Raw genomic sequence first — 230,686 nt, 5'->3', positions numbered from 1 at the left:
CCTCTTCCTCCTCATACCAGGCCTCCGCCTTTTTCCAAACAAATGAGAAATAATCATTGAGAAATTCCGTTTCCGCACTAGGTCTGGCATAACTCCAAGCAGCCCGTTCGATGATCGTATCTCCAATTTGAATATGCCAGTAGAGGGCTTCCCCCTTATTCGCATGCTCTTCCGTATGTACGGAAGGAGTCAGAAGATCTGTTCGAACATCCTCTTTCGGGAAATAATACACCGGCAGCTTGCCAGTCTCCGTTACGATTAATACCTTCTTGCTGTCAGCCACCGTCACTCCGGCAAATTGGACACGAATCCATCTTGGACTCACCTCTGCCCGTATTTGCCAACCAGTCCGATCGCCGTCTCGCAATGTCCATTGCGGGTCTGCATGTGCCATACGAATTCCTCCCTATGCCCTTACTTTGGTAAATCGATTAGCAGGACGCTGTAAACTCAAATGATCGCGAAGCGTTTTCCCCGTATATTCGGTCCGAAACAACCCTCTGCGCTGCAATTCCGGAATAACCAAATCCACAAAATCCGTCAGACTGCCAGGCAAATGCGGGAAAGCGATGTTAAAACCGTCAGCCGCTCCGTGAATAAACCATTCTTCCAGATGGTCGGCTATCTGTTCGGGTGTCCCCGCAATGCCTCGCTTATTCGTAATTCGCTGATACAATTGACGAAGCGTCAACGTTTCTTGCTGAAGAATTTCACGAATGCGTTGCAAACCGCTCTTGCTTTGATTGAACTCTGCAATCTCCGGCAGGTAAGGCAGCGGCTCGTCTAAGGGATAGGAAGACACATCTTGACCCAAGTAGTGCGATAGCAAATCCAAGCCTAATTGTTGTGGAGTAAGTTCATCTATCAATGCTAATTGTTCCTTAGCTTCCGCTTCCGTGCGGCCAATAATAGGCATTACGCCAGGTAATATTTTCAATTCGTCGCGTTCCCTGCCGTACTTGGCCATCCGGCCTTTCAAATCCTCATAGAGTCGCTGCCCGTCCTCCAGCATCCCGCCTGGCGCAAAGGTAGATCCTGGCGCGAAGACGATTTCGGCTTTGGCCGCCGCCAGTTCCTTCCCTGCTTCGGAGGCACCCGCTTGGATGAGCACAGGATGGCCCTGCGGCGGCCTGCTTATATTCAAAGGACCTCGAACCTTAAAATCTTTGCCTTGGTGATCCAGATTATGCAGCTTATTTATATCCGCGAAGTATCCGCTTGCTTTATCGAAGAGCAGTGCGTCATCCTCCCAACTGTCCCAGAGGCCTTGCGTCACATCTACAAACTCACCTGCACGTTCATAGCGAAGGGCATGATCCAAATGCTTATCTTTGCCGAAATTACGCGCTTCCTCATCGGTTTGCGAGGTTACGATGTTCCAAGCTGCCCTGCCATTGCTCAAATAATCCAACGTTGCCAGTTTGCGGGCAATATGATAAGGCTCATTGTACGTAGTTGAAATCGTCGCCGCCAAACCGATATGCTCCGTCACAACGGCTAACGCGGAAAGCAGCGAGAACGGCTCAGGACGAATGCTGTTGGAATGACTAACCCCTGACTCAAACCGATCCCATACATACAATTCATCCGCATAAAAGAACATATCGAATTTACCGCGTTCTGCCGTCTGCACAATCTGCTTGTAATAGTTAAAATCAAGCAGTCCCTCCGCATCGGCTTTCGGATGCCTCCAACTGGAGATATGCTCTCCAGCGGGAAAATACATCATAGCTCCGAGCGCCATCTGACGTTTTTCTTTACTCATGTTGTTGCTCCTCCCACACAGGTTATTTCCTTATTTCTTGATTAAGCCTTTGGCTTGCAGCCATTCTCTTGCAACATCCAGTGCTGGCCTTTGTTTAATGTCCACCTGACTGTTCAACTTTTGCATTTCCGCATCCGTAATTTTACCTGCGAGCTTGTTTAAAATTGTTTTTAACTCTGGATGCTGCTTCAGCACTTCATCACGGATAACCGGAATGGCATAATAAGGCAGGAATACGTGCTTGTCATCTTCTAAAACTACAATCGGCTTCACCGTAATTTGGCTGTCGGTCGTATACAGGATCATGGAATCAATTAATTTCTGCTCGATGGCTTGGTATTGAAGCCCTGGGTTTTGAATCGTTTTGATCTCTTTAAACTTCGGATTATAAGTTTTAATTACCGGTGGCCACGCGTCAGGACGATTAATGAACTCCTCTGTCGCTCCAAAAATGAGTTCTCCTGATTTTTCTGCTAATTGCGAGGTTGTTTTAATGCCGTATTTCTCAGCTTGGTCTTTGCGTAAACCAAATGCATAGGTGTTGTTGAATCCAATAGGATCAAGAACTGTAATTTGGTTTTTCTCCGACAATTCTTTTTTGACTTTGTCATAAGCCTTTTGCGGGTCGAACTCCGCTTCTGCTTTAATAATGTTGATAAGGGCAGTGCCTGTATACTCCACATAGGTGTCTACTTTCTTTTCCTTCACCGCATTCCACAGAAGTGAATTGTCAAGCGTCGCCACTTCCGTTTTGAGCTTCGTTTCATTTTCAATCAGCAGCTTAAATGCATTTGCCAAAATATCGGATTCTGCAAAGCCTTTCGTCGCAATATGAATCGTATCGGATGAACTTGAGGCCGATTTGGCACAGCCTGTCAGCGAGACAGCCAGTATGATGGCTAACCCAGCTGTTGTTGCTTTAAGCAAAGGATTGTACGACTTGTTACCCGTTTGATGTTTAAACCTTTTCATTGATAAAATCCCCTCTCCTCTTACCCTGTTATATTCTTTTTGGGGCGCAGGCCCTTTGGGGTTAACCAATGGTTTAGCCCTAATAAAAGTAAATTAACAATAATGACCAGTAGTGATACCGGAATGGCTCCCTCTAGAATCGTATTTGTATTAATCATGGCGATCCCTCGTGTGATGATGTCCCCCAAACCGCCTGCAGCTATGTAAGTAGCTATTGTTGCTAAGCTGATCGTTTGTACAGCTACTAATCGTATGCCTGCCATAATAAAGCTGCGTGCGATAGGCAGCTGAACCATCCATAATAGTTGCCAGCGTGTCATGCCCATGCCAGTTCCGGCTTCAATCAAGGATGGCGACACACTAGAAATGCCTACATATGTATTTTGTAAAATGGGAAGCAGAGCGTATAAGCTAAGCGCTATGATCGCAGGTTTCGTCCCGATTCCGACCAACGGGATCATGAAGCCGAATAAAGCTAAACTTGGTATCGTTTGTATGATCGAAACCACCGTGATAACGCCATTGGCTGCTCGTTTATGTGCGATTAAATAGATGCCCAGCGGAATAGCAATGAGGCAGGCAATGAAAACGGAAATCAGAGAAAGTTCAATATGCTCGGTTGTTTTTTGCACAATTTTCGGCCAATCCGCCTGTACCGTATTCCAGAACTGATTCATACGATCACCTTATCTCTGATCAGCGTTGAGCCAATTCCTTGAATGAAGCTCGTCTGTGTGACGATGCCATGCAGTTGCTGGGATTCGTCAACGACAGGCAAAATATGATAATTCTTTAGCAGATTGGATATTTGAGCGGTGGTGGTTTGTGTATGAATAGAAGGTATATTGGTTCTCATGATATCTTCCACTTTCAGCATGGGGAAATTCTCTTCCCTGGCAAACTGACTAAGTTCATCGACCCCGACAACACCCAGAACTCTGTTCTCTGGACAGGTGACGATCAAATCCCTAGCCTTGTTGAGCTTTAATTGTCCAAAAGCTTCGGAGATCGCTGCTTGCGATTTGATGGATATGGCTGATTCCATCACGTTAACAGCCGTTTGTTCCGTCACAGCGGTTTGGAATCTTTCCGCGCCTACGAATTCGCGTACAAAAGCGTTGGCTGGACTTTGCAGCAGCTGCTCCGGTGTCGAGGCTTGGACAATTTTCCCGTCTTTGAGCAAAATAATCTGATCAGCGATTTTCAACGCTTCTTCGATATCATGCGTCACAAAGACAATTGTCTTCTGGACGTGCTTGTTCAGATGGATCAGTTCTTTTTGAAGCTGTATCCGGCTAATCGGATCCAACGCGCTAAACGGTTCATCCATCAAAATGATAGACGGATTGGCGGCCAGTGCTCTAGCTACTCCGATCCTTTGCTGCTGACCGCCACTGAGTTCATGCGGATATCGGCGGCGAAAATGCGACGGGTCCAATCCGATTAATCTGAGCAGTTCTTCTGTTCGGGCAACTAACTGTTTCTTGGACTCCCCTTTTAACCTAGGAACAATTGTAATATTTTCCTCAATGGTCATATGTGGGAATAAACCTATTTGTTGAATAACGTATCCGATATTTCTTCTTAGCTCCACCGGGTCGAGCGAACTGATATCCGTACCATCCAGCAGTATGTGTCCTTCCTCTGGCTCAATCAACCGATTGATCATCTTCAGGATGGTTGTTTTACCGCAACCGGAAGGACCAATAAGCGTCACAATGCGCCCCCTAGGAACTTGGAGATCAAAGTTCTCTAGAACGAAACCCGAACCGTAATTTTTGCCTACTTGTTTGAATTCCAAAGCAATTTCACTCATGATCGAAACATCCTTTCGCAACAGTAAAAGGCCCCATCCTCCCTTGCGGGAAAATGAGACCTCCAATCGTTTGGTGGATCCCTACATTATTATATTGTGATAATCAATAACCGTATTTCAATATTATAATGATATTTTTCAATTGTCAATGATTATTTTAATTAATCTCATCGGAATAGTATGTTTAAATAAAAAAAGACTTCCTGCTATCAGGTCAGTCTTCAATCCATCATTATTCAGCTGATGGACGAATGGAAGATTGCTTATACTTCACTTGCATTAAAGAAATCAAGAGCAGAACGGAACCATTTGGGTTCAGCCTCTCGCTGACCGTCCACATAGACTTCCACTTTCTCATTATAAAAAGCATACAAACCAGCAATCTTTGGAATTTCCGGTATAGGGTTCTGGTAGCTCCATACGAGATTGTCATATGTCTGGCCGTCAATGTTCGCAGTTAAATATGTCGCAGTTCCTTTGTAAGGACAGCTAGTTTGCAGTGAAGAAGGTGCAAACAACTCCCATCGGATATCATCCTTCGGCAAATAGTAACGAACAGGCACACCTGTTTCAAATACGATAACCGGCCGTTTGCTGTCCGCTAGCTTCACCCCGTTCAAGATGATCTCAATATGCCTTGAGCTGGCAATTGCATCAACGCGTTTGTAGGGATCCCGGGGATGTACAAAAATTTCTTCCTCTTCCTCGTGCCATGTATCGACCTTGTTCCAATAGAAAGCTAGATACCCGCGTATCGCTTCACTTTCTGGAATCGGTTGCGGGTAGCTCCAAACCGCATTTTCAATAACCCGTCCGTCCACTTGAATATCCCAATAGCTCGCATCTCCTTTAAGCGGACAATGTGTTGAATGCACACTCGGAGACAGCAAATCCTTGCGGACATCAGACTCAGGGAAGTAATAGACCGGAAGATGGCCCCGCTCATGCAGCAGCAAGACCTCTTTACTATCTGCAATTGTTTCCCCGCCTACACGAACTCGAACCCGTCTAGGGGTCGTCTCAATCTGAATGTTTTTCTTAGCTGGATTGCCGACTTGACATGTTTGATCATCCACTGATGATTGACTCATTGAAATACCTCCTGAATAAATATCATTTTAAGATAATTAATTATCACTATTAGATAATAACACCGCTTGGATAATATTTCAAGGTTTATTCCCATTAATCCAATAGGGATTAAAATAATGCCTTTAGGAAATAAAAAAAACTGCTCTCCCCTCATATAGTGACGGGAAGAGCAGCCAGATTATCAAACTTGATTCTTAGGGATTCCGTTTAAACTTGGGACATTATCATCGGCCTTGCTGCTCGTCAGCGTTTGTGCTTCTTCGGTGAAATGAGCGTTATTCTGCTGATTATCTTTCTTGTCTGCTTTGTTATTTTCACGGTCATACTTTGGATTGGCGTCATTTTTGGGCATAGCATTCACCTCCATCATCTCTTCCGTTAGTATGAGATGGATGCTTGAATTTTATCCCAAATCGTCAACGAATCCGAAGTTATCTATTCCATACTATGCCCCCGAATTTTCAGAACATACGAACCCTATGACAGAGATACGGTGCTTTCGAGCACCGTCAATTTGTTATCGTTCGCGTTCAAACGAACATTGGCGCCAATTGGGATTGCCGCTTTGTATTTGCCATGTCCGGATGCCAGATTTGTCAATAATGGTTTTCCGAGAGGAACAATTACTTCATTTATCAGATCCTCATACGATTTTCCATACGCTGCTGAGCAATTCGTGCATTCTCCCATGACAATTCCAAGGCAATCGTCGAACTTGCCAGACATTTTCATCCGATTGATCATCCGATAAACCTTGTTAATCGGTTCATGAGTTTCTTCTATCAGGATAATTTTGCCACTCGTATTGATTTCATATGGCGTACCGATAGCATCCGAAAAGGATGTTAAATTACCTCCTACGATACGTCCTGTAACATCTCCCCTTACCCTACCGATCAAAGGAATCCCTTCCGGGTTCAAAATGGTTCTTGTCGGTAAGTATACAGCCGTTGCCTCATAAAATTGATTGAAATTATAGGGAGGCTCACTGGCATCGAAATCAATAAGGAGCAGGCTGTGAAAAGTAATTAAATCGCAGAATTGATAAAGTACATTTAATAAAATCGTGATGTCACTATATCCTGAAATTATTTTGGGATTGCGGTGTATGAGTGAGTAGTCTAGATATGGCAAAATTCCAGCGACTCCAACACCTCCACGTGTGGGAAGTATCATGTTTACATTTGGATTTCTTATCATATTCATGAAATCTAACGCTCGTTGTTCATCTGTCCCTGCAAGGTATCCGTCTTCGAGATAAACGAAGTCACCCACTACAACATGGAAACCCATTCCTTGCAGTGTTCGTATTCGGTCAGTGATCGTCTTCGCACTAAGAGGGGTACCCAAAGTAACAACCCCAATTGTGTCTCCCCGTTTTAAAATTGGTGGTTTGATTGGCATAGACCCCTCCAAATGTAATGACATTTGTACCAGAGTATGCGATTGCGAATGGAATGTGCACGTTTATTTTGTCATCCCAAACCAAAATCAATCAAATATCCATCCAAGTCACTTGCCGAGAACTTTTGCCATCAGCCTACTCCTGCTTAGTGAAAGAGCAGCATTTTATGATTTTATGCTCTTGCTGTTAGTTGCTGTGCGACTTGCGGGTGTTTCATGCAAATGCCAACCAGTCGACCTAATACGATGCCGGCAATAGCAAACAAGAAAGGAATAGAAGCATTCCCGCCAGTAAACGACGCATGCGTTGGAATGACATACGCTAAGCCGAATCTTAAGCCGTAGCGAACTGGAATGGACAACAGCCATACGGCTAAGCCGATGGGAGACCCTTTGGTCATCCAAACGCCGCCTTCCCTGAATACTTTCGTTAATATCCCCTGCCATATCCCGATTGGGAAACCAATCACAGCACCAAGAATAAGAAGCAACCAACCTCCAGCGTCCATACCGGAAATGCTAGATGCAACGTAAAAGCCATACACCAACAAAATTAATGGCAGTATCACCATTCTTCGGTTGACGGTCCTCGTTCCTAACTGTCTTCTTACCATCAAAAAAATGACGGCTAACACTATAAGTATTTGCATCATCGCAAAAGCCCCCTTGGTTTTGGCCGGCTAACCACCGTCCGTTCTGCAACCTATGTTACAGCACCTTGGCAATTTGCGATGCTATCTAGCTGTTGATTTCTGTGAGCTTAACCTATATCTATAGATATAGAACTAGGCTTCCATTTCTGCTCGACTTACTCGACAATACCTTGACGAATCGCATATACGACAGCCTGGGTACGATCATCGACCGCCAGCTTCTGCAAAATACGATGAACATGCGTCTTAACCGTGCCTTCTGAAATGGTCAGCCTCACAGCTATTTGATCGTTCCGCAGTCCATACGCCATCTGCTGCAGCACCTCCTGCTCCCGGCTAGTCAATGATTCCAGCAGGCAGGCCTCCGATTGCTCCGTATACGCCGCAGTCAATCCCCCGGCTTCACGTTCGCTCAACACGTCAGACAATGCCTGGCCTGCTTTGGCTGTACGGTAAACCGCCTCGCCGCGGTAAGCAGAGCGTATCGCTTGCAGCATATCCTCGGAATCGGCATCCTTCAGCAAGTAACCTACTGCCCCTGCTCGAATACCCTCATACACATATTCATGTACATCAAATGTGGTCAAAATGACGATTTTCGTTGCAGGCAGCGCCTCTATAATTTGTTTGGCCGCCTCAATCCCGGTAAGCTTCGGCATTTGCACGTCCATCAAGACGATATCCGGCTTCCATCTCAGGCATTGTTCCACAGCTGCTTCGCCATCTGCCGCCTCGCCCACTACCTCCATGTCGGATTGCAGGCGGATTACATAACCAAGTCCCTGTCGGATCATCGTCTGGTCGTCAACCAACAGGATGCGTATTTGTTGTTGCTGTACCTCCACCTAATCTTCCTCCTATACCATTAAAGGTATGCGTACTTTTACCTGAAGACCGCTTGGCACTCCGGCTGCAAACTCACAAGTGCCTCCAAGGGACGCCGCGCGCTGCTGAATCCCGTGCAAGCCAAAACCAAAATGAAGTTCCTGCACACCAGCCAGCTTGCCGTTGTCGGCAATTACCATGAATATTTCACCTGCGCTTTTGTAGATATTAACGCTTACGGATGTTGCTTCCGCATGCCTAGTTATATTCGTTAGTGCTTCCTGCAAAATCCGATACAGGACAATGAGCAGCTCTGAAGGCAGGTCCAAGCCATCCTCTGCATGAAAAATACCTTGCAGCCCTGAGTGATTTTGTGTTTGCGATAAAAGCGCCCTAAGCGAGTCGATGCCTAGATGATGCCTGTCGTCAGCCAATGCATGGACAGAGCTGCGGATGTCCTTCAAGCTTTGCCGCGCCACGGCAAGCATATTCTTCACAGCTTCGCGCGCCTCATCAGGACCGCCAGCGACCATATACTGTACAGCTTGCAATTGTACGATCAATGATGTGAGACTGTGTCCAAGCGAGTCGTGAATATCCCGGGCAATCCGGCTCCGCTCTTCCAGCACCGCATGATGCATGGACACAAGCGTTGCCTCTTGCAGTTCTTCATGCGCCTTCTGCAAAGCCTCCAAATGCTGTTGGATCCGTCTGTGATATTCATTGCGGTAGGCAATACCTCGAACCCCAAAATAAACACCCGCAATGCTGACTAAACTCCACAGCCGATTTTCCAGCGAGTCCGGAAACATCAAGGAGAGTGCGATCATTTCCACGATAATCCCCCAGCCAACCCATTGAATGTAACGATTCCCTGCTCTACTGGTCATAAAACCAACCAAGATGAGCTGCAGCGATACATTCCAATAGCCGGAGTGGAGCAGGATTACATTGATCACATGCATAAGTGCGATCGACACAGAAATAACCGCCAGCCCCCGTAAACTATAACTCTTCCCGCGAGGGAACCAGCACAGTAACAAGTACCCTAGCAGGAACAGCCACTCTATCCACGATTGGGCAAAAGAGGGATACTTCATAGTGTCATGTATGGTAACGGCAATCGCGATGTACGACGCTACAGTTCTTACCCACAGCTTCTTTTGCATTGGAGCCGGAGCTTCCTTGCTCTGATGCAGTTCTTCTTCTTCCGACATACCTTCACGTTCCTTCTTTGCGCAAATATCATTGGAAATCTTCTAACTTGATATTACCATATAACTAAAATCAAACGTACGATGTTATACGTTCTGCAAGCGAGGCAACTCCGAAATCATAAAAAAGCGGGGACTCATTGCATTGGAATTAATCCAATGTAATGAGCCATTAAAGGGCCAATTGCCAGCTTACACTGGAAATAATCCAATGAATATCTCCATTGAACCTCACAATGGCTGCTTTATGCGATACTGCATTGGAGTTTTTCCAATGAAATCGCCCATCCAGCTTTTCAAACTAGCCTGCATTGGAGTTAATCCAATGAAATCCACTTTTTACTTCAGCCCTTTATCGAGAGGAAGGCTCCTGCTTTACTTAGAAAGTGGTCCCCCCGTTCTCTCCGAGAATTTAGTCAAAATAAAATACACCACGAACATTTGCGTCCGCGGTGCTGCCATTATTTCTGAGCCATGCTTATTTTTTGTTGCATTTCTTCAAACATTCGTTTCCTTGCTATTCGAGGATCAAGTTCAGGATCCAGGATATGTCGGATGAATGGTTGGGTGCTCATTTCAATCTGTTCGTCCGTTGCTTGTATCGCGCCGTAGAATTTGAAATACGGGAGCATTATCATGCTAACTTGGTTGGCAAAGGCTTGCAAGGGACGAGTCAGCTCGCTTATGGTGTAACCGATCAAGCCGCCGGCCTGGTAAGTCTCTCGGGCACCGCCGATAGAGATGGCGAGCACGAGTTCTTTGCCAGCTACTTTTCTGCCTCCAGGCCCGAACAGCCAAGTAGTTGTAAAGACTTCATCCAGCCATTGCTTTAGCAAAGAAGGTGTACCATACCATTGAAGCGGGAATTGCAGCACAAGACGATCATGTTCAGCGATAAGGTTTTGTTCGCGAGCAATGTCAATTGTTTTATTCGGATAGGCTGCATACAATTCGTGCACCGTTACTTGACCTGCATGTTTGTGCAATTCCGTTACCCACCGCTGGTTCACGCGCGACTGCCCCAAATTGGGATGAGCCACGATAACCAGTATTTTCAAATTTCCGTCCTTCTTTTCTTCAACAAACAAGATAAAATCACGCTCCTTGACTCTATTTTATTTTTGATTGATTTGTAAGTCAATATAAAATCAAAAAAAATTAATCCACATAAACCTGAATTTGAAAAATTGCGTTGTTTTCATAACCTTTCACATTCCAATCCGCCTGAAGAGGCTGGGTATTGCCTTTGTCATCTGTCGCCTTCACCCTAATAGAGTAAGTTCCAGGTTCGGATACTTCCCATTCCCACCTCCATCTTCTCCAGCTGTACTTCTCCTCGGAATCAATCCATAACACGTGATCCCATGTCTCTCCATCATCAAAGCTAATCTGAACCTTATTAACGATCCCATGACCTGACCATGCTGTACCTGTAATGAAGTGCCTCCCTCTTCTCATAATAGCTTGATCTGTGGGCTGGGCAATAACGGAATTCACCTTCATCAGAGTAACAGGTCTGCGCTGAGAATCTGTTTCGGAGCGGTAAATGACATAATCATTACTTTGGAAAGGTCCCAGAAACGCGTGATCTACAGCCACAATGCGGCTAAGCCATTTGACAGAAGCCATGCCATACCAGTTCGGAACGATTAATCTTGCGGGGTATCCATGTTTGTAGGGTATTGGTTTTCCGTTCATACAGAGAGCTATCAATGTATCGGGATGCATGGCTTTTTCTACTGGAAGGCTTCGGGCAAAAGAAAACATACCTGGCAGGTCCGCACGTTCTCCTGTATCCATTCCTTCAAATATGACTTCCTTAACATCAGGCATTATTCCAGCAATCTGCAGAAGTGTTCGGAGGGGAACTCCCGTCCAGAGCGCATGGCTTACAGCTCCCTGCTCCCATTGATCCCCTTTGGTTTTGGGCTGGAAATAGGCCCTCTTGTTGCCTGCACATTCCATTGTAACGGGCAAGGTGATTTGGGGGCATTGAAATAGCGCTTGATAACTGATAGAGATTGGTTTATGGACAAGTCCCTCAATCTTGAGCGCCCAATCGTTCGAAGGCAATACAGGATAAGGAAAATGATTGCGGAGATAATACTGAAATTCTGGTGTAATCCTGCTCGAAAGTGATAACATGGGGAATTCCTGATTTTCTGGAATAATGGAGCGGGGAATCCGCCCGGCATAATAGAGATCCATGTAAGGCTCCTTTCTAAGCAAGCAATGTTCTCTATTCTATGAAGGGCGGACTTCATTCATTCTTTTAGCAAAGCGCTCTTTCCGTTTCCACAGTCGGGACGAACACAACCCGTTCCCCCATCCCCATGGGGGCATTCCAAACTTCCTCCACTTGGGAAAGTGGAAAAGAGACCGAACTCACTTTAAGCTTGCCAGCCGAAATAGCGTCGATTAGCGCCGGAAATTCGGCCACATACCCAGCAGTCGAAACCGAACCTTGGCCACTGCCAACCACTTGAAAGTTGGCAGATCGAAGTGCAGCAGAAGGCACAGCGGCAGTAGGACCAGCAACGGAACCAATTTGGATCCAAGTTAGCTTTCGGCTCCGATCTGATCTTTGCGTCAGCAGCGGGAGCATCGCAAGCTCAGCAGGCTTCCCCCAGAGATAGTCAATGACGATGTCAACTTCAGATGCTGCTTCACCAAGCCGCCTCAGGGTCGTCTGCGAGTGAAACGATAACGTCCGCGCCTAACGCTGAAAGAGAATTGAGCCGATTCTGATCACGTCCGGCACCGATAACCTGACTTGCACCAAAAAGCTTGGCAATCTGGACAGCCATCTGTCCGGAATTGCCTGTCGCGCCAAGAACCAGAACCTTGTGCCCAGGCTGAAAATCAACTCGGCGCCGAAGAGCTACCCAGGATGACATCGCTGGATTCATGGCTGCAGCGATTAGAACAGGATCAACACCTTCAGGCAAAGGTACACTGCGTCGCAAGTCGATGACCGCCTTTTCTGCGAACGTACCCAGAGATGTGTCCGGTGCTACAAAATAGGCCAACTGACCATTAGGCAACCTCCCAACACCATCAATACCGGGGATTAACGGCAGCTCGTCGGAGCTGCTGTAGTGAGAACCGTTGGCCTGAGATCTCACACGATTGTGCAAGCCCGCAGCAAGAACGTCTACAAGGACCTCACTACTTTCAGACGGTTCTGGCGTATTCATCAATTCGTATTTCGGAGCACAATCGAACGAACGTACTACAGCAGCAAACATCATATGGACCTCCATTCTCAGCTTCTGCCGAGAAATTAGTTTGTGTTACAAACAATATAGTTTGTTTCACGTACAAAGTCAATGACTGCTGTGGTATAATGTGAAGAGAATGAGTGTCCAAATACAGCGAAATCTGGAGTGAATCCCATGAACAATGAGGCCCCATCTGATAATCAAAGCGAACTTTCGATCGTCGATAGCTTAGTACAACTATCCTACCTTGTCCAGACAGTTCTCGGCCGAGTTGGAGCGGGCCATGATCTCTCCATTATTCAAATTCGACTGCTCGGAATCCTCCGGGATCGCGAGCCGAGCATGTTGCAGCTAGCCCAATATCTAGGCCTAGACAAATCCAGTATTACCGGTCTTGTCGATCGAGCTGAACGTCGTGGACTCGTCGAACGAACGATCTCTCCAACTGATCGGCGTGGATTCAACGTAAGAGTAACTTCTGCCGGACAGCAACTTATAGATGTGGTCGGCAACGAGATCAAGCATCAAATAAATGCCGTAATCGAAGGTCTTATTGAGTCTGAACGCGCACACCTCACGGAACTTGCAAGCAAAGTTTTAGGCACTTCACGAGTTGAAACCAAATAAGGACGCCTGCTGGGCGCCCTTATCCAAAGTTCTGTTCATATTTATTTGTACGACATGGTGACGACACCGGCATAACGGGATAAGTTTTCTTTGCTTACTTCCAAAGTATTTACTTCCGTCGACTTCTGTCCTACAGCGTTAATGAACTTATCTGCTCTATCGAAAACAATTCGTCCCAATATCCCCAAAGCTTTGGTACTGTAATGCATCGGAATTGCAACAGTGGCCTGCAACTGATGCATCACTTGAGCTGCCTCTGCCCCATCAAGCGTCATCCTCCCTCCAACGGGAACAATGAGGATATCCACTTTGCCGATTTGCTGCACTTGTTCCTCCGTCAACAGATGTCCCAAATCACCGCAATGACATACCGTCAAACCGTCCATATGGAAGCGAAAAATAATATTAGGCCCTCTTTTCTGACCATTTACCTTGTCATGAAATGTTTTAAATCCGCTAATGATCACATCGCCGCGGACGTAAGCCTTTGGCTCATTCACAAGCAGGTAGTCGCCTGAAGCAGCCTTAATTTTATTATGATCTCCATGATCATGCGTTACGACAACGATATCCGATTCAATGGGAACTGGCATGCGGTAGCCAAGAAATTTATAATAAGGATCAATAAGAACCCTTGTTCCAGCCTCAGATGTAAGTAAAAAAGATGAGTGGCCAAACCATTTTATCTGCATAAAAAAAGCTCCTCTCTTGCATTTGACTTGAGCGTCTCACATGACGAGCTTCTCATTGTTGTTGAGCTTCCTATAGACTTTATAATATACCCATATCGCGTTCAACAATAGCAAAACACCGGTGATTAGGAATACATATTGGACACCAAGCCAAGCCGCCACTTGTCCCCCTAGAACAGCACCTCCGAATACACCTAGATACCCTGCTGACATAGCAAATCCAAATACTCTGCCCGTCAAGGAAGCCGGCGTTATTTTCTTGATTAGGACATTGACAGAAGGCGTCAACCCCGCTGCCGTTAATCCTAATACAAAGCGAAGGCCCATCAACTGCCACGGATTGCCGACGAAAGCTTGCGGTATGAAAATGATTCCAGCCGCAACAAGCGAGAACAGCATCACTTTGTGGACACCAATGCGATCTGATAGTTTGCCAAGCCTTGGCGCTGCAACGATGTTCGCCAGTCCCGACGCGGAGAAAGTTAGTCCGGCAATCAGGGCAATATGACTGGAATTATGGGACAATTGGGTAATATAAACGGTAATAACAGGTTCTATCGAATATAAAGCCACCGTTAATACAAAAAAAGTGATAAACATGGTGATCGTTAAACTTTTCTCAGGTAAGAGCCGCCATAACTCCTTGAGCGACAGAAGTTTTTTATCCTCGCGAGTGAAAGATTCCTTGACGAATAAGGCAGTTGTTAAGAATGCGATCAGCAGCAGCCCGCCTGTAATGAAAAAAACGTTTTGCAAGCCAAACCCCTCTTCAATAAAACCGCCGATCGAAGGTCCAAGCAAAGAGCCGGCAATACTTGCTGTAGAAATGGTGCCCAGCGCATACCCCGTGTGTTCCTTATCCGTTTGAGTCGCAATTAATGTCGTGCAAGCTGTAGCATAACCTGTGATTACACCCTGCAATAATCGTAATCCTATTAACATATACACATTAGTGGCGAATCCCATGCAGCCGATTACGATCGCCATACCAAGGCTTGCCCGCAATAGCATCGGCTTACGCCCAAATTTATCGGCAGCAAGTCCCCATATCGGTGAGAAAATAGCTGAAATAATATAGGTTATCCCAAATGCAAATCCGGATAATTGGGCAATCGAGGCTGTATTCGTAACTCCAAGATGATGGATATAAAGCGGCAATACAGGAGCAAGCATACTCATTCCTACGCCGGAAACGAACATTCCGAACCAGCAAACGATTAAGTTTCTTTTCCATATCGGCATGAAGTTAAGCCTTCTTTCGCAGGGCCAATAAGGACCCTGATTATTAATCCAAAGTTTCTGCCCATGCAGCTGCAGTCATGACATCCGCTTGACGCGGGAAAACTTTCTCAATGAGCACACGGTGAACCTCAGGGTCGGCATCCAGGCAGGCATCTGAAAGTACAGTAAGCGCAAAGTCTTTGTCTGCTGCTTCACGCAATGTCGATAGGACGACGCCGCTCGTGGCAATGCCGCCGAGAACCAGCGTGTTGATCTGGCGGGAACGCAGGATGACTTCCAGATCGCTACCGGCAAATGCGCTGACACGAAGCTTAGTCACAATTGGCTCGCCCGGCATAGGCTCCAAAGAAGAATGAATTTGCGCAGCTGCATCCGTTGGGCTCATGGCGCCCAATCCCGATTCAGAAATCCGTGAGAACGACTTGTTCCGCGGACTTATCTCAGGATGGCCATCACGAAATGCGAGCCGCACAAAAATAACCGGGATGCCGTTTCGCCGCGCTGTTTCCAAAGCTTTTTGGAACGGAACCAACGCTTCGCTAAGTTCCGCGAAACGCGAAGTAATCGCATTTTGTACATCCATGAGCAAAAGCGCAGTGTGACTAGATTGATTTAGCATATCTTGAACGCTCCTTTTTATTATGTTAGTATTAAGCGGAGAACTCTCCATTTATAATAAGCGGAGATGTCTCCACTTGTCAATATTGCTTCACAATTGATGTTTAGGAAGTGATGAAATCGTGAATGATACAGAAGAAAATCAAGGACGCTCCGAACGTCGCGATGCTGCCGAGAACCGCCAGCGCATCTTAGATGCAGCCATCCGGCTATTCGAGCATAACGGCGTCGAACAGGTCAGCATGAATCAAATTGCCACAGAGGCAAAGATCGGTCCAGGTACGCTATATCGCCGTTATCGCAACAAAAGCGAATTATGCCTGGATTTGATGAAAGAAAACATCGTTATTCTTTTTGATAGTATTGAAGCTCATTTGACCCAAAATCGGACAGCACCTGCCAGTCAGCGGTTAAAAGGCGTCCTCACTTTATTTATCCGGTTCAGGGAGAAAAAATCCCAGCTGCTTACAGGCGTCGAGGAATCCACTACGTCGAATCGCTTTAGATCCCGAACGCAAAGTCCACTGTATGTTGAGCTGCATCAACTGCTCGTCGGACTGTTGGACGAAATGACGGCAACTGGACAGACTCCACCGGACAGCGTGTTCAAAGCCGATATGCTGCTGATGGCGTTAAGCAGTGATTCCTATTCCTTTCAAAAAGAAGAGCGAGGCTATTCGTCCGAGAAGTTTTTGGAACAAATTTGGCTTACGTTCAATTTTCACGGCGTTTAGAGATAGGTTTTATCGTGCAGGTACAACAAACTATACTTCTCATTGGAATTTGTCCATTGAAATCAGCCGTCAAAGGGTTAAGTGCCTGTTTTCATTGGAAATACTCCAATGGAAATATTCATTAAACCTCAAAGTGCCTGCTTCTTAGATTATCCATTGTAGTTTATCCAATGCCATTGTCCTTCAAGCTCTTCAAACTAACTATTCATTGTAATAAATCCAGTGGAACAAGCTTTGCACTTCATCCATTCTTCTGGAAAAAGGGGCTTCCTGCTTTTCGTACACCAATCATTCATTACTAAGAATAACCGTCAGGGAAAACATCCTGACGGTCCTTTTGCGTGTAAACCCATGCTTTTGTCCATGGGGAGGGCTGGATGTGGGGTTCCAACCGCATGGTACCAATCAGTCGAAGGAACATCGACGAACAATGTGTTTCCATTTTACGACTTCAAGCCGCGTAATAGATTGATTGAGTTCGTTAACACAAATACAACATGAACGAAAAGAACCTAGCCAACGGCTAGGTTCTTTTCGAGATTCTATTTACTATCACGATCACTATTTTTGATTAAGATTCCCGCATATGTAAGAGCTCACTAACCGTTACAAGCTGATATCCTTCTTCTGTTAATTCCTTGGTCAAAATTCGAACGGATTCGATGGTTTGAGAGCGGTCCCCGAAGCCGTCATGAAAGAGAAGGATGCTCCCGCATCCAACCTGCTTTCGGGTTGAATCGAGAATATGCTCTACGCCAGGCATCTCCCAATCTTTGGCTTCTCCGTTGAGAGCTCCTATGACATGATACTCCAGTTTGGCAGTGATCGCGTGGATTTCCAAGTTATAGTCGAGGTATGGAGGACGCATAACAGCAGGCCGGACGCCTGTTACCTGTGTAATTATGCTCTCCGTATCGACAAGCTCGCGCTCGCATGCGTCCAAACTAATTTGAGTCATATGAGGATGGGAGTAAGAATGGTTTCCAATTTCATGTTTCCTGACATGGACTTCCAGAGCGGTCTCGGGATAAAGTTCGATTTGTTTACCTATCATGAAAAACGTAGCTTGACCAGAAACCTCTTCGAAAATATCTAACAATTGCGGAGTATAGATTGGATTAGGGCCATCGTCGAATGTAAAAGCAATAGCTTTGTGTGATGTTGAAACACGATGAATGATTTCCATACTTTCAGTCACCTTCTCTCAACTTTATGATCTCAAAATGATGTGAAAATTGCAACTATTTTCTCTCTCCGCCTGAACGTTTCTCTGATAGAGCGCGGAGCGTCCTTTGATTGTCGGTCCGGTATTGACAGGGCTCCCATCCACCTTGCAAATAAACCGGACCTTCATCGCTACTTTAGCTGGAAAGCTGATCGTTGCAGCATGGTTGGCGGTGCTACATCATGGTACATCCTACCGACGGAGAAATAGTGCCATAATTTAATATCATTAATATCATAACTCGCCTCGAGGTCTCCGTAAGGTACGATAACAATAACTTTCCAGTCGGTACCTGTTATCGTTTGATAAACGATCATTTGTTTCGATTTGGCGCTGTAAAAGGAACCAGAGAGGTTGGAGCTGATATTAGTAAAAATGCTCGGATCCAGCTTTGTATTGATTTGCTCAGGGTCGGGATAGGAAACAATCGTTCCAAATTGATCAATTATCATGCCAAGCCCGTGCTCACCCAACTGGATTTCATTTAATATTTGCTGTGTAGCCAGAAGGGAAATATCGATCGCCAAATAACCGTTTTGTTCGGCAAAACGAAACTTTTACGCATAAGTCAAAATAGGGATGCTCATCCGCCTCCCTGCTTTGTCGGTGTACTGGTCGTTCATACCATAATAACGTGAAATCTTCCCTGTTAGATCCATACGATCTAGCCACGATTCATTCTTCATCGAATAATAAGGTGCTTAATAAATATTTTGAATATTTTCAACAAATTGAATAAAATCAGTCATAATTCAATGAAGAATGTTTGTGTGTTACACTAAATATGATCAACACGGCCAGAAGAAAGAATCAGACTAAGGGAGACACACTACCAAATGAAGAAATGGTATACCATCTGCATATATCTCGTACTCATACTCATTGTCTATGTATTCAAGGATGAAATTTTGCATTGGATGCAATATGGGGATGCGCCAGTTCTGCTTATTTTTGCAGCTGCGCTTGGGTTTATTATCGTACCGGTCATCCCCTACAAAATAGTAATCGGCATGCTCGGGTTCATGTACGGTCCATTGCTGGGCGCTTTGATCAGTTGGACTGCCGCTTCCGTCGCGTCTGTCATTGTTTTTTGGCTGGCACGCTACTTGTTTCAAAAGCAGGGCCGTGCTTACTTGTCCAAGTACGAGAAGTTGGAAAAGCTCCAAGCCGCGATTGAAAAAAATCCGTTCCTGACTATTTTATTAGCTCGACTCATCCCGGTTATCCCTCAAGCTGTCGTTAATGTCATTCCTGCCATTACTTCCGTTCCGGTCGTTACATTCGCCGTTGCGTCCGCGTTGGGCAAAATTCCTGCTATGCTCCTGTTTGCGTTCATCGGCAGCAATCTGTTTGCCGGCACCAGCAAGCTCGTTTTGTCCGTTGGCGTGTATGTCCTTTTTTTGGCTGCCGTCTACGTTGTTTACCGCGTCTGGCTCAAGAAGCGATGGCTTTAAGCAGATGCTTCCGCCTGACATTAATCCAAGTGTCTTCCGTTGTCACCAGAAAACGGTTTAAATCAGGTGATTTAAATCGCACGCTATTGTGTTCTTTACTTACTTATTAAAAGTGACAGAGGGCTTCCTCTCGGCAGCCCTCTCATTATTGAACTATCCTTCTTCGTTAGCGTCCCTTTTTCGAGTATTATTATGCTCTCCAACTCTCAACGAATTCCTTAATATAATCATGTGTAGATAAAGAAATGAGTATATTATCCATCTTTGAACTATTATTTTGGACTGCTTGGTGTATATGATCTTGTATCAATCTATTGTCTTCTTCGTCACACATACCTAGATGAATCCTTGAACCAGTACGTGTATCTATATAAAATCCTTTCTCAAAAACCCTTCCATGGTTATATCTGTCATCGTGTAGTCTTGAACAAACGATACAATAATAACACATTCTCCTTCACCTCTTCTTATGAAAGTATTTTAACCTGATTCTTCCCTTCAACGTATTTTGAAATCAGAATATGGTAAAGTGTTGCGATAAGTGCAAGTCCTTTGAGATCGTATTGATAAAATTTCAACACGTAAGCAAAAGATCTGCTTCAGCATTATTAAATTTCAGTAATATCAACTATTCCAATGCAAGTTGAAGCGTTGAGTAGTGTTTCTTTTTTCTCAACACTCAGAAAGTACAATCAGCATTAGCCTCTCCAGATGATTGCGATGCGCGGTTGTTTCTTGATTGTTGTTGGCATAACACCCGCCGCTATCCGTAGAGTTCTTCAACAACATTGCCCTGAATAAATTGATCCCCAAGCAATAAATGGACTAATTGCTCAGCTGCAGCAGCTGGGGTAGCAAGCATCCCGCGATCTTTTACCATTTTGAAAATTTCCGCAGAAGCAAACGTTTCTTGATTTGTATTTCTTGCTTCTTCCTGTAAACACGTATCAATCATCCCTGGCCAAACGGATACTACCTTCACAGCGAATGCATTGTTTCCTTGTTCGACCCCAGCACATTGCGTGAAAACATCCAAGCCAGCCTTTGAAGCCGAATAAACACTCATTCCAGGAAGATGATGTTTAGCAGAGCTGGAAGAAATATTCAGTACCCGTTTCTCAACCAGAAGTTCCTGGGATAAACGAATGAATAATGAGGTCAATAACATCGGAGCAAGTAAATTCACGGTAAGATTATGTTTAAATTCTTGAGTACTTCCTTGTTCAACCCGCGATAGCGGCGAAATGACTGCTGCATTATTAATCAAATAGACTCCTTCGATATTTGCCTTATCCATTTTACTGAATGCCTTTTCCATCAGAGTATCTACTTGTTCGATGTTGTTTAAATCAAATTCCAGATAATCCATGTTATTGCTTTTTGCCATTAAGCTTTCGTTGATATTTCTTGATATACAAATCAAGTGATGGTCCGGAGAAATCAGCTTATAGGCAATTGCCTCGCCTAGACCGCGCGATGTCCCAGTGATTATAAAATACTTCAACTGCATCTCTCCTTTTTTAGTACCTAGTACTAGTATCTACCCAAATATAACCCATTATATGGAACTAATCAATATACGAAAAAAAGAGCAGCTGCCATGGCAACTACTCCTTTTTTATTAAACTATCCGTATCTCTTAATTAAAACCGTTCGCCTCTCATCAGTAGCGTGTCTCGCGGCCCGAAGTTAACGTTCGGAGTAATTTCGAATATGAGTTGTGTCCCCTCTATACGGCAAACGACGGTATGGCAAAACGGTGTCTCTAAAAATCTCACAGTCAGTTCCAGCGTATCCGAATCTCTCCAAGTGAAGCTGGCTGCTATTTGCTGTTCCAAGCCTTGATTCAATTGGGATTTTTGTTCGATCCAAGCCCCCCGGCCGCACCGGAAATGGTGATCGTCTATGTGATCCCTAATGTTGATGCTGGCTTCACCCTCGTCAAAGCGAATAGCGAACGTGTCCCAACGCAGACTATTTTCCTCAAGTTGATACTTCCCGGCAAACACCGTTTCATTGTGAGATGAGATCCCTAATTGCGGTGGTTGTATGCGCAACTGCTGTAACCGCTCCGCTAATTCGATTGCGGATTCCTCTAAATACGGCAGTGGTGTTGGCGCCATAGCTGGCAGCAAGTGCGTCCATACCGCTTCAAGTACAGCTTGCATATTATTCAGTCCTGCTGTAATCGCAATGACAGCATTTTGCTGCGGCATTACGATGCAAAATTGGCCGAACGCACCGTCGCCCCTGTATGCATCATGTCGGCAGCTCCAGAATTGATAGCCGTATCCTTGAGCCCAATCGCTCTCGCCGCCGTCGCCGTTCGAAATTTGCTTCGAAGTTGCTTCGGCCACCCATTCTTCAGGAATGATACGAGCTCCGTTCCATATCCCCTGCTGCAAATAAAGTTGTCCGAATTTGGCGATGTTTTCCGTTGTAAGGCTAAGCCCCCATCCACCTGCCTGAATGCCTCGCGGACATGTTTCCCACGTTGCATGATAGATCCCGAGTGGATCGAGCAAACGCGGCTGCAAGTAGTCCATCAGAGATTGTCCGGTTACTTTGTGTAAAATAGCAGAAAGCATATAAGTAGCCCCGCTGTTATAAATGAATTTACTTCCCGGTGCGTACTCGACCGGCTGCTGCAGAAAGGCTTCGACCCAGTTGCCGTTCTCACTCTTTGTAAGCGCGCCCATCGTATCTTGCGCGTGTCCTGTTCCCATCATCAGCAAATGCCGAATTTGCATGGCAGACAAATTCGGCAATACCTCATTCGGCGTCTCATCAGGAAAAAACGATAAAACTTGATCGTCCAGAGAGAGGATGCCTTCCGAAACGGCCAGACCGATAGCGGTTGAAGTAAAACTTTTGCTGAGCGAAAATAGTAAATGTGGAAGCTCAGCTACATACGGATTCCACCAGCCTTCGGTGACGACGAAACCGTTTCTGAGCAGCATGAGGCTATGAAGCTCCAGATTCTGTGTTTCCACCGCTCCCAGAAATGCCACAATGGCTGACGAGGGCAGACCCTGTGCCTCAGGGGTGCTGCGGGGCAAAGAAAGCTCGTTTTTCACATTCAAACTCATAGAATAACCACTCCATCCCAACTCAAAGTTTGGTAATCAATATGACTTCGTCACCCTGCTCTATGTGAATACAACCCCTTTGATCTAACATTATATGAAACTTTTGAGATCGTCTACCATTTTCCACTTTGGACATGCATTCCTAAGGGTTACCCGACAGCCTGCCCTGCTAACTATGAAAAAACTTTAATTGATTTGCATATATATTCACTATAATGTATTATTATACAAAACTAATAGACAAAACAGGAGAATTTACCATGACACTTTATCTAAGAAATGCTCAACCTAATGATCTAGACAACTTAACCGAGTTAATGTACGAATACATCGTTGGTTTTTATCAAAAACCTAGACCAGCTACCGAAAAAGTACATGCTTTGATTCAAACGATGTTGGAAGAGCAAAAAGGTATTCAGTTTGTAGCAGAACAAGATGGGAAATTAATTGGCTTTGCTACCTTATACTTTGCATTTAGTACGATGAAAGCTGACAAAATCACGATTATGAATGATCTCTTTGTGCTTGAGCCGTTTAGACATACAGAAGTGGAAGCCGAACTGTTTGTACACTGTCAAAATTATTCGCGAGATCATGGATATGCCTACATGTCATGGATAACAGCTACTGAGAATAAGCGAGCGCAGCACTTATTTGATAAATTAGGCGGAGTCCAAGGGGATTGGGTCAACTATTCCATCCAGTAAGCAAAGATAATCTGATATGAATTCGACAAGATCGCGCATGTACTGGCGGTCTTTTTGCGTTCTCGTTTCCCTCAACCGGCGATTCAAATGACTATTCAGTTTTTCTTCAGAATTCCTTTATATTTTTCTTCGTTCGTTCTGCAGAATATTTCTTTACGATGTAGTCATCGGAAATACCGAAGGGAGAGAATCACTTACATGTTGAGTGGTATAAAAGATCAACTGCTTTTTCTATATAAGTTCATGCGTGCGCCGAAGCAAATTGGCAGCGTGACACCCAGCTCCGTTTATCTAGCCAAAAAGATGCTCGAATCCGTTCCCTGGGAGCAGGTACAGGCGCCATAACCAAGCAGATGAATAACGTCTTACTGGAAGATACACAAGTTGTGTTATTCGAGAAAGACTCATTCCTGCGCGGCCAATTGATTACACGATTTCCCGACTATACGTGCCATGAGGACGCATGTTTGCTTCAATCGGCCGTGCAGAGCGAAGGAATCAATGAACTGGATTGCATCTTAAGTGGACTTCCATTTTTTAATTTTCCAGAGCCATTGCGCGAGAAGCTCATTCAGCAAATCCAAGTCTCACTGAAACCTGGGGGTCTATTTATCGCCTTCCAATATTCGCAGCAGATGCGAAAACGTCTCAACCGACAATTCGATATCGAGCATATTCATTTTGTACCCTTGAATGTCCCCCCTGCATTCGTATACGTCTGCCGCAAAAGGTTACCCTGAAGCGAATGACAAATCCATATAAGGAGGCTAATATTTATGAATTATGAAACCCTTCTTTCACTTATTCAGCAATATGGCTATGCAGCTCTATTTTTGGCTTTATGGCTTGGCATCGTTGGCATACCGATTCCGGATGAAGTTATTGTCATGACTAGTGGTGCCGTGACGGTTAACGCGCTGCTGCTGCCTCTTCCCGCTTTTATTCTGACCTATATGGGTGTCTGTTCAGGTTTATCTTTAGGTTATGTGCTTGGCAGATACGTGGGCTCACCTGTGTTAGCTAAATTGCAGCGCAAGAAAAAAATGGGGAAATACTTACTTTTTTCAGAGACTCTTGTGCGAAAATATGGTAACTTTGGAATATGCATCAGTTATTTTCTTCCCATCATTCGTCATGTAATGCCCTATGTGGTCGGTTCTCATAAAATGACATTCAAACGGTACGCCCTCTACTCCTATACAACGGGTCTGGTCTGGACATTTCTGTACTTTATGATTGGACGATACATCGGTGATCATGCCTGGGAAGCCGGAAATGTAATTTACCAATATAGTTTACGATTCATTTGGGTCCCATTCGTGATTATCGTGGTTTGGGCACTCATCCGTTATGCCAGAGGCAAAACCAACAAAGGAGGGATTCCTTATGACGATGAAGGTTCTCGTTAGCGATGACGATCCGGAAATTCGCGATGTGATTCGCATCTATTTGCAAAATGAAGGATACCAGGTGTTTGAAGCTGAGGATGGCGTTCAAGCAATTGAATTGCTGCGCCGCGAGCCAGTTCATTTGATTATACTCGACATCATGATGCCTAATATGGATGGTATCAAGGCTTGCTTCAAAATAAGAGAAATGACCAAAATCCCTATTATTATGCTCTCTGCCAAAGGAGAGGATATTGACAAAATAACAGGTCTTACCACGGGAGCGGACGACTACTTAGCCAAGCCCTTTAATCCGCTCGAGCTGATCGCCAGAGTAAGGGCACAGCTGCGCAGGCAGATGTTCACTGAAGGAACCGAAGTCAGCAAAGCCACCGATAATAGCTTCATGGAAATCGACGATTTGGTAATCAATAAAAACAAGCATCTGGTGACAATCCGCGGTAAAGAAGCGACACTTACGCCAATCGAATTTTCCATTCTTGAGCTGCTTGCCGGCCATCGTGGGCAGGTGTTCAACGTGGAGCAAATTTACAGGAACGTTTGGAAGGAAGATAAATTTCTTTCCGACAATACGGTAATGGTCCACGTGCGCAATATTCGCGAGAAGATTGAAGACAATCCACGCGAGCCGCGATTCATCAAAACGGTTTGGGGAGTGGGATATAAAGTTGAATAGTGACTTCCTCTCTCTCTTGAACTGGAAAAAAAGCATTCGGCTGCGCTTGCTGGGGTCGCTCCTTTTAAGCCTCATTGTTTCATTTTTTGGAACAACAGTTCTCGCTAACATTTGGGTATTTGTACTTCCTCATATTGCCATACCTGAATTAGTAGCTGCAACCACTTCCTTCCTGTCCTTTCTTTGCATCTTCCTGCTCGTATCCTTCTTCTTGATGCGTCATATCGTCCGTTACATCCGGACTCTTGCCGATGGGCTCATGTCGATAGCCAAGGGGGATCTCAATTATCGTGTTCCTTTAACGAGTCAAGACGAGCTGGGGGTTGTCGCCCAGAACATTAATTACATGGCAGAGCAATTGCAAAGCATGATGAATAGAGAACGACAAATCGAGATCTCCAAAATGGAGCTTATCACACATGTTTCCCATGATTTGCGCACGCCTTTGACAAGCATCATCGGTTATTTAAACCTGCTCAAAAACGATAACTATCAAAACCTGGATGAACATAAACGATACATCAATAACACTTTTAATAAGACTCAGCAATTGAAAAAGCTGATCGACGATCTCTTCGAGTATACCCGTCTAACTAGCGGCGAAGTCAATCTCTCCTTTCAAATAATTGATCTCAGCAGCTTGCTTGAGCAAATTATCATTGAGTTCGAACCGATTGCTCAAGAACTTTCCCTAACGGTCAGGAAAGATTGGGAATTGAAGCCCCTCTTTGCTAACGTGAATGTGGAAAAGTTCGTTCGGGCAATCGATAACCTGCTCATGAATGCACTCAAGTTCTCCTTGAAATCCGGTGAAATTACCGTTCGACTTACCGAACATGACAATCAAATTGTGCTTGCCATTGAGAATTGGGGGATCCCGATAACCGAGGAACAAGAGAAGCTTTTGTTCGAACGTTTCTATAAGGCGGAGCCTTCGCGGCGCGATCGCGACATGCTTACTGGTGCAGGACTGGGTCTATCCATTACCAAATACATCGTCGAACTCCATAGCGGACGAATTGGGCTGACCCATTCGAATGGGCATTTCACCTTTTTTATCGAGCTGCCACGAGAAGCACTCCAACAAGAAAATACTTGAGAAAAGTCCCCTTTCATTTCTGCGATGACTGGGATAAGCCTCCGCCTAGTTGTACTTCTAATAAACCTGCGATTATACATCTTTTGAAGCATGGTTTAGCCGAGAATCACGAAATTCCTGCAATTATGCATGTTTTTACGGCATATTTCTGATTTTGGGATGAAAAAGATGGAAAAGCCTGCATAATCGCAGGCTTTTCCTCTTTTCAGATGATTTTGTTAACAAAGCCTGCACTATGGCAGGTTTTTGCCCATGTGAAACAACCACATGCCACTCCAGCCCCCCAGCGGGGCTTTCAAATTTTCGATATCCAAATAGCGTTATGAGCAGGAGACCGCTCATGACAAAGATCGTGATGGTTAAGCCCAATTCCAGATCTGCGTTGTTCAGGAAGTCAGCGGCAGTCTCCCTAATCGTCGTGTAAACATCCTCCTTTTTCGTATTTCGAATATGAATGACAAATTTATTAGAGTAATTGAATTGTCCCTTCTCTGTCAAGGATATAATGTTCATTAGATTCTCATAGATTTCTAATCGCAACGATTTTTCCCAGTCTGGACAAGGAATATCGCAATGCATGGTATATTTTAGGGATTTCCAGATGTGATAAGGTGTTCTCAGGTGAAAACCTAAAACTCGATCCTGAGGAGGATATCTATCATGAATACTATGAGAAACAGCCGCCTAAGCAAATCGCTATTAGGAATCACACTAAGCGCTTCCTTGTTGCTATCAGCTAATCTTGTCTTATCTCCACAAGCCGTACATGCTGCCAGTGTCACAACAGCAACTGCTACTTCAACAGCACTTAAGGCTAATAGTATCCTAGCAACAGGCAAGCAATACATGGGCGTAAGATATCAATTTGGAGCACCTAAAGGCAGTACACGTTCTTTTGATTGTTCGTCCTTTACGCAATATGTTTATGGGAAGTCTGGCGTAAATCTGCCGCGCTCATCCCAGGCTCAATCTCATGTAGGTACTTATGTCCCTAGGAATCAGTTGCAACCTGGTGATCTAGTTTTCTTCTATTCCCCTATTCACCATGTAGGCATCTATATGGGAAATGGTAAGATTCTTCATACCTATGGAAGCCCTGGCGTGACGATTTCGGATTTAAATTCAAACTGGTGGAGCAGCCACTACAGCACAGCTCGCCGCGTCCTTTAATTGCAAAAGCTCCTTCCGCCTATCGCGGAAGGAGCTTTTCATGATTAAAGGATTAGAAATTGGGACTCGTACATTTTGGAAACATCCGCATGGAGCCCGTGCTATTTTAACGCTTTTAACTTGTCTTTAATTTTCTTTTCACTAGCTTCTAAAGATTTAAGCTTCTGTTCGTATTTCGTAATTTTCGACTTGGATTTTGCTGCTTTCGCTTGTTCCAAAAGCTTCTTAGTGCTTTCGATTGATTTTTCAATGCTGGCAAGCTGACTTTCAAGATTTTTCTTCTGGGACTGCACCGCAGTTGTTTGTTTGCTGGTATGTACCGATGCGTGTTGGGTCGCCGAATTCGTTGCCGCAAACGCCGACATTGGGAAAGCTGCAATAAGTCCGGTAATTGTTGTGATGACGGCAATTTTTCTGATTTTTTGAATAAACACAAGTATCCCTCCAGCATATAAATCAAGTGCAAAAGCACTATCATCCCAATTATACGGCCGATTTATTAAAACAAGATGAAATTTAGATGTAATTTTTGGCTAAACCACGATCCTGAAACTTATTCTTTTCCTCTTTCCAGCCATAAGATGGAATCCGCATATCGTTTGGGAGGGATACCTTCGACCCGCTTGAATAATTTGCTGAAATAATACAGATCACCAATGCCTATAATTTCAGCTATTTCCTGTACGGTATACTTTCTTTCACGCAGCAATCTCTTGGCTTCTTCCATTCGCAGTCGCAGCAAATAATCAGCAACGGATTGTCCGGTTGCCTGCCGAAATATCGTCCCGAAATACTTGGGTGTAAGGGCCGCGCGTTTGGCCAGCAATCCCGAACTGATTCGCTCAGTAAAGTGCGCTTCCATATAAGTGATGGCATCGAGCACCAAATCTGCGTGAGAATGCCCTATTCGTACGCCTTCTTTGGACATCAGTTCACTATGGATGTGTCCGATTAACTGAAGCAATAACGTTTTGAGCCGCAGCGGTGCATCGGTTCTCGATTCCTCGAAGCAATGCTGCAGCTCCCGGAACACTTCATAGAATTGCTGAGCGGCCAAGGGCTGCATTTTCTCCGGAATCTCCATCTCCGCAAGAACTACGGTAGGTCTGTTACCCAGCCAGCTCTCTCCGTTAGACTCCGCTCCTTCCGCTTTCCTGCCCAAATACACAGAATAAGGCGAAAAATCCAAGCCCTCTCCAAGAAAGACATAATCAAAATGTACCGCAAAACAAAGCATTGGCCCCTCATCCGCAATATGCATCTCATTAGCCAAATGGGGCCTGATATGCACAAGATCGCCACTCCGAATCGCATAGGACCGTTCTTCGATCCAGATTGTACCGCTGCCTTTGAGAACATAAATAAACTCATAATCGTAAATATGCCGCTTCGGCAATCGGCTTCCTGCAGGAAGCTCAACCTCATGCACATAGCGGACATAAGGAGACAGTGTTCGGTAATCAACTCTTAATGTTTCACTCATCTATTTCACCTTATATTGATTCGACTTTTTTACAAATAATGAGGAAATTTCTCCATCGTCCTTCTGCTCTCCTCCTATTATAATTGCTTTAAACCCAGACACAAGGAGGATTTAAACTATGAACTTACATTCAAAAATACAAACCCCGATTACGCAAGACCATATCGACTTTTATAGGGAAAATGGATTTGTGCAGGTGGACAACATGCTGACTTCGGAAGAACTGGCGGAGCTGCGTGTCTATCTGGAAGAAGCTATGCAAACGGAAAGCGACCGATCTTTAGCAGCGGATCAAAAAGGCGGTTCCTATTACCGCGTATTGAACCAAAAAATCAACCTTTGGCGCGACCATGCAGGAATGGGATCCTACAGTTTCCACCCCCGTTTCGCCCAATCGGCACTCGAGCTGTCCGGCGCCTCGGGTATGCGATTTTTCCACGATCATGGACTTTGGAAAATGCCAGGTGATTCCAAAGCGACGCCTTGGCATCAGGACACCCCCTACTGGCCCATTCAGGAATCCGAAGCGGGCATGATGTCAATCTGGATAACGCTTGACGACGTGAACGAGGACAATGGCTGCATGGCTTTCGTGCCCAAATCCCACAAACTCGGCAAACTGACAGGCATCGATTTCCTCAACCCGCAAAATATATTCGACTATATCGAAGGAGGTCAAGCCGAGGGTCAGAAGCCCGTTATTGTTCCGTTAAAAGCGGGAAGCTGCACGTTTCATAACGGCCTGACCTTCCACTATGCCCATGCGAATTCCACGGATAAACCTCGCCGTGTACTGGCTATCATCTTCACGCCGGACGGCGTCACGTTCGATGGCAAGGAACATCCCGTGACAAACGGACTGGGCTTGAAGGCAGGCGAGCCGATTGCAGGACCACGTTTCCCGCTGCTGGTGAAAGCCAATGTCTGAGCCGCGCTTGATCGCCAAGCCGGTCATTAGCTGGCCTCGTCTGCCAAGCGGCATGGAGCTGGGCTATACGCACGGCATCGCCGTTGATTCTCAGGACCGAATCTTTATCTTCAACATGAGCCATCATGCTGTTGTTGTTCTCGACCCTGAAGGAAACTATCTGTACTCTTGGGGCGAGGCATTCGCCCGCGGTGCCCATGGCCTGCATCTGAGCCGCGAAGCTAACGGCGAAGAATTCTTGTATTTGACTGACATTGCCAGGCATCTGGTTGCCAAATACACATTGGATGGACGGGAGCTGCTGACCATCAGCGCTCCCCCTCTCCCAACCGCATATCCTTCTTCAGAGCAATTCAAGCCAACGGATGTGAGCGTTGCTCCGAATGGAGATATCTATGTGGTCGATGGCTATGGGGAGTACTACATTCACCGTTATGATAATGCTGGAACATGGCTCAGCTCTTGGGGCGGTCGGGGCAGCTGTGACGGGCAATTCCAAGAACCCCATGGCATATGGATCGATACAAGTGGCTCAGAGCCGCTATTGTACGTGGCCGATCGAAGAAATCAACGCTTTCCTTGTTTCACCTTAGACGGTGAGCTGCTGCGCACCTATGTCGGTGATTTCCTGCTGCCCTGTGATCTGGTTGGTGATGGAAACCACTACTATATTCCCGATTTGAATAGTCGCGTGACGATAACGGATGCCCAGTTTCGGGTGATCACGCATATCGGTGAGAACCCTAACCAATGGGAGGATGAACGTTGGCCTAACATTCCCGAGTCAGAGTGGAAGGATGATCATTTCATCTCCCCGCACGCGTTATGCCTCGACAACCAAGGAAATCTGCTTGTCGTCGAATGGGTGCCGCGCGGAAGAATAACGAAATGGCAAATGACGTACTTATAAACGAGATCTCCTTTGTTGAGCAGTAAATAAAGGGCTGTCCGAGAGGTCATGACAAGACCTTGATGGACAGCCCTTTTGGGGTCTTTATTCAGCTTGTTTATGTCGCGAAGTCTCATAAAAGGATTTGAATTGGTAGCTTCCCGATTCAACGAGTAAAACCTCGCAGTCCCCTTCCCTGCCGATAACCCTAACTCCAGGCACACTCGCCGCAGGGAGCCCTCCTTCTGTCACAGGTGTTCCTTCCTCCGAAGGCATATGAACAAAGGCAGTTCCGTTGGCAGGCACAGTCAGCATGAGCTCGAATACGTCGTCTTGCAGCGTCCACTGCGTTGAAATAAGACCTTGAATCGAGTCATACTCACACTTGGCTGAACTAATACCGCCTAATGGTCGTGGACGAATCACTGATCGACTAAAACCAGGTGTGGAAGGGTCGGGACGAATCCCCCCTACATGACGGTAGAGCCATTCGCCAACCGAGCCGAATGCATAATGACAGAGGGAGTTCATCCCTGGGTCCTGAAAACCATTCGCCACCGTCCATCCATCCCAACGCTCCCAGATTGTTGTCGCCCCTTGAAGAACCGAATACAGCCATGAAGGATATTGTTCTCTGAGCAGCAAACGGAAAGCAAGCGATTCATGACCATTCTCTGAAAGAACTTCCATAAGATGCTTCGTACCATGAAAGCCCGTTGCCGCTAAATCGCCAGCCGCTTCGATCTTCCCGACAAGCCGCGTCAACGCGGCATCTCTAAGCTGATCCGGCACCAAGCTCCAAGCCAAAGCAAGCGCGTAAACCGTTTGCGTATCGCCCCTGATTTCACCCGCATCACTGATGAATTCACGGATAAAAGCTTCTCGTACGAACTCGTATAGCTTATCGTAATAAGCGGCGTCCGCTTCCTCGCCGATGACGCGTGCAATGTTGGACATCAGCTTGACGCCATTCGCCCAATAAGCGGTCGCAAATACGTCATAAGGGGTTGTCGAGTGAGTATCCACTTGCCAACCGAATTCCGCCTTTGTCTCCGCGAACGGTCTTTCGTCGATCGACAGCCAGTCGCCGTACTGCGGAGCGTCACGGCGGATTCCGCTAGGGTACAAGGCTTCATTGTAGTCCATCCAACGTTTCATGGAGGCATAATGCTTGCGCAATAATTGGCTGTCTCCATATCTCTCGAACAGCAGCCAAGCAATGATCGGCGGCGCATCCGCCCATCCCGCAGAGGCGGTGTGAGTGTACGTGAAATCATTGTCAAACTCTGTCTTAGGACCGAAGATGAAAGGCGCAAAATCAGTGAAAGCGCCCGTCTGCCTCTGCCCATCCTCCATGTCGTTCAGCCATTTGGCCAGAAAAGCCGAGACGTCCATGTTGTAAGCAGCCGTCGGGGCAAAAATCTGCGCATCGCCGGTCCAGCCATGCCGCTCGTCACGCTGCGGACAATCCGTCGGAACGCTCATATAGTTGGCTCGCTGCGTCCAGCGGATGTTGTCGATCAGCTTGTTCACAAGCGGATTCGAAGTCTCCAGTGTCCCTACCTCCGGTAGGCTGGAGTAAACGACAATTCCCTCGATATCCTCAGCTAGAAGTGCTGGTCCACCACTAATTTCCACATATCGATAGCCATGATAAGTGAAAACAGGCTCAAAAGTCTCACGTCCGCTGCCATGGCAGATGTAAGTATCGGTCTGTCTGGCATAACGGAGATTCTCCGTATACAGACGGCCTTCTTCATCCAAAGCTTCTGCATAGCGCAGCGTATAACGAGTGCCCTCGCTTGCTTGCACAACGATGCTAAGATAGCCGCTCGTCATCTGTCCCATGTCCACCAATAGGGTGTCTTCCGCTAATCTTCGAATATCGCTTGGGGTTCTGGATTGAAGAGCCCGAATGGGCGGAGACATTTGGGCAACGAGTTTCCCTCGATAATCATGCATTCGTGAGGCGGGAGCCCATCTGGCATCATCAAAGCTGCGCTCTTGCCAACCATGGGGTTCTAGCCGTGCGTCCCAATTCTCTCCCATTTGCAAATCAGAACCGACGATCTGTCCAAAACCAGCCTTCCAATCATCGTCTGTAGAGAGGCTTTGGCGCGTTCCATCTTCGTACTCAATGTTCATTTGAAGCAGAAACGAAGGTTCCATGCCATATCGCTGATACCCGTACATCCCGATATAACCGGTATACCAGCCGTGTCCCAGCATCGTCGCAATCACGTTATCTCCACTTTGAATGCAGGAGGTAATATCGTAGGTTTGATATTGCGTACGTACATGATAGTCGGTCCATTCCGGCGTGAGCGCGTCGTTTCCAATACGCACTCCATTTAGGTGAAGCCGATACACACCCAGCGCTGTAGTGTAAACAGTCGCTCTCCGAACTGCGCCTTCCGAGCGGAACGAGCGGCGCAAATAAACGACAGGCAGCGGCTCTTCGCGGGAAGGCTTGCGTCCGCTTGCACGGCCAATCCAGCAGCCTTTCCATTCCGAGCGGCTGAGCAGCCCCATCGTCCATGACGCCGTTTCGCTCCAAGCCAAGGCCTCCCCTTGTTCATCCCAGACGCGCACCTTCCAGTGAACTCTCTGTTCGGATTGCAGCGGGCTGCCGGAATAGACAATATGCTGGGATTGGGAGCTGACAACAACGCCGCTGTCCCACAGATCCCCCTCATCTTGATCCAAAACTTGCTGGGAAGAAGCTGCAATGATGCGATAAGCGCTCTGGCTCGCGCTTCGCCGCTTGGATTGCATAATCCAGCCGAGCTTCGGAGCCGTCGTATCAATCCCTAGCGGACAATCCAGATATTCCGTGCGAAGCTTGATAATCGTTGTTTGATCCATGTCCTTTTCCTCCTTATTTGTATAATCAAGATTGGCGTTAGTTGGAGGTTTATCCTTTTACACCGCCAGATGCAACACCTTCGATGATTCTGCGCGAGAATAAAAAAAGCAGGATGAGCAGCGGCACCGTCGCCATAACAGAGCCCACCATAGCCATATCCATATTGTAAATGGCATTGTTGGTGAATTTCATTATCATGAGTGGTATCGTTTTCTTCGACTCGCTGTGCAGAAATATAAGCGGTACAAAAAATTGGTTCCAGATTTGCATCGACATAATGATGCAGATGCTGAACGTAATCGGGCTGGCTAGTGGAAACATGACACGGATAAACGTGGTCCATTCACCAGCCCCATCGATTTTGGCAGATTCATAGAGATCGTTTGGCAGATTGGCGAAGAAAGTCGTCAGCAAAAAAACAGGCATGGAAAGCCCTGACGCCAGAACGAGAATAACAGAGAATTGGCTATCCAGCAGACCCATCTGACGAATAAGCAGAAAGATCGGTACAATGCCAAGCTGCACGGGGAACATTAAACCGATTAGAAAATAGAGCAGCACGCCTTTTTTAAATCTAAACTTAAATTTCCCTATGCCGTAAGCCACCATTGTCGATAACATGACCACAAGGAATAAAGCGGCCGCTACGATCAATAAACTATTGAGCAAATAAGTGAAAAAGCCCTGTTCCATGAACAATTTACGATAATTTCCGAAGTCCAAATGCTTGGGGAACGCGAAGGTTGCTGACAACAGATCCTTCTTGGGACGGAACGATTGGTAAGTCATATAGACAAGCACGAACAACGTAAAAAGCGAGTAAACCCACAGAATGGCTGCGCTGATCGGCATTTTTTTCGGTCTCAGATTCATCTTAATCCTCCGATCTACGATAGATAAGGAATAATTGCAGCAGCGAAACGAGGAAGACGATCATGAACATCACACAGGCAATGGTCGTACCCATGCCCATCGCATTAATATTGGATGAGCCTCCGACGGAGCTGTTGTCACCAAACGATATCCGGTAGAAGAATAAAGCCATCACATCGACACTGCGGTTAATTCCCCCCGAAGCACCGCCTAGAATGAAGCTGAAGTCGAATAAGGTTAAAGCGAAAATGTAGGTCAAAATGAGCATATTCAGTATGGTCGTTTTGATTTGAGGTACGACGATACGGAAGAACCTTCCCCAATAGGTGGCGCCATCGAGCAGTGCAGCTTCAATCGTTTCCACAGAAATCATTTTCATAGCGCCTAGGAAAAAGATCATGCCGACCCCGATGCCTGACCAAGCAACCAATACCCAAACAATGTAAATGCCAAGCTCAGGAAGTCCCATCCAAGGCCTCGTCCAATCGCCAAGACCAACGACTTCAAGCAGCTTGTTGAACACGCCGATATTGCCATCGAAGACCATGACGCCCATGAAGGCAATAACGGGGGTTGCAATAAATTGCGGGGAAAAGATCATAGCTTGAAAAAAACGGTGCCCTCTGATTTGCCCATATAAAACATAAGCCAAATACAACTGAACTGGAAGCACCACAAGTGCGTTAAGGGCAAAGATCGTAAAACTGTGAGACAACGCGTTCTTAAGCTGAGTAAAAAGCTCCGGATTCGAGAACAATTCCACATAATTGTCGATTCCAACGAACGTTTTTGCCCCAATACCATCCCACGTGTTCAAGCTGATCTGAATAGCTGAAACAATCGGATATACAGAGAATAACGTATAAAGAGCAAAACCTGGAAAAATGAACCAGAGATAAGGTTTCCTGCGAATCCATGCCAAGGGGACCACCTGCTTTCATGCAGAAGCAGGCCAAAGCGGCGTTTCTTCTCGCGCCGCTTGACCGTCCTGCGGATTTCTAACGTTATTTCTGTGCTGGGTACGTCGCGATTTTATCGAGGATCGCAGCTCCCTGCTCACCCGTGATGGCAGACGTCATCAACTTCGGAATGACTTCCTTCATTAAAGTGTCGGCCACATTCGATTTCGGCGTTGACAACACGGTCAGCACGGAATAAATGTTGAGCCCCGCTTCGTCAAAAACTGCCATCTCCTTGACACCATCATCTTTTGGCTTAATGTCCTTGATGGTCGGTACAAGACCTGTGGAGTCCTCCATGATTTGCTGGGCCTCCTGTCCGCTCAAAAAGCTTAAATATTTGATCGCTTCTGGAGAATGCTTCGTCTGCGCTGATATCGCATAGGTCATGAAATTACTGTAACTGGATTGTACGACGCGTTTACCCTCTTTGTTCGGAATCGGGAAGCGTCCCAGATTGATGCCTGAGGCGACATACGTCGCATTATTCCACGTACCGTCGATAATGGCTGCCGACTTGCCGTTCGTGAAGGAGAACTGCGCCCCTGCCATGTCTTGCGCTAAGAAATCTTTGCCGAAATAGCCTTTCTCCGCAAAATCACGGAACGCTTGCAGCGTTTGCGCGAAGGCTGGATCGGTGAGCTTGCCTTTGCCGAGCTGCGCGGCCTGGATAGCATTGTTTGCAAAAGCGGGAGCTAAAGCAAAGACCGGCCAAGCGCGATCCCATTCGCTTTTGCCAGCTAAGGCGATTGGTGTCACACCTGCGGTTTTCAGCTTGTCGAGGCCTTGGACAAATTCGTCCCAATTTTTAGGCACGCCAAGTCCATTTTTATTAAAGATATCTTTGTTGTAATAGACCACATTCGTATCGAAGAATGAAGGCAGCGAACAATACAGCTTGCCATTCACCGTACAGTAGTCTTTCTCTGGCGCTTTGAACCTTGTCAAATCCATGTTCGCTGAGGTAAGGTCGAGCAGGAAGCCATTTTTGACCATCTCGCTCATCTTGGACGTTTTGTCTCCTTGCACCCAAAATAAATCAGGCAGTTCGTTAGCCTGCAGCGCCACGTTCAAGCTTTGATCGTTCTGCGCAAAGTCGTACTTAATCTTTATATTGGGATTTTTGGCTTCGAAGGCAGCGTTGATCTTCTTGAACGGCTCTTCCAGAACGGCCTGATTGCCAAGATCCCCCCAAACCTTAAGCGTAACTTTATCCCCGCTTGGCGATGAGCTCGACTTCGGATTGGATGAGCTTGGTGCGGATGAGCTTCCCGGGGTGCTGCTGTTGCCTCCACAAGCTTGAAGCAGAAGCACACTCATGACAGTAACCGTCAGGAGCATAACTGTTTTGTTCTTTGTCAAAATGAACCCCTCCCATGTCTATTTTTCATTGCTAAAGCTTATTATCGTACGGATCGCGATCTATTCTTATTGTAAACGGTAACAAGTACTCATTCCATGTGCGCTCTCTCTGTTCTCATGCCAAACGAACCGGAACCCACTTGGCTCCGGCTGCAGTATGTTCTATATTTCTCGATTTTGATGCCAACTAAACCTATCTTTGCGTACTTTTGAAATGTTTGACGGTTTGGCCTGTTTTCTTTTTGAACACTTTGATAAAATAATTCGGACTTGAATAGCCAACACGTTCAGCTATTTCTTCCGTTGACAGCTCTGTGTCGCGGAACAGCCTGACGGCTTCTTGGATCCGCAAATCAGTCAAGTAATCCGAGAAAGCCTGACCTGTCTCTTGATTAAACCGCTGGCTGAAGTGATTCTCACTGAAGTTAGCTAATTGAGCCATGTCCTCGAGCCGGATTTGCTCGCTATAATGAACCTTCAAATAATCCTTCACGCGTTCGATCCAGCCTCCCCTTGCTTGCCGATGAGCAACCATTTGCTGGATGCGTGCTGTTATGTCCTGCAGCATTTGCCGCCATGCAATAGCCGTGCGAACTGCTCCTGCTGTCTCGGCAAACGGCCAAAGGGAACCAAACTTTTCGCGCAGTTCAACCGTATCAGGGTCATACCGCTCTATCAGGAAATCGGCCAGCTGCGATACCGCTGCAACACCAAGTCGAATCCATTCCGATGGCTTGTGAAGGTCAGATCTCTCATCCATATAAAGCGTCAAATCGTCCGCCAACGGGCGAAATTGCATATACCGAATACGCTGCTTGATTTGCTTGTATAAGTTTAACCATTCCTCTTCCGTGAACGCTCTCCGTTCTCCTGAAGTTTCAGAGAACTGAATGCTGCTGTTGAACAGCGACAGCTCCGCTGCTGCTTCAGCTTCACGACGCGCCTCCTCGCAGCTCCCGCTCCAAGCGAACATGCTCCCGAAGCCAACAGCCAATGAAACGTTCAGCTTCTGAGAGAACGCAGAAGTCCACTCCTCCGCCATTCGGAGACTTTCTTCCTGGCTCACAAGCGCTCCACTTCCCAGTTCGCAAGCGTAGCCGCCATGCAAATATCCGCCGCTTTCACCGAACAGGATGGGGTTACGGAGCCGAGAAAACATTTCTTCTGCTAATAACAGCATAGCTTTTCGCTCCGTTGAAGAATAGCCGGCTTCCCGCGGGCAAGGCAGCAGAGACACCCAGCGAAATCCATCTCCGTTATCAGCCAGCTTCTTCGCAAGCAGTGGATACTTCGCCGCAAGTGACGTACTTTCTTCCGACTTGCTGTTATCGAGCAGTTGTTTCACTTCTGCCAATAGTGGAGCATCGGACATATGTGCAGCGCCATCTCCAACTACTTTGCCTGCTTCTAATTGGTCTGCAAAAGGCAGCGACGCCAGTACACGCAGCAATTCGTCAGGCTCCATTTCGAATTTGGAAATATAGTCATTCACGCCAAGCCGGATTGCCTGTCTCGTATATTCAAAATCATTGTAGCTGCTAAGCACAATAACATGAAGGTTCGGTGCTAGCCGCTTCAATTCACGAACCAGTTCAAAACCGTCCATGCCGGGCATCCGAATATCCGTAAGTACAACGTCAAAATGCTGCTGCGATGCTGCTGCTAGCGCCTCCTCACCGTTCTTGAACACGCCGGTAATATGAAAACCATGCTGCTCCCAAGCGATGATGGATTGGAGCCCAATGCGTACAAGAGACTCGTCGTCTACGATCATGACATTGCGCATGTTACTCGTCCTCCTCTCTAGGTTGAAGCTGTAGTGGCAATGTTACGGTAACTTCAGTTCCTTGGCCTGGCACGCTCTTCATAGACAAGCCGAAGGTACTGCCATAATGGAGCTGGATTCTCTCATGAACACTGTGCAGACCGAAGTGATCATCCGACTTCTTGAAACTCCCAACGATCTCGAGCATTTGGTCTGGCTCGATACCAATACCGTTGTCCTCCACGGTCAGCAGAAGCACGTGGTCTTCCGCTCTAACCCATATGGTGATTTCCCCTGGCCGATCCGCTTGGGCCAACCCATGAATTAGCGCGTTCTCCATCAATGGCTGCAGCAAAAACTTCGGTACCCTCATATCCTCCAGCTCTTGCGGAATATCTGTGATGAATTGAAAGTGTTGGAAGCGAACCTTTTGTATCGTGACATAATTCCGCAGCATCGCGATCTCCGTCGCCAGTCTGACCGGGTCCCCTTTGCCGCGCAGCGCATAGGTGAGCATTTGGTTCAGGGAATCCACCATTTCCTTAATATTGTCCTGTTTCTGTATCATGGCCATCCAGCGGATAGAATTCAGCGTATTGTATAAAAAATGAGGAGACATCTGATTCTGCAAAACTCGGATTTCTGCATCCTTTTTCTTGGCTTCCTGCTTGGATACCTCATCGACGAGCTGCTCGATTTCATACATCACAGAAATGAACGTATCATTCATCTCCACAATCTCAATGGCCCCGCCAAATTGTTTCAGTTTACCAGGGCGTACGCCTTTGATGCCATGCTTCATATTAATCATCAAACGTCTAATGGGGATGACCAAATCCATCGCTAACAGCTGGGTGACGACAAGACCAATGACAATACAGACAAGCACGATGAAGATGGCTAATCGAACTATGCGATAGATGGGCTCATAGAGCTTATTCAGCGAAAGCTGTGCAGATAGATGCCAATTGTTGTGCAGCTGATTCTGCGAGTAGGTGAGCAGTTGGCGCTCATCTTCATTGATTTTGACGCCATTGCTAAGAATGAGCGCGTTGTCGGGTGACAGCAGCTTGATCGCGACACCTTCTTGAAATTTTGAATTGGAGAAAAAATCGGTAATCGTATTGGTGCCAATAATGATAGTCAGCGTCCCCAGCACATTCAGATTTTTATCTCGCACAGAACGACCCAAACGAAACGCCTCGAACTTCTCATACCCGTCACTATACAGGTGTGGCATGAACCAGAGCGCACTGCCTTTCATATCCTCTATTTGCTGCTTATAATCTGCATTCCCGACAGCGAAATCATCAACTGCATTCTTGCCGTAGGTATACTGGGCATCCGGTGTCTCAATCTTTATCGCTCGAATATAAACATTTTGATCGGCACCGAGCCAAAAAACGTTCAATTTCTCATTAATCGCATTCTGAATCTGAAACTTCTCATAATTCGAGCTTGGTTTAAGCGATATCAACGAAAGCAGTCCGTCGTCTGTCATAATCTGTTTGCTTAGCTTCTCGTAGCTGATCAAACGGTCATCCATCTTTTGGCCCATTAAACTAAGCAGATCCGTGGCATATTCCGAAGTTTGCGCTTTGGACGAATCTGTATAACTGCTGGTCAGCAAGTAGGTACCGGCTAATGCCGGAAGCAAAATGAGCGGCATATAAACAAGCAGCAGTTTGTAAGGCATTCGAATTCTCCCCCAGCGGAGGAAATTGGGCAATTTGGCTTTGAACATGGATGATCCCTCGATCCTTGGCTTTCTGCTTTCTGGGGAACTAGTGGTCGTTACTGATGATTCTAGCATAATGACTTGTGCATGGAAACGTATTCAATGATGGATAACTTTGCAAATGAAAACGACTTCCGCTTGTGTGGCGTCACACTTACTGCGAAAATATATCTAGAAATGTTAATTTATCAAGCCATGCTTACATCATTGTTGAGACTATCCGCACATTTCGGGAATTAAACACAAAAAACCACGATACTAATTCTCAGTATCATGGTTTTTTATTTAAATTTTATCAACCGACATGTTGTTATGGTTGGTATGGCCTAGGTAACTCATCAACTTTAAATATTCCTTCTTTTTTATTCAAGTTATATGTAAACTCTTCCCAAGATGCATCACTACGACTAACCTGAAAAGGCGTACCATCATCATTTTTAAAAGTAACAGTCGCTTCATATTTATCATCACTAATTTTCTTCATTTCTTTGATTTGGTTTAGATTTGGGCATGACTCCTCTAAATATGCTGCGAAAGCTTTTTTGTGGTTTTTTTCATTCATCCAATTATCGAGAATGGAGTAGTCCCCCCCGTATAACTTCATTGTCGTTGCGATGTCTTTGTTTTTGCATCCTAGGAGATATGAGCGCAAAGCAATTTCAGGATTGCTACCATAGTCGGGATCGGATCTCGTTGAGCATCCTTGTGTCAGCATAGAGAGTATGATTAGACTAATGATGCTTATAAACTTCATATTTACACCTCCTGCGAGATGAATCCCCGTCCCAGTTTGATGATTTCTATTTACTTAATAAAAAAGTCTCACTAGGTTCTTCTATGGAGAATCCATACCTTTCTCCCCCGATAAGCCTGTTTTTCAGCCTTACAATCACCAATTATAACATCGATCATTACACCAAATGCTCATATAATGCACCTACCCTTTTACTAAATAGCGAAATTTTTCAACGCTTAATTCATCTACCTCTTTTACTCGGTTCATGTGATTGTAAAAGCTATACGGAAATTTAAATTGATGACCAAAATCCCAATCATGATCATCATTTTCATTGATCCAAAATCCTAGCTCGATTGGCAGATGGGGGTTCCGGGTTGATTTCTCTAACGGTTTGCGATCAACTGGCGAGAATAATTGGATAGGGCTATCTGCCTCAATGTCACGGCTGGCTCGAAGAACTTTGACTAATTTAAGAAGTGGATAAATTCCTCTTTTGAAATACGTGACATGTCCGAGATCATATAAAATGTTCAGTGCATGTGAAAAAGTAAGCATATGAGCGATTAGATCATGGTGTGACTCCGCTCTATAAATAACGTTAAATGCAGCAACCTCCTTAAGAACAAACTCAGAAAGCTGTTCAGCACTATTTATTTCCGAGATGTTGTCAGAGACCGCAATGTCCAACTTTTTCACTTCGGAGGCGGAATAACCTAACCAAGAGCGTCCTGGAATGGTTTTGTCGAAGGAAACTATTAGCTCGGAGATTCCTCTAATATCCTCCTCGGTTACACAACAGCGAAGCTCATGTATAGCCAATAAACTCAATGCGGCGTAAATAACATTATGACCGACCCAGTGAAGCTGATCGATTGTGCGATCTAGCGATTCTAGAATAATACGCTCTGCATGGTTAATATCACTGCGTTTTTGCTCGTTCTTACTATAAGGTAAAGTGTGTTTCTTAACCATCTTACTAGCTTGAGCGATTACTTTTCGTTCTACGTCAGGAGGCAAATTGTTTTCTTTTATAAAAAAATAACTCGCAATCGCAGCGGCACCAAAATGTGCATGCCAAATATCTCCGGTTTCCTTTTTACATTGGGAAATAATGATTAGTCCGTCCTCTAGCAGACCTTTATCTAGCACGCTAGTTCTCCCTTCCTGCTCAAGTTTAGCCATCATATTAGCAAGTGTCTATGGTAGCCTCGTTATGTAGTTATTCACTAATCAGTTATGGAAACATTACTGTATCCATTCGTTCTTTAAGATGGCATACATCTTTACATTCACATAGCTTCCTTTCACAAACATCTGCTCCCTGATGATCCCTTCGAACTGCATTCCAAGCTTGAGCATGACGCGCTCTGAACCAGAATTCCCTGTCATACATCTAGCTTCAATCCTATTCAGGTCCAGCTCATTGAATCCCAAATTTAGGACCTGTTTCATAGATTCGGTGATAATGCCTTGATTCCAATATGAACAATTCCCCAATCACTTGGCTGATTGTTTTCGTATTTCTGCATAATTATTTTCAAAAAAGTAATTGCATCCTCGATATTCTTATGATTGTCCCAGCTGGTGAACTTGGAAACCTGCACATCTGACGCATAATCGAAAATATCAACTGCATCGTCTAGAGACAGCTTTCTTAAAAGGAGTCGCTCACTTTGTATTTCTCTATTAAAATCATATGGGTGCATAGTTTCACTCCTTCCAATTCAACAAAACAAGATATCTCCTCTGCCTTTGTCAAAACTTAATTAAGAAAAGGGATCCATTCTGTGCTTTTCATTACGCACGCGGACTACGAGAAGCAGGTATTAATTCTTCCCATTGCAATTTGTCCAATGAAATCAGCCATCAAAGGGCTTATTGCAAGCTTGTACTGGAATTAGTCCAATGATAATCCATAAAACCTCGAAAATGGTCTGCTTTTTAGATTATCCATTGGAGTTTATCCACTGAAACCGACCTTCAAACTCTTCAAACTTGCTTTCATTGGAATAAATCCAATGAAATATTCCCAATGATGTTTATTTTTAAATAGTTCCAATAAGCCTTTAGCATTGAATGATCCACAGCTTCTCCCTCTACCTAAACATAACGATATCCTCTTGCATCATAATGTCACCTATTATTCCGCTATCCGCTCATGTTTAGCTACAATCCAACCTAAATCATCTATTAAATAAAAGTAATATCTTTGGTTACCACGGTTCTGTTCGTTTTTAAAGCTGCAATCACATTCAACCGTATAAATCCGATTTCTAAATTCCTGCTCTTTTATATTTATACTTTTGATTTGATAATCGTTGGTATTGGATTTTAAATACTGTTCAATGCTTGCTTCTGGACTAGTGTCTATATGTCTTGTATCTAAAAATAATTTGATATAATTCACAGAATAAACAATTAAAATGAACAGAACAAAGCTTAGGAATACGATTTTAATCTTGGATAGCTTCATATGGACCACCTTTGGATTATTCAGAAATATTCACTAGTATTTAGCACGGCTGCTCCTTCTCTTTTGCTATTCGTCCATCACACGCTCATCTGAATCGTCAAACAAGTCCTTAAGGACCGCCTTTCTGTTTTCGAGGAACCGTCTTGTAATAATATAGTGCAGCGTATCCTCATACTGAATTTCCTCTACAGGTTGAACATCAAAGTTAATAATTTGAGCATCTGGAAATCCGAGAAGGATGGGAGAATGCGTTGCAATGATGAACTGGGCTTCATGTTCTAGATCCTTGATGACCCGCATTAAGGCCAATTGCCGTGCAGGGGATAAAGCGGCCTCTGGCTCGTCGAGCAAGTAGATCGCTTTTTTCCCAAAACGATGTTTAAAAAGGGAAAGAAATGCCTCGCCATGCGACTGTTCATGGAGCGAACGGCCACCGTAATATTTAAGGCTTTCAGGCAATGTGTCCAAATGGGAAGCAAAATGATAGAATGTTTCTGCCCTTAGAAAGAAGCCATTCGTAATCTTCGGCAGCCATGAAAGACGAACGTGTTCCCCCAGAATGGAATGGGAAGCGTCTACGTCATAATAATTGTTCTTCCCTCCTCCTGCCGTGTTAAACCCGCTTTGATAGGCAATGGCTTCAAGAAGTGTTGATTTGCCCGAACCATTTTCCCCAACAAGAAAGGTGACATTGGATCGGAACGCAAGCTTTTTTAAAGATTTCACAGCAGGTATTGAAAACGGATAGCTCATCGGATCCGTATCTGTTCCCCGCAGAATTTCTAGGCTGCGCAAGTACATTCATTTCAACTCCAAACATTACTTGGATTCATAAAATAAAAGCAAAAGACATAAATAGTAGACTATCCTTCGAATAATCTAATGACTACTGATTGGAGTGTGTTCTACTTTGAGTAAATGGAAAACGGGAACAATTGGATTCGTGTGCGGTGCTATATTTTTCTCAGGCCTTACCTATGCGGCGACGGATGCGGTCAAAATTGACGTTTATTTTCGTAATCTCCAGTATTATTTCGACGGAGCGAACAAGCAGCCACCGCAAAATCTAAAAGGATTCATCTACAATGATACCACATATGTGCCTCTTCGATTTCTGTCTGAATCATTGGGGAAGCCGGTAAGTTGGGATGATGCTACAAGCTCGATTTATGTCGGAGACAAGCCGATACAACAAATTACGCCAACAGCTGGTAAAGACAATCCAACACCAGGAACTGCGGCTTTGCAAGTATTTCCTAAAGATAATCCTTGGAATACAGACATCTCTAAATATCCGGTTCACCAGAATTCAAAGCAATTCATCTCTTCTATTGGCTTTAATACAAGTGTACATGCAGATTTCGGTACTGTTTGGCAAGGAGCCCCGATCGGGATTCCATACTCGATTGTAAGCGGCGATCAACCGAAGGTTAACGTTACGTTCACGGACTACGGGGATGAGAGCGATCCGGGACCCTACCCGATACCAGCGAATGCTTCGATAGAAGGTGGTCCGAATAGTGACGGGGACCGTCATGTCATCGTCGTCGATAAAGACAACCACTTGCTTTATGAATTGTACAACGCACAGCTTACAGCCAATGGTTGGCAAGCTTCGAACGGCGCTAAGTGGGATCTAAAATCAAACGCACTGCGACCGAAGTACTGGACATCCGCTGACGCTGCCGGTTTGCCCATCTTCCCCGGACTCGTCCGCTATGAAGAAGCCTCAACGGGTGAAATTAATCATGCGCTGAGATTCACTGTGCGGAAGACACAACGCGGATTCATCGCCCCTGCCACCCACTACGCCTCTAGCAGTACAGATCCCAACCTTCCACCGATGGGACTCCGGCTCCGACTGCGTGACGATTTTGATATATCTGCTTATTCGTCCACGAATCAAGCGATTCTCCGAGCGATGAAGAAATACGGCATGATTGTTGCTGACAACGGCAGTGATCTTTATGTCAGCGGCGCGCCTGACCCGAAATGGGATGACGATGATTTGCATAAACTGAGCAAGCTTAAAGGCAGCGATTTCGAGGTCGTTGATACGGGTCCAATTGAAAAATAACGTAGCTAGAAACATGAAAACCGTATGAGCCACATGGGCATACGGTTTTTCTTCTGAACTTTATTAGAAACTACTTGACCACTTATTCGTCAAAATGCCCGGCAATGCCATGAGCAGCCGCTCCAGCAATTCGTGCCAAAGAGAGCTTTACATAAGTTCCCTTACGCATAATGCTTTGGCCTTTGTCTTATAATCCTTGATCCACTTCTCAGCTTTTGCACTCTTCCCCACGACTGTCGCTATCAAACGAAGCTGCCGGAAACTATTGTTTATCTTTCTTAGCAATGGAGAAACTTGATGATTTTCTTGGTACAAACTGCAGAGGATCATTAAATCCTCATTAACGCTCTTCGTTCTGCATGCGGTTTGCATACTTGGCAAACGCCTACAACTTTCCCCTGCTCATCCGAGTAAAAAGACAGTTTATTAGCCTTCTTACGACAAAAGGAACATACCTGCTTGCCACCCTTTAACGTCTTTTTACCGCCAAATGAGACATTGATAACTTTGTTCGTTTCTTTCTTGTTTTTCTTCTTGGCAACGATTTGATAGATCACAAGAATAGCACCGGCAATCACAATGACTGCTAATATCAACCAAAGCATAGTCAAGTTCAACCCTCCCTCAAGTAGATCTAAGTTTGCTTAGTTCTGATTAGGTATTATTACTATGTTCCACATGGATAATGATTTTTCCTTTGTGCTGCCCATCTGCAAAATAGCGAACAGCATCCTCAACCTGACTTAGCGGATAACGTCTATCCAAAACAGGCGCTACTTTGCCCGTTTCAAAAAAATCCATCATATATTGTTGATCATTGTTGTTTGGCTTGTGACTAGGATACCCATTTTCTTATTCCCAGTCCTTGAGATCCATGGTCCTAAGAGCATGACTTGGAAGATTCGAGCTAGGGAGCCTCCGACCATAACATACGTCCCATTGCGATTTAGTGCTCGTTTATTATCAAAAATCGACCTATTTCCCACCACATCGAGTATCAGGTCATATCGCTGTCTATTTTGAGTGTAATCATCTTTGGTATAGTCTAAGACGTGATCGGCACCAAGCGATTTCAACATCTCTAATTTCTTCGTACTGTCCACGGCTGTTACTTCTGCTCCGTAGGATTTGATCAATTGCACCGCAAATGTACCCACTCCGCCACCCGCACCATTAATTAGAACCTTTTGTTTTGGCTGAATCTGCCCTTTATGACGAACTCCCTGCAATGCCAGGACCCCAGCTTGAGGGATAGACGCAGCTTGCTCATGTGTCATACTGGCTGGTTTCAACGTTAATGCTTCTTCACAAGCGCAGACATACTCCGCAAAGCCGCCCCAGCCGCATCCGGAAATATCTCCAAAAACCTCATCACCCGGAAGGAACTTCTTAACGTTTCTGCCGACTGTTTCAACCCGTCCTGCAATGTCAGCTCCAAGAATTTGGCATTTGGGCTTGAAAAGTCCCCCGATACGAACGATAAAAGGTGTACCTCTCAGGAGGTCCCAATCCCATGAATTCACGGATGCCGCATGTATTTTCACCAGCACTTCATTGTCCTTAGGGGCAGGTGTTTCTACCTCTTCGAGCTTCAGAACATCTGGAGTTCCGTATTTGGTATAGACAATTGCCTTCATGAAAAGTTTCCTCTCTAACACCTTTTTGTCTGGTGGTTCTTATGAACTGGGTTTGTTAAATCCTTTGACAATCAGCCATATCGGAAAAAGAATTTCAAATAAAGCACCTGGGATAAATAACAGCATCCCTGTACTATGCCCGAAAATCTCTAACAATGCGCTTGTTAACAACGAGGCATAGCCTATAAACCCAAAGATGGATAGAAACCGCGGAATGAGCTTGGATCGATACAATAAATAACATAACAACAGGCTGTATAAGCCAAGAACAATCATAGCCAACTGAAAGCTCAAAAATTTACCTTGTATAGCTAAGGATCCTATCGTTTGAAAATAGGAGGCAGCCGGTGCACCAACCGCTATATATTCCTTGCTTGCATGAATTAGTAATAATGGGCAGATTGCGCCAACAATGAGAATTACGGCTTCAATAATCCTGAAAGCAACATAACCAAGAGCAATCTGTTCATTATGTTTCTTTAGGATTGGAAAAAGCGCGATGGCGATACCCACAGCTGCGGTTGAGTTTATAAACTCTAAGAGCACCCCTATACTCACTTGGGTTTTATGAGGATAAACATGAAGAAGATAGTCTGGGTTATTGAGAATGGCTTCAATGAGTCCATTGCCTAACATATAGGTAACCGTTGCAATTAGAAACAATATACCCGCAATTCTAGCAGACTTTATGGTTGAATTCATTTGCTTACCTCCATTATTTTTATGCGCTCAATCACCAAATGAGTCATATAAATCGAGGGTTCCCCTTGACACTCCATTCACAAATATCGCCAATTCGGATTAAACCTGAACAATTTGGCCGGCCTATGCCCTGCATCCTTTGTAAACTGATTGGTTTCCGCAACCATGTTCGCGATCTTTCTTCGAAAGGCAGCCGAAAGAAGTTCTTTTCCCAAAGTCACCTCATACACCTGCTGAAGCTCCGATAAGGTAAAAAACTCCGGCATCAAGTTAAAAGCAATATCTGTGTATTCAATTTTATTCCTAAGTCTTTCAACGGCACATTGGATCATTTCTGCATGATCAAAAGCAATTCCATTCGAAACCATAATCTCTCTTTCGACCACGAAGGCTTTCCCTACATATTTTTCAATGACTTTGACGACAGCCTCAAGCGTATCCGTATCGTTAGAAAGCGTTATTTTCACCACTTTTTCAAATACAAAGTCTTTCCCTAGCAACGTTTTCTTCTCCTCAAGCACACTGTAGCTAACATTGAACCACCTTGCTTCATCCGCATCATCTCCTGCCTTCACTTCAAGCAAGCTGCCATCAACCAATGCCATATAGGAACAGCTGATAACCCGTGTACGTGGATCTCTGCTTACATCCCCCCATGTATAGAGCTGCTCCATATATACTTCATCAACATTCGTCTCCGTTTTCAGCTCGCGCAATGCGGCTTCATCCAAACTCTCGGTCTGCGTGACAAAGCCCCCCGGTAAAGCCCATTGACCAAGATAAGGATGAACACCTCTTTTAACTAAGAGCAGTTTCAGTGATTTCTCCGGAAGCTTTCTATAATTTTCCTTAACCTCATCCATGACGGTGAAAATTAACATATCAACCGTAACAGATGGTCTTTCGTATATACTCGCATCATAACGCTCTAAAAACTCAGCTTCAGTCAGTCCTTGTTTGTCTCTAAGCTGCTCGATATCCATGAAAACCACCTATTCTTTGATATTAATGCGATGATAACAACAAGTTATCTTTTGATAATAATGTAATGTTACGAACAAATTGATCATTGATAATAATACGATGTTACAAACAAATTGATCTTTGATAATAATACAATGTTAATAACAAATTGATCTCTGATAACAATGCAATGTTAATAACAAATTGTTATTATCACTTTGTTATAATCATTTAATCCTTATTTCCAATCTGTGTCAATACTTTTTCTTTTGTTTGATTTCATTTTGAGCATCTAAACAAAAAAACCGCTCTTGTTCCGACTACATCCCCCAATGGGTGTGATAGGTGCTCTTTTGAAACAATGCTGCCCCCTATCCCCGGGAATGCCCTCCGAGCCTGCCAAAAAGGCAGGCTCAACACCAAATGCTGCCTCCATCACCGGAAATCCACTCCGAGGCTGCCAAAAAAGCAGGCTCAGGAGGCTAAATGCAGCTCACCCACCCTGAGCCTGCCAAAAAGGCAGGCTCAACTCCAATTGCTGCCTCCTTCCCCGCGAATCCACTCCGAGACTGCCAAAAAAGCAGGCTCAGGAGGCAAAATGCAGCTCACCCACCCTGAGCCTGCCAAAAAGGCAGGCTCAACTCCAAATGCTGCCTACATCCCCGGGAATCCACTCCGAGACTGCCAAAAAAGCAGGCTCGGAAGGCAAAATGCAGCTCACGCTCTCCGAGACTACCAAAAAGGCAGGCTCAACTCCAAATACCGCCTCCATCCCCGGAAATCCACCACGAGACTACCAAAAAAGCAGGCTCAGGAGGCAAAACCTACTCACGCACCCTGAGCCTGCCAAAAAGGCAGGCTCAACCCCAAATGCTGCCTACATCCCCGCGAATCCACCACGAGACTGCCAAAAAAGCAGGCTCGGAAGGCAAAATGCAGCTCACGCTCTCCGAGCCTGCCAAAAAGGCAGGCTCAACCCCAAATGCTGCCTACATCCCCGCGAATCCACCCCGAGACTGCCAAAAAAGCAGGCTCAGGAGGCAAAATGCAGCTCACCCACCCCGAGCCTGCCAAAAAGGCAGGCTCAACTCCAAATGCTGCCTACATCCCCGGGAATCTACTCCGAGACTGCCAAAAAAGCAGGCTCGGATGAACCCGCTCCCTATCAACATAGCATTGGCTTCTGGATCTGGTAAGAGTCACTGCGATGCAAGCCCTCTTTATTGTTTTAAATTTCAATTATAGAAAATCCGATAAATATGCTATATTACATCGATAGAACATAATAGGTAACGTGCTGTACACGTTAACGCTGGAGATAAATGATGACAACTCATAAAGTGAAAAGTGTTTGTCCCTATTGCGGAGTAGGGTGCGGGATTGTGCTTGAAGTGTCCGAGAACCGGGTTCTTAAAGTTACAGGCGATAAAGAACACCCGACTAATTTCGGCAGGCTTTGCACCAAAGGCATTACTTGCGCACAAGCCATAGCTGAATCAGGAAGAATGGAACATGCTTACATACGTTCTGCTCGAGGCGTTGAACCAAGTCAATTCGGTATCGATGAAGCGATACGGGAGACTGCAAAGCGGCTGCGTGCGATCCTCGACGAGCATGGCCCCGATGCAATTTCCTTCTACGTTTCGGGACAAATGTCGCTGGAGGCACAGTACCTTATTAATAAATTGGCCAAAGGCTTCGTTCGAACCAACAACATCGAATCCAATTCCCGCTTATGCATGGCCAGTGCCGGCAGCGGTTATAAGCTATCTCTCGGAGCCGACGGTCCCCCTGGTTCCTATCAGGATATGGATCGTACGGACCTGTTTTTCGTCATCGGAGCCAATATGGCCGACTGTCATCCGATCTTGTTTCAGCGCGTGCTGGACCGGGTCAAAGCAGGCGCCAAGCTGATCGTAGTCGACCCGCGGCGCAATGCTACCGCAGATAAAGCTTCGCTTTTTATGCAGATCAAACCAGGCACCGACCTTGCACTGCTTAATGGACTGCTTCATCTACTCGTCAAGAATGGTCACACCGACCCGGCATTCATCGCCGAGTTCACGTCAGGCTGGGAAGCTATGCCGAGCTTTCTCGAGGACTATCCACCTGACCAAGTTTCCGAAATCACAGGGATTCCAGAAGCAGATATCCGCCAAGTGGCGCAGTGGATCGGTGAGTCCCGTGAATGGATGAGCTGCTGGACGATGGGACTCAACCAAAGCACACATGGGACATGGCATACCAATGCCATCTGCAATCTGCATTTAGCTACAGGCGCTATATGCCGTCCCGGCAGCGGTCCCTTCTCGCTCACCGGACAACCGAATGCCATGGGCGGCCGCGAGATGGGCTACATGGGGCCCGGCTTGCCTGGGCAGAGGAGCGTGCTTGTCGAAGACGACAGGCATTTTATTGAAGATATGTGGAGCATCCCACGCGGGTCACTGCGCACCGAGGTAGGTACAGGCACCATTTCTCTGTTCCAAAGTATGCAAGCTGGAGATATCAAAGCATGCTGGATCATTTGTACCAACCCGGTTACCACTGTCCCCAACCGCAAGAACGTCATCGCAGGGCTGCAGGCCGCCGAATTGGTTATCACACAAGATGCTTTCTTGGAAACAGAGACCAATCGGTATGCCGATATCATGCTTCCCGGCGCACTATGGTCTGAAGCTGAGGGGGTAATGATCAACTCTGAACGCAACCTAACCTTCATGCAAGAAGCCGTCAATCCACCAGGAGAAGCAATGCCTGATTGGCAGATTATTGCCCGTGTCGCTTGTGAAATGGGCTTTGCGGCTGAATTTACATATAGCACTTCCGCTGATGTATATCTCGAAATTCAAAAAGCATGGAATCCCAAAACAGGCTACGACATTCGCGGCGCAACCTACGAGCGACTGCGTGAAACATCTATACAATGGCCTTGTGCGCCAGATAGTAAGGATGACCGTAATCCTATCCGTTATTTGAACAATGGCATCAGCCAAAATCGAAAAGAATATGCCGACGGCACCCATCCGCGTCTCGTTTTTGCAACGGAAAGCGGCAAAGGCATTTTCCTTGCGCGTCCTTTTTTACCGCCTTCCGAAATGCCGGACAGTGAATTCTCGTTTGTGCTGAACACAGGCCGTTTGCAGCATCAGTGGCACACACTGACCAAAACAGGCAAGATTGCGATGCTGAACAAACTGAATCCAGGTCCTTTTATCGAAATTCACCCTGAAGATGCCTTAATGATTGGCATCCGCGAGAAGGATCTCGTCGAAGTTAGGTCACGCCGTGGTCATGCCGTACTCCCTGCCGTTATTAGCGACAGAGTCCGTCAAGGCAATTGCTTCGCCCCTTTTCACTGGAACGACATTTACGGTGAGAATCTTGCGATAAACGACGTGACTAGTGATGCAGTCGATCCCATCTCTTTTCAGCCTGAATTCAAATTCTGTGCCGTTTCACTGAGCCGTTACACCTAGTCCGTATGTTAAGACGCGATTATAATTCCAATCCATTTGCATCTCTCATCATTTCTGCGATCTTCTTGGAGTTGTCATCTTCACGATGTTCAAGAAATGTAACGACTCCCTTTTGTGTTTCGATCGAGTAGTCCTGATGAAGCTTCCAAGCAGCTTCAAAGTGCGTTACCTGTATGTTGAAGCCTATAATACGCTTAGTGAGTTGATCCGCTTCCAAAAGTTTCCTACAGATCATTTTATAACAAAAAAAACAGAGAGATCAATGATTGATCTCATCTGTTTTTTTGTTATAGACTTTCACTTATGACGTATAAATTCTTCCAAGCCCTATCTCACTTAGCAGTTGGCGATAAGCTATCGATGTGCGGTCTGCAGGGATATGGGCTTCCGCATGCAAATCGAGCGGCAAGTCTTCCGGTGTCTGAGCTTCCACCATCTCCCGGTCCTCATGAAATACCTGAAGATTAAAAGAAATGGTGTCTTCAATCGAAGCATCTTTATCGAAATTTCGCGAAATAGGACTAAACAACCTTGTATAACGAGCCGATGCTGGCGATGCACAATTTAGGATCATCAGCTTTCCATTATTGGGAAAGTATACGGTGAGCGAAGCCGCAAAAGGCGGAAACACACGGAACTCACGAAGCCATCTAAAACCCTCTGGTGCAAGATTGTCTTGCCCTTTCCCATAGTTGCTAACCGTACTCCAGTATTCAGCTATTAATTCATTGCCTATTCGTTTGACTTCGTATTGGGGAACATCCGTATTACTGCGATCTCCAAAAGTTTCTGTATGCACAAAAGCGAAGTGCGATACATCAAGAAACCCTTCCATTTGACGCCCAGCCGAACCGGCAATGTCAAAAGCTGGCGGCAATACATTCAGGAAATCAGGATCATCCCAACCTGCAAATGCAGGAATATTTTCCTCCGAGGATCCCAAAGATGTCCATATCAGGCCATAGCGTTCAACAGCAGGATAAATAATCAGTTTAAGTTTGGGGGATATTTTGGTATCAGGATGAGCAGGAACAGCCGTACACTTTCCTTCGCAGCTATAGCGGAATCCATGGTAAGGACAAACGATTTCTCCGTTTTCGACCCATCCTTTACTCAGCGGCGCACCGCGATGGAAGCACAAGTCACGGGCAATGACAATCTTTCCGTTACTGCGGTAGCAGACTAGCTTCACGTCAAGCAGCTTCACAGCTACTGGTTTGTCTAAAATCTCGCTTGCTTGCGCCACAGGGTACCAATATTGCGATAACACGTGCCAATCCTGTGGAGAAAATGTACAATCGCGTGGCAGTTGAGCTTCCTCATTGTGGCTTTTAACATTTGAAATCATACTGGTTCTCTCCTTCTATGTCTATTTGACCCGTGCAACATTTCCCTAGGTAACAAGTAAGTTATTGTGACTAACAAATAAATTAAAGTTAGTATACAACTGCACTCAAGCTGTTCGCAACGCGATTGGAGCAAAATAGGAACCGTGCATAATAAGACATTAATCTCTTGTAATCCTTCATAAACAAAAAAGAAACCAAACCTTGGTAAATGGAAGTGTCGAGCAACCATTAAACTCAAAGATGAGGTTTCTTATGTAGGTCAACTAGTTGTGCAAATGGATTCGAAGGACGATATCTTTGCAAAACTGCGCTTATACATCATACTCTACTTGTTTCTTCGCCTGAGCAATGAATTCCAAAGGATTCGAAATTTGCTCGGCATCATACGCCACAGCGCCCATCTTCAGAACAAGCTCCACCCGATATTTATTCGCGAATTCGTCTCGATTTCGTTCATCTACCCTGCTTCTCAACCTCTCAATGACGATCATAGCGCCAGGGAGATCCGTGAACAAAAGCATACCCCACATCGGATTTTCTTTATTTAACAAATAAAGTGAATCGTTCGTACGAATGCTGACCTGACTCATTTTGGACAGATCTTGGATAGCTTCCAATAGTTGTTCCTCCCCGATCATACGCCGGAGCTCATCCCAATACTTTACGCTGATAACCATAAGAGTTAAAGGTATATGGTATCTAACCGATAGAGCCATGAACACCGAAGCATCGCTTTGAAAGGACAACGTGTTCTTTAGGCTAGTTCTGGCATCGACAGTCGCAAGTGACTCATTTGCTTTTATCAATTGGTCATTTTCCTGCTGCAGCTGCCTATTCCCCAAGGTTAACAACCAAGTTGCTACCGTAAACAAAGGTGTCATAATGAGCCAGAAATAGTTCTGTGTCCCAATCAGGCCACCGTCAACTACGGTCTGATACAGCGTAAACGTTCCATAGCCGAAAATGAATAAAATATTCAGAATCAGCCCCGTTGTCACTGTAGTAAAGTACGTCACTACAGCGATTAGAAAAGCTAGATTCAGAAAGATGATGTTTTGGATATACAGATTCGGATTTCCAGACGTGAATACGATGCTGATGAAACAAGCAAGAATCAGCAGCAAGAACGCGCTATCCGATACGACACTGCTTCGAGAGCGTTTCATCGACGACCGCCCCGTTTCTTGTTGTATTTACGAATCATTAGAATTAGCGATAGAAGAACCAACAATACGATTAGCATGGAAGCAATCATAAAACCAAGAACGTCGCGGCGCTCAATCACTTGGTTCAGTACATTGTTGGATTCTGCTGTCGTTTCTTTTTTGAAACGGAAAGCTTTGATGTTGCCGTCAATGTCCGTCACAGCCCCATCGCCAAATACTTTCCATAGCGTACCTTCCGAACCGATAAGCTTGGATGCCAGGTAGGTATACTTTGATTCACTCCCTGTAACAGCCAGAAGACCAAATCCATTGCCGTATGGCGAGTCGATCAACTGAAGGGTACCGATACGTGTCCCATAACTGGCGTCGATGCTCATTTTCTCATTGGATACAAAGCCGCGGCCACTCGCGTCATAACGGAAATATAAATTTTTATTCGTATCACGTATGACTTGATTGTCTTGGTAGCTGCCGATGGCAATGACTTCTCGATCTTTTAATTGCTGCGCACTGACATTGTCTTGATAAAATTGGATCTCTCCTGTGTTCGTTTGTGCATAACGGCCTAATAGATTAAACAAATTGGTAAGAGTCTGATAGATGTAGCCGTCTCTTTCTTTCGGGAGTACAACGGCTACCTTATTGTAGCTTCCATCCCGCAGGAAAGGATAAGGGTAATTATTAAACAAGAGGTCTGCTCTGTCTTTGGTATTGAGCTGAAGCATCGTATCCTTGTCAATGAAAGCCCAAGGCATCTGCCCCTGATTCTCAATGCACCACGCGTTCTTAAGCTCCAAATCAAAAGCTACTTTCACCGTGAAATTACCGCTGATGTTCAGCGTTTTGGGAATGGTAAATTCCATATGATCGCCATCGGCAAGTTCAGTTGAAAGCCTTTTGCTGCCGATCGGCGTGTCATTAATCAGAACGGTAACCATGGACCTGTCAAAATCCAAATTTCTGGCATACCGGAACTTGATGTTCAGCTTGCTGGCATCCGCGATTGAACGGTTGCCCGGGAGCGAGATGAAATAGGATTTCTCCCGATGTCTGTCTCCCACCAGTTTATCGCCAGTTTCCGTTAAAGTGAGATTGCGGCTGATATTGACAGTGGGGGTATCCACTTCTGTCGTGTTATCCACGTCTTTGTGATCGGCATCAATTTGGTTTAATAACGTTTGGTTCGCAGCTAATCGACCAGCCTTGACCAATAAATCAGCATTTCTTGAGGTGATGACCAGAACCGAGCGATCAGCTTGCTTGATCAATTGCAGGGTTGCTTTATTTTCTAGATTATCCGACTGAACAAGCGGTTTTATTTCTTCAGGAAGATTCTCGAAGAGTGAGACCAATACGACAGCCTGCTTTCCCTTCATATTGTCTGAATTATATTCCACTAATGGGATAGGCTTTTCTGTCGTTGGGTTTGCTTTAGCGAAGCCGGACAAAGCATAAGTTGCTGCTTCTAACTCAGCGGCCATGTTCGCTTTCGGAACTGCTATCGCATTTTGAGCATCTTTAATCGTCCCTAGCCCAATAAAATGCTGATTAAAATCACGAATGCTGTTTTGAATAGGTTCCGCTGAATAGTTTACTGCGACCCGGGAAGACTTGGCGATTTGCAGCCAGTTCTCTCTCGTTTCTGTCGGTAGACAAACATTCGCCACGAGTGGAGCTGTTGATTCCAGGTGACCTTGAACCATCAAAGTGTTAACACCCTTCACAATCAGTTCTACGGGAATCTGAACCGACAGCTGCTGCTTTCCTGTCTCCTGCGCAACGGGACGAAAGGAATGGAACGGTGTCCCATTAATAGAAAGTGTGATACTGGAACGTTCATTTTGAGTCAATTGTGAGATTGCATAATCAAGATGAACCTCAACGCTCTCCTCTTGCCAATAACTTTCTACTTGAAAAAATTGTTCCATATATGTATCCCGGCCGGATAACGAAGTTTCTGTAAAATTCGTCTGGTAGTGCTTCGTTCCAGCCGTTGCTAACTCTTCAGCCGAAGCACTAATGCCTGAGATCAATTGCAGTATGATCATCGTGAACATAACTGCGAGCCCTACCATTCTTTTTTTCACAACGATCACCCCTAATTTAGAACCTTTCTGTTTTGTACCATTTAGCTTCTCTTTTAAAGACCAAATCCTTCAGGAATGTGTACATTCCATACGCCGCGACGACCATCCACATCTGGCAATAGGAGACGTACATCAGCAAGATAATCCATATATTAGATAATCTCATTTCACCTTTTTCAGTGACCAAAGTGATGAATGTCCCAACTACAAACAAGGTAATGGCCAGAACCCACAAAAAGGAGCTGAATCCGGCGATTGTCGTGGAGACATACCCAAGTGCATGAAGAACAAGCAGCAAATCAGATAAGATTAATGAACTCAGCAGCAAAAAATAGATAGACAAAAAATAGATAATATCGAAACGAATATTTCGGGCTTCGCGTTTGAACAGCATCGGAATATTTTTGACAATGACATAAATATTCCCCTTGGCCCACCTTGTACGCTGCTTAAACCATACTTGAACGGTTTGCGGCTCCTGCTCCCATGTTACGGCTTTGGGCTGAAACTTGATCCGATACCCCATCATATAAATGCGAAAGCTGATTTCGGTATCCTCCGCGATCGCTTTCACATCCCAACCACCGATACGATCAACGATTTCACGGCGCATAATGAAATTCGTTCCAGGAATGGTGCAGAGCTTAAACAATTTCCATCTGCCGGCTTGCGCCATCCATTGAAAGGATAAAGTCTCAATATTAATAAATCGTGTTAACAGGTTGGCATCCCGATTACGCGTTCGGAACTTCCCAATCACTGCGCCGAGCGTAGGATCGTTCGTAATCTCCGAAACCAGGTAGAGCAGCGCTTTCTTCTCCGGCGTATTATCCGCGTCATAAATCGCAATATACTCCCCTTTGCTCTTCTGAAAACCGATATTCAAAGCATTAGACTTGCCTTTTCCTCCAGTAACACCATCTGTATTAATAATCGTCAGGTTTCTTCCTGGGAATTTCAATTGAAGTTGACCCAGCAATTCGCTGCTGTTGTCGGAAGAATTGTCGTTAATGACGATAATTTCGTATCGGTCATGCGGATATTCCAAAGCGAGCAGCGATTCGACGGTTTTCGTAATCACTTTCCCTTCATTGTGGGCGGGCACCATGATGGATACGAATGGCGCCTCTCCTTTCAGCGGTGGAAGCGGCTTGTTCTCGATTTGAATATAGTACAAGTATCCAGCCACAATGAGAACGATGTTCACAAGCAAGAGAGACCAAATACAAATGACTGAGATTAACATAAGAATGTCTGCAAGCGTCATAATTGTCTCCCCATATGTGTGTATTTGCGTTTGTATAGCCGGTATCCGATAATCAGGAACGCCGTAAAAAGCAGCAGGGTTGTTACGATTAGAATAATGAATACTTTATTTTGCACCGAAAATAAGTTTGCTAAACTTTTCTTGCCTTCTTGTACATAAGCATGCTCCGAATTAACATCCTGCTTATTGCTATTGAGCAAAATGGTTTGCCCATTGAAACGAAGCTGACCGTTGCGTGACCCCATTTCATTCACTTCAGTTCGAACTGTGTGCACCTCATTTTTGTAATCCGAGAACGTTGTCCAGTCCGCAAGCAGCTTCGTTATCAAAGCTTCTGACTTCTGACGGTCTTCCGGGAATGCATACACAAGTGCAGTATCCATCGGCAATGGTTCCAGAATCTCCCCAGGAGCCACATATTGGCTTAATTCAGCATTTGGGATCGTATAAACCGCGGATTGAAATGCTTTGGACGTTGCGGTTTGGGAACGATACAAAACACGCTCATTCGGGAAAATGACGCTTGAATCAAAATAAGCCAAGCCGTTCGCAGCATAATGCTGATCATACGTCCAATACATTTCCGACCCGACGCCGAGTGGAACAATGCCATATCCCCCCAAAGCGTCTAGAAACGCAAGCATCTCCGATTTCAATACCGTGATGTCTTGACTAATCGTAGAAGCGACAACGGGAGCTTGGACAATAATGCTCCCGTTGCGGGACTGCACATGTTTTAACGTCTCGAGGTATCGCTGGACAGCAGGATAATCGAGATTGCTAAGAACTGGCTGTACACTGGCGATAAAGGGAATACCTGCATCATATAATCGATCAGCCATCTCATTAAGCAAGTCCAAATTGGAGAAAGGATAGATCTGATCCAGCACCATGTACGTATGACTGCTCGTTGTCACTGTTAGCCAGTCTTTCAGCAAATAAGCTGCTGCAAGCTCGCTTAAGTTGCCTTTCACCAGATAAGGAATGTACGCATATTTCCCGTCCATTACAGCAAATGGAGAGTTTATTTTCAATTTCTCCGAGCTTAAGCTGCCGTACGTCTTGCCTTTGAATTTGGTCAAATAGGAAATTCCCTTTACTGTCATAGCGGTTTGTTGGAGCTGGCCTATTTCCAATTTGGCCGTATCTTGATCAGCACTTACACTTTCCAACTGCAACGCTTGCCGAATGTTCTCGGGAACTTGATTCCCAATGTGTAAATAGTCCCCCGCATAGTTAGCCGAATCCTTCACATAACTGTCAGGCAATTGAAATAAATCATCCGCATTTCGAACGGAAATGACCTTGTTGAACTTATTCAACATGCCAGCTTCATAGTGATCATAATTCATTACGGTCACTTGTGTTCCGAAAGAAGCAAGAACTCGTTCAAGAGCTTCAATATTGCCCTCTTTTGGCGTACTTATTGCTGCGCTGTCATAAATAAGCAGAACGGAGGCAGTCTTCGATGTACTGGCCTCCATCCCTTTTGGAAATGAAAGCCCGGCTAGCAAATAGAGGATCAGAAGCCCCGCCATGTAGATTCGCCGATTCAGCATGATGTCCACTTCCTTATCTGTCGTCTTTCATTTATTCGTCAGCCTCAACAGCTTCATTGCTCCATAAGCGTTTACCCAATAAATCACCGACCGTCAACAACGATACCAAGTCAAAGGTCAACGTAAATAGAAATTCATGCTTGGACAAATCCGCGTCACCAGCACCAATAATGGATACGAATATCCCTGATAACCCCATAAGGATCATCATCATAATCAGCGGGAGTCTCAGCGCCACTCTCCATCGCCAAGTCCGCATCGCAGAAACAAACGATGGCATGTACAACCCAACGACAATCAGCATCCAAAGAATGATGAATCCGAATGTTTTGGGAGAAAGCGCATCTTTCAAAAGACTGTATCCTGAGAAAAAGACCGTTTGGGCTCCAAAAGGTTTACCGCTGGATTGTTCGTAATTCCCCATCGCTTTCGGCCGTATGGTAAATCCGTCATGAGCCGCTTGGTTGAGCATTTTCCCGGCTTGATCGGGATGAGCTGCATAATAAGTGAAGATAGAACCAAAGCCATATTTGCTGTAGAAACTCTTTTCGAGCAACTCGGAATCGACATCAACAGAGGCATAGGGATCGTAATACAGACTGCCGTTTAACATCGCGTATTGCTTATCAATTCCGAAGGATTCCAGCGTCTTCTCCGGGTTCGTTGAATCCAGAAGCACCCCTCGCGTCATTGCGTGGTATTTATTTATATTTACAAACTCTTTCGGAATGAGTACGTAAGTACCAACACCCACACCAAGCATAATGATCAAAGATAGCAACGTGACGATCCGGTACGTTCTTTTTTTACGAATATAAATAAGAAAAAAGCCAAGAACCGCGATAATGATGCCTACCGGCGCATTTTGCTGCTTGCTTGTCGTCAAGGCGATTGCACTTACAATAAATAGGGATAACATGACATAATCGTTATATTTTTTCCGATATAGCAATAGTCCTGAGGCGAACATGAAGACCGTCATGATGAGTACGATACTTTCACTATAAAAAGAATTGAAGTATGCCGTATAACCGGTATCCCCTAATATGAAAATCGCGATAGCCGCGACGAGGTATCCTGCTTTTTTAGACATTTTCCAAGTAATAGCCTCTACCAGCAAATAAACAGCAGCCACATACAAGATCAGGTACATCCAGGCTTGATAACGGATATCAAAATTTTGCGAATCATGGAATATTTGATTGAAGAATATCGCTACTTTGATAAACAACGATTGTGATGAAAATAAAGTTGCACCGTTCTCGTTATAGTATTGAAAGATTCCATAGTTTTTCACAAAAAAGCCCAGATATTGGCTGTTATAATTCGGATCATTGAAATAAAGGCCGTTGCTGTATAAAATTCGGAAAAAGTCTCCGTTATCGGCCATTCCGATATAAGGTTGTAGAAAAAGCGCGGCAGCTGTAATCAGCAGCACGCCAGCAGCGGCGAAAGCAGCAGGTGATAGATAACGAGGTAACATTCGCATAACGCTACTGAACATCATGCACCCCTTTCCTATTAATGAACTAGTGCGATTAAAGCCATCAGATTATCAAAGGAGTACGCCTGCTTCGCATTCGTATCTCCGTATCCACCATATAAAGGGTTCTGAGCATCTAGAATTTGAAATTCATTCATCCTGCGGATACTGTCTTCGTACAGCTCTTTATCTCCGATGACAGAAGCGATCTGAGCCGTAATGGCATAAATAGCCGTAGACCTCACCTCATTCAACGGTTTGCCTTCCTTCGTATATTGACCGACCAAAGTGCCTGCTTGGACATGCTCCTTAATAAAATGAATGCTCGCTTCTCGCTGTTTGCCTGCTTCAGCCAAATTCAAAATCGTCAATAAAGACTCAACCGTGTTGATATTATCAGATTGGTAAACTTTCGCATTGTAATCATATCGCGTTTGGTAGAAAGGAAATTCGTCCGACAAATAGCCTTTTTGGGCGATTTGAAGCATTCCCGTTTCTAGCGCAGCTTTCTTGGATTCCGGTACCGGAAGAAGCTTCAAAGATAGATTATCTATGTAGCACAAGGTAACGAACGTATTTCTCATTTTGTAGATTTCGTCGTAGAAATCATACAAATGATCATCTGCGACATTATATTGATAGAATCGATTCCCGTACGTATCCAAGTCCGTCTTATAGTCCGAAGTCCGAAAAACAACGGAGGCCTCAGCCAAGGCACGAAGAATCCGGAGATCATCAATAGCAGCATTAAGCGTATACTTCTTCTGTTGTTTCGGACTGAACCGGTAGCTAAATCCCGTCTTCAAATCGAAGGTTAGCTTCACACGCTGCCACTGTGCATCAAATTGCTGCTTCTGTCCGGTCAAAGCGTAGTATCTCAGCATAAGGCCAGCAGATTCACTCAACACTTCATGACCTGAAGCTGCCTCGCCTATTTGATCAGTTTCTAGTAAATTCGTGTAAATCCCATCATTGCTTGATAGATTGTTCGTTATAAATTGATACAAAATGTCACGATTTCCCGTCACATGCAGCTGCTCGCCGAAGGAATGCTTGACTTGATAAGCGTCCCATTGCTTGGCTGTTGAATCATCCGCTTCACAAGCGGTTAGGAACATCAACAAAGCCATACTGCTAAGCAGAATGCTGCGTCTTTTACTCATATTTAACCTCCTTTACGGAACAGTAAACACTTATTTGTCGAAGCATGTTGTTATATGAAAGGTATGTCGGGTATCTCGCTATTATAAAATAAATTTTCACAGGAATCGAGTTCAAAAATAGACAAATTTCGATATTTAGTTGTAGTTTAACATAGAATTCTCATTCATTCGGTAGGGAATTAATGTATGAAAAGTCCCACCCCTCCTCTCTTCGAGGAAGGGTGGGACTTTATGTCGTTATGCATACCTACTTTTTGTCAGCAAGCCACGCAGACAATGCATTGACGTCATCAGATGAAAGCGTTCCTTTGAAGCTGGGCATTGCCCCTTTGCCATTCGAAATCGTAGTCACGATTTGTTCTTTGGTCAGCTTACCGCCCACTTTTTGAAGACTGGGTCCGACCATCCCTTCGAGATTAGCCCCATGGCAGCTGACACAATTGGCTTTGAAAACAGCTTGGGCGTCAACTTTGGTTGTAGCTCCCGAGCTAGTCGCTGTTGGTGCCGCTGAACTGGATGAGCTTGGCGTTGGTGTTGAATTGCTTTTACCACAAGCGGTTAAAGAACTGACGAGCAGTAAAGCGAGAATGACGACTTTTTTGTTCATGAGCCCATTTCTCCTTAGCCTAATAAGGTAATTGCACGATGACGCGGCAGTCACAAAGCTCTTCATGGAAGATCGCTGCGTGAACCTTTGCTATTTCTACAATGCCCGTGAATCCAAATTTTCATGCAAGGAATGAATAAGAAAAACAGCCATGGATAATGATATCCACAACAACCCAATACATGAAATTCCAAGGAGGAATGAAGAGTTGGCTGAGAAAAAAATGGACAGTTCACCAGACCATTCGCGGCGACGTTTCCTGAAGTATACAGGCACCGCCATTGGTGGAGTGGTCGTGGGAGGCGTTATCGGAAGCGCTGTGTCAGGTGGTTTTACCAAAAAGTCAGCGGTCCCTTCGCCATCCGCCTCACCTCAAGCTCAACCTGCTGGAGACTATAATCGGGCTCCAATGTTTTTCAACCAAACGCAACTGCAAATGACAGAAGCTGCGTCTGAGCGTATTTTCCCCAAAGACGACAGCGGTCCAGGAGCATCGGAATTGGGCGTTGCCTTTTATATTGATCATCAATTGGCTAGTCCTTGGGGTGTGAACGCTCGCACTTATCGGACAGGTCCTTTTGTCAAAGGCGAAGTCACTCAGGGGGATTACCTAAGTATCCAGCGCCACGAACTGATTACGATGGGTCTGCACAGTATGGAAGAAACGAGCAAGAGCAAATATTCCAAATCCTTTGTCGACTTGGCTCCCGAGGAGATGGATGCGATTCTTACCTCCATGGAAAAAGGCGAGATTCAAGTTGTCAACGGCATAACAGGCAAAACCTTCTTCAATTTATTCCGCACAATGGTTATGGAAGGTGTGTATTCCGATCCGCTCTATGGCGGCAACAGCAATATGCAGGGCTGGAAGATGCGCAAATATCCAGGTAATCAAATGAGCTACACGAGCATTATGGATAAAGATCAGTTCATCGCGATGGAGCCGCGCAGCTTGCACGATCACTTCGTACATTAAGGAACAACCCTATTTGGAAAGGAAAATAGCTTATGGCTACTACAATGCCGAAAGTTCCCGTTGTTATTGTTGGGATGGGATGGGTCGGGGGCATCATTGCCGCCGAGTTGTCCAAACAAGGAGTAAAAACCGTTGGATTAGAACGAGGAAAGCCGCGGAGTACCCAAGACTATTATATGGTCCATGATGAGCTTCGTTATGCCTCAAGATACGACCTCATGCAGGATCTTTCTAAGGAAACCGTGACGTTTCGAAACACAGAGAAAGTTGCAGCAGTTCCTATGCGTGAGTATGGCTCCTTCCTTCTCGGAGAAGGTCTTGGCGGTTCAAGTATTCACTGGAACGGGCAAACGTACCGCTTCCTTCCCTATGATTTCGAAATTTACAGCAAAACGGTGGAAAGATACGGAAAGCAGAAAATACCCGAAGGGATGACCATCCAAGATTGGGGCATTACCTATGATCAGTTAGAACCTTATTTTGATAAATTTGAAAAGTTGGCCGGGATCTCTGGTGACCCTGATCAGAACCCTATGGTTGGCAAACGTTCAGCCCCCTTCCCGACCAAGCCAATGGTGAAAACTCCTATTTTGAAATTGTTTGAAGATGCAACGAAAAAGCTGGGATATCACCCGTATATGATGCCGTCTGCCAATCTGTCGGAACAATATACGAATCCGGATGGCATCACTCGAGCTGCTTGCCAATACTGCGGCTATTGTGAACGCTTTGGCTGTGAATATGGCGCGAAGGCTGATGCCGTTGTCACCGTCCTTCCAGTCGCACAGAAGTCAGGAAATTTCGAGCTGCGTTCCTACTCCAATGTGATCCAAATTCTGAATGACGGCAAGAAGGCCAGCGGCGTCGTATACGTGAACACAGTGACAGGAGAACAATTCGAGCAGCCGGCTGACGTCGTCATCATGGCCAGCTACGTTTTCAATAATATTAAGCTCCTGCTTACTTCCAAGCTCGGCAAGCCGTACGATCCGGCTTCTGGAAAAGGGGTAATCGGCAAAAATTATTGCTATCAGACTAACGGCGGCTCGGCTACCGGATTCTTTGATGAAAAGGAATTCAATCTGTATGCGGGCGCAGGCTCGCTAGGCATGGAGATTCCCGATTTCAACGGTGACAATTTTGACCATAGCAGCCTTAACTTCATACACGGCGCAGGAATCCGTATATCCCAGACCGGGCAGCGCCCTATTGCGACCAATTCAGTTCCAAAGGGCACACCAGCATGGGGGAAGGATTTCAAGCAAAAATCGCTTAAATATGCGAACAGTGTCCTGGCCGTTTCTCCGCAAGGCAGCAGTATGCCATGGAAACATCATTATGTGGATCTGGATCCAACTTACAAAGATGCTTACGGACTTCCTCTACCGCGAATTACGTTCGACTTTGAAGAGCAGGATCGGCAAATGATCAAATTCGTGAGCGGGAAAGCTGCCGAGATTATGAAGGAAATGAATCCGACTTCCATCGGGTCTTCCGATCAATTAGGACCTTACAATATTGTGCCGTATCAATCGACACACAATACCGGCGGCGTCATTATGGGGGCAGATCCTGCGACTTCAGCTGTGAATTCGTACATGCAGATGTGGGATGCCGAAAATGTATTCGTTGTTGGAGCATCGGCTTTCGCTCATAACAGCGGTTATAATCCTACCGGCACCGTGGGAGCACTGGCGTATAGAGCCGTCGAAGGGATCGCCAAATATTTAAAACAAGGCGGCATGATTGGGTAAGAGAGGATTACACATGTCTCACATACAGGGAGGGAAGGCATGGAGCAGGAAGACTGGATCTTTCATTTAACCGAAGTTCGCAAGCGATTGCTGATCGTTGCCATATGGTTTGTGATAACACTAAGCGCGGGGTTGTATCTTTCGCCAGGGATCCTCTTGTATATGAAATCGCAGCCATTGATCGGCGGGATACAGTGGAATGTATTTTCATTTACCGATGGGCTTATGATCTATATGAAATGTGCTTTCCTCTTTGCTCTATTGTTCACGATGCCGGTGATTCTCTACCAATTGTGGGCATTCGTTCGACCTGGTCTCACCGAGGCGGAGTCTAGGAGCGCCCTTCCCTACATACCTACGGCGTTCGCGCTGTTTATCATCGGCGTAGCGTTCAGCTACTGGGTGGTCTTCCCCATGATGATTCGCTTCATGATGCGCATGAATCACCAAATAGGTGCAGTCGAAACTTACGGGATCGACCGATATTTCGCCTTTCTGTTCCATATCGTGTTTCCCATGGCGATTGCCTTCGAATTACCCGTTGTTCTGCTGTTCTTAACCAAAATCGGTCTATTGACCCCGCAGCGGTTAAAAATGTCAAGGAAATACGCCTATCTCGGTTTGACGATTATAGGCTCGTGCATCTCTCCCCCCGATATGGTTTCCCATCTCTCCGTTACGGTGCCCCTGATTCTGTTGTTTGAAATTAGTGCACTGGTAGCTGGGTGGCAATGGCGGGCGATGCAGCAACGGCTTGCAAATAGCTGACTGTCACCTACAAAGGAAAGGAGGATAATTGAATGTTCAACAATATTGGTGTATCCGGTTTGATCTTAATTCTGGCCATTGCTTTAATTGTTTTTGGACCTTCCAAGCTGCCACAGCTTGGAAGAGCCTTCGGAGATACCTTGCGTGAATTCCGCAACTCGACCCGCAATATCATGGATGAGAGTGAACGTGATCACCTGATCGAAAGTGAAGATAAAAAAAGGCTGTGACCGATTTCGTATAAACCTGCGAGTATGCAGGCTTTTTCGATCAAATCGTGTGAAAACAGAGAAAGCCTGCGATTATGCAGGCTTTTTCGATCAAATCGTGTGAAAACAGAGAAAGCCTGCGATTATGCAGGCTTTTTGAGCTTTTCCCTCCTGAAATCGAGAAAAGGTGTCGAAAGGATGCATAATCGCAGGCTTTTCAGCATTTTGCTTCTACCAGAGACGAAAAGGATGCATATTCGCAGGAATTTTGCGAAATATGTGGACCTCAGGAAAAGGATAACCCTCAGATTTGGTCTTAGTTATTAACTGCTGTACGAGTGAATCGTCTGGTTAATCCAAGCTCTTTTGGCTAGAAGCCAATCCGCTTCACGCGGATAACATTTGAACGTGATGGGCTCGTCAAGCCCTTCTTCCAAACCGCTAATGACCCGTTCCCGGCCAATAAGACTTTCTAGCAGCTGCAGAGCCCTGAGATCCTGCAAAGCCTCTTGCATAACCTTGAGCCTAATTGACTCGATCGGGCCATGCTCACCCGGATAGACTATGAAGGCATCCCCAGAAGGAAATGCTGCTTCTGCATCCGTTGTACGGTAGGGATCAATTTCCTTCCGAGCATACTGGGAATACCAGAAGTTATATCCCCAATGTAAAAATCCAGTAATCTGATACTTGTACAGTTGAATACCTAAGATTCGATTACGAGCCGACGGCATGCTGAAGAAACGATTCGCAACCTCTTTATATTGGGCGCAGCAATAGTACGCCCATAGCGGGCTTACTTCATGCTCTAGGAATTTGTCTAAATGATCCGTCGCAGCAATTGGCGTTTTGACCAGTCCATTGACATAGAAATCGTAATTCGAGAGAGCGTCTGTAATTGGAAAATCGTTTAACAAGCTGCCCACCATCTCACTGGCCTTTCGATAGGATTCCAGCTGATCCAGAGATGGTTCGTCAGAGATATGGAAATAGCTGCGATCTTTGATCCCTTTGAATTCGATCCATTCCCTTAACGCAGGTAAAAATTGCTGGAGGAACGAACGATATTCATCACTTGAAGCTTCTGTTTCCCAGCCGAAAATGGGTGTCATTTCCCCATTTGCCAAGGCTACAATTTTGGGAGCATGCTGCGCACCCCATTGGGTGAATAAATGCGAGAACTCGAAATAAGCGACGCCTTCCTCGTTACACATATCAACCCAGCGGCTCAGCTTATCGAAACCGAAGGCATACGTGTCTGGCGCAATTACCTCAACGTCAACCAATTGAACAGTCGGTCTCTCCCCGCCAACCTGTGTATCAAGAGGCGGTGTGAAGAGTGGTGTGAGGAGCATATTCATGCCGTTGTTGACGGCTGTTTGTACATAACTGCGGATGAGCTCCCAGTGGCGTTCACTAAAGATCTCTTCCTTGTAATGACTAGCGAGGCAATCCACATGGAACCACTCCGTATGAATGAGTGTTTGATCTGGAAGGGATTGAGACATTACTTCCAGCTCTAATTGCTCTTCTCCAAGTACGAGACCTGTTTCGGACTCCAATCTGATTCCGATTGGATATTGGCCTGGCTGCCCTTCCGAATCGATAGTGATCCAAACACTGCGCCACTGTCCTGGGAATGCCGTTAATCCTTCTTCTGTGATAGGATATAACGGGTCTGGATACAGCCCTGGAGTTGATCGAATGACATGCTCATCATGATCAGGATAAACAGGCAATTCCGACGGAACGACCCCAACACTTCGTACCTCTACTTTCAAACTACTATCAACCGTTGTATGTACTTTGACTTGTTTCAAAAGCTTCTCCGAACGAAAAGCCATCTGGAAGGAAAACGTCTCATTCCTGAGTATCGAACCACTCGCTAACGGCGAATCTGCTAGATTTTCATCTGGAAATACTTTAGACAACGAGCTTAAAAGGCGTGTTTCGAATTTATGTTCATCTTTCATGGGGTTTCAGCTCCTTATGTACACTCATCGCTAGGCATGACAGCTTGATGTTCGATTATCTAGTTACTTTTTATCGGCGAATCGTTTGAGGATCGTAATCGTATTATAATGCATCCCCTCATGATATAAGGAATAACTTAAGAATTCGCCGCTGCTGGTTTGGTACCTTTTGCAAATAATCGATAATAACTTTCTTGTAGTTGCATTGGCACTATGGGGAGAATATGTATCAGTGTTTCGAGTTGTTGGAAATACATTTGCAAACAAGGTTGCCAAAGGTTTGTATGTCTTTTATATAGTCATATTCGGGAGGATTACGCTCCACCTGATTCAACATTTTTACTGCCACAACCTTGTACTCAGGAATAACCAAGACAGTGTTGCCATATAACCCAAGTGACTGATAAGCATTCTTGGGGAGTTGATGTCCTAGTTCAGAGAATGATTGAGGTTTATCCTGTATCCACCAAAAATATCCATTCCGAGGTAATGTCTCGCTAAGTTCTGCAGGTGAAACAATCGAACTAACCTGCTCGAAAATTGCGCTGGGAATAATTTGCCTACCATTAACTTTACCTTTTGCCAAAAGAATATAACCCCAATAAGCTAGTTCTTTCGTACTTACAAACAAATTCGCATCATTGCCTTGATTATCCTTATAGACTTCATCCAGCCATACTAATTTATCCGATTTCTCTTGCACCCAACCTGATTCCGTAAATCCGTAAGGTTTAAACAGTCTTTCCTCTATTACCTCAGCAAGCGTTTGTGCAAAAACCTTATTTACAATCTTTATAAGTAAATTAACACCTGTGTTGTTATACTTCCAGCCTGTTCCTGGAGGAAAAATCCTTATTAACGGATGATCACTTCCTTGAAGACCATGGGTATGTGTTAGCAAATGACGTATCTTAGTATCCTTTAGTAAAAGTTCATCCAAATCTTCTAAATAATCAATTACATATTCATCTAAACTTTCAATTCTTCCCTCGTAAAGTGCAACGCTCACTGCGAAACCTAAAAATGTTTTACGGATTGATGCAATATTAAATCTAGATTGGATATCAATCTTTCGACTGTCTATTGTTTTGTCGTGAAACCCCGAATACCATTCATTAACAACACAATCATCTTGAATGATATACGTGGATGCAGCTGATGCAGAAATCATATTTCTTATCTTTAGGACATACTCATTTAATTCGTTAAATGCGTTATTCGACGCACCAACTGGTAATTGCATCCTAGTACCACCAATTCATCTAAAAATACATTTCTCATTTCACTCATAATGAATCTACTTAATATCAATATCTAACCGTAAAATCATTCAATCCGAGAAGGACCATTTGACGTGTAATTGGAAGCGAACCGTGGTAGGCCCCCTCAGAACGTAGATATGGAAAAAGCTGCAAAGCCAATGCCACATACCCTTTTGCATAGGCGGATACCGTTTGATCGGTCACATCCTGCGTTTGTTTGGCCTCTGCCTCTATACCGAGACTACGAACTAAAAAAACAGCAAACTGCTCCTTGGTCACCTCTCCAGCAGGGTCGAACCGATCAATATCTGTGCCGTTGGTAACTCCTGCTTGGCGAAGCGCTTCAATGTAAGGCAGACTATACCCATAAATTAAATCATCAGCTTTCACATCTTTGTAGCTAGAAGTTTTCACTTCTGGGTCGATTTCTACTCCTATTGAAAGAGCCACTATTTTGGCAAATTCAGCACGGGTGATCGTTTCATTTAGACCGAACCAATTTTCCGACACCCCCTGTATTAAACCTGCAGATAACCATTTGTCTATTTTCAATTTTGTTTTAACATCCATATCTTTAAGATCTGTGAAATCCACTGAGGTTTTGATCATACCAGCATGAACCTCTATCTCTGTTATTGATAAAATGTATAGAACACACATGAAGATCAGCAGTGATTTCTTCCGCATTATTCTCCCTCCTATTTTACCTAAGATAGATGGCACTCTCTTATGCTTGTTCTTTTTTCTATAGAACCACTAAGACTAGATACCCTCTGAAAAGCCTGGAGACGCAAGTACGACAGATGTCTCGATCTGTCTCTCCGGTACGTCCCAATATTTCTGAAGCAAGCTTTTCTTCTCGTCCGCACGTACAAGTTCAAAGCCATTCTTAACATAAAACGAGATTGCCCAAGATGCGGCTTCCCAAGTGCCAATAAGGATAGGCTTATCCGTATGCTTCGTAATATGAGTCAACAATTTGGATCCAATACCGCCTTGCCGCTGAGCTGTTCGGATATAGGCATGTCGAATCAAAGCTACTTCACCTTTATCCTGAATTCCCATAACCCCACACAGCTCTCCCTGATCCTCAAATCCCCAAAAGATGACTCCGTCCTCAATTTCTTGAACGAGTTTATCTTTGCTCATATAAGGCTCATGATACCGATCTTCCGGAATAATCCCCTGATAAGCCGTTGCCGCATCGTTAATAATCTGATAAATAGATTCCTCATCCTTCTTTTCACACAAACGAATCATTGTTCACTTCTCCTAATCTATGGATTTTTCAGTTCTTCTTTAAACCAAGTCTGGTACGCATCCATATTCTCTTGAGACTTATCAGAGGCATCGGACGTTTTGAAGTATCTGGCAAAATAAGCATGTTTCTCTGGTTGATCGCCTGTATCACTAGTGACAATTAGATGAATTTCGGATACCTCTAACCCCCATTTAACGGATTTGGCTATTTCATTCATATTGTCAATGGTAGTGAACGCTTTTACTTGTAACAAAATAGAGTCGAGTATTTCATTACTAGGTACTTCTTTCAAGTTAATTTCAATAAACAGATCAGGGCGAGTAAACGTAAACTTAACATTTTCAATTGTTTTGGAAATTTGTTTCAATTCTTTTGTTAACGATTGGGTTGATTTCGTATGGACGGTGTGGGTAACGCTGCACCCCATTATCACCGTAACAAGAAAATACGCTAAAAATCGAAGTGTAATTTTGATCATACCACCTAAGATCTCCTACTCATATGACCATCTCAAATTGCCGATGCCTCCCGTATAAGCCATTATATCCTTGGGTATTGAGGGCGTAAAGCAAGTTTTGAAACCGTTTTACTAAAACCTTCCCCCCATATTCATCCTTGCTTTTTCGTGAGCAAATTCCAATCCTTTAGATAGTCATTTTTTGCAAGTAAACCTTTGACCCTTTTCATCGTATTTGGTCCCATAGGCGTACCGCCAATTCGATTCAATAAGAGCCATCTGAGGTATGCCAGAGCTTCAAAAATTTCAAGCTCCTCCAGTTTAATATTATTTTCTAATAAATAAGCATTTCTAAACGCAACGGCATAACGCTCTGTCACATATATCATCTTAAGAATAAACGACCAAGCAAAATCATATCTTCGGTCCCCTAATTGTCCATTCGTCCAATCTATTACGGTGTACCGCTCGTTTTCCTCTACAATGTTTCTTAAATGGAAATCACCATGAATAATTGTATCATGTCTAATATTCGCCATCTGAATTAGATGAACTAATAACTGATATAGATCTGAATGATCTTCGATCCGAGGATAAAAATACGCCTGGAAATCATATTTTGGAACCTGTATCTTCTCAATTTCTACAATATCAATTTTATGTATTTGGGACAGTATTTTCGCAATGACCGCCATTTTCTTTGCATTCACTTTAAGAACAGGCATTCCATTAAAAGATGTTGCCAACACCTGATCTGCGTTTGGATTTATCCCCCACCCAATTGGCATAGAAACGGGTACCCCTCGGTCATGAAGAGCATTCAATAAATGAAATTGAAACCTTATATCCGGTTTAGAACTCTTACTCCAAACTTTTAATACAAAACTCTCATTCTCTGAATTTATCTTCACGACTTCTGCCTCAAATCCTTGCTCTATCGGCTGAAGCGTTAACATGGTTTGTTGATTTAATAAAACATCCATCATTTCATGTTTCTCTACCCAGTCCACATTCGTAAGAGGATTTACCAAGAGTTTTCTTCCTTTCAGTTGAATACTGGTCAATGATTTGATGATGCTGCAGAACTGCGAACACCTAGAGTGAGTTTAGTTGTCCGTCTAAGTAGTTCCCTATTTGCAGTATCCAAGCTCCACCTTTGGGATCATTTGCTGTCACAAAACAGCCACTCCAAATATCCCAGCCTATAGTAATCGTTACTTCGTCTTTAACTAAATCCATGAATACTTGTTCAAATCCTATCAATGGATCGGCATGAGTAAACTGAAATACCTCCACTACAACAATAGCTATCTTGAAGATAAATGAAGCTTCTACATCAAATATTTCGTATGAATCGTACCCTTTTGATGTTTTATAAAATTTCCCCTTCAGTTCTTTCACGAAATCATCTCTCTCATAATTCAATCCAAATATCAAAACCTTATCTTTTGCTGGTTTCAAATTTGAAACCTAAATAGATTACTATTAGCTGCTATTTATTATAGCATCAATTTACAAATTCAGGATATTGTTCTGCTGATATCAGAAACCACTTTATTTTTATAAGATACTTTTTTATAAAATATATTGAATTCTTCATCATGCGACTTTTATTCCAACCGTGAAATAATCGCAAAAATATCATGTAATTCTGGTTGGGTATTATTTCATCATCGCCACTAGGTTGTGTATGAATAAAGGTTTACGTTTCGTCAGATAACCGCTCATTACCTAACGCCAGACCAGTTATGTATCAATTGTTATTTCTATCTTGAATTCTATTTTTTAGTGCCTCTCTAACTCTGCTAGCCTCAGCCCACTCTCCTGGCGGTGTAAAGTATTCATCATATTCTTTTAAAGCTTCTGGCGACTGTTTTATTCTCCATTCCCATAAGTACATTAAATAATCTTCACCTGCTCCCATTCTCCAGCCAATGCTGAACGGATGAATATCGGGAAAAGCAATCCATTGGGGAAGGAAAAATTCAGGCACATATCCTTCTAAGCTGTTTCTTATTTCCATTAGCAATTTTCCTAGCATGTTTTGACCTTGACCGTTACCACCGTCTCCCCAGTAGGCATCATTGGTCGTATGTTCAACAATTGTACAATCTCCTGTAGACAGAAGGATCGATTTTATACAGGGATGTTGTTCAACTTTAGCAGTTAGTGCTTCTTGCATGATTTGAACCTTGCAATTTTCCCAATCTTTGCGAAGATGTTTATTTCTATACTGCCCTAATCTTAAAGCGTCCAAAGGCGTGCTAGCGAGTCGAACCTCTTCCTCATATTTAGTTCCTACAAATTTTTGGGCTTGAACATAGTGCTCTGTAGTTACCCACTCTTTGTTATTTAGCATTATCGGATACTTTGCAAAGTTCGAAAAACAACCATATGGCTTATTTGTTTCGTAAAACCTAATAAACCGTTCCTCGGGCTTGAGTTCTTTCATTTTCTTTCTATTTTCTTCAATCATTTTTTTTATTTTATCTGGAATTATCAAAATATCCGACCTTTCTATACCTTAAAGTAATTTCACTTCATGATAAAACTCAATGAACTAATTTGAAGTTCATTAAAAGAAGGTGTCAAAGTCTACGAATAAAACATCATCTAGTGCACTAAGAACTTTTTGAAGAATTATTTGAAGCACTTGATAATCTCCTCCCCAAATGATATGAATCGGAATTCCAGTGTTACCTTAGTTGCGGTAAAAGTTGTTCCAACACACAGATACTTTCATCTAATTATACCATATACTGGAATTTCATAGAGCCGATGTCGAATTGGTGTTTATGGCATATTCATAATTTATCGGTACAGTAATTCCTTTTTTGTTGTATGTTGATTCGTCAATAAAACTCCACTTGGCCGCGCAACACCACACCAAAACTTGAGATTATACAGAGGCGGACTAGTATTTTTATATAGTTTAATTAATCATATTAAATGAGCATGTAAGGTATCCGTATCACCTACAAAAAAATCTGACGCGCCCTAGGTATAGCTTCTCCGCGTGGATTGTGCTCTCTATTACTTTGTCAAGGCTCCTAGCCATTTCTGGCTATGACGGTTAATCTGGGTATTGTGACCTAGCTTTTAACACCTCCCACTAAACCTTTAATCGGATCGATTATTTAAGCTCAGATGTTTCCACCATTTTCACGTTAGTAAATTCAATTGATTACCAAATCTTGTGTATCCAATAAGCAATCCATATGGCTCACACTACCCAAAGCCTGCAAAAGTACAGGCTTTTTCCTCGAAATCGCGTGAAAAGCAAGAAAGCCTGCAATTATGCAGGCTTTCTAAGCTTTTCCATCTTAAAATCCAAAAAAGACCATAAAAGCATGCATTATCGCAGGAATTTTATGTTTCTGGCCATCCGAAGAACAAAGAGATGCATAATCGCAGGAATTTGCAAAGTATGAGTCCCAACCGAGCCCCCCACCAAAGCACAAAAAAGAGGCTAACCTCAAGTAGCTTTCTACTAGCTTTCTACTAACTTTCTACTTATAGAACACTAGCTTCTACTTGTGAAACAACCTCTCCAGTACATCATCCCCGCGCTAAGTTCAAATCCCCAGCTCACGCATCCTGCATATTTCGTATCATCAGCACTTGTTCAAAATTAGTTGTGAAACCCAGTTTCTCCATCATCTCTATCAGCAGCAGATTCGATTTGCGAAGGTTGAGTGTTGTCCGTTTGCCAACATAATCTAGCGGCGCAAACAGTTCACTAAGTGCAGCTTTGTAAATCTGCTCAGCATCTTCCCGCTCAGGATGCGCTTCACATTGATAGAGCGTAATCGCGGACATGTTGCCCTCTTTATCAAAACTACGCTTAAACAAGGCGTAGCCTACCGGCTGGCTCCCTTGTTTAATAATTAAAGATTCACCATCTTTGATACTGGGCCACTGTGTTTGCCAAGCCGATATTCCACGAGAAAAATCCAGCCCGGCTGCATCACGAGCCAATTCTCTCGAAATGGTGAAAGGGTGTGCATGAGTTTGCGCCAAAATCGTATCAGTCATGGATCCCGAGTGCTGCAAAAGAAGCAAATGATCCGAAATTTCATATCCTGCTTGTTGATATAATCGAATCGCCGGTTCATTCTGAACTAATGCTTCGAGTGTTGCAATTCCCACCCCTTGCTCGCGATACAGCTCTAAATTTCTGGCCATGAGCGCTTTACCAATCCCCTTCCCTCTGAAGGCTGGGGCAATACCTGTCCCTCCATTCCATGCCAGTTTCTTTCCGGCTATATCGCGAAATCCATTCATAACGAACCCTGCCGGCTCCCCATCGACCATAATGACAAGCGAATTTTCTAAAGATATCCCCTCATTCACTGTCCTTGTCATTAATACATCAATCGTCATTTCCATCCGTATAAAATAACCTTCAAATCCTAAGTTCCAAATGCGGACAATGTCCTCAATGGAAAGCTCGCTTAATTTTCGATATGTAATTGTCATAGTAAGTATCCTTTCATCAGTCTTATGAGAAACGGCTTTTAAAGGTAAAAAAGATCCACAGCTCCAAGCTGCGAATCTAAGTTGTGCAGGATCAAATACAATTGTCTGTTCTTAGCGCAAAATCCACGGCATATTCAGCATGGATTCGCGTTGTATCGAATAGCGGCACGCGGCAATCCTGTTGAGAGATTAAAAGGGTGATTTCAGTGCAGCCAAGGATAACGGCTTCTGCTCCATCCTCGACAAGACTTTGAATAATCGCTAAAAAGGACTGTTTAGAACTTTCTTTTTGAATCCCAAGACAAAGTTCCTCGTAGATAACATCATGGACTGTCTTCCTTGCTGCTTCGTTCGGAACGATAACCGTAAGTCCAAATTTATCCATAAGTCTGCCTTTGTAGAAATCCTGTTCCATCGTAAAAGCGGTGCCGAGCAATGCGACTTTTTGGATTCCACTTTGAACAATCTCAGTTGCTGTAGCATCAGCGATATGAAGCAAGGGTATCGATACCGCTTCTTCTACTTCTTTTGCCATTTTGTGCATCGTATTTGTGCAGATGACAATGAAATCTGAGCCGCCAGATGCCAGCTTTTGAGCAGAATCAATCATTATGCTGGTGGCTTCATCCCATTTCCCTTCCTGTTGAAGCGTCTTGATCTCGTGGAAATCTACCGAATACATCAGACTTTTGGCAGAATGGTGCCCGCCTAATTTCTCTTTTACCCGCTGATTGATGATTTGGTAATAAAGCAAGGAGGACTCCCAGCTCATGCCACCTAATAGGCCAATCGTTTTCATTGGTAAACACCTCTGCCAGGAAGCGGATTGAGAATCAATTTCCACTGAGAAATGCCCGCTTCCTCGTCTGCCCTTCTTTCCGACTTATATCCCGAATTTACTTTGCCTTTGTAAAATCCCTTGAAGGATCGCTTCGAGCCCCCAACGGAAGCGTTCTTCTCCATCGGAAGTAATCAACTCCGATTGCAAACTCGCTATCATCGGATATTGCTTATCGTTAAGCGATCGGTAAGAAGCTGAGATAGCCTGAAGTGTTGTTCCATTCTCAGCACGTGAAGCTTGTTCAAAGGCAACGGAAGAAGCATAGAGCATTAATAGATCTAGCCCCCACGCCGCGGAAGTTGAGTGAATTCCGGCTTCATGCAAACGTTCAAGAATATACTCCGTCAGCGCTAGGGAATGGGGACCGATTGGTATCGTGTTCAGCGCAAGTCCCGCGACACCTGGGAATTCCATAAGAACAGTTAGATAAGAGTGTAGGGTCTCATAAAGTCTAATCTCCCAGGATACTCCTTCCTCATTCGATAACACGACACTCTCCATACCCGCGTCCAATACAAAAGCGCTTAATTCCTGATGATTGGTGACATATACGTATAGTGATGAGGGGCCGGTATCCAAAGCTTTGGCGATTTTACGCATGCTCAGCCCAGAAGAGCCTTCGCTCTTCAATAATTCCAGGGCGGTCTTCACAATGATATCTTTGCTTAGCGGTTCCTTGGCAGGCCGCGAACGACGACTAATAATGGTTCGAGTTGGATTATTCATAATTCCCTTATATCATGCTAGCAAGAATTAGTAAATCACTGGTTCGATGTTTCATTAAAATGTGCCTGATACTGGTTCATCAGATCCTTCAATTTAGCCGCGGCATCATCGGAGAAGATCAGCTTAAGATTCGCTTCGGATTCCCCTGCGGATTGGGATGAATAGACGTACATTTTTTTCTCGTAAGCTTCAATAGCCTGGTTGACATCATCATGTTGAATGATAGATAATGCTAGCTCCGCAGCGTCCAACATTGCTAAGTTCACGCCTTCTCCGGCAAATGGAGACATGAGATGCGCGGCATCCCCGATTAATGTGACACCCGGTTTATGCGTCCATTGGAGACCGACAGGCAGCATATAGATACGTCTTGGAAGCAGGGGACCATCCGCATAACGGATATAATTCTTTAATGATTCATCCCAATCCGCAAAATGTTCCAGCAGCTGCTGTTTAGCCGCCTCAGTCTGATCAAACGGTATGCCACAAGTGTCCAACCACTCTTTTTCAATTTCAAAAGACAAATAAACACAGATGCGGCCGTCTCCATTCAGCTGACCTAATATTCCTTTATGATCGGCAAGGGCAAACATTTTCCCGCGACTATTGAGAGCGATGATCTCTGGATGAGCGATAGCAGCATTTTCAATATACATTTCAACCATGCTCAGACCGCTATATGCAGGCACTGAATCCGTAAGAAGCGGACGTATGCGGGAGAAAGCGCCATCTGCCGCCACAACAAGATCAACGGTATCCACATGTCCATTCTCAAAATGAAGTTCATGCTGGCCATTATCCAGCGGAATCGCCTTGATTAAATTGTGTCCCCAGTGGATGAATGCAGGGTCGATTGAGCTTAAAAGCAGTTCACGCAGAGTGCCGCGATCGATTTCTGGACGATCTCCTTCACTTGACTCAGCTCCCTCGTCCAAATAGACTTTGCCGGTTTTATCCATAAGTCGGAATTCTTGCCCTTCATATCGAGCGAGTGTCTCGAATTGATCAATTAAACCTGCTTCTCTTAGCGCCTTTTGCCCAGAATCGTGATGGATATCCAATGACCCGCCTTGCTTGCGGCTATCGGGGGATGTTTCGCGTTCATAGACAACTGTTTTCACCCCATGCTGCTGCAAAATCCGCGCCAATGTCAGACCTCCAGGACCTGCCCCTACGATTGCGATGCCTTGTTCTTTTTTTGCTTTTGCGTTTGTCATCATGATAACCACCTTCGGAATTAGATTTGAAATGACTTGCTCTATTTATACCACAACGAACACTGTTCGTAAAGAACTGTGTTCGTTTATATCGAAAATGAGTTACCAAGTTTATTTTACGCAATTTTTGGTTTCAATATGTACGGGCAGCTAAGCGCGGCTTGCAGCACATATTGACCAGCGGCACCACCAAATAACCGCCGCTTCATGCATCCTTTTCCCTGCTCAAAATAAGCTGAGTCCAGACATTTAATAAATTTTTGAATAAATTGGTTCTCTTTATCCTTTTGGAATTCATTTCAGTCGCATTTGCTTGGTAAATACCCAATTAACTGGCAGGATGAAGCAGCATAAGGGCTATCCTTGTGCTGCTTTTTTGCATGTCACGGGAGCCTATCACTACTCCATTCGTTGTACATCTTATTAGGCTTTGTGTTATGCTTTACCCATATCATTCTTACAATGACTGCAACCAAAGCGATGCCTTACGCGGCTCGTAAACATATAAATTACCACCCGAGGTATTATTCAAGGAGGTTTGTCTTCTGTCTAGCCATCAACAAGATCCAACTTCAGATCCCAAGGAGCATTTTGTCTCGTTCATGCGCGGTCTAGGAACCCGTACTGTGTTGTACCAGGAAAGTGTCGCCGCCTCTCTCGGTCTGTACAATCATGATTTCATTTCGGTGGATATCCTGCACGAGAAAGGTCCAATTACGGCCGGGGAGCTGTCCAAATTAACCGGACTTGCTACGGGCAGCGTGACCGCATTAATTGATCGACTTGAGAAAATCGGATACGTTCGCAGGCAAAATGACCCGAAAGACCGACGCAAAGTGATCATTGTCCCTGTGTATGAGCAAAAAGAGGAAGTCAGCAATACGTACCTCCCGCTTCACACAGCAATGATGAAGTTAGCTTCCACCTATTCAGCGGAAGAGCTTGAGCTCATCACCCAATTCTTAGGGAAAGCAAGCACAGTCTTAGAAGAGCAGATTGAACACCTCAACACGTCGAGAAACAAAAAAGCTACAACCTGAGCTGCCTACATAAAAGGACGATATCCCAAAAGTCGAAAGACTTCGGGATACCGTCCTTTTTCACTGTTAAGCCATCATTCATTCTTAATCAACATGCAGCCTATTTGGCCTTATTCCGCATAGTGGCGGAAGTTGACACTGATACGGTTGGAGCCTACATCAAGAATATGCAGCGCTGCGCCATTCGAAGTTGGCAGTACCGCAATGCCTTGTGCTTCCGTACCGCTGGACAAGTTGCGGTTGAATGCAAGCGCTACGCTGCCATTGTCTGGATCAATCGTATAGACAGATTGCGTGCCGTTGTCCGTAGAAGCATATAGCTGACCGTTGTACACTTCTGCTCCCTGGATACGATCAATACTTTGAGTCAAAGGAACAGTTTTGATGAAATGCATATCATCAAGGCTAAACACATTTAAATTGCTGGCATTGCTCCATTGAGCTGTGTACACTTGACCGCGTTGAGCGTCAACCGCGACCCAAGGGACACCGCCTGGATGCAAGTTCAACGGAAGTGCGTAGGAAGTCCCTGTGTATTGAAGCGTTTGTGCGTCAAAGAGGGCAATGAAAGGATGCTGATAGTTTGAACCGTCTTCAATCGGTGCATAGATTTTACCATTGTAATAGCTAATATCGCCAATGTGATTGCCGCCTTGATTGGAGATTGCCGTAGGAATAGCCAAAGCGTTGCGAGCTTGAACCGTTTTGCCGTCAATGCTTGTGCGAAGTAAACCAGTATTCGAATTGAAGATCCAGCCTGTCCCATCAGAGGTAACACCTTGTCCACGTTCCAATGCATCGAGCAGCCAATACGTTTGATTGGATACTTGGTGCCAGGACGCAGCCGATGCAACACTCGCGAGTGAGCCTAAGAGCAGAGTAGTTGCCGCCAACATCGAGATTTTCTTTACCAATTTCATCATTCATTCCTCCTTAGAATTGTAAACTTAACTCTTCTATAGCTTAATTCTTTTCCAGCATTCCTTATTGAACAAAACGCGTAATTCATTGAACAAAAACGTCGCCATTTGTGTAGCTTTTTTAAAGGCGCATAGTAAGGGTGTCATAAAGAGGAATGTTTTTAAAACCCATTGAATGCTTGGATTGATCGGCTGCCTAAGCTGTTTGGTTGTAGTTGTAGTTGTAGTTGTAGTTGTAGTTGTCGTTGTCGTTGTCGTTGTCGTTGTAGCTGTAGCTCTAGCTCTAGCTCTAGCTCTAGCTCTAGCTCTAGCTGTGGCTATAGCGACAGTAGCTGGCTGTAACTGTAGCTGTAGTTATAGTTATAGTTATGGCTGTAGTTGTAGTTATGGCTGTGGCTATATAGCTGTAGTTGTGACTGTAGCTGGCTGTAGCTGTAGTTGTGACTGAATATGAATATGAATATGTTTCTGTTTCTGTTTCTGTTTCTGTTTCTGTTTCTGTTTCTGTTTCTGTTTCTGTTTCTGTTTCTGGTTCTGATTCTGGTTCTGGTTCTGGTTCTGCACATGTTTCTTTATCTAGTCACTGTAGCTGCAACTGTACCTGTGACCCAATTGCTTTCAGGCGCTACCCGCCGAATCATTTCAAATTCACCGACTAGTTGATCATTTCAGAAATACCTGCGATAATGCATCTTTTTCTTGCTGGTTTAGCCCTCTGACACTGAATTCCTGCGATAATGCATCTTTTATGAACCATTTCATGTTTAAAAGAAGAAAAAGCTAAAAAAGCCTGCATAATCGCAGGTTTTCTAGCTTTTTCAGTCCTTTTACTCGTAAATTCCTGCACTTTCGCAGGTTTTCTCAGTCGGGTTTAACAGCCTCCATGTGGTGGCGACACAACCCGCGCCCAAGATCCGCGCGCATGGGTTGATCCTTGTACATCGCTCGAAGGATAATCAGGAAGCCAACACGATATAGAAGGAGCAGAACAGTTCGTTCATCCCCTTCTACCACCTAATTAGCTCACACAACGAGCCAATCCCCCCCGCTCTCATCGCCTAGAGATGAGCTCATTCGCATACTGCATGGGCGTTATGCCAGTCAATCGCTTAAACAGCCTTGTGAAATGGCCTTGATCGGCAAACCCGGCCTGAATGGCAATAGCTTTCAAGCTCTCTTTGCCATATTGGAGCAGCACCTTGGAGCGCTCCACCCGCAACCGGATAAAATATTGATGAGGCGTATATCCGGTTTGCTTTTTGAACAGACGGATCAAATGAGGCGAACTTACATTAGCTACCGAAGCTAATTCCGTCAGTTCGAGATCTGAATCCAGATGCTCGCGCATGTACTGGATGACTTCTGCTATTTGTTGATGCGTCGATCGGTTAGGAGCATTATCGAGCGGAGCCATCAAAGCATAATGCTGGAGCAAATGGAGAACTGTCATTGTAGCTAAAGAATCGCGATACAGGGTGCCATGGACACCCCCATTTCTGACCTCCTCCAGCATCCAGCTGCCGAGCTGCCAGAGCTTCGCATCCTGCACATAGGCTTTGTGCTTGATTTCAACAGCCCCTATTTGACCGTACCCCGACTCATAGGCAATGGTATCGAGGAAGGAAGGAACAATCTGGATGATGAAGAGTGAGAAACCGTGCTGTATCAACCTAGACGGGTAACCGTGTGGACATATATGAAGCTCGCCGCTTTCAGGCGTACCATCGGAGCAGCCGTATATCGTCACGACTTGCTTGCAGTCAGCCTCTGCATTCGCTTCATCCATGTCCATGAAATGGGCAGGAACGCTTTGCCAATAGAAGAAACGTACGTTGTCCCAGCCCAACTTTTCGCTAGAAATGATAGGAAGCTTCAAATTGATCACCTATTTTCAGATCATTCAATGGACGCCAATGAGCTTCAGGATGGGTGTCCACCTCATCTCATGACTCTCATCAAGGTAGATGGGCCGAAATCCGAGCTGCCAGTAGACTTTAATTGCCGCCAGCCGGAAATCGTCCGTTTCGAGAATCGCGCGGCTTCGACCTTCACTTCTCATTCGGTACAGAGCAGCGAGGGTTGCTGCATAGCCAAGACCTAGGCCAGTATACTCGGGGAGCGCTCCCACCATATGCAAATACCCTCTGTCATCGCCTGATTCTTCGGATTCCCATGCTGTTGCCGTAGCCACAGGCTCGTTCCCTAGACAAATAAACTGCACGCGCTCTTCTTGAAAATAAGGAAATCCGCCAATTTTGGCCTCAAATGGAACGTTTCTTGCAAAAGAACGCGCAATAATATGCTCCCAGACTGCTTCGTCGCCTGAGCGGAAATGGCGGAGACTATAGCCTGGCGGAAGCTCGATCGCTGGCAGTGCGTCTAAACTTGCTTTCTCCATAACTAGTTTCGAAGGTGTTGCTTGCATTCAAGCATCTCCTCGCTTTTTCGCCTTGAAATTCGGAAAAAACATTGTTTTCCCGCCTGCTGCCACCGACTCCATCGAAAGTGCAAACACAGAGCTCCATGTCGCCGCATCGTACACATCGACTTTTGGAGCCCGCTGCTCCCTAATAGCGGCAGCAAATTCCACGAAGACGAGAAAGTCACCCCCGCCATGTCGGAAATTAGCGGCCTCATGGCCCCACTCCTGCCAGAGCGGGTGATCGAACTGAGGCTGGTAACGGCTCAACGGCTCCCACTGGTCCGTTCGGTCATCATGTTCTTTGGGAGACAAGTTAGCCAGCCAAATCCAATCCTCTTCCCGTTCATGACGGCCGGATGCATACGCTCCTGCTGTTCCCTGCACGATATAATGAGTCGGATTGGGAGGTCTAGCAGATGTCCAGTCTACCCGCAACGTGATTAGGACCCCGCGCTCTGACTGGACAATCACCACCGATGAATCCCCTTGTTGCCAGTAGCCTTGCTGCGCGGCAGGATGCTGGCTGCCAAACTGCTCATGGAAATAATTTCGAAGAGATCTTGAAGGCGAATTGAAAGCCGTCAAACATTTCAGCTGATCTCCATCCGGCTTATTCGTTCCCAACCAATGTGCGAGCGGGCCAAGGGAATGCGTTGGATAATTCATGCCGTTGAAATCGCGGTTCAGCTGCCCCCGCCATGTAAGCGAGCCGTCCGCTTGCGCAGTGAGATGACGACAATCGTGAAGATACCCGCCTTCCATATACGTAATTTCGCCTAAGCATCCTAGATTGATTAAATGACCAACGGTTAAAACCGAGCGGGAAAAGCAGTAATTTTCGGCCATCATGTAGCAAAGACCTGTTCGCTGAGCGGTCTCCACTAGTTCCCAAGCTTCATCCAATGTCTGAATCGCAGGAACTTCGCTAAGCACATGCTTCCCCGCCAGCAAAGCCTCTACAGATTGCCGCGCATGGAAGGGCATCGGACTGGCGATGTAAATAGCCTCAATGCGCTCGTCTTGAAGCATATGCTGATAGTCGCGATACGTCGCAACACCTGGATATTGAAGCTTCCACGCCGATAAGACATCTTCGTTCACATCACAAATCGCTGTCAATTGGATTTCTGAAGCTAGTACTTGAAGGGCTCGCTCCAACCGCCCTCCACGATTGCCTCCGACGATTGCAAGGCGCAGCGGCGAAGTTATCATCCCTTGCTCCCTCCAAACGAGGAATGGAAATGAGCGGAAACGCGGGTTGAGAACTCATCTCCCTCCGCAGACGGAAAGGGCTCGAAATAAGGCATATGCCGGCTTAAGAAATACGCCCATTGGAGCACACTTTCGTCCTCCAGCCTGATCAGTTCTACGCTAACATGTCCACTCTCCACCGTAATTAGACGGAACGCAGGAATATCCAGCATCGCGGCCGTCTGGACGAAATACCAGTTGCGCTCATTGACAATCGAATTGGTATGATTATGGCCGTTGAAATAAAAGCCAATTCCGGTATGCTTGTTTAGAATTTGCCGCAATTCAACTGTCTCGTGCAGCGACATCATCGCTTCTTTGGATCTAGCCGTTGTCCCATAAATCGGATGATGGGCGAATACGAGCATTGGTTTATCGGAATGATGCCGCAGAGCGGCTTCCAGCCATGCCAGCTGATCATCCTCCATAAACCCGCTCCAATCTGTCACGGTTTCACGCGCCGTATCCAGCATGACGATTGTTGCTTCGTCTGTCTCAATCAGGCCATAGGGCTCTCTTCCCGTTGCCGCTAGGACATCCGCCTTAGCATGTGTGTAAGTATCATGATTGCCCATAATATGAATGAATCGAACACGGCTCCCATAGCTGTTGACTTTACTGAAAATATAATCGAATTCTGCAAACTCTCCAACATTGGTCAAATCTCCAATAGAGATATGATAATCCGCTTCCGTCTCGAAAAATGCAGATAAGACATGTTCAAAAAAAGCGTCGCGTGCTTTCACCACCTCAGGGCGGTTAATGACCATGGACGGATAATGCAAATCTCCGATCATCGCAATTTTCATCACCAAAACCCTCCGATCCTCTACCCTTTAATACCTGAATGCATGAAACTGGAAATAAATTGTCGTTGAAAAAATAGAAAGCCAATAAAAATCGGCGCTACGACCAGTAGTGTAGCGGCGCATACTTCCGTCCACTGGCCGCCGGACTCCGTGGATTTGGCGAATAGCGCCAAACCAACCGTAAGCGGGCGATTTTCCACAGAATTGGTCACAATGAGCGGCCACAAGAAATTATTCCAGTGATAGCTGAAGGAAACTACAGCGAAGGATAAGTAAACGGGCTTAGACAACGGTACGTAGATGCGCCACAGCAGCCCCAAACGTGAACATCCTTCTACACGAGCTGCTTCCTCCAGCTCATATGGCAGCTGCTTGAAGGCTTGACGAAGCAAAAAGATCCCAAATGAAGAGGCGAAATAAGGAAGCACAACACCCAGTTTCGTATCCAGGAGGCCGAGCTCTTTGAGCACGTGATAATTGGAGAAAATAAGCACATCTGGCGGTACCATAATCTGCACCAAGAAGAGCATAAATACGACATCTCGACCTGCAAACCGGACTCTCGCGAAGGCATAGGCAGCCAGCGTTAAACTGAACAGCTGTACGCACAGCACACTGCCAGTAAGGATAATCGTATTCAGATAATAATGGCCAAACGGAGCTCCCTGCCATACCGTAATGAAATTGTCCAATGTCCATTCCCATGTGAAATGGAAGCCTAGCGCAGCCTCCTTCGGGCGGAAGGCTGTCCACACCACCCACACCATTGGAATGAGCCATAACAAGCCAAGTAGATACATACAAGCATGCCATAGCGACTGTGCCACTAAGCGGCTAATGCTTGAAGGGAATTGCATTCCAAGCAGGATTCGCTTGCGGCTTTTTACAACTTGATGCCCAAGCTGCACCTCAATTTGATTCATGCCATCCCTCCTATTCAGGCTGTGTTCAGAACCAGCTTAGTCATAATGAATTTTGCGATCCCACCCAAAAAATTGCAGTGAGGATACGATCAGCAGAAGAACGACAAGCACCATCGTCATCGCCGCACCCATGCCTTGGTCGTAGTAGCTAAACGCCGTTTCATAGATATAATAAAGGAGCAGACTGCTGGCGTTGTCAGGTCCTCCTTTGGTCATGATCCATAAGTGATCGACCAGCTTGAAGGCATTCGTCACGGCCACGACGGCCACGAAAAGTGTTGTTGGCATCGTTAGCGGGATCGTGATGCGTCCAAGCACTTTCCACATGCCAACGCCATCGACAGAAGCTGACTCATACAAATCCTTGGGAATTTGCTGCAAGGCGGCTAAATAGAAAATCATGAAATAGCCTGCTTCCTTCCAGATGATCATGACGATCAGCGCGGCCATTACCGTTTTGGGTTGGCCCAGTAGGCTTACCTCTTGTTGGCTGAACCAGGAGGCTGCGTGTGCAAGCAAGCCAAATTTAGGCGTGTATAAGAATAGCCAAATATTTGCTACGGCAATCATAGGGATCATATTCGGATAAAAATAGGCAACTCTGATAAATCCCTTGCCACGGATGGCTTTATCGGCGAATAAGGCCATAACAAAGGCAAGTGCCATCGAAGTGGGCACCGTTCCAAGAGCAAACCAGACATTGTTGATGAACACTTTCACGAACACGGGATCTTCCAGCAATCCGGCATAGTTGCCAAACCCGTTAAAAACAGGAACAGGCGTCGCCAAGTCCAACCGGAACAAACTTAGCCATATCGTCTTCAAGATCGGATAGTAGGTGAATACACCGAGGATAAGCAGCGAGGGCAGCAGCAATCCCCAACCCCAGCTGTTCCGCTTCAGCCGTTCACTCCAAATGGAATTCATAGGATAATTCTCCTTCTGTGAATAAAGCCCCACCGGACAAGCGAGCAAGCTCGCAAGCCCGATGACTGCCTTATTGGCAAACCTTCGTTATTTACTTATTGAAAGGTGCAAGAGCGCGTTCGGCTTCTTCTTGTGCTTTCTTCAATGCTCCTGCTGGATCAATGGTTCCAGACAGCACAGCTTGAATCTGATTCGTCAATGCTGTCGATACTTTACCGTGATTATGCGTAGACAATTCTGCGTGGGCATATTCAAGCTGATCGCGAGCTACGAGCGCCTGCGGGAAGCTCGCTGCGTATTTCTTCATCGTTTCGGTATCAAAAGCCGATTTGCGAACACCGACATAACCCGTTCCTACACTAAACTGTGCAGCTTGCTCCGGTTCTGTCATGAATTTGACGAATTCCCATGCGGCCGCTTGTTTCTTCGGCTCCGTGTCTTTGAAGATATACATGTTGCCGCCGCCAGTTGGTGAACCAAATTGTTTCTTCATTGGCGGGAAAGCGACACCGAAATCGAATTTTGCATTATTTTTCACATTGGTGAGATTTCCGCTTGTATGTACCATCATCGCTGTTTTGCCTTGGATGAAGTCCGTTGGTACTGTAGCCCAATCAATAATGCCTTCTGCCATAACCTTATGCTTGCGCGAAAGGTCCAACCAGAATTGAAGTGCTTCTACGTTCTCAGGCTGGTCGAACATCACTTTTTTACCGTCCGAAGACATCAAGTTTACTTTAGGGTCCGTGTGATTCTGAAGCGCGAATAGTTGAAGCATCCAGTAGGAATCATCATTACCCGGAATTTCCAAGCCTGCATGTCCGTCTCTCTTCAGCTTCTTGGCGTATTCGATCAGATCATCCCAAGTTTTCGGCGGCTTCTCTGGGTCGAGTCCGGCTTCTTTGAACATTTCTTTGTTATAGTACAAAACGATGGTACTGCGTTGGAACGGAATGCTGTAGGTTTTGCCGCCTGTTTGCGTATCTTCAACAAACGCAGGGTAGAAATCCTTGATATTGATGCTGGGATCTTTCGCAATGAAATCATCCAACGGAATAATAGCATTAGAGTCCAGCATGGAATATAGCTCCGTTGACATCATGACAGCCACATCCGGCGGCTGCTTCGCTTGAATGCCAGACTGGATTTTGATTGTGTTGTCTCCATAGTTGCCGGTATAAACAGGCTTCACTTTGATGTTCGGATGAGACTCCATGAATTTGTTCGTCATTCCGTCGATCACCTTCATGACCGGACCACCTACGTTAACTGGGTAATAGAAGGTCAGTTCCACCGGCTCATTCGTCGCCTTGGCGCTCTCAGCTGGTGTTGTTGATGCAGAAGAAGCTGATGAAGAAGGATTGGGACTAGCTGTTGTGCCTTTGGTACTCGGTTGACCGCAGCCTGCTAGAAGTGTCATCCCGACAGTTGGCAGCAGCAGCCATTTCAAGTGCTTTTGCATGGTTTGGTTCTCTCCTTTTTCTTTTACATAGGCTTGATTGCACCCTTCTCGTTTAGTATAGAAGCTGTTATGGTAGATGGACATGACCGGCTTTGACTGATTATTTATCTACTTGTGAATCGGAGACTTGATGACGAGGAATTGTATCGCTTAGTTAAAGCGCACGTAAAACACTTCGCGCTTTGACCCACAGACTTATCATTTTTTGCCAAACATTTATCAGCTAATCCTGGTAACGCGACGGAGAAACACCTCTTACTTTTTTGAACATGCGGGTAAACGAGCTCAAATTTTGATAGCCAAGCTTCTCGGAAATTAGCGTAAGCGGCAAACCGCTCTTCATCAGCGCCATAGCAGCCTCTGTCTTCTCATAGAGGACATAATCGGTGAAGCTTGAATCTGTCACTTCTTTGAACATGCGGCTCAAATGCGAATTATTCATATGAAACGTGTCCGCTATATCCTGAAGGGAGAATTCTCTGTGCATGTTGGACTTGATATACTGCTTGATTAATAGAATGAGCTTCGACTTGTCATCTTGTGCATAACAATCCGCCACAGCCTTCTCCGCACTGTGTACTTCTTCCAGCATCAGCTCTGACAGTTCTTCCAGCCGGCTGGCCGCATAGATCCGGTCCACTAGCTGATGATTCGTTGATATGGAAGCGGTCGTAATTTCTTCGCAGGCTGACCATAGACGGAAGAGCATTTCTGTCATCATATTTTTGACAATATGCGGATGTAGAAATGGCGGCTCAATGAGCGCCTTGCAAAGTGCTTCAAATTGCGGATTGATGTCAGCAAACTGAAGGGCTCCAATTCGCTCGTAGATGTCTTTCTTCATCTTTTGAATAGGCTCTGTGAGTGTATCGCGAATCAATCGGTCGCTCTCTCTAACGATGCCGCCACTGTGATGATAGAAATCAAGCTGAAGAAGCTCGGCTGCCTGAAGAGCATAAACACGCCAATCATACGGATCGTCAAAAGTGGAACTGATCGCAATGGTGATCGTGATGCCCAGCCTATCCTGCATCGCTTCCTTCCACCGTTGAGCTTCACTTGCAGGAGGATTGCCTGCTATGATCAGGTGCAGCTTGCATTTGGCTGCATCCTCGACTGCGCCTAAATAACGGCTTCCCAAGTGCTGGATAGCCAACTGCTCCAGGTCCGTGTCACTGCTCGGCCAGACCCCCATCGCGGGCGTATGCCGTTCAGGTTGAATCACCCACGATTGATAGTTTGCAGCCTGAAGAAGCGAAGCAAATTCTTGGAGCTGCACGTCTGATCGCTCGGGCTGGGATTTAGGCAGCACCCCATCGAGCCAGCTTTGGAGGAATCTTTTTTTGCGCTGTGCTTTGCCCACATCTGCCGAATCGGATTCGCTGCCTGCATGTCGCTTGAGCAGCAATTCGACGGAAATATTTTGCAATATATCGCATAACTCCTTCATATCCAGCGTCGATTTCAATAAGAAATCAGTCACTTGCAGTTGAATAGCGCTTCGTGCATATTTGATATCCTGTTGACAGGTTAAAATGATAAATTTGGTATCTTCCCGGTGTTTTTTGGCAAATTGAATAAACCGCAAGCCGTCCATTTTGGGCAGCTCAATGTCCACCAGCACGATATCAGGTAGATGCCTTACGAACATTTCGTATGCCTCCGAGCCATCGCTGGCCTCACAGACTAGCTCCATGCCCAGCGTTGACCAAGGGACTGCCTTTTTTAAACCCAGACGTACTAATACTTCATCCTCAACAATCATGACCTTCATGATAGCCACCTGCTTTCTCTTCAATAATGACCAACGGCAATATGATTTCAATTTGCGTACCTTCGCCAAGTCGACTATGCACTTGAATGCCATAGGCGCCGCCATATTCCAATGAAATTCTCTGCTGCAAATTACGCAGACTGATGCCCGAAGTAGGCCCCATCCCATCCCTATCTGGCTCCTTCGGTTCCAGCAGCGTCTGCAGTGTTGCCGGCTCAATGCCATTTCCGTTATCTTCGATCCAAATACGAAGTCCCTCATCACACGCATGGATGCGCAGGTTAAGCCACGGTTTACGGTCAAATGGCGTGCAGAAGCCGTGGGTAATCGCATTTTCGAGCAAAGGTTGGAGTGTGAACTTGGGGATGCGTGCATGCAGCACTTGCTCGTCCATCTCCAAATTCAGGTCGATCCGCTTCATAGAGCGAATTTCCTGAAACCGGATATATTGCAAGGCATACTCCTTCTCCTCCTCAACTTTGCTGAACAGCGTGTTTGAGTTTTTCAACGTGTAATCCAGCATGCGGGTTAGTGCAAGAATCGCGTCAGCCATCGTTGCGTTTCCATGAAGAACAGCCATGAAACGCAGTGCGTTCAGCGAGTTGTGCCAGAAATGCGGCCGCATTTGCTCCTGCAGCACATGTAATTCTAATCTTCGCTTCTCGCTCTCTACCTCTTTAAGCGTTTGAATCTGCTGCTGAATTTGCTCGAAGAACCGATAAATGCCAGCATGCAACGTCTCAAGTTCCTTAAACCCCTTATAAACAAACCTCTCCGGGGACTCGCCCTCTCCCGCTGTTCGCACAATTCGTGACATTCGCTGTAGTGGGAGCAGCAGTTTCGTATAAAGAATATAGCCAAATGTAAGGATAAGCAGCACGGAGAACGCCGTCGTAATGGCTGTCGTCTGCCACACACTAATGCTCTCCGCATGCAGCGACTCCATAGGAATAATGGACAGCACCTCCCATGTTGTCGAAGGAATCTGCTTGTAAATAAAATAACAGTCCTGACCAGCAATTTTTAATTTGCCCGAGCCTGCGGCATTCCCATTTTTCCCAATCAACTCATCCAGCTGTTTGCTGTCCATGGCTTGGAGATAGGCAGAAACCTCTGAAGAAGGCTGGGAATTGGCAAAAAGCACTTTCCCTTCCGGCGACAAGATAAAAACAGCATTCAAAGGGTTAATTCTTACCGTATCCAGCAGCGTTTCGATCGCGGACCCATTCATTTTAATCGTGAGCGTTCCAAGCGAATGGTCGTCCTGGGTCATATTTTTACTGACATATAAGGCTTGAGGAAAAGAGCTGTAATGAAAATCGGGGGCTACGTCGGAGCGAATGAAGCTGTTGTCCAGATACAACCGAGTCCCGTACCAAGGGAATGAGGTCATTGTGGATTTGAACCGCTCCTCTTCTTCTTGATCAATTGGCGGATAGGCAAACACGCGGTTTTGATCCGTAAGAATTTGAATATATAAAGGAAGGCGCAGCCGGAAGTAGCTCAAATAACCTTCGATTACGTCTTTGGGAACATCATGGTTGTCTTGAATTCTACGCGTCAAATCGGTCTTTACCGATAACGTGCGGGCAAAATCATCAATATAATTCAAATAGTTAATAAGATTGACGGAAAGGGAGTCCATTTTATCAAATATGATTTGATTGTATTGCTTTTGAATCGTCGTCGTGGATTGTTTGCTGATAATCAACCCTTGAAAAGCGATTAGAAACAGCACGCTATAGGAGATAAGAACAAAAAGCAGCATTTTCCAGCCGCTCAATAGACTTCTGATTTTTTCTTTGTACAGCATGTGTGCATTCTCCTTGAGCATTCTACTTTTATATGACACATTATAGTCTGTAGGGATGTTCAGAAGGTTAAAAGAAGTGTGTATTTTATGTAAATGCAATGGGAATGCGGTATTGTGAAATAAGAAAAAGCCCCGCTTGAGCTGCGGGACTTCCTTTGCTTCTTAATGGCCGGCCGAGTATTCTTCCATCTGGGCAGCCGGGTCTAATTTTTCTCTGCTCATGAACAATGCCGCAAGCAGAGCAACGGCAGCTGGGATAATCGCCCATGCAAAGGTATGAACGATAGATGAAGAAAGCGCCTCTGTGATCTTATCAAGAATTTGCGCAGGAATTTTGTCCCGTGTTTCGGGAGTCAGAATTTTACGTGGATCGCTTAGATCGAAACCTTGAGGCATCTGCCCGCCGCCGAACGCTGATGACAATTTACTTGTAAAAGTGTGGCTTTGAATAATACCGAATACGGTAATACCCAGCGTCATCCCCATGGACCGCAAGAAGTTAAGTGTAGAGCTTGCAGAGCCGCGCTGCCTTGCCGAGAAGCCATGTATCGCTGCGTTGCTTAGAACAGAGAACGATGAGCCTATTCCCAAACCAATTAGAATCATGAAGATCGTAACGATGAAGCGTGTAGAGCCTGTCGTTAATGTGGTGAGCAGCGCTATACCGATGACTAGCAGCGCCAATGTTGGAATCATGATCGAACGATATTTGAACTTCGTCAGCATGGCGCCTCCACCCGCGGCAGTAACCACGGATCCAAGCATCATCGGAAGCAGCACAAGTCCTGAATTTGTTGCTGACCCGCCAAGAACGCCTTGGATGAAGATTGGAATGTAGATGGAGGCCGTAATGAACGCTGCGCTGCTGAACATAGCCATGATATTGCTCGTGGTATAGAGACGATTCTTAAACATGCCAAAGGTTATGATCGGTTCTTGTGCACGACGCTCGACGAACACAAAACCAATGACAAGCACCACAAAAGCAGCAAACAACCCAATAATCACGCCGGAATTCCAAGCATATTGCTTGCCGCCAAGCTCAAGAGCGAACATGAGGCAAACGATTGAAGCTACGAGCGTAAAAGCGCCAAGGTAATCAATTTTTTGCTTGGAATGCTCAACAGACTCTTTGTAAAAGAAGGCGATCAGAATGAATGCCAGTAATCCCAAAGGCAAGTTGATATAGAAAATCCAAGACCAGTTAATATAATCTGTCAAATATGCACCCAGAAGCGGCCCAAAAATACTGGAGAGACCAAATACAGCGCCGAATAGTCCACCTAGTTTGCCGCGTTTATCCGGAGGAACAACATCAAACATGATCGTAAATGCGATTGGCATAAGCGCCCCGCCGCCAATCCCTTGAATAGCGCGATAAATACTAAGCTGTATAATCGTTTGAGCCGTACCGCATAAGGCCGACCCGATCATAAATACAATAAGACCAAAAACGAAGAACCTTTTGCGGCCATACATATCCGATAATTTACCGAAAATCGGCATACCGGCCATCTCTGCTACCAGATAAGCAGAAGTTACCCACATTAATTTGTCAAAACCACCCAACTCTCCGACAATTGTACCAATTGCGGTGGCTACGATCGTGTTATCCATCGAAGCCATCAGAATTGCCAGCAGCAAGCCTGCTAAGATAACGCTCATTTTATTTCCTTTTGCCATCATCACTTCTTCCCTCCACCATATCCATCTGCCATATCCATTACTATTTCTCACTAGATCAACACTCATTCCTTACGAACGAAATCAATCCCAACTGTGTTAGAGCCCCTCAGCCAGTATCCGTTTTAAAAACATCCCCGTGTAAGAAGCGGCTACTTCGGCGACTTGCTCTGGTGTGCCCTCGGCTACAAGCTTTCCGCCGGCTGCGCCTCCATCTGGTCCGATATCAATGACCCAATCGGATTCTCTGATCAGCTCCAAACTATGTTCTACAACAACAACGGTATTTCCTGTATCCACCAGCTTATCCAGTAAAACTTGCAGCCTTAAGATGTCAGTCGGATGCAAGCCGGTTGTGGGCTCATCCAACAGGTATAGCGTATGATTTCTGGACGGCTTGCTTAGCTCTTTCGCCAGCCTGATTCGTTGTCCCTCGCCGCCTGATACGGTTTTGACCGATTGCCCCCATTGAAGATAGCCAAGTCCAACCTCGCACAGCATTTCGATGATGCCAGCCATTTTGGCTTCTGTCATGAGGATTGGCAAGCTTTCTTGTATGGACATGTTCAGTATATCGGAGATCGAGTAACCTTTGTACTGAATCTGCAAAACCTCATCAGTAAATCTTTTACCCTTGCAATCGTGGCACTTCACTTCGAGATCAGGCAAGAAATTCATGTCGACGGAAAGCACGCCAAGCCCCTGGCAAGTCTCGCAACGGCCGCCTGGCGTATTGAATGAGAAATGCTTGGTTGTCAGTTTTCTTGCCTTCGCTTCTGGCAAACCTGCGTACAAAGCACGTATTTGGGTAAATACGTCGGTATAGGTTGCAACATTTGAACGTTGAACTCTGCCCATTGGAGATTGATCGAAGATCACAATATTTCCGACATGCTCCAAGCCCGTAATTTCCTTGCAGCCTGTCGGTGCTTTTTCTTTGGAATTTCCCTGCGCAAGAATATCGAATACCAGCGTAGATTTGCCAGAGCCCGAAACCCCTGTTACAGATACTAATCGGCCAAGTGGAAAGGAAACGGACGGAATATCTATATTACGAGCATGTGCTTCACGTATCGTGATGGATTGGCCATTCCCTTTCCTACGGGTGCGCTTGACGGTCGGGAGACTCTCTGCTCTTAGATAGGCCCCGGTAACCGAAAGCTCACTGGCCATCAAGTCTTCCACTCTGCCTTCGCCAACTACCGTTCCACCGTGCAATCCGGCGCCTGGACCTATATCTATGATATGATCTGCAGCCCGCATCATTTCAATATCATGTTCAATAACGAGCACCGTATTGCCTAGATCACGAAGCTGCTGAAGCACCCGAATGAGTCCTACTGTATCCCGCGGATGCAGTCCCGTTGTGGGTTCATCCAGGATATACAGCACTCCGGTAAGGCCTGAACCAAGCAGCGAGGCGAGTCTCAGCCGTTGGGCTTCGCCCCCGGAGAGGGTTACTGTCTGCCGATTCATCGAAAGATAACCAAGGCCAACATCTATAATCCTCTGCAAACGCGTGGGCATATCATAAAGGATCGGCTCCAACAGATGCTGCGCTTCAGCGGGCAACGCCGCCTTCAAGTCTTGCGTCCACTCGAATACTTCGCCAAGCGACCATTCCGACACATCGGTAATCGAAGCATCAGCAACTCGAACAAGACGAGCTTCTTTGTTCAAAAGAGCGCCGCGGCATTCGGGACACAGCTGTTCATGAAAAAAGCCATCCTCTTTTTCTTGACCGGCGGACTCCCCTTCTTTCTCCTTGTAACGGCGCCACAAGCCGGGAATCACACCCTCAAACTTAGTCCCTTGGACTGGCTTCACATTCGGATAATGACGCTTAAACGCCTCGCTCTCGACACCGTAATATAGGATATCACGCTGAACCTCATTGTAATCTTTCAGTGGCAGATCCAGGTCAAAGTCAAAGCCGTAATGCTTGCCGGCCGCAACCAGAATCCGCATCTGAATATCGCGGTGAACGCCATTCAGCGAAGCTACTCCGCCGCCGCGCAAGCTGAGTTCCGAATTGAAAACAGCCGCTTCATTAATGCTTGCCACATGACCAAGACCGCTGCACGCTTCACAAGCCCCCTCGGGCTTATTGAAAGAAAAGTGTGACATGCCCAGCTTCTCAAGCTCATCTCCGCAATGCGGACAGTCTACCGTCTTATGATCCATTCCCTCGTCTTCGTCTGCCAATAGACCGGCAGGCTCAAAAGACGGCGGTATGCTGCCGCTGCAAGAAGGACATATCCGCTCTCCCAATCTTGCGAAGATAAACCGTACAAAGGTGTAGATGTCTGTCACGGTCCCCACCGTTGAACGCGGATTGCGATTCGTAATATGCTGCCCAACACTGATGGACGGAGACAAGCCTTCAATGGACTCCACCTTGGGCTTACGAATGGAATCGGACGTCAAGCCCATGGAGTCCAAATATTGTCTCTGACATTCCCGCTGAAGCGTATCCATAGCCAGCGTCGATTTGCCCGATCCTGACGGACCAGTTAGCACAACCAACTTATACTTTGGAATCGAAAGTGAAATATTTTTCAGGTTATTTTCCCGTGCGCCAACAATAAAAATGGTGTCGTTCACATAAATCCCCCTCACTGTGAAATCGCTATTTGTTTCAAGCTGCAGCAATCAAAATCTTTTGCAAAATCGTCATGGATCATATAAAATGAATTCCAATAATATCTCGTTCATCAAATATCTCGATAATCAAGATATCAACATCATAAAAGGAGGTTTGTCATTTGTCAAGACTTCAACAAGCTTCAATTACAGATCCCAAAGAACAGTTCATCTCCTATATGCGTGGTCTCGGAACCCGAACGGTCTTATACCAGCAAGGCGTAGCCAGCACTCTTGGGTTATACAATCAAGACTACTTATCCGTGGATATTCTTCGCGAGAAAGGCCCCATCACCGCGGGAGAACTATCCAAATTAACCGGGCTTGCTACGGGAAGCACAACGGCTTTAATAGATCGCCTTGAAAAAATCGGTTATGTTCGCAGGCAGAACGATCCCCATGACCGTCGCAAAGTAATTATTGTCCCTGAGTATGAGCATAAAGCGGAAGTTAGCCATACGTACCACTCTCTTCACACCGCAATGCTTGAACTTGCTTCCTCCTATACAGATGAAGAGCTTGCCCTCATCACGAACTTTTTAGGTAAAGCAAACATCGTCCTAGAAGAGCAAATTTATCATCTCAATGCCGCTTCCCAGAGCAAAACTTCTCCCTGAAATTGAAAAAGCAAATGTCAAGACCTATCTTTTGCAATTTCTTCGCTCAGAATCGCATTATGTTCACGAATTTGAAATATTTTCATTTTTAAAAATAGTGTCAAAAGGTGTAGAATATCTAGATACGGTTTAAATCCAATTGTGTCGATGTTGCTGGGCATTTTCACTTGTGAAATATCTTACAACCATTTGGGAAACGAAATATTGGTCCCGTACACATTGCGACAGTACCCGATTTTTTTTCAACGCAAAGGAGGATTTTTTCTTATGTCACAGACACCTGCTGTTCAAGAAGTAGCAGCAACACTTGCTGCGGAACCAAGATCGCTAGACGTACTAGACCAATTGCTGAAGCCTGAGGTGCAGCAATCCCTGACTGTTCTCGTCGAAAATCTGCCTAAATTGGCAGAAATGGTTACGATGTTAACGAAAGCTTACGACTTCGCACAAAGCGTCGCTACTGACAAAGTTTTGATCAACGATTTTGCCCAAGGTATTGGCGAATTCGTCAAACCAGTACAAGAAAAAGCAAAAGACATTGCATCTGCAGCGATTGAAGCTGGCGAACGTTCCCAAGCTGAAGCTGGAACAACGATCGGTCTTTTCGGTATGCTCAAAATGCTGAAGGATCCTGAAGTGCAGAAGACACTTCGTTTTGCTCAATCATTCTTGAATGTACTTTCGGAACGGAAACATTAATACGAACAAGGGGTGATTAACGATGGCTAAACAAATACTTATTCTTGGCGGCGGTTATGGGGGTCTTCTAACTGCCTTGACGGCACGTAAACATTTGACGGCGGCAGAAGCCAGCATAACAATCATCAACCGCTTTCCAACACACCAAATTATTACAGAATTACACCGTTTGGCTGGCGGCACGATCAAAGAGCAAGCCGTTGCGCTGCCTCTTCAAAAGCTGTTAGGCGACAAACAAGTGAACATTGTTGTTGACACGATTAAAGAGATCAAGCCAAATGAGAAGCAAGTCCTTACAAGCAGCGGCGCTGTACATACTTACGACGCTCTTGTCGTTGCTATGGGCAGTGAGACCAACTACTTCGGTATTCAAGGTCTGGAAGAAAACAGCTTCGTATTGAAATCGGCTGCTGATGCCAACCGCATCCGCGAGCACGTTGAAGCTCGTCTTGACGCTTACAAAGCTTCCGGCAATAAAGCAGACGCAACGATCGTTGTTGGCGGAGGCGGTCTTACAGGTGTTGAGCTCGTAGGTGAATTTGCCGACAAGCTTCCTGAAGTATGCCGCAGCAAAGGCATCGATTTCAACGATGTTTCCATCTATTGCGTTGAAGCAGGTCCTGCTGTGCTTCCAGTATTCCCTAAAGTCTTGATTGAGCGTGCGGTCACAAGCCTTGAGAAGCGCGGCGTTACTTTCTTGACAGGTGTTGCGATTACAGAAGCTACGAAAAATTCCGTATCACTGAAAAGTGGACAAACAATCGAGTCGAACACGATTATTTGGACAGGCGGCGTCAAAGGCAATCAAGTTGTTGGCAGCTGTGGCATCGCTGAAGATCGTGGCCGCGCTACCGTAACGTCGACATTGCAATCCACATCGCACTCCGATGTCTTCCTTGCAGGCGATTGCGCGGTTGTTTTCCCTGAAGGCAGTGAAAGACCGTACCCTCCTACTGCTCAGCTTGCTTGGCAGATGGGCGAAACCGTTGGTTTCAACCTTTCCGTTCAGCTCAAAGGCGGCACTATGGACAAGTTCACTCCGGTCTTCTCCGGAACGCTGGGCAGCCTTGGTCGCAAAGACGGTATCGGCACAATCGGCGGCAATAACACGCAACTGAAAGGCTTGCCGGCTTCCCTCATGAAAGAAGCGAGCAACGTTCGTTACTTGTCCCACATTCATGGACTTTTTGCATTAGCTTATTAAAAACAAAAAGGATGTCCCTTTGCCTTCGTGGCGGGTTGGGACATCCTTTTTTTAATCTGACGGTTTGCAAATTGTAGCTCTTATTTTCCGTGTTCAAATGCAAGCCGTACAGCTAGCCCCGTCAAAACACTAGCCATTAGCCAACGTTGTACTCGCAACCATGTGGGGCGTGTGCCAAACCAGACTGAAATCTTGCTAGCTGTACATACAATAAGGAGATTTACAATAAAACTGACCGTAATTTGCGTAAAACCCAAAGTTGCGCTTTGCAGCAACAACGATCCTCGTGCAGGATCCACAAATTGGGGCAATAGCGAAACGTATAGAACTGCAATCTTAGGATTAAAAAGATTAGTCATAAAACCCATAAGGAATAATTTCCTTGGTGGGTCGATTGCAAGCTTACGAGGTTCCAAAATTGATGCAGAACCTGGCTTTATGGCATTCCAAGCAAGCCAGAGTAAGTAAATGGCACCAGCAAATTTGACAGTTTCGAAGAAAACTGGTACTGCAGTGAACAGAGCTGTAAGGCCTAGCATCGTTGCCATAATATAAATTAGAAACCCAAGCATGACGCCCAAAAGAGAAATAATCCCCGCTATTCGGCCCTGTGTAAGGGTACGCGAAATGAGGTAGATCATGTTTGGACCTGGCGAACAAACCATACCTAATGAAACGATTGCAAAAGCGAATAATGTACCCAAACTGACCAAATCAAGTCTCCTCTCTGTCTCTATACGGTGTGTTTTTCATATCTAAGCCCAAGGAGCTTTCTACATTGTTTATTAGTCTATAGCTACTCGCTAATTTTTGTCAATTCCATTTCAAAGGAAGAGGTTGTCCCATAAGTGGAATTTATAGAGCGAGACACAATTGAGATTCAGGGGAAATGAATTTTTAAAATGAGCAAAGGAGTTAAGCGGCTTGGATCTGCTTAACTCCTTTGCTTTTTGCTGCTACTGCTGCTTTCTTTAGCAGGTTATGGGCAAGCGAAAGCCACCCAACCTCCAGACTTACTCTGGTTAAGCCTCGAAGCAGGAATCTTTTGAATTCACGGTTGTTCTTGATGTAATCGAATACAGGAGGATTCGGTTAAATCACCCGCCTGACTGCTAGCTCGTAGCCTTCTTCACTACGAACTCAGAGGTGAAAAGCTGCCCCCCGCTGAGCCTGCCGAAAAGGCAGGCTCATGCTCGATGAAGGCTCAAAACCAATCCAATCTGAGCTGAGCCAGCCAAAAACGCCGGCTCAGAGGTGGAAAAGATGCAAACCCACGCTGAGACTGCCGAAAAGGCAGGCTCAAGCTCGAAGAAGGCTCAAAACCAATCAAAATCGAACTGAGCCAGCTAAAAACGCCGGCTCAGAGGTGGAAAAGATGCAAACCCCCGCTGAGACTGCCGAAAAGGCAGGCTCTAGCTCGATGAAGGCTCAAAACCAATCCAAGCCGAGCCAGCCAAAACGCCGGCTCAGAGGTGGAAAAGCTGCAAACCCACGCTGAGACTGCCGAAAAGGCAGGCTCAAGCTCGAAGAAGGCTCAAAACCAATCAAAATCGAACTGAGCCAGCTAAAAACGCCGGCTCAGAGGTGGAAAAGATGCAAACCCCCGCTGAGACTGCCGAAAAGGCAGGCTCTAGCTCGATGAAGGCTCAAAACCAATCCAAGCTGAGCCAGACAAAAACACGGCTCAGAGGTGGAAAAGATGCAAACCCGCGCTGAGACTGCCAAAAAGGCAGGCTCAGGCTCAATGAAGGCTCAAAACCAATCAAAGCCGAGCTGAGCCAGACAAAAACGCCGGCTCAGAGGTGAGGACAGCTTTTTGCCTAATTCCTTTTGCCAGGCTTTTTTTTCGGTGGTACGTAAGCTTTAGCTCCGGTTGCTTTCTATAAGCCTGCATTTATACATCTTTTTTGCTCATAGAATAGCCTCAACTGTTAAATTCCTGCGTTTATGCAGGTTTTTGAGGCTTTTTCTGGATGAGCGGCTGAAAAAGATAAAAATGCCTGCACAATTGCAGGCATTTCCACTTTTTAACCGAATTCGCCCGGAAATTCCTGTATTTTCGCAGGCTTTTACACTTGGGAGATCTTATCAGATCTGGAAACCCTCGACGCTTACATACTAAATCTGGCTTATGAAACAACCTCTTGTTTACTCCATATGAAGCTGGAACTGGTTATCCCCAATCGTAAAAGACTCCATATCTGCTACTTTCTCGAATCGTACACTAGCTAGCAGCACGTTGTCTTGCAGAACGTGCTGATAACGTTCCAACGCTTCTTTGAGCGGTGATTGGACATCGAGTACAAGATGGACACGTTTATCTATCGGCAGCTCTAGCTTTTTACGGTAATCCTGAATTGCACGTATCATTTCACGCACAAGTCCTTCTTGTTTCAGTTCTTCCGTTATTAACGTATTTAAAGTCACGGTGATCTGGTTATTGGAAGCTGAAGCAAACCCTGCTTTGGCTTGTTTCTCTACTAGCAGCTCATCAAGCTCGACTTGGAGCTCCTCTCCGTCTATTGATACTTTTAAAAAGCCATTGTCAATCACTTGTTTGGTTTCCAAAGCATCCAAAGTTTTCAAGTGATTTTGCAGGGGACTGACGAATTTGCCATACTTCTTCCCTGCTGCCTTCAAATTCAACTTCACATTGTAATCCACAAACCCGCTGTCATTTCGTTCTACGCGAATTTCTTTCAGATTCATTTCATCTTTAATTATGTCTTCGAATCGACGCAAGTCAAATTTGCTAGAAAGCGAAATGAACATCTCGGAGAGAGGCTGGCGAGTTTTGATCCCCGTCTCGTTCCTGATATTCCGTGCCAACTCAACGATTTGCCGAGCAATTCCCATCTCGCTCTCCAACTCTTCATCAATGGCCGATTCACTCACTCTTGGATAGTCAGCTAAATGCACACTGCCTTCGCCGCCAAGGTTGCCATAAATATCTTCTGCAATCAATGGAGTAAAAGGTGCGATCATTCGCGAAAGCGTCAGCAGCACTTCACGCAGTGTCTGGTAAGCAGACACCTTATCTACATTCATATCACTTCCCCAGAAACGATCGCGGGAACGTCGGATATACCAGTTGCTCAGCTCGTCGACAAAGACTTCGATTTGCTTGGCAGGGTTCAAGAAATCGTTGACTTCCAAGCCCTTGCTTACTAGCTGCAGCGTGCTGTTCAGCCTTGAAATGATCCAGCGATCCAATTCATTCTCCGACTTGTGATCGGGATGATCTTCCGGATGATATTGGTCAATCTCCGCATAAAGCGCATAAAAAGCGTGTGTGTTATTGATCGTGTCAATCAGCTTGGACTTCGCTTCGGCTACGATCTGTTTAGAGAAGCGTTTGCTGTTCCACGGTGCGCTATCTGACAATAAAGCCCATCGAAACGCATCTGTACCGAATTCGTTAATGATTTCCCAAGGATCGATGCCATTGCCTTTGCTTTTGGACATTTTCTGTCCATTTTCGTCCAACACGTGCCCCGTTGAAAGTACGGATTTATAAGGAGCCTTGCCGTTGAACAAAGTTGAAACAGCCAGCAGGCTGAAGAACCAACCCCTAGTTTGATCAATCCCTTCGCAAATCATATCCGCGGGATACTGTGCATTGAACTGTGTTTCATCGCCAAACGGATGGTGATGCTGCGCAAACGGCATGGAGCCGCTATCGAACCAGACATCGATAACTTCGGGAGTTCTTTCCATGACACCGCCACAGGAGCAGCGCAGCTTCACTGCATCAATATATGGCTTATGAAGTTCCAAGCTTTCATCAATCGGCGTTATGGACTTATCTCTTAACTCTTTGTGGCTTCCAGGTGCATACTCAGATCCACAGTCTCCGCATAGCCAAACGTTAAGCGGTGTTCCCCAGTATCGATTGCGGCTGATATTCCAGTCAACAAGCTCCTCGAGAAACTTTCCAAAGCGTCCATCCCGGAGATGAGAAGGATACCAATTCACCTTCTTGTTGTTTTCAATCAATTGATCTTTGATGGCCGTCGTCTTGATAAACCAGCTCTCCATCGCATAATAGAGCAGCGGGGATTTGCAGCGCCAGCAAAAAGGATAACTATGCTCATACCGCTCTTTCGAAAATAACAGGTTGCGCTCGGATAAATATTTGACAATATCAACATCGCAATCTTTGACAAAGCGGCCAGCGAATTCTGTTATTTCATCCTGATAGCGTCCAGCCAAATTGACAACATTCACAAAATCCAGCTCATGTTGACGCGCAGTTCGATAATCGTCCTCTCCGTGGGCAGGGGCAATATGAACGATACCTGTACCGCTTGTATCCATGACATAGTCAGCATCTACAACGATATGGCCTTTGTTGGGTTGAATATAGCCAAATGGAGGCTCGTAAGGAGTACCTACGAATTCTGATCCTTTATGCTCAGACAAAATAGTGTAATCCTGCTTGAACAGTTTTTCAGCTAATCGTTTTGCAACAATGTACACTTCATCATTTTGCTTCACTTTCACATAATCCAAATCCTTATTCACTGCTAATGCTATATTGGCTGGCAGCGTCCAAGGCGTTGTCGTCCAAGCTAGAAAAATCTCAGCTCCGGATTTGCTTTTAAACTTGACGGTGGCGCTCAAATCCTTCACATCTTCGTAGCCCTGAGCTACTTCGTGAGAACTTAGCGTTGTTTGGCAATCCGGACAATAAGGGCTGACACGATGCCCCTTATACAACAATCCTTTCTTATGCACCACGGATAAAATATGCCAAACACTCTCAATATAGTCGTTTTCGAGCGTCACGTACGGGTTATCCATATCCGTCCAGTAGGCAATGGCTTCAGTCAGCTCTCGCCACTGTTTTTCGTATTCAAACACACTGCTTTTGCATTTCTCGACGAATTCAGCTACCCCGTATTTCTCAATCTCCTGTTTGCCCGAGATCCCAAGCTGCTTTTGGACGCCAAGCTCAACAGGCAGACCATGTGTATCCCAACCTGCTTTGCGAACAACTTGGTATCCGGACATCGTTTTGTAGCGGCAGATAAAATCTTTAACAACTCGGCCAAGCACGTGACCGATGTGGGGTGATCCGTTTGCCGTTGGCGGTCCTTCATAGAAGACGAAGTTTGGTTTGTCTTTCCGATGTTCGATGGACTTATGGAACGTGTCATTTTGTTTCCACTGCTCAAGAATGCGCAGCTCGCGGGTTCTTGCTTTTTCTTTTACATCAACTTTTCTCATAGTTATGCTACACTCCTCTTTTTTACGTAATGGGTTAGTTCGGGACACGTGTTTTGGAAAACAAAAAAATCCCGCCCCGTAAGGGACGAGATTACATCTCGCGATACCACCCTAGTTCCGTATGACCATCCAATTATGATCATTACAGCTCCTCATACTACGTACTAACATACGTGGCCCTTGTAACGGCGGGATCCCGGGGCAGCTTACTCAGTTACTTTCAGCTTTCCTTCTCGGAGAGGATTTTCGGCTATGATTTGCTTATTGGCTTTCAGCTCAGGGCCAACTCTCTGGGAAGCAAATGGATTAGCGTACTCGTTCTCGTTAACGAATTTGAATCATGATAAAAACAAACATTTAGTTAATACATTTGTACACTAACATCTCAAGAATGTCAACTTTATCTTGATATTTTTTTCAAGCAGCTTTCTCGGCATGTTAGCTGCCTGCGTCAAACAATTTCCTCAAGCTCATACAGCGATGCTTCCCGGTTGCGGATCACTCTCCGTAGAAGAGTTGCCATATCACGCGTGATGTCTCCTTTTTCAAAAAATGCTTGCACCGCATCGCGCTCCGCTTGAACAGCAATCCAGTGAAGCTCTCTGCGGCATTCGTCGAACGATCGGTCCTTACGCCGCGAGCCTATCGTGAACCTGCGCAGCCTGTCCAGCATCTGACGGTAGTACTCGAGCACACCTTCGGTCGCTTCATCGCTCTTAAGAGAGCATCGCTCGGAGAACTCGTCGACAACGGCTTGGCTGCATTGCATTTTCAGCGTGCGAAGAGCTATCATATCAGGCTCGCTGATACCGGAAACGACGCTGGGTTGACGGACGAACACGATCATTTTCAACCGGCGCCAAAGGGTTTTGATAATAACTTTGCCCAAATCCAGCTTATTAGCCAAAATGAGCTCAATCTGCTCCAGCATGTTCAAATAATAGTTGGCCTGCTCACGGCTGACTTGTCCGCTTTCCAGACGATCATTGACATATTTGCGTTCAATACTCAGCGCGAGCAGACGCATCCCTGCTTCTTCCTGCCGGGAACGCGGCAGACGTTTCGTTTTGTTGTCCTTCTGGCCGAGCTGCTGCATCATCAGTTTATAATCGCTGATCACCGTGCTCACGGCCATCTCGTTTTCTTCGTTGCTCGTTTTCTGCAGGGCCCGAACAGCCGCCGCCATGACTTCAATCTGCCACTCCCGTTCCAATCTTTCTTTTTCGGCATCATCGGTTGTGCTTTTCTTCTTGGCAAGCAGCGGAAGAGCGATACTGGCCGTTAGCAGCGACAACAGGATGACGGAAGACGCAAGGAATATAATAAGATCCCGTTGCGGAAACGGGTCGCCATTTTGGAGCAAAAGCGGAATGGAGAACGCACCGGCCAGCGTAACTGCGCCGCGCACACCTGAAATGGCGGTTAACGTCAGGATACGCAGGCTTGGCACCTCGTTGCTTTTGTTCCCGAACCAACGTCCGCCTCTTGAGAATAGAAACGTCCATACAAAACGCAGCACCAACAACATGGCATAAATAAGTACGGCATACCCAATGACTTTGAAATTATCAAAAGCCGGATCGCTCAGAATCGTCCGGGATACGTCTGGGATTTGCAAACCTAAGAGAACAAAGACCAATCCATTCAGGACAAATAAAATAACGGACCAAGTCGGATTCGATACGCTCTTGAGATTCGGCATCGTAAATGGCATCCGCTCATTCTCAATCGCATGCACCAGTCCTCCGGCTACGGCGGCAAGGATGCCCGACACGCCAAGCTCCTCGGCGATCAAATAAAGCAAGAACGGTGTAAGAATTTGCAGCAGCATATGCATCGTCTCATCCTCGAGCCCTGCCCGTCGCAAGAGATGGCGAAGACCAACGATGAGAAAGGCGACTATCGCCCCAACGAGCAAACCGCCGATCGAAATGACAAGGAAGCTAAAGCTTGCCTTCGGCAGCGAGAATACGCCGGTGACTGCCGCAGCGATAGCGAATTTGAATGCAACGAGACCCGAGGCATCGTTCATCAAGGCTTCCCCTTCCAGCAGCCGCTTCAAGCTGCGCGGAAGATGGATGCGCCCGGCAAGGGAGCCTACCGCTACCGCATCCGTTGGAGACAAGATGGCAGCAAGCCCGAAAGCAGCGGCCAGTGGAATCGAAGGAATCAGCCAATGGACACTGTATCCCACAACACACACAGTGATGAAGACGAGACCGACTGCAAGCAGCAGAATTGGCGCCCGCAATCTCCACAGCTCATCGCGCGGCGTATGCTTGCCATCGTTATACAAGAGCGGGGCAATGAACAGAATGAAGAACAATTCCGGTTCCAGATGCAGGTGAATACCTAACGGAACGACGACCAGACTGGCTCCCAAGACAATTTGGATGAGCGGAACGGGAATGAACGGAACGAATCGGTATACGACATTGGATACGCCAATTAGAACCAACAGCATGAGAATGATAATAAATACTTCCAAACGGTGTCCCTCCATGACATGACAGGCTGCCGAGGGCTGTCCCTTTAAGCACCTGTTGGTGATAGGTATTCGTGTAGTTCTCAAACAGGATATTTTTACTAATTCCTATTATATCATGATCAACTCTACTCTGTTCAATGGTGCAAGCTCATCTATTTTCAACTGAATGGTTACTTCATAGGTAAAAAAAAGGCGCTTGACGAAACACTCTTTTAGTGTGATAGTTATACAATCATCTAATTGACTATTGTAAAGGAGGTTGTTAATCGTGTTATAGCTGTTCAGATCCTAGATGCTTACTACAACAATTTCCTTTCACATTTGTGAAATTACATGATATTTAGGAGATGAATTTAAACGTGATTAATTCTAAATCTTTCATCATTTACATCCTCGCCTTCGGTATCTTTGGTATCATCAATACTGAAATGGGCGTTATCGGCATTTTGCCGCAGATTGCCCAGCAATTCGGCATCAGTGTCTCACAAGCGGGATTGCTTGTCAGTCTTTTCGCCTTAGCTGTAGCAATTTCCGGTCCATTCATGCCTCTATTGTTCTCAGGTATCAATCGCAAGAATGCCATGCTCTTGGTAGTCGGCCTATTCGTCATTGCCAACGTAGTTTCTGTTTATGCACCTAACTTCACCGTACTCTTAATTGCTCGCGTTGTACCTGCCTTCCTGCACCCTGTTTACTTCTCCGTGGCATTTGTAGCTGCTGCCAATACGGTCAGCAAAGAACAAACGAGCAAAGCAATCGCCAAAGTATTTATGGGAGTTACCGCTGGAATGGTCATTGGCACACCGATCACTTCTTATATTGCTGACGTCATTTCGCTTGATGCCTCGCTCTGGTTTTTCGCAGTGGTCAATGCGATTGCCTTTCTGAGCATTCTTGCTTTCGTACCCTCCATGCCTGTAAAAGAAAGACTTTCTTACGGACAGCAGTTAAGTGTTTTGAAAAAACCACTTGTCTGGTTAAGCATTGTGACGGTCATCTTCCTAAATTCAGCGATGTATGCTGTCTATAGTTTTTTTGCTGAGTATTTGGATACTGTTACTCATATGTCGGGAAAACAAATCAGTCTTATGTTAGTTTTATTCGGTGTTACGGGTATTGCAGGCAATCTGCTGGCTGGCAAGCTGCTTAGCAATAAAGCGATGGCAACGGCACTTGTTTATCCTTTAATATTTGCTGCCATATATTTGCTTGTCTTTTTCTTTGGTAGTTTCTCTCTTCCAATGACGATTATTATTGCGGTATGGGGCGTTCTTTTCACCCTGGGACTTAATATATCGCAATATTGGATTACTTCTGCGGCTCCGGAAGCACCTGACTTCGCCAATGGGTTATTTGTGTCTTTCGCTAATCTGGGTGTTACCATCGGTACATTCATTGGTGGATCCTTTATTGCAGAGATGGGAACTCAGCATGTTATTTGGAGCGGCTTACTGTTCTTGGTCCTTGGCTTAGTGTCTATTATGCTAAGAACTGTACGTTACAATCCCCAAAAAGTAGATCTGCTTAATAAAAAACGGCATCTCAGCGTTGATATCGATCCAAGCTGATTCTGGGGCTGTCCCATAAGCCAAGTTTGTGTTTAGCGTCGATCGTTCGGTCACCTGATAGTAAAAACCTGCAAAAGCGCAGGAATTTCCGACAAACTTGGCTAAAAAATGAGAATGCCTGCAATTGCGCAGGCATTCTCATTTTTTTCAGCCTCTATTGCCCTCTATTGCAGAAAAAGATGCATTATCGCAGGAATTTGCCTCCAACAATCGCTTTTCCTCATAACCGCAGCAGTCTGGCGACAACCAACTGTACCTATTCATCCCTGATCGACTCGGCTGGAGAGAATTTTTTGAGCACATATGGTATGATGATGATAAAAATGTATCGTTTTGCTTCTGTAAGAACAACATGTCATACGAAAGGAGTTTTTCAGAATGACTATCCTATCTGACCAACAATTCTCGAGAATTTCCCGTGCTTTGGCTGAACCCAGACGGTATCAAATGCTCAAAGAAATCGGTGCCTCAACGGAGCCTCTTCCTTGCAGTACGCTGCATTTAAGCCACCCCGTGAGCGCCGCAACGATCTCCCATCACATTAAGGAACTGGAGACAGCAGGCTTGGTGCAATGTCTTCGTGAAGGCAAATTCATGAGCCTCGTACTCGAACACGACGTTTTACGTGCCTACTTAGATAAGCTTGCGGAGATTTAATTACGATTACACGTATATCTTTCGTAATCCTCTTCCATGATAAGAGAGGGTGTATCTGTGGCAACAAATTTGGAACGAATGGGATGAACCGCGTTTGAATGATAAAATTGTAATGCCGATATGGACGTTTGGACTATTCATCGTTGTCATGAACACGACTATGTTCAATGTGTCAATTCCGAGCATCATCCACGATCTGCATATTTCAGCTGATCTTGGCTCATGGATTATTTCCAGCTATTCTCTGGGTTATGCTTTATCTACTGTTATTTATAGTAGGCTCTCGGACATCATCTCGATTCGTCGGTTGTTGACTGTAGGGCTATTGATTCTTGGACTTTCATCCATCTTTGGCGTTTTTGCTTCTGATTTTCAGACGCTGTTGATTGCGAGGATTCTGCAATCTGCCGGGGCGGGAGCAATGGCAGGATTGGGACTTGTATTGGCCAGTCGATATATACCCATTGAACGACGAGGTCGAGCCATCGCCATGATATCGGCTGGCAGCGCAATGGCATTTGGGCTTGGTCCTATTGTAGGAGGCTTAATCAGCGAGTACTTTGGTTGGAATGGGCTGTTCGCGGTCACGTGCTGTGTCCTTATTGTCCTCCCCCTCCTCTTGCGCCTGCTGCCCAAGGATAGCCAGCCACAAACCGCCAGCTTTGACATGTGGGGCGCTTCATTAACTATCGTCCATACAGTTACGCTGCTTACGGCAGTAACCCAGCAATCCTTTGTTTGGCTCGCTCTCAGTGTTCTTTCGTTTGTTTTGCATGCTTGGCACTTAAAAAGAAAAAAAGAGACTTTCATCAACCTTGACCTGCTCAAAAAAACAGATTACAGAAAACTCTTAGTCGTTGGTTTTTGTATTCTGGTGCTGAATTTGGGGAATTTATTCCTCATGCCCTTGGTGCTTGCCAGTCTCTTCGCTAAATCGGCGATGACCATTGGTCTAATGATCGCCCCTGGTGCTATCTTCTCAGCAATCATGACGAGGTTTGTGGGGAAATGGATTGATCGTTATGGCAATTTGCGATTTTTGCTAATCGGTCATATCTTTCTGACTGCTGTGCTAATATTTTTTTCAATCTTACTTTCATATTCACCAACAGTCATTCTTATTGGCTACCTCTTTTTCTCACCAGCTTTTTCTGCAACAATGGCATCGTTAAATAATGAAGCTTCTCGCATTCTGCCCAGAACGCAAATCGGCTCTGGCATGGGCCTCCTCCAACTGATCCAGTTTTTCGGCGGTTCCATCTCGGTTGCTGTATGCGGATTACTGCTTGAGCACCAAAAAAAAAGCCCGCCTGTCGAAGCTTTCCGGCACGTTTATGAGCTTCTGTTTCTAGTAAGCTTATGCTCTGTGTTAATGCTGTTATGGTATAGAAAAACATCCTACAGGAAAGTCGCTACGAATTAAATAAAACCATCGCAACTCTCTGCGATGGTTTTTGTCATCGTATTGACCTTACTGCTTTACGGGTATGCTGCGTTTACGCCTAAACCAAGATACAACAAGAAGCATCATTGGCAGGAAAAAGGTGAAGATAAGAGAAAACGGCGCCCAATTTCTGCCCAAGTAATCACTAATATAGATGGTATTGGGGTAACACATTAATGAGAGTACAATCATTCCCAAGGCCAGTGGAGCAACCAACGGTTTCTCATCCTTAATGTTCAGGATTTGCACAATGCCCAGCAGTGAGGCGTGGAAAGTCAAGGTAATTTTGATGAAAATGGATAAAACCCAGATTGAGATCAGAATGCCTTCCACCCGCTCAAGAAAATGACCGATGCTTATATTTTTGGCAAGAGTGTAAGCCGGGAATAGTTGGTTAGTCGTTAACGCTTCACCAAGAACGGCAATACTGCCAACAGTCGTAATAAAAAGAATGACTCCGCCAACTCCTATCCCCGCTGTAAAACCGCTTCTGAGACCTCGCATTCTGGCGACGAATGGATAAAACATCAGCAGAACGCTCATCTCCTGCAAGCCGTAGAATGAGAATCCACCACGCAGAATCGGTTTGACGCCATACTCAAAAACTGGTAGAAAGTTATTCATGTTGAATTTAGGCAGCAGCGGCAGAATAAGCAGTAGAAATAGAATAATCAGCCATGGAAAAAAGACAACAGCCGCACGTGTGTATACGACGAATCCCGATCGGACAGCCATCACGACAATAAGTGCAAACAATATTTGCAGAGTCTCAATCGGAGTTTCTTGCATAATCTGTGAGGTTACGAAAAAACCTAGATCACCCATCATCAAAGAAGCAAGCAAATAAAAAAACATTACAAATGCTAGACATACCGCTTTACCAAGCCATTTGCCCAGTATGGTTTCGCAGTATTGGGCCAGAGTCTGTCCCGCAAATCGCTCCCCGAGTACAACGTAAAGAATGGCATTGAGACCATTCATCCCGATGCCAACTAAGCATGCAAGCCAAGCATCCTGTTTGGCTTCATGAGCCAGCGCAGAAGGTGTGATAAGAATGGATGTTCCAATCATAAAGAAAGTAATGAGCACGGCAAATGAGCTTCGGCTAATGATCTCTTTTTTCTCCACAGAAATGGCCCCTTTCATTGCAGTAACGAGTAAACCGCGCGGGGATAAGGCCCTAATGCCAGCTCAATCCAATCGAGTGGATTCGGCAAATTGATATTCAAGCTTTTAACGGTACTAATCACACATACCGTGAGCGTAATCACAGCCAATATCCAAAACTCTTTGAACTTCTTTTCCTTCCACATGCGAGGGAAATCCTTCCAAAGTGTCCAAGCTAATGTAAGGATAATCCCAATGAATAGCAGCATGAGGGTACTCCCTATTCTCTCGTTATTTGATCAACCGATTGCAGGATGGTCCCCACCCTGCGGAGACTCGAATCTACATGAACATGCACTTTAATTGTTTTAAAAACCTCGTCCCAATCCTTGATTTGATGCCAAGCTTTGGGGTATTTACGATGGAACGCGTCGCCGAAGCCGTAAATATCGGTCCCTATACTTTTCTGGATTTTATCGATCGATTCGCTGATAAGATCTTCTATTTTATGGTCGCTCAACTTCTTGATATCCGCCACAATTCCAGCTTTCGATAAATCCACTTTGCATTCAATATCAGCGATATCCTGCTCAATTCTGACATTGACATCGAATTCAGGAAGCTCATTTACCAAATGGGGATGCATGACCGTGTTGGAACGGATAACCTGCATCGTAATATTGCCTTTAGATCCTGGGCATGGAATAAAACCTGTTGTTTGATAAACGGAGTTTTGTACATAATTTAAAGCCTTCGTGTCATTCTCATCCAACCAGCCCACAAATCGATCTTTTTTGAAAGCCCCCATTCCGGCATATTTCAGAAGAGTAATCGGTTCCACGAACTGGGTATTTGCCGTTTGGTCTCCTATATTCTTATCCCCAATAATTTCAATCCCAGTCATAGAAGCACTCTTGCCTCTAGCTCCTAAGGCCTGAAGCAAATAATTTAGATTCATGCTGCCGGTAGCCGACCAATATTTATCCGAGGTATCCAGCTTCGTATACATGTTATTGGCAGGAATCGGATCCATCGAGCTGATCACTTTCAGCACCTCGGAAGCTTTCGACTGCCTGGCGACAACAAAGTAGAAATCCGTACGCATATCCAAATTGCGGGATAAATAGTCAATCGCTTTGCTGATTCCATGATGGGCAACATCTTCACTAATGATAACCATCCGCAGATGAGAGAAATGCAAAAAACGCGGAGCTTTAACGCTCATCCGGGATAAGGCTTCTGGAACAGTCATTCCCGTTTCTTCATATGTGATGACAGCGCTAGCATTGGTGGATGTTCCTTTTTTCGCCGAGACCTGGCTTGGATTAACCGTTTGAATGGTAACTTTATAACGTTCTCCAACTTTATCGATTCCCAAACCTACAACAATACTGATGTCATTTAATTCGTGTCTGCTCCAACAACCGCTTAACAGGAACATGAGAGAGAGCAGGAATACACTTGAGAGCAACCGCTGTTTCACATAATCTGCCTCCTCACCTGCGTTTCTGGCGAACGAGATTTTTCTGGGGGAAAGCTTTCGATCTAGTAAACATCTTCGTGAGAGAAAAGCGGAAAAACGTGTCCTTCTGGTCAGATAAATGGAATGGAGCAAGCGGTGACATATAGGGAACACCGAATGAGGAAAGCCCGCACATATGGACAACAAGCGCAACGATGCCTAGGAAAATACCAAAAAGCCCAAACGACGCTGCCAGCATCATCAGTAAAAAGCGGATAATCCGAATGGTGATTCCAAGATTGAAAGCAGGAAGAACAAAGTTCGATATCGCCGTAATCGACACCACGATAACCATGGCAGCGCTGACGAGACCTGCTTCTACCGCGGCTTGACCAATGACAAGCGTTCCTACGATGGAGATGGATTGGCCAACGGTTCTTGGCATCCGAACGCTGGCTTCGCGTAAGATTTCGAAGGTAATCTCCATCATGATCGCTTCAATGAAAGCCGGGAACGGAACGCCCTCCCTCTGACTGGCTAAATTATAAAGCAGCGTTGTCGGCAGCATTTCCTGATGAAAAGTAGTAATTGCAATGTAAAAAGACGGGGTTAACAGCGCCAAGCCAAATGAAAGGAAGCGCAGCAGCCGAATTAATGTAGAAAAATCCGCAGGTTGGTAGTAATCCTCGCTGGATTGAAAGAATTGCGTAAACAAGGCGGGGACCAGCAGCGCAAAGGGTGTTCCATCTACTAGAATAGCTACCCTTCCCTCCATTAATCCTGCTGCAATCACATCAGGACGCTCCGTATTAAATACAGTTGGAAAAGAGGTAAGCTGTTTGTCTTTGATCTGCTCCTCGATGTAATTGCTCTCAAGGATCGCATCTATATCGATGAGCGTTAATCGCTCTTTCACTTCCTGCAGAACCTCTTCGGAAACGAGAGTTTTCACATAAGCAATAACAACATCAGTTTTCGTAACCCTGCCGATTTGCATCGTTTCCATCCATAAATGCCGATCTTTGATTTTACGGCGAAGCATTGAGGTATTCCAGCGAAGCACTTCTGTAAAGCCTTCTCTTGGCCCGCGGACGACAGATTGCACATTCGGTTCTTCGACAGGCCGTGCCGTAAGTTCTTTCGTCCCAATGGCCAGAACACGCAGGCAGCCTTCAAGCAGCAGGATGCTGCTGCCGCATAGCAGCGCTGCAAATAGTTCTTCCATCTCATCAAGGTCCTGTACGGTGCCTGTCGAGATGACAACATTTTTACAATACTCGAGCAATTCATCCGAACTAAAATGTTGTTGTTCGCCACTTGTGCAGCACGTAAGCAAAGAATCAATCATGGCATGCAGATTCGAGAGGCCTTCCATGTAGACGACTGCACCTTGAATACAACGATCGGCGCTAAGATCAATTTGAATTTCCCGAACAGCAACATCGTCACTGTTGCCTAGTCCCTCCAATATTAGCAGCAAATTGTCTGTTAGACTTTCGCTCAACTGTTCGTCCATCGTCTGCTCAACGTTTGCCATCGTAATCTCCTGCTGTTAGGGAAGGTCTGTGTATAGGTAGTATTTAACTTAATTCCTTTTTTATGCATTATTGGTTACCAGCCGCTTAAGAAAAATAAAAGCACAACAGACAGACCTGATAAGGTCGTCTAGTTGTGCTTTTATTCAAGAGTTTGATATTACGTGTCCATACTCGCAATTAGGCATCCGATACGCCGGTAAAATTGAAGCTTTCAGGACCTACACGAATTGTTCCTAAAGCAGAGGTCTGTATGAATACACTATAGACGGCTCCAGCAATATTAGGAGCATTGAAATCGGAACCAGAAAAGGATATTAGCTGTGGTCCGAGGATGGAAAGATCAAGATTCTGAGCCGCTGAAAAGACAATGATATCCTGAGCGGTCGCTCCGCGTACGACACTTACTAAAACAGTAGTCGCTAAGGGAAGCAGTGGCAGCTGCACAGCGACAACGCCAGAGAAGTCAACATGCGTCAGATTGGCTGTGCCTCCCGATAGATTAAGGGTCTGCTGCGCAATCAATTGGGGTGTATTAATTACTGTAATCGGAATCGCGATAGAATTGGCATAACTAGCATTTTGAGATGTTTTCAAGTCCAAAAAAATGGTCATAGACTTGGCCTCCTTTCTCTTTTTCTAGTTCTAGTTTATGCCGCTAATCTAGCAATTGATCGGGCGTCTGCGCTAACTTTCCAAATAAAATACAAATTAGTTGAAAACCTGCATTAGGACATCTTCTTACTCGCATAGTGGAGCCGCTTGCTTCCGATAGTGCTGAGGCGTATGGTGGTACACTTTTTTGAACATTTTTGAGAAGTAAGAGAAATTACTATAACCCAGAGACTTCGCGATATCGGAGATCGGGATGGATGAATTGCGAATGAGTTCTCGAGCCAGCTTCATACGTTCCAGCAAGATATAATCTGTAATGGAATCGCCAACTTCTTTTTTGAACAATCTGGACAAATACGCAGGATTCAAATGGACGAAATCAGCAAGCTGCTCTCGGGTAATCATCTCGCTCAGATGATCTGCAATGAAGCACTGAACACGTTGAATGACAGAGTCATTCTGGTGCAAGCAATCTGATACCACTGAGATTAATTGAAGTGCCCACGCCTGCAGCTGTTCAAGGGAACGAGGCAATTTCCCATTCAACATGTCTTGATGATTCTGCAGAAGTTCATGGGCTGATAATCCATTTTTGTGTAAAATGTAATGAATCATTTGCAGAAAACCGTGATAAAAGGCTTGCAGCGCATGAGCGCCGTGCCTCGGGTCTTCGCGCAGCTCCATCAGAGAACGATGGATTTCCTTTTCCATCTCCCCCCTTTTGCCTTGCTCGATGAGGATCGTCCAGGCCGAGAACTCCGGAAGCTTAAGCGTCATCGGGGTCACTTGATAATCTTGCTGCCAGTACACTTTGTTGGACTTTTGCAAATTATTATATTCCATATCCAGCAGCTTAATATACGTTTCACGGATGTCACATAAGCTGGAAGCCTCCCCGATATAACAGGAAATGCTGCAGCTAAAATATTGCTTGCAAGATGCTATGTAAGTTGCGCTTTTCTCAGTTAGATCGGTATAATCCAGCTGTTCCTCTTGTTCCAAGAAAAACAGAACAACATTCACACCCTGCTTCGTTTGAATAACTTCTCCCTTGTTGCCCTCAAGCAGAACCTCGGAAGCTGCCTTGCGGAGCGCATATTCCATAATTTCCTCGTCCCCACTATTCAAATCGCGTTCCCAGGATTCAACACTAATCACAATCGGAACAATACGTGACTGTGGCGTTAAGGGGAGGTGATGGTCCGCTATGAAATTCGCTGGATTCTCTTGTTTGCAACCGATTTTTTTGGCAAACAACTGATTCCAGAACGTATCGGTTAGGACCGATTTATTTTTTAACCACAGCTCATAGTATGGCTTATATTGCTCACGAAGCTGATGGAGTGCTTGTTCTTGTTCGATGGATTGCAGAGCTTTGGCAACTGTCGCTTGCAGTAGGCTGAATTCAATCGGTTTAAGCATATAATCGAAGCTATCCAGCTGGACCGCTCTTTGGACGAAACCAAAGTCAGCATGTGCGGTCAGGAAGATCGTCTCCGTTGCAGGTGAATGCTCATTGACCCATTCCAGCAGTTCAATGCCTGTGCCCTTCGGCATCTCAATATCGCAAATCAGAATATCAATATGGGTATGTTCAAATACTTTCATGGCTTCACGCATATTATAAGCTTCATACACGTCAGAAATTTGCAGGTCATCCCAATTCAGACCGCTCCTGATTCCCATTACGGCGTAGATTTCATCATCTACTATGAGTGCTTTTCTGTTCATGAATATCCCCCTACCAAGCGACTTGGACTAGCTGAATGAATCCAATTGACGAATGGGCATGCGTATTACAATACAAGCGCCCGAATCTGGCAAATTGCTGAATTTCAGGCTTGCTTCATGCCCAAATATAAACTGCAAACGATGATGGACATTCCAGATGCCTAAATGCTCCCCATTTTGCGAAAGAAAGTACTCGCCATTTTGCAAACTTGCAAGAATATCTTCGCTAAAGCCGCTTCCGTTATCGGATATGACGATTTCCATCGTCTGTGACGGCATGTCTGAACGAATATGAATATGCATATGAAACGGATGATCCATGAAATCAAACCCGTATTTCATACTGTTTTCGATGAAAGGCTGAATGATCAGAGGCGGAATGCACGTCGTTCGCAGCGATTCCTCAACTTCGAATTGGAATGTAATGCGATCTGGAAAGCGAAGCTTCTGGATATTCATATAGCTCTCCATATGCTCGAGTTCCTCCGCAATTGAAACAACATTTCGATGCGTCTGTGTGGTGAAGCGGAAATATTTGACTAAGTTCAAACTCATCAGCTGGATAATATCGTATTTCTGAATTTGCGCCAGATTGTAAATGATATTAATTGCATTCAATAAAAAATGCGGATTCATTTGAAGCTGCAAATGCTTCACTTCCGCTTTATGTAATTTAATCTGCTCTTCATAGACATGAATCTTCAGATCGTGAATTTGCGAGGCCATATCGTTAAACGTTTCATTAATGATCGTAAACTCTTTCGTTTGGGAAGGCATAAGACGCGTGCTCCAATCGCCATGTTTAATTTTCCGCATCCCACGAATCAGATTGTAAATAGGTTTCAGGACCATCTCATTCAAATAGAAGACATAGAAGATTAGAACGATTGCCGCTAGGACAGGTATGATGAAAATGAATCCACGGAAGTACGTCAATTTCTGAACTAATTTCTTTTCCGGAATAAAAGCGCTTAACATTGTATCCGTACCCTTAATCGGATTGGAGACGACAATGTATCTTTTATCCGTTATGCTGATAAGCTGATAGGCTTCTTCCTTCTGATTGAGAATTGCAGGTTCAATAGAAAGCTCCATAGAGGAGTCTTTATTCGCAATAATCCGTCCTTCTGCCGAGATAAAAGAAGCAAATCCGTCTGATCCTAGTTGAATTAAGTCGAGCGGAATCATCAGGTTTCTTAAACGGACAGAAGCCCCTAAGTAATAGCCTTCCCCTGTATCCACCAATCTCACTAACGCATACTCATCGCCATATTTAACCGCTTTCCATTTCTGAAAAAAAGGACTGCCTGGTTGTGCTTCTTTTAACAGCGCAGCTAACGTCGTTTGAGTGGCAATAAGTTCGTCATAGGATTTCGTTTTGATCGCAGTGTTGAAGATGTCTTCATTCGTGACAGAATAAATAAACTGAAAATCCACGCTGCTGTCAAAACGGTGATACCGGTTTAATTCATTAATAATTCGTTCTTTAGTGAGAATGTACTCGGTTGGATCTGACTTAACTCTCGATAACAACGAGATATTGGGATCTTCGTAGGCCAAATTGTATAAGAAATTGGTCTCTCGGTCCAGTTCAGCCTGAATTTGATTTGAATATAGAATGATTGCATTTTTGTTCGATTCAGCAACCTGCTCTCTGACCGTGCTGGATGCATATAAATTGTTCACTAACAACAAGATCAATAACGGAATCGCAATGGCAATGAATCCGATAATCAGTTTAAATCGAAGAGAACTTGTCATCGATTCAGGTCTCTCCTAACGCTAGGGAATACAACCATTATAGTTAGTATAGGCCAAATAAGGAATCCCTACCTTTTGGGATACAGAATAAAGGTAGGGTATTCCAGGATAGCGACGTTCACTTATTTTTGGGAAGCCGCCCACTCTTTCAATTGCTTCTCGACTTCTGCCTTCACACGGTCAAAGCCTGCTGCTGCCCGCTTCTCTTTCCACTTGGCAATTGTTTTCTCTGGATCAACGGCACCGGTGTAAAGGGATTTAAACTCATTTTCGACGTTTGTTATCGAAGCCAGCTCGGACTTCACCGGTTCTTGATTAAATGAAAAACCAAGAGCAATTGAGCGTTCCGATCGGTCATTGAACTCTTTGAACAATTTCCATTTGTTCGGGTCTTCATTGGCGAATAAATAGGAATTGAATTGATTGCCGAACATCCAGCCGCCTGGATTCGGATAGGTTTCTGTATCAGCTGTCATTCCAGCAGGATAATCAATCATATGATCTGATTTCTTCACGTAATGCTTGTTCTCAATTCCCCAATCGAGCATGTTAAGCAGCTTGGCATCCGTATACAGCAAATTCAGGAACATCATAACTCGCGCCGGATCTTTCGATGTACGTGAGATTCCTAACATTGCTCCTTGGGCATCACCTGTTGTTGTAAAAGGTGCTGCGGTCTCGATTTGGACGACCTCTGTCCCCGAAGTAAGACTCATTTCCTTGTCTTTGCCTGGCTTCAAGGATTGCGCGACAGCGAAGCCTTTGCCTGCTTTAATCATATTCATCGCTTGGTCAGAATCCGAGGTGAGCACGTCTTTGTCAAACCAACCGTTCTTATTCCACTGATTAATCCGTTTGTAGAAATTGAGTACGTTCGGGTCCTCTAGCGTATCTACAATTTTAAGCTCTTTGCTACCGCGTGGAATCGCAAGACCTGCAACAATACCGTCATAGTTAGCCGCACTCCAAATGTTAGAGAATTTACTGCTGATAATAGGCGTTACCCCTGGCTCGCTCTCCTTGATCTTTTGGAACATCGCTTCAAGCTCGTCCATGGATTTAATGCCTTTAGTATCAAAATTGTACTTATCCACTAGTTTTTTGTTCAATAAGAACCCAAAGCCTTGGCCGAATTCCTTATTCGTGGGCAGCGCGAAGAGCTTGCCACCGATCCGTGAGCCTTTGATGAAATCTGGACCAAGCACGCCAGGAATGTCTTTCCCGTATTTGGACATGAGATCATCTAATTCCAGATACTGCCCCTTGGCCGCATCACGCGGATAATAATACCAGCTGGCTGTAAACATAAGGTCATACGTTTCATTCGATATTTTCATCAAATTCGTCTTGTCATCCCATGAGCCCCACTCGATTGGCTTAAGTTCGATGGTTGCGTTAATCTTTTCCGTTAAGTATTTGCTCATTTCTGCTTGAACCAAAGCTAAATCTTTCGGTGCGGATGCCGGGTATACGAGCGTTATTTTGTATGGAGCCAAAGCTTTGGAACCTGAATCCGATGAGGTCGCGGTGCTTGTCGTCGAGGCTCCCCCTTTATTCGTGTCGCTGCTGCAGCCGGATAATGTGAATGCGCTGCCAATCATAAGCGTAAAGACGATCTTGAATGATTTCTTCATGGATCTAGTATCCCCTCTCAAAGTAAAATTCTAGTTTCTTCCAACCCCATTACCCCTTGACGGCTCCGCTGGTGATTCCACTGATGTAATATTTCTGAAAAAACGGATACGCCAGAAGCAGCGGTCCTATTCCGACAATCGCGAGCGCCATACGAACGGTTTCCCTTGGCATCTTGGCGAGCAGTTCACCCGCTTGTGCAGAGGAGTTGGACTTCATAATGAGGTATTGGATATTGGTGAGTGTTTTGGTCATTAAATATTGAATGTTGTAGAGTGCGGGTTTATCAATGAACAGCATGCAATTGTACCAATCATTCCAATAAGCTAGCGTTGTAAACAGCCCGATTGTAGCTAGGATTGGCAGTGAAAGCGGTGTTACAATTTTCCAGAAAATTTGAATTTCGCTCGCTCCATCAATAGTCGCTGATTCAATGACCGATTCGGGGATCGAGTTCGCGAAAAAGCTGCGCATTAACAAAATGTTAAAAGCACTTAACAGCATGCCCGGAATAATCATCGCCAGCATTGAATTTTTCATATGCAGCAGATTTACAAACGTCATATACCACGGGACCATCCCCCCGCTAAACAACATCGTAAAAAAGATGTAGAAAGCTAGGCTTCGGCGGAACGGCAAATTTGCCCTTGAAAGCGGATATGCCATCAATGTTGTAACGAGTAAGCTTAACACAGTACCGATAATCGTGCAAAAGATCGTGATCCCATAGGCTTTGGTAATTTCCGAGAAGTTAAAAAATAAAAACTGGTATGCAGCGAAGCTAATTTTGCTCGGGAATAACGAATAGCCATTAGACTCTATGGAAGTTTCATCCGAGATCGAAACCATGAAGATAAGGAGAAAAGGCAATAAGGAAGCGATTGTAAACAACCAAAAGAAGACATGAATGCTGGCCTGACTGATTCTATTCGTCTTGATCATCGAGATACACCCTTCCCTAGAATAAAGCTTCTTGCTTGTTCACCCGGCGCACGGCGTAATTGGCTGCCAGAATCAGGATGAAGCAGATGCATGATTGATACAGTCCTGCTGCGGAAGACATGCCGATATCCCCTAATTGTCCCATAGCTCGATACACGAACGTATCAATGGTATTCGTTGTCGGGATCAACGCCCCCGTATTCATCGGCACCTGATAGAACAAACCAAAGTCAGAACGTAGAATGCCGCTTACGGCTAATAGAGTCATCGTTGTAATAATGGGGGTAATTAACGGAATCGTAATTCGCGTCATCTGTTTCCACTTGTTGGCACCGTCAATGGTTGCAGCTTCATAATATTCCTTATCAATGCCTAACATCGCAGCAAAATAGATGATGGATAAGTAACCAACATGCTTCCATGCATTGACGATAACGAGGATATATGGCCAATAGCCAGCTTCACTGTACCAAGAAATAGCCTCTTTGTGAAACCATTTGCCCATAAGACGGTTGACGAGCCCATTTTCCATATTGAGGAAGCTGTATACGAGATAGGCGACAACAACCATAGAAATGATATGGGGTAAGAGAAATGTGCTTTGGTAAAACCGAGAAATCAATTTGTCTTTGATTTCATTTATTAATAGTGCGGCTAGCAAGGCCAAGATTAAATTAAGAACAATAAAAACCACATTATACAAAATCGTATTTCGCGTGATGATATAAGCGTCAGGGCTGTTAAATAGGAATTTGAAGTTGTCCATCCCCACCCAGTCGCTTCCCCACATCCCTTTGGCAAAATTGAAGTTCTTGAAAGCGAGAATTAATCCATACATAGGAATGTAATTATTGATAAACAAATACAGAATACCTGGCAGGGTCATTAGCAGCAGCCATTTGAATTTATTAAACTTTTTTAACCATACCCGACTCTTCTTCCTCGTTACTGCCGCATATTGCGGTTGCATTGAAACGGTTTCCATTCCTTTCATGTGCCCACCCTTTCTGACTTTCTCTCGCTTACAGTGCCATTATATTACAACCAAAATCTCATCGACCACTAGGATCATGACTTCGTAGTACGACAATGGTGACTTGTTGTACGAATCGCTGTTCAGCGATATTGACACTCGTATAGGGACTCTTTATGCTTAGAGCGAAATGATTATTTTGGTAGAAAGTCCCTTATTCTTTTTACGATTTGAGGAGGTATTCTATGGCACATTCAATTTCCTTACAGCGTGTTTTTATTCTTGGCATGGATGGCGCTGGCTCGTTCTTAGAGCACACAGAAACACCTGTCATTGATTCATTTTTGCAAAAGGGAGCCGTCACTTATCGCGCACAGGCCGAATCACCGACAATTAGCGCGCAATGCTGGGGCTCCGTTCTGCATGGTGTTCGTCCAGAGAAGCATTTATTGACCAATGAGCTTGCAGCTAGCGAGAAGTTCCCGCTGGATTCTTCCTACCCTTCGATCTTTCGCTTGGCCAGAGAAGCTTGGGCCGATGCCAAATTAGCCTCATTTGTCGGATGGTCGCCAATTAATGACGGCATTATTGAAGACGAGCAGGAGATACACAAAGTCTCCCTTCCCGACGATCAGCTTGTAGCTGCGCTTGAAAACTATTTGGATAACAATCCAGACGTTAAATTATTGTTCATGCAATTAGACGAGCCGGATGGTTCAGGCCACAAGTACGGTTATGGGCCCAGCTCACCTGATTATTTAAAAGCGATCACTAGATGTGATCAGTTATTCGGGAAAGTGCTGGATGCCATTGAAAGATTGCAGCTGCTCGAGGATAGTTTGATCATTTTATTAACTGACCATGGCGGTGGCGGAGCTGATGCCTACAATCACGGCAGCGATCATCCGATGGACAAACAAGTATTCTGGGGATGCGTCGGACCTGGTATTGATGCCAATACGCAGCTGCCTCCATTATCAATCGTTGACACGGCTGCTGTTGCTGCTCATGCGTTAGGTTTGGAAATACCGGTTACATGGGACGCACAGCTGCCGAACTCTTTATTCAGGAAGGTGTGAATGCCTTATGCCATATCAAATCTTTCATACGAATGAATGGTTGTATCCAGATACCCTCATCAGTGAATCTGGGCCAGACAGCATCTCCCTTTCAACTGCGCGAGGATCTCGTGCGGGTTGTCAAATCCTGATTCAGTTGGAAGACGTGGGCGCTCCTCTATCCTGGACTTACACCCCTACTCCTTCTGCTGCCATGAACTGCGATAATATCCAGATGGAACTCTTTCGTTTGAGAGATGTGCTGGTAAATGAGAATACAGGACCTAAATACTCGACCATCCCCGTCGGGACTCCAGCTGACTATATCACTCGCCCTGCTCCTTTTCGTGTGTATGATGCCTTACAGCGAGTTGATCAAGCTTTCACCACCAGCAGTCCTAAAGAAGCGCTCTATGTTTCATGGCACATTCCCGCTTCCCTGCTCCCTTCCATTTATCACGGGGAGATTTGCCTAACAGCAGGTAACCAAGCAATTAACATTCCAGTCACTTTGGAAGTTTTCCAGGCAGTCGTCCCTGAGCAGGAGACTTTGGCGATAACGAATTGGCTTTCCAATCAAAATGCCGCAACTTACCATGGTTTAGAACTTTGGTCTGAGGATCACTGGCACATGCTGAGAAAGTACGGCGAAGCCATGCGCAGGACGCGCCAAACACACTTTTTAGTTGGACTAGAGCTTATTGACATCCAAGAGGATACTGGGCGCTATACGTTTGATTTTACGAAGGTGAAAAGATACATCGAACTCTTTCTATCGCTTGGTTTTACGGGGATTGAGGGTGGACATCTAGCTTCTCGAACCGGTTGGGACGATCCATTATTCGTGCTTAATTATCGAAATGACATCAAGGCGACATCACCGGAAGGATATACGTTTCTCGCCCAGTTCCTGCCTGCTTGGCAGCAATTTCTCCAGCAGCACGATTGGTTGGATCGCACGATTCAGCATGTGGCCGATGAACCGATTCAGCAATCAGCCAGCGATTTCCGCATACTCTCCAGCATCGTGCGGAAGTTCATGCCTGGTGTCAAGCTCATCGAAGCTATGATCTATCCTCATATCGAAGGCTCCCTAGATATCTGGGTGCCAACGAACGAAGGCTTTGATCAGCATCAAGCTCACTTTCAACACCTTCAGAATCTGGGAGAAACCGTCTGGTTCTATACGTGTTGGAATCCCGGCGGACATTACCTAAACCGCTTCTTGGATATTCCCCTATTGAAAACGCGGTATTTACATTGGGGGAATTACAAATATGGGTTAAAAGGCTATCTCCATTGGGGTTTCAATATGTACTTGGATAATCAAGATCCGTTTGAACTGACTTGTCCGTACCTCGCGCCTGGCGTACATGCCAAAAGAGTTCCTTCCGGAGATACCCATATTGTCTACCCAGACGCCGAGGGTCCGATGCTTAGCATGCGATTAGAAGCAATGCGCTTAGGTGTCGAAGATTATGAACTGCTTCAGCTGCTTGCTGGTGTCAATAAACCGTTGGCAGATGAGATTCTTCAATCCTGTTTCTTCAGCTTTACAGGAGTTGAAACCAATTCCGTCAATTTTGACCTCGCACATAGGCGGCTGTTAGAAGCGGTTTCTGCTTCTTGTTACAATTTCCCAGAGAATGAGAGGGTTCTGACATGAAGAGACAACTTCGATTTCGTGAAGATGGCACATTCAAAATCGTACAATTCGCTGATGCGGAGTTCAGCAACAGTCAAGCAGAAGATGAAATCAACATGAATGCGATGATGCGCCATATCCTCGAGTCCGAGAAACCTGATCTGGTTGTCTACACCGGGGATGTCATTGCAAGCGGCGGGAGCACGGATGTAGCTCAACTATTCCGCAATGCGGTGGCAATTCCTGAAGAGCTGGAAATTCCCTGGGCTGTCGTTTTCGGGAATCATGATTCCGAAGCTGCCAATATGACGCGCGAACAGCTGCATGCGCTGCAATTAGCTCATCGGTTTAGCTATGCGAAGCCCGATCCGCCTCACGTGGACGGCGTCGGCAACTATGTCTTAACCATTCATGATAAGCATAATGATCCGGCTGCTGCGCTCTATTTTCTGGATTCAGGCAGCTACTCGCCACTCGAATATTCGCGGCTTGGCTTCTACGATTGGATTCGAAGAAGCCAGATTCATTGGTATGTCGATCAATCCTACCAATTAACCGCACAGAACGGCGGGCAACCGCTGCCTTCCCTTGCTTTCTTCCATATTCCATTGCCTGAGTACAATGATATCTGGGACTTCAGCGTATGTTATGGGCAGAGACAGGATTATGGCTGTTCGGCTCCTTGGATTAACACAGGCTTCTTCGCAGCTATGGTAGAAATGGGGGATGTGATGGGAACCTTTGTCGGCCATGATCATGGCAATGATTTTTGGGGCACCCTGCGCGGGATTCGCCTTTGCTATGGGCGTACGACCCGGAACGCTTACTTAGATCGTCCTTTCATGACCGGTGCCAGAGTAATCCAGCTATCGGAGGGTGTTCGGGCATTTGATACGTGGCTTCATCTGGCTGATGGCTCAATTCTACGTGAACAACCTGCGCATATGCCGGAAGGGCGGAAGCTTTCTACTTAGAAATGGGGGCGTTGCACAAGCTTCATTTCTGCTGCTAACATTGAATGTCAGTCACTTTGATGATCCGCCTGCATTTGTTGAATTCGAGGATGAAAACACGAGGTTGAAGCGCAGAAGAAAGCAAACTCCTCTGCAAAGAGTAGGAATATGAGCAAATTGCTCTGATTGAATTCTCGTAAGTAACTATACTTTCTAAAAGCCTGCGATAATGCATCCTTTTTCCTTGATCGATCAGCTAATCAGTCAAATTCCTGCAATAATGCATGTATTCGAGTGATTTTCTCCATTCTGGAAGAATAGTGCGCGAAAATCCTGCACAATTGCAGGCTTTCTCTACTTTCCGTCTGATTTCGTTACAAAAGCCGGCACTTCTGCAGGCTTTCAGCTTAGCTCCCATCATAGAGCCCCGCTCCAGCTCTCTTTCCCCACTCATCTTTCCCCCTAATTGATCGTGGTTTACTGTGAGATGGAAGGTTTTTGTCATGAGGTCAAAGATTGCAAAAACCGATGCACACCGTCAAGGCCATCTTCTTCCAGAACATTAAGCAATTGTGTGCCAACAATAGCAATATCACATTTCCCTTTTAGATACTGCACGTCCGCTCTGCTCTGAATCCCGAACCCAACAGCGATAGGAGTCTTGGCAAAGCTTCGCACACGTTTTAAGAATACGTCCGTCTCGTCACCGAATGAGGTTTTGGAGCCTGTCACACCTTTGCGAGCGGCACAATAGATAAAACCTCCGGTTTCTTCAGCCAAATAAGCCAGACGATCATCTTTGGTGTAAGGGGTAGCAATGAGAATCGGTTCTACCTGATAGTCACGGCAAGTTGCCATAAACTCGCTGCTCTCATCAGGAAAGGCATCTGGCACAATCAAGCCATCGATGCCAATCATTGAACATTCCGCTATGAACTTTTCGATACCGTACTGGAAAATAACATTATAATAAGTCATAAACAAAAATGACAGATTCGGAAATTCAGCCGCAACACGCTTGGCGAAATCCAAACATTGCTGTGTCGTCGTCCCATTCGTCAGCGAGGCTTGATTCGCTCTTAGAAATACAGGCCCATCGGCAATGGGCTCCGAAAATGGGAGCTGAAGCTCTACCAAATCAACCTTATTCTCGTTGAACAAACGAATCATTTGATAATTCGTCTCGAAGCTTGGATAACCAAGAATCTGGTGCGTCATGATCTGAATGGGCTTTTCTCCGCTTTTACGATGAATGCGATCCTCAAGCCTGACGACTGAACTGGTTGCTTTTTCGGTGGATAAATGCTTTCCATTCTTCATCCTGCAATCCCTCCGCTATATTAAAGATGTCTTTGTCCCCACGACCGGACATATTAATGATGAAGATATCCGACTTCGAAGAATGAACAATGTCCCTGAACGCCCCTGCGAAAGCATGCGTAGATTCCAGGGCAGGAATGAGGCCTTCCGTTTGCATAACGGTTTGCAGCGCATTTATCACTTCGTCATCCGTAGCAGCACTGAACTGTACCCTTCCTCGTTTGGATAAATCCGCCAAGATGGGCGATACGCCCACGTAATCTAAACCAGCAGCAAGGCTATACGTATCGTTCATTTGACCATCCTTATTTTGCAGAAACAGCGTCTTATAGCCTTGAGCTACGCCTAAAGTGCCCTCGCCATAGGCAATTCTCGCAGCATGCTGACCAGATTCCTTCCCTTTTCCGCCGGCTTCAACACCGATCAATTTCACATCGTCATGCGGGTAAAAGGCTTGGAAGATGCCAAGTGCATTGGAACCGCCGCCTACACAGGCATAAACATGACTTGGCAGCCTGCCTGCTGCGCGCAAGATTTGGTCTTTCGCCTCAATCCCGATGACCGATTGAAAGAAAGCAACCATCGCCGGAAATGGATGGGCGCCTGAAGCTGTTCCAAGCACATAATGCGTCGTCTCAAAGCTGGATACCCAATCTCTCAGCGTTTCATTAATCGCATCCTTTAACGTCTGCGACCCGTAGTCGACCGCAATGACCTCGGCACCGAGCCTTTTCATCCAGAAGACATTGGCGTATTGCCGCTCCATATCCTCTCGTCCCATATAGATGGTTGCGGATAGACCTAACTTCGCCGCTGCCGTTGCTGTTGCCACCCCATGCTGTCCTGCTCCTGTTTCGGCAATAATTCGCGTTTTGCCCATTTTCTTGGCAAGCATGGCTTGACCAAGCGCATTATTTAATTTGTGAGCACCAGTATGATTGAGATCCTCGCGTTTAATATAAATGTGGGCTCGACCATAGTGCTCAGTTAGCCGATCTGCATAAGTAAGCGGCGTAGGTCGCCCGGAATAGTTCGTAAGCAAAGCGCGATATTGCTGCCAGAAATCTTCGTCATATCGAATCGCTTCAAAATGTGCCTTAATCTCTTCAAATGCGGGAACTAGAATTTCAGGTATAAAAGAACCGCCATAGTCCCCGTAGTAACCATTTTCTGAGATAAACTCATCCACCGTTACAGAGGCAGTTGTCGCTGACTTTTCCTTGTCTGGCATGGCCATCATCTTCCCTTCTATTCACTTCAAATTGTGATAGGACGACAGAATTTCACGCGCTGCCAATGTGTCTGTCACCAAAATATCAATCCATTTGCCCCGCAAAGCTGCTGTGATGGCTTCGATTTTCTGCTCGCCGCCTGCGACACCAATGACAGTTGGAATAGCGCGCAGGTCCCATGCTGACAAGCCGATCATCTTATTTTGTTGAGAAAATTCGATTTCCTGACCGTTTGCATCCAAGAAGGATGCACATAGGTTTGCCACAGCGCCTCTCTCTTTCAGTTCTCTCATCATCTCAGGGCTGAATCCGCCTGACTTCACCATAGTCGCCTGCTCGCTCACATCTCCGATACTGACAATCGCAACTCGGCTATTTTGTGCCTGATGAAGGACCTTGGCAATCTCTGGTTCTTCACGCAAAAGTGTGCCTGTTCCTTCATTGGCGACAACCGCAGGCGCATGAATGATCGAATATTTCGCTTTCAGCTTATTAGCAAATGCCATTGCATTCGTGTTTGCATGCCAAGAAGCTCCATCTGATCCCCAGCCCCCCACCAAGGGCACAAACTGCAAGCCTTCACTTGCAAAATAATCCAATTCCTCGGCAACACTCGCTATCGTTTGCCCTGCCATGATCCCCACATGATCCCCGTCTCTCAGCACAGATTCGATTAAGGGTGAGCAGGTTCGTCCGAGCAAGGAGTACAGCTGGTCTGGATTCATGTCTGTCGAGTCGACAATAAGCACATCCTGAATCCCGAAGAGGCTTAACAGCGATTTCTCAAGTTCTTGCTCGACAGAAAATGGATTATGAATAGAAATCTTCACAATGCCTTCGGACTTAGCTGTTGCCAGCATACGGCTAACATGCGGCCGCGATATCCCCAAACGTTTGGCGATATCCAATTGATTCAATCCATCTTCGTAATAAAGCTGACAAATCTTAACTAACAAACGGAATCGATCTTGATTGCGTTCTGCCATATTATCGCACCCCAATCCAACATGTACATATGATCAACACGTGTACATATGTGTATATCCACGATTATATCTCAACCTCTCATCATTTTCAAACAAAATTCCTATCTACTCGACTAAGGTGCATTATAGGTATAGGTATTCCCTCGCAAAAAGGAACTATGATCCGCTAAATGGGGAGAATCAGGGCAAAAGTAGCATGTAACGGAACTGAGGTACGCTATTGAAGCGAAAAACGCTGATTCCGAGCACAAATGGTGAAATAGCGGACCTTAGTTCCCTTTGAAGCAAGATTTGGCATTTTTCAGCATAATAGCGGATCATAGTTCCTTTTCGCGAGATTCAAATGCCAAAAAACGCAAGCCGCCAATCACTTCGGCTGCTTGCGTTCTATATGTATATTTCCGTTATACCGTTGCCAAACGTTTATGGAGCTCTTCAATGACGACTGGCTTGCCGCCGTTCACACGGGATTCTTCTGCAGCAAACGCCATGAGATGGCTGCGCACAGAAACCGAAGCGGAAGACTCGCTTTCGCCACCAGCATACGTTCTGACCTCGCGCAGGAAGCTGCGGATGATCCCGGCATCTCCCCCGTTATGTCCTTCTTCGGAAGCTTGCACATGAATCGTCGTTTGCTCATTCGTCACAAAGTCGTGGATCGTAAATTCGTGCTCTTCCATATTGCCACGAATATCGCCTTTCGTCCCCATGATTTGCAGAATACGCGTGTTGTCTCTCGTAAATCCACACATGCTGAACATCGCCGTTGCCCCGCTCGCAAACTCCATATTCACGACTTGATGATCAACCACATTGTTATCGCTGTGGTAGACACACTTGCCGTAAGGGGTCGTGTGCAGCGCTTCAATAATCCCTTCAAGACTCGTATCCGTTGTGAATTTACCAGCCCAGCTGCGGCCAGTCCCCAGATAATACTTCGGCGCATAGTATTGGCAAGTCGCTTCCGCTGGGCATCCATCCAAGCAGCGAGCCGGTGCTCCCACCGGGGCATTCTCCGATTTGAAATGCATCAACGATCCAAAAGAACTAATACGCTCGCATGGCTCGCCCATAATATAAGAGAGAATGTCCATATCGTGACACGATTTGGCCAATATCATCGGACTGGACGTGTCTGAATTATTCCAATTCCCCCGTACGAAGCTGTGTGCCATATGCATATTGCCGACATTTTCATTCAGCTGAATATTGACGATTTGGCCGATTCGTCCTTCTTCGATGACACGTTTCATCGCTGTCCAGAAGGCTGTATACCGAAGAACATGGCATATCGTCAGTAGACGATTGTGCTTTTTCGCCATAAGCTCCATTTCCACGCACTCTTCAGGGCTTGGAGACATCGGCTTCTCTAATAAAACGTGATAGCCAAGCTCAAGAGCCTTCAAGGTTGGGTAATAATGCATCTGATCCTGCGTGCATATGATCGCGATATCCGCGATTTTGGGCTGCGCCAGCAGCTGTTCCCAATTCGAAAATGAATAATCCTGTGAGATTTGATGGGCGAACACGAAAGCAGCGCGACGCTCATCATCCGGTTCTGCGACGGCTATTATATCAAGCTCGTGCGGGTAATTAAGCGCATATGGCGCATACGCTTGCGCTCCGCGATTTCCGGCTCCGAGTAGGATAGCGGTAACTTTTTGCATAATAAATTCCTCCAAATGACTTCGTATGTCAATGAATCCTTACGGTGATTACGACTTGCTTCCGGTAAAAGCAATCCCTTGAATAAAGGAGCGCTGAAAGACAAAGAAGATAACAATCATCGGCAAAATGGCCATTAGAGAGCCTGCCATAATGATCGTATAATTTGTTTTGTGCTCTCCCTCCAAGAAGGCTATTCCCGCAGAAAGTACCATTTTGTCCGGTGAACTGTTCACAATTAAGGGCCACATGAGGTCATTCCAAGACCATAACATGGTGAAAATAGCGAGAGCAACCATGCCCGATTTGGCCAACGGCAGCATGATTTGCCAATAAATTCGAAATTGATTGCAGCCATCCAGCTTCGCAGCTTCTTCCAACTCATGCGGGAGCGTCATGAAAAATTGACGCAATAAAAAGGTGCCAAATGCACTGAACAAGCCAGGCACGATTAAGGCTGTAAGCGAATTAAGCCAGCCGAAATCTTTCATAATCATGTACTGCGGAATGAGAAATACTTGACCTGGCACCATGAGTACGGAAAGCATCAGAATAAAAAAGAAGTGACGACCTGGAAAAGCAATTCGTGCAAACGCATAAGCGGCTAGTGAACAGATAATCAACTGTCCGACGACTTTAACCAACGTCGTAATAAATGTATTCCAATAAAAAGTGAAAAATGGCAAGTTCAGAAAAACTTTCGAGTAATTGCTCCACTGAAAGCTTTTTGGAAATAGCACTGGCGGTATCGCTGTGGACTCTCCCAATGTTTTCACCGAGGTTAGAAACATCCATATAAAAGGAGTCACCATAATGACAGCTCCCAGAATAAGAATAAGATGGATTACTCCGATCTGAAGCGACTTTTGTTGGTGAGATTTGGTTGTCATAGGCTCGCCCCCTTCATTCGTAATGAACCCATTTCTTCTGGATTTTCATTTGAATATACGTAATGATCATAATGATAACAAAGAGCAGCACGGCAATGGATGAGGCGTAGCCTTTGCTGTTTTTGAGAAACCCATACTTGTAATACAAGAAAACGACCGATTGCGTTGATTCCATAACAATATCGCCAACCATCATATAGATAAAGTCAAAAACTTGAAACGCGCCAATCAAAGACGTTACCATGACGAAAAAGATAGTTGGAGTCAGTAATGGCAGTGTTATCTTTATGAATTTGGTGTATGCCCCTGCCCCATCAATGTCTGCTGCTTCATAGTAGGAAACAGAGATGCCTTGAAGTCCCGACAGGAAGATAATCATATGGCTGCCGATCGCGCTCCAGATAGCAACAATAATAATGGATAAAAGCGCTGTACGATTATCGGTCAACCAGTGAGGTCCTGTAATTGACAACCGTCCCAATACGTAGTTGATGAGACCAAAATCGGAGTTGTACAGCCATTTCCATACCATCGCGACCGCAGCGGGCATCGTTACAACAGGTAGAAAATAGAGCGTGCGATAAATGGACAACCCTTTTACTTTTTGATTCAAAAGCACCGCTAATACAATAGATAAAATAATGCCAATTGGAACTGCAGTAATAATGTAAATACTTGTGTTGCGGAAGGCATAAAGCAGATCTTTATCGGTAAAAAGCTGCTTGTAATTGGATAACCCGGACCATGTGTACTTTCCAAAAGCACCCCAATCGGTGAAGGAGAAATAAAAAGTCTGAAACACGGGCCAAATATAGAAGATGAGCAAACCAAGCATTAATGGTGTAATCATGATGTACGCCCACATCCAGTCGGACCGGCGTTTCGAGCTGATTCGCATGAGTACTCACGCTCCCATGAGTGATTTAGTGGCGGGAGATTCGCTTGCTTGCTACCGCGAATCTCCCTGCCAAAGACTTATTTCTCTGCTGCTAACGCTTGGTTCATTTTGGCTCCGAGCTCTTTGGCTGCATCTGCCACTGATTTATCGCCAGTCCAGGCATTTTTCAAAATTTCCGTTTCATACGTTGTCCACACAGAAGTATTCTTGGACACCGGATACGGTGTTGCATACTCCGTCATGTCGATGAATGCTTTGGCATGGTATTGCGGGAAAGCGGCTAACCAAGCTGTTTCACTGCCTTTAAAAGCTGGGATTGCTCCCCCTTGCTTGGCGGCAACTTCAGCTGCTTGCTTGGAACCAAGGAATTTCACGAATTCCCATGCTTCTTTGGGATGTTTGGAATTCGCAGAAATCACATGACCTAGTCCGTGAATGACAACGCCTTGTTTCTTCCCTTTTGGCAGAGGAGCAACATCTGCATTGTTTTTCATATCAGCACTTTGGTTAATCGAGAAGGCAGCCCAGGAACCATCGAAATACATGGCTAGTTTACCGGACGTAAACAAATCCGATGGAGCTGTTTCCGTCATTTGGGCAAGGGTTGGAGATACTTTATGTACCTGGATGAGATCCGTTAGAAATTTCAAGCCTTCGATCGCTTCTGGCTGGTCGAAGCCCGACTTTTTGTGATCGTCCGAAATGATGCTGCCGCCGGCTTGAAGAATCGTATTATAGTAGTCTTCTTGATTCATCATCGGGGCAGCGAAGCCATAAATGCCTTTGGATGTATCTGTTAATTTCTTGGCAGCTTCCGTCAGCTTATTCCAATCCCAAGTGGCATCCGGGTAAGAAACGCCTTTTTCATCAAAAAGCTTCTTATTGTACCAGAGCCCAATCGTGTCATAATCCTTCGGAATCCCATAATTTTTACCGCCGAGACTATACAGGGAAATGAGCGATGTCGGATAATTTTTCAAATCCACTTGATCTTTCTTGATATTGTCAGACAGATCTCTTAACATCCCATTCTCAGCATACTTAATAAAATTCGGACCGTTCATCCAGAGCACATCAGGCATTGTCCCGCCTTGCGCAGATGTTTCTAATTTGGTGAAGTATTGCTTGTACGGTGTGTTCTCTAATTTGACTTCAATATTGGGATGGCTAGTTTGAAACTCTTTGATAACATCTGTCATCGTATCCAGTTTCCAACCAGCATAGGTGATGGTCACTTTCTCTCCGGCAGCAGCAGTTGCTTTCGAATCGCTTGTAGGAGCTCCAGATGAGGTTGGTTCGGTAGAACTCGAATTGCCACACGCACTTACTGCTACCATTGAAGACATAATCATTGCCGCGAAAGCTGCTTTTTTTGTAATTTTAACCATCTCAAGATCACCCTTTTTCATATTTTGTGAAAGAACCTGTCCCTACTTCACATCAATATCAAATCATTACGGCCGCTAAAGCAAATTTCACCTCCTTCAATTCGTCAAAAATTAATTGGCACCAAACTCTGGACAACGTTATCCAGCATCCTAAAAAAATTTAATTTCTTTGGTATGTAGACGATTGTCTGACAATTAATTTATGTGGAAGCAGCACTTTAGACAGTTGTGGTTGTTCACCTTTCAACATATCTAAGAGTGTCGCAGCGGCTGTCATGCCAATCTCTACTTTGGGTACATGCACCGATGAAAGCGGCGGTGTCGTGTACTGAGCGAAATCAATGTTATCCATAGAAATAAATGCTACATCCTCAGGAATACTCAAATTGCTCTCTATAATTGCACGCATGGCCGGTATCGCCAATTGATCACTTGCGGAGAATATAGCCGTTGGACGTTCTATGTCTGTCCTTTTCAGCTGCTCCATCACGCGTTCATAACTGCGGTCAATTTCCCAGCGTGTATCAATAATCCAGTCTTTGTTCAAGGGAATTCCTGCATCATACATAGCGAATTTAAAACCTTGAAATCTCTCTTCGCTGCCCAGTTCTCCGGTGTGTCCAGGTCCGCCAACAAAGCCAATGGATTGATGTCCTTGAGCAATAAGGTGGTCTACAGCTGATTTGGCAGCATGAATGCGATCATAATCAACCATTGTAATTTCTGTGCCATTCGTACAGATGCCAATTAGCGCCAACTCTTCTGCTTTTTGCAAATATTCTACAATGGCTGGTCCCACTTCTCCCACGAGAATAACACCGTCTACTTGTATTTCATGAATGCAGCGATGCAGCAAGGCATCGTCGGCAAGCTCATCTGATGTATGTATGAAAGCCAGGGAATAACCGGATTCCAATATCTTTTTCGTAAAAGAAGTAATGATTGGCGAATAATAAGGATGATCGTCATTCAATCGAGCTGTTTGTATAATGCAGCCAATTTGTTTGGTTGGCTTTCTTTCCGCCTTCTGTTTATTCACTAAATGGCGTGCCGACTCGTTCGGTGTGTAATCCAGCTGTCGAACAGCTTCCCATACTTTGGCTTTGGTTTCTGGGTTAATATGCCTACTGGTATCGTTTCGTACCACACGAGAGGCTGTTGAAATTGAAACGCCAACTAATTCTGCAATATCTTTGAGAGTAGGCAATTCACACAGCTCCTTTTTGCTTTGACAAGTTTTCCACGCTATTGCCCAAACGTTATCCTGAAATTAAAAGCGCTTACTTAGATATTATTCCATCCCTTTACTTTATGTCAATAAAATATTAACAAAAACCAAATATATCGCCAGTTGCTGCATAAATCGCTATTTTCGGGTACCAGCTCATCGAAACGTTCGTCCTCTTCCCTATTGTAAACGCTTCAATGATGTCAAATTTGTCTTATTTTCGGGGGAATTGGTCATTTATTCATGGCAAGCAGATAAAAAAGTCGTTGGACGATAAACGATGACATATACTTTCTATTAAGCGTAAAAGATAGATCGCAATTAAGCTAACCAAAGGAGACTATCACAAATGCCTAAGTCATTGGAATCTGACGCTGATCTATTTATCGCGGCGCTCTCACAAACCCCAGTCTCCGTCTGGCAGCCAGATGCCAATGGCCTCTATTGCGAAGTAGATCGAGGCATCATCGATAAATTCACCGAAAAATCAGTACGACTGAACACAAAAGCGGATGAAATTGCGTATTATTTCCGAGACGATGGGACCCTTTTCCGCGCTGAGACCTAAAGCCAAAGACGAAAGAAAAAACCTACCGCCTTTATCCTAAGGCGATAGGTTAGAATTGAAAATAAATAAAAGAGCTCTGCCCTTGTTTTAGCATATATAAGAATACTAACACAAGGAAACTATATACGGCCGCCCTTATCGGCGATGGAATCCAGCTGTGCCATAAGGAAGAAACTCGATCAAGTCGATTCAGCAAGTACCACTCCAGCACATGCAGAGCATAAAGTCCCCCAGCAATCCACCAGAAATGCCATAGCCATTGGGGCATGATGAGAGCCTTTGGATTGAGCATACGGATAATCAGTCCCGCTGCGACATGGATCCCCTCCGTGCGGAAGATGACCCAGCCTAGACAAGTTAACAGAAAGAAGACGAAAAGCGATAACATGCGATACCACATATACGTTTGAATCTGAATAATCCGCAGCTTCTGAAGCAGGTTCACATACAGCTTGTGACCAATTAACAATCCCCCTTGATACATTCCCCAAGCGATGAAAGTCCATTGACTGCCATGCCAGAAGCCCGAAATCGTCATTGCCGCAAAAAGGTTGGCATATTGTCGTACTTCACCGCGACGCGATCCCCCTAATGAGATGTAGATATAGTCTCGAATCCATGATGACAGCGTAATATGCCACCGCCGCCAAAACTCCGTAGCATTCGTACTTAAATACGGTGTGTTGAAATTCCTGGCCAATTCCAATCCGAACAGGTAACCGATACCGACAGCCATATCGCTGTAACCAGAGAAATCACAGTAAATCTGGAACGCATAGAGCACAGATGCCGTCCAGCCTTCAGCCCCGCTCAGAGTACTGGCTTGTGAGAAAAAGCTATCGCAATAGGACGCTAGCTGATCCGCTATTCCCATTTTCTTGGCTAAACCCAGCACAATGAAGAAAGCACCCAAGCGAAGCTGGGCGGGATTAAACCGAATCGTATCCAACTGCCGAATTTGTGGCAGAAATTCCTTGCCTCTCATGATCGGTCCGGCAATCATATGAGCAAAGAACATAATGAACATCCAAAATCGCAGCAACGATCGTTCGGCTGGAATTCGGCCTTTGTACACATCGACCAAATATGAAATCAATTCAAACGTATAAAAGGATATGCCCAGAGGCAGCGCATAATGCAGCCATTCCGACTGATGGGCGACAAGATGAATAGAAAGTACCTTCTCTATACTTCTTAGAGCAAAATCCGTATATTTGAAAAATATAAGGTTGCTTGACGTCAGTAAAATACCTAAGGTCAACAGGATTCGCTGCCACCTGCTTGTGTATTCAATACCTAGACCGCATAGGTAGACAACTAACGAAATAACGCCGAATAAGAGTAAGTAACCAGGCCCCACTACGCCGTAAAACACAAGATTAGCCGCTGTCAACAGCCAAAGACGATGTCTTGGAATCAAGTAATAAATACACATAGTAATGACTAATAACAAAGCAAATTCCGGCGTATTGAACATCATAACGGCTTGGCTGCCCCTCTCTGTCCGTAAGCGTCCCATATCAATTGGGCCATCAGCCTGTAACCTTCCGGCATGAGATGGGTGAAATCTGTAAACAACTGATCCGAAATTTGTCCTTCTAAATTCAGGTAATGAACGGGCTGCTGGGATAGAAAATCATCCAGCCTTTTCATGTTTTCTACATATCCCGGTTGGTTCACAAATTCCTTCATGTAGGTATGGTTCGTTCCGGCCAATACGACCCAAGTTTCTTTTCCTTTTTGATGCTCAATGATTTGCTTCGTGAAGTAGATATCAGGATTTGACTCGGTTAGATTCAATGGAACATTCGTAAAAGCAGCTTTAAGCTGTGCTTGCTGAAGCATGTCGCTCAAAGCTTCTGAATCTTTGGTGTACCAAGGTTCCGGCAGGGCCAACGAGTCGTCGGGCATCGCCCGGTTGCGCCACTTATCCCATTGCAAATCCACATACTTTTGATAATAATCTCGATAGGCCATTAACGTGATATGCGGATAAACGTACTTTTTGAGCATACCCTGCAGCCAATCATAGGGCTTCTCATATTTCGAATACGCGGCTGTCTCTTCCTCTTGCGCTTTAACAATCAAGTACGCCTCAGGATCCTCCTTGCGCAAACGGTCAGCCCACCAGGACATAATCGGTTGATACGGGACGCGGGGAACAAAGCTGGCATAACGTACATTCAGGATTACATGATCAGTTGATATTCCGTTCTTATCCAGCATAAGCAGTAGGGTGTATAAATCGCCTAGCTGTGAACCTGGGAATGATAAATTAAATACCAAGGGATGTTCCGGCATCTGCTCCAAATATGCGCTAATGCTTTGATCCGAATTGCCCGGACTTCCATAGAAGACAGAATCGCCTAACAGGATGAAATAATTAACCGCTTTTTCACGGTCTACCTTTTGCTTCATATATTTGATGACAGGATCAATATTTCTAGGATTGTTGATGATGATTGGATACGAAAGCCGCTTGTGGTAAAAAGCATCTGCTGAGATCGTGTAAGGGAGCAAGAAATTTATCAGCAACAAATAAACAACCAAATAAGGTACCGTTTTGTTCTTCATCCATAATCACCCAGATATTAGACGCAGAATGGATTTAAAAGTTTCGGACGAACCTCAATTCGGACCAATCGTTCCGCGCAGCCGCGTATTTACGATTTGTGCAGTTGAGGCATTCTCCTATGATGTGTTGCTTGTTCAAACGCAAAAGCAATTCGGATAAGCATCGCTTCACTAAACGCTGTTCCAGCGAAAGTAATGCCAAATGCCCTGCCATCGGCCTGAAATCCCGCAGGTACGGCGATTGAAGGATAACCAGCTCTTGCACTAAGATCCGCACCTACATAGGCGGGAAAGAGGATTGCATCTAATCCATCATTTTGTAATGCGAAATCAATTCCCTCATTCTGCGAATAATATAGATCTGTCAGGGACTCCAATATGTAATCCTTATTTTGCAAAGGGTTCTCTATCTGCAGCCTATATTTCAAAGAATTTTGTCCGTATTTCAAAGCTTTGTCAGCATTTTGCTCGTTCCAAGCAATCAGTTCTTGCAAGCTGTGGATAGGTAAATGAGCCGGCAGACTTTGCAAATAATTTTCAATCGCATGCTTACATTCAAAATTAATTTTGTTATACTCCCAATTTCTATTGAATGAAGGAATTTCGATGTCATCAATGACTTCTGCACCACAGTCCTTCAACGTAGCTACAACAGCGTTAAATAATTTTTCGTCATATTCGCCAATGTCACGATACTTTGTAGATGGCACGTTCCTGAAGACCCCTATCGTCGTACCCTGCAAGCCATTTTTATCTAGAAATGCGGTATAATCTCTGTCATTTGCCTCATTTCGCCATGTTGAAGGATCTTTTACGTCTTTCCCTGTTAGAACATTTAGCAAAATCGCGGCATCCGTCACATTTCTTGCCATAGGGCCAGCCGTGTCTTGCGAATAAGTGAACGGGATTATCCCTGTGCGGCTTATTAAACCTACAGTTGGCTTAATGCCCACGATAGCGTTCTGTATAGAGGGACTCAAAATAGAGGCCGATGTCTCTGTCCCCACTGCAACAGAGGTGAAATTTGCCGCTACAGCAGCAGCTGAACCCGTACTGGACCCACCCGTAAAATAATCACCGTATGGGTTCTTCGTTTGTCCTCCTCTTGAACTATATCCGGCCCACATGGAGGATGACATCGCATTTGCCCATTCAGTCATATTCGATTTCCCCAAAATAACTGCGCCAGCTTCTCGCAGCTTTTGTACAAGAAAAGCATCTGCTGAACTTATGTGGTTCTGCAAAGCCAGCGCTCCCGCACTCGTACGCATTTTATCCATCGTTTCAATATTATCTTTCAACACAACAGGAATGCCATGCAGAATACTTCTTGCCCCAGTTAGCTGCCGTTCTTGATCAAGTGCCTCAGCAATATAAATCGCATCTGGATTGATTTCCATCATAGAGTTGATCAAAGGTCCGCTTTGGTCATAAGCCGCTATGCGGTACATGTAATACATAACAAGCTCTCTGGAGGTTAGCTCCCCCTTCTCTATCGCTTGTTGCAAGTCTATAATCGTAGCCTCTTCAACATTCAAACTTTGGATATTGAATATATCTTCCATTAACTAGCGCCCCCTCATTAACCGATGCATAGTTATCAAACAAGCTTTTTCCAGTAGTTCCAAGCTTTAAGGTACTCGGATAAATCATGCGGATGATGTCTCAAGCAAATCCCGATGCGGCAGTAGAGCTGTATAAGCACATCTTCCATAAGTCTTTGCCTATCCCAAGCGTGATGAGTTAGCTGAGCGTAGCTTCGAAACAACGTTTCTAGGTTCAAATCGTCCGGGGATGAGCAGAAGGCATAGATATAATCATACCGAACAGGTCCGACAATCGGAGAAGGATCAATGACAGCTTGTAAGGAATTCCGCTCAAATACAAAATTATGCACACCACAATCACCATGCAATAAATACCTTTCCTCAGCTGCTCCTTCCGTCTTTGTGACAAGTGATTTGACTTTATCATAGTCCACGCTTGGCAAAAGATTGCCAACATTCATTCGCGCATATTCCACGCCCTTATCCAGAAATTCAGACCACGTTTGACAAGGCTCTTCCTTCCAAAAGCCCCACATTTCCGTTGCCTGATAAACGGTATAATGATTCAAAAGTTCCTTAACTAAACGTGTTAGCCAATCCGCTTTCGAGCCGCGATTGTAATGCGTTGTACCAGAAATATACTTATACAACATATAGGTTTTGTTAAGGTCCGTATAAAGCAGCCGAGGCAGTAATGTGCTTTCGTTATAAGTGCGATGTAGCAGCTCAACCTGCTCTAAATTCTGCGGGGTATCCAATTTAAGTACATAGCTGGGTTCATTATCGACCATAAGAGCATACACAAGTCCATCCGTTGTACCCGACATTGACTTCATCCCCGTAGCATTTAATTCAATGACCCCTGTTCCACAAAGGTATTTGATGATCTCATTCACATCTGGTTTTGGTGCCATTGCAAGGCCTCCTGACAAATTTCCATGTATGCCCAATATAATCTCTTGATTGTTACAATGCCAGCTAATCTTTCGTTATATCTAAGTTTATTTTTACTTAATTATGTAGCCAGATCACCCCTTATCATTGTCCATTGGACTTGAAATTGTTCATCTAACAAAACAAGATCAGCATCGCAACCCGCGCTAACCCTCCCCTTTGTTCTTAAATCAAGTATTCTTGCAGGCGTAGTTGACGCCATCTGAACAGCATCCGTTAATGGAATTCCGGTTTCTATCGTTAAACGTAATGCCTCATTCATCGTTACCGTACTGGAGGCTAATGTCCCATCCTCAAGTCGGGCTATACCGCCCGCAACTGTCACATGATGTCCGCCAAACATATACTTCCCATCACCAAGCCCCATAGCTTGCAAAGCATCCGTGATGAGCACGATCCCCTCCGGCCCTTTCAAGCGATGCATCAAGCGAATGATCGCAGGATGCAGATGAATGCCATCTACAATTGCTTGGAGGCTCACATGTTCTTCTTCAAAAGCCGCTGCAACCAGTCCGGGATCCCGATGATGAATCGGTCTCATGCCATTAAAGCAGTGTGTAACATGACTTGCGCCGGCTTTGAAAGCTAGCTTGGCCTCCTCGTATGTCGCATCAGAATGAGCAACAGCGATGATGACTCCCTTATCCTTCAAATAAGAAATAAGCTCCAAGCCGCCAGGCAGTTCGGGAGCGATTGTAACCATTTTAATCAGCCCTTCTGCTTCACGGAAAATATCATCTATTTCTTGCAGATTCGGATGCCGCAGAAAACGCTCATTTTGCATACCTTTACGCTTCGGATTCAGATAGGGACCCTCCAGATGGAGCCCGGCAATTTGAGCCCCGATTTCATGCCCAATGACACGTTTCACACTGCGAATCATGGCCAGTAAATCCTCCATTGTAGAGCTGACCGATGTTGCCAGAAACGAGGTGCAGCCTGTTGCAGCGCAAGCCCGCGAAACCTCCTGTATGCTCCTTTCAGTGCCATCCATCATATCGAACCCGTTAGCACCGTGAATATGCACATCAATCATACCGGGTATTAATAGGTGTCCTTGACCATCTATACGTTCATAATTGCCTTCAGGAAGAGAAGTTTCACCGCTTTCCAACTTTTCAATGACTCCATTTCTGATCCAAAGAGTGGCCGGCTGAAATTGGTCGTTTGGTTGAACCACTTTTACGTTGTGCACAATTTTAAGACTCATGTCTGTTTTCCTCCTCGTTTTTCGCTGTCTCTTCACATTGAATAATCGTTATATTTTTATTATCGAGTACGTCTCTTATTTCGGCAGGCACCTCTTGATCAGTAATTAAAATATCAACCAAATCAAAGTCCAAACGATACACCGATTTGCTTAGGAATTTGGAAAAATCAACCACGGCGATAACCTGATCCGATCTGCGGGCCATCTCTTTTTTCACTGAAACATCATCTTCGTAAGGGAAATAAAGCCCATCAGTTCTTATGGATGCTGCCCCGATGAAGGCTTTGTCGGCTCTTAATTCTCCTAGTTTCTCAATGACCGAGGGTCCATAAAACAGGCGATTTTTGGCATGCAAGTAGCCGCCCAGCACATAGACTTGAAGGTCCTCTCTACCGGAGAGAATACTAACAATATCGAGAGAATGCGTGATTACGGTAATCGCTTTGGCAGCAATTTGTTCAGCTACCGCTTGCACAGTCGTTGATACATCCATTATGACGGTCTCCCGATCCTTAATCAGACGGGCTGCTAACTTGCCAATTTGTCGTTTGGCGTCTGTTTCATCAATTAATCGCTCCTGATAAGTAGCTATTTCCCTTTGTAATTGAGGTAATGCTACACCTCCATGTGTTCGAATTACGATCCCTTCTTGTACTAGTTTTACGATGTCTCTTCGAGCCGTATCTCTGGACACTTCTAGAAGTGAGCAGATCTCCATAACACTCATTGCATGATTTTCGTTTAGGTAATTAAGTATTTTCAATAAACGTTCTTCTTGATACATCACTTTCACCTCTTGTAAGTAATATTATCATTATATTTAAGTAATTAAAACAAATATTTAAGTATATTTAAGTCAAAATCGAGAAAAGCTGCCCTCAAGGTCTTGTGACCTTTAGGACAGCCCCTTATTCTCGATTCGTTCCTTGTAAAATTGTCTCTTTCATTTGATCTGAATTATGTTTGTTTCTGGTTGCGTTTCAAGGCTATCCTTGAAACGATCAATTGTCACCGAAAGTCGTGTACTATCTTCACTCCAGAGAAGATCTCCGATAAGTCTTGGTCCTTCGAAAACGACAGAACTACTTCCCGTCTTCAGATCAAAAACAGAGATTTGATACGTACTCCCTACTTTCCTCAGCATCCCAAAGGCTAATTTGGAATCATCCGGTGACCAGACCATCTGTCCGATAGCCGCTCCTATTGCAAGGGCGGCTCCCTGTTGTTTTCCATTCGAATCAATGAGTATAAGCTCTTGCTTCGATTCATCTAAGTGGCTTTGAGTCGTTACGACAGAGATCATAGGCCCAGCTTTCATCGGCTGGAACAAAGAAACCTCTCCCCTAACTTGATGAGCCGCTGGGGCATCCATCTGGGAGAGCTCGATATATTTTAAATCGTGAACATGATTTGGATAGTTCGATTCTAGATAATAAAGTCGATCATTGCCGATCGTTGCTCGCTCTGTTTGTTTCAATTCTGTTGGTGCCATAATCTGACCCAAAGCAGGCATTGAAGTCAGATGACCTTGCAAATCAATTCGCGTAACTCCCTCCTCACCAATCCCACCTATGTATAGCACATGTTCATTATCCAACCAGATTGCATATCCTGAAACCAAATCTAAGGAGATTGGTACAGATTGTCCCGAATTGCTATTCCGAATTGTATGCTTAGCGAATAGATTCTCACCTTCCATATGAAGATTAACTACATAAATATGCTTGCCATCCGGTGACACAACTTGTGTATCCTCAGAGTAAGGCTGTCTCTTGGTTTTTCTTCCATTTTTGCGAATTAGACGTAATTCGGGTTTAAAAGTTGCAATAAAGTCTTTTTCAGATTTTCCCGATTCTGCTTCAAAACGAAAATCCCGATGAGCGCTGCTCATCAGGATTTTTATTAATCATATTAAATTTTATGCAGCTGCATTTCCTTTAACGCGGCTCATTAACCACAGGGTAAGCCAGATCAGTATGAAACCTAAGAGTTGCCCTAGGGTTAGCTTTTGACCAAATACGAGCCAGTTCATGCATATACCTATAGCTGGGAAAGCAAGCTCCGCTAGCGTCGCGAAGAACGCCTTTGTCGTTGACAAGCCCTTGTAATAGAAAAGCATGCTGATTAATCCAGGGAAAAAAGCCTGAAACAATAGGTTCACCGCAATCATTGTCAATTCTTTACCCGTTCCGTTCAAATGCCAAACATCACCACTCATCAAAAGAACAACCGAGAGCAAAGGAATTGCCAATAAAAATCGAAGCGAAGTCACAACAGGAAAATCTATATTTTTTTGAAGAAGGAATTTCCCCATAACGGTGGACCCTCCCCATAAACATGCTGCCAAAATTGAAAATAAGCAGCTTATCGTACCTAAATCTTTCAATCCCATCTCAGGTGTATGAATACCAAACGTCAACAAATAAGTTCCTAGAAGTGCCGCTAAGATATAAACAAAAAATTTTGAAGGCAATGTTTCTTTGAGCAAAACACGAGCTAGAATGATGGCGAATAAGGGCTGCAATTTCTGCAGCAGCAAGATCGCGTTGGCATTGCCGTGAGCGAAAGCCGCGGTGAAAAGCACGGTGGCAATAGCCGATCCTCCCCAAGAGATAAAGAGCAGTGCACCAATGACTGCCAACGTGAGTTTGCCAGCTAAAGTCTTTCGGTGCTTCAGCAGCACAGGAAGTGCATAACAAGCCAATAACAAGTGCTCCAAAAACACAATCTGCGCAGAAGTAAAACTTTTCAACAATAAAATCCGAAAAAGCGGGTCCATCCCCCAAAGTGCGGCCCCGACTGCCACAAACCAAATCCCATTGATGCCTCGGGTCCATGATGAATACCAATTCGATCGCTTGTTTTCCAGCTTAAATGCTTGTTCCAATTCAAAAACCTCCTAAGAAATGTTTTGAATTGAACCTTCTGAAAAAATAATGCCCCTGTCATGAATCAACAGGGGCATCAACAAACAAACCTGCAAAAAGTAAATTTTAACAAGTTGTTCTTCACCTTCTCCCATCCGGACTATACCGTCGGCCTTGGAATTACACCAAGTCAGTCCCAACCAATACAGCTGGGAGTCGCGGGCTTGAGATACACGAATGCATCCTCACCGCCGGTAGGGAATTTCACCCTGCCCCGAAGAAAAGATCAAATAATCTTTAGTTATCTATTGTGTCTTGATACGATCAAAACACTATGATAATAGGCTTTTTATTTCATTAGAGTTCAATTACAGTGACCTTGTGCATCCTCATATTAACTCAAGTTTTCATCATTTCCTACCCTAAAGCTACCGTCATAGTAAGTTAGGGTGAAATGCCTCGAATTGATATTAATAATAAGTTACATATAATAATATAGCGACTGAAAATAAAAAGCAAGGCTTTTTCAGCCCTGCTAAACATGTATCAGTTGTTATTTTGTATGAAAATGTCTAAGAAACGAAGAAAATCTAATTGTCCGGGAAATTTATCCGCGGCCAACCCACTTCAACTACTTGCCCTCTTAATAATTTTACACCAAGACCATTTTCATCGTCCCAACTGCAAGAAAATGTCAACCCAACATCTATATATTCAGATAAAACAGCAGATTTGATAATAATTCCATCTAAATTTATATGCTTAAGAAGTTGTTCTGCTGTATCAATCAAAGGATAATCTTCATTATGTCCAACATCATAACCAAGTTCATGTCGTCTTTGAATATAATAATCAAGAATAGACTGTACTATGTTATATTGTAACGTTTCCCAATTTTCCATAAATGCAAGATATGCATCGTACTGCTCTTGATCAAATTTGCCATCTTCTTCGCCGTCAATTATCAATTCTATGTCAGAAAGTTTACTGCAAAAATCAATCGATGTAGCTTTAGACCAACTTAAAAATAAACTAAGTTCACCAAAAACAGCATCATTCACTTTGTACATTCTAAATATTCTCCTTTTAATATAAAATCATTCTTTCATCGTAAATTATATATTACACCTGCCATTGAAGCTTCGATTTCATTTCCAGAGAGACAACTTCTTTAAAGTACAACTGGTGTCTTCTCGATATTCATTTTATTGTAAAGTTTATACAAACCCAAATCGCTATATGTGGTTCCATGACTTATTAGATAATATCGAAGTTATTGTACTTTTCCCAACGCCATATTTTTTTGCCAACGACCTATGTGTCCACGATTTGTCTGTTGCATACAATCTTCTAATTTCAATTACATCTAACTCATTCAATATTGCTCTATTAGCTTTCTCGCCGCGTCGATCAACATTAAGCTTCTTCCCCGTTTTCACCTCACTGAGTTTTAAACGATGTTGTTCTGACAGTTTTTTCCCCTTATGCTTATCACTTATCTTTTTCTTTACTTCATCACTTCTTGCTTTACCTTTGAAAAACTTACTGATCTTGGCTTTTGCTTCATCTGTGTGTTTCCAGTAAACGCCTATTTAAATCAACTCCGATACATTAAAGGTTAAAATCCGAGATACTTAATAAAAGATTTGTTTTACTACATTAATAAATGTTGATATTCATTTTATTTATCCTCAAATTTATGAGGCTCTTTAACAAAACTTTTTAAAATAAATCCACACGTTATACATATTACATGGGTAACATCAGATCCTAATGTTAGCATCTTTTTCATAGGATATACCCTAGCTTCGCCGTGCGACTTGCCCTCTCCAAATTTAGTTCCTCCACATTCAGGACAACATTCTTCGTTTCTCATCTTGAACCTCCTTTAATGAAATTATCTTTTCATTACTTCTATATAGTCCATAAATGAAACTTTCCATTATCAACTGTTAAGCCCATTTTTTTGTAAACGACTATTAGATCTGAAAATATATCACCAGTAATCAACGGATCTCTACTATTTCTATAGACGTCAGGTACTCCTGCAAGTTCATCCACTTTCTTCTTCAAAATAGAAAATTAACTTATAGCAGCCTGCTAAGCGGCAATAAGGCATGATGCAGATATCCTGCCATATGGTATTTGTATTTACGAACTTCTAACGAAGATACTTCAGTCGTAAAAGAGACACTCGTTATTTCCCAGAATTCTTGCCCATATATTTGATAACCAATATAACACGTATCTCCAAATTTTATCTTAGTTACATTTTCTGACGGAATTACTACGTAAGAATTGTCTTTTGTTTCATTCGAAAACCAACCCATTATATGCACACTCCTTGCTTAATTAATTTTTATGCCTTCTGATGATGAAAGAAATGTATTCAAATCAGTTTATTGGTTTCACCTTATGTTTTGGTTGGAAAAAACTTCAAATACCTATCGAACATCTGAAATACATCTGAAGTATAAGTTCATTCGAAGCAGCACCCTTAAAATTGGATAAAAAATAAAATCCGTGTTTTAGCCATCCTAAGCCACAGCTATATTAAAAATCACACTCATCTATCGTTGATGTCAGCTCAGACCATCTTGCCGAAAGCAACTTCGCATAATCTAAGGAAAATAGCCCATAGTGTCCCAAAGAATAGCCATCGTTAACTTCTATTAACAATGTTTCACCCTTATCAGTTAATCCAAAATCTACAGCATAGCCATTTGGTGCAGATTTGTATTGGAGCACAACATTTTCTACCACTTTATAATCAAAGTGTAATCTCCAATTTCCTCTATATCTTCGGATATCTAATATTTTCCCATATCTAACAAAGCATCTCCACTCAGCGACAAAATTTACAACCTCAGAGCATAGTATCTCCGGATCTTCGCCATACGTACCACATCCAACCAAGTCCTTAGTCCCTCTAACAACTACTCCAGTAAACTTTTTATCCTCAACTGGCTTAATAAATACATTCCAGTTATCGGGATTATTTGCTATTACACTTAATTTAGACTTCCATATCTTTCTTCCTAAGTAACTTTCAAGTTTCCTCTGGATAATCAATTTCAGGTGGGACAATAGAATATTTAGAAAGTGTTGTCCTAACATCATCAACGTAGCCTACTATGATATCTTCTTTATTATTTTCCGTTAGCTCCTCAATATTTTCAAAATAGAGAATTTCGAAGCCCATTTGTTTAAATCCATCGTAAGCTGCATAAAAATTATGATTTGCAATTTGATTATCAAAACCATTTTTAATAAATACCTTCATAGTTCATCTGCTTTCCCCAATATCATTCTTAGTTAGACTGCAAAACTATCAATCTCATTGTTCATATCATATAACCATTTTACCCAATATTATATCATGAATGGAGATCATTTCCTCTTTGTTTTAAGAAGAAAAAACACATGACTTTTGGAATTCTCCACAATAATTGCGAAGGATACTTTACCCAAGGTGTTACTTCAAAATCATAGGTGATTTCCAATGAAAACGCTACAAGCACCGAAATATTAACTTACATTATTTGAAAAAAATGGGTCACTCCCTTTATTGAAGCTTAAGTGAAACTCTCCAAGGAACAGTTTCTTATAATGAACAAGAAAATGTTGCAAATATTAATGTTCGTGGAGGCAAAGACAACTATAAGTCAGAGACTAGTTCAGCAAATTCAGACGACTTCTTTAAACTCAGCATTCACTCAGAGAAAGAAGTATATCAATTTGGACAAGATATAAACATTTGGAGCGCTCTTACTTACACCGGAAAGGAAGAAAAAAGAATTGCTCATTCACATGATTTATTTGTATATACCTTGATGGATGAGCATGGCAACACGTATGACCCAGGAGAGACTTTGGCTCTGTTAAAGTCTACTTTTAAAGAGAATGATGTTTATATTTCTTCTTTACAATGGATTATCTTCTTCGGCTACAATGACCTATACTCGGATAGTCTTCGGGAATCAAAAACACATTTGAAGAGAGGTACCTATACCGTTACAGTTCGATCAACATATGCCGATCCAGAAGACATTAAAACAAATCACAAATTGCAAACTAGTGTAAAAATAAAAGTTGAATAAAGACACAAATCGATTAATTTTATTGCAACATTTATTTGAATCATCGTGGAAGAAGAAGTACACATTAGGCACAGGCGCAAGCACGAAAAAGACTGTAGACACCATTTCCTCCTCTGGTGTTTACAGTCTTTTTACCATTAGCCAAATTTTATTCTGCCGCTTTCACAAATTTTTCAAAAGCATGATCGAAATCTTCTCTTGTTTCTGCTAATTTATAAAAAAACACACCACTAGCGTCTCTAACTTCATGTTCTTCAAGATCAATACTTTCATATAGTGCAGCAATGTTAAAAGGAGAGCCTTCAACAATAAACTCTACCCCCTTATGTTTTGGAGAAACAATATAAGCTGTTTTAACTTTGGAAGAAGACGATTGGAAAATTACGACCTTACCTTTTCGAGTTAAGTAATCCAGTTTTTCAGGATAATTATTCTTCGTCCCGCAAGGCAATTTAAAGGATGACATAAGTGACATACTAGAATTCTCCTCTTTTTCTCTTTTTTAAAATTTCTTGTATTCATCTGCTTCAACTGATGGGAATGAGAATTATGTGTCCATAGAATTTCCCATTCTTCTGGAAAATAAACATTGTTTTATCTGGATCTAAATTAAATACTAATCAAAAAACCTCCTTAATTCAATAGGAGGCAAATTACACTCAATTTATTTCTCTATTTTGACCAGCCATTACCAAATACTTCAGTCGTCTCTGACACTTCTTCTTCCTTAAAATCGATAAGCAGCCCATCTTTTAGACACATAAAACATGCGGGAATATAAAAATCATAAAAATAGCAGTATCACCAATGCTGTTATGAAAAAATAAGATTTTCTTATTTTTAAGAAATAAGTAAAACTTGGCATTAAATTAAATGAACTAGCAAATAGCAACTTTGCTCCAATAGAGAATAAGAAAATCCAAGTTATCAACTTTCGCAAGAAAAATAGTGCACCGTACATAAAGCCTATTTTTATTTCGCTCTGATCCGACTCTGCAAAAGTAGCAGCCTGCTCATCTTGAAATTCAGCTCCTTCAATAAGTAAAAGGTTTCCACAATTACCACAAAATTTTTGTAACTTGTTATTTGTTGAGCATTTTGGACATTTTATCATAAGGTTTCCTTTAGTAGTCCACAGGTAAGTGGAATTTGGTATAGTACATGAATATACAAATTCTAACATTATCCGCCGAAAATATCAGTAATTAATTTTCTAAAATGAGTTAATTTTCCTATATAGGACACAATTCATTAGATAAAAATAGAAACGCTAAAATGTAACGTTTCCCCATTTGTAATCAATCTTTAATTTTGAATATTTGTTAACTTGCCATCTTCATCAAAATATAGAAAACTCATAGAACTGGTATAATTATAAACCCATTGCTCGGAATAGCTGTACTTACTGCTATATTTGTTAACTTTATCTGGAGCTCCCCAAGAATATCTTGCCATCAGTTTTGTCATGCCAATTTTGACATATCCATCTTTAATCATATCTATTGTATCCTTAGACCAGCCTAAACCATCAAAGGGATCGACATTAGTTAATGCATTAACTATATCCTCTAATGAAGAAAACGTAACCGTATATGTTTCTAAACTGTTTGCTAAGGTTACAGTTGCACCACTGTAACTAACTACAGAGTTTTCAAGATAATTTTTCTTAGAAGAGTGACCTCCAAAATAGGTTTTTTTATTCCAAAGTGACGAATTAGTTTTCCAAATTCCTTCTGCAGCAGCATCTAAATTTAATTGTTTAGCAGCTTTTTCAATATCATAATCTTTGCCCCATGAAACATCCTTACTCAAATCAGCAGATGTAATATCTATTCTTCCATTTTCACCGTAAGCTATTTTCATATCCAAATAGTCACCTAGAAATACTAATGGCACATACATGACGTAGTCTTGTGTTATTATTGGATACTCGAGCCTCGCATACTTTATATCCATATTTCGTCCAAAGTAAGTCATCATATTCTGATCAGCTTTTACTAATAATGTGCGATATGGATGATTTATTCTCAATACTCCACTGTAATCTTTTGCTGACATGTTTAATTGCCCCAGCAAACTCCATAGCGGAACATATACAGCATTATTATGGCTAATTGGCGGGTATTCTGATTTCATCAGTTTGTTGTTTACATAAACTTCGTATTCAGAGTCCTTGGCGAATGCTGATACTGGAACAATTGCTAAAGCTACGATGCAAAAAATAACTATTAAACTCATAAGCCTTTTCAACGCTAATCATCTCCTATAAATGGGTAAATGTACCTAGTGCATGTTACCATTTTATGGAGTTTTTGTCGAGAGAATATCCTAAAATTCAAAAATTGAGTTTATCATAAATTTAAATATATGTTATTTTTATTTATCCCAAAAAGTTCTGACATTGAAATTGAACTTTTATCGGATGTTTGAACAAAAAAACCCTCTACTACTACGGTTTTCATTAGCAATTCTCTGGATTTCCTTGTTATGAGATCGATGCTGAAGCATACGCCGAACCGCCGCGTTACCGATCGTTCGTTGAAGCATATTGACAATACCCGATGAAATAGCTTTTTCTTTCAATGGCATTTTCGCTTCATTATCGTGCATTTTATCAGAAAATCGTTTGGGTTTGAATTCTAACAATTCGCAACCTCCCGTATAATTAACTTTTGAAGTTTGGCATAATAAAAAAATACGAAGGCTTTGCAGCCCTCGCACTATTGGAAGTTTGTTACCTATAAGAAAAACCATACAACACTTGATTTGTATTTGCATCAACAACAACACTATACTCTGTAAAAGTTTTAGGAGTTTGATCATTTTTGTAAGATTTAGCTGGTTTACTGATTCCTTTAAAAGTAACAACATAACAAGGAGTATCTAACAAAAAGCCATCTTTCTCTAGTTTAGAATTACTTGATTTCGCCTCTTTTGAAAAGAGATTAAAATTAGGGTTAGTAACTAAATGGTATTCAACCTCAATTTTTTTTGCTTCCTCAGCATACCCTGGTGCATATTCTTTTGCTGAAGCAACTGCCTGACTTGCACCCTGTTTGGGTTTGATGGTTATATCATCCTTAAAAGTCATTCCAACTTCTTTAATTTTTTCTTTGTCATGTGTTGACGTTGATATTAGTTCATATTTATTCACAGATGGGTTAGAAGAGGCAAATGAATTATTTACAACAACAATTAATGTCAACCCTAATATAGTACTAGTAGATACAATTACCCATTTTTTTATATTCACTTTTCATTCCTCCATTATTATTGCCATGAATACCAAACACCATTTAGATTAAAATAACTATAATCTATTTTGCTACTTCCTTCATTGGAAAAAGACAAATTAAATGGTTTTGTCCAACTACCACTTCCATCTTTATATTTAGGATTAAGAAATTTCAACTTATCGCTAGACGTTCCAATGAAAATAGTATCGTCTGTTTCATTACAATACTGGATGGAATTAGGCGTCATACTTGTAGAGTTGCTACCTATTAAAGCGCCGTCCACAGTTCCTTGCCAAGATGAATTAACATTTTCAACCTTATAAACATGTGTGCTACCTGTAAAGACATTATTTTTAATTGATAATTATATTTTTTTATTCGTTATTTCCTGTAAAGTGTTCTTTCATCCATACTGTTCATAAAGTTCTTTGATTTCTTCATCTGTCATAAAGTCCAAGCCTTTAAAATTCTCGCTGCTTTTGACTGCTAAATTTACTTCTGCGTTAGTTAAACATTTAATAAATAATCTCTCGCACATTGTTTTTCTATCCATAATTAACACTTCCTCTTCGGTTTTTGTATTTATTCTTAACTTTTTAAACAGTGTATAAACACTGCTGCTTATAACAATCCAAAACCCGCTCCCCATAGAAGTAATTTGTAACGTTGTATCATACTAATTACCTCCTATTCTCTATTCATATAGGTTTCCAAAACCTTCAATATCACATGAAATAATTTCGATTTCGTCCTCGTGTCTAATGTCACCTGTATATATAATAGTTGTCTGTTTACCTTTGTAAGTCTCATTTAACTGTTGTAGTGTATTCGTATCGAATGCGACAGAAGATTGAATATTGAACATCCAGCGGCTTTCTAGCGAGTCTCCCAGAGTAACTATATAATAGGTATGATCATTCGTATCGTAATAGACACAATCAATTTTAGATAGAACAGTTGATTGATTATATCCAGCCGCAAAAGTTTGAGACGAGAAAAAGAATAGCGCGAGAATGGTTAGGATTGTGATAAGTGATTTTTTCATATGCTGTTGCCCCCGTGGATTATGATATTTATTTACACTGAACAAATTCTGAGAAATCTTCATTTTCTAGATTTATATGGATTTGTAGAAGATTCTATTACTTTTGATCCATTCTTATTTAACTCTCTTTGCAATGCTTCTCTAACATTTTGTTCTGAAGAAAATGAATCATATCGATCATGTTTCAAACTGTACTTTCTTGCCCTATGTTTGTAATTGCGATACTCCACTAGGTCTCGCTCTACTCTATCTACATATTCCTTATATATAAAATTGTTATAACAATCGATCCATAAACAATTATTACTTAATAATCCTCATAAATGGTAATTTATACCTATATACCCATCTAATATATTAATAGTAGTATTGTAAATGGAATAACTAAGAATAATTCCCATATAATACTAGGAGGTTAGAAAATGAATTTCAAAAAAACCGCAATTACAGTCGCCGCTTTAGTTACACTTGCTGTTGGTACTCAAAGTGCTTATGCAAACACCAATGTCTACGAGAGACATGACATCCAAAATGATGACTACTATCAGCCTGAAAAATTTATTTATCCAGACCCTAATTTGGATAATATTACAAACCCTTTTGGAGTTACTAAGGTTGGTACTCTCAGAAATACTACTGATAACGATTGGTATTTGCTTGAAATTCCTCAAGACACGATTGGCACAGGTTCTACCGCAACTATTACATTAATTGGTCCTTCTGGTGGTTATAGATACGGTCTATCTGTTTCAACTGATGATGGAATGCCTGTTCCAAAAGAGTGGCTTATTGATGACGGTCAAGTTACACAGGTCAGAATTTATACCGTAGCTGACACTAAGTACAGATTGCATGTATCGCTTGATGGTTCTTCAGTTAGCACCAGTCCATACATGTTGGGCGTTAACTAATAGACGTCGTTCTTAAATACGACATCCTTTATATTTTGAAAACCAGATCTTCTCATTACCACTCTGCGCCAAGATGTTCGTAGATCACACGGGTGGCGGAGTAAATTTTGCGGTATCGGATCGATCAATTGCAGGTAAATTAATGAGAATCACCCGCTCCTAGTTGTTTGTTCATTCCAACGGTTTGTCTATTCATGGAATAATTATCTAATCTTAAGCCCACCTTAATCTTCACTGGGTATTCTATAAGCAACCCCACTATTCACATATAGAGAATTGGACTTACAACGGTAAAGCGTTGTAGGTCTAATTTTCATTTAATGACTTAACACCACCTCAGTGTCACAGCTCTTTTTTGATGCACTAGAAATTCGCCTATCCCTGACCAGATACAGATTAGCAGGCTCTCCAACAAATGGAAGTTGTCGCGGACAGGTCAGTGTAGGACGGCAACCTTCGCCAAGCTGCGAGATTGGTCGACGATATTCTCTCTTCCTCCTTCATATGAACTCACTATATAAGAACAGAAAAACCTTGGAAGATTTTCTTCCAAGGTTTTCATTATTTATGATTTTCCTGCAAATAGGTGATAATCGGTAAAATAACGGTAAATAACGTACCCTCGCCAGGTTCGCTGGCGACTGAAATGCTGCCTTGGTGCCTCTCGAGAATTTTTCTTACAATGGCAAGGCCTAGTCCACTGCCCCCTGTTCCCCACTGTCTAGCGTGATCGGCTTTGTAGAAACGCTCGAAGATCCGTTCCTGCTCTTCTTTCTTAATGCCAATTCCAGTATCCTGAATGCTGATGACCACGTGATCCGTCTTGGCCGCAAGCTTTATTTGAATTATTCCTTGAGGCGGGGTGAACTTGATGGCATTGCCAAGCAGGTTCGTCCACACTTGATTGAGTTGATCGGCATCTGCCGATATCTTCACCCTCGGCAAATTCAAATCCAGCACTTGCTCTTTCTCCGACCACTGGGGCTCGTAGAAAACAAGTACGCGACGAAGCTGCTCGTCGAGATTATACGTGCTCGGATGAAAAGGATGCTGCTCCGATTCCAAAGAAGCCAGCTTCAACAAGTTCTCACTCAGACGCGTCAAGCGCTCGCTTTCCCGCTCAATGATTTCCAAGTAACGATGGCGTTCCTCCTCCTGCAAAGCCGATTGACGAAGCACCTTGGAGAATCCCCTTATCGAGGTCAGCGGTGACTGGATTTCATGCGATACGTTAGAGACGAAATCCTGCCTCATCTGCTCAAGCTGCTTCAACTCACCCGCCATATGATTGAAGCCTTCGGCAAGCAAACCGATTTCGTCGTTTCTTTGTATATTCACATTCACGTTGAAATTGCCGCGCGCCAGCCGATTCGTAGCCCGTGTCAGCTTCTTCATCGGGCTGACGATATACCGCGAAGCGACCAGTATGAGCAAGCTTCCGACAAGAAGCACGATCAACAAAACAGTAGTTATCGAGTCACGGGTCTGTTTCCTCGCCACCTCAGACACCTTAGGCGTTAAGAAGAGTGCGTATTGCCTGCCGTTCACTGCCAAGGGGATGCCAATCATCAAACTCGTCGATTGCTTGAAGTCAGTGTATATAAAATTCGTTTTTTCGTTTTGGTAGATGTTACCTTGCAGAACAGAAATGACCTTCTGCTGGTCCATCTCACTCATATCGTTTTTCTTTTCAACGCCGAAGGAGGCCAGATAACCGCTGTTGTCAAATAAGAACAGGGAATAGCTGTCGTTGAATTTGGTGCTTCCTTCAAGCAGGGTTTCCAATTTTGTCGTCTGATACTCATTGCTCATCTCAGCGAGCTGGTTTCCCGCTTTCAGCAAACTAGCTTGCAACTCGGTTGTAATTCGGTTCGTGTAGAGCAGCATGGCGATGAAAAAAGCCAGCAATACACTAACAACGACAACGGCCAAGAACGTCAAAACGACTCGCAGATAAAGGGTCATGATCTTGAGCCGCTCACCTCGAGGCGATAGCCGAGGCCGTGAATCGTAGTGATTCGAAACTGATCGGTTAGGGGCTCGAACCTCTCGCGCAGCCGCTTGATATGAACATCTACCGTTCTTTCGTCACCTTCGTAATCCATCCCCCAGATTTGCTCGATTAGCTGCGTACGGGTAAAGATTAGTCTGGGATAGCTGGCAAGCTTGAACAGCAGCTTGAATTCCTTGAGCGGCAGGATAAAGCACTGCTCCTGCACGCGGACCTCGAAAGAGACATGATCAATCGTCATATCGCCAATGGAAATCAGTTGGGAAGAAGCGATCTTATAGCGTTTAAGCAGTGCCTTAACCCGCATAATTAGCTCAACCGGATCGAATGGCTTGACGACGTAATCGTCCGTACCGAGCCGGAACCCTTTTACCTTGTGAGTCGTTTCACTTTTGGCCGTTACCATCAGCAGCGGAAGATCGCTATAGTGACTGCGGAGCTCGCGGCACAAATCCCAACCATCCATGTGCGGCATCATTACATCTAGGACGACAAGATCGACTTGCGTAGATTCGATAAGCTTCAACGCTTCCTCTCCATTGCCGGCTTCAATCACACCAAGCCCCTCTCCGGCCAAATAGACGCGGATCAGCTCCCGGATATCCGGATCATCATCGACGACCATAATCCTCGCCATACTTTGCCCCCCTTGCTGCTTGAATATGATGCGTTCAGCCCGCGCCTATACAGGAGCTTAGTTCATGAGGCAATGATAATTATTTGTGAGATTAGGAAAAAGATGAATGCAAAAACAGATGCTAGTACGCGAAATATCGCGAGTCGCTCCCACCGTTCCACAAGTGAACGGAAGTTGTTAGGCGGAGCTTCAGGCCGCCATTCCAGTGCAGCGCTGTTAATAGGAACCGTACCGCCGAATGTTACTCCAAGCCAAATAACTAGCATAACAATACCGGACAACCGGAGTACAAACGGAGTTCCACTATCACCCGTGAATAGTGAAATGACACCGAATATGAGAGCTGGGAAATAAAATGATGGTGCTATGATTCGCAGTGTGCGGACAAGCCCTTGTCGGACAATAATGTGCGCGGATTGTTCGAGCAGATCAAGTGGACCACGTATGCCAAATCGCACCGTAAACTCTGTACCTGCGAGGAGTCCGGCAAAAAAGATGGCGGCAAATGCGAAAATGGTATCTTGCATAAGGCTAGTCATAGGCTCTGTATTCCTCCTTAAGTGGATAAAGAGACAATTCTAATTCCGTTAACAGGTATCGTCATCATCGGTGCTTTCGCGGAACCGGTCATCAAGTCTCCATTGACCGTAAGTGCGAAGGATACTTTCATCGGGAATGGTAAAGTCAGACGGATAGTAAAGGTTACGTCGCAGCCATTGACTTTTCCATGTTTAATTGGCTGCTCATCGAAGGTGCCAACAAGCTCTTCATTGACGGTGGCAAGCACTAGCTCGACATTATTCTCGCCACGAGGGGTATTGAATGTTATTGTCCAGCGCCCTTCTGTAGTGTTGAGTCTTATCGGTGCAATCTGTATTTCGCTTGACTGGTTCCGAGCTTGCGATGTGGCCGCGGCTTGTCGTAAACGATAGGCTTCAGCAGATTCCCTATATTGCCGATGCTCAGCCTCATGATCGGGTACCATATCGGGTTTAGCTCCCGCGGAAGATAGAAACCGGAGAATCGCAGCATTTGCACCAACTGCGTGTTCACTGGCGCGTGGTAACATCACCGATTCGTACACTGCGATAGCCTCAGCAACAGTTGCCTGTTCCGCTACTGCTCGTGCGATTTCGGTGGCGTCTAACTTGGCGAGGTTGACGCCGAATCCTCCGAAAGGTGCCATGGCATGAGCGGCATCACCGATAAGTGTCACGCTGCGGTTGCTCTTCCATGTAAGCGGTGCAGGCAGGATATAGATGGGGCGGTTAATGTAGCCTGAATCGGTATCCGTTAGAAATTGGCGAAGCATTGGATCCCATTCTGAAAACTCTTTAACCAAGTATTCGCGGATCGCGTCGGTATCATCGAGAGAGATCCCGACTTTCATATACCAGTCAACCGGTGTAAGCATCGCAATGTAGCCGCGGATATGTCCATTGCTGTTACGCTGAACGACGAGTCCGCGCCCTGCGCCATCAGTGACGAACACATGGCCGGGACCAACCAGCTCGCCAAGTGCGGGATGACGGGTTTCTACGTCGGCGAAATCAATTTCAAGGTAAGAAACTCCAGAATAAATTGGCTTAGCATCCGTGAGAAGAGGTCGGACCTTTGACCATATTCCGTCGGCTCCGATAACCAAATCAGCCTCGACAACGTGGCCGTTCTCAAATTCTAGCCGTACCCGTCCATCCTGGAGCTCGGTCGCGCTGGATAATTTGTGCCCCCAACGGATAGTGTTAGGTTCAAGGTGTTCTGCGAGCATAGCACGTAAGTGGCCGCGATCGATTTCGGGAGCCGCAGAATCCTCTTCCTCCGGCACAAAAGATGCGACAAGGTTGCCAGTGTGCGAAAGTCGTTTCTTGGCTTGGCCCTCCATTCTTGCCAGTGCATAAAATGCTTCTACGAGTCCGGCATCTTCCAGTGCGATCTGTCCTGAGTCCGCGTGAAGATCAAGTGTACCTCCACCGTCGCGTGAGCCAGCAGCAGTATCGACTTCATACACAATTGGAGAGAGACCATAACCCTGAAGAATACGTGCGCAGGTAAGTCCAGCAGGGCCGCCGCCAATGATAGCTATGTGAGTAGAAATAGAATTTTTCATGGGTATTATCCTTTCTCAGCCAGTCTTGGATTAATAGACACAGCTTTTTAAGTTATTTGAACGACCGTTCATTAAGCTCATACTAAACGAACGGTCGTTCAGTGTCAAGAACATTGAAATGGCAATATCTTCTCAGTATGACTGTAGTTTTAGTACCGGCAAAAGCTTGACGAATGTCAATTAGAGAGATAGCATGAGTTTAGATTATAATTTTAGCTAATATTAAGTGTAGGGAGTATACGTGTTGCTCCTGTTAAAGGAAGGAGCTAATATCATGAGCAACTCCATTTCGTCAGAGCGTCGTTCCGGCGAAGAAACGCGATCTCAGATATTGAGCATTGCTTTAAAATTTTTCATTGAAAAAGGGTACGAGAGTACCTCTATCCGAGATATTGCAGAGGCGCTGGGTATGACAAAGTCCTCGCTGTATTATCACTTCCGCAGCAAAGAAGAGATCCTGATTAACCTCATTCAGCTGCGCTACGCTCAACTTGAGGAGCTTCTTGAATGGTTGGATAACCAGCCGATGGCTCCCGATCTTCTCGAACGTACTGCACATCGTTGGATCGACTGCACCACCATTGAAAGATTACAAGTAATGATTCTCGCTCACACCAATCAGCCGGTCATACTCCGCCTCCGTGAAACTGGTCAGGATATTCGCTCTGGCTTTCAGGACATTATTAACCGCTTCGTAGACAACAATAGCAGTGCTGAAGCACGTCTTTTGGTCCGTATGACCCTAGATACCATATCTGCTGCCCTGTCTGCTTCTCGCGGCACGAATATCGACTTTAGCGAAATTCTCAATGTAGCTCGGCAGACCGCATCGGTTCTCTCCAATTTAGCTGTGGGCGCTATTTCAGCCGATCACCGTCAAAGTTCGTGAGGACTGTCCGAGAATTTGTTCAATGGGATTGCTGATTTTTATTTGCTAATCATTTCTGTTTAATCACCATCGGTGTCAGCTGCGGTGTAGCCGGTTCGGCTGATCCAAAAACGGAGCAGCCGGCCAATACATTAGCAGCCTTCACGACAGCAAGTATCGACAAAGCACGATATTTGTTACACCGTTTCTTCTCCGAACTAACCTTTTTCATCGATGTACCTCCTCTATCTCTTTAAACCTCTACTGAGTCTGGTGAAGTCACCTCATTTTTCTTACCCTTCTTAAACATCCTGCCGAAATGACGTTCTTCATTGAAAATTGTGTAAGTCGATTCATTACTGCACTTCCCCTCATTTCATAAACACTGCACCCAAAATACAATCGAGTTATGAACTCAATATGAACAAACAAAAAACCTTGGGAATCTATCTCCCAAGATTTCTCATCATTAATAATTTTTCTATTAGTAGGTGGATAATCTTATTCAGTAGACTGTTAATTCGAGCCTTGATCTATCTTGATACTGAAGCATTATCAATCATCTCTTTCATCGCCTTAAGCTTCCAATTAAAGTTGTCATCCGGGCAATCGTCTTAGGAATCCACATACATTTTCAGACAAAGCAAATAGCCAATCTCTGATGAGACTGGCTTGATTTCCTGTCCAAATACCACACAAAACAAAAAGACCAAAACCCTTGCCGCATAAGGGTTTCAGCCTTTTTTTATGGTGTTATACTATAGTCCTGCCCCGAACAGCGCCCATTTCCAAATAGGCAAGCATCCAATTGTATCGACGGCACATAGATTGTTGAGGTATCCACTTGAACTTGAAGGAGATTATAAAATGACTTATACCAATTACACTTATCCTCAATATCCTGTTGCAACTCCATACCCTGTAGTAACTCCATATTCTGTTGCGACTCCTTATCCAATTCCGATTTCAACACCATACCACCCTTACTATCATGGATGGCACGGCGGTAATTGGCATGGGGGATGGCATGGCGGACATGGAGGACATGGAGGTTACCATTGGCATGATGGCGGTCACGGTGGTCATGGCCACCGCATTGATCAATCGAATGAATAGTTTCTTTCAGAGAAAGGAGAATTAATCCTTTCTCTTTTTTTGCTATTATTCGAGTAATTTCAACATTTTTTGTTAAATTTCAGACAGAAATTAGTTCGGATTCTTGATATGCTTGACTTACTAAAGCAAAAGGCGATGGTACATATGGTTGAAGGGATATGGTTGCTTATCTTTGTCTTGTTCTTACTCGTTGCTTCTGCTCGTAAAGACTAATGATAACGTCTTCATACTGCCGCGAAAGAGGTTACGGGAACATTGAGTCCCCTACGCCCGCTACCTCCCGTTAGTTTCAAAAAGCACAGATGTATCTTGGGACTCAAGCAGCTGAGCGGCGCAGTTATCCAACAAATTGTTCAGTTTGCGATATAATGCTCCCCCAAGGCTTATTCGCCTTACTCCGAATTCCTTCAGCTTATTGCAGTTAGTAAGTCCGGGTAGCGTCATGATATTTAGAGGCGCATTGATTTCAGAAACAACTGCGATAATTTCTTCATCCTCTTTTAATCCAGGTACAAAAATCCCGCTTGCCCCGCTCTCAACGTATGCTTTTGCCCTTATGATCGTTTCTTCCAATGGGTCGTTATTCTGTAAATAAGTATCCGTCCTTGCGTTTATAAAAAAATCAGAATAGCCATTGGCTTCCAAGGCATTTCTTATTTTTGTCAGAAGATTGCATTGCGCTATCTCCTGCTTAAGACCCTTTTGATTCTTGTGTGAATCTTCAATATTAATGCCTACAACACCTAAATCAGCGAGCTTTAGCACATTATCTACGATCGTTTTCTCATTGTGCCCGTAGCCTGATTCAATGTCGGCGGTGACCGGTATTTTGACATGATTTGCAATCGTCTTAATCACATTCAGCTGCTGCTCGAAATCAATCATTTCGCCATCCGAATAGCCCAAGCTTTTGGCTATCCCCCAACTGGAAGTGCCCACGGCTTTGAACCCTGCATTTTCCAAAGATAGAGCGGAGAGTAAGTCCCACACATTTCCAAGCAACAACAACCCATTCTCTTCATGAAGGGCATTAAATTCCTGAATTTTGTTCATTTCATCACTCCTCCTGAACTATTGAACATTCTATATGTGTATGTATTGAGTGTTCCATTCATTTTACATAAAACAATCCTATATGGCTGGGTATAATTTAGTTTCAATTGAAGTATCCACTCTTATTGATCAAGGAGAACTACCAACCTTTGTTGTCTTTGAGTGATTTTATCTGAGAAATATGATGCTGGTTGTGCCATACAAATCTTTGAAGCGCAGTATCAATCGTGATTAAACCTAAAGCTTGTGTTTTAAACTTTCTTTGAAATTCCTCCGTTTGTAAGCTGTTAAGCAGCGTAATCATTCGCATATGAAGCTGCTCCAGCAATAACACCGACATTTCTATTGGCATATCCTTATATTCATTCAGTTCTGCAAATAAATCCTCGCGATACGAGTTCGCAATAGGCTCATCTTCTGTCAATGCTCTTTTTAAGCGCAGATAGGCATTCATATCATTGTCCGCCATGTGATGTATGATTTGTTGTGTGCTCCAGCCTCCAGGTCGATATGAAACTTGAAGCTGATCGTCGTTAAGCCGACTAACAACGTCTCGAAGTGAATTAACGATATCTGCTATTTGATGGATAGTTTGAATTCGTTTGGCTTTTGAAAAATGAGGATTTGCAACAAATTGTCCAATGGGATATCGAATTTTATCCACTTACAGGTCCCCCCTTGTATCCAAATCCTTTATACATCAATAATCGGGTAGTTCATTTGAGTATTAATTTAATTTTTAGGTAGAATGCTATGTATAAATAGGTTGGAAAAGAAAGGATTGTTCTTCGTGGTTATTGGGATCTTAGTTGTCTTGTTGATCTTTATTATTCTTGTTTGTGCCAGTCTTTACTTCTACCACATCGCGATTGCTCGCGCTGATAAAAGCTTTCTAAACGGCAATCCCGATCTAGAAATCAAAGAAGACGCTATGAAGTCATTTGCAGAAATGGAGGAATGGTGGGGTAAGCAAGCTTTTGAAAAGTGGAACACGACATCGAACGATGGGTTAATGCTGCATGCCTACTTTTTACCCGCTAACCAACCAACAGATCGGACCGTCATTCTGGCACATGGCTATTCCGGACAAGCGATGCAAATGGGGCAGCTGGCACAGATGTATAGGGAAGTGTTAGGTTTCAACGTTCTCCTCCCGGACGCCCGCGGACATGGGATCAGTGAAGGAGCTTACATCGGTTTCGGTTGGCCCGAACGCAAGGATTACGTCAAATGGATTGACAAAGTGATCAAGCAAACGAGTGCACAAGCACAAATCGTTCTACATGGCGTATCTATGGGAGCAGCAACAGTCATGATGACAAGCGGCGAAGCTCTGCCTCCCAATGTCAAAGCGATTATCGAAGATTGCGGCTATACCTCAGTGCAAGATCAACTGGTCTATCAGCTCAAACGCATGTATCATATCCCTTCGTTTCCGATCGTTCCTTTAACTAGCCTGGTAACTAAAATCCGAGCAGGCTACTTTTTCAAGGAAGCTTCCACCCTTAAACAGATCAGCAAATCCAAAACACCCATTCTCTTCATTCATGGGGATGCAGACGCCTTCGTGCCCACGAGGATGGTTTATGAATTGTTCGAACATGCCACTGTCCCTAAAAAGATGCTTGTTATCCCCGGGGCTGGTCATGGTTTAGCCAGATCCGTCGATCCCAAAACGTACGATCGGGAAGTTTCCGAATTTATCGAACGCTTTGTGAGCGAAGCGTAAGCTCTATTTTAGAGCGAGACCTCAAATTCCTTCACATAAACAGCCTTTCCTGTAATCTCAATTTCATATTGCTCCTCACATCGTGTGACGAGGACTGCGACTCTGCCATCTCTTCCGATTTCCTGACCTTGCTCCACTGTAAGTGCCAAGCTGGAATCCGCATGTGGATTGACATACTTGGCATAATAAGCGCCCATAACGCCAGAGGCGGTTCCGGTAACTGGATCTTCAATCGTCCCTGAGTATGGTGAGGAAAAATGGCGAGCATGCATATGCGCTTCATGATCATAAGTTTCTAAACAGAACGGATGGATTGAAGCTCTTGGCATCTCTTTCAAAATGTCTGGGAAAAGCGCGTTCATAGGTTTCATTTTACTGAAAGTATCCAGGCTTTTTATCGGAATCAACAAAGTCCAAGCACCCGTGTTTCCATACAAAGTAGGAAGTTTCGTTTCGATATCTCCCTCTTCGATGCCCATGGAATGCGCCAGCTGCTGCAACGAACCGTTGAAATCATGAAATTGAGGAGATGGTTGTTTCATCGTAATAAGCAGCTCTTCATTCGAATTCTCGCGAAGTTTAATTGGCAGAATGCCTGCTTTGGTCTCTATGGTAAATTCAGTTTTATCACCAAGCTCGCCTCTTGTTTTCAACGCAAAGATGGTTGCCATCGTAGCATGACCGCAGAGATCGATTTCGTGACCTGGTGTAAAATATCGAATACGCCAATCCGCTTTATCGGACTTCATTGGAAATGCCGTCTCGTTAAAGCCAACCTTTTCTGCTATTTCCCGCATTTGCTCCTCTGACAGGTCTTCACTCTGGAAGACAACCCCAGCTGGATTTCCCATATTAGGCACACTGCTGAATGCGTCATAATGATATACCCTTATTGTTTGCACAGACAATCCTCCGTTCAAGTTCATTCCTACATGTCAAAATACGGCTATTGGCTAGTTGACAAGCTTTGGGCAAAACCAGCAGCTTACCCACACCCCCATAGAACCAGCTACGAAAATACGCATGTCCGTCTCCTCTGATATTTAATTAATCTGCTGCTTCATCAATCGGCTTTAAATCACTTATTTCAACTGATGTTTGTCGATTCGTATCATGATAAACAATTCGAACTTCGACTTGATTCGTATTCTGATCAAATTCAAAAGAAAGTATTGTACATCTTCGGCCGCGATTTTTGGTCTTTCTTGGGTTATCCGGCGCAAATATATAGGTGCCTCCAATGGAAAGCTTTACGGTATCTGTCATTTTCTCTGCAGCCCTCTCAGGATGTATGTACATCATATTTGTCATTAAACTTACTTAAATATTGACGATATCTTACCATAAAATGACGCTTTTTTAAAATAAAAAGTCCAGCTTATCGGTAAAATTACTTATTGACAGTATGCCATGTCACCACTAAACTATTATTTAGTCGACTAACTAAAAAGGAGGATGTCTTCATGTCCAAACATCCCATTAATGAACCTCTTACACATATGATGTCTCATTTGTTGAAAATGCACCGCCGCACCATCGATCAATTAATTAACGAGTATGACGTTTATCCCGGACAGCCTCCTCTACTGCTAAGTTTGTTCGTAGAAGATGGCCTTAGGCAAAATGAGCTCGCTGCCCGAATTCATAATAAACCTGCAACAATCACCGTAATGATAGACCGTATGGAGAAAACAGGCTTGCTTGAACGGAGGCCAGATCCACACGATCAGCGGGTAACCCGCGTCTATCTGACAGACAAGGGCCGGAAAGTTACCGTACATGTCAAAGAAGCGATCAGAGCGACGGATGAGTTGACCTTTGCCAATTTCCTCCCCGAGGAACTGATGCTATTCCGCCGCCTTCTGCTGCAAATGCAAGATAATCTTCGTCAAACTGATTCGAGTAATTAGTTAGCCGACAAACAATGAGAAAGGAACTCCTTTGATGTGGAAACTGAAATCATTTGTTAAACCTTACTGGTTCATTACCCTCCTTGCCCCTCTCTTGATGGTGATGGAGGTGTGCATGGATCTCACTCAGCCTCGCTTAATGGCCGCAATTGTTAATCAAGGTGTTAGTCAAGGCAATCTGGGGCTAGTGTGGTCAACAGGCCTGCACATGCTTGTCGTCGCTTTGATAGGCCTAATCGGAGGCGTGGGCTGCACTTATTTTGCTGTGAAAGCTGCACAGAATTTTGGTGCTGATTTGCGCCTCAGCCTCTTCGAGAAAGTCCAATCCTTATCTTTCCGCCAGTTGGATACTTACTCAACGGGGTCGCTCATTACCCGCCTGACAGGCGATGTGATGCAAATGCTGAACCTGCTGCAAATGCTGCTGCGTCAATTCGTCCGTGAACTTTCACTGCTCATAGGCAGCATCATCATGGCTATTTTTATCTCTCCGCGTTTATCTTTAATTTTGCTTGTCGTTGTACCCGTTCAGTTTGGCATTCTCTACGTGCTAATGAAACGCTCCACACCGCTCTTTCGCAAGATGCAGCAGCGTCTTGATGAAGTTAACACCGTCATGCAAGAAAGCACGACAGGAATACGAGTGATCAAAGCTTTTGTTCGCGCTGCTTTCGAGCGGACCCGATTTGGCAAGGCCAATACCGCCCTTCTGGATGCCAGTTTGAGCTCGGCACGCGCGTTAGCCACAAGCGGTCCGTTGATGACGCTAATTTTGAATATAAGTATCGTAGGTGTGATCTGGTTTGGCGCCGCACAAACATGGAATGGCCGTATGGCGATCGGTGATTTGGCCGCGTTCATCATATATATCACACAGGTCTTATTCTCCCTCGTCTCTATCAGCAGCACGCTCATGAACATATCGCGCGCGCAAGTTTCCGCAGAACGAATTTGTGAAGTCCTGGAGACCAAACCAGATAAGAACGAATCTGTTCTTGATGAAGCTTCTCATCTTCAGATCGATCAGCCTCCTCTTTCACCAATTGACGATGGATGCCGGCTGGAATTTCAGCATGTGTCCTTTGCTTACGGGGCTGCGCCTGATCAGCACGTACTTCAGGACATATCGTTCACGGCTATGCCAGGGCAGACCATCGGTATCCTGGGAGCGACAGGCAGCGGTAAATCAACACTTGTCAGCTTAATTCCGCGTTTATATAACCCTACAAGTGGACGGATTCTACTTGATGGCGTAGATATTTGCGACATGCCAGTGGAGCGTCTGCGCAGCCGAGTCGGTATCGTGCTGCAGCAATCGATTCTGTTTAGCGGATCGATTCGTGACAATATTCGCTTCGGCAAGCCCAACGCTCCGCAAGCTGAGGTCGAGACCGCAGCCAAAGCTGCAGAAGCGGATGAATTTATCCGCAGGATTCCGGACAACTATGAAGCCAAGCTTGGGCAACGCGGAGTTAATCTCTCCGGTGGACAGAAGCAGCGAATTGCCTTAGCTCGGGCGCTGTTAATGCGTCCCCCGTTGCTCGTACTAGACGACAGCACCAGTGCGATTGACCTTGGCACAGAAAGACGCATTCAACAGTCTTTGCAGACACTCCTGACAAGCAGCACCCGCATCATTATTGCGCAGCGCATCTCATCGGTCATGCAAGCCGATCAGATCCTTGTTTTTGACGAGGGACGTATTGCCGCGCAAGGGACACATGAGGAGCTATTGCAAAGCAGCGCCATTTATCAAGCCATTTATAACTCACAGCAAGGAAAGGAGACTGCCCTTCATGGCTAAAGACATAAAGCGCAAACCACGCGCCAAGCATGCTGGCGCAACCCTCCTGCGCATGTGGGGTTATCTCCGTAGACAGAAAATCGGATTGATCAGCGTTATTTTACTTACAATCATAGGAAGTGGCCTTGCTCTGCTCGGGCCTTACTTCATTGGCGTAGCGATAGACGATTATATTTTACCGCGAAATGCGAACGGACTTTTTGGACTTTGTATCCTTCTTCTCGGCAGTTATTTGCTCAGCGGTGCTGCGTCGTGGATTCAAACCTATGTGATGGCAGGGGTATCCCAAAGAACGGTTTGGGAAATGCGTCAGGATTTATTCAATCACCTGCACCGACTGCCCATTCGCTACTTTGACCAAACCACACATGGGGAGCTAATGAGCCGAACAACCAATGATGTCGACAATGTCTCCACCACGCTTAGCCAGAACCTAACCCAGCTCATTTCCAGCGTCATTACGATTGTTGGCTCTTTCATCATGATGCTGACCTTGAATATCTGGCTTACCTTACTTACCTTAACAACCGTGCCTATCGTCCTTATGACGACTAAGCTCATTACAAAACGAACACAGCGCTTGTTCAAAGAACAGCAGCAGCGACTTGGCGAGCTCAACGGTTTGATCGAAGAAACCATCTCCGGACAAAGGGTGGTCAAAACGTTCCGCCGTGAGGCTGCTTCCGTGAAACAGCTCGCTGTCATTAACGAGCAGCTTCGAACAGCCGGCACAGGCGCTCAGCACCTTTCTGGTATGATGGGGCCAAGTATGAATATGATCAATCATTTCAGCTTCATTCTCCTAGCGGCTGTTGGGGGTTGGATGGTTCTGAATGGTTGGACGCTCGTTGGCGTTGTGATCAGCTTTTTGAACTATTCCAAACAGTTCAGCCGTCCGATCAATGATCTGGCTAATCAGTACAATATGATTCAATCCGGCATTGCCGGAGCGGAACGCGTTTTCGAAGTGATGGATCAACAGACAGAATACGAAGCTGGCACAGGTTCAACGCCTCTAACGGAGGTCAAAGGCGAAGTTAGTTTCGAACATGTCTCCTTCTCTTATACCAAAGATGTTCCCACGCTCCGTGATGTCACGTTCACTGCGAAACCTGGCGATTTGATCGCCTTGGTTGGCCCGACAGGGGCAGGCAAAACGACGATCATTAACCTGCTGACCCGTTTCTACGACATCAACGAGGGTCGAATTGCAATCGATGGTCACGATATTCGCGACCTCGACAAAGACAGTCTCCGCAGCCGATTAGCCATCGTGCTGCAGGATGTCTACCTTTTCTCGGATACGATCCGGGAAAATATCCGGTTCGGTCGTCTGGACGCGACAGACGAAGAAGTCGAAGCCGCCGCGCGACTAGCCAACGCGGACGGATTCATTCGCAAGCTGCCGGATGGCTATGACGCAAGGTTGACCGCCGACGGCGGCAACTTGAGTCAAGGCCAGCGGCAGATGTTGACTATCGCGCGGGCGATCCTCGCCGACCCCGCGATTCTTGTGCTCGACGAGGCGACGAGCTCCGTCGACACGCGAACTGAATTGCACATCCAGCAAGCGATGAGCGTGCTAATGAAAGGGCGAACGAGCTTCGTAATCGCCCATCGGCTCAGCACCATACGCGAAGCAAGTGCGATATTGGTCATCCGCGGAGGGGAAATCGTGGAACGAGGCACACACGAGGAGCTTTTGGCTTGCCGCGGCCACTACTATGAACTGTACGCTAACCAATTCCGTCAGGCATCTCCCTATGCTGCACTGTAAACGAAGAGGGATTTCCCCTAAGTAGAAAACTACTTGTGGGAATCCCTTTTTTCTTACATTTTCGTGATGATGCGGCAGCTTGGGCGATTGTATTTTTGAAATCCTGCAAAAGTGCATCTTTTTTCTTATTGGAACTGGTTTTAGCCATAAATACCTGTGATTATGCAGGCTTTTGAAGCTTTTTATTGATGAAGTGGTAAAATGGCCTAGAATGCCTGCATATTCGCAGGTTTTCCACTTTTCAGCGCGAATTCGTTGAAAAAGCCTGCACTTTCGCAGGTTTATGAACTCACCGAACCCTGTGGAGTAAAACCCCTCTTTAAGTATAATTATAAGAGGTTTGAACCGTTCCGTCTTTCCGATGAATGATAGCGCTTTGATTTTTATCACTGGCCCATTCCTGCGCTTTTTTTACAGCTTCTGATTTGGTCCCCGTAGTGTCCGGCTAAGCGGAGGAAACGTTTGATCCTTCTTGTGATATCCATTATAGAGGAACATGTCCATAACAATGAATTGTTCGGCCTCATCAATCGCTTGATAGATCCGTTCGAAAATCATCTGTTCTTGTTTCGTTGTAGTGGTTCCCTCCTCTTTGTACGTTAAATCAGAGAGGAACTGAATATCTCCATCCGAAACCGTATGTATGGGACCTTCCATCGAAATCCCTGGAGGCAACGGTTTATGGGATTGATAGATGGCAACTGCCGCAATGAGCATGACCAAGAGAATCCCTACGATTGAAAATAGTTGAAGACCGCGATTTTTCCTCGATTTACGGAGCAGCATATGCTTATTTGTTGAATTGCAATCATTCGTGATAGAGCCTTTTTTAGTTCTCATGGCTGCTGCTTCCTTCCCTTGTCTTGCTTATCTAACTAATAACACGAATGAGCTCTATTGAAACAAATTTTGTTACAGCGGCTTGGAGATGGTACTCCATACAAAAAAGCTGCCGACCGCACGCGACCGACAACTCCTTTATAACATATTATTTCCACACAGCAAAAATAACGGTGCAACTAGGTATTCGCAGTGACGCAAACAAAGATTGACGCTGCATAACTTCAAGTACTACTATATAAGAACTACAACAACTAATATGGACGGTGACCAAGTTTTGAATGAAAAAGGCGAATATGTTGATATTTCTCCTGCTGGAAATCAACTTAACCTCATTTCTGACTGTGAGAGCTGCTTTGGTTTGTGCTGTGTTGCCCTTCCATTCGCAGCTTCTTCCGACTTCGCAATGGACAAGAATGCCGGTCAGCCCTGCCCCAACTTGAAGACTGACTTCCGCTGCGGTGTTCACACGAAATTAAGGCCCCTTGGCTTTCGAGGATGTACCGTTTATGACTGTTTTGGTGCCGGCCAGAAGGTCTCGCAAATCACTTACGATGGAAAAGACTGGCGTCAGTTCCCTGCTTCTGCGAAGCAAATGTTCGAAGTCTTTCCAATGATGAGGCAGCTTCATGAGCTTCTCTGGTATCTATCGGAGTCTTTGACATTCCAAGCCGCCCAATCCATTCATGAAGAGCTTCAACGAGCGATCACGAAGACCGAGCAGCTTACCCTTCTCAGCCCAAGCGCAATCTTGGAGCTTGATGTGACAGCTCACCGTGCAGATGTGAATATCCTGCTTCTGCAGACCAGTGAGTTGGTGCGAACGGAAGCGCGCCGCCTTCAGAAGAACCCTGCTAAAAAGCAAAAGACTTACAATCGTGGAGCCGATCTCATCGGGGCAAACCTCAAGGGCGCAGACTTAAGATGCGCCAATTTACGAGGCGCCTATCTGATTGCCGCTAACTTAAGAGGCGCGGATCTGAGAGCAGCCGATCTCATCGGGGCTGATTTGCGAGACGCCGATTTGAGTGGCGCCAACCTTACCGAGAGTATTTTCCTGACCCAATCCCAGCTCAATGCGGCCAAAGGAGATGCTGACACCAAGCTTCCTCCGTCGCTCCTTCATCCCGAACATTGGACAGCGAAATAAGCTTGAAGAAGCAATAATTCCACTTCTATATACAAGCATCCTTTCTTTTATTTGCATTTACTGTAATAAAAGAAAGGAGTGGTACTATGATCTTCCACAGGATCACATTATCTACGGGAATTTTGCGTAAAGCTCCCAAAACAAAATTTGCTTTAATCGATGTCGTTAATCTCAATCGAACAGCGAGCCGTGCAGTTACGGTTCAAGTATTCGATTGGTCAACAGGTTCGCCTGTTCCTTTGAAAGTAAGTCCGTGCGGCACCAAAAAGTGTACAGTGAACGTTCGACCGAACAAATCTGTTTTTTTGTTCGCCGATGTATCCAAAGTAACTTTTAAATATGAGGTTCGCATTACTCACCAGGAAGACCGCAAACTGATAACGAATGTAACCGGTGTTACGAACACTCCCTTTACTCCTCAAGTGGGAGATACCGTGCTGCAAAGCAACTTAGTGCGGATAAAATAACCGAACGTATTCGGATGTTGATTAGGCAATACAGGAATATTCACGTCCCCTATCAGTGAGCCACTCAAATAGTGGTTCACTTTTTTTCTTTAAATACCCTCCTCCACCCATTCCCAATAATTGTATTTTTGAAGACACCCACATAAGTGAACACTTGAACGAAAATTATAAGATAAGGAATACTCGAAATGAAACTAGAAGGAGAGATCACATGCCGTCAAATAGTGAAGAAAGAAAAATTACTTATCACGATATTGAACGGTTGATAACCGAGATGGATGAAGGCTGGATAGAATTAAAGGATATCGTGTCATCCTGTCTCGATATTACCGAGGATTTGCTGAGAATCTCGCAGGATTTAGAAAGTTTAAGAAAGCCACTTCAATTCACGTAATTTATCAAAAATAAGCCGGCAAACAAGCGAAACACGGTCTGTCTCTTCAGCGTTTAGCCAAACGAGCTCGGCTATTTCCGAAGCCGGCCTTAGTTCTCCTTCGAAATCTGCCGTGTAGCAGGTCATTTTAACGAACGTCCCCTCTGATTTCCCATCCGCTTGCGCTTCAAACGTTCCCACGTAGGCGATTGTCTCCGGCTTAATTCGAACAGACAGTTCTTCATCAATTTCACGTACAAGCGTTTCATGATCGGATTCACCGGGATCTCTTTTTCCTCCGGGAATATAATAGAGCTCTTTTCCGTGCGAACGCGCACATAGGATTTGACCATCTACCACATGAATCCATGCTATTTTGTCAATTATCGTTGACATCATTTAGCTCCCTCAATTGCTTTTTCTAGCATTATAGATGCACCGACTTATAAAGGCAAATCCCGTTTTCGAAACAGCGCTATGCCTAGAGGGATGGATGTGGGGTTCCAACCGCTGTTGAAATCGTGTCTCCCTGATCAGACCCATTCACCGTCTTGCGGTATCGCGACATGATCTATCCATTTCTCATCCATAAGCCTGTTTCGCAAATCCTCTCTGGTTACCAAGCAGTGGTTAATCGTATCCATATGCACCGCGACAACTTTGGTATACGGAGCGTATTGGCATACTTGTATCACATCAGAAGCATCCATCGTTATGGGTTCCCCAACAGCAAACTGTGCACCTCCTGCATTGACAATGGTGACATCAGGTTGATACTTATCCAGCGCACTTTGAACTTCTTCACACCATATCGTATCGCCTGCGAGATAAACCGTAGGTTGATCTTGTGCTTGAAAAACAAAGCCGGATACCGCGCCCATAAGCCGCCCTATTTCACCTGTGCCATGCTGCCCCGACGTTCGCGTGATCGTAATCCCCTTGAAAGTATGACTCTCATGGATGACTTGTACGTTTTTAAAGCCAGAAGCTGTAAATTCGGACTCGTTGCCCGGCTGACAATAAAGCGGCGTTTCCTTGTTAAGCGCTTCTTGGGCTGCAGCATCCCAATGATCAGGGTGCAAGTGAGTAACGATGATCGCATCAGGTGACAATGCCAGCATTTCCTCTGAGGAAATAGGCAGTGAAACAAGTGGATTTCTTCTTTCATTCGTTGTATTTATAATCGGCGGGTTGATGCCCTGATCGCTAAACATCGGATCAATTAAGAACTGAACACCTGCATAATCTAACCAAAGCGTTGCATGACGAATTAATCGAAGTTTCATAAAAAACCTACCTCATCTCTTTCTTTATATGGTAATGTTACGATTATAGAAGATAAGCAAACATCCTTACATCATGCAATGAAACGAAATTGCCGTTTCTTGTTTCATTCTGAAAGGAGAATGACATTATGCTCGCCAATCGTATAGATGAGACAGATCTTGCGATTTTACAAGTTTTATTGGAAAATGCGATTCGCCCTCATAAAGAAATTGGAGAACTCGTTCATTTGACCGGACAAGCCGTTGGAGCTCGCATCCGAAAAATGCAGGATTCAGGCATTATTGAAGGGTATACATTACTTTGGAATCCTGAAAAAATTGGCTTAACCGTTCACGCTTTTGTGACTATGTTTATGAAAATGACCATCGCCCATTCATCTTTCGTATCTTTTGTCCAGAGCAGTGAGATGGTAACGGAAATGCATCGGGTAAGCGGGGACGGCTGTTATTGGATGCGAGTTCGCGTCCCCTCTATGGTTGAATTAAATGCCTTTCTTGACGAGCTCTTGCATTATGGCAACTACAAGACCAGCTTATCAATTGGACAAATCAAATAGCCGAATCAGAGCGATAGCAGCTCTTAAGAAGTTAGGAATTGCCTCTTCTTCCGCTTCTCTTTTATCAAAAAGGTTAGTGGAATAGCAATCACACAAATTAACGTAGCGGCCAAGAAGACATCCTGCACGCCTAACGTCATTCCTTGCTCTCGTAAGAAAGGCGTTCCTGCTGCTGCAGCTTCATTCAATTGTTTGATATGCGTTGATGAACGAGCAGCGAGCAATGAACTGAAAATACCAATGGATAAAGCGCCCGTTGCTTGACGCACCCAGTTCGTAACGGCTGAAGCATGACCGGACTTCTCTTTGGAAATCGCTGACATTCCGGCATTCATAACCGGCATAAAAGCAAAGGCAATTCCCACATATCGAATTGTCATCCATGCAGCAATGTACATATGGGTTGCCTGGAGCGTGACATGGCTTAACTCCCAGGTTGATACAATCAACAGTATAATTCCGCTAAGGATGAGCCAAAAAGGACCTGTGCGCGCATAAAGCTTCCCAACGATAGGTGAAAAGAACGCCATCACGATGGAACCGGGCAGCAGAACCAACGCCGTATTCAAAGCAGTAGATTGCTGAATGTCTTGAAGGAAAATTGGGATTAGGAATGTTCCTGAGTACAACGAAGCTGTTATTATACAATTAATAATCAAGCTGTACGTAAAGCGGTTGGTGCGAAATACACTTAGATTCAGCAAGGGGTCTTTCACCGTAAGCTCCCTACGAATGAAGTAGGCTAGTGTCGCAGCTCCCACGATCAGAAAAGAGAGTGTTTTCCAAGACGTCCACCCCCATCCATTCCCTTCGCTAAAGGCTAGAATAATGAACGAACTGCTGATGAGAACTGTCACAAAACCAGACAAATCAAAGGACTTGGTTGGGGCCGTTTTGTGCAAAGGCAGACATTTAAACGCAACGGCGATGGCTATAATGCCGATGGGCAGATTGAGGATAAATAAGGATCTCCAGCCGAAATATTCGGTGAGCCATCCTCCCAATGTCGGGCCAAATGCCGGAGCCAGCATGGAGGACAAGCTCCATAAGCTCATAGCAAACGCCTGTCTGTCTTTTTCAATAAATTGATAAATCATCGTCATCGTAGTAGGAATAATTAAACCGCTGAAGACCCCTTGCAGGATCCGGAACACGACTAAGGATTCAATATTCCAGGCAATCGTACATAAGCCTGAGAACAGCGTGAAACCTGACAAGGCGAATAGATACAACCTCTTGTAGCTCCAGCGGTCTCCGAAATAACCTACTACTGGAGCGACGACCCCGGTTGCCAGCAGAAATCCGGTAATCATCCACTGAACCGCACCTAATTCGGCATGAAAGTCCTTCATAAATACCGGAAATGCTACATTGATCGTAGTCGAGCTGAGTATGGACATGAAATTGCCGAAAAAGATAGATAAAATAATAAACCAAAATGATGAATTGCGTTGAGTTGGGTTTCCCATTAAATCTTGCACCTACTTTGCTTAAGAAGTAGTTGAATAATACAATCATTTATGTATACTTGTATTGTACAACTAGATGATTGAATGTCAAGCGCATTTCTAGAAAAGGATGGATGTTTGGATGAAAACAGAAGATTTGGAACTTCTTGATTATGAATTAGTCGTCCTGATTCGTCGTACTTCTTTGGATAAAGAATTAGGCGGCCTCGATCGGTCGACCTATACGCTTCTTACTCAACTTTCCAAAAGTGGACCTGTTGGTGTAAAGGCTTTAGCAAGCGAATTTCGCTTGGATATCTCCACGATCAGCAGACAAACGACTGTATTGGAAGCAAAGGGGTATGTCCGGCGATTGCCTGATCCCATGGATGGAAGATCCAGCAATTTCGAGGTCACGGAGGAAGGATTGTATAGAGTCATGGAAGCCAAAAAAGCGCGGTTGGCTAGACACGCGCAGTTGTTCAAAGACTGGACAGATGAGGAACGTCACACATTCGGGGTGCTGTTAGCTAGACTTAATCGTACATTTATAGAGTGAACGCAGCCAACCGTTCGCTCTTCTTTTTGCATAAGCTGATCTTCTATTTATGACCGAAGCTTGATCGGCAAGCCGCTGATTGACGATTGCAGAGCGGCAGTTGTTACGCGGAAGCTCTTCACGGCATCGGCATAATCGCTCAAAATAAGTGACCGATCTCCTGTCTTGATGGCGTGCAAGAAGGCTTCGGATTCACGTTCATACGGATTAGCTGCGTCGAAGAACTCCGTTGTTTGCGTTTTTTCAATATGTTTCAAATAACGGCTTTGCTCAATTTCCAGAACACCTTGATCCGTATACAACTCCAGCCCTGCCTTGTGCCCGAATGGCAGCATACACGTATTGGTCAACGTAGCGATAGCTCCACTGGCTAATTTCAAGGTCACTGCTCCAACATCAGCTACTTCCACATGATCATGAACGGTGTGCATATGGCGCTGTGCGTAAACGGCATACACTTCATCCACTTCACCGATCAGGTACCGGACTAAATCCACAATATGTGTGGTTTGCTCAATGAATTGGCCTCCGGAACCGTTTTGCTTCCGCCACCATGAGACACCGGGCATGTTCCCCATCCAACTGCCGATTGCCATCCCGATTTTTCTGGTTTCCAGCAATTTTTTGGCCGTTTGGGCAGCGTCTGTATACCTCACATGATACCCTACCGAGGTAATAAGTTTTTTGCTTTCTACTAATGATAGAATATGCTGAACAGATTCTTCTTCGATGCCAAGCGGCTTCTCCACCAAAAATGGGATACCGCGCGCAATAAGCGTTTCTTCTATGTAACCATGCGCCATTGGCGGCACACAAATATAGACGGCATCTGGCTTGCATGTATCCAGCATCTGCTCCAAATGATCAAAAGCTTGCGAGCCTGCATATCGCAGTGCCAGCTTCTCAGCCTTCTCCACTGTCGTGCCTACAAAAGCTACGACCTTCGCATCATCTCTGGCAGTAAGCAAATCTGCATGTTTATCGGCAAACCATCCCGTACCTACTATCGCTATCTTCAGCATGTCTGTCTACTTCCTCCCTGTTGGATTTATTGATATATCTCCATTATGTTCGTTAATTTCTAATATGTATAGTCTCAAATTTGATGCGGCAGACCTTGAAAAGATGAGGAGGTTTCGCCAATGAACGAATACGCCAATTCGGCTGAAAAAAAAGCTGACACCCCTCATACGAGAAATGTCAGCTGCACAGGAGTATTTAAAAAAACGATATTAGTTAAACGAATCCAACAGCGTCTTCAATTGCGGGTTGAGCTTCAGCGCATTCAATATGATCTGCAAAGCTTCAGCGCGTGTGGCATTACTTTTGGGATCAAATTTCCCATCCGCTTTACCATTAATGATTCCTGCCTGTGCTTCAGCTTTGATCTCATTTGTTGCATAAGCCCCCTCTAGATCATTGAAGTTGCCTTTGGAAGTGTCCTTCGCCACGTTGTTAAGGTTTACTATGCGGGACAACATAACCACCATTTCCTCGCGAGTAATCGTTTTATCCGGCTGGAACGTACCGTCCTCGTAGCCGCTGATTACCCCTGCCTTTACAAATTTCTCGATTGCCCCTTTCGCCCAATGGCTGCCAACATCCTTCAATTCAGTGCTGGTATTGTCGCCGCCATTGATATCAAATACCCGGCTTAGAATCATTGCGAATTCACCGCGTGTGATATTACCATTCGGCTTGAACGCACCATCGTCGTAACCTTCAATCACATGTAGTTTTACGAAAATACCAATCGTCTTTTCTGCCCAGTGTCCTTTAGTGTCCGAAAGATTAGCTATAGTCGGGTCTTTTTTAGCTTCCTGAATCCGTGTTTCCATGTTCTTAACAACATTATTGTCGCCTTGTACTACATTCGACCTAAACACATCTGTTGCAGGATTTGGTATCGAATTCGGTGTCTGTGCAGGTTCCGGAGTCTGTACAGGTGCAGGCGGCGATTGAGTGTCTGTATGAGAATCAGAATGACTACCGCCGCTAGTAGATCTGTTAGAGATCGTAATAACTTTGCTTCCTACAATACCGGAACCATCATGTGCAGTTGCCTGAACTGTAACCATACCCACTTGAGTTGCAACGAGCAAACCATCCTCATTGATCGTTGCCGCCCCCGTACCTGGAACTACTGACCAGCTAAGTGTTTTGTCCGTTGCATTGTCAGGAGTTACACTTGCACTAAATTGTAGGGAGTCTCCGACGTACATGGTTTCGCTAGCACTGGAGACTGAGATATTAGCAACCAGTTGGGTTTCCCGTGTAACATTGACTGTATAGGTCTGCACCGTTCCATCCTGAGCAGTCACTACAAAACTAATGATATTTAACCCCGTATGTAAATTTATCGGATTATTAACTGGTGCTCCATTTAAACTCAAAGCAACGGTCGCATGGCTTTCCGTAGTTGCGTAAGTAGCTGTAGTAACAGAAACATCATAAGGCACGGTCGCGGTATACGCATAAACATTTCCAGTCACCGGTTGATCTAGCGTAATGCCGCTTAAGTTCAGCGAACTTAAGACTGCGTTATTTGAACCTGCACGTGTAACTGTCACTGAATAGCTTTTCGTAGTTCCATCCTGCGCAGTAACAACAATACTAATGATATTTGAGCCCACGCTCAAATTAACTGGATTGTTAACCGAAGCCCCATTAAGCCGTAAATCCGCAGTTGCATGGCTATCAGCAGTATTGTAAGTGACCGTGGTGACTGATACATCATTAGGCACAGTCGCGTTGTAGTTCGTCGTACCCGATGCAAACACTGGACTCAGCAACCCGCTCGACAGGCTCAAGCCGCTCAAGTTTGCATTGCTGCTCCTCACGCGAGTCACCTTCACCATATACGTCTTCGTTGTGTTATCTTGCGCTGTCACAACTACCTTAATCACGTTGATTCCCTCGTTCAGGGCAATCGACGGAGAAGCCGTACCGCTCGTCAAAGTAAACGGTCCGCTCGTAAGATTGCCGCTGCTTGTGTATACGCTCGCCGTTACCGCAGCATGGATGGTATCGGATACCGTCGGCGTTACCGTGACGCTGGTCACGTCGCTCGTTACGTCTGCTTCATAGCTCGTTATGTTCGGCGCAAATATCGGATTCAGCGTACCTCTCGATAATGCAAGGCCGCTCAAATTCGCGTCGCTTGATCTAGGCTTTGCAATGGCTTCGTTGGAGTTGCCGCTGCTTCCTCCTGCGTAATTGGCTTTGACTGCATAATAATAAGTGCTGCCATTCGTCAATCCCGTTACCGTATAAGACGTACCGCCAACCGTAACCACTGGAATCGAATTGTAATTACCGCTAGCTGTTCCTTGATAAACACTATACGTAATTGCTCCTTGAACCCCGGTCCAACTCAACGTCGCTTGGCCGTCTCCTGCTGCTGCCGTTAAATTGGTCGGCGCAGGTGCGGAAGCCCTTGACACCGTCACCGTATACGTCTTCGTTGTGTTATCTTGCGCTGTCACAACTACCTTAATCACGTTGCTTCCCTCGTTCAGGGCAATCGCCGGAGAAGCCGTACCGCTCGTCAAAGTAAACGGTCCGCTCGTAAGATCGCCGCTGCTTGTGTATACGCTCGCCGTTACCGCAGCATGGACGGCATCGGATACCATCGGCGTTACCGTTACACTGGTCACGTCGTACGTTACGTCTGTTTCATAGCTCGTTATGTTCGTGGCAAATATTGGATTCAGCGTACCTCTCGATAATGCAAGGCCGCTCAAATTCGCATCGCTTGATCTAGGCTTTGCAATGACTTGGTTGGAGTAGCCGCTGCTTGCTCCTGCGTAATTGGCTTTGACTGCATAATAAAAAGTGCTGCCATTCGTCAATCCCGTTACCGTATAAGACGTACCGCCAACCGTAACCACTGGAATCGAATTGTAATTACCGCTAGCTGTTCCTTGATAAACACTATACGTAATTGCTCCTTGAACCCCGGTCCAACTCAACGTCGCTTGGCCGTCTCCTGCTGCTGCCGTTAAATTGGTCGGCGCAGGAACTTGAATCGTATACGTGAACGTTGCCGGATTGCTGTTCAAACTGCCTGCCTTTACCGCTATCGCTTTGACGGTCACGGTTTCGCCAGGCTCGCCGCTGATCGTCACGTTCGTTCCGCTCGCGCTGCCTGTTGTTGGCGTCGTGCCATCGGTCGTGTAATAGATCGTCGCTCCGCTTGTTGCGGATCCCAAAGTCACCTTGCTGTTGTTCGCCACCGTAGCGCCGCTTGCCGGATTGGCTGTCGGCGTTGCAACCTGCCCTCTTATGTTCACCGATATGGTACGGGTTACCGTTCCGCCGACGCCATCGCTTACCTGTACCGTAAAGCTGTCGGTACCGGAGTATCCCGCTGTCGGTGTATACGTAATCGGGTTGCCTGGAGCGATGTCGACACCTCCGCTGGGTGCAGTCACATTGGTGATGCTCAGCGTACCATGGGAAGGTGGAGTACTGGCTGTCCATGTCACGATCTGGCCGAGATCCGTGTCGCTGACGTGCAATAAGCTTGAGATATCGGCAGCACCGGAATTTTGATCGACTGTCAGGGTTGTGACACTTCCAATTAAAGTCGGAACGATGTTTTGACCAAGTGCTGTACCAGTGCTTTCTTGCGGTTTAAATAAAAATATTTTATTAGCCCCTTTATCCAACACATATACATTCCCACTGCTATCTGAAGCTACATCATGCGGAGTTATAAAACCTGTATCGGACAATGTTAACGCATAGCTGCCGTCACTATTAAAAACTTGCACGCGTTTATTCGTCTGGTCTGTAACATATAGTCGGTTGATGCTATCCGTGTACAAACCCCAAGGACCATTAAAGTGGCTATTGTCTGTACCTGAAGCGTTCAGAGCCCCAATCGTTTTCACTTTTGAGTACGTACTGGTACCTGAGTTATATTGGTATTTGAACACAACTTGAGAATTATATTGTGAGACGTACAGATTTCCTGAATCATCAACGGCTAGCCCCATTGGCCTTCCACTAACCCCGGTAGAATCAACGACGATCATATTCGTCCCATCGAGGTCGAATCGGTATACGATATTAATATTTTGATCAGACACGAATAGATGCCCATTGCCATCCAGTGTCATGGCTTCGGGTATTGGTGTTTTGCTAGCATTTGGCGGCAGCGTGATGGTTCGCGACCAGTTACCTTGAGTGTCAAACACCTGTACACGATTATTGGTACTATCTAGGACATAGATATCCCCTGTCGTCCTCTCGACTTCAACTGCCCTCGGCGAGTTAAAGTGGCTGTTGTCTGAACCGAGTACTCCTTTAACACCAAGCGTCTTATATAGACTTTCGTCACTATTGTAAATTTGAACCCGATGATTCCCCAGATCCGCGACGTATATTTTACCGCTTGCGTCAACCGCCACGCCACGAGCAGCGTTTATATCCCACCCCGTTTTTACAGCAGCAGATACAAAAGAACAATTAACAAATAACATGGCAACCATGATAAGAAACGCAGACACTTTCTTCATTGATATCCCCAATCCTTTCCTTCGCGCAAGGCCCAGTTGCTGATTCTGTCGCATTGTGCATTTTTTTGTCATGCTCATTAACCATAGCACACCGCTCTGAGCAAATTCTGAGCAAAAAAAGACGGCTTACGCCTTCGACTCAATCATCGTTGGCATCGCCGTAGTACAGCCCGGAAAATAATTGGACGGTGGATTTTAAAAAAGCTGATTCCATCGCAAAGGATAGAATCAGCTTTTTTATAAGTGAATTGCGCTTAGTTCCGCGGCTGTTCAACGGGTTGTGGTTCACGTACCGGAGCCGGTCTTGCGGTTTCGGGTGTGACAGCTTGCTGGGGCTCTGTCGAAGGAACAGCTCTAGGCGATTCTTCCCTCGTGCTGGCTTTCGGTTGTGGAGCAGCTGTCGGTCTGACACCTGTATCGGATCGCACGCCTTTTTGCTCGGCAACAGGAACAGGCTGTGGTACACGAGCAGATACTGTCGGCAGCTCCTCTTGGGCAGCAACAGGACTTGGCTTATCATTTGATGCCGCGGATGGAGATAGGCTTGGCGTTGGTGTTGGAGCCGATAACGATATTTCCGTATCTGAGGTGGCCGTTTTCTCATCATTTGGCTTCAGGCTTGTATCTGGAGAAATTGTTTGCTGAGGTTTATCAGTGGCTGTTGCACTCATGGAATGTTTGGCGCTTTGACTCGCGTCAGGTTTCGTTAATGTGCAGCCGCTAATGAAAATCATGGTTGCCAATCCAAGAAACGACCAGCGATAGGAATGAAGCTTAAACTGTTTAATCATCAGAATTCTCCTTTGTAATTGAGCTTTATTTCCAGTCAGATTGACATTTCCAAACACTTGATTGCGTTTCGCAATACTTTCCAGCAATGTAATAAGCGTATAGCCATAAGCTTGGCTTTTGTCAGGAGCAAGGCAGCTTAACGCAAGCGCATCACTCGCAATTTCCTGATCTTCGCGCATTCGACGATAAGCGTACCAGAGAATGGGATTAAACCAATGAATGATGAGCAGCGCATGCATGAACCCATTCACCCAAATATCTTTGCGCTTGCTGTGGGCAAGCTCGTGAAGGAAGACGTGCTGCAATTGCTCGTCATTCAAATTCTGCAACAGAACCGTCGGCATAATTAATTGAGGTTTCATAAATCCAAACAACGATGGAGATGCTAACTCATCAGAAGCAACCAAGGCAATGTGGCCTTGGATTCCCATCCGTTTTTTACATTGCCTGAATAGCTGTCTTATTCTTTCATCCGTAATAGCTTCCGTTTCTTGCTTTAATTTCCGGGCAAACTTCAAGTTAATGCTCAAAGTATAAGTCCCTAATAAAACTACGCCAAGCAGCCAAGCTGCCAGTAAAATGCGATACAAGATTTGTGTCTTCGCGCCCGGTGATTCATGTTCATCCGTCCTTAAAGCCGGTTCAGCTTGATCGAAGTGAACAACAGATTGGACGACTTCCGGTGTACCGACCCAATTATAAATGCTTAATTTGCTTTCTGGGCTCCAAGGCATAATTAGTCGCAGAATGACCAGCAGCCACAATATGTAATGCCATCTGGGCTTCAAATGAGCTTTAAGCACTTTCTGCATCACGATGATGAATACAACCAAGACACTTGCCATCGCCGAGACAGACCATACCCAATGAAACAATGGAATAAATTGTTCAAGCAGTTGATTCACAGGTGATTCTCCCTTTCCAACTTTGTCCCCAAGAGGTTGCGGCAGAATTGCATGCTGATCTTTAGGGGATCATTTCGATTTGTCATCAAGGATATTTTTCAATTCTTTGATTTCTTCCGGCGTGAGCTTCTCTTCTTTCAAAAAGTTAACGAGCAGCGGTTTAAATGCCCCGCCGTATATTCGTTTCAGGAAAGAATCGGTTTCCGACTTCACACATTCGTCTGCCGACACGAGAGGGAAATACGCATACACTTTGTGAACTAAGGTATAAGAAATGGCTTCTTTTTGAGCTAATCGGTTCAAAAGGGTTCTCACGGTTTTGGGCTTCCACTCCGTACGAGTCTCTAGAACTTCAATCACTTCATTGGCGGTGCAGGGCGATTTGGCCCATAAAACTTTCATCACTTCCCACTCCGCATCGGAGATTTGGGGAACTTGGGTCACAGGCTTACCTCCTATCTAATTGGATTACGTTTGTAATACATCATCATATTACACTTGTAATCTCGCAGTGTCAACTTGTATTCTTTGGGACAAGACAACAAGACCTATTCGTAATCCATATGAAAATGGAGTGAATAAGCCCCTTGTTTCAAATCTGATGAACGGGGTAAAAGATACTGAACAAAATAACATTTCCGTGCGTCTTATTACGTAATGGAAAGATTTTTCAATGCCTTTAACGGCAAAGTATGTTTAAATATACATATAGGGAATTGAAAATTCAGGGAAAGGTAATCAAAAACTATGAAAACTGCCTCTTTTCTATTACCCAAAGATAAAGTTTCCTTTATCACTTCGACATCTTCCATGAAGGAAGCATTAGAACAGTTAGAACAGCATTATTACACAGCTCTTCCCATTGTTGATGAGAATGGGAAATACGTCGGCACACTTTCGGAAGGCGATCTGCTGTGGACAATGAAAAACACGCCAGGCCTCACTTTCGATAACATGGATCACATTCAGGTTAGCAATATTGAAAAGCATATTCGCAATGAATCTGTTTCCTTGCATGCTCACATGGAAGATATGCTGGCGCTTGCCGCCGATCAGAATTTTGTTCCGGTCGTTGATGATGACCATCTCTTCGTTGGCATTATTCGCCGCAAAGATATCATCGAGTACTACATGCGCAATATTACAGATTGATTCATCTATCTACAACACATTAGGAAGAGGGCTGATTTATAAGATCTAATGATCTTATAGATCAGCCCTCTCTGTTTTCGCAGACACAAATATTTCACATAATTCCTGCGATTATGCATCCTTTTCGTCTTAGGAACCAGCAAAAACGTGAAAAGCCTGCGATTATGCATCCTTTAACGACCTTTTTTCGATTCCAGGATGCAAAAGCCCAGAAAGCCTGCATAATCGCAGGCTTTCTGAAGTTTTCATGCGATTTGATCGAAAAAGCCTGCATTTACGCAGGAATTTCCGATTAGGCCATGAACCTCGCCAAATATGGTCGCCCGCATTCGCTGTCCCCACGCGAGCGAGCCTTGGTGCGCATTATAGCGCATCCGCACGGCGGAGCTCGATGCTGCACATTGCTTTGAGACAACCGCTGCTGCCTTAACTTGCCTGTTCTTCTAAAGCGGAGAGGCACTTCTCAAGCGGAAGTCGGATCGTAATCCGGGTTCCGCTGCGAACATCGCTATCGAAATGAAATTCGGAGCCTTCCCCGTAATACATCCTCATCCGCGTAACAACATTACGCAGGCCAAACAAGTCCTTTTCCCTCCGGCCATCTGTCGAGATGCCTTCAGCCGCAAGCCTGTAAGATTGTTCTAGCTTGGCTCGAATCTCTTTCAACTTGTCAGGTTCCACGCCGATGCCGTTGTCGCTCACTTCTAGCACCAGCAAGCTGTTATCCAAGTAGGAGGAAATGACAAGCTCCCCGCCCCTGCTTTGTTTCTCAAGACCATGCAGAACAGCATTTTCGACAAGTGGCTGCAAGAGCAGCTTTAACACATGATAAGGCTCACTCTCCTTGGCGATATCGTAGCGGACAGTAAAATGATCCAAAAACCGCAGCTGCTGCACTTTAATATAATACGTGAGATGCATGACGGTTTCGCCCACCGGAAATGTTTCATTTCCCTTGTTTAAGCTCAGCCTGAAAAATTTGGACAAATTGAGCACCATTTCACTGATTTCATCTGCCTCGTAATTCTTAGCTGTCCAGTAGATCGAATCCAGAGTGTTATAGAGGAAATGCGGATTAATCTGCGATTGCAGGAATTTGAGCTCCATTTTGGAAAGTAAAAGCTGCTTTTCATAATGGTCACGAATGAGCGTTTTTTGATTTTCAGCCATGCGATTGAAGGATTCTATGACATACCCAAGCTCGTCCACGCGCGTATCCTCCAGCTGAATGGTGAAATTGCCAGTTCGCAGCTGTTTCATCCCATACGCGAGCTTGCGCAGAGGTGAGGAAATTCCCCTGTAGACGATCCAGGAAATCCAAATCGCGAGCACTAAACTTACGACTACAATGCCATAGGTAAATACTTTCAACGAATCCGTATGGCTGCGAATTTCCCATAGCGGCTGTTCCATCATGAGCGACCACCCGGATAATTTGGACTTTACGCTAATGGTCACCATTTCAGTTCCGGTTTGCGGCGATTTACGAATAAATCTAGCTTTATTTTCTTTATTCCAAGCCTGCGGGTTCATGGACTTTCCAGTTCCTGTGATCAACGAGCCATTGCTTTCATACAGATAGATATTCGCGTTGGCAGTAGGAAGCAGTGGCTTTGCCAGCTCGATTAAGGCGCTTTTTTTAATGGAAATAACGAGCAAATTAGGATTCATCAGGGTCCGATTATAAGGGTCCATCGTTCGGATCAAATGCACACTATCTGTGTCAAAATACGATTCACCTGCTTGTGGCGTATAGAAAACGGTCCCTCCGTTAGCCTCCATTAAGCGCATATACCACTCTTGCTTCTCTGCCCCCTCAGGCAGCTTGCTACCGCCAAGCTTCGTAGAGATAACGGTGCGAGAAGGCATATGGATGATCGTGATTTGGTCCACCATCAAATTAACGGTTGTCATATTCGTTATTTGATCCATCACTTGCGCGAGCTGCACATAAGACTGTTTGCGCGGCTCTTGTCCTACGGATTGCAAAGTTTTATTCATATTCATATCAAAGGCGATTAACGAGGAAAGCTGTTCGATATTCTGCAGCGTCAGATCCACATAATCAGCCATCGTATGCAGGGCACCTTGGGTTCTTTCCCCTGTTTGTATTTCCAAAATCGTTTGCGATTTCGCAATGGCAAAAAGACTGAAGCCTGAGATCGGCAATAAAATGAGCATAAAATACCATGTCAGCCTTACTTGAATAAAGCCAGTCAGTAATTTCCGTACTTTGGGCAGGATCTCTCTTACCATGTGGTGGTCCCTCCATTTATACCGGGTTCACTACCCATTACTTACCGGGTTGCCGCCACCATTCGTTCACTTCTCCGGTAATTTCATCCCCTCCGGCATCCTTCCAATTTTTCACAAAAGCATCAAATTCCTCGATTGGACTCATTCCCGCAATAATCCGAGTAAAGGTTTCTTCCTGGAGCTTGGACAGTTTGACCTGATGCTTGCCCATGGCTGGAGTTGGAGGCCCATTAAACCGATTTTGCATTAGATTGTTATCAATCCGCTGCAAGTTTTCATAAAGTCTGAACTGTTCACCTAATCCGTCTAAACGTTTTCTCGTCAAGTCCCGGTCAATGGTATCCACCAAGGCCCCATAAATGCCCCGATAAGCTTGTTTGATATGTTCATCCAACCGAATAGACAGCTTTCCGTTTACTTGGGTCCATACTTCTTTCTCAAAGCCAAGCTTTAGCGTATTTTGAGCAGGCCCTGCTATAAAGTCAAGAAATTTGACCACGGCCGCTGCGTTCTGGCTTTTGAGCGGCACGACATTGTAGGAACGAACGATGGATGTGCTGTAAACGCCATGCTTCCCATCAGGGCCAGTTGGATAATCAAGTGGAATCCATACCGCTGTAGGATCATTCTTACGACTTTGTTCTATGTGTGTACGTGTATCCGACCAAGCGGCAGAATACAAGCCGATCTTCCCTCGTGCTATCTTATCGCCAAGAATATCAATTTTATTCAGCGGGAATTCGGGGTCCAATATATTTTGCTCATAGAGACTATGCAAATAAGTCAGCGCTTGTTTCATCTCAGGGAGAATTCCGGAGTATACCAGCTTCCCATCTCGTTCGTACCAAGCATTCATTTGGGCTCCGAAAGCGCCAAGAAAAGATGAGGTTCTACCCAGGCGCTCCAAGATGGAGAGGCCGTAGGTGTCTTGTATCCCGTTTCCATCCGGATCCCTCTCAGCGAAAGCTTTCATCACAGCCGTAAATTCCTCGATACTGTGAGGAGGCTGCAAACCAAGTTTATCCAACCAATCCTTCCGAGCATAAATAATCTCTGTTCCTTTGACCTCATTGACGCTGGGAATGGCATAGATTTGACCATTTACCGTGACATTGTCCCATGCTTCTTTAGGAATTTTGGCTTTCAGATTTGCGCCGTATTTGTCAATATAGTCATTTAAAGGCGTTAATGCCTTTTGATTTACAAAGTTAATGAACCACGAAGGATTGGCCGTATTCAGCAGATCCGGCGGCTCCCCCGAGGTCATAATTACGTTCAATTTATCATCATAGCCATTAAGCGGCGGGAGGGTTACATTGACCTCCATGCCTGTATTTTTTTCGATGTAGGCAAGATACGGATTGTGATTGGCATCCATTCCCGCTGGGAAATTCATACCTAGACTGTTCGCCACAATTCGGATGAGAGGAACTTTCGCAGGGCTGGTTTCATCTTCATTTTTGTCCTTGGAAGGATAGCTGCATCCTGCGCTTGAACATAACATCGTCAGAACGAAGCACGCGGATAATGGCTTCGTTATTTTCATCGGACCACCCCTTCAGGCCTGTCTTGCCTCTGTCATCCGCCCACAATCTGCTGAAGTATCGGCGTTAAGCCATCCGCCATCCGCAGGAAACCAAGATCCGTCGGATGGGACCCATCCACCGTGCATTCATGAGCATCTGCACCAAGCAGCGTGGACCCATCACAGAAATAAATGTTGTCATCCTGCATCTCGCGTCGCTGCTCAACAACTCGTTGCTGAATCTGCTTGCGATCTGAACGCTCTTGGGCCATGTCAGCATGAAATTGTTCTTTGGCATGCGTGATTCTAGAAATAACGAGAATAGGCGTCAAGGGATGTTTTTCTCTATAGATTGCAATAAATTCGAGCAAGGTCTTCGCCAATAATTCCGTCGAAACGCAGTTCGCCTCATAATCAAGAATCAAGCAGGCGGGATTTGGAATATCCGCCAGTATATGCGCTAGCTCTGGTTCTCCTTTGCCATTACCGGAAAAACCCAAGTTCAGAAATTCCAGATTCATGCGGCGCGACAAAATGTTCGTATAAGACATGCCTGGGCGGGATGCGCAGCCTCCTTGTGTAATCGAAGTCCCATAAACAACAATCTTCTGATTGCTGTCGTAGCTAGGCGGCGGCGAGATGCGGGCCTCTCGATCCAAGCCAATCCATATTTCCTCTACGCCTTGATAAAGCGGGAAATTCAAAGTAAATAGGCGGTTTTCTCTCACCTTATTCGTGAAAAGGCTGCTTTCATACGCCATTAACCGATGATCGTAAGTCGTTGTTCCGTAATAGACTTGTTCCCCCGGTACCCCCAAGTAGCAATCAAACCCGCATTGACCTGTTGCCGTCATATGATACATATTCGCAGGTCCCGTTAATTTCACTTTCACAAGCAGTGACGTGGCATCCGCCGTGAACCGAATCTGTCCGCCCGAAGTGCAATTCGCTAATTGATCCACAGCATCAGGTATGTGATGAGAAGGATGCGCTGGCAGACGCCGATAACGCCCTTCCTCTTGAAGCCAACCAAAACCGGCAATGTGGAACGGCGCCTCAAGTGGTGAATACCACATGACGTCCTGATCGCCGGATGGCCGTATGTTCATATTTGTATCCAACTGCACAGCATCAATCGATTTTTTGCGGTGACTCATAATTTGAACCTCCTACTTGATTCTCCTATATTCTGTTAATCCTTTTCGTCATTATAGCTTCAAACCCTTTTTCTAGAAGATCAATGGTTATTAAAGTACCAAAAGAAGTCATGGTCCTCCGCTGTAGCGCCGTTACCGCTGTAATACAATAAGGTTAGCCTGTTGGTGGATACTTGTAGGTGAGATGGAAAAAAGGAGGGAATCATCGTTGACGGACTGGGATAACCAACGCAACATGCACAAACATAGCGCTGATATCATCATTATTGGCGGAGGTACCGGCGGCAGCGCCGCTGCGCTCGCGGCAGCCAAATCAGGCAAGACGGTTATTCTGACAGAGGAAACCGATTGGATTGGGGGGCAGCTGACAAGCCAAGCTGTCCCGCCGGATGAACATCCTTGGATTGAGAAGTTCGGATGCACGCGCGCCTATCGGCAGTTTCGAAATGGGGTTCGCGACTACTATCGGCGGCATTTCCCGCTAACAGCGGAGGCTCGCTCGCAAATCTACCTGAATCCCGGAAATGGCGGCGTCTCGCGTTTATGCCATGAGCCTCGCGCCGCTGTAGCGGTTCTGCAAGACATGCTCGCACCGTATATTCATAGCGGACGCTTGCAAATCCTTTACCGCCATCGCATTAAATCAGCTTTAGTGGAAGGCGATAATATCCGCAAAGTAATCATGACGAATTTAATTACGGGTGAGCTTGTTGAACTTTCTGCTGCCTACTTCCTTGATGCAACAGAATGCGGCGACGTCCTTCCGCTTGCAGGCGCGGAATATGTCACAGGTGCAGAAGCGTTCAGCGAAACCGGTGAACCCCATGCTGTCGCAGGCGAGGCGCTTCCGCAGGACATGCAAGGCTTTACTTACTGCTTCGCGATGGATTACATCGAAGGCGAGGATCACACCATCGAGCGTCCTGAGCGCTACGATTTCTGGCGGCAGTACAAAGCTGACTTCTGGCCTGATCGACTGCTAAGTTGGACAGGGGTAAGACCGCACACGCTTGAGGCTGTTGATTACGAACTTTTCGAAGGCACAGAAAGGTACTCCCTATTCTACTATCGACGCATTATCGACAGTACGAATTTCGAGAAGGGCTTTTACCCGGGAAGCATCACACTCGTCAATTGGCCGCAAAATGATTACTGGCTAGGCTCCGTTATTGATGTGAGCGAACAAGAAAGAGAGCGGAATCTCTGGGATGCGAAGCAGCTCAGCCTTTCCCTGCTCTACTGGCTTCAGACAGAAGCTCCGCGACCTGACAGGGGCCATGGCTATCCGGGACTGCGCCTTCGCAAAGATATCGTTGGTACCGACGATGGCTTAGCCATGTATCCTTACATAAGGGAATCGCGCCGTATCAAAGCAGAATTCACTGTATTGGAACAGCATGTAAGCGCAGCATGCCGGCCTGAAGGAAGAGCCGTGCAATTTGATGATTCCGTTGGCATTGGCTGTTATCGCATTGATCTGCATCCCAGTACGGGCAACCGGCATTATATCGACATCTCTTCCCTGCCGTTCCAGATTCCGCTAGGCAGCTTGATTCCAGTCCGAATGAATAATTTGTTGCCGGCATGCAAAAATTTAGGGGTTACCCATATCACGAACGGCTGTTATCGGCTCCACCCAGTGGAGTGGAACATCGGTGAAGCTGCAGGCTTCCTGGCTAGCTACTGCTTGGACCGTAAGCTGATCCCCCGTGATGTTCGAAATACCGAGTCCGAGCTTCGTAAATTCCAGCAAAATCTAGTAAACCATGGGATTGAATTAACTTGGCCAACCATTCACCCCGTATAATTTTTTACCAATACCTGATCTAACCATCCTATAAACGAGGTGCTTTCATACGATGAGCAACATACATGTAGCGGTCATCGGAGCCGGTTCTATCTCCGAAATGCACTTAAAATCTTATCAAAACAATCCCGATGTGGTGCTTTACGCGATTTGTGATTTAAATGAAGAACGCGCCAAAGCCAAGGCAGATAAGTACGGCATTCCACATGTGTATACCGATTATAAGAAGCTGCTTGCCGATCCTAGGATAGATGCTGTAAGTATCTGTACTTGGAACAACAGCCATGCCCCTATTTCCATAGCCGCTTTGGAAGCAGGCAAGAACGTCCTTACTGAAAAGCCGCTATGTAAAACGGTTGAAGAAGCATTGGCCGTCGAAGCCGCCGTCCAGCGTTCAGGCAAAGTTCTGCAAGTCGGCTTTGTTCGCCGGTATGCCTCTAATACAGCAATCGTCAAATCTTTCGTAGACAACGGACAGCTCGGTGAGATCTATTATGCCAAAGCTTCCTGCATTCGCCGGCTAGGCAATCCGGGCGGTTGGTTCTCGGATATTGAGCGCTCGGGCGGCGGACCGTTAATTGATGTAGGCGTTCATGTCATTGATCTTTGTTGGTATTTGATGGGCAGACCCAAAGTGAAGTCGGTATCCGGCAATGCGTACAAGAAGCTTGGCAATCGCGCGAATGTGAAAAATCTCGCTTTTTACAAAGCCGCCGATTACGACGCTTCTCATAACACGGTGGAAGACATGGCCAACGCCATGATCCGCTTCGAGAACGGCGCCTCCCTCCTAGTTGACGTCAGCTTCACTCTTCATGCCAAAGAAGACGAGCTAACCGTCAAGCTATATGGCGAAAAAGGCGGCGCAGAGCTGGAACCAGAGCTATCCATCATTACAGAGAAATATGACACGATTCTTAATTTGACACCACAAATCAATAACCTATCCTTCGACTTTGTCGCCGGTTTTCAACAAGAGCTCAATTATTTCATCGAAGTTTGCCAAGGTACTAAAGAGACGCTTTCCCCTGTACAGGACGGTGTCGAGATGATGAAAATTCTTTGCGGCATTTATGAATCCAGCGCTCAAGGGAAAGAAATACACTTCTAAGACATGATCGGTCCCCCCTGATCTGGAGCCTGTTCGTATTTGACCGCCTATTCTACGAATGGAAGGAATGTGGGTTTCGTTGATTAAATCAAAATGGCTGAATCTCGCTGTCTTGCTAACGCTAATCGTTTCCCTTAGTCCAATAACCGCCCTAGCTGCGGGAACTGGCTCCACCGCTGCTGCTCAGCCGAGCGCAGCGGACTTTATTGAAGTCGAAGCCGCTCCGGTAGATATCACTATTGACATTGAAGGTCCGCGCAAGCAAATTAATCTCGTTGATCAAGACGTGTCAGCAATAACCGATTATGTAGCCTTGTTTACCACGGAATACGCGCCGCAAATCACAGTTGGCAAGACGACCGTCGGTGTTGCGGTTGACGCCTCTGGACAAGTGACCAAGATTATTAACCCGTCCGTTAACGGCGGTGTGCCCGTGTGGACAGGTCCCACTGATCTGATTATCCCGCCAGGCGGCTACCTATTGGTCGCTAATGACGACAGTTGGGCTAATAAAACATACAAGCAGTATTTGGCCAAAAACTTTAAGATTGGGGACAAAATCAAGCTGCGCAAGAACGGCGAAGTCATTCCTGTCACCGAACTCATGACTGGCCACGGGCTTAAAGCGCAGCTCAAACTGAACAATGATGACTGGTCGACCGTCACACAGCCGAAAACAATCGTTTCCGGTAAACTCGATAACCTTGAACAAGGTACTTCTTACTCCGTTTCCGTCAACCAAACGACCGCTATCATGCAAGCGGATCACACCTTCCAAGTTGAGTACGTGTTGAACGAAGGGGTCAATTACCTCGATGTTATCGCTGCCAAAAACGGCGTGGAGAACGTTCGTAAATCGCTCATCGTTTTCTACAAGAAGCCAACCAGCGCTCCGAAGGAAGTCGTGCTCTGGGTCGATCAAGGAACGAACATTTTTAAGCTGCAAACGCCCGAAAACGTTCGTGATATGCTGACCAAAGCGAAAGACGCCGGCGTCACCGCGATTGCCCTCGATGTGAAGGGTGTTGAAGGCTTTGCCAACTACAAGAAGAATGATCTAACGGGGCGGCCTCACATCTCTCAGATGACGGCACCAACCCGAGCAGGTGCCAATCCGAACCTGGACATGCTTCAGGAATTCGTGACTTACGGGCATCAGCTTGGCATGAAAATTCATGCCGCCTTTAATGTATTTGCCGAAGGCTCGCCCGCACATAATGAATATGGCTTGCTGAATCAGCATCTGGACTGGGAAGAACACGTTTTCCGGCCTGAGGATGGCGGTCAAATTCTTCGCCTACGGGAAAGCAACTATTACAAATCAGGCAAATCGCTGGTAGCTTTCATTAATCCGGCGAATGACGAGGCACGTGCTTTTGAGTTGAAAAACATGGAAGAAGTCATCAAGAATTACGATGTAGACGGTGTCGTGCTCGACCGTACCCGGTATGACAATGAAACGGCCGATTTCAGCCCGTTGACGCGCAGTAAGTTCGAAACATTTCTCGCATCACGCGGGAAGTCATTGACGAACTGGCCGGCTGATGTATTCACTTATGTGAATAATGTACGCCAGAATGGCCCTCTCATTAACGATTGGTGGGAATTCCGTTCATTGACGATCAAAACCTTTACAGATGAAGTACGTTCCTTAACTGATCGGTATACGGCATTAAAAGGTAAAAAAGTTCAATCCTCTGCTTACGTAGGCTCGTGGTTTGAAAGTTATTATTTGAACGGCGTTCATTGGGGAAGTCCCCATTTCCAATATGACAGCCGTCTCCATTTTCCAGAAGATAGTATGTATACCGCTTCTTACGCCGCAACCGGATATGCCAAAAATATCGATTTCCTGATGATTGGCACCTACCAGACAACACAGAAAGAAATTGAACAACATATTACACTAGGCAATATTGTCACTAACGGCGAAGTGCCCATGTATGCCAGCATTGCTCTGGCGAACATTCAGGAACCCGCCCTTCAGCGGTCCGTATTCCAAGCGGGGCTTGCCCAATCGAACGGTCTGATGCTTTTCGACTATTCGCAAGTCAACTGGCCTATCGTGAAGGCTTCCCTTCAGAATCAGGTTTACGTGAAAGATTACCAGCTTGGCGCCAGCATTCCCGCGAATAATGAGGCCTACCTCGAAGCCGATTTGTACAACGTAAGCCGCAATGAAAATAATTTAAATGTCTACACAGACACATTCGGTCAGACAACAGCGACATCAACTTTTGGCGTAGAAGCAATCGTTGATAACACCGGTAAAGTGACCAAAGTCGTAAATGCGCAGCAGGCACTGACTTGGAACTGGACGAACATGTCACCAAATAACAGCATCATCCCGCAGGGCGGCTTCGTCATTTCCGCATTGGATGCCTCCGGCACGCGGACTAGACGTCAGCTTGTCGCAAGCACGTATAAGGTTGGGGACAACGTGAGATCAGCTGTCCTGCGCGGTCACTTGGCTTTCGAGAACACTTCAACTTCACTTGCCAGTATTGAGATCAAAGGCAATGTAGAAGTTCTTGGACCGGGCACGGCAGAAGTTCGCGTCAATCAAGTGCCCGCCGTCGTAGCAAGCAACGGTGATTTTGTCGGCCAAGCGGCTCTTCTTATCGGCACGAATGCCTTGAAAATTTCTGTTTACGTTGACGGCCGCAAAACAAATGAAAAAACAGTCAACATTACGCGCACTGCTCCCGTTGTGACCGGATTAATCTTGGATTCGCCAAGCTATCGTCTTGAATCCGGCACTGCACAAGCTGTTGTGACTTCCGCCGTTTATTCCGACGGTACGCGTGCCGTAATCACCGGAGCTTCTTACCTCTCCAGCAATCCGAGTGTGGCTACTGTTTCCGAAAGCGGCCTCATTTCCGCTGTGAAAGACGGAACAACTGAAATTACCGCTCAGTTCGAAGGGAAAATAGCGAAGTCGCTTGTTACGGTTGTCACCTTGACCCGCTTGTCTTATGACGAAAACAACCATAGCTTAGTCAAAGGCGACACTTATCTCGCACCGCTTAAAGCCACTTATTCGGATGGGCAAACAGCCTTCATTACGCAGGCTGACAGCTACCGCTCTTCTCATGATAAAGTCGCTTCCATTGCCCCGAACGGCACGATCACAGCCGTGAAACCTGGCACAGCAACGATTAGCGCTGCATATCACGGCAAACACGCGGATATCAAAATTAAAGTATTTAACTCGCATAAAGATAAAAATGAAGATAGAGAAATCGACGGAGATATGAATAATGAGTAGATAAAAGTAAAAAAGAGCTGTCCCCTACGTAGATAAACTACATGAGGGCAGCTCCTTTTTTTATGGAGATTGATGTATCCTACGCAAACCCAGGCTGGCTCCTTTTTATAAACCTGCAATTGTGCATCTTTTTTACGCTTAGAATAGCTTAAATCATGATATTCCTGCGTTTGTGCAGGTTTTCGAGGCTTTTTCTGGATGAGAGGCTGGAAAAGCTGAAAATACCTGCACAATTGCAGGCATTTCCATTTCACACCCGAATTCACCCGAAAATTCCTGCACTTTCACAGGCTTTTATAGTCAGGTGGTAGCAAACTAAGTCAGTGTCAACCACTGATAAGGTGTCTTCTCCGCCTTCATGCCCGCTTCCATAATCGCAGCGATAGCCAAGGTTTCCGCTTGCGATACGGCAGGAACACCTGATTCGAAAAAGGTGACGAGATTTTCAATAAATACCCCGAAGAAGTTCGATTCGATCTTAAGCAACTTGGCCTGATCATTGCCATAATTGACGTTCATCATGAACGGACATTCGGAGCCATACAGATTAACAGCAGCCTGCCTGCCATCTTTGTAGCCAATAAGCAGTGACGGCGTCTTCTCTGTTCCCGTCCACATGAGACGCTGAACCTCTGTCCCCATCAAAGCGATAATCGGTTCAATTTGGTGGATCGAATAGGTCTCAAACTTGCCAGGACCAAAGCTGCTTATCGCGTCTATGCCTGAGCGTTCAAGCTCAGAATATTCAGCAGCATAACGAAGCGCCGAAGTCGAGTACATAGGCGTTCCATGCGCAGCAGCCAACTCAAACATCCGTACCGCGCTTGCTAGGTCTGGTGCAAATGTTTTATCAATATAAGTTGGCTTGCCGGATTGCAGCGGAAGCCGTGCCAGCTCTTCATGGAACTCGGGATGGTCCGGCGAGAGCACAACCAAATAATCGCTTTGTTCCACAACTGCTTGAATAGAATCCAGAAGTTCAATGCCTTTCTTCCTGCACCACTCTGCGTTAGTCAGTTTGCCTTGCCTATTCACCATGCCATATGCGCAAGTTACTTTCATTTCTCCGCCTGAGGCCTTTTCAATCCAGTCTGGATATTTCTCTGCATGCCACTCATCCAGAAAATAATCAATGAATCCGATTTTCTTCATCGCTCTTCACTCCCTTTTCGTAGTAAAACCCCTATGGCATGAACCACAGGGGATGATTTACGCGTCAAGCTTACTTCTTATTCGCAGCATACCATTCATTAGCAGCTTTGGTCATATCATCGCCGCCTTCAGCTTTCCATTGCGCGAGGAACTTGTCATAGTTCTCCAGAGGTTCTGCTCCTGTTATATACTTTAAGAACGTATCTTCCATCAGCTTCTGCAGCTTCAGGCTATTTTTACCGATTGCTTCAAGCGGCGGTGCAAAAGAAAGCGGATCAACCACTGTATTCCCTTTGGCGGCTTCCTGATTTTTGTTAAACGCCTCCGTCAGAATCGGATCTTTCCGTACGCGTGCCTGCCAGTATATCGGGTAGTTCTTCTCATCTACACCGGTTAGGAACGAAGACGCGTTGTTGTATTGGTCATTGAAGATCGGAAGAATCGGGAAATAATTGCCGTTTTCAACTTTATGATGAACGCCTTCTTTACCGATGGTTGCTTCTTTATGAATTTCTTTGTCGAGTTTTAAATCCAAATATTTAATGATGTCCTCTTTCTTCTCAGCCCACTTCGGAATACCTACATAATAGCTGATTCCTGCGGTTGCCATGACTTGAACCTTCCCATCATCGCCTTTCAAATAAGGCAGGCTGGCAATTTTGGCATTTGGCGTATTTTTCAACAGCGCATTTTGCACGGTTGGCGCATTGAAATAGCCATTGGAAATGATAGCAGCTTTACCGCTCGTAAAGTTTTCAATCACTTTGTTCGCCTGATTCAGCGACCATTCCTGATCGATTAATTTCTCACTGTATAGCTTTTTCATGAAAGCCAAATATGTCTTCATGTTCGGATTCTCGACGGCATTAACCAACTTGCCGCTGACATCCTGCCAACCTGTTGTTAAGGTCGATTGCACCATCGTCAAACCAAATGTCGGCAGAATTTCTGGGAGAAGCGGACTTTTTCCGCCGGACAGCGCCATCACGTTCTTCTTCTCTTTAATTGTCTTCATCACCGTGTACATTTCATCGCGTGTCGTTGGCGCTTTCAGTCCAAGCTCATCCATCCAGTCTTGGCGGACAATCAATGACGAGTTGACAACCGTTCCTGATCCAGTCTGCGGAATGCCATAGATTTTACCGTTCAGCTTCGCCCCATTCCAGGAGTTTTGGGAAATGACACTTTTCATATTCGTGCCGTACTTGTTCACTAATTCGTCGATGGGCTCAAGCGCGCCGGAAGACGCCAGCTTGGAATACTGTGGTCCTGTAAGCAGCATGAACGCATATTGCTCCTTGTTGGCCATCAGCAAATTCAATTTATCATCCGGGTTCTCAACGGGCAGCATATCATACGTTACTTTATAACCGGTTTTTTCGTTCAGAAACTTCGCCACAACCTCTGTATTGGGGTCAAAACGCGCATACTGCAGAAGTGCTTTGAATTCCGGTTTCGGTGCATTTACGGCTGCTGATGCCGTTGCTGCCGTAGTGGCGGATGGCGAGCTGGAGCTGCCGGTCGTTTGACTGCTTCCACCGCAAGCGGATAATGCCGCTGTCAACGTTGTAATGGATAATACGGTTAAACATTTTTTTAACATACATAGACCTCCCTTTTCATTTGTGATCATGGGACAATGCCAGTGCCTACCTTCAAGAACCCTGAACCAAGCTGATATCTCCCGCGATCACCACCTTTCATACGCACAACTGCTTTTCTCATCCTTTAACAGATCCTACCAGAACGCCTTTCACAAAATATTTTTGAAGGAAAGGATACACGACGATAATTGGCAGTGTGGCAAGAATAATCGAAGCGGCTTGGATGGATTGCGGTGAAACATTGAGGGATGCATCCACATTCGTTCTAAGGAACACATCTGTCGAAGTGACGAACAGCTCTTTCAAGTACAGCTGCAAAGGCTTCAGATTAGCCGAATTAATGTAAATTAGCGAAGTGAAATAATCATTCCAGAACGTTACGGCGTAGAACAGCCCGATCGTAGCTAACACAGGAAGCGACAGCGGCAAAATAATACGCAGCAGGATGCGGATATTGCTTGCTCCATCGATCTTGGCTGACTCTTCCAGGCTATCGGGCAAGCTTTCGAAGTAACTTTTGATAATCAGCATGTTGTACACGTTAATCATAAAAGGCAGAAATAATACGGGTAGTTTGTCGATCAGATGAAGCTTGTGCATGAGCAAGTAAGTCGGTATCAATCCCCCGCTGAACAGCATGGTGAACAAATACAGGAGGATAAAAATCTTGCGTCCACGCAGCCTCGGCTTTGATAAGGGATATGCGGCAAGTGTTGTCATGATTAATGCCAGAACTGATCCTACTAATGTCACCGTAACGGAAACCAAGAAAGCATTCAGGAACAAGGAATTGCTTGCCACATATTTGTAAGTGCCCACTTGGAAATCAATCGGATACAAAGAAACCATGCCGGAGACGACAGCTGCTTCCCCGCTGAGCGATTTGGCGATTAGATTAATAAAGGGAAAGATCGTAGAAAGCCCAAGCAGAATAAAGAATGCATAATTGATTACGTGAAAGATTTTCTCACTGGATGAGGTTCGAAGACCGCCCGTTTTCTTCCTGCTTGCTGTTTTCACAACGTTGTTCACTTGCATGCGTGTTCCTCCTTCTTTCCGCGACTACCAGATGCCTCGTCCAAAAAACTTCCGCGACAGGCTATTCCCCGAAATGATCAAAATAAACGCGACCACCGATTCGAAGACGCCTACTGCCGTTGAAAAGCTGTAATCCTGTTCGCCAAGGCCGATTCGGTAAACATAGGTGCCGATAACGTCGGCGACATTATAAACACTTGGATTGTACATGACAAGCACTTGCTCCGTGCCTGCCTCCAGCACATAACCTAGCCGTAGAATGAACATGAGCAGGATGATTGGCAGCAGACCTGGCAGCGTGATATGTACGATTTGCTTCCATCTATTTGCACCATCCATTTTGGCGGATTCATATAATCCGGGATCGATACCTGCCAAAGCAGCCAAATAGATGATTGTATTCCAACCGAGGTCTTTCCAGCCTGCTGAAGCTACAAGCACAGAACGAAAAATATGGCTGTCCAGAAAAAAACGAATGGGTTCGCCGCCTAGTGCGACAATCATTTTGTTAACAATCCCGCCATTCGTTGAAAGCAGATCAATGAACAATCCACTGACAATAACCCACGATAAGAAATGGGGCAGGTAGATCACCGTTTGTACGCTTCGCTTAAAGGCTATATGTTTCAGTTCATTCAATAAAATTGCGATGATGATAGGCAGCGGGAATAGAAAAACAATTTTATAAACAGATATAAGCAGCGTGTTCTGAAATACTTGCAAAAAACTGGCGGATGATATCAATTTCTCGAAATGCTTCCATCCTACCCACGGACTTGCCGACATTCCCTCGAAAATATTGAAGTCCTTAAAAGCGATAATAATGCCATACATGGGGGTGTACTTGAACAGCAGCAGAAAAGCGATGCCAGGAATGAGAGCCAGATACAAGTCCCAATCCTTCCGAATATCAATCCATAATTGCCTCGTATAACTCTTTTTCACGGTTTTCTTCGCACTTCTAACACTTTTCTCTGTGATGGTCGGTTCTCTCATGGTGACTCCTCCCTCTTGCCTATTGATCTTAGATTTAGTGTATCATCCGTCCATTTAATGCGAATTAGAGTAATATTACTTGTTTTGGTACTTTGATAACTTCTCGGAGAAACCGCAGAGGATTCGCCCTTCCTTTCAGCGCAAAAAAGCCTTCCCGAGGATCAGGAAGGTCATTTGCTCGTTTCTCATGCACTTAATTACGCACTTCGCCGGGCGTCACACCCCAGAATTTGCGAAATACTCTTGTAAAATAACTTACGTCCCTGTAGCCAACTGCTGCTGCTGCATCATACACCCTAACCCCTTCTTGCAAGGTGGCTTTGGCTCTCTCCATTTTCCGTTCCAGTACATACGTCGAAAAGGCTTTGCCTGTTTCCTGCTTAAATAATCGGCTTAGGTAGGAGGAGTTGACATACAGCCTATCTGCAACAGCATGCAGCGTCATTTCTTGGTCGATTTCTTTCTCAACAAGACTCAGGATGGTTTTAATTATGCTATGACTTGTTGATTTTCTTCGCTGATTGGCGTAGTTTAAATAGGCCTTAATCATTCGCTGCAGCCATAACAAAATTTGTTCCTTTGTTGTCAATTCTCTGTGATTCACAAAATACATATAATCGTCGCCTGCCACTTCCTGAACCGACCAACCCTGTTTCTGTATCATTCGCACAAATAGACTGGCAAAATACAAGATGTGCTCTTGCATATCCCCGAACGTCAGCAGCTTCGCCACTGCGCCATCCCAAATGGCTGTCATCATTTCGCTGGCCTTGTCGCCTTCCCCTGTCTCCAGAGCAATCTCCAGCGCTTTCTCCAGATTCGGTTCCAACATCAAAGCCAATTCTCTGCCTTGCTCTTCGCGATAGGGAATTGCCAAGTCATGACCAAGTACAATTCGGTTCTGCAGCGCGCGAACAGCTTGTATGTACAGCTTATTCATATCCTCGCCGCCGCCTATTGCCCCGCTGATTCCCGCACTTGCCGTTAGTCTAAGACAGCTATGAACAGTAAACAGCAGCTTTTCAGTAATCGTATTGATTTTCTGCAAAACGATGTTTGCCTCTTGATTGCCGGCCACTTGAAACACAACGACAGAACAGCCTGCATAATCCGTCGAAACCCAGCATCGTTCAGACTGCAGGAATTCCTTCACAATGCTGCTGAGCGAAAATTGCAGCAGCGGGGTGTCCCTTTTGCTAAACCGTTGTTCGGCCTCTGAGATAGGGTCCATATCAATCACGACAACTGCGTACTTGTCATCCATGGTTAGCTCAAGCTGCAGGGCATTGCTTTTGTACTCAATTTCCCACGCTTCAAATTTGCCATTCAACCATCCCTGCATAAAATCATTAATTAAAAATGGCAGATGGAGTTTCCATTTCTCTTTCAGCTCATCTTGATTATGGCGCTGTTCAAGCTCTTTTTTTAACCTTTCGGCGGCTTCCAGCACGGTCATCAAAATCTCTTCTTCACCAGCCGGTTTCAGCAAATATTTCAGAACTCCGAGTTCCAGCGCCTCTTGTGCGTACGCGAAGTCATCATGGCCGCTTAACACGATAATTTTCAATAAAGGATCCGTTTGCCTTAGTTTTCTGGCCAATGTCAGCCCATCCATTTCCGGCATCTGTAAATCCAATAACACAATTTCAGGCTTTTTACGCTCAATCAACCTCAAGGCTTCTGTTCCATTCCCAGCTTGCCCAACCACCTCAATGCCATATTGGTCCCAAGGAATGTTATTGGCAAGTGCATGCCGGAGCCGTATTTCATCCTCGACAATTAATAAATGAATCGTGATCACCTCGTGGCTGCAATTTGTTTCACATGCCTTCGCTTCAAGTGGTCTATTATCCTGCTTCTAGTCTAATTGTCCTGCCATCGACTTCATAGGAGAAGATAGATACTTTCTTTGGTATTCTGATAGCCTAAAAATAACATCGTAATAAAACACTTGAAATGCGTATCACATGGATGCAACTCCTGTGCTCATCGATCCGTATCCTTCAACAGTTTATTCACCAATCGTATATCCTTAATGATCACTAAAGGGGCAATCCTCAAGTAGATAAAACTTGAGGATTGCCCCTTGTTCAAATTCAGGATGGCAGGATGAAAGATACACAAACGGTTTTTTTCTTCTCATTGGAATTCGTACAATGAGATCACCCGTCACAGAGTCTTTTGCAAGCTTGGACTGGAAATAATCCAATGAAAATTTCCATTATACCTCTCTATGTCCGTTTTTCAGATTATGCATTGGAGTTTATCCAGTGGAATCTTCCTTCAAACTCTACAAACTAGCATGCACTGGAAAAAATCCAATGAAACCGGCTTGCCACAGAGCTCCAGCCTTAGTCCCTCCATCAGCTGCCTGTCAGCTACAAGGCGACCGTCACACGCCCTTCAATTGGATCGCTCTCTCCAAAATAATCGTGTCATAAAGATGCCCCTGTGTTCCTAGCGTATTCATCGTCCAGTCCTCAGATAAATCAGCCTCGAGCGGATAATTGAATAACGATTTCAGTCCGTTTCCGTATCTGATCAGAATTCTAGCTTGATCATGCGCGGCATGCTTAAGCTCTTCCAGTAACTCCAGCTTATTCTCAACGAGCGAAGCAATGATGAAATGCGTAGCCTCACGCGCAACAGCTAATTCACTTATCCTTTTATGAGAGAAAGTAACACGGGAACCAAGGCCAGACATCGCTGCCATATGACGCCCAAGCTCCAAAGCTTCCGAATCAATATCCAGACATAAGACTTCTGCACCTGATTCCTGTGCAATCGTTAGCGCGGATAAAGGCAAAGCACCGGAACCAATAAACACAACCTTTGACCGCTCGGTTACTTGCATACAAGTTACATCCGCTCGGACTGAATGTGACAGCTTTTGAATATACTCACTTATTTGAGTTTCCTCATTATGTATGCGCCTTGACTGATATTTCTCCAAATCGCAAAGAGCTTTCACAGCTGTCGTTCTAAGCTTCCGTGATTGTTCCTGCACAGTCGGGTCATGGTTCCATAAAGACCACTGCCGCACATTTTCTAAGCTGTTTATAAAATCACACAGACGATCTAATCTATCCTTTAGAATTTCGAAGCAATTGCTGCAAGCCTCCAATCGAGAAGCCGAATATTTAATATCTTCATTCATCCGTTGTAACCCGTAGGCGAATTCATCACTTCCTCGCACTTTGCACCTCCTTAAATCTGTCGGTACTTATGCATATCAATATTTTCCTTCGAAAAGTACAGCTGCACGCACTTATAAATAAAAAAATGGCGGAGCAGGAAGCATCCTGTCCACCATTTTTATTCATGTTTGAAAGCCTTCTTTCACTGCCTCATGCAGTTAAAAGGAACCTTCAATAATGCTTTCATTCAGTGATCTGCGGCCATTCGGCAGCTCTCGCTCTTGGAACTCAGCTGACAACGTTTCACGCGCCCCGCGATAGCCAAGCGCAATCACAGCATGCAGCTCATAATCAGCTGGCACCTGAAGCACCTCGCGTGCCTTGTCCTTCTCATATCCACCGACAGCACGTGTCGCCAAGCCTAACAAATGCGCCTGAAACGCAATCGAAGCCCAGGCTGCGCCAGCATCGAAAGCATGCGCGCCATTCAGTTCTCCATCTTGGCGAAGCTTGTGAGAAAGGATTAACACTAATACAGGCGCATGCACGGTCCATAATTGATTATTCGGTTTAATAAACGTTTGAAACTTTTGCTTTTGCTCCTCGGTTTTTGCAACGATAAACCGCCATGGCTGAAGATTGCTGCTCGATGGCGCCCAGCGCGCTGCTTCCAGAATCGTATATAGGGTTTCATTCGTTACCTCTTTCGCTTCAAAAGCGCGGGAAGACCAGCGATTCAGAAAAACAGGATGCACCGGATATTCCGCCTTGCGATGCGCTTCGACCTCCTGCGTAATCACCGCTTGATAACCCGTTTGAGTAGTTGTCATGTGTATTCAATCCTTTCGTTACGGAAAGTAACTTCGTCTTATTTTAAAATCCACTGATTCAAATCGAAATCCTTTTCGGCCAATTTTTCATCCACCAGAAATTTCTTCGTACCTTCCAGCAGCTTAACGCCGTCATCAGTAAAATTAACATCTTTAATCGTAGCGATCGGAGATACTTTCTTATTCAGCTCAGGTGTAAAGCCGTTGAGCTGGGATAGAAATTGGTAATATTCATCTGGCTTGGCTTGCAAATCCTTAAGTGCCTTTAACCTGGCTTCATTCCATACCTTTTGGAAATCAGGGAATTTCTTCAGATACTCTTCCGAGACTACCGTAATACTAGTGCCGATTAAATTAGGATGCTTCGTGGCTTCATCAATCAATGGATACCCTTGATCAATTTGCTTTAAAGCGAAAATCGCACTGTTCGTCATCGCATCTACTTCTCCCCGTGAGAGAGCAGCTTCACCATCTGGACGAAGCATATGGATAAATTTCACATCGGGAATGTTCTGTTCTTTCACTAATCCTGCGATATAACGATGCATGAACGAGCCCTTCTGAATGGCGACGGTCTTCCCTTTCAGATCAGCGAGGGTTTGCGGGCCACCTTTTTTCCCGATCAAATAGCCGACACTATCTGTCGCCCCTTGCGTAATAGCTCTCGTTTTAGCTCCAGTGGAGCGGGCTAGCAGCGCTGGGGTGTCTCCCAAGCTGCCGAAATCCAGTCTGCCGCTAATCAGCGACTCACTTTGGTCAGGTCCGTTCGGGAAAGCCACGAGCTTAACTTCAGTGATCCCGTATTTCTTCAGCTCATCCTGAATAATTCCTTTGTAGAAGCCCCATCCTTCTGCGCCGCCTGGAAAATTAAGCTTGTTTGTCCCGATGTAGCCATAATTCAGAACACTTGGCGGTTGCGCTTTGGCGCTTCCGCTACTAGCTGTCGCACTGGCATCCGCAGGCTTGGCACCTCCATCTGATTTGCCGCAAGCCGCTAAGAAAGCCATCATAGCACCAGCAAGCAGAATCACGTTTACTTTGTGGAACAGTCCCCTTTTTCTTTGATTCACATACGATCTCATTGTGACTTAATCTCCTCTCAGGTTAACGCCGTCCATTTATCCAATGGCGGTTCTCTTTGCTAGTTCGTACAGATAAGGATGCTGGGCAACTGGCTTACGGCCAGGGCCCCATCCGACTTTTTCCCGATAGCCGCCAAATAACCCATGTTCATCTAGCTGCTCCTCACTCACGAGTGTTGGCCCCTCTGCATCAGCTGCCACATACAGGGCGTCAGCAGGACAATACAGCTCGCACATGAAGCAAGTTTGGCAATCACTTTGACGTGCAATGACGGGAATACCGTTGTCACCTTTATCGAATACATTCGTAGGGCACACGGAAACACAGATATTGCATTCAATGCATTTGGATTCGCTCACCAGCTCAATCATTGGGGAACAGCCTCCTTCGTCTCTTCCGCTTTATGAACCCACACTTGGTCAAGACCCCCGCTGATCAAGCGGTATCCTTGCGTGCTGTCCAAATCCGGGAAATCCTCTCGCTTATGCATCCCTCTTGTTTCCGTTCTCACTTGAGCCGTGTTATACATCCAACGTGCCGTTGCCGTCATGGCAGTTGCCTCTCTGTGCCTAACCCCTTCCAAGTCCAATGTAGCTTCACGCTCCCGAAGATCGTGCCACAAGCCATCCAGCCGATTCAGCGAGCCTTCAAGACCTTTCTGTGTTCGGAACAAATTCCGGTCATACGGCATAACCTCTTCCTGAACAGCTCGAATCGCTTCGCTCGATTTGGCCTTGTCGCTGCCAGTGCCGCTTTTCGTAAAAGTCGTTGTAGATACGCTTTTCAATTGACGACGAGCCGCTTTATCACCAAGCTCACGTGCGAATTGGGAGGCTCCTTCCCCTGCAAATGAGCCCGATGACATCGCCCAAGCCGCATTATGGCTGCCTCCGCCTGTGAATCCTCCACAGATAAGTTCACGCGTTGCTGCATCCCCTGCCGCATATAGGCCAGGCACAATAGTCGAGCACTTCTCGTCAACGACGCGAATGCCGCCAGTTCCGCGAACCGTGCCTTCCAAGCGAAGGGTAACCGGAAACTTATCTTTAAATGGATCAATGCCCAGCCGATCGAACGGCAGGAAAAAGTTCGTTTGATTTACACGCAGCAATGGACGAATGTCCTCAGGCGCTTGATCCAAGCTTGCATAAACTTGGCGTCCTTGCAGCAAATTGCGGGCAATGATGGAACGTCCGCGCTGTGAACCGGCTCCCTCAACGATCGTGCCATCTTCGTAATAGAAGGAGGCATAACGATAGTACGCTGTTTTGGTAACCGAGGAAAACGTTGGACAAATGGCATAAGCATTCGAGAATTCCATCCCCGAGAAATCCGCCCCAGCTTCAGCAGCTAGTAAATAACCATCCCCAGTCAGTACGTTAGTTCCTAAAGCTTTGCTCAGAAAAGCACAGCCGCCAGTCGCAATAACGACAGCTCCGGCATGTACGGTCCAGGTTTGGCCGGTTTGAGTTCTTATGCCAGTCGCTCCGCCAACCCCATGTTCATCGGCCAGCAATTCTAGAACCGGACTGTGATCAAGGATCTGTACGCCCGCTTTTTGAACCAATTTACGCATAAGCTTCATATACTCAGGTCCTTGCAAGCCGCGTTTATAGGGATCACCGACATCGTCCTTGGGAAAAGGGTATCCTAATGTGCCCAGCTTGTTCATGTTCTCATACGTACGATCCAATACCCGATTCATCCAAGGGACTTCCGCCAGCTTGCCGCCCAGCAAATAACGGCTTTGCCTCGCTTCTTCACGCAGCTTCTCCTCCGGCTTAATATACCAAACGCCTGTACCTGATGGCGCCGTTGCTCCACTAGTTCCACAATAGCCTTTATCAACCAGAATAACTTTGGAGCCGTTCGTTGACGCCGTCAAAGCTGCCCAAGTTCCCGCTGGGCCCCCTCCAATGACTAGAACATCTGCTGATAACCGCAATTCTTGATCCTCCCACACCTTTGCCATCCTCATTGCCTCCCCATATCTTCATTGAAGCTGTTTGAAATCCTGTGCATGTTCCATCACGCTCCCTTAATGAAACAAAAAAGAGGCATCCCTTTATGAAAGGAACGCCTCCGTTTATACGGTTGGCCGAGTGGTTATGCCATTCATTCAATCAACTATAAACCAAGTTGTTTACTATGATTAAAACCATAGTAGCACTTCATTTTATATTCGTCAACTATGTTTTATAAGTATAATCCCTTCAACAACCTCACTAAAATCGCATTATTTTCCATTTATTGATTGAATTATATTTAGGTCCACTATATAATTGACCCAATAAGAAACCAACCTATGGAGTGAATCGAATGAACAAACCGGATACGTTAGACCAGCTTGCCGCTTCGCTTTTGGCGGTTAATCGTTATCTGCGGTATACAACCTTCGGCCTTGAGAGCCGCACGATTACCCGTGTTCAATGGCTGCTGCTTCGCCATCTCTCCACGGAAGAGAACCAGACAGTCGGACAATTAGCGATTAAGCTCGATGTCCAGCAAAGCACGATGTCCCAAATGCTTGATCGCTTGGAGAAAGCGGGGCTCGTTGTACGCCGAACGAGTGAAAGCGATACGCGCGTCAAGACCGTTCTTTTGACAGAAGCTGGCTATGACGTCATTAAACAGACGGAACAAGCATGGAAAAATAAATTAGCCGAACCCTTCGAGCAGTTCAGCCCAGCTGAGAAGCTGATGCTTGTAGAGCTTTTAGCTAGACTCGTTGACAAGCTGCCTGCCAGAGACAACCATACATAAGATAAGACACATATTGAATATTAAAGTCATCGACGCTGCGGTAAAATGAGATCGATGAATGGCGTGGTATCCAGTTCAGCTAACGTCGTGCGGCCCTTGCCCCAGCCTATCGTTTCTCTCCAACTCCCCAGCAGCTTCGCTTCTATAAGCTCCTCCTCTTGTGGAGAAACATCGAGCGGCTCTGCGAAAGGCGCTACATAAAGCGCATCAACCGGACAGTAAGCTTCACAAATAAAGCAAGTTTGGCAATCCTCCTGTCTAGCCAGGGTAGGAACTCCATCCTCTCCTTTGTCAAAAACATTCGTTGGGCACACCTTCACACACAACGTGCAGCCAACGCATCTTTCGGCGCTTACGAATTCAATCATTGGACAACAACCTCCTGTGTCGATGGTCTTTCTTTTCGAACTTGAATCTCATCAATACCAGATACAATGAGCCGGACCTGCTGCTTGGGGTCAGTCTCCGGATATTCTTGGAACATATGCAAGCCGCGCGTCTCTTTTCGCTCTAGAGCTGCCGTATACATCCATCTCGCCGTCGCGATCATCGCCGTGACTTCACGCGAGCGAACGCGGCCCTGTACCGTTGGCGTCACTGCCCCTTGTACGCTCGCCCACAGACCGTTCAATCGCTCCAACGATTGACGGAGTACGGGCTCGCTGCGGAAGTAATTAATGTCCAGCGGAAACACCTCTTGCTGGACAGCTTTCACGAGCGCCGCCGCATCAAGCACGCTGCCAGTCGGCGGCTCCTCATGGACCAGACCGTATCGGCCGGCCGGTCGCAGATCTCTTTCTCCTGCGCTGCGGTTCTGCGCCAGCGCATGCTTCGCAGCGCCGGCACCCGACCACGTGCCGGAGGAAATGGCCCAGGAGGCGTTGAAGGCGCCTCCCCCTGATTTCGCGCCCGTGACTCGCTCACGGGTAGCGGCATCGCCGGCGGCATAAAGACCTGGCACGGTGGAAGCGCAGCTTTCATCCGTTAGGCGAATGCCGCCCGTGCCTCTCACCGTCCCCTCATAGCGAAGCGTGAGAGGGAAACGCTCTTTGAACGGATCGATGCCAGCGCGATCCAGAGGCAGGAAGAAAATCGCATGCGATTTTCGCAGAATCTGCTGCTTTTCTGCTGTATCCGCATGATTAAGCACTGCATATACAGGCCCTTTGCTCAGCATACTCGGCAAGAAATCGCCTGCTCGGGGCCCGCCAGCTTGCAGTACAGTCCCGTCTTCCGATGTATAGGTAGCCCAATTCAACAACCGGCCGCGTGTCACCGTACCAAAAGCTGTGCTTGGCGCATATTGCCTAGTAAACTCCATCCCAGACAGCTCTGCCCCCAGCTCGCTCGCCATTAAGAGACCATCGCCAGTCAGGACATTGCAGCCTAACCCTTTGCTTAGAAAAGCGCAGCCTCCTGTTGCAATGACAACCGCATTGGCGCGAACTTCCCATTCGGTATCGTCTAGTCTCGATATCCCCCGCGCCCCTCCAACTCCATGCTCATCGACCAGCAGCTCCAGGGCCGGTGATTGATCCAGAATTTTCACGCCCGCACGACTCACTTGCTTGCGCATGAGTTTCATATACTCCGGCCCTTGCAAATGATCGCGCAGCGGAACGCCATTCTCATCTCTGCGAAATGGATAACCCCAATTTTCAACCATAACCAAGCTTTCATACACTTGATCCAAAACCCGATGAATCCACTCAGGTTCGGCCAAATATCCGCTTTCCTTGTAGCGCTGCTGCACCGCTTTCTCTCGCAGCTCGGGATCTGGAGGAAGATACAGAAGATTCGTGCCGCCTGGTGCGGTCGCTCCGCTTGATCCCAGATATCCTTTGTCAACCAAGATAACCTTGGCGTTTTGTTTGGCTGCGCTCCAAGCGGCCCACGCGCCTGCCGGTCCACCGCCAATAACCAGTACATCAGCTTCCCATTTTGTATGCTGGGCTTTTCCCATATGTCATCCTCCTTGATGTCGATGTCGATTTAGCCTTGGAAACTGTCTCTCCAGCTAAGCCATTTTCTTTCCAATAAACGAACCAATGAATCGACGAGCTTGCCGATAATAGCAAAAATGATGACACCAACAAAAATAAGCTCTGCACTCGAGTTTTGCTTGCCATAATTAATTAGAAAACCAATCCCTTCCTGCGAGCCAATTAATTCTGCAACGACAAGACCTAACCAAGATATGGCCACCGACAGCCGTAAGCCTAATAAAATACCTGGCAAAGAAGCCGGAAGAATTAAGCGAAAAATCTGTTTCGCCTTGCTGAAATTGAGTACTTGAGCAACCTCAAACAACTTGTAATCTACACTGCGTATCCCCAGAAAGGTATAAATGTACATGGGAAAAAAGGCGCCAATTGCAATGATAACGATTTTCGAAACCTCCCCAAAACCAAACCACAATATGATTAAAGGGGCAATGGCCAAATGGGGAATCATCCGCAGCATTTGAAAAGAGGGATCCAGCATGAATTCAAACTTTTGAATAAAGCCGGCAAGAAACCCAAAAAGAAGCCCTATCGCGCCTCCAATTAAAAAGCCAACAGCCGCTCGCTGGAGCGAAATCGCTAAATGATGGATAAGTTCTCCTGATCCAATCAAGGTTTGGAACTCAGCCAAAATGCGTAAAGGCGTCGGCAGAAAGTTAGGTGAAAATAAGGACAAATCGCCTGATACCTGCCAAATAACCAGAAGCAGCAAAGGCAAGATAGAACCGATGACAATATCATTTAATTTGTCTTTGAACCATTTTACTCGCAGAAAACCTAGCTCTGCCCCTTCAGATTTTCCTATACCCTGTGTTTGCCTAAGCGCTTTAACACTATTGCTCATTGCCGCACCCTCCTGCATCTTATGAATTCATTTCTTAATGTCCTTTGTAACTGTCCTGCCAGCTAAGCCATTTGCGTTCAAGTCCTCTTACAGCGGAATCGGCTGCAATACCGAAGACGGCGAATATCAGAATGCCTACGAAAACAACCGGCGTTTTGGAAAATTGCCGCGCATCCGACATCATATAGCCAATGCCAGATGTAGAACCCATCAACTCTGCTACGACCAAACCCAGCCAGGATACGCCAAGTGAGATGCGGACACCTAACAAAATATGAGGCAACGCACCAGGAATCGTTAATCGAATCACTTGCTTCCATTTACTGAATCCAAGTACTCGCGTCACATCAAACAATTTATTATCTACACCGCGAATGCCTAGGAATGCATTGATATAGAGCGGGAAAAAGGCACCTTTTGCAATTAAAAGAATTTTCGCCGTTTCCCCAATCCCAAACCATAGGATAAAAAGCGGCGCAATTGCCAAATGAGGCACCATTCGAATCATTTGAACGGTCGGATCCAGCGCCCTTTCTGTTCGGCGAAATAAACCAACAAAAATGCCAAAGGCTAGCCCCAATGTGCCACCCAAAAGGAAGCCTGAAATGGCGCGAAATACGCTGATTTTGATATTTTCATATAGCTCACCGGTTTGTATCAGGCGAATTCCCGCACTAATAATCCGCATCGGCGTTGGAAACAGCAGGGATGAAATAATGCCTGATTGGCCTAATACCTGCCATGCAATCAGCACTGCGATAGGTACAATCGCCCCCAAATATGCGCGTTTCAAACGCTGCTTTAGTCTTATTTGCTTATCCGTCAAACTTGGCTTCTGTGCCACGTCTAGATTCATACCTGCCAATTTACCCTGTTGGCTCATTGCGCGATCCCCCTCTTCGACTAGATGCCGGAACTATCGATTAGCTCCAGCTCTTCAATTTTCTCGAATTCACTTAACACCTTTAAGCGCAGCTCTTGAAAAGAAGTGGTTGTTTTTTTCCTGGGAACCGGCAGGTCAATCGGAATAATGTTCCGAATTGCACCAGGACGCGGTTTGAGGATAACGACACGATTGCCCAGATAAATAGCTTCATCGATATCGTGCGTCACAAAAATCATCGTTGTTTTATTTTTTTCCCAAATGTCAATCAGCACTTCCTGCATATGCGTTCGCGTAAAAGCGTCCAGTGCTCCGAACGGCTCATCCAGCAGCAAAACTTTCGGATTGCGAAGCAGCGCTCGAGCGATTGCAACACGTTGAGCCATCCCACCGGAAAGTTCCCTGGGGAATGATTTCTGAAATCCTTCCAAGCGAACGAGCTCGATCAGTTCATCGACTTTTCTCCGAACCTCCCCATCCCTTAGCGAGAGGTCAGCCGCAATATTTTTCTCTACAGTCAGCCAAGGGAATAATCGCGGTTCTTGAAAAATGAAACCTTTATCAATACCCGGACCTTTAATCGGTTGACCGCCAAGTCGAACATCCCCGTTATGCTGCACATCCAAGCCGGCTATAATCTTAAGCAGCGTGCTTTTCCCGCAGCCACTGGGTCCAATAACGGTAATAAATTCCCCTTCCTTTACTTGCAATTGAATATGATGCAAAGCTTGGACAGCCCCTTTGCTGGACTGGAATGTCTTGTTTAAATGTTCGATACGAAGTAATGGCTCTGTCATCGCATTCATCTCCTTTTTGGGATAAAAAAAAGAGACACTCTCCTCTAGATCGAGGTAGAAGCGTCTCCGTTCAAACGGTAGTCACAGGATTGAAAATTTCTATCCATAGATTAACATCTTTTATTAAAACTCGTCAATCACAATTTATTATAATCCGATATGCATTATCGGATATAGGTTGTAACAGTCAAATCACTCCGTTAATCTCACTATTCTAAATAGGGAGCCACAAGCTTTCTCACTCGTTCAATTCCCTCCCACATATCCCCTGGGCCATCATAAACTAGTGTGAAAGGTCCCTCATAGCCTGCCTCTTTAGCCAGCTCCATACATTGAATAAACTCCGCTTCATCGGGATTTCCCTCCGCATCGGTTTGCGCCTTGGCGTGGATAGATTCACTAAGCGGAATCGTTTGGCTGAGACCGTCGTACTTCGTAATTCCTTTGAAATTCCCATAGTCTGACGTAAATCCAAGCTTCTCTCCGCAAGTTTCCAACAAGGCAAGACAATTATCCGCTGTTGAAGTTAGTGCGTGGAAATTTTCCGTAACGACTCTAACGCCTCGAGCAGACGCATAATCCGTCAGCTCACTCAGCGCTGCTGCCGAACGCTGCAAAGCAAGCTGGTCAGAAGGTTCCGCATCGCCAGCAATCACTCGAACCCGTTCTGCTCCGGCCACGGAAGCATGATCTATCCAGCTTTTTATCCATGCGATGTCGGACTGCCTACGCGCCTCATCCGTGTTGGTAAGATCACCGTACTCAATTAGCAGCGAGTAAAAGCGAATACCTGCATCAGCAAACGATTGCCGCAGCTTTTTCAAGTAAGCTTCACTCGTATCCGGAACATGAAAATGGCAAACTTCCAGCGACTTAAATCCTTTCTCCGCCAATACGATCGGCAGCTCTAACAATGTGAGAAGTTCCGGTTGATCTTGCACCGCCGTCACTTGCGTTCGGTTATCTGCGTCCCAGCGGGTCCACCGCAAAGGTCCAAGGTTTCGATGTAAACTCCAAGTCGTCAATGATAAATAACGCATAGTCGTCTTCAATCCTTTCTTGCTTCTATTTGCTATTATTCTATCAGTCTCCTAGGCTTATAGCCATATTCGATACAACCAATTCATCTCTTATTCGGCTATTTTCGCTTGAGGCACAACCGTAATGATGCAGAAAATAATGAACTAATGAAGTCATTCAATGCCCTGCCAACTGCACTGGAAACGCTCCCTTGTTGGAGGCCGTGCGTTATAAGCCGCGACAGAGCGCAATGTCCATCATGCATCCCCAGTTGGATCCTCACTGTTCGCGCTGAATCCCCCCTCATTTGCCGCGGTAAGCCTTCTCGTGATACTCCGTGATATATTCAAAAAGTAGCTTCCCGTCATCCAGAAGAGGTTCATGCTCATTCTCATACTCATTCAAATTCATATACATAGCCCGATAAGTCTCGGGGACCCATATGTACGTATGTACATAATCGGTCAAAAGGAAGCCAACCCTTTCCCAGAAGCGGATTCGCTCCGCATTTTCCGTGGATGGGTCTGCTTCAACTTCAATGACGATCCCTCTGCAGTTTGCCGTAGTTTCTGCCCACTCTCGGATATGTTCTAGGCACATTCGGCCTAACCCCTTACCTCGTTGATCTTGTCGAACAGCGATGTAATCAATGATAAGCATCCGCGCCGCTTCATTGCTTGCGGTGAGTGCCATGGCGATCACTTCTTCGTGCTCGCTCCATGTGTGCAGCGTGCAGATGCCTCTTTCGAACATGCGTCGAACGATTGAGCGATTTTTCCTGCCATGCTTTGGAAATGCCTTATTATAAACGCGTTCTGCTTGCAGCCATAATTCCTCGTTCCATTCCGAGGTGGTTTGATACTGTAACAACCAATCTTCCTCCTCTATTCTTCTTTTATCCCATTATATCTCACCTGCTGCGAATTCAAACTGATCATTTACTACCTCTACCCCTTGATTTTATAAATAAGTTGAGTATAATTACGTTTAAGCATTTAAACCAATCAACGGAAGAGGTGACTGGCATGAGTCAGCAAACCGAGCCTATTCTGCAACAATTCAAAGAGTGTATTCCTTTGCTGGATGTACTGACTGATGAAAATCGTCAAGCTATTATTATGCTGCTTGCACAACATAAATCCGGACTTAATGTCAATACGATTGCTGACCAAATCAATTTGTCCAGGCCAGCCATTTCCCATCATTTGAAGGTCTTGAGACTGTCTGGCTTCGTTAGTTTCGAAAAAAAGAGCGTAGAAAATTATTATGTGCTGACTGTCAGCAAGCCTCTTGAACAACTAAAGACATTAATTGCGGCCATTGAAGCCCATTGCACCAAATCTTGACCAGCAAGGTTGCTCAAATGTGTTGTCCAATTAAAGCAACCTTGCCATGATTGAGCTGGGCCTTAATAAATGGCTGCTTCGGACTCGACGTTCCACGTCAGTTGACTTTTGCACTCTATTAGTCCATAAGTTTAAACCAATAACCATAATAGGAGTGATAGGAATGAAGGCCATGATCATTGAGAAATACGGAAAAAACGTTCCCTTGCTTATGACAGAAAGACCAACACCTGACATCGGAGAATATGATGTGCTGGTGGAAATTTATGCAGCCAGCTTAAATCCCATCGATTTTAAAGTAAAAGAAGGAAAAGCAAAATTTCTACTAAATTATAAAATGCCCTTAATCTTAGGAAATGATTTTTCTGGAGTTGTAGTTAAGGTAGGAAGCCGGGTGAGCATATTTAAACCTGGAGATGAAGTTTACGGAAGACCCCGCAAAGACAGGATCGGGACACTAGCCGAGTATATCGCTGTTCATGAGGAAGATATTTCTCTGAAGCCGCGGAACCTAACCTTTGAAGAAGCGGCATCCATCCCATTGGTTGGACTTACCACATATCAAGCCTTTTCGGATATTTTGAATCTTCAAAAAGGCCAAAAAATTTTGATTCACGCAGGATCAGGCGGCGTAGGTACTTTCGCCATCCAACTGGCCAAATTAATGGGAGCTTATGTTGCCACTACAGCAAGCGAAAAAGGTTACGATTTAGTCAAATCTCTTGGCGCCGATTTAATCATCAATTATAAAAAAGAGAATTTTGAAGAACTGCTCACGGGCTATGATGCGGTATACGATACTTTGGGAGGACAAGTTTTGGAAAAATCTTTCCAGGTGCTGAAACCACACGGAAAAATAGTATCCATCTCCGGCCTTCCGAACGCAAGATTCGGAAAAGAAGCCAAATTAGGTTGGATGAAGACGGCCATTTTGTCCATTGTGAGCCGTAAAATCACAGCTCTCGAGAAGAAAACCCGCACAAGCTATCATTTCCTTTTTATGAAACCAAGCGGCGCGCAATTAAAAACAATCAAACAATTTATGGAAGAAAATCGCATTAGGCCTGTTATTGATAAGGAATTTACCTTCAAAGATGCCGGACTAGCGCTTCAGTACCTTGAAAGTGGAAGTGCCAAAGGAAAGGTAGTCGTTAAAATAAAGCCCTCTCTTGCCCAGTGAAGCCCCTCCTAAATACAAAGAAGAGGATGTCCCATAAGCCAAGTTTAGTGTGCAAACATTGATAGACGATGGGAAACAGTTCACCCTATTGTAAAAGCCTGCGATAATACAGGAATTTCCGGGCGAATTCGGTTAAAAAGTGAAAATGCCTGCAAATGTGCAGGTATTTTTATCTTTTCCAGCCGCTCATCCAGAAAAAGCATCAAAAGCCTGCACAAATGCAGGAATTTCACAATTGAGGCTATCCAAAGAGTGAAAAAGATGCATATTTGCAGGCTTTAGACAAAGTAACTGGTGCTAGCGCTCAAAAGTATAACAGCCCACTTTTTCTTTTTAGACTAATAAGAAGTCACAGCGGACAATTTCGTAGCAGCTCTTGCCGCTTCTTCTTTCGCATGTTTCAGGATATCATCTTTGTTCAGGAAAGATGTGCCTTGCGCTCGAATAATTTGATAATCCTCAAGTCCCATGAAATTAAACATCGATTTAAGATACTTATGTGAGTATTCGACTTCTGTGTACCAATCGTCATTCGTGTAAACACCGCCGCTGCCTTGGATAACAAGAACACTTCTGCCGTCAGTTAGTAGTCCAACAGAACCTGTATCCGTGTATTGAAAGGTTTCGCGTGCGATGAGAATATTATCCATGTAATCTTTAAGCTTGGAAGGAATGTTGAAATTATGCAGCGGCAGCGCGATCACATATTTATTGGCGCTTTTGAACTGATTCAAAACTTCTGTCATCCGCCCTGTTACTGCTGCTTCATTCTCCATTAAGGGGGCACCTTGGCCTTTGGCCAACTTCTCCCAGGCACTTAGAACAGTTGCGTCAACAGCTGGGACTTGATCCTCATAAAGGTTAATTTGTTCAATGGGCTCTGTCGGGTTTTGTTCTTTATATACCTCTAAGAAATGACTAAGCACCTGTAGGCTAAAAGAAGTTGTAGATTCTACCTTTGGATGCGCATTAATGATGAGCAGTTTGTTCTTAATACTATCATCTCCATCCCTGCAAGTTGTGACTGGCAAGAGGCCCCCCTCCTTTGGCAAACGGGCTAAGCCTCTTGTGTCACAAGTCTAAGCTTTAGTATGGAACGCTTTGGTTATGATTTATGCATTTCGCTGCTTTCATTATGATTTATGCATCTCATTGCTTATCTTCGCATGAATATCATTCGTCATACGCTCAATGATCTCCGCAATCTTCATCGTGCCAAGATCAATGCCTCCGCGCTTGCGCACAGATACGCTGTCCGAGTTCTTCTCTGTCTCTCCGAGAACGAGCATGTACGGCGCTTTCTCAAGTTGAGCCTCCCGAATTTTATACCCGAGTTTCTCATTGCGTCCATCCACTTCGACGCGGATGCCTGCTTTCTCTAGTTGGCTTTTCACCTGCAGCGCATAATCGAGATAATTCTCAGAGACTGGCAATATTTTCGCTTGCACAGGTGACAGCCATAATGGAAATGCTCCCGCAAAATGTTCAGTTAAAATACCAATAAAACGTTCAATCGAACCGTACAAAGCACGATGAATTACGACCGGCCTGTGCTTTTGGTTATCCTCGCCAATGTAGGTAAGGTCGAATTTCTCCGGCATCTGGAAATCCAATTGGATGGTACCGCACTGCCAGCTGCGTTTCAGTGCATCTAAGATGTGGAAATCAATTTTGGGACCATAGAAAGCGCCATCCCCCTCATTGATCACATACTGGATGCCTAGGTTATCGAGCACATTTTGCAGAGACTTCTCGGCTTGATCCCAAAGTTCTTCTGAGCCCATTGAATCTTCGGGACGTGTAGACAGCTCGATTTTATATTCAAAGCCCAACACCTGATAGACATGGTCGATCAAGGTAATGATCCGTCCAATTTCCTCCTCAATTTGCTCTGGAAGTACAAATAGATGGGCATCATCCTGACAAAATGTACGAACTCGCATCATGCCATTCAAGGCCCCAGAGAACTCGTGACGGTGTACTTGGCCAAATTCCGAAAGGCGGATCGGCAGCTCCCGATAGGAATGCAAGCTGTTTTTGAAGATAAGCATATGACCGGGGCAATTCATCGGTTTAAGCGCGAATTTCGTTTCATCTACTTGAGTGAAGTACATGTTATCTTTGTAATGATCCCAGTGGCCTGATTGCTCCCAGACCCTGTTGTTCATCATAAGCGGCGTACGCACTTCATCATAATCCCGTTGCCGCTGCAGCTCACGGGCGAAGTTCTCCAGCTCTGTTCGGATCGTCATCCCTTTGGGAAGAAAAAACGGCATGCCTGGCGCTTCCTCCGAAAACATAAACAACTCAAGCTCTTTGCCCAGTTTGCGGTGATCCCGCTTCTTTGCTTCTTCGAGCACATGCAGATGTTCTTCCAGCTGCGCTTTCTTGGGAAAGGACGTGCCATAGATCCGCTGCAGCATTTTGTTCGACGAATCTCCGCGCCAGTAGGCTCCTGCTACGCTCATCAGCTTGAACGCCTTCACTCTGCCAGTTGAAGGAAGATGCGGACCGCGGCACAAGTCATAAAATTCACCTTGATCATAAATCGTAATTTGGGCATCCTCGGGCAAGTCGCGAATCAGCTCCAACTTGAAGGGGTCCTCTAAATCCTCGAAAGTTTGAATCGCTTCAGCACGACTAACGACCCGTCGAACGATCGGGATGTTTTCTTGGATCACTTTCTCCATCTCTTTCTCAATCTTCTCAAGCTCGTCCGTCGATAGGGGTCTTTCCAAGTCCATGTCATAATAGAACCCGTCTTCGATCACGGGGCCAATGCCCAGCTTAACCGCCTTGTTTCCGTAAATCCGCTTGATGGCTTGCGCCATAATATGAGCAGTTGTGTGTCGGTAGACATTTAATCCATCTTTGCTGTCTAGAGTAACAATTTCGATATGACTATCCTGCTCAATGGGTTGGTTCAAGTCAACCAGCTTTCCGTTCCGTTTCGCCGCTACCGCATTCTTCTTCAAACCTGAGCTGATCGATTCCGCTACCTGTTCGAATGTCGTTCCTTGCGGGTACCTCCTATTTGTTCCATCTGGCAGTGTGACATTGATCTCCATGATATGACCTCCATTTCCCTCATATTCCGATTATTTTGAACGCAAAAAAACGCATCTCTCCCAGAAAGGGACGAGTGCGTTCAGCTCGTGGTTCCACCCAAATTCGACCTGCAGCATGTCACACTTTGATTCATCATCAAATGAGCAGCTGAAAGGTCCTTATAAGTATCCAGTATCGAGGATAAATCGGTGCTGCTTACTGCCGTAAAGGAAGTTCACGGGTTCAACATCACGGCTGCAAAGGGGTAATTTCACAACCGGTTACCGGAGAAGCTTTCAGCCTTAACTTCTCTCTCTGAACAGTTCGTGAAGGAAATCATGTCTTTGGTCATTGCCTACTATTGAATTATGTTTCCCATCTTACTTAATAATTACTCCGAATGTCAAGTGAAAAAATTGCTCACTTCCCGTGCCCTTTCCTTCTAGCCGCTCACAATTACGCATAACATTAAGGTGGCAGTTGATTGCAAGAGCAACGAATAAGTATCCACATTGAAAAGGAGGGCTTTGGATGAAGTCCGCTTCTTTGCTGGAATCCAGATTTATTAACGCTTCTGATCCATCCCTGCATGAGTTCGTTTTCCAGTTGCCTGATACTTGGTGGAGTCGACCTTATGAATATGCTTGGTGCGCCTCCTTCATTGACTCCAACGATATCGCTTTAGACGCAGCTTGCGGGATTCCGCATCCTTTCAAATTTGTGCTGGCTGAACAATGCAAGCAGGCTTATGCCTGCGATCTAGATCCTCGAGTGAACGCAGCGAGCGATATATTGGAATCCGTGCGTTCGGACGTTAGTGAAGAAGCTGCCGCCAAGGTAAGCCTATTTCAATCTTCACAACTGCAGCTTTGCCAAGCAAGCCTTACGGAGCTGCCTTATGCCGACCATTTTTTCGACAAAATCTTTTGCATTTCGGTCGTTGAGCACTTGAATTCCACCGATATGCTTCTGGCTTTGAAGGAATTTAATAGAACGCTTAAAGATGACGGTCTGCTTCTGCTCACTTTGGATTACCCAACCATTCAGTTAGAAATGTTTCATCAAGTTGTCCTTGAGGCTGGCTTGAGCTTCTACTCCGCTCCCTCCTTTGAACTTTCATCTGATGCACTCCATACCGATCTATGGGGTGGGCTTTATTGTTTTCGCGCAGTATTAAGGAAAAAAATCCATAAATAAGGAGACCATCCGGATGTCCTTCGATTACATCGAGTTCTGGAACGAGAATTACAGTCATGGCGGAGACTCAGGCAGTGGCTCTTATGGCTTATTAGCCGAATTCAAGTCGCAAATCATCAATGATTTTATCCATGAGCAGCAGATTGAATCCGTCATCGAGTTCGGTTGCGGCGATGGCAATCAGCTGCTGACGATGTCGTATTCCAATTATTTAGGACTCGATGTCGCTCAATCATCCATCCGCTTGTGCAAAGAGAAGTTCAAGGAAGATACGACCAAAAGCTTCATGCTCTATAAGCCTGGTTTACTTGTAAACCGCGGATTTATTCAAGCAGATTTGGTTGTATGCCTCGATGTGCTGTACCATATTACCGATGAGGAAGATTTCCTCTCCACCTTGTCCAACATTTTTGAGAGCGCCAAGAAATGGGTCATCCTGTATACCAAAATAACAACTGGACTCGAGCCGCAAGAGGTCGCGACCATTCAAGACCGTCATATTTTGCATCATTTGATGCAGCATTCCGAATTCACAATCAGCCATGTTATCCCTCAGAAGTACCCCGAGCTGTCCTCATCTCACTTTATTATGCTGAAGAAGAAGTGATCTTAAGGAGCATAAGTAAAGCCAAGATCCTCCTGACAACAGGAAGAATCTTGGCTTTACGCGTTTATCTCTCATCTCCGGCAATTCGCTCCAACAGCTGACTCCCATAAATATTTTGCAGTTCCAGCTCAGGCATATGGATATAACCTATATAACAATCACAAATGCTCATGCGGCATGCGCGTTTGGCGGACAACGCCGTTAACCCATCTCGATACAGGTGTCCGATCACCGATCGATCCTTATAACAACGTTTAACCTGCCCTGCTCCCTGCACATAAAAAACATCTTCGCCTGCCAAACAATCTCTGCCAAAGCTTTGGTAGTCGACTGCATTTCGATTGAAATGCGGATCTAAACGGGTTAGAAAATCAATATCATCAGCCGTGTAATAGTTTTTGTGATCTTTAAACGCATTGACCCACATATACACATCCGCTGGCAAAACACGTCTCAGCGAAGACAGTGCCGCGAAGGCGCTTCTGACACCCACAGAGCCTACACTGAAGGGAATGGCACGCTTATGCAAAGCGAGGCATTGCTGCAAGAATTTGGCTTCTTCCGTTTGTCCAGGATGATAGCTTGCCCAGAACGCTGCTTTGCGCGGATTCAAATCATCTGTCCAATCCAGCTTGGCGGACAAATTCGTCTGAATGGCCACCTTGTCAACATGGTCCATGTGGGAAAGTTCAATCATGGCTTCGCGGTACCAACGATGTGTCAACCCTTCGCCATAAGGGTTAAAAAAGAGCGAAAGACGATACCCCTCCTGCTCTTGATCTTTCACCCAGTTCACGAATGTGCCTACTTGAAGGCGGTCTTTGGCCAGCGTCTGCGCATTGTCCTTGTTTTTGCTGAAAGGACAATACGGGCAATCATAATTACAAGAAGAGATGCTGCCTCTGTAATAAAGTGTTGCCCTCATACAAACACGAATCCTTCCATCCGCTCTCTAACCGCAGGCGAAATAAACCAGTCCCCGATAGCATCTGAATAGGCTAGACCTTCCTCCGTGAGTTGGAACAGATCCACCGATTGCAGCGCCAGACCGCTGTCTAACAGGCGATGAAGCTCCGAATAGTCGGTCAACGCCTCACTTCCGAAGCGTTCCTTATAGGAAGACAGTTCCAAGCCCTCGCTGTGTAAGATTGCTTTAAGAATAAAACGCCGCTGCTGTTCTTCGAGATTAAGCATATATCCATAATCAGCAGTATCATGCCCCTTAGCCGCGACATAATCCGCGATAATGCTAGCCGTTGCTTGACGATCTACCGCATAACGAGACGCATAATGAAGCTCACGCGTATAAGAGCGCGCCCCACAGCCTAAGCCTACCATCCCGTCTTCTTGACATCCATATGGAAGCAGCTGTTTGGCAGCGTTGGCCGATTGCTTCGAGAACCGACGCATGGAATGCTGCTGATAGCCCGCACCGCGCAAACGGTCACGCGCGGCCAAATAACAGGCCATACGAACATCTTCTCCACTGCGGCGAATCTGCTCAGGTTTTACGATCGTTTGTTCACGCGTATATAAAGGATAAATGAATATTTCTTCCGGTTCATAGGCTAGCGCGCGGTCAAGCGAATACAGCCAGGATTGTACACTTTGGCCTGGCAAGCCATAAATGAGATCCAGATTTAAGATGGGAAATGGCTCTCTTTTCAATAACGCTAATGCTCTCTCCACCTCCAAAGGCTTCTGAGGGCGGTAAATGGCTGCCGCTTCCTCTTCTATGAAGCTTTGAATGCCCATGCTGACCCGATCCACGCGATGTTCGTGCAAGATTCGCAGTCGCTCCTCCGTGACGGTCTCCGGCGAAGTTTCCACCGAGATGGATGCCTGCTGAGCGTCAAGCCCCATGATTCCTTCGGCTATCGTGAATAGCCGTTCGAGAAGATAGGGCTCCAGCAAGGTTGGCGTTCCGCCGCCGATGGCAAAGCGGGCGAATGGCTTATCCCCAACGATGGGAGCCCATTCGCGCGCTTGCCTTTCCAGAGCATCGACATATTGCTGATGCACCCCAGTTCGTTTATCCGGCAGCGTAAATAAATTGCAGAAACCGCAGCGAGCTCCACAGAAGGGAATGTGCATATATAAGAATAAGGTTTCTGCCGGTTCATTGCGCCATAGTTCCGATAGCTGCGCTTTGGGCTCAAGCTCACGGTAGGCCGTTTTGTGCGGATAACTATATAAATAAGAACGATAAGGCTCTGAACGCAAATTCTCACTCCAGCTTCGAAGGCTTGTTGTGTTGTCTCTTGAAGTCATCTTCGTTTCACATCCTCTAAGCTAAAATAAACTCGCGATAAGGCACATTCCACACAGCTTCATGGGCAAGTCGATGTCCCTCGTAGCCATCTTCGCCATAGCAAGTTCCATGATCCGAAAATACGAGGCAGAACACCGGCCGCTCACGCTGCCGCAATGCCGCGAATAAACGTCCTAATTCTCCATCTACGTACCTCAAGGCAGCGCGCTGCGTCTCGATGGAATCTCTTTTGGCTCCGTCTATATAATAATGGTTGGGGCCATGAATCGCGGACACGTTCAAAAATAAAAAAAGACGTTCTGTTTCATCCATCTGCGCCAGCAGCTTCAAGGCATGATTCACTTGGTGTTCCGTTGAGCGCGGATTCGTCACGCCGAAAGTCATCCGCCAATAGCTCTGTTGAAAGTAGCTAGGCAATACACGGGCAAGCGGTACTTTTTTCGTAAAAAAAATAACGCCTCCGATACAAAGGGTCCGATAGCCTTCACCTTGCAGCCCAGAAACGAGATCAGGAGCATCAAATAACCAAGTATGCGGATGTGTCCTGAGCCCAGTATGCTTGGAATGAAACAACCGAACATGCTCGGATTTGTTTGGCGAAGCGGGCGTGGGCAGAAATCCCCCGAAGAAAGCATGATGTGCTGCGTAGGTGAAGCTCCCGGGGGTATGCCTCTTCTCCCAAGAACCGCTGCCGCACAGGTTCGGACAATTCGCCTCTTCAAGTACAGCAGCATCATAACGCAAGGTATCCAAGGTAATCATCACGATATCATGAGAGCCGATGATAGCATTCATATCCGTCATGCCAACTCCTCCTCTCTCAAGACTTCCCTTGCCGCTGTTTCTCTATGAGGCTCCGCAATTGTCTTCATTAATTCCCACGTGTAGGCGTCTTCCCCCTGATGCAAGACCTTATAGAGTAAGTCGCCAAACGGATTTACGTCAATGACATAGGGCTGCATCGAGCCGCTGCTGAGCAGCACATCAACACCAGCTGCTGCAGCTGACGGAAATGCGGCAAGAGCCTTCACTGCACAATCGCCAACAATCGTTTGCAACCGCTTGTCTAATCCAACGGCGTCCAAACTCATCCGTTCACTGCGCAAATGCAAATTTGTTATCGGTGTCCGGCTAACCCTAGCGACACGATGACAAGGCTCGCCTGAAACGACTAATTGACGGATATCGTAGGTTCTGTCTTGATAGGATGCTTTGGCAATCCACTGCTCCGTATGAGCTCCTTGCTTAAGCAGCCAGTTCACAATCAAACGGATCGTTGTTTTATCCGAGTATTTGCGTATCTTCATCGAGTTAAAGAAAATCGGCGGACGCGCTAAATAAGTCTCAACACCTAAGGTGGTGACAGCCAGTTCCGCACCTGTCAACGAATTAAGCTGATAAGCGACAACTCCGCAAGCCCCCGAGCCGCAAGCGAGCTTGATGAACACGCGATGCATCCGCTCCCGCATCATCGTTTCCTTAAGCTCCTCATAATTTCCGATGCGATCAGGCTCAGCCAATAAGCGCGGAACGGGCACGCCGGCAGCAGTGAGTACTTGATGGGTGTAGCGTTTGTCGAACATTACGACAATGTCCCGTGGGGCATTCATCCAGTGCACGGCTGGCCACAGCTCAGCTGCTTCGCTTTCAAGCCGCGCAAGCAAGCGACCGAAGCCGCGAAACCATTGGGCCGGGTGATACAGTCGGCCGACCTGTTCCTTAGTTCCCAGAGCCATCGAACTGGACCATGGATCTGGGTCACTCCGTGTGCCATAAGGCAGCAATCGTTCTTCCTCCGCAGAGACAGAACGATCCGGTGCGCCTAGTGCTATCAAGGCGCGCTCCACATCAAAATCCTCACCTGGCGCATCCAATCTGATGTATGGTGCTGAGCAGCCGTGAAGCTCTGTCCATTGCGCCACTTCAGCCAGCGACAACTGACCTTGCAGCAGAGCCAGGTAAGGAACGACAACAGCCGGCGGAAGTCCCAATCGAGCCCTCGCTGCTTGCAAGCCAGCTGTACGCCGATTCCCCGGGTTGCCGATTAACAACATAGGTACCATTGTCTACTCCGTAAGAAGCGGGTAACGATAATCTTCATCATCATCCGCATCCTGTTGTTCGCTTGTATCCACCTCAATGCCGGCATTCGCCCAGCGATTCATCATGTCATCGGACATATAATGATAGCTCAGGTTGAGGAACTTCAGGTTTTGGACCTTAGCGCTGTTCAGAAGCGCTTCTGCTCCTTTATCTGTTAAGGTACCCAGTGATAAATCCAAAGTATGGAGCTGCCCCAAAATAGGAGCATCCGCCAGTGCAATGGCAATTTCATCTTCTATTTCGCTGTTTTTCAACCCTAAATACGTTAATTCCGGGAATTTCCCAGGCTCAATTAATGCTAGTACGTCTGACAAGCCGCCATCAAATCCATACTCGTCGACACCTAGATAAAGCTCTAATTTCTTCAGCTTAGAGAACTCCGCTTGGCTAATACTGGCAAGAACGTGCTTGCCTAGTCCTCCGCAGATGATGGCAAGTTCTTGCAGCTTGGCATGTTTGACTGGCTCTAGCTCAAGCCCTGTGCTGCCTTTGATCGTAAAGGATTCCAATTCCGGATAGGCCGTAAATATCGGTGACAAGTTGCTTTGCATAATCCAGGAGACTTCACATTCTTCGAAGCCCATATCCCCGATGAACAGCTTGCGAAGGCGCGGGAAGCGATCTTTCAACCGTGTCAAAGCTTCCACGATTTCACTGGAATCATTCTCGTAAGAACCTCCCCAATCCCCTATGATCAGGCTGGTTAATTCAGCACCTTCCGGTTTATTGGCCAACTCCTCCAGTAAATCTTTCATCTTAATGCCTTCCTCATACTGTTCATAATCAATCGAGAGCTTAATTTCAGACATTCAAATTCACTCCAATACCCATTATTTGTTTCAATAAGTGCCTAACCTAACTATATACGATGTCAAAAAAAGGATGCAACTTCTGAGAATGAGTTGTGAGACACTGGGGCATAACCCCGGCGATGGACAAATAAACGCCAATCCCTGAAAAGGAGGTTGGCGTTCTGGTTTGTTAGGAATGTTCAAAGCATGAAGTTAGCTTAACGGTAAGGTCACTTCAAACCGTGTTCCGATTCCTTTTCGAGAAGTAGCCGTCATAGTTCCTTTATGATTTTCAACGATTCGATAACAAATCGATAATCCAAGCCCTACGCCGTTCTCTTTTGTTGTAAAGAAGGGATTAACAATCTGGGCGAGTTCATCTTTCGTCATGCCCACGCCATTATCTTCAATGATGATTTTAAAATGAGATCGATTCGTGTCCTGCTCTGTTGAAAGCTGAATAAATCCATTCTTTTCAATGGAATCTATGGCATTTTGAATGAGGTTGACCAAGACTTGTTTGACCTGCGCAGGATCAATCCAAGCAACAGTTAACTCTTCATCGAAGTTCGCACGAATAGATGTGTTTTTCAAAATGGCTTGGCTATCCATAAAGCGAATTGTATCCTGCAGGAATTCTTGAATAGGAATGGCTTTTCTCTCCGGTGTGCTCGGTTTAGCCATAACGACAAAATCAGACACCAACTGTTTCATATTCTGCAGCTCTGTATTAATTAAGCCTACATAGTTCTGAAATTTCTGCGGGTTATTAGACTGCTGCAGCAGTTGAAAGAAGCCAATAATTGAAGTTAATGGATTTCTGATTTCATGAGCCAAACCTGCTGCCATTTTGCCGATTGCCGAAAATTTTTCCGCATTGATGAATTGTCTTTCTAAAATGACACGATCCGTTATGTCACGAAACTGTGCAAAGGCTCCCAGCAACTCACCATTTTCATTCGTTATGGGCAACAAATCAAACAAACACACATGATTCTGGTCGAGCGAATAGCGAAACGAAAGCTCAATATTTTCGAATTGCTTGCCGTATTTAAGGCCTTGATAAAAATAGCTTCCAAAATGTTCAAAAGGAAATACCGGAGTATGAATGACACTTTCCCGATTTCTGCCCGTTATTTTCTCTGCATAAGCGTTAAATTCAGTAATGATGCCACGCTCGTCGGTCATGATAATGCCATTGCGCATGTTATTGAAGACCAACTGTTGAATGAGATTCTGATTGTGATTCGTCAGTCGCAGCGACAGTTCTCTTTCGATGGAGTCCACCATATTGGAAAGCAAAGCAAGATAGGTATGATTATGATGTTCAATCGATGTCATGATGGAAACTGTTCCGGATAGATCATGGTAGATTGGAAAATGAAACGGGACACAATAACATGCAGCATTCTCCAGCATGAGATGATAATGCTCGGCTCCAATAATTTGGATCGGCATCTGTTCTTCAAGAGCTAAAGTCACCACATTCGTCCCCATAAACGCCTCATCACACTTAATGCCATCATATATGCCGAACTCAGCTATCATCGACTTATAGGCTTGATCACCATGCCGATCCAAAATATATCCACTATTGTTGCTTACAATGATTAAGTGCGGCTTTCCAGCTAACATGGACAATGTTTTGTCCCCAAAGTATTGAATAACAGAAAGAATATCGTGATATCGTTCTCTCTCCTCCACTAATTCCTTCTCCGATAATTGAAACACCGGCTGCGATATTTGAGTGGGATCCAGCCCTCGTTGTCTGCACCTTTGGCGAGATAATTCAATCCATTCGTTCATATCCTTCTCCTCTAATTTAATGACGATCGTGTCTCATATATATGGACACACTCATTTTGCGTTTTATCATGACTTATGTAATCAAATACTTTACTAAATCTGGTAGATAGTAGTATAATTGCGAGTAATTAGAATAATATTAGGGAGCTTTGAAGCTAGGTCATTATATGGGCACTTTGACCTAGTGGAGCTAATAGTGCAACCGACCTTCTTTCATTGAGAGAGATGGTCTTTTTTACGTCTTTTTCCTTGCAGCAGTTATTAAATACCTGTAATTAAGGAAGGAACTGATAAGAATGAATCGTAAACAATTCAATTTGCCTATGATGAACAGCATGCCTAAGAATCTGCCTTCACAGCTGCCGAATCAAGAGGAAAACACCGTCAATGACTTCAACTTTCAAATGTCTGATTTCTCAGAACAGCGGTTAGATCAATTTATTGAATGGGTAATGAAAAAAAGAAGTGAAAGAAAACAAGGAAAAGATCCAATCTCCTTGCAGCATGATAGCAAGAACGTAAATCTAAGCATATTTCGAGGAGAAGAGGTATGAAACCTTCCGATCTGTTCACCTAAGCAGAATTACACACGTTGTTATATGATAACATGTCGGACAGCACAGATAAAGCCGCGCCCCCAACTAGCGATTAACAACAGCTAATTGGAGGCGCGGCTCTCTCTTTTGCAAAAATTCTCGCCAAAATGATAAACTTGAACTTAGAAAGGAGCTTACAACATGTTTATTGCCATCTTACTATTCATTATTGCCGGTCTCGCCGAAATTGGCGGAGGCTATTTGGTCTGGCTCTGGTTGAAAGAATCCAAGCCCCTCTGGTATGGCATCATCGGCAGTATCATTCTGATCGTATACGGAATCATCCCCACGCTGCAGAGTTTTCCATCATTTGGGCGCGTTTATGCGGCGTACGGCGGAGTGTTCATCTTGCTTGCGCTGTTCTGGGGATGGCTAGTAGATAAAAAAACACCTGACTTCTATGATTGGGTTGGCGCCGCAGTTTGTGTAATCGGCGTTTCCATCATCCTGTGTGCACCCAGAAATTAGGGAAAAATCCTGATATATTTTGTGGAAAAATGTAGAATTATTGGTTATACTCTAATTGACTTGGAACTTGTATGTAAGTTGGTGGTTCAATTGGATTACTTATTGGATATGAAGACGATTTTCATCACATTAGTTGTTGGGCATATTTTTACAATCATTCTAATTAGCGCCTATTGGAGTCAACACGCGAAAGAATCAACAATGAATATCTTTTTTGCCGGAAAATGTGTACAAGCATTCGCTTGGTTCGTCCTCATTCTTCGTGGCGGCATTCCGGACGTCCTTACAATCTCATTCTCCAATACGCTTCTCTTTTTGGGTGGCAGTCTAGAGACGATCGCGTTGTTGCAGCTTCAACAGAAGTTCCAGAGAAAAACGAAAAATTTTTACTACCTCATGACATTCGTTAACATTGCCACCTTTCATATTGTTATTTTCCTGAAACAAGAAGATATTCGGATTGCAGTCGCTTCCCTCGGCTTGGTCACCATTCTATTTCTCCCTGCTTATTATATGATCACTGAGAAATCATCATCTTTGCTCATGCGAATGATGGGTTACCTGTACGGGATCGTTATTCTCATGTTGATCGGACGGGCTTTATTCGCCCTATTTTTGGAACAAGTCATTGGTTTCTTTATCCCAAGCATTTATCAGACGATTTCATTTCTCGTTTTGTTTCTGGTGATGATTCTAGGGAATACGGGTTTTGTCTTGTTAATGAAAGAACGGGCAGACCGCGAGCTGCAGCATTTAGCCAACTACGATGATCTAACCGGCATTCTGAATCGTAGAATGTTCGTAAATCAAGCTAGAGGCAGCCTGATTGCTTATGCCAAAAGGAAGAAGCCAATCTCTTTGCTGCTTTTTGATATTGATGAGTTTAAGACAATTAATGACACTTACGGCCATGAGGCCGGGGATCGCGTGCTTCAGGATTTGTGCAAGAGAATCACTTCATTTCTAGGTGAGAACGACCTATTCGGCCGCTATGGCGGTGATGAATTTGCTATCTTGCTGCCGGGAACAGATGAAATCGAATCCACCGATAAGGCAGAATTGTTTAGACAAACCATTGCCGCAGCAAC

At 45.1% G+C, this 230,686-nt stretch carries 211 protein-coding genes, 4 pseudogenes, 2 riboswitches and 1 other annotated feature (2 of these 218 cut by a window edge); of the genes and pseudogenes, 53 read left to right on the top strand and 162 right to left on the bottom strand.

Annotation, left to right across the window (positions count from 1 at the left end):
* The 15 genes from BC351_RS15165 to BC351_RS42905 form a co-directional block, all read right to left on the bottom strand.
* A protein-coding gene (locus BC351_RS15165; RefSeq protein ID WP_079413399.1) for a DUF427 domain-containing protein crosses the window boundary here: on the bottom strand, nucleotides 1-394 show its start. It extends 428 nt beyond the left edge of the window; only the first 394 of its 822 coding nucleotides appear in the window; its start codon is at nucleotides 392-394; its stop codon lies off the left edge, out of view.
* A gap of 12 nt (nucleotides 395-406) precedes the next feature.
* Complete coding sequence (locus BC351_RS15160) at nucleotides 407-1,765, bottom strand: LLM class flavin-dependent oxidoreductase (protein ID WP_079413397.1); 1,359 nt, start codon at nucleotides 1,763-1,765, stop codon at nucleotides 407-409.
* 30 nt (nucleotides 1,766-1,795) lie between these two features.
* Nucleotides 1,796-2,737, bottom strand: a complete 942-nt coding sequence (locus tag BC351_RS15155) for an ABC transporter substrate-binding protein (protein ID WP_079413395.1) — start codon at nucleotides 2,735-2,737, stop codon at nucleotides 1,796-1,798.
* Between the two features lie 20 nt (nucleotides 2,738-2,757).
* The gene (locus BC351_RS15150; protein WP_079413393.1) at nucleotides 2,758-3,414 is read right to left on the bottom strand and encodes an ABC transporter permease; all 657 of its coding nucleotides are present in this window, start codon (nucleotides 3,412-3,414) and stop codon (nucleotides 2,758-2,760) included.
* The gene (locus BC351_RS15145; RefSeq protein ID WP_079413391.1) at nucleotides 3,411-4,553 is read right to left on the bottom strand and encodes a betaine/proline/choline family ABC transporter ATP-binding protein; all 1,143 of its coding nucleotides are present in this window, start codon (nucleotides 4,551-4,553) and stop codon (nucleotides 3,411-3,413) included. The genes BC351_RS15150 and BC351_RS15145 overlap by 4 nt, the downstream gene beginning before the upstream one ends.
* A 263-nt stretch (nucleotides 4,554-4,816) precedes the next feature.
* The gene (locus BC351_RS15140; protein WP_079413389.1) at nucleotides 4,817-5,644 is read right to left on the bottom strand and encodes a DUF427 domain-containing protein; all 828 of its coding nucleotides are present in this window, start codon (nucleotides 5,642-5,644) and stop codon (nucleotides 4,817-4,819) included.
* A gap of 182 nt (nucleotides 5,645-5,826) precedes the next feature.
* A complete protein-coding gene (locus BC351_RS42735) occupies nucleotides 5,827-5,997 on the bottom strand; it encodes a hypothetical protein (protein ID WP_167388025.1) in 171 nt (56 codons plus the stop codon).
* 125 nt (nucleotides 5,998-6,122) lie between these two features.
* Nucleotides 6,123-7,049, bottom strand: coding sequence for a S66 peptidase family protein (locus BC351_RS15135; RefSeq protein WP_079413387.1), 927 nt, complete (start codon nucleotides 7,047-7,049; stop codon nucleotides 6,123-6,125).
* Nucleotides 7,050-7,222: 173 nt separating this feature from the next.
* The gene (locus BC351_RS15130; RefSeq protein WP_079413385.1) at nucleotides 7,223-7,702 is read right to left on the bottom strand and encodes a DUF1453 family protein; all 480 of its coding nucleotides are present in this window, start codon (nucleotides 7,700-7,702) and stop codon (nucleotides 7,223-7,225) included.
* 155 nt (nucleotides 7,703-7,857) lie between these two features.
* Nucleotides 7,858-8,547 (bottom strand): response regulator, encoded by a 690-nt coding sequence (locus tag BC351_RS15125; protein WP_079413383.1) that lies wholly within the window; start codon nucleotides 8,545-8,547, stop codon nucleotides 7,858-7,860.
* Between the two features lie 12 nt (nucleotides 8,548-8,559).
* Nucleotides 8,560-9,744 carry a sensor histidine kinase gene (locus tag BC351_RS15120; RefSeq protein ID WP_079413381.1) on the bottom strand — a complete coding sequence of 395 codons (1,185 nt, stop codon included), beginning with the start codon at nucleotides 9,742-9,744 and terminating at the stop codon, nucleotides 8,560-8,562.
* 458 nt (nucleotides 9,745-10,202) lie between these two features.
* Nucleotides 10,203-10,829 (bottom strand): NAD(P)H-dependent oxidoreductase, encoded by a 627-nt coding sequence (locus BC351_RS15115; protein WP_341865994.1) that lies wholly within the window; start codon nucleotides 10,827-10,829, stop codon nucleotides 10,203-10,205.
* A 70-nt stretch (nucleotides 10,830-10,899) separates the two neighbouring features.
* Complete coding sequence (locus tag BC351_RS15110) at nucleotides 10,900-11,949, bottom strand: sulfite oxidase (protein WP_079413379.1); 1,050 nt, start codon at nucleotides 11,947-11,949, stop codon at nucleotides 10,900-10,902.
* 64 nt (nucleotides 11,950-12,013) lie between these two features.
* Nucleotides 12,014-12,346, bottom strand: a complete 333-nt coding sequence (locus BC351_RS42910) for a hypothetical protein (RefSeq protein WP_208629729.1) — start codon at nucleotides 12,344-12,346, stop codon at nucleotides 12,014-12,016.
* A gap of 61 nt (nucleotides 12,347-12,407) precedes the next feature.
* A complete protein-coding gene (locus BC351_RS42905) occupies nucleotides 12,408-12,992 on the bottom strand; it encodes a quinone oxidoreductase family protein (RefSeq protein WP_208629727.1) in 585 nt (194 codons plus the stop codon).
* A gap of 144 nt (nucleotides 12,993-13,136) precedes the next feature.
* Here BC351_RS42905 and BC351_RS43910 point away from each other — a divergent pair, with 144 nt between their 5' ends.
* On the top strand, nucleotides 13,137-13,589 hold the full coding sequence (locus BC351_RS43910) for a MarR family winged helix-turn-helix transcriptional regulator (RefSeq protein ID WP_079413378.1): 453 nt from the start codon (nucleotides 13,137-13,139) through the stop codon (nucleotides 13,587-13,589).
* 41 nt (nucleotides 13,590-13,630) lie between these two features.
* On the opposite strand, the gene BC351_RS15095 is transcribed toward BC351_RS43910, so the two are convergent.
* From BC351_RS15095 to BC351_RS15085, 3 genes are read right to left on the bottom strand one after another with little or no spacing between them, the layout of a single operon-like run.
* The gene (locus BC351_RS15095; protein ID WP_079413376.1) at nucleotides 13,631-14,281 is read right to left on the bottom strand and encodes an MBL fold metallo-hydrolase; all 651 of its coding nucleotides are present in this window, start codon (nucleotides 14,279-14,281) and stop codon (nucleotides 13,631-13,633) included.
* A 36-nt stretch (nucleotides 14,282-14,317) separates the two neighbouring features.
* Nucleotides 14,318-15,523, bottom strand: a complete 1,206-nt coding sequence (locus tag BC351_RS15090) for a multidrug efflux MFS transporter (RefSeq protein ID WP_079413374.1) — start codon at nucleotides 15,521-15,523, stop codon at nucleotides 14,318-14,320.
* Nucleotides 15,524-15,566: 43 nt separating this feature from the next.
* On the bottom strand, nucleotides 15,567-16,142 hold the full coding sequence (locus BC351_RS15085) for a cysteine hydrolase family protein (protein ID WP_079413372.1): 576 nt from the start codon (nucleotides 16,140-16,142) through the stop codon (nucleotides 15,567-15,569).
* Nucleotides 16,143-16,263: 121 nt separating this feature from the next.
* Between BC351_RS15085 and BC351_RS15080 the strand changes: the two genes are divergently transcribed.
* Nucleotides 16,264-16,875: a TetR/AcrR family transcriptional regulator gene (locus BC351_RS15080; RefSeq protein ID WP_079413370.1), complete on the top strand. Its 612-nt coding sequence runs from the start codon at nucleotides 16,264-16,266 to the stop codon at nucleotides 16,873-16,875.
* 571 nt (nucleotides 16,876-17,446) lie between these two features.
* On the opposite strand, the gene BC351_RS15075 is transcribed toward BC351_RS15080, so the two are convergent.
* Together BC351_RS15075 and BC351_RS15070 are read right to left on the bottom strand one after the other, a co-directional pair.
* A complete protein-coding gene (locus BC351_RS15075) occupies nucleotides 17,447-18,061 on the bottom strand; it encodes a polysaccharide deacetylase family protein (protein ID WP_079413368.1) in 615 nt (204 codons plus the stop codon).
* Nucleotides 18,062-18,231: 170 nt separating this feature from the next.
* Nucleotides 18,232-18,552 carry a PDC sensor domain-containing protein gene (locus tag BC351_RS15070; protein WP_244209002.1) on the bottom strand — a complete coding sequence of 107 codons (321 nt, stop codon included), beginning with the start codon at nucleotides 18,550-18,552 and terminating at the stop codon, nucleotides 18,232-18,234.
* A gap of 384 nt (nucleotides 18,553-18,936) precedes the next feature.
* Between BC351_RS15070 and BC351_RS15065 the strand changes: the two genes are divergently transcribed.
* Complete coding sequence (locus tag BC351_RS15065) at nucleotides 18,937-19,554, top strand: TVP38/TMEM64 family protein (RefSeq protein WP_079413364.1); 618 nt, start codon at nucleotides 18,937-18,939, stop codon at nucleotides 19,552-19,554.
* A gap of 190 nt (nucleotides 19,555-19,744) precedes the next feature.
* On the opposite strand, the gene BC351_RS44330 is transcribed toward BC351_RS15065, so the two are convergent.
* The 3 genes from BC351_RS44330 to BC351_RS15050 all read right to left on the bottom strand — a co-directional run bounded on the left by BC351_RS44330 (nucleotide 19,745) and on the right by BC351_RS15050 (nucleotide 22,643).
* The gene (locus tag BC351_RS44330; RefSeq protein ID WP_079413362.1) at nucleotides 19,745-20,005 is read right to left on the bottom strand and encodes a DUF3973 domain-containing protein; all 261 of its coding nucleotides are present in this window, start codon (nucleotides 20,003-20,005) and stop codon (nucleotides 19,745-19,747) included.
* 312 nt (nucleotides 20,006-20,317) lie between these two features.
* Nucleotides 20,318-21,058: a (S)-benzoin forming benzil reductase gene (locus BC351_RS15055; RefSeq protein WP_158082096.1), complete on the bottom strand. Its 741-nt coding sequence runs from the start codon at nucleotides 21,056-21,058 to the stop codon at nucleotides 20,318-20,320.
* 139 nt (nucleotides 21,059-21,197) lie between these two features.
* Entirely contained in the window at nucleotides 21,198-22,643 is a 1,446-nt protein-coding gene (locus tag BC351_RS15050; RefSeq protein WP_079413358.1) for a serine hydrolase domain-containing protein, read from the bottom strand.
* A 260-nt stretch (nucleotides 22,644-22,903) separates the two neighbouring features.
* Between BC351_RS15050 and BC351_RS15045 the strand changes: the two genes are divergently transcribed.
* From BC351_RS15045 to BC351_RS15025, 5 genes and pseudogenes are all read left to right on the top strand, one after another.
* A complete protein-coding gene (locus BC351_RS15045; RefSeq protein WP_079413356.1) occupies nucleotides 22,904-23,350 on the top strand; it encodes a GNAT family N-acetyltransferase in 447 nt (148 codons plus the stop codon).
* 198 nt (nucleotides 23,351-23,548) lie between these two features.
* A pseudogene (locus tag BC351_RS15040) lies at nucleotides 23,549-24,090 on the top strand (class I SAM-dependent methyltransferase).
* A gap of 36 nt (nucleotides 24,091-24,126) precedes the next feature.
* A complete protein-coding gene (locus tag BC351_RS15035) occupies nucleotides 24,127-24,759 on the top strand; it encodes a DedA family protein (RefSeq protein ID WP_079413354.1) in 633 nt (210 codons plus the stop codon).
* Nucleotides 24,737-25,435 carry a response regulator transcription factor gene (locus BC351_RS15030; RefSeq protein ID WP_144028401.1) on the top strand — a complete coding sequence of 233 codons (699 nt, stop codon included), beginning with the start codon at nucleotides 24,737-24,739 and terminating at the stop codon, nucleotides 25,433-25,435. Before BC351_RS15035 ends, BC351_RS15030 begins: the two co-directional genes overlap by 23 nt.
* Nucleotides 25,428-26,534, top strand: coding sequence for a HAMP domain-containing sensor histidine kinase (locus tag BC351_RS15025; RefSeq protein WP_079413352.1), 1,107 nt, complete (start codon nucleotides 25,428-25,430; stop codon nucleotides 26,532-26,534). Before BC351_RS15030 ends, BC351_RS15025 begins: the two co-directional genes overlap by 8 nt.
* Nucleotides 26,535-26,669: 135 nt before the next feature.
* On the opposite strand, the gene BC351_RS15020 is transcribed toward BC351_RS15025, so the two are convergent.
* Nucleotides 26,670-27,047, bottom strand: coding sequence for a hypothetical protein (locus BC351_RS15020; protein WP_079413350.1), 378 nt, complete (start codon nucleotides 27,045-27,047; stop codon nucleotides 26,670-26,672).
* Nucleotides 27,048-27,194: 147 nt separating this feature from the next.
* Here BC351_RS15020 and BC351_RS15015 point away from each other — a divergent pair, with 147 nt between their 5' ends.
* The gene (locus tag BC351_RS15015; RefSeq protein WP_244209001.1) at nucleotides 27,195-27,704 is read left to right on the top strand and encodes a C40 family peptidase; all 510 of its coding nucleotides are present in this window, start codon (nucleotides 27,195-27,197) and stop codon (nucleotides 27,702-27,704) included.
* 101 nt (nucleotides 27,705-27,805) lie between these two features.
* On the opposite strand, the gene BC351_RS15010 is transcribed toward BC351_RS15015, so the two are convergent.
* Together BC351_RS15010 and BC351_RS15005 are read right to left on the bottom strand one after the other, a co-directional pair.
* A complete protein-coding gene (locus BC351_RS15010; protein ID WP_079413348.1) occupies nucleotides 27,806-28,138 on the bottom strand; it encodes a hypothetical protein in 333 nt (110 codons plus the stop codon).
* A 119-nt stretch (nucleotides 28,139-28,257) separates the two neighbouring features.
* The gene (locus tag BC351_RS15005; protein WP_079413346.1) at nucleotides 28,258-29,187 is read right to left on the bottom strand and encodes an AraC family transcriptional regulator; all 930 of its coding nucleotides are present in this window, start codon (nucleotides 29,185-29,187) and stop codon (nucleotides 28,258-28,260) included.
* Between the two features lie 118 nt (nucleotides 29,188-29,305).
* Between BC351_RS15005 and BC351_RS15000 the strand changes: the two genes are divergently transcribed.
* Nucleotides 29,306-30,115, top strand: coding sequence for a phytanoyl-CoA dioxygenase family protein (locus BC351_RS15000; RefSeq protein ID WP_079413344.1), 810 nt, complete (start codon nucleotides 29,306-29,308; stop codon nucleotides 30,113-30,115).
* Complete coding sequence (locus tag BC351_RS14995) at nucleotides 30,108-31,025, top strand: NHL repeat-containing protein (RefSeq protein ID WP_079413342.1); 918 nt, start codon at nucleotides 30,108-30,110, stop codon at nucleotides 31,023-31,025. Before BC351_RS15000 ends, BC351_RS14995 begins: the two co-directional genes overlap by 8 nt.
* A gap of 84 nt (nucleotides 31,026-31,109) precedes the next feature.
* On the opposite strand, the gene BC351_RS14990 is transcribed toward BC351_RS14995, so the two are convergent.
* From BC351_RS14990 to BC351_RS14940, 12 genes and pseudogenes are all read right to left on the bottom strand, one after another.
* Entirely contained in the window at nucleotides 31,110-33,869 is a 2,760-nt protein-coding gene (locus BC351_RS14990) for an alpha-L-rhamnosidase (RefSeq protein WP_079413340.1), read from the bottom strand.
* Nucleotides 33,870-33,918: 49 nt separating this feature from the next.
* The gene (locus tag BC351_RS14985; RefSeq protein WP_079413338.1) at nucleotides 33,919-34,743 is read right to left on the bottom strand and encodes a carbohydrate ABC transporter permease; all 825 of its coding nucleotides are present in this window, start codon (nucleotides 34,741-34,743) and stop codon (nucleotides 33,919-33,921) included.
* A gap of 1 nt (nucleotide 34,744) precedes the next feature.
* Nucleotides 34,745-35,665 carry a carbohydrate ABC transporter permease gene (locus BC351_RS14980; protein WP_079413336.1) on the bottom strand — a complete coding sequence of 307 codons (921 nt, stop codon included), beginning with the start codon at nucleotides 35,663-35,665 and terminating at the stop codon, nucleotides 34,745-34,747.
* A gap of 82 nt (nucleotides 35,666-35,747) precedes the next feature.
* A complete protein-coding gene (locus BC351_RS14975) occupies nucleotides 35,748-37,064 on the bottom strand; it encodes an ABC transporter substrate-binding protein (protein ID WP_079413334.1) in 1,317 nt (438 codons plus the stop codon).
* 193 nt (nucleotides 37,065-37,257) lie between these two features.
* A complete protein-coding gene (locus BC351_RS14970; protein WP_079413328.1) occupies nucleotides 37,258-38,850 on the bottom strand; it encodes a response regulator in 1,593 nt (530 codons plus the stop codon).
* A gap of 1 nt (nucleotide 38,851) precedes the next feature.
* Entirely contained in the window at nucleotides 38,852-40,525 is a 1,674-nt protein-coding gene (locus BC351_RS14965) for a sensor histidine kinase (RefSeq protein ID WP_158082095.1), read from the bottom strand.
* Nucleotides 40,526-40,877: 352 nt separating this feature from the next.
* Nucleotides 40,878-41,321, bottom strand: coding sequence for a hypothetical protein (locus BC351_RS14960; RefSeq protein WP_079413324.1), 444 nt, complete (start codon nucleotides 41,319-41,321; stop codon nucleotides 40,878-40,880).
* A 183-nt stretch (nucleotides 41,322-41,504) separates the two neighbouring features.
* Nucleotides 41,505-42,455, bottom strand: a complete 951-nt coding sequence (locus tag BC351_RS14955; protein WP_208629725.1) for a hypothetical protein — start codon at nucleotides 42,453-42,455, stop codon at nucleotides 41,505-41,507.
* 96 nt (nucleotides 42,456-42,551) lie between these two features.
* A complete protein-coding gene (locus tag BC351_RS42900) occupies nucleotides 42,552-42,695 on the bottom strand; it encodes a GNAT family N-acetyltransferase (protein ID WP_244209000.1) in 144 nt (47 codons plus the stop codon).
* Between the two features lie 9 nt (nucleotides 42,696-42,704).
* Nucleotides 42,705-43,012: pseudogene (locus tag BC351_RS42895) on the bottom strand (GNAT family N-acetyltransferase); the annotation flags it as partial.
* A gap of 434 nt (nucleotides 43,013-43,446) precedes the next feature.
* The gene (locus BC351_RS14945) at nucleotides 43,447-43,779 is read right to left on the bottom strand and encodes a hypothetical protein (protein ID WP_079413322.1); all 333 of its coding nucleotides are present in this window, start codon (nucleotides 43,777-43,779) and stop codon (nucleotides 43,447-43,449) included.
* 66 nt (nucleotides 43,780-43,845) lie between these two features.
* Nucleotides 43,846-44,580, bottom strand: coding sequence for an AAA family ATPase (locus BC351_RS14940; protein WP_079413320.1), 735 nt, complete (start codon nucleotides 44,578-44,580; stop codon nucleotides 43,846-43,848).
* Between the two features lie 109 nt (nucleotides 44,581-44,689).
* Here BC351_RS14940 and BC351_RS14935 point away from each other — a divergent pair, with 109 nt between their 5' ends.
* Nucleotides 44,690-45,856 carry a copper amine oxidase N-terminal domain-containing protein gene (locus BC351_RS14935; RefSeq protein ID WP_158082094.1) on the top strand — a complete coding sequence of 389 codons (1,167 nt, stop codon included), beginning with the start codon at nucleotides 44,690-44,692 and terminating at the stop codon, nucleotides 45,854-45,856.
* Nucleotides 45,857-46,185: 329 nt separating this feature from the next.
* Here the strand turns inward: BC351_RS14935 and BC351_RS14925 are convergent, their stop codons facing one another.
* The 5 genes from BC351_RS14925 to BC351_RS14910 form a co-directional block, all read right to left on the bottom strand.
* The gene (locus tag BC351_RS14925; protein ID WP_079413314.1) at nucleotides 46,186-46,467 is read right to left on the bottom strand and encodes a hypothetical protein; all 282 of its coding nucleotides are present in this window, start codon (nucleotides 46,465-46,467) and stop codon (nucleotides 46,186-46,188) included.
* A gap of 43 nt (nucleotides 46,468-46,510) precedes the next feature.
* Entirely contained in the window at nucleotides 46,511-46,657 is a 147-nt protein-coding gene (locus BC351_RS44115) for a zinc-binding dehydrogenase (RefSeq protein ID WP_341865996.1), read from the bottom strand.
* A complete protein-coding gene (locus tag BC351_RS14920; RefSeq protein WP_341865993.1) occupies nucleotides 46,657-47,493 on the bottom strand; it encodes an NAD(P)-dependent alcohol dehydrogenase in 837 nt (278 codons plus the stop codon). Before BC351_RS14920 ends, BC351_RS44115 begins: the two co-directional genes overlap by 1 nt.
* 39 nt (nucleotides 47,494-47,532) lie before the next feature.
* Nucleotides 47,533-48,195 (bottom strand): DUF4386 domain-containing protein, encoded by a 663-nt coding sequence (locus tag BC351_RS14915; RefSeq protein ID WP_079413312.1) that lies wholly within the window; start codon nucleotides 48,193-48,195, stop codon nucleotides 47,533-47,535.
* 77 nt (nucleotides 48,196-48,272) lie between these two features.
* A complete protein-coding gene (locus BC351_RS14910; RefSeq protein WP_079413310.1) occupies nucleotides 48,273-49,178 on the bottom strand; it encodes an NUDIX hydrolase in 906 nt (301 codons plus the stop codon).
* A 1,302-nt stretch (nucleotides 49,179-50,480) separates the two neighbouring features.
* Between BC351_RS14910 and BC351_RS14900 the strand changes: the two genes are divergently transcribed.
* On the top strand, nucleotides 50,481-52,637 hold the full coding sequence (locus tag BC351_RS14900) for a molybdopterin oxidoreductase family protein (RefSeq protein ID WP_244208999.1): 2,157 nt from the start codon (nucleotides 50,481-50,483) through the stop codon (nucleotides 52,635-52,637).
* A 19-nt stretch (nucleotides 52,638-52,656) separates the two neighbouring features.
* Here BC351_RS14900 and BC351_RS42260 read toward each other — a convergent pair whose 3' ends face one another.
* From BC351_RS42260 to BC351_RS14855, 9 genes are all read right to left on the bottom strand, one after another.
* Nucleotides 52,657-52,854: a hypothetical protein gene (locus BC351_RS42260; protein ID WP_079413305.1), complete on the bottom strand. Its 198-nt coding sequence runs from the start codon at nucleotides 52,852-52,854 to the stop codon at nucleotides 52,657-52,659.
* A gap of 84 nt (nucleotides 52,855-52,938) precedes the next feature.
* Nucleotides 52,939-53,985, bottom strand: a complete 1,047-nt coding sequence (locus BC351_RS14890) for an aromatic ring-hydroxylating oxygenase subunit alpha (protein ID WP_079413303.1) — start codon at nucleotides 53,983-53,985, stop codon at nucleotides 52,939-52,941.
* Nucleotides 53,986-54,297: 312 nt separating this feature from the next.
* Nucleotides 54,298-55,152: a diguanylate cyclase domain-containing protein gene (locus BC351_RS14885; RefSeq protein ID WP_079413301.1), complete on the bottom strand. Its 855-nt coding sequence runs from the start codon at nucleotides 55,150-55,152 to the stop codon at nucleotides 54,298-54,300.
* The gene (locus BC351_RS14880; protein ID WP_079413299.1) at nucleotides 55,149-57,239 is read right to left on the bottom strand and encodes a cellulose biosynthesis cyclic di-GMP-binding regulatory protein BcsB; all 2,091 of its coding nucleotides are present in this window, start codon (nucleotides 57,237-57,239) and stop codon (nucleotides 55,149-55,151) included. The genes BC351_RS14885 and BC351_RS14880 overlap by 4 nt, the downstream gene beginning before the upstream one ends.
* 16 nt (nucleotides 57,240-57,255) lie before the next feature.
* Complete coding sequence (locus BC351_RS14875) at nucleotides 57,256-58,506, bottom strand: glycosyltransferase family 2 protein (protein WP_079413297.1); 1,251 nt, start codon at nucleotides 58,504-58,506, stop codon at nucleotides 57,256-57,258.
* Entirely contained in the window at nucleotides 58,503-60,065 is a 1,563-nt protein-coding gene (locus BC351_RS14870) for a hypothetical protein (RefSeq protein ID WP_079413295.1), read from the bottom strand. The genes BC351_RS14875 and BC351_RS14870 overlap by 4 nt, the downstream gene beginning before the upstream one ends.
* A gap of 31 nt (nucleotides 60,066-60,096) precedes the next feature.
* Nucleotides 60,097-61,572 (bottom strand): glycan biosynthesis hexose transferase WsfD, encoded by a 1,476-nt coding sequence (wsfD, locus tag BC351_RS14865; protein ID WP_079413293.1) that lies wholly within the window; start codon nucleotides 61,570-61,572, stop codon nucleotides 60,097-60,099.
* A 14-nt stretch (nucleotides 61,573-61,586) separates the two neighbouring features.
* Nucleotides 61,587-62,711, bottom strand: coding sequence for a hypothetical protein (locus BC351_RS14860; RefSeq protein ID WP_079413291.1), 1,125 nt, complete (start codon nucleotides 62,709-62,711; stop codon nucleotides 61,587-61,589).
* A gap of 247 nt (nucleotides 62,712-62,958) precedes the next feature.
* Nucleotides 62,959-63,318, bottom strand: a complete 360-nt coding sequence (locus BC351_RS14855; protein WP_079413289.1) for a c-type cytochrome — start codon at nucleotides 63,316-63,318, stop codon at nucleotides 62,959-62,961.
* 208 nt (nucleotides 63,319-63,526) lie between these two features.
* Here BC351_RS14855 and BC351_RS14850 point away from each other — a divergent pair, with 208 nt between their 5' ends.
* From BC351_RS14850 to tatA, 4 genes are read left to right on the top strand one after another with little or no spacing between them, the layout of a single operon-like run.
* Entirely contained in the window at nucleotides 63,527-64,294 is a 768-nt protein-coding gene (locus BC351_RS14850) for a gluconate 2-dehydrogenase subunit 3 family protein (RefSeq protein WP_079413287.1), read from the top strand.
* 32 nt (nucleotides 64,295-64,326) lie between these two features.
* The gene (locus BC351_RS14845) at nucleotides 64,327-66,048 is read left to right on the top strand and encodes a GMC family oxidoreductase (RefSeq protein ID WP_079413285.1); all 1,722 of its coding nucleotides are present in this window, start codon (nucleotides 64,327-64,329) and stop codon (nucleotides 66,046-66,048) included.
* A gap of 39 nt (nucleotides 66,049-66,087) precedes the next feature.
* Complete coding sequence (gene tatC / locus BC351_RS14840) at nucleotides 66,088-66,816, top strand: twin-arginine translocase subunit TatC (protein ID WP_079413283.1); 729 nt, start codon at nucleotides 66,088-66,090, stop codon at nucleotides 66,814-66,816.
* A gap of 32 nt (nucleotides 66,817-66,848) precedes the next feature.
* Nucleotides 66,849-67,046, top strand: coding sequence for a twin-arginine translocase TatA/TatE family subunit (gene tatA / locus BC351_RS14835; protein ID WP_079413281.1), 198 nt, complete (start codon nucleotides 66,849-66,851; stop codon nucleotides 67,044-67,046).
* A gap of 302 nt (nucleotides 67,047-67,348) precedes the next feature.
* Here tatA and BC351_RS14830 read toward each other — a convergent pair whose 3' ends face one another.
* The 12 genes from BC351_RS14830 to BC351_RS14775 form a co-directional block, all read right to left on the bottom strand.
* On the bottom strand, nucleotides 67,349-68,998 hold the full coding sequence (locus BC351_RS14830; RefSeq protein ID WP_079413279.1) for a DUF4091 domain-containing protein: 1,650 nt from the start codon (nucleotides 68,996-68,998) through the stop codon (nucleotides 67,349-67,351).
* Nucleotides 68,999-69,227: 229 nt separating this feature from the next.
* Nucleotides 69,228-70,241 (bottom strand): serine hydrolase domain-containing protein, encoded by a 1,014-nt coding sequence (locus tag BC351_RS14825; RefSeq protein WP_079413277.1) that lies wholly within the window; start codon nucleotides 70,239-70,241, stop codon nucleotides 69,228-69,230.
* Between the two features lie 64 nt (nucleotides 70,242-70,305).
* On the bottom strand, nucleotides 70,306-70,947 hold the full coding sequence (locus BC351_RS14820) for an S-layer homology domain-containing protein (RefSeq protein WP_079413275.1): 642 nt from the start codon (nucleotides 70,945-70,947) through the stop codon (nucleotides 70,306-70,308).
* 75 nt (nucleotides 70,948-71,022) lie between these two features.
* Complete coding sequence (locus tag BC351_RS14815; RefSeq protein WP_079413273.1) at nucleotides 71,023-71,520, bottom strand: GNAT family N-acetyltransferase; 498 nt, start codon at nucleotides 71,518-71,520, stop codon at nucleotides 71,023-71,025.
* Between the two features lie 17 nt (nucleotides 71,521-71,537).
* Nucleotides 71,538-71,999 carry a hypothetical protein gene (locus BC351_RS14810; protein WP_079413271.1) on the bottom strand — a complete coding sequence of 154 codons (462 nt, stop codon included), beginning with the start codon at nucleotides 71,997-71,999 and terminating at the stop codon, nucleotides 71,538-71,540.
* A 131-nt stretch (nucleotides 72,000-72,130) separates the two neighbouring features.
* On the bottom strand, nucleotides 72,131-73,009 hold the full coding sequence (locus BC351_RS14805; RefSeq protein WP_079413269.1) for an aminoglycoside phosphotransferase family protein: 879 nt from the start codon (nucleotides 73,007-73,009) through the stop codon (nucleotides 72,131-72,133).
* A gap of 64 nt (nucleotides 73,010-73,073) precedes the next feature.
* On the bottom strand, nucleotides 73,074-73,379 hold the full coding sequence (locus tag BC351_RS14800; RefSeq protein WP_144028399.1) for a hypothetical protein: 306 nt from the start codon (nucleotides 73,377-73,379) through the stop codon (nucleotides 73,074-73,076).
* Nucleotides 73,380-73,731: 352 nt separating this feature from the next.
* Entirely contained in the window at nucleotides 73,732-74,481 is a 750-nt protein-coding gene (locus BC351_RS14795) for an NADAR family protein (protein ID WP_244208998.1), read from the bottom strand.
* Nucleotides 74,482-75,566: 1,085 nt separating this feature from the next.
* On the bottom strand, nucleotides 75,567-76,457 hold the full coding sequence (locus BC351_RS14790) for a GNAT family N-acetyltransferase (RefSeq protein WP_079413265.1): 891 nt from the start codon (nucleotides 76,455-76,457) through the stop codon (nucleotides 75,567-75,569).
* 91 nt (nucleotides 76,458-76,548) lie between these two features.
* Nucleotides 76,549-77,256: an aspartate/glutamate racemase family protein gene (locus BC351_RS14785; RefSeq protein ID WP_079413263.1), complete on the bottom strand. Its 708-nt coding sequence runs from the start codon at nucleotides 77,254-77,256 to the stop codon at nucleotides 76,549-76,551.
* Between the two features lie 84 nt (nucleotides 77,257-77,340).
* The gene (locus BC351_RS14780) at nucleotides 77,341-78,024 is read right to left on the bottom strand and encodes a TetR/AcrR family transcriptional regulator (RefSeq protein WP_079413262.1); all 684 of its coding nucleotides are present in this window, start codon (nucleotides 78,022-78,024) and stop codon (nucleotides 77,341-77,343) included.
* Between the two features lie 35 nt (nucleotides 78,025-78,059).
* Nucleotides 78,060-79,241 carry an FAD-dependent oxidoreductase gene (locus BC351_RS14775; protein ID WP_079413260.1) on the bottom strand — a complete coding sequence of 394 codons (1,182 nt, stop codon included), beginning with the start codon at nucleotides 79,239-79,241 and terminating at the stop codon, nucleotides 78,060-78,062.
* Nucleotides 79,242-79,843: 602 nt separating this feature from the next.
* Between BC351_RS14775 and BC351_RS14770 the strand changes: the two genes are divergently transcribed.
* The gene (locus BC351_RS14770) at nucleotides 79,844-80,281 is read left to right on the top strand and encodes a MarR family winged helix-turn-helix transcriptional regulator (RefSeq protein ID WP_167388024.1); all 438 of its coding nucleotides are present in this window, start codon (nucleotides 79,844-79,846) and stop codon (nucleotides 80,279-80,281) included.
* Between the two features lie 110 nt (nucleotides 80,282-80,391).
* Here the strand turns inward: BC351_RS14770 and BC351_RS14765 are convergent, their stop codons facing one another.
* Nucleotides 80,392-81,204 carry a hypothetical protein gene (locus BC351_RS14765; RefSeq protein WP_144028398.1) on the bottom strand — a complete coding sequence of 271 codons (813 nt, stop codon included), beginning with the start codon at nucleotides 81,202-81,204 and terminating at the stop codon, nucleotides 80,392-80,394.
* Nucleotides 81,205-81,651: 447 nt separating this feature from the next.
* On the opposite strand from BC351_RS14765, the gene BC351_RS41585 reads away from it, so the two are divergent.
* On the top strand, nucleotides 81,652-81,864 hold the full coding sequence (locus tag BC351_RS41585; protein ID WP_144028397.1) for a hypothetical protein: 213 nt from the start codon (nucleotides 81,652-81,654) through the stop codon (nucleotides 81,862-81,864).
* A gap of 388 nt (nucleotides 81,865-82,252) precedes the next feature.
* Here BC351_RS41585 and BC351_RS14755 read toward each other — a convergent pair whose 3' ends face one another.
* From BC351_RS14755 to uvrA, 11 genes are all read right to left on the bottom strand, one after another.
* Complete coding sequence (locus BC351_RS14755) at nucleotides 82,253-83,077, bottom strand: AraC family transcriptional regulator (protein ID WP_079413252.1); 825 nt, start codon at nucleotides 83,075-83,077, stop codon at nucleotides 82,253-82,255.
* Between the two features lie 24 nt (nucleotides 83,078-83,101).
* Nucleotides 83,102-83,626 carry a GNAT family N-acetyltransferase gene (locus BC351_RS14750; RefSeq protein ID WP_079413251.1) on the bottom strand — a complete coding sequence of 175 codons (525 nt, stop codon included), beginning with the start codon at nucleotides 83,624-83,626 and terminating at the stop codon, nucleotides 83,102-83,104.
* Complete coding sequence (locus BC351_RS14745; RefSeq protein ID WP_079413249.1) at nucleotides 83,627-84,835, bottom strand: Gfo/Idh/MocA family protein; 1,209 nt, start codon at nucleotides 84,833-84,835, stop codon at nucleotides 83,627-83,629.
* The gene (locus BC351_RS14740; protein WP_079413247.1) at nucleotides 84,832-85,683 is read right to left on the bottom strand and encodes a metallophosphoesterase family protein; all 852 of its coding nucleotides are present in this window, start codon (nucleotides 85,681-85,683) and stop codon (nucleotides 84,832-84,834) included. Before BC351_RS14740 ends, BC351_RS14745 begins: the two co-directional genes overlap by 4 nt.
* Nucleotides 85,684-85,703: 20 nt before the next feature.
* Nucleotides 85,704-86,483 (bottom strand): carbohydrate ABC transporter permease, encoded by a 780-nt coding sequence (locus tag BC351_RS14735; RefSeq protein WP_244209016.1) that lies wholly within the window; start codon nucleotides 86,481-86,483, stop codon nucleotides 85,704-85,706.
* A gap of 159 nt (nucleotides 86,484-86,642) precedes the next feature.
* Nucleotides 86,643-87,533 (bottom strand): carbohydrate ABC transporter permease, encoded by an 891-nt coding sequence (locus BC351_RS14730; RefSeq protein ID WP_079413245.1) that lies wholly within the window; start codon nucleotides 87,531-87,533, stop codon nucleotides 86,643-86,645.
* Nucleotides 87,534-87,624: 91 nt separating this feature from the next.
* Nucleotides 87,625-88,995 (bottom strand): ABC transporter substrate-binding protein, encoded by a 1,371-nt coding sequence (locus tag BC351_RS14725; RefSeq protein WP_079413243.1) that lies wholly within the window; start codon nucleotides 88,993-88,995, stop codon nucleotides 87,625-87,627.
* A 223-nt stretch (nucleotides 88,996-89,218) separates the two neighbouring features.
* A complete protein-coding gene (locus tag BC351_RS14720) occupies nucleotides 89,219-90,769 on the bottom strand; it encodes a response regulator transcription factor (protein ID WP_158082093.1) in 1,551 nt (516 codons plus the stop codon).
* The gene (locus BC351_RS14715; RefSeq protein WP_158082092.1) at nucleotides 90,750-92,582 is read right to left on the bottom strand and encodes a sensor histidine kinase; all 1,833 of its coding nucleotides are present in this window, start codon (nucleotides 92,580-92,582) and stop codon (nucleotides 90,750-90,752) included. Before BC351_RS14715 ends, BC351_RS14720 begins: the two co-directional genes overlap by 20 nt.
* A 162-nt stretch (nucleotides 92,583-92,744) precedes the next feature.
* Nucleotides 92,745-94,268 (bottom strand): MFS transporter, encoded by a 1,524-nt coding sequence (locus tag BC351_RS14710; RefSeq protein ID WP_425270923.1) that lies wholly within the window; start codon nucleotides 94,266-94,268, stop codon nucleotides 92,745-92,747.
* A gap of 96 nt (nucleotides 94,269-94,364) precedes the next feature.
* A complete protein-coding gene (uvrA, locus tag BC351_RS14705) occupies nucleotides 94,365-96,869 on the bottom strand; it encodes an excinuclease ABC subunit UvrA (protein WP_079413237.1) in 2,505 nt (834 codons plus the stop codon).
* Between the two features lie 218 nt (nucleotides 96,870-97,087).
* Between uvrA and BC351_RS14700 the strand changes: the two genes are divergently transcribed.
* The 3 genes from BC351_RS14700 to BC351_RS14690 all read left to right on the top strand — a co-directional run bounded on the left by BC351_RS14700 (nucleotide 97,088) and on the right by BC351_RS14690 (nucleotide 99,428).
* Complete coding sequence (locus BC351_RS14700) at nucleotides 97,088-97,525, top strand: MarR family winged helix-turn-helix transcriptional regulator (RefSeq protein WP_144028411.1); 438 nt, start codon at nucleotides 97,088-97,090, stop codon at nucleotides 97,523-97,525.
* 267 nt (nucleotides 97,526-97,792) lie between these two features.
* The gene (locus BC351_RS14695; RefSeq protein WP_079413233.1) at nucleotides 97,793-98,224 is read left to right on the top strand and encodes a helical membrane plugin domain-containing protein; all 432 of its coding nucleotides are present in this window, start codon (nucleotides 97,793-97,795) and stop codon (nucleotides 98,222-98,224) included.
* Between the two features lie 22 nt (nucleotides 98,225-98,246).
* Nucleotides 98,247-99,428, top strand: coding sequence for an NAD(P)/FAD-dependent oxidoreductase (locus BC351_RS14690; protein WP_079413231.1), 1,182 nt, complete (start codon nucleotides 98,247-98,249; stop codon nucleotides 99,426-99,428).
* Between the two features lie 80 nt (nucleotides 99,429-99,508).
* On the opposite strand, the gene BC351_RS14685 is transcribed toward BC351_RS14690, so the two are convergent.
* The 4 genes and pseudogenes from BC351_RS14685 to BC351_RS14665 form a co-directional block, all read right to left on the bottom strand.
* Nucleotides 99,509-100,141: a LysE family translocator gene (locus BC351_RS14685; protein WP_079413229.1), complete on the bottom strand. Its 633-nt coding sequence runs from the start codon at nucleotides 100,139-100,141 to the stop codon at nucleotides 99,509-99,511.
* A 202-nt stretch (nucleotides 100,142-100,343) separates the two neighbouring features.
* Nucleotides 100,344-100,568, bottom strand: a pseudogene (locus tag BC351_RS44325) (IS1182 family transposase); the annotation flags it as partial.
* Nucleotides 100,569-101,576: 1,008 nt separating this feature from the next.
* A complete protein-coding gene (gene ileS, locus BC351_RS14670) occupies nucleotides 101,577-104,657 on the bottom strand; it encodes an isoleucine--tRNA ligase (RefSeq protein ID WP_079413225.1) in 3,081 nt (1,026 codons plus the stop codon).
* Between the two features lie 78 nt (nucleotides 104,658-104,735).
* Nucleotides 104,736-104,994, bottom strand: a binding site (T-box leader).
* A gap of 114 nt (nucleotides 104,995-105,108) precedes the next feature.
* A complete protein-coding gene (locus tag BC351_RS14665; protein WP_079413223.1) occupies nucleotides 105,109-107,145 on the bottom strand; it encodes a Na+/H+ antiporter in 2,037 nt (678 codons plus the stop codon).
* A gap of 359 nt (nucleotides 107,146-107,504) precedes the next feature.
* On the opposite strand from BC351_RS14665, the gene BC351_RS14660 reads away from it, so the two are divergent.
* The 3 genes from BC351_RS14660 to BC351_RS14650 all read left to right on the top strand — a co-directional run bounded on the left by BC351_RS14660 (nucleotide 107,505) and on the right by BC351_RS14650 (nucleotide 110,793).
* Entirely contained in the window at nucleotides 107,505-108,713 is a 1,209-nt protein-coding gene (locus BC351_RS14660) for an MFS transporter (protein ID WP_425270922.1), read from the top strand.
* 378 nt (nucleotides 108,714-109,091) lie between these two features.
* On the top strand, nucleotides 109,092-109,370 hold the full coding sequence (locus BC351_RS14655; protein ID WP_079413219.1) for an ArsR/SmtB family transcription factor: 279 nt from the start codon (nucleotides 109,092-109,094) through the stop codon (nucleotides 109,368-109,370).
* A gap of 94 nt (nucleotides 109,371-109,464) precedes the next feature.
* Entirely contained in the window at nucleotides 109,465-110,793 is a 1,329-nt protein-coding gene (locus BC351_RS14650; protein ID WP_079413582.1) for an MFS transporter, read from the top strand.
* Nucleotides 110,794-110,841: 48 nt separating this feature from the next.
* Here BC351_RS14650 and BC351_RS14645 read toward each other — a convergent pair whose 3' ends face one another.
* The 10 genes from BC351_RS14645 to BC351_RS14600 form a co-directional block, all read right to left on the bottom strand.
* Nucleotides 110,842-111,942 carry a GerAB/ArcD/ProY family transporter gene (locus BC351_RS14645; RefSeq protein WP_158082091.1) on the bottom strand — a complete coding sequence of 367 codons (1,101 nt, stop codon included), beginning with the start codon at nucleotides 111,940-111,942 and terminating at the stop codon, nucleotides 110,842-110,844.
* A 14-nt stretch (nucleotides 111,943-111,956) separates the two neighbouring features.
* Nucleotides 111,957-112,190, bottom strand: a complete 234-nt coding sequence (locus BC351_RS14640) for a hypothetical protein (RefSeq protein WP_079413215.1) — start codon at nucleotides 112,188-112,190, stop codon at nucleotides 111,957-111,959.
* Between the two features lie 11 nt (nucleotides 112,191-112,201).
* Entirely contained in the window at nucleotides 112,202-113,404 is a 1,203-nt protein-coding gene (locus BC351_RS14635; protein ID WP_079413213.1) for a Ger(x)C family spore germination protein, read from the bottom strand.
* 13 nt (nucleotides 113,405-113,417) lie between these two features.
* A complete protein-coding gene (locus BC351_RS14630; RefSeq protein WP_079413211.1) occupies nucleotides 113,418-114,920 on the bottom strand; it encodes a spore germination protein in 1,503 nt (500 codons plus the stop codon).
* A gap of 178 nt (nucleotides 114,921-115,098) precedes the next feature.
* The gene (locus BC351_RS14625; protein ID WP_079413209.1) at nucleotides 115,099-115,533 is read right to left on the bottom strand and encodes a hypothetical protein; all 435 of its coding nucleotides are present in this window, start codon (nucleotides 115,531-115,533) and stop codon (nucleotides 115,099-115,101) included.
* Nucleotides 115,534-115,659: 126 nt separating this feature from the next.
* Entirely contained in the window at nucleotides 115,660-117,264 is a 1,605-nt protein-coding gene (locus tag BC351_RS14620; RefSeq protein ID WP_079413207.1) for a response regulator transcription factor, read from the bottom strand.
* Nucleotides 117,265-117,291: 27 nt separating this feature from the next.
* On the bottom strand, nucleotides 117,292-119,025 hold the full coding sequence (locus BC351_RS14615) for a cache domain-containing sensor histidine kinase (protein WP_079413205.1): 1,734 nt from the start codon (nucleotides 119,023-119,025) through the stop codon (nucleotides 117,292-117,294).
* 122 nt (nucleotides 119,026-119,147) lie between these two features.
* On the bottom strand, nucleotides 119,148-120,659 hold the full coding sequence (locus BC351_RS14610; RefSeq protein WP_079413203.1) for an ABC transporter substrate-binding protein: 1,512 nt from the start codon (nucleotides 120,657-120,659) through the stop codon (nucleotides 119,148-119,150).
* 49 nt (nucleotides 120,660-120,708) lie between these two features.
* A complete protein-coding gene (locus BC351_RS14605) occupies nucleotides 120,709-121,599 on the bottom strand; it encodes a carbohydrate ABC transporter permease (protein ID WP_079413201.1) in 891 nt (296 codons plus the stop codon).
* 16 nt (nucleotides 121,600-121,615) lie between these two features.
* Nucleotides 121,616-122,584, bottom strand: a complete 969-nt coding sequence (locus BC351_RS14600; protein WP_425270926.1) for an ABC transporter permease — start codon at nucleotides 122,582-122,584, stop codon at nucleotides 121,616-121,618.
* A gap of 233 nt (nucleotides 122,585-122,817) precedes the next feature.
* Here BC351_RS14600 and BC351_RS14595 point away from each other — a divergent pair, with 233 nt between their 5' ends.
* Genes BC351_RS14595 through BC351_RS14585 form a run of 3 tightly spaced genes read left to right on the top strand, consistent with a single transcriptional unit; the run spans nucleotide 122,818 to nucleotide 126,249 of the window.
* Entirely contained in the window at nucleotides 122,818-123,651 is an 834-nt protein-coding gene (locus BC351_RS14595; protein ID WP_079413197.1) for an alkaline phosphatase family protein, read from the top strand.
* 7 nt (nucleotides 123,652-123,658) lie between these two features.
* A complete protein-coding gene (locus tag BC351_RS14590; RefSeq protein ID WP_079413195.1) occupies nucleotides 123,659-125,296 on the top strand; it encodes a DUF4091 domain-containing protein in 1,638 nt (545 codons plus the stop codon).
* Nucleotides 125,293-126,249: a metallophosphoesterase family protein gene (locus BC351_RS14585; protein ID WP_079413193.1), complete on the top strand. Its 957-nt coding sequence runs from the start codon at nucleotides 125,293-125,295 to the stop codon at nucleotides 126,247-126,249. The genes BC351_RS14590 and BC351_RS14585 overlap by 4 nt, the downstream gene beginning before the upstream one ends.
* Nucleotides 126,250-126,729: 480 nt before the next feature.
* On the opposite strand, the gene trpA is transcribed toward BC351_RS14585, so the two are convergent.
* From trpA to BC351_RS14540, 8 genes are all read right to left on the bottom strand, one after another.
* On the bottom strand, nucleotides 126,730-127,548 hold the full coding sequence (gene trpA / locus BC351_RS14575; RefSeq protein WP_079413189.1) for a tryptophan synthase subunit alpha: 819 nt from the start codon (nucleotides 127,546-127,548) through the stop codon (nucleotides 126,730-126,732).
* Complete coding sequence (gene trpB, locus BC351_RS14570) at nucleotides 127,490-128,737, bottom strand: tryptophan synthase subunit beta (protein ID WP_208629731.1); 1,248 nt, start codon at nucleotides 128,735-128,737, stop codon at nucleotides 127,490-127,492. Before trpB ends, trpA begins: the two co-directional genes overlap by 59 nt.
* Before the next feature lie 63 nt (nucleotides 128,738-128,800).
* Nucleotides 128,801-129,766, bottom strand: a complete 966-nt coding sequence (locus tag BC351_RS14565; protein WP_079413187.1) for a sugar-binding transcriptional regulator — start codon at nucleotides 129,764-129,766, stop codon at nucleotides 128,801-128,803.
* A 404-nt stretch (nucleotides 129,767-130,170) separates the two neighbouring features.
* Nucleotides 130,171-131,433 carry a Gfo/Idh/MocA family protein gene (locus BC351_RS14560; RefSeq protein WP_079413185.1) on the bottom strand — a complete coding sequence of 421 codons (1,263 nt, stop codon included), beginning with the start codon at nucleotides 131,431-131,433 and terminating at the stop codon, nucleotides 130,171-130,173.
* A gap of 48 nt (nucleotides 131,434-131,481) precedes the next feature.
* The gene (locus BC351_RS14555) at nucleotides 131,482-132,321 is read right to left on the bottom strand and encodes a carbohydrate ABC transporter permease (RefSeq protein WP_079413183.1); all 840 of its coding nucleotides are present in this window, start codon (nucleotides 132,319-132,321) and stop codon (nucleotides 131,482-131,484) included.
* Nucleotides 132,322-132,334: 13 nt separating this feature from the next.
* Nucleotides 132,335-133,219 carry a carbohydrate ABC transporter permease gene (locus BC351_RS14550; protein ID WP_144028395.1) on the bottom strand — a complete coding sequence of 295 codons (885 nt, stop codon included), beginning with the start codon at nucleotides 133,217-133,219 and terminating at the stop codon, nucleotides 132,335-132,337.
* A gap of 77 nt (nucleotides 133,220-133,296) precedes the next feature.
* Nucleotides 133,297-134,607 (bottom strand): ABC transporter substrate-binding protein, encoded by a 1,311-nt coding sequence (locus tag BC351_RS14545; protein WP_079413181.1) that lies wholly within the window; start codon nucleotides 134,605-134,607, stop codon nucleotides 133,297-133,299.
* A 160-nt stretch (nucleotides 134,608-134,767) separates the two neighbouring features.
* On the bottom strand, nucleotides 134,768-135,814 hold the full coding sequence (locus tag BC351_RS14540; protein WP_079413179.1) for a LacI family DNA-binding transcriptional regulator: 1,047 nt from the start codon (nucleotides 135,812-135,814) through the stop codon (nucleotides 134,768-134,770).
* 370 nt (nucleotides 135,815-136,184) lie between these two features.
* Here BC351_RS14540 and BC351_RS14535 point away from each other — a divergent pair, with 370 nt between their 5' ends.
* A complete protein-coding gene (locus tag BC351_RS14535; protein ID WP_079413177.1) occupies nucleotides 136,185-136,403 on the top strand; it encodes a hypothetical protein in 219 nt (72 codons plus the stop codon).
* A 49-nt stretch (nucleotides 136,404-136,452) separates the two neighbouring features.
* Here BC351_RS14535 and BC351_RS14530 read toward each other — a convergent pair whose 3' ends face one another.
* From BC351_RS14530 to BC351_RS42255, 18 genes are all read right to left on the bottom strand, one after another.
* Nucleotides 136,453-137,922, bottom strand: coding sequence for an MBOAT family O-acyltransferase (locus tag BC351_RS14530; RefSeq protein WP_079413175.1), 1,470 nt, complete (start codon nucleotides 137,920-137,922; stop codon nucleotides 136,453-136,455).
* Nucleotides 137,880-138,977 (bottom strand): hypothetical protein, encoded by a 1,098-nt coding sequence (locus tag BC351_RS14525; protein WP_079413173.1) that lies wholly within the window; start codon nucleotides 138,975-138,977, stop codon nucleotides 137,880-137,882. The genes BC351_RS14530 and BC351_RS14525 overlap by 43 nt, the downstream gene beginning before the upstream one ends.
* Nucleotides 138,978-139,066: 89 nt before the next feature.
* Nucleotides 139,067-140,542 carry an amidase family protein gene (locus tag BC351_RS14520; protein ID WP_079413171.1) on the bottom strand — a complete coding sequence of 492 codons (1,476 nt, stop codon included), beginning with the start codon at nucleotides 140,540-140,542 and terminating at the stop codon, nucleotides 139,067-139,069.
* A 35-nt stretch (nucleotides 140,543-140,577) separates the two neighbouring features.
* Nucleotides 140,578-141,438 carry a protein kinase family protein gene (locus BC351_RS14515; protein WP_079413169.1) on the bottom strand — a complete coding sequence of 287 codons (861 nt, stop codon included), beginning with the start codon at nucleotides 141,436-141,438 and terminating at the stop codon, nucleotides 140,578-140,580.
* Nucleotides 141,439-141,539: 101 nt separating this feature from the next.
* Entirely contained in the window at nucleotides 141,540-142,688 is a 1,149-nt protein-coding gene (gene nagA / locus BC351_RS14510) for an N-acetylglucosamine-6-phosphate deacetylase (RefSeq protein WP_079413167.1), read from the bottom strand.
* Nucleotides 142,678-143,472 (bottom strand): DeoR/GlpR family DNA-binding transcription regulator, encoded by a 795-nt coding sequence (locus BC351_RS14505; protein WP_208629719.1) that lies wholly within the window; start codon nucleotides 143,470-143,472, stop codon nucleotides 142,678-142,680. The genes nagA and BC351_RS14505 overlap by 11 nt, the downstream gene beginning before the upstream one ends.
* Before the next feature lie 159 nt (nucleotides 143,473-143,631).
* Nucleotides 143,632-144,429 carry a hypothetical protein gene (locus BC351_RS14500; protein ID WP_144028394.1) on the bottom strand — a complete coding sequence of 266 codons (798 nt, stop codon included), beginning with the start codon at nucleotides 144,427-144,429 and terminating at the stop codon, nucleotides 143,632-143,634.
* 177 nt (nucleotides 144,430-144,606) lie between these two features.
* Nucleotides 144,607-145,575, bottom strand: coding sequence for a DMT family transporter (locus BC351_RS14495; RefSeq protein WP_079413161.1), 969 nt, complete (start codon nucleotides 145,573-145,575; stop codon nucleotides 144,607-144,609).
* Between the two features lie 119 nt (nucleotides 145,576-145,694).
* A riboswitch (FMN riboswitch) is annotated at nucleotides 145,695-145,841 on the bottom strand.
* Nucleotides 145,842-146,145: 304 nt separating this feature from the next.
* The gene (locus BC351_RS14490) at nucleotides 146,146-146,625 is read right to left on the bottom strand and encodes a DUF6985 domain-containing protein (RefSeq protein WP_079413159.1); all 480 of its coding nucleotides are present in this window, start codon (nucleotides 146,623-146,625) and stop codon (nucleotides 146,146-146,148) included.
* A gap of 611 nt (nucleotides 146,626-147,236) precedes the next feature.
* Nucleotides 147,237-147,431: a transcription initiation factor TFIIIB gene (locus BC351_RS14480; RefSeq protein ID WP_079413157.1), complete on the bottom strand. Its 195-nt coding sequence runs from the start codon at nucleotides 147,429-147,431 to the stop codon at nucleotides 147,237-147,239.
* 677 nt (nucleotides 147,432-148,108) lie between these two features.
* Nucleotides 148,109-148,675, bottom strand: coding sequence for an ATP-grasp domain-containing protein (locus tag BC351_RS14470; protein ID WP_244208997.1), 567 nt, complete (start codon nucleotides 148,673-148,675; stop codon nucleotides 148,109-148,111).
* Entirely contained in the window at nucleotides 148,605-148,838 is a 234-nt protein-coding gene (locus tag BC351_RS43405; protein WP_244208996.1) for a hypothetical protein, read from the bottom strand. Before BC351_RS43405 ends, BC351_RS14470 begins: the two co-directional genes overlap by 71 nt.
* 965 nt (nucleotides 148,839-149,803) lie before the next feature.
* Nucleotides 149,804-150,130, bottom strand: a complete 327-nt coding sequence (locus tag BC351_RS14460; RefSeq protein ID WP_079413151.1) for a hypothetical protein — start codon at nucleotides 150,128-150,130, stop codon at nucleotides 149,804-149,806.
* A gap of 309 nt (nucleotides 150,131-150,439) precedes the next feature.
* Nucleotides 150,440-150,769: a hypothetical protein gene (locus BC351_RS14455; protein WP_079413149.1), complete on the bottom strand. Its 330-nt coding sequence runs from the start codon at nucleotides 150,767-150,769 to the stop codon at nucleotides 150,440-150,442.
* A gap of 191 nt (nucleotides 150,770-150,960) precedes the next feature.
* Nucleotides 150,961-151,905 carry a stalk domain-containing protein gene (locus tag BC351_RS14450; protein WP_079413147.1) on the bottom strand — a complete coding sequence of 315 codons (945 nt, stop codon included), beginning with the start codon at nucleotides 151,903-151,905 and terminating at the stop codon, nucleotides 150,961-150,963.
* A gap of 165 nt (nucleotides 151,906-152,070) precedes the next feature.
* The gene (locus tag BC351_RS14445) at nucleotides 152,071-152,301 is read right to left on the bottom strand and encodes a hypothetical protein (protein WP_079413145.1); all 231 of its coding nucleotides are present in this window, start codon (nucleotides 152,299-152,301) and stop codon (nucleotides 152,071-152,073) included.
* 88 nt (nucleotides 152,302-152,389) lie between these two features.
* A complete protein-coding gene (locus BC351_RS14440; protein ID WP_079413143.1) occupies nucleotides 152,390-152,908 on the bottom strand; it encodes a hypothetical protein in 519 nt (172 codons plus the stop codon).
* A gap of 386 nt (nucleotides 152,909-153,294) precedes the next feature.
* Nucleotides 153,295-153,444, bottom strand: a complete 150-nt coding sequence (locus BC351_RS42255; RefSeq protein ID WP_158082090.1) for a hypothetical protein — start codon at nucleotides 153,442-153,444, stop codon at nucleotides 153,295-153,297.
* 914 nt (nucleotides 153,445-154,358) lie between these two features.
* Here BC351_RS42255 and BC351_RS14425 point away from each other — a divergent pair.
* Nucleotides 154,359-154,847: a hypothetical protein gene (locus tag BC351_RS14425; protein WP_079413137.1), complete on the top strand. Its 489-nt coding sequence runs from the start codon at nucleotides 154,359-154,361 to the stop codon at nucleotides 154,845-154,847.
* 561 nt (nucleotides 154,848-155,408) lie between these two features.
* On the opposite strand, the gene BC351_RS14420 is transcribed toward BC351_RS14425, so the two are convergent.
* From BC351_RS14420 to BC351_RS14405, 4 genes are all read right to left on the bottom strand, one after another.
* Nucleotides 155,409-156,812, bottom strand: coding sequence for a sensor histidine kinase (locus BC351_RS14420; protein ID WP_079413135.1), 1,404 nt, complete (start codon nucleotides 156,810-156,812; stop codon nucleotides 155,409-155,411).
* Nucleotides 156,809-157,495: a response regulator transcription factor gene (locus BC351_RS14415; RefSeq protein WP_079413133.1), complete on the bottom strand. Its 687-nt coding sequence runs from the start codon at nucleotides 157,493-157,495 to the stop codon at nucleotides 156,809-156,811. The genes BC351_RS14420 and BC351_RS14415 overlap by 4 nt, the downstream gene beginning before the upstream one ends.
* Nucleotides 157,496-157,557: 62 nt before the next feature.
* Nucleotides 157,558-158,034 carry an anthrone oxygenase family protein gene (locus BC351_RS14410; RefSeq protein WP_079413131.1) on the bottom strand — a complete coding sequence of 159 codons (477 nt, stop codon included), beginning with the start codon at nucleotides 158,032-158,034 and terminating at the stop codon, nucleotides 157,558-157,560.
* A gap of 17 nt (nucleotides 158,035-158,051) precedes the next feature.
* Nucleotides 158,052-159,602, bottom strand: coding sequence for an FAD-dependent oxidoreductase (locus BC351_RS14405; protein WP_079413129.1), 1,551 nt, complete (start codon nucleotides 159,600-159,602; stop codon nucleotides 158,052-158,054).
* Nucleotides 159,603-159,876: 274 nt separating this feature from the next.
* Here BC351_RS14405 and BC351_RS14400 point away from each other — a divergent pair, with 274 nt between their 5' ends.
* A complete protein-coding gene (locus BC351_RS14400) occupies nucleotides 159,877-160,491 on the top strand; it encodes a TetR/AcrR family transcriptional regulator (protein WP_079413127.1) in 615 nt (204 codons plus the stop codon).
* Between the two features lie 49 nt (nucleotides 160,492-160,540).
* Here BC351_RS14400 and BC351_RS42250 read toward each other — a convergent pair whose 3' ends face one another.
* On the bottom strand, nucleotides 160,541-160,702 hold the full coding sequence (locus BC351_RS42250; protein WP_158082089.1) for a hypothetical protein: 162 nt from the start codon (nucleotides 160,700-160,702) through the stop codon (nucleotides 160,541-160,543).
* A 783-nt stretch (nucleotides 160,703-161,485) separates the two neighbouring features.
* Here BC351_RS42250 and BC351_RS43905 point away from each other — a divergent pair.
* On the top strand, nucleotides 161,486-161,611 hold the full coding sequence (locus BC351_RS43905) for a hypothetical protein (protein WP_279628340.1): 126 nt from the start codon (nucleotides 161,486-161,488) through the stop codon (nucleotides 161,609-161,611).
* 248 nt (nucleotides 161,612-161,859) lie between these two features.
* Here the strand turns inward: BC351_RS43905 and BC351_RS14390 are convergent, their stop codons facing one another.
* Together BC351_RS14390 and BC351_RS14385 are read right to left on the bottom strand one after the other, a co-directional pair.
* Nucleotides 161,860-162,639: an isocitrate lyase/PEP mutase family protein gene (locus tag BC351_RS14390; RefSeq protein WP_079413123.1), complete on the bottom strand. Its 780-nt coding sequence runs from the start codon at nucleotides 162,637-162,639 to the stop codon at nucleotides 161,860-161,862.
* 139 nt (nucleotides 162,640-162,778) lie between these two features.
* Nucleotides 162,779-163,303, bottom strand: coding sequence for a YfiT family bacillithiol transferase (locus tag BC351_RS14385; RefSeq protein WP_079413121.1), 525 nt, complete (start codon nucleotides 163,301-163,303; stop codon nucleotides 162,779-162,781).
* 126 nt (nucleotides 163,304-163,429) lie between these two features.
* Here BC351_RS14385 and BC351_RS14380 point away from each other — a divergent pair, with 126 nt between their 5' ends.
* A complete protein-coding gene (locus BC351_RS14380; RefSeq protein ID WP_244208995.1) occupies nucleotides 163,430-164,368 on the top strand; it encodes an alpha/beta hydrolase in 939 nt (312 codons plus the stop codon).
* A gap of 8 nt (nucleotides 164,369-164,376) precedes the next feature.
* Here BC351_RS14380 and BC351_RS14375 read toward each other — a convergent pair whose 3' ends face one another.
* Together BC351_RS14375 and BC351_RS14370 are read right to left on the bottom strand one after the other, a co-directional pair.
* Nucleotides 164,377-165,270, bottom strand: a complete 894-nt coding sequence (locus BC351_RS14375; protein ID WP_079413117.1) for a PhzF family phenazine biosynthesis protein — start codon at nucleotides 165,268-165,270, stop codon at nucleotides 164,377-164,379.
* Between the two features lie 145 nt (nucleotides 165,271-165,415).
* Nucleotides 165,416-165,634, bottom strand: a complete 219-nt coding sequence (locus BC351_RS14370) for a hypothetical protein (RefSeq protein WP_079413115.1) — start codon at nucleotides 165,632-165,634, stop codon at nucleotides 165,416-165,418.
* Between the two features lie 197 nt (nucleotides 165,635-165,831).
* Here BC351_RS14370 and BC351_RS14365 point away from each other — a divergent pair, with 197 nt between their 5' ends.
* From BC351_RS14365 to BC351_RS14355, 3 genes are read left to right on the top strand one after another with little or no spacing between them, the layout of a single operon-like run.
* Complete coding sequence (locus BC351_RS14365) at nucleotides 165,832-166,278, top strand: MarR family winged helix-turn-helix transcriptional regulator (RefSeq protein WP_079413113.1); 447 nt, start codon at nucleotides 165,832-165,834, stop codon at nucleotides 166,276-166,278.
* A 34-nt stretch (nucleotides 166,279-166,312) separates the two neighbouring features.
* Nucleotides 166,313-168,082, top strand: coding sequence for an ABC transporter ATP-binding protein (locus BC351_RS14360; protein ID WP_079413111.1), 1,770 nt, complete (start codon nucleotides 166,313-166,315; stop codon nucleotides 168,080-168,082).
* Nucleotides 168,075-169,859: an ABC transporter ATP-binding protein gene (locus BC351_RS14355; RefSeq protein WP_079413109.1), complete on the top strand. Its 1,785-nt coding sequence runs from the start codon at nucleotides 168,075-168,077 to the stop codon at nucleotides 169,857-169,859. The genes BC351_RS14360 and BC351_RS14355 overlap by 8 nt, the downstream gene beginning before the upstream one ends.
* Before the next feature lie 319 nt (nucleotides 169,860-170,178).
* On the opposite strand, the pseudogene BC351_RS43400 reads toward BC351_RS14355, so the two are convergent.
* Together BC351_RS43400 and BC351_RS14345 are read right to left on the bottom strand one after the other, a co-directional pair.
* Nucleotides 170,179-170,244 (bottom strand): annotated as a pseudogene (locus BC351_RS43400) (DUF2188 domain-containing protein); the annotation flags it as partial.
* A 26-nt stretch (nucleotides 170,245-170,270) separates the two neighbouring features.
* Entirely contained in the window at nucleotides 170,271-170,699 is a 429-nt protein-coding gene (locus BC351_RS14345; RefSeq protein ID WP_079413107.1) for a phospholipase D-like domain-containing protein, read from the bottom strand.
* A gap of 277 nt (nucleotides 170,700-170,976) precedes the next feature.
* Here BC351_RS14345 and BC351_RS14340 point away from each other — a divergent pair, with 277 nt between their 5' ends.
* The 3 genes from BC351_RS14340 to BC351_RS14330 all read left to right on the top strand — a co-directional run bounded on the left by BC351_RS14340 (nucleotide 170,977) and on the right by BC351_RS14330 (nucleotide 172,710).
* Nucleotides 170,977-171,849 carry a pentapeptide repeat-containing protein gene (locus BC351_RS14340; RefSeq protein WP_244208994.1) on the top strand — a complete coding sequence of 291 codons (873 nt, stop codon included), beginning with the start codon at nucleotides 170,977-170,979 and terminating at the stop codon, nucleotides 171,847-171,849.
* An 86-nt stretch (nucleotides 171,850-171,935) separates the two neighbouring features.
* Nucleotides 171,936-172,316 (top strand): hypothetical protein, encoded by a 381-nt coding sequence (locus tag BC351_RS14335; RefSeq protein ID WP_144028391.1) that lies wholly within the window; start codon nucleotides 171,936-171,938, stop codon nucleotides 172,314-172,316.
* 211 nt (nucleotides 172,317-172,527) lie between these two features.
* Nucleotides 172,528-172,710 carry a hypothetical protein gene (locus BC351_RS14330; RefSeq protein ID WP_079413101.1) on the top strand — a complete coding sequence of 61 codons (183 nt, stop codon included), beginning with the start codon at nucleotides 172,528-172,530 and terminating at the stop codon, nucleotides 172,708-172,710.
* Here BC351_RS14330 and BC351_RS14325 read toward each other — a convergent pair.
* Together BC351_RS14325 and BC351_RS14320 are read right to left on the bottom strand one after the other, a co-directional pair.
* Nucleotides 172,684-173,085, bottom strand: coding sequence for an NUDIX hydrolase (locus tag BC351_RS14325; RefSeq protein WP_079413099.1), 402 nt, complete (start codon nucleotides 173,083-173,085; stop codon nucleotides 172,684-172,686). The genes BC351_RS14330 and BC351_RS14325 overlap by 27 nt on opposite strands.
* Nucleotides 173,086-173,222: 137 nt before the next feature.
* Nucleotides 173,223-173,975, bottom strand: coding sequence for an MBL fold metallo-hydrolase (locus BC351_RS14320; protein ID WP_079413097.1), 753 nt, complete (start codon nucleotides 173,973-173,975; stop codon nucleotides 173,223-173,225).
* Between the two features lie 128 nt (nucleotides 173,976-174,103).
* On the opposite strand from BC351_RS14320, the gene BC351_RS14315 reads away from it, so the two are divergent.
* The gene (locus BC351_RS14315) at nucleotides 174,104-174,532 is read left to right on the top strand and encodes an Lrp/AsnC family transcriptional regulator (protein ID WP_079413095.1); all 429 of its coding nucleotides are present in this window, start codon (nucleotides 174,104-174,106) and stop codon (nucleotides 174,530-174,532) included.
* A 23-nt stretch (nucleotides 174,533-174,555) separates the two neighbouring features.
* On the opposite strand, the gene BC351_RS14310 is transcribed toward BC351_RS14315, so the two are convergent.
* Complete coding sequence (locus tag BC351_RS14310) at nucleotides 174,556-176,001, bottom strand: MDR family MFS transporter (RefSeq protein WP_079413093.1); 1,446 nt, start codon at nucleotides 175,999-176,001, stop codon at nucleotides 174,556-174,558.
* Nucleotides 176,002-176,122: 121 nt separating this feature from the next.
* Between BC351_RS14310 and BC351_RS14305 the strand changes: the two genes are divergently transcribed.
* Nucleotides 176,123-176,539 (top strand): MarR family winged helix-turn-helix transcriptional regulator, encoded by a 417-nt coding sequence (locus tag BC351_RS14305; RefSeq protein ID WP_079413091.1) that lies wholly within the window; start codon nucleotides 176,123-176,125, stop codon nucleotides 176,537-176,539.
* Nucleotides 176,540-176,586: 47 nt separating this feature from the next.
* Here BC351_RS14305 and BC351_RS14300 read toward each other — a convergent pair whose 3' ends face one another.
* The 4 genes from BC351_RS14300 to BC351_RS14285 form a co-directional block, all read right to left on the bottom strand.
* On the bottom strand, nucleotides 176,587-177,561 hold the full coding sequence (locus BC351_RS14300; RefSeq protein WP_079413089.1) for a Gfo/Idh/MocA family protein: 975 nt from the start codon (nucleotides 177,559-177,561) through the stop codon (nucleotides 176,587-176,589).
* 210 nt (nucleotides 177,562-177,771) lie between these two features.
* The gene (locus BC351_RS14295) at nucleotides 177,772-182,061 is read right to left on the bottom strand and encodes a cadherin-like beta sandwich domain-containing protein (RefSeq protein WP_158082088.1); all 4,290 of its coding nucleotides are present in this window, start codon (nucleotides 182,059-182,061) and stop codon (nucleotides 177,772-177,774) included.
* Nucleotides 182,062-182,315: 254 nt separating this feature from the next.
* Nucleotides 182,316-183,758 (bottom strand): M56 family metallopeptidase, encoded by a 1,443-nt coding sequence (locus BC351_RS14290; RefSeq protein WP_079413085.1) that lies wholly within the window; start codon nucleotides 183,756-183,758, stop codon nucleotides 182,316-182,318.
* A 69-nt stretch (nucleotides 183,759-183,827) separates the two neighbouring features.
* The gene (locus BC351_RS14285; RefSeq protein WP_425270925.1) at nucleotides 183,828-184,160 is read right to left on the bottom strand and encodes a BlaI/MecI/CopY family transcriptional regulator; all 333 of its coding nucleotides are present in this window, start codon (nucleotides 184,158-184,160) and stop codon (nucleotides 183,828-183,830) included.
* Between the two features lie 345 nt (nucleotides 184,161-184,505).
* Between BC351_RS14285 and BC351_RS14280 the strand changes: the two genes are divergently transcribed.
* On the top strand, nucleotides 184,506-184,910 hold the full coding sequence (locus BC351_RS14280; RefSeq protein ID WP_079413081.1) for a CBS domain-containing protein: 405 nt from the start codon (nucleotides 184,506-184,508) through the stop codon (nucleotides 184,908-184,910).
* Between the two features lie 426 nt (nucleotides 184,911-185,336).
* Here BC351_RS14280 and BC351_RS14275 read toward each other — a convergent pair whose 3' ends face one another.
* From BC351_RS14275 to BC351_RS14265, 3 genes are read right to left on the bottom strand one after another with little or no spacing between them, the layout of a single operon-like run.
* Nucleotides 185,337-187,166 carry a cache domain-containing sensor histidine kinase gene (locus tag BC351_RS14275; RefSeq protein WP_079413079.1) on the bottom strand — a complete coding sequence of 610 codons (1,830 nt, stop codon included), beginning with the start codon at nucleotides 187,164-187,166 and terminating at the stop codon, nucleotides 185,337-185,339.
* Nucleotides 187,167-187,203: 37 nt separating this feature from the next.
* Nucleotides 187,204-188,712 carry an extracellular solute-binding protein gene (locus BC351_RS14270; RefSeq protein ID WP_079413077.1) on the bottom strand — a complete coding sequence of 503 codons (1,509 nt, stop codon included), beginning with the start codon at nucleotides 188,710-188,712 and terminating at the stop codon, nucleotides 187,204-187,206.
* 32 nt (nucleotides 188,713-188,744) lie between these two features.
* On the bottom strand, nucleotides 188,745-189,848 hold the full coding sequence (locus tag BC351_RS14265) for an SGNH/GDSL hydrolase family protein (protein ID WP_079413075.1): 1,104 nt from the start codon (nucleotides 189,846-189,848) through the stop codon (nucleotides 188,745-188,747).
* 235 nt (nucleotides 189,849-190,083) lie between these two features.
* Between BC351_RS14265 and BC351_RS14260 the strand changes: the two genes are divergently transcribed.
* From BC351_RS14260 to BC351_RS14250, 3 genes are all read left to right on the top strand, one after another.
* Entirely contained in the window at nucleotides 190,084-191,655 is a 1,572-nt protein-coding gene (locus BC351_RS14260; protein ID WP_079413574.1) for an FAD-dependent oxidoreductase, read from the top strand.
* Between the two features lie 52 nt (nucleotides 191,656-191,707).
* Nucleotides 191,708-192,766: a Gfo/Idh/MocA family protein gene (locus tag BC351_RS14255; protein WP_079413073.1), complete on the top strand. Its 1,059-nt coding sequence runs from the start codon at nucleotides 191,708-191,710 to the stop codon at nucleotides 192,764-192,766.
* A gap of 79 nt (nucleotides 192,767-192,845) precedes the next feature.
* Entirely contained in the window at nucleotides 192,846-196,034 is a 3,189-nt protein-coding gene (locus tag BC351_RS14250; RefSeq protein WP_158082087.1) for an Ig-like domain-containing protein, read from the top strand.
* A gap of 315 nt (nucleotides 196,035-196,349) precedes the next feature.
* Here BC351_RS14250 and BC351_RS14245 read toward each other — a convergent pair whose 3' ends face one another.
* The 10 genes from BC351_RS14245 to BC351_RS14200 all read right to left on the bottom strand — a co-directional run bounded on the left by BC351_RS14245 (nucleotide 196,350) and on the right by BC351_RS14200 (nucleotide 207,846).
* Entirely contained in the window at nucleotides 196,350-197,186 is an 837-nt protein-coding gene (locus BC351_RS14245; protein WP_079413069.1) for a Gfo/Idh/MocA family oxidoreductase, read from the bottom strand.
* Between the two features lie 70 nt (nucleotides 197,187-197,256).
* Nucleotides 197,257-198,789, bottom strand: a complete 1,533-nt coding sequence (locus BC351_RS14240; protein WP_079413067.1) for a type 2 periplasmic-binding domain-containing protein — start codon at nucleotides 198,787-198,789, stop codon at nucleotides 197,257-197,259.
* A 118-nt stretch (nucleotides 198,790-198,907) separates the two neighbouring features.
* Nucleotides 198,908-199,828, bottom strand: coding sequence for a carbohydrate ABC transporter permease (locus tag BC351_RS14235; protein ID WP_079413065.1), 921 nt, complete (start codon nucleotides 199,826-199,828; stop codon nucleotides 198,908-198,910).
* A 24-nt stretch (nucleotides 199,829-199,852) separates the two neighbouring features.
* Nucleotides 199,853-200,824 carry an ABC transporter permease gene (locus BC351_RS14230; protein WP_079413063.1) on the bottom strand — a complete coding sequence of 324 codons (972 nt, stop codon included), beginning with the start codon at nucleotides 200,822-200,824 and terminating at the stop codon, nucleotides 199,853-199,855.
* Nucleotides 200,825-201,017: 193 nt separating this feature from the next.
* Entirely contained in the window at nucleotides 201,018-202,625 is a 1,608-nt protein-coding gene (locus tag BC351_RS14225) for a response regulator transcription factor (protein WP_341865991.1), read from the bottom strand.
* 591 nt (nucleotides 202,626-203,216) lie between these two features.
* Nucleotides 203,217-204,020, bottom strand: a complete 804-nt coding sequence (locus tag BC351_RS14220; protein WP_144028390.1) for a nicotianamine synthase family protein — start codon at nucleotides 204,018-204,020, stop codon at nucleotides 203,217-203,219.
* Nucleotides 204,021-204,179: 159 nt separating this feature from the next.
* Nucleotides 204,180-204,791, bottom strand: a complete 612-nt coding sequence (locus BC351_RS14215; RefSeq protein ID WP_079413061.1) for a nitroreductase family protein — start codon at nucleotides 204,789-204,791, stop codon at nucleotides 204,180-204,182.
* 38 nt (nucleotides 204,792-204,829) lie between these two features.
* Nucleotides 204,830-205,873, bottom strand: a complete 1,044-nt coding sequence (locus BC351_RS14210) for an ABC transporter substrate-binding protein (RefSeq protein WP_079413059.1) — start codon at nucleotides 205,871-205,873, stop codon at nucleotides 204,830-204,832.
* 36 nt (nucleotides 205,874-205,909) lie between these two features.
* The gene (locus tag BC351_RS14205; RefSeq protein ID WP_079413057.1) at nucleotides 205,910-206,245 is read right to left on the bottom strand and encodes a 4Fe-4S dicluster domain-containing protein; all 336 of its coding nucleotides are present in this window, start codon (nucleotides 206,243-206,245) and stop codon (nucleotides 205,910-205,912) included.
* Complete coding sequence (locus tag BC351_RS14200) at nucleotides 206,242-207,846, bottom strand: FAD-dependent oxidoreductase (protein ID WP_079413055.1); 1,605 nt, start codon at nucleotides 207,844-207,846, stop codon at nucleotides 206,242-206,244. The genes BC351_RS14205 and BC351_RS14200 overlap by 4 nt, the downstream gene beginning before the upstream one ends.
* 347 nt (nucleotides 207,847-208,193) lie before the next feature.
* Between BC351_RS14200 and BC351_RS14195 the strand changes: the two genes are divergently transcribed.
* Nucleotides 208,194-208,637, top strand: coding sequence for a MarR family winged helix-turn-helix transcriptional regulator (locus BC351_RS14195; RefSeq protein ID WP_079413053.1), 444 nt, complete (start codon nucleotides 208,194-208,196; stop codon nucleotides 208,635-208,637).
* 26 nt (nucleotides 208,638-208,663) lie between these two features.
* Here BC351_RS14195 and BC351_RS14190 read toward each other — a convergent pair whose 3' ends face one another.
* The 7 genes from BC351_RS14190 to BC351_RS14160 form a co-directional block, all read right to left on the bottom strand.
* A complete protein-coding gene (locus BC351_RS14190; RefSeq protein WP_079413051.1) occupies nucleotides 208,664-209,005 on the bottom strand; it encodes a 4Fe-4S dicluster domain-containing protein in 342 nt (113 codons plus the stop codon).
* Complete coding sequence (locus BC351_RS14185; RefSeq protein ID WP_079413049.1) at nucleotides 209,002-210,600, bottom strand: FAD-dependent oxidoreductase; 1,599 nt, start codon at nucleotides 210,598-210,600, stop codon at nucleotides 209,002-209,004. Before BC351_RS14185 ends, BC351_RS14190 begins: the two co-directional genes overlap by 4 nt.
* 29 nt (nucleotides 210,601-210,629) lie before the next feature.
* Nucleotides 210,630-211,484: an ABC transporter permease gene (locus BC351_RS14180; RefSeq protein WP_079413047.1), complete on the bottom strand. Its 855-nt coding sequence runs from the start codon at nucleotides 211,482-211,484 to the stop codon at nucleotides 210,630-210,632.
* 34 nt (nucleotides 211,485-211,518) lie between these two features.
* A complete protein-coding gene (locus BC351_RS14175; RefSeq protein WP_425270921.1) occupies nucleotides 211,519-212,367 on the bottom strand; it encodes an ABC transporter permease in 849 nt (282 codons plus the stop codon).
* 20 nt (nucleotides 212,368-212,387) lie between these two features.
* Entirely contained in the window at nucleotides 212,388-213,164 is a 777-nt protein-coding gene (locus tag BC351_RS14170) for an ABC transporter ATP-binding protein (protein ID WP_079413045.1), read from the bottom strand.
* 209 nt (nucleotides 213,165-213,373) lie between these two features.
* Nucleotides 213,374-214,204, bottom strand: a complete 831-nt coding sequence (locus BC351_RS14165; RefSeq protein WP_079413043.1) for a sugar phosphate isomerase/epimerase family protein — start codon at nucleotides 214,202-214,204, stop codon at nucleotides 213,374-213,376.
* 283 nt (nucleotides 214,205-214,487) lie between these two features.
* Nucleotides 214,488-215,054: a GNAT family N-acetyltransferase gene (locus tag BC351_RS14160; protein WP_158082086.1), complete on the bottom strand. Its 567-nt coding sequence runs from the start codon at nucleotides 215,052-215,054 to the stop codon at nucleotides 214,488-214,490.
* Nucleotides 215,055-215,209: 155 nt separating this feature from the next.
* Between BC351_RS14160 and BC351_RS14155 the strand changes: the two genes are divergently transcribed.
* Both BC351_RS14155 and BC351_RS14150 read left to right on the top strand, forming a co-directional pair.
* The gene (locus BC351_RS14155; protein WP_079413039.1) at nucleotides 215,210-215,530 is read left to right on the top strand and encodes an ArsR/SmtB family transcription factor; all 321 of its coding nucleotides are present in this window, start codon (nucleotides 215,210-215,212) and stop codon (nucleotides 215,528-215,530) included.
* 163 nt (nucleotides 215,531-215,693) lie between these two features.
* A complete protein-coding gene (locus BC351_RS14150) occupies nucleotides 215,694-216,710 on the top strand; it encodes an NADP-dependent oxidoreductase (protein ID WP_079413037.1) in 1,017 nt (338 codons plus the stop codon).
* Between the two features lie 338 nt (nucleotides 216,711-217,048).
* Here BC351_RS14150 and BC351_RS14145 read toward each other — a convergent pair whose 3' ends face one another.
* Together BC351_RS14145 and thrS are read right to left on the bottom strand one after the other, a co-directional pair.
* Nucleotides 217,049-217,705, bottom strand: a complete 657-nt coding sequence (locus tag BC351_RS14145; RefSeq protein WP_079413566.1) for an FMN-dependent NADH-azoreductase — start codon at nucleotides 217,703-217,705, stop codon at nucleotides 217,049-217,051.
* A gap of 138 nt (nucleotides 217,706-217,843) precedes the next feature.
* Nucleotides 217,844-219,778: a threonine--tRNA ligase gene (gene thrS / locus BC351_RS14140; RefSeq protein WP_079413035.1), complete on the bottom strand. Its 1,935-nt coding sequence runs from the start codon at nucleotides 219,776-219,778 to the stop codon at nucleotides 217,844-217,846.
* A gap of 511 nt (nucleotides 219,779-220,289) precedes the next feature.
* On the opposite strand from thrS, the gene BC351_RS14135 reads away from it, so the two are divergent.
* Both BC351_RS14135 and BC351_RS14130 read left to right on the top strand, forming a co-directional pair.
* Entirely contained in the window at nucleotides 220,290-220,955 is a 666-nt protein-coding gene (locus tag BC351_RS14135) for a methyltransferase domain-containing protein (RefSeq protein ID WP_079413033.1), read from the top strand.
* 13 nt (nucleotides 220,956-220,968) lie between these two features.
* A complete protein-coding gene (locus BC351_RS14130; protein ID WP_079413031.1) occupies nucleotides 220,969-221,562 on the top strand; it encodes a class I SAM-dependent methyltransferase in 594 nt (197 codons plus the stop codon).
* 64 nt (nucleotides 221,563-221,626) lie between these two features.
* On the opposite strand, the gene BC351_RS14125 is transcribed toward BC351_RS14130, so the two are convergent.
* The 6 genes from BC351_RS14125 to BC351_RS14100 all read right to left on the bottom strand — a co-directional run bounded on the left by BC351_RS14125 (nucleotide 221,627) and on the right by BC351_RS14100 (nucleotide 228,534).
* Complete coding sequence (locus BC351_RS14125) at nucleotides 221,627-222,487, bottom strand: STM4011 family radical SAM protein (RefSeq protein ID WP_079413029.1); 861 nt, start codon at nucleotides 222,485-222,487, stop codon at nucleotides 221,627-221,629.
* Complete coding sequence (locus BC351_RS14120; RefSeq protein ID WP_079413027.1) at nucleotides 222,484-223,833, bottom strand: STM4012 family radical SAM protein; 1,350 nt, start codon at nucleotides 223,831-223,833, stop codon at nucleotides 222,484-222,486. Before BC351_RS14120 ends, BC351_RS14125 begins: the two co-directional genes overlap by 4 nt.
* Nucleotides 223,834-223,849: 16 nt before the next feature.
* A complete protein-coding gene (locus BC351_RS14115; RefSeq protein ID WP_079413025.1) occupies nucleotides 223,850-224,638 on the bottom strand; it encodes an STM4013/SEN3800 family hydrolase in 789 nt (262 codons plus the stop codon).
* Nucleotides 224,635-225,897, bottom strand: coding sequence for an STM4014 family protein (locus BC351_RS14110; protein ID WP_079413023.1), 1,263 nt, complete (start codon nucleotides 225,895-225,897; stop codon nucleotides 224,635-224,637). The genes BC351_RS14115 and BC351_RS14110 overlap by 4 nt, the downstream gene beginning before the upstream one ends.
* A 3-nt stretch (nucleotides 225,898-225,900) precedes the next feature.
* Nucleotides 225,901-226,746 (bottom strand): STM4015 family protein, encoded by an 846-nt coding sequence (locus tag BC351_RS14105; RefSeq protein ID WP_079413021.1) that lies wholly within the window; start codon nucleotides 226,744-226,746, stop codon nucleotides 225,901-225,903.
* A gap of 195 nt (nucleotides 226,747-226,941) precedes the next feature.
* A complete protein-coding gene (locus tag BC351_RS14100) occupies nucleotides 226,942-228,534 on the bottom strand; it encodes an ATP-binding protein (protein WP_079413019.1) in 1,593 nt (530 codons plus the stop codon).
* A 133-nt stretch (nucleotides 228,535-228,667) separates the two neighbouring features.
* A riboswitch (cyclic di-GMP riboswitch) is annotated at nucleotides 228,668-228,751 on the top strand.
* A gap of 79 nt (nucleotides 228,752-228,830) precedes the next feature.
* Between BC351_RS14100 and BC351_RS14095 the strand changes: the two genes are divergently transcribed.
* The 3 genes from BC351_RS14095 to BC351_RS14085 all read left to right on the top strand — a co-directional run.
* Nucleotides 228,831-229,088, top strand: a complete 258-nt coding sequence (locus tag BC351_RS14095; RefSeq protein WP_079413017.1) for a hypothetical protein — start codon at nucleotides 228,831-228,833, stop codon at nucleotides 229,086-229,088.
* 183 nt (nucleotides 229,089-229,271) lie between these two features.
* A complete protein-coding gene (locus BC351_RS14090; protein WP_079413015.1) occupies nucleotides 229,272-229,598 on the top strand; it encodes a YnfA family protein in 327 nt (108 codons plus the stop codon).
* A 90-nt stretch (nucleotides 229,599-229,688) separates the two neighbouring features.
* Nucleotides 229,689-230,686 carry the 5' portion of a GGDEF domain-containing protein gene (locus BC351_RS14085; RefSeq protein WP_079413013.1) on the top strand. The gene runs 154 nt beyond the window's last position, so only the first 998 of its 1,152 coding nucleotides appear in the window; its start codon is at nucleotides 229,689-229,691; the stop codon falls past the right edge of the window.

The organism is Paenibacillus ferrarius (genome assembly GCF_002027705.1).
GTDB classification, from domain to species: domain Bacteria; phylum Bacillota; class Bacilli; order Paenibacillales; family NBRC-103111; genus Paenibacillus_E; species Paenibacillus_E ferrarius.
The sequence above is the reverse complement of the archived record's forward strand: the minus strand, read 5'-3'. Positions and strand labels throughout refer to the sequence as shown.

Excerpts from the sequence above, each read along its gene's own strand:
- BC351_RS14415 (WP_079413133.1), bottom strand. The coding sequence starts at position 157,495 with ATGGCGAGGATTATGGTCGTCGATGATGATCCGGATATCCGGGAGCTG.
- BC351_RS14195 (WP_079413053.1), top strand. The coding sequence starts at position 208,194 with ATGAACAAACCGGATACGTTAGACCAGCTTGCCGCTTCGCTTTTGGCG.
- BC351_RS14560 (WP_079413185.1), bottom strand. The coding sequence starts at position 131,433 with ATGCAAAAAGTTACCGCTATCCTACTCGGAGCCGGAAATCGCGGAGCG.
- BC351_RS15030 (WP_144028401.1), top strand. The coding sequence starts at position 24,737 with ATGACGATGAAGGTTCTCGTTAGCGATGACGATCCGGAAATTCGCGAT.
- BC351_RS15015 (WP_244209001.1), top strand. The coding sequence starts at position 27,195 with ATGAATACTATGAGAAACAGCCGCCTAAGCAAATCGCTATTAGGAATC.
- BC351_RS14120 (WP_079413027.1), bottom strand. The coding sequence starts at position 223,833 with ATGACTTCAAGAGACAACACAACAAGCCTTCGAAGCTGGAGTGAGAAT.
- BC351_RS14525 (WP_079413173.1), bottom strand. The coding sequence starts at position 138,977 with ATGAAGAACAAAACGGTACCTTATTTGGTTGTTTATTTGTTGCTGATA.
- BC351_RS14320 (WP_079413097.1), bottom strand. The coding sequence starts at position 173,975 with ATGAAACTTCGATTAATTCGTCATGCAACGCTTTGGTTAGATTATGCA.
- BC351_RS14700 (WP_144028411.1), top strand. The coding sequence starts at position 97,088 with ATGCGTGGTCTCGGAACCCGAACGGTCTTATACCAGCAAGGCGTAGCC.
- BC351_RS14180 (WP_079413047.1), bottom strand. The coding sequence starts at position 211,484 with ATGAGCAATAGTGTTAAAGCGCTTAGGCAAACACAGGGTATAGGAAAA.
- BC351_RS44115 (WP_341865996.1), bottom strand. The coding sequence starts at position 46,657 with ATGGATTTTTTTGAAACGGGCAAAGTAGCGCCTGTTTTGGATAGACGT.
- BC351_RS14610 (WP_079413203.1), bottom strand. The coding sequence starts at position 120,659 with ATGAAGAAATCATTCAAGATCGTCTTTACGCTTATGATTGGCAGCGCA.
- BC351_RS14125 (WP_079413029.1), bottom strand. The coding sequence starts at position 222,487 with ATGAGGGCAACACTTTATTACAGAGGCAGCATCTCTTCTTGTAATTAT.
- BC351_RS14740 (WP_079413247.1), bottom strand. The coding sequence starts at position 85,683 with ATGAAAATTGCGATGATCGGAGATTTGCATTATCCGTCCATGGTCATT.
- BC351_RS15110 (WP_079413379.1), bottom strand. The coding sequence starts at position 11,949 with ATGGATCTCTATTATGCCGGGCGGATTCCCCGCTCCATTATTCCAGAA.
- BC351_RS15135 (WP_079413387.1), bottom strand. The coding sequence starts at position 7,049 with ATGCCAATCAAACCACCAATTTTAAAACGGGGAGACACAATTGGGGTT.
- BC351_RS14910 (WP_079413310.1), bottom strand. The coding sequence starts at position 49,178 with ATGGATATCGAGCAGCTTAGAGACAAACAAGGACTGACTGAAGCTGAG.
- BC351_RS14945 (WP_079413322.1), bottom strand. The coding sequence starts at position 43,779 with ATGAAGCTATCCAAGATTAAAATCGTATTCCTAAGCTTTGTTCTGTTC.
- BC351_RS14530 (WP_079413175.1), bottom strand. The coding sequence starts at position 137,922 with ATGGGACGCTTACGGACAGAGAGGGGCAGCCAAGCCGTTATGATGTTC.
- BC351_RS14260 (WP_079413574.1), top strand. The coding sequence starts at position 190,084 with ATGCACAAACATAGCGCTGATATCATCATTATTGGCGGAGGTACCGGC.
- BC351_RS15090 (WP_079413374.1), bottom strand. The coding sequence starts at position 15,523 with ATGCCGATATGGAAAAGAAACTTAATCGTTTGCTGGTTCGGAATGTTC.
- BC351_RS14690 (WP_079413231.1), top strand. The coding sequence starts at position 98,247 with ATGGCTAAACAAATACTTATTCTTGGCGGCGGTTATGGGGGTCTTCTA.
- BC351_RS14770 (WP_167388024.1), top strand. The coding sequence starts at position 79,844 with ATGCGCGGTCTAGGAACCCGTACTGTGTTGTACCAGGAAAGTGTCGCC.
- BC351_RS14405 (WP_079413129.1), bottom strand. The coding sequence starts at position 159,602 with ATGAAAAATTCTATTTCTACTCACATAGCTATCATTGGCGGCGGCCCT.
- thrS (WP_079413035.1), bottom strand. The coding sequence starts at position 219,778 with ATGGAGATCAATGTCACACTGCCAGATGGAACAAATAGGAGGTACCCG.
- BC351_RS14130 (WP_079413031.1), top strand. The coding sequence starts at position 220,969 with ATGTCCTTCGATTACATCGAGTTCTGGAACGAGAATTACAGTCATGGC.
- BC351_RS14595 (WP_079413197.1), top strand. The coding sequence starts at position 122,818 with ATGGCACATTCAATTTCCTTACAGCGTGTTTTTATTCTTGGCATGGAT.
- BC351_RS14115 (WP_079413025.1), bottom strand. The coding sequence starts at position 224,638 with ATGACGGATATGAATGCTATCATCGGCTCTCATGATATCGTGATGATT.
- BC351_RS14535 (WP_079413177.1), top strand. The coding sequence starts at position 136,185 with ATGCCTAAGTCATTGGAATCTGACGCTGATCTATTTATCGCGGCGCTC.
- BC351_RS14335 (WP_144028391.1), top strand. The coding sequence starts at position 171,936 with ATGATCTTCCACAGGATCACATTATCTACGGGAATTTTGCGTAAAGCT.
- BC351_RS14470 (WP_244208997.1), bottom strand. The coding sequence starts at position 148,675 with ATGATGTTAGGACAACACTTTCTAAATATTCTATTGTCCCACCTGAAA.
- BC351_RS15035 (WP_079413354.1), top strand. The coding sequence starts at position 24,127 with ATGAATTATGAAACCCTTCTTTCACTTATTCAGCAATATGGCTATGCA.
- BC351_RS42250 (WP_158082089.1), bottom strand. The coding sequence starts at position 160,702 with ATGAAAAAGGTTAGTTCGGAGAAGAAACGGTGTAACAAATATCGTGCT.
- BC351_RS42910 (WP_208629729.1), bottom strand. The coding sequence starts at position 12,346 with ATGCTCCCGCTGCTGACGCAAAGATCAGATCGGAGCCGAAAGCTAACT.
- BC351_RS15160 (WP_079413397.1), bottom strand. The coding sequence starts at position 1,765 with ATGAGTAAAGAAAAACGTCAGATGGCGCTCGGAGCTATGATGTATTTT.
- BC351_RS15000 (WP_079413344.1), top strand. The coding sequence starts at position 29,306 with ATGAACTTACATTCAAAAATACAAACCCCGATTACGCAAGACCATATC.
- BC351_RS14820 (WP_079413275.1), bottom strand. The coding sequence starts at position 70,947 with ATGCGGAAGAAATCACTGCTGATCTTCATGTGTGTTCTATACATTTTA.
- BC351_RS14280 (WP_079413081.1), top strand. The coding sequence starts at position 184,506 with ATGAAAACTGCCTCTTTTCTATTACCCAAAGATAAAGTTTCCTTTATC.
- BC351_RS14370 (WP_079413115.1), bottom strand. The coding sequence starts at position 165,634 with ATGACAGATACCGTAAAGCTTTCCATTGGAGGCACCTATATATTTGCG.
- BC351_RS14780 (WP_079413262.1), bottom strand. The coding sequence starts at position 78,024 with ATGAATAATCCAACTCGAACCATTATTAGTCGTCGTTCGCGGCCTGCC.
- BC351_RS14360 (WP_079413111.1), top strand. The coding sequence starts at position 166,313 with ATGTGGAAACTGAAATCATTTGTTAAACCTTACTGGTTCATTACCCTC.
- BC351_RS14515 (WP_079413169.1), bottom strand. The coding sequence starts at position 141,438 with ATGGCACCAAAACCAGATGTGAATGAGATCATCAAATACCTTTGTGGA.
- BC351_RS14615 (WP_079413205.1), bottom strand. The coding sequence starts at position 119,025 with ATGACAAGTTCTCTTCGATTTAAACTGATTATCGGATTCATTGCCATT.
- BC351_RS14695 (WP_079413233.1), top strand. The coding sequence starts at position 97,793 with ATGTCACAGACACCTGCTGTTCAAGAAGTAGCAGCAACACTTGCTGCG.
- BC351_RS14605 (WP_079413201.1), bottom strand. The coding sequence starts at position 121,599 with ATGATCAAGACGAATAGAATCAGTCAGGCCAGCATTCATGTCTTCTTT.
- BC351_RS43905 (WP_279628340.1), top strand. The coding sequence starts at position 161,486 with ATGGGGGATGGCATGGCGGACATGGAGGACATGGAGGTTACCATTGGC.
- BC351_RS14765 (WP_144028398.1), bottom strand. The coding sequence starts at position 81,204 with ATGATGAAATTGGTAAAGAAAATCTCGATGTTGGCGGCAACTACTCTG.
- BC351_RS14730 (WP_079413245.1), bottom strand. The coding sequence starts at position 87,533 with ATGAATTCCATTTGGAGTGAACGGCTGAAGCGGAACAGCTGGGGTTGG.
- BC351_RS14630 (WP_079413211.1), bottom strand. The coding sequence starts at position 114,920 with ATGGCAAACGTTGAGCAGACGATGGACGAACAGTTGAGCGAAAGTCTA.
- BC351_RS14185 (WP_079413049.1), bottom strand. The coding sequence starts at position 210,600 with ATGGGAAAAGCCCAGCATACAAAATGGGAAGCTGATGTACTGGTTATT.
- BC351_RS14270 (WP_079413077.1), bottom strand. The coding sequence starts at position 188,712 with ATGAAAATAACGAAGCCATTATCCGCGTGCTTCGTTCTGACGATGTTA.
- BC351_RS14845 (WP_079413285.1), top strand. The coding sequence starts at position 64,327 with ATGGCTACTACAATGCCGAAAGTTCCCGTTGTTATTGTTGGGATGGGA.
- BC351_RS14600 (WP_425270926.1), bottom strand. The coding sequence starts at position 122,584 with ATGGAAACCGTTTCAATGCAACCGCAATATGCGGCAGTAACGAGGAAG.
- BC351_RS14110 (WP_079413023.1), bottom strand. The coding sequence starts at position 225,897 with ATGGTACCTATGTTGTTAATCGGCAACCCGGGGAATCGGCGTACAGCT.
- BC351_RS14310 (WP_079413093.1), bottom strand. The coding sequence starts at position 176,001 with ATGGGAAACCCAACTCAACGCAATTCATCATTTTGGTTTATTATTTTA.
- BC351_RS14315 (WP_079413095.1), top strand. The coding sequence starts at position 174,104 with ATGCTCGCCAATCGTATAGATGAGACAGATCTTGCGATTTTACAAGTT.
- BC351_RS14830 (WP_079413279.1), bottom strand. The coding sequence starts at position 68,998 with ATGAAAGATGAACATAAATTCGAAACACGCCTTTTAAGCTCGTTGTCT.
- BC351_RS14860 (WP_079413291.1), bottom strand. The coding sequence starts at position 62,711 with ATGAGTAAAAGACGCAGCATTCTGCTTAGCAGTATGGCTTTGTTGATG.
- BC351_RS14550 (WP_144028395.1), bottom strand. The coding sequence starts at position 133,219 with ATGCGAATCAGCTCGAAACGCCGGTCCGACTGGATGTGGGCGTACATC.
- BC351_RS14940 (WP_079413320.1), bottom strand. The coding sequence starts at position 44,580 with ATGTACTTGCGCAGCCTAGAAATTCTGCGGGGAACAGATACGGATCCG.
- BC351_RS14135 (WP_079413033.1), top strand. The coding sequence starts at position 220,290 with ATGAAGTCCGCTTCTTTGCTGGAATCCAGATTTATTAACGCTTCTGAT.
- BC351_RS14750 (WP_079413251.1), bottom strand. The coding sequence starts at position 83,626 with ATGCAAGCAACACCTTCGAAACTAGTTATGGAGAAAGCAAGTTTAGAC.
- BC351_RS14455 (WP_079413149.1), bottom strand. The coding sequence starts at position 150,769 with ATGATAAAATGTCCAAAATGCTCAACAAATAACAAGTTACAAAAATTT.
- BC351_RS14790 (WP_079413265.1), bottom strand. The coding sequence starts at position 76,457 with ATGACAATTACATATCGAAAATTAAGCGAGCTTTCCATTGAGGACATT.
- BC351_RS14170 (WP_079413045.1), bottom strand. The coding sequence starts at position 213,164 with ATGACAGAGCCATTACTTCGTATCGAACATTTAAACAAGACATTCCAG.
- BC351_RS14520 (WP_079413171.1), bottom strand. The coding sequence starts at position 140,542 with ATGGAAGATATATTCAATATCCAAAGTTTGAATGTTGAAGAGGCTACG.
- BC351_RS15150 (WP_079413393.1), bottom strand. The coding sequence starts at position 3,414 with ATGAATCAGTTCTGGAATACGGTACAGGCGGATTGGCCGAAAATTGTG.
- BC351_RS14565 (WP_079413187.1), bottom strand. The coding sequence starts at position 129,766 with ATGGCAGAACGCAATCAAGATCGATTCCGTTTGTTAGTTAAGATTTGT.
- BC351_RS14240 (WP_079413067.1), bottom strand. The coding sequence starts at position 198,789 with ATGTTAAAAAAATGTTTAACCGTATTATCCATTACAACGTTGACAGCG.
- BC351_RS14590 (WP_079413195.1), top strand. The coding sequence starts at position 123,659 with ATGCCATATCAAATCTTTCATACGAATGAATGGTTGTATCCAGATACC.
- BC351_RS14900 (WP_244208999.1), top strand. The coding sequence starts at position 50,481 with ATGATGACAACTCATAAAGTGAAAAGTGTTTGTCCCTATTGCGGAGTA.
- BC351_RS14300 (WP_079413089.1), bottom strand. The coding sequence starts at position 177,561 with ATGCTGAAGATAGCGATAGTAGGTACGGGATGGTTTGCCGATAAACAT.
- BC351_RS14090 (WP_079413015.1), top strand. The coding sequence starts at position 229,272 with ATGTTTATTGCCATCTTACTATTCATTATTGCCGGTCTCGCCGAAATT.
- BC351_RS14255 (WP_079413073.1), top strand. The coding sequence starts at position 191,708 with ATGAGCAACATACATGTAGCGGTCATCGGAGCCGGTTCTATCTCCGAA.
- BC351_RS14105 (WP_079413021.1), bottom strand. The coding sequence starts at position 226,746 with ATGTCTGAAATTAAGCTCTCGATTGATTATGAACAGTATGAGGAAGGC.
- BC351_RS14985 (WP_079413338.1), bottom strand. The coding sequence starts at position 34,743 with ATGAATCTGAGACCGAAAAAAATGCCGATCAGCGCAGCCATTCTGTGG.
- BC351_RS14325 (WP_079413099.1), bottom strand. The coding sequence starts at position 173,085 with ATGTCAACGATAATTGACAAAATAGCATGGATTCATGTGGTAGATGGT.
- BC351_RS14655 (WP_079413219.1), top strand. The coding sequence starts at position 109,092 with ATGACTATCCTATCTGACCAACAATTCTCGAGAATTTCCCGTGCTTTG.
- BC351_RS15145 (WP_079413391.1), bottom strand. The coding sequence starts at position 4,553 with ATGAGTGAAATTGCTTTGGAATTCAAACAAGTAGGCAAAAATTACGGT.
- BC351_RS15020 (WP_079413350.1), bottom strand. The coding sequence starts at position 27,047 with ATGAACATTATATCCTTGACAGAGAAGGGACAATTCAATTACTCTAAT.
- BC351_RS14990 (WP_079413340.1), bottom strand. The coding sequence starts at position 33,869 with ATGGATCAAACAACGATTATCAAGCTTCGCACGGAATATCTGGATTGT.
- BC351_RS14545 (WP_079413181.1), bottom strand. The coding sequence starts at position 134,607 with ATGGTTAAAATTACAAAAAAAGCAGCTTTCGCGGCAATGATTATGTCT.
- BC351_RS14095 (WP_079413017.1), top strand. The coding sequence starts at position 228,831 with ATGAATCGTAAACAATTCAATTTGCCTATGATGAACAGCATGCCTAAG.
- BC351_RS14230 (WP_079413063.1), bottom strand. The coding sequence starts at position 200,824 with ATGAGAGAACCGACCATCACAGAGAAAAGTGTTAGAAGTGCGAAGAAA.
- BC351_RS14870 (WP_079413295.1), bottom strand. The coding sequence starts at position 60,065 with ATGCTGAATCGGCGAATCTACATGGCGGGGCTTCTGATCCTCTATTTG.
- BC351_RS14365 (WP_079413113.1), top strand. The coding sequence starts at position 165,832 with ATGTCCAAACATCCCATTAATGAACCTCTTACACATATGATGTCTCAT.
- BC351_RS15070 (WP_244209002.1), bottom strand. The coding sequence starts at position 18,552 with ATGATAATTGATCAATTTGGAACGATTGTTTCCTATCCCGACCCTGAG.
- BC351_RS14810 (WP_079413271.1), bottom strand. The coding sequence starts at position 71,999 with ATGATCAAAATTACACTTCGATTTTTAGCGTATTTTCTTGTTACGGTG.
- BC351_RS15005 (WP_079413346.1), bottom strand. The coding sequence starts at position 29,187 with ATGAGTGAAACATTAAGAGTTGATTACCGAACACTGTCTCCTTATGTC.
- BC351_RS15130 (WP_079413385.1), bottom strand. The coding sequence starts at position 7,702 with ATGATGCAAATACTTATAGTGTTAGCCGTCATTTTTTTGATGGTAAGA.
- BC351_RS15045 (WP_079413356.1), top strand. The coding sequence starts at position 22,904 with ATGACACTTTATCTAAGAAATGCTCAACCTAATGATCTAGACAACTTA.
- BC351_RS14355 (WP_079413109.1), top strand. The coding sequence starts at position 168,075 with ATGGCTAAAGACATAAAGCGCAAACCACGCGCCAAGCATGCTGGCGCA.
- BC351_RS14215 (WP_079413061.1), bottom strand. The coding sequence starts at position 204,791 with ATGACAACTACTCAAACGGGTTATCAAGCGGTGATTACGCAGGAGGTC.
- BC351_RS14775 (WP_079413260.1), bottom strand. The coding sequence starts at position 79,241 with ATGACAAACGCAAAAGCAAAAAAAGAACAAGGCATCGCAATCGTAGGG.
- BC351_RS14410 (WP_079413131.1), bottom strand. The coding sequence starts at position 158,034 with ATGACTAGCCTTATGCAAGATACCATTTTCGCATTTGCCGCCATCTTT.
- BC351_RS14745 (WP_079413249.1), bottom strand. The coding sequence starts at position 84,835 with ATGATAACTTCGCCGCTGCGCCTTGCAATCGTCGGAGGCAATCGTGGA.
- BC351_RS14620 (WP_079413207.1), bottom strand. The coding sequence starts at position 117,264 with ATGAACAGAAAAGCACTCATAGTAGATGATGAAATCTACGCCGTAATG.
- BC351_RS15050 (WP_079413358.1), bottom strand. The coding sequence starts at position 22,643 with ATGAGTTTGAATGTGAAAAACGAGCTTTCTTTGCCCCGCAGCACCCCT.
- BC351_RS14345 (WP_079413107.1), bottom strand. The coding sequence starts at position 170,699 with ATGAGAACTAAAAAAGGCTCTATCACGAATGATTGCAATTCAACAAAT.
- BC351_RS14400 (WP_079413127.1), top strand. The coding sequence starts at position 159,877 with ATGAGCAACTCCATTTCGTCAGAGCGTCGTTCCGGCGAAGAAACGCGA.
- BC351_RS14200 (WP_079413055.1), bottom strand. The coding sequence starts at position 207,846 with ATGGCAAAGGTGTGGGAGGATCAAGAATTGCGGTTATCAGCAGATGTT.
- BC351_RS15075 (WP_079413368.1), bottom strand. The coding sequence starts at position 18,061 with ATGGAAATCATTCATCGTGTTTCAACATCACACAAAGCTATTGCTTTT.
- BC351_RS14235 (WP_079413065.1), bottom strand. The coding sequence starts at position 199,828 with ATGCAAGTGAACAACGTTGTGAAAACAGCAAGCAGGAAGAAAACGGGC.
- BC351_RS14710 (WP_425270923.1), bottom strand. The coding sequence starts at position 94,268 with ATGATGGCAAAAGGAAATAAAATGAGCGTTATCTTAGCAGGCTTGCTG.
- BC351_RS43405 (WP_244208996.1), bottom strand. The coding sequence starts at position 148,838 with ATGAAGGTATTTATTAAAAATGGTTTTGATAATCAAATTGCAAATCAT.
- BC351_RS14505 (WP_208629719.1), bottom strand. The coding sequence starts at position 143,472 with ATGTATCAAGAAGAACGTTTATTGAAAATACTTAATTACCTAAACGAA.
- BC351_RS14420 (WP_079413135.1), bottom strand. The coding sequence starts at position 156,812 with ATGACCCTTTATCTGCGAGTCGTTTTGACGTTCTTGGCCGTTGTCGTT.
- BC351_RS14295 (WP_158082088.1), bottom strand. The coding sequence starts at position 182,061 with ATGAAGAAAGTGTCTGCGTTTCTTATCATGGTTGCCATGTTATTTGTT.
- BC351_RS14875 (WP_079413297.1), bottom strand. The coding sequence starts at position 58,506 with ATGACGCTTGCAGACATTCTTATGTTAATCTCAGTCATTTGTATTTGG.
- BC351_RS14190 (WP_079413051.1), bottom strand. The coding sequence starts at position 209,005 with ATGATTGAATTCGTAAGCGCCGAAAGATGCGTTGGCTGCACGTTGTGT.
- BC351_RS14825 (WP_079413277.1), bottom strand. The coding sequence starts at position 70,241 with ATGCAATTACCAGTTGGTGCGTCGAATAACGCATTTAACGAATTAAAT.
- tatC (WP_079413283.1), top strand. The coding sequence starts at position 66,088 with ATGGAGCAGGAAGACTGGATCTTTCATTTAACCGAAGTTCGCAAGCGA.
- BC351_RS14970 (WP_079413328.1), bottom strand. The coding sequence starts at position 38,850 with ATGCGCAATGTCATGATCGTAGACGACGAGTCTCTTGTACGCATTGGG.
- trpA (WP_079413189.1), bottom strand. The coding sequence starts at position 127,548 with ATGAAGAATGGAAAGCATTTATCCACCGAAAAAGCAACCAGTTCAGTC.
- BC351_RS15120 (WP_079413381.1), bottom strand. The coding sequence starts at position 9,744 with ATGTCGGAAGAAGAAGAACTGCATCAGAGCAAGGAAGCTCCGGCTCCA.
- BC351_RS14165 (WP_079413043.1), bottom strand. The coding sequence starts at position 214,204 with ATGCGTTATTTATCATTGACGACTTGGAGTTTACATCGAAACCTTGGA.
- BC351_RS14965 (WP_158082095.1), bottom strand. The coding sequence starts at position 40,525 with ATGCCTTACAAACTGCTGCTTGTTTATATGCCGCTCATTTTGCTTCCG.
- BC351_RS14915 (WP_079413312.1), bottom strand. The coding sequence starts at position 48,195 with ATGAATTCAACCATAAAGTCTGCTAGAATTGCGGGTATATTGTTTCTA.
- BC351_RS14150 (WP_079413037.1), top strand. The coding sequence starts at position 215,694 with ATGAAGGCCATGATCATTGAGAAATACGGAAAAAACGTTCCCTTGCTT.
- BC351_RS15095 (WP_079413376.1), bottom strand. The coding sequence starts at position 14,281 with ATGCAGATAAAATGGTTTGGCCACTCATCTTTTTTACTTACATCTGAG.
- BC351_RS42735 (WP_167388025.1), bottom strand. The coding sequence starts at position 5,997 with ATGCCCAAAAATGACGCCAATCCAAAGTATGACCGTGAAAATAACAAA.
- nagA (WP_079413167.1), bottom strand. The coding sequence starts at position 142,688 with ATGAGTCTTAAAATTGTGCACAACGTAAAAGTGGTTCAACCAAACGAC.
- BC351_RS14460 (WP_079413151.1), bottom strand. The coding sequence starts at position 150,130 with ATGTCACTTATGTCATCCTTTAAATTGCCTTGCGGGACGAAGAATAAT.
- BC351_RS15085 (WP_079413372.1), bottom strand. The coding sequence starts at position 16,142 with ATGCTAAATCAATCTAGTCACACTGCGCTTTTGCTCATGGATGTACAA.
- BC351_RS14815 (WP_079413273.1), bottom strand. The coding sequence starts at position 71,520 with ATGATTCGTTTGTGTGAAAAGAAGGATGAGGAATCTATTTATCAGATT.
- BC351_RS14155 (WP_079413039.1), top strand. The coding sequence starts at position 215,210 with ATGAGTCAGCAAACCGAGCCTATTCTGCAACAATTCAAAGAGTGTATT.
- BC351_RS14245 (WP_079413069.1), bottom strand. The coding sequence starts at position 197,186 with ATGAAGAAAATCGGATTCATTGATTATTTTCTGGATGAGTGGCATGCA.
- BC351_RS14175 (WP_425270921.1), bottom strand. The coding sequence starts at position 212,367 with ATGAGCCAACAGGGTAAATTGGCAGGTATGAATCTAGACGTGGCACAG.
- BC351_RS43910 (WP_079413378.1), top strand. The coding sequence starts at position 13,137 with ATGAACAATGAGGCCCCATCTGATAATCAAAGCGAACTTTCGATCGTC.
- BC351_RS14960 (WP_079413324.1), bottom strand. The coding sequence starts at position 41,321 with ATGAAGTTTATAAGCATCATTAGTCTAATCATACTCTCTATGCTGACA.
- BC351_RS14720 (WP_158082093.1), bottom strand. The coding sequence starts at position 90,769 with ATGAAGGTCATGATTGTTGAGGATGAAGTATTAGTACGTCTGGGTTTA.
- BC351_RS14885 (WP_079413301.1), bottom strand. The coding sequence starts at position 55,152 with ATGAAACGCTCTCGAAGCAGTGTCGTATCGGATAGCGCGTTCTTGCTG.
- BC351_RS14995 (WP_079413342.1), top strand. The coding sequence starts at position 30,108 with ATGTCTGAGCCGCGCTTGATCGCCAAGCCGGTCATTAGCTGGCCTCGT.
- BC351_RS14100 (WP_079413019.1), bottom strand. The coding sequence starts at position 228,534 with ATGAACGAATGGATTGAATTATCTCGCCAAAGGTGCAGACAACGAGGG.
- BC351_RS44330 (WP_079413362.1), bottom strand. The coding sequence starts at position 20,005 with ATGTGTTATTATTGTATCGTTTGTTCAAGACTACACGATGACAGATAT.
- BC351_RS14855 (WP_079413289.1), bottom strand. The coding sequence starts at position 63,318 with ATGAACAAAAAAGTCGTCATTCTCGCTTTACTGCTCGTCAGTTCTTTA.
- BC351_RS15065 (WP_079413364.1), top strand. The coding sequence starts at position 18,937 with ATGAAGAAATGGTATACCATCTGCATATATCTCGTACTCATACTCATT.
- BC351_RS14305 (WP_079413091.1), top strand. The coding sequence starts at position 176,123 with ATGAAAACAGAAGATTTGGAACTTCTTGATTATGAATTAGTCGTCCTG.
- ileS (WP_079413225.1), bottom strand. The coding sequence starts at position 104,657 with ATGAGAAAAGTTGATGTAAAAGAAAAAGCAAGAACCCGCGAGCTGCGC.
- BC351_RS15155 (WP_079413395.1), bottom strand. The coding sequence starts at position 2,737 with ATGAAAAGGTTTAAACATCAAACGGGTAACAAGTCGTACAATCCTTTG.
- BC351_RS42905 (WP_208629727.1), bottom strand. The coding sequence starts at position 12,992 with ATGATGTTTGCTGCTGTAGTACGTTCGTTCGATTGTGCTCCGAAATAC.
- BC351_RS14425 (WP_079413137.1), top strand. The coding sequence starts at position 154,359 with ATGAATTTCAAAAAAACCGCAATTACAGTCGCCGCTTTAGTTACACTT.
- BC351_RS14205 (WP_079413057.1), bottom strand. The coding sequence starts at position 206,245 with ATGATTGAGCTGGTGAGCGAATCCAAATGCATTGAATGCAATATCTGT.
- BC351_RS14330 (WP_079413101.1), top strand. The coding sequence starts at position 172,528 with ATGCCGTCAAATAGTGAAGAAAGAAAAATTACTTATCACGATATTGAA.
- BC351_RS14890 (WP_079413303.1), bottom strand. The coding sequence starts at position 53,985 with ATGATTTCAAATGTTAAAAGCCACAATGAGGAAGCTCAACTGCCACGC.
- tatA (WP_079413281.1), top strand. The coding sequence starts at position 66,849 with ATGTTCAACAATATTGGTGTATCCGGTTTGATCTTAATTCTGGCCATT.
- BC351_RS42900 (WP_244209000.1), bottom strand. The coding sequence starts at position 42,695 with ATGACAGGGAATTCTGGTTCAGAGCGCGTCATGCTCAAGCTTGGAATG.
- BC351_RS14725 (WP_079413243.1), bottom strand. The coding sequence starts at position 88,995 with ATGCAAAAGCACTTGAAATGGCTGCTGCTGCCAACTGTCGGGATGACA.
- BC351_RS41585 (WP_144028397.1), top strand. The coding sequence starts at position 81,652 with ATGAATATGAATATGTTTCTGTTTCTGTTTCTGTTTCTGTTTCTGTTT.
- BC351_RS42255 (WP_158082090.1), bottom strand. The coding sequence starts at position 153,444 with ATGGATAGAAAAACAATGTGCGAGAGATTATTTATTAAATGTTTAACT.
- BC351_RS14785 (WP_079413263.1), bottom strand. The coding sequence starts at position 77,256 with ATGAAAACGATTGGCCTATTAGGTGGCATGAGCTGGGAGTCCTCCTTG.
- BC351_RS15140 (WP_079413389.1), bottom strand. The coding sequence starts at position 5,644 with ATGAGTCAATCATCAGTGGATGATCAAACATGTCAAGTCGGCAATCCA.
- BC351_RS14920 (WP_341865993.1), bottom strand. The coding sequence starts at position 47,493 with ATGAAGGCAATTGTCTATACCAAATACGGAACTCCAGATGTTCTGAAG.
- BC351_RS14210 (WP_079413059.1), bottom strand. The coding sequence starts at position 205,873 with ATGAGATCGTATGTGAATCAAAGAAAAAGGGGACTGTTCCACAAAGTA.
- BC351_RS14715 (WP_158082092.1), bottom strand. The coding sequence starts at position 92,582 with ATGCTGTACAAAGAAAAAATCAGAAGTCTATTGAGCGGCTGGAAAATG.
- BC351_RS14275 (WP_079413079.1), bottom strand. The coding sequence starts at position 187,166 with ATGGTAAGAGAGATCCTGCCCAAAGTACGGAAATTACTGACTGGCTTT.
- BC351_RS14480 (WP_079413157.1), bottom strand. The coding sequence starts at position 147,431 with ATGAGAAACGAAGAATGTTGTCCTGAATGTGGAGGAACTAAATTTGGA.
- BC351_RS14390 (WP_079413123.1), bottom strand. The coding sequence starts at position 162,639 with ATGAACAAAATTCAGGAATTTAATGCCCTTCATGAAGAGAATGGGTTG.
- BC351_RS14735 (WP_244209016.1), bottom strand. The coding sequence starts at position 86,483 with ATGTATCTACTTGGCTTGTTATGGCTCATTCCAATGGTGTGGGTGGTG.
- BC351_RS14625 (WP_079413209.1), bottom strand. The coding sequence starts at position 115,533 with ATGACCATTTTTTTGGACTTGAAAACATCTCAAAATGCTAGTTATGCC.
- BC351_RS14640 (WP_079413215.1), bottom strand. The coding sequence starts at position 112,190 with ATGCTGCTATTCATTGGGATTATCCTTACATTAGCTTGGACACTTTGG.
- BC351_RS14490 (WP_079413159.1), bottom strand. The coding sequence starts at position 146,625 with ATGTACAAAGTGAATGATGCTGTTTTTGGTGAACTTAGTTTATTTTTA.
- BC351_RS14585 (WP_079413193.1), top strand. The coding sequence starts at position 125,293 with ATGAAGAGACAACTTCGATTTCGTGAAGATGGCACATTCAAAATCGTA.
- BC351_RS14555 (WP_079413183.1), bottom strand. The coding sequence starts at position 132,321 with ATGACAACCAAATCTCACCAACAAAAGTCGCTTCAGATCGGAGTAATC.
- BC351_RS14285 (WP_425270925.1), bottom strand. The coding sequence starts at position 184,160 with ATGAAAGTTTTATGGGCCAAATCGCCCTGCACCGCCAATGAAGTGATT.
- wsfD (WP_079413293.1), bottom strand. The coding sequence starts at position 61,572 with ATGATGTTCAGTAGCGTTATGCGAATGTTACCTCGTTATCTATCACCT.
- BC351_RS14265 (WP_079413075.1), bottom strand. The coding sequence starts at position 189,848 with ATGAGTCACCGCAAAAAATCGATTGATGCTGTGCAGTTGGATACAAAT.